This window comes from Pseudomonas sp. GW821-FHT10C09, assembly GCF_059415465.1.
In genome coordinates, this window is the sequence record NZ_JBWKNG010000009.1 from 1 (window position 1) to 229112 (window position 229112).

206 protein-coding genes (1 of these 206 running past the window's edge) are annotated in these 229112 nt (G+C 59.6%); 124 read left to right on the forward strand and 82 right to left on the reverse strand.

Annotated features, from left to right (window positions below):
• Positions 1–126: 126 nt before the first annotated feature.
• From AC07N8_RS10805 to AC07N8_RS10815, 3 genes are all read right to left on the reverse strand, one after another.
• Positions 127–906 (reverse strand): MetQ/NlpA family ABC transporter substrate-binding protein, encoded by a 780-nt coding sequence (locus tag AC07N8_RS10805; RefSeq protein ID WP_493143694.1) that lies wholly within the window; start codon positions 904–906, stop codon positions 127–129.
• 77 nt (positions 907–983) lie between these two features.
• A complete protein-coding gene (locus AC07N8_RS10810) occupies positions 984–1658 on the reverse strand; it encodes a methionine ABC transporter permease (RefSeq protein ID WP_027926140.1) in 675 nt (224 codons plus the stop codon).
• Complete coding sequence (locus AC07N8_RS10815; RefSeq protein ID WP_493143691.1) at positions 1658–2665, reverse strand: methionine ABC transporter ATP-binding protein; 1008 nt, start codon at positions 2663–2665, stop codon at positions 1658–1660. The genes AC07N8_RS10810 and AC07N8_RS10815 overlap by 1 nt, the downstream gene beginning before the upstream one ends.
• Before the next feature lie 212 nt (positions 2666–2877).
• Here AC07N8_RS10815 and katE point away from each other — a divergent pair, with 212 nt between their 5' ends.
• Positions 2878–5067, forward strand: coding sequence for a catalase HPII (gene katE, locus AC07N8_RS10820; protein WP_493143689.1), 2190 nt, complete (start codon positions 2878–2880; stop codon positions 5065–5067).
• Positions 5068–5184: 117 nt separating this feature from the next.
• Here the strand turns inward: katE and AC07N8_RS10825 are convergent, their stop codons facing one another.
• The 4 genes from AC07N8_RS10825 to zur are packed head-to-tail and all read right to left on the reverse strand — an operon-like array spanning position 5185 to position 7978.
• A complete protein-coding gene (locus AC07N8_RS10825) occupies positions 5185–5901 on the reverse strand; it encodes a PA5502 family lipoprotein (RefSeq protein WP_483841497.1) in 717 nt (238 codons plus the stop codon).
• Positions 5902–5938: 37 nt separating this feature from the next.
• On the reverse strand, positions 5939–6727 hold the full coding sequence (gene znuB / locus AC07N8_RS10830; protein ID WP_027926144.1) for a zinc ABC transporter permease subunit ZnuB: 789 nt from the start codon (positions 6725–6727) through the stop codon (positions 5939–5941).
• Positions 6720–7496 (reverse strand): zinc ABC transporter ATP-binding protein ZnuC, encoded by a 777-nt coding sequence (znuC, locus tag AC07N8_RS10835; RefSeq protein WP_027926145.1) that lies wholly within the window; start codon positions 7494–7496, stop codon positions 6720–6722. Before znuC ends, znuB begins: the two co-directional genes overlap by 8 nt.
• Positions 7496–7978: a zinc uptake transcriptional repressor Zur gene (gene zur / locus AC07N8_RS10840; RefSeq protein ID WP_140665426.1), complete on the reverse strand. Its 483-nt coding sequence runs from the start codon at positions 7976–7978 to the stop codon at positions 7496–7498. Before zur ends, znuC begins: the two co-directional genes overlap by 1 nt.
• A gap of 66 nt (positions 7979–8044) precedes the next feature.
• Here zur and AC07N8_RS10845 point away from each other — a divergent pair, with 66 nt between their 5' ends.
• On the forward strand, positions 8045–8965 hold the full coding sequence (locus tag AC07N8_RS10845) for a zinc ABC transporter substrate-binding protein (RefSeq protein WP_493143686.1): 921 nt from the start codon (positions 8045–8047) through the stop codon (positions 8963–8965).
• Positions 8966–9083: 118 nt separating this feature from the next.
• Here the strand turns inward: AC07N8_RS10845 and AC07N8_RS10850 are convergent, their stop codons facing one another.
• Positions 9084–10034, reverse strand: a complete 951-nt coding sequence (locus tag AC07N8_RS10850) for a homoserine kinase (protein ID WP_027926148.1) — start codon at positions 10032–10034, stop codon at positions 9084–9086.
• A gap of 57 nt (positions 10035–10091) precedes the next feature.
• Positions 10092–10382, reverse strand: a complete 291-nt coding sequence (locus tag AC07N8_RS10855) for a DUF2782 domain-containing protein (RefSeq protein ID WP_483841499.1) — start codon at positions 10380–10382, stop codon at positions 10092–10094.
• A gap of 74 nt (positions 10383–10456) precedes the next feature.
• On the opposite strand from AC07N8_RS10855, the gene polA reads away from it, so the two are divergent.
• Positions 10457–13228, forward strand: a complete 2772-nt coding sequence (polA, locus tag AC07N8_RS10860; RefSeq protein ID WP_493143683.1) for a DNA polymerase I — start codon at positions 10457–10459, stop codon at positions 13226–13228.
• 300 nt (positions 13229–13528) lie between these two features.
• Here polA and yihA read toward each other — a convergent pair whose 3' ends face one another.
• On the reverse strand, positions 13529–14170 hold the full coding sequence (gene yihA / locus AC07N8_RS10865) for a ribosome biogenesis GTP-binding protein YihA/YsxC (RefSeq protein WP_027926151.1): 642 nt from the start codon (positions 14168–14170) through the stop codon (positions 13529–13531).
• Between the two features lie 191 nt (positions 14171–14361).
• Between yihA and AC07N8_RS10870 the strand changes: the two genes are divergently transcribed.
• The 7 genes from AC07N8_RS10870 (at position 14362) to AC07N8_RS10900 (ending at position 21630) form a co-directional block, all read left to right on the forward strand.
• Positions 14362–14652 carry a c-type cytochrome gene (locus tag AC07N8_RS10870; protein WP_027926152.1) on the forward strand — a complete coding sequence of 97 codons (291 nt, stop codon included), beginning with the start codon at positions 14362–14364 and terminating at the stop codon, positions 14650–14652.
• Positions 14653–14698: 46 nt separating this feature from the next.
• Positions 14699–15310 carry a c-type cytochrome gene (locus tag AC07N8_RS10875; protein WP_483841501.1) on the forward strand — a complete coding sequence of 204 codons (612 nt, stop codon included), beginning with the start codon at positions 14699–14701 and terminating at the stop codon, positions 15308–15310.
• 200 nt (positions 15311–15510) lie between these two features.
• The gene (locus AC07N8_RS10880; RefSeq protein ID WP_483841502.1) at positions 15511–16152 is read left to right on the forward strand and encodes a thiol:disulfide interchange protein DsbA/DsbL; all 642 of its coding nucleotides are present in this window, start codon (positions 15511–15513) and stop codon (positions 16150–16152) included.
• Between the two features lie 13 nt (positions 16153–16165).
• The gene (locus AC07N8_RS10885) at positions 16166–17044 is read left to right on the forward strand and encodes an endonuclease/exonuclease/phosphatase family protein (protein WP_483841503.1); all 879 of its coding nucleotides are present in this window, start codon (positions 16166–16168) and stop codon (positions 17042–17044) included.
• Complete coding sequence (locus AC07N8_RS10890; RefSeq protein WP_493143678.1) at positions 17041–19059, forward strand: diguanylate cyclase; 2019 nt, start codon at positions 17041–17043, stop codon at positions 19057–19059. The genes AC07N8_RS10885 and AC07N8_RS10890 overlap by 4 nt, the downstream gene beginning before the upstream one ends.
• A 102-nt stretch (positions 19060–19161) precedes the next feature.
• A complete protein-coding gene (locus tag AC07N8_RS10895; protein WP_493143676.1) occupies positions 19162–19941 on the forward strand; it encodes an N-acetylmuramoyl-L-alanine amidase in 780 nt (259 codons plus the stop codon).
• Positions 19942–20016: 75 nt separating this feature from the next.
• Positions 20017–21630: an EAL domain-containing protein gene (locus tag AC07N8_RS10900; RefSeq protein ID WP_483841506.1), complete on the forward strand. Its 1614-nt coding sequence runs from the start codon at positions 20017–20019 to the stop codon at positions 21628–21630.
• A gap of 7 nt (positions 21631–21637) precedes the next feature.
• Here AC07N8_RS10900 and AC07N8_RS10905 read toward each other — a convergent pair whose 3' ends face one another.
• Positions 21638–23428 carry an ATP-binding protein gene (locus tag AC07N8_RS10905; protein ID WP_493143674.1) on the reverse strand — a complete coding sequence of 597 codons (1791 nt, stop codon included), beginning with the start codon at positions 23426–23428 and terminating at the stop codon, positions 21638–21640.
• 10 nt (positions 23429–23438) lie between these two features.
• Positions 23439–24785 (reverse strand): sigma-54-dependent response regulator transcription factor AlgB, encoded by a 1347-nt coding sequence (gene algB, locus AC07N8_RS10910; RefSeq protein ID WP_123433277.1) that lies wholly within the window; start codon positions 24783–24785, stop codon positions 23439–23441.
• A gap of 439 nt (positions 24786–25224) precedes the next feature.
• On the opposite strand from algB, the gene AC07N8_RS10915 reads away from it, so the two are divergent.
• From AC07N8_RS10915 to AC07N8_RS10935, 5 genes are all read left to right on the forward strand, one after another.
• Positions 25225–25512, forward strand: coding sequence for a hypothetical protein (locus AC07N8_RS10915; RefSeq protein ID WP_483841508.1), 288 nt, complete (start codon positions 25225–25227; stop codon positions 25510–25512).
• A gap of 85 nt (positions 25513–25597) precedes the next feature.
• Positions 25598–25762, forward strand: coding sequence for a DUF1328 domain-containing protein (locus AC07N8_RS10920; RefSeq protein WP_003177151.1), 165 nt, complete (start codon positions 25598–25600; stop codon positions 25760–25762).
• Between the two features lie 2 nt (positions 25763–25764).
• Positions 25765–26229 carry an inhibitor of vertebrate lysozyme family protein gene (locus AC07N8_RS10925; protein ID WP_483841509.1) on the forward strand — a complete coding sequence of 155 codons (465 nt, stop codon included), beginning with the start codon at positions 25765–25767 and terminating at the stop codon, positions 26227–26229.
• Positions 26230–26931: 702 nt separating this feature from the next.
• Complete coding sequence (gene gltP / locus AC07N8_RS10930) at positions 26932–28263, forward strand: glutamate/aspartate:proton symporter GltP (protein ID WP_027926163.1); 1332 nt, start codon at positions 26932–26934, stop codon at positions 28261–28263.
• Between the two features lie 205 nt (positions 28264–28468).
• Positions 28469–29698, forward strand: coding sequence for a nucleoside recognition domain-containing protein (locus tag AC07N8_RS10935; RefSeq protein ID WP_493143670.1), 1230 nt, complete (start codon positions 28469–28471; stop codon positions 29696–29698).
• A 120-nt stretch (positions 29699–29818) separates the two neighbouring features.
• Here the strand turns inward: AC07N8_RS10935 and AC07N8_RS10940 are convergent, their stop codons facing one another.
• The 9 genes from AC07N8_RS10940 to AC07N8_RS10980 all read right to left on the reverse strand — a co-directional run bounded on the left by AC07N8_RS10940 (position 29819) and on the right by AC07N8_RS10980 (position 40159).
• Entirely contained in the window at positions 29819–30445 is a 627-nt protein-coding gene (locus tag AC07N8_RS10940; RefSeq protein ID WP_483841511.1) for an ABC-type transport auxiliary lipoprotein family protein, read from the reverse strand.
• A complete protein-coding gene (locus AC07N8_RS10945) occupies positions 30442–31380 on the reverse strand; it encodes an MlaD family protein (RefSeq protein ID WP_483841512.1) in 939 nt (312 codons plus the stop codon). Before AC07N8_RS10945 ends, AC07N8_RS10940 begins: the two co-directional genes overlap by 4 nt.
• A 1-nt stretch (position 31381) precedes the next feature.
• Positions 31382–32185 (reverse strand): ABC transporter ATP-binding protein, encoded by an 804-nt coding sequence (locus tag AC07N8_RS10950; protein WP_489334935.1) that lies wholly within the window; start codon positions 32183–32185, stop codon positions 31382–31384.
• Positions 32182–33330, reverse strand: a complete 1149-nt coding sequence (locus AC07N8_RS10955) for an ABC transporter permease (protein ID WP_493143668.1) — start codon at positions 33328–33330, stop codon at positions 32182–32184. Before AC07N8_RS10955 ends, AC07N8_RS10950 begins: the two co-directional genes overlap by 4 nt.
• Before the next feature lie 54 nt (positions 33331–33384).
• The gene (locus tag AC07N8_RS10960; protein ID WP_493143666.1) at positions 33385–34413 is read right to left on the reverse strand and encodes a DUF5924 family protein; all 1029 of its coding nucleotides are present in this window, start codon (positions 34411–34413) and stop codon (positions 33385–33387) included.
• Positions 34414–34514: 101 nt separating this feature from the next.
• On the reverse strand, positions 34515–35891 hold the full coding sequence (locus AC07N8_RS10965) for a M16 family metallopeptidase (RefSeq protein ID WP_493143664.1): 1377 nt from the start codon (positions 35889–35891) through the stop codon (positions 34515–34517).
• Positions 35892–36024: 133 nt separating this feature from the next.
• Positions 36025–37683: a Na/Pi cotransporter family protein gene (locus AC07N8_RS10970; protein ID WP_483841516.1), complete on the reverse strand. Its 1659-nt coding sequence runs from the start codon at positions 37681–37683 to the stop codon at positions 36025–36027.
• A 316-nt stretch (positions 37684–37999) separates the two neighbouring features.
• Positions 38000–38767, reverse strand: coding sequence for a TerC family protein (locus tag AC07N8_RS10975; RefSeq protein ID WP_483841521.1), 768 nt, complete (start codon positions 38765–38767; stop codon positions 38000–38002).
• Between the two features lie 84 nt (positions 38768–38851).
• Positions 38852–40159 (reverse strand): CitMHS family transporter, encoded by a 1308-nt coding sequence (locus AC07N8_RS10980; protein ID WP_123433261.1) that lies wholly within the window; start codon positions 40157–40159, stop codon positions 38852–38854.
• Between the two features lie 419 nt (positions 40160–40578).
• Between AC07N8_RS10980 and AC07N8_RS10985 the strand changes: the two genes are divergently transcribed.
• Positions 40579–40980: a GFA family protein gene (locus tag AC07N8_RS10985; RefSeq protein WP_493143661.1), complete on the forward strand. Its 402-nt coding sequence runs from the start codon at positions 40579–40581 to the stop codon at positions 40978–40980.
• On the opposite strand, the gene AC07N8_RS10990 is transcribed toward AC07N8_RS10985, so the two are convergent.
• Positions 40981–41307 carry a DOPA 4,5-dioxygenase family protein gene (locus AC07N8_RS10990; protein ID WP_493143658.1) on the reverse strand — a complete coding sequence of 109 codons (327 nt, stop codon included), beginning with the start codon at positions 41305–41307 and terminating at the stop codon, positions 40981–40983.
• 84 nt (positions 41308–41391) lie between these two features.
• On the opposite strand from AC07N8_RS10990, the gene AC07N8_RS10995 reads away from it, so the two are divergent.
• Positions 41392–42063 (forward strand): NAD(P)-dependent oxidoreductase, encoded by a 672-nt coding sequence (locus AC07N8_RS10995; protein ID WP_493143654.1) that lies wholly within the window; start codon positions 41392–41394, stop codon positions 42061–42063.
• On the opposite strand, the gene AC07N8_RS11000 is transcribed toward AC07N8_RS10995, so the two are convergent.
• On the reverse strand, positions 42050–43000 hold the full coding sequence (locus AC07N8_RS11000; protein ID WP_493143652.1) for a choline sulfate utilization transcriptional regulator: 951 nt from the start codon (positions 42998–43000) through the stop codon (positions 42050–42052). The two genes, AC07N8_RS10995 and AC07N8_RS11000, sit on opposite strands and share 14 nt — an antisense overlap.
• Positions 43001–43114: 114 nt before the next feature.
• On the opposite strand from AC07N8_RS11000, the gene betC reads away from it, so the two are divergent.
• From betC to AC07N8_RS11015, 3 genes are all read left to right on the forward strand, one after another.
• Complete coding sequence (gene betC, locus AC07N8_RS11005; RefSeq protein WP_493143650.1) at positions 43115–44629, forward strand: choline-sulfatase; 1515 nt, start codon at positions 43115–43117, stop codon at positions 44627–44629.
• Positions 44630–44645: 16 nt separating this feature from the next.
• A complete protein-coding gene (gene choX, locus AC07N8_RS11010; protein WP_493143648.1) occupies positions 44646–45566 on the forward strand; it encodes a choline ABC transporter substrate-binding protein in 921 nt (306 codons plus the stop codon).
• Between the two features lie 155 nt (positions 45567–45721).
• On the forward strand, positions 45722–47290 hold the full coding sequence (locus AC07N8_RS11015) for a SulP family inorganic anion transporter (protein ID WP_483841528.1): 1569 nt from the start codon (positions 45722–45724) through the stop codon (positions 47288–47290).
• A 112-nt stretch (positions 47291–47402) separates the two neighbouring features.
• Here AC07N8_RS11015 and aroE read toward each other — a convergent pair whose 3' ends face one another.
• Positions 47403–48224, reverse strand: coding sequence for a shikimate dehydrogenase (gene aroE / locus AC07N8_RS11020; protein WP_483841529.1), 822 nt, complete (start codon positions 48222–48224; stop codon positions 47403–47405).
• A gap of 13 nt (positions 48225–48237) precedes the next feature.
• The gene (hemF, locus tag AC07N8_RS11025) at positions 48238–49152 is read right to left on the reverse strand and encodes an oxygen-dependent coproporphyrinogen oxidase (protein WP_483841530.1); all 915 of its coding nucleotides are present in this window, start codon (positions 49150–49152) and stop codon (positions 48238–48240) included.
• 155 nt (positions 49153–49307) lie between these two features.
• Here hemF and AC07N8_RS11030 point away from each other — a divergent pair, with 155 nt between their 5' ends.
• Positions 49308–50285, forward strand: coding sequence for an NADPH:quinone reductase (locus tag AC07N8_RS11030; protein WP_483841531.1), 978 nt, complete (start codon positions 49308–49310; stop codon positions 50283–50285).
• Positions 50286–50366: 81 nt separating this feature from the next.
• Here AC07N8_RS11030 and tsaC read toward each other — a convergent pair whose 3' ends face one another.
• The 3 genes from tsaC to AC07N8_RS11045 all read right to left on the reverse strand — a co-directional run bounded on the left by tsaC (position 50367) and on the right by AC07N8_RS11045 (position 53184).
• Positions 50367–50924 (reverse strand): L-threonylcarbamoyladenylate synthase type 1 TsaC, encoded by a 558-nt coding sequence (gene tsaC / locus AC07N8_RS11035; RefSeq protein ID WP_483841532.1) that lies wholly within the window; start codon positions 50922–50924, stop codon positions 50367–50369.
• 54 nt (positions 50925–50978) lie between these two features.
• Positions 50979–52079 (reverse strand): DNA-processing protein DprA, encoded by a 1101-nt coding sequence (gene dprA, locus AC07N8_RS11040; RefSeq protein WP_483841533.1) that lies wholly within the window; start codon positions 52077–52079, stop codon positions 50979–50981.
• Positions 52080–52158: 79 nt separating this feature from the next.
• Positions 52159–53184, reverse strand: a complete 1026-nt coding sequence (locus tag AC07N8_RS11045; protein ID WP_493143641.1) for a LysM peptidoglycan-binding domain-containing protein — start codon at positions 53182–53184, stop codon at positions 52159–52161.
• A gap of 168 nt (positions 53185–53352) precedes the next feature.
• On the opposite strand from AC07N8_RS11045, the gene def reads away from it, so the two are divergent.
• The 5 genes from def to AC07N8_RS11070 all read left to right on the forward strand — a co-directional run bounded on the left by def (position 53353) and on the right by AC07N8_RS11070 (position 58087).
• A complete protein-coding gene (gene def, locus AC07N8_RS11050; RefSeq protein ID WP_027926190.1) occupies positions 53353–53859 on the forward strand; it encodes a peptide deformylase in 507 nt (168 codons plus the stop codon).
• A gap of 70 nt (positions 53860–53929) precedes the next feature.
• Positions 53930–54889 (forward strand): methionyl-tRNA formyltransferase, encoded by a 960-nt coding sequence (gene fmt, locus AC07N8_RS11055; RefSeq protein ID WP_493143639.1) that lies wholly within the window; start codon positions 53930–53932, stop codon positions 54887–54889.
• Positions 54886–56193 carry a 16S rRNA (cytosine(967)-C(5))-methyltransferase RsmB gene (gene rsmB / locus AC07N8_RS11060; protein ID WP_483841536.1) on the forward strand — a complete coding sequence of 436 codons (1308 nt, stop codon included), beginning with the start codon at positions 54886–54888 and terminating at the stop codon, positions 56191–56193. The genes fmt and rsmB overlap by 4 nt, the downstream gene beginning before the upstream one ends.
• A gap of 25 nt (positions 56194–56218) precedes the next feature.
• Positions 56219–57592, forward strand: coding sequence for a Trk system potassium transporter TrkA (gene trkA, locus AC07N8_RS11065; RefSeq protein ID WP_483841537.1), 1374 nt, complete (start codon positions 56219–56221; stop codon positions 57590–57592).
• A 180-nt stretch (positions 57593–57772) separates the two neighbouring features.
• Entirely contained in the window at positions 57773–58087 is a 315-nt protein-coding gene (locus tag AC07N8_RS11070; RefSeq protein ID WP_027926194.1) for a tetratricopeptide repeat protein, read from the forward strand.
• Here the strand turns inward: AC07N8_RS11070 and AC07N8_RS11075 are convergent, their stop codons facing one another.
• The 3 genes from AC07N8_RS11075 to tag all read right to left on the reverse strand — a co-directional run bounded on the left by AC07N8_RS11075 (position 58088) and on the right by tag (position 59885).
• Complete coding sequence (locus AC07N8_RS11075) at positions 58088–58327, reverse strand: PilZ domain-containing protein (protein WP_483841538.1); 240 nt, start codon at positions 58325–58327, stop codon at positions 58088–58090. It lies immediately after the preceding gene.
• A 72-nt stretch (positions 58328–58399) separates the two neighbouring features.
• Entirely contained in the window at positions 58400–59287 is an 888-nt protein-coding gene (locus AC07N8_RS11080) for a lysophospholipid acyltransferase (RefSeq protein ID WP_493143636.1), read from the reverse strand.
• 40 nt (positions 59288–59327) lie between these two features.
• Complete coding sequence (gene tag, locus AC07N8_RS11085) at positions 59328–59885, reverse strand: DNA-3-methyladenine glycosylase I (RefSeq protein ID WP_123433240.1); 558 nt, start codon at positions 59883–59885, stop codon at positions 59328–59330.
• Between the two features lie 81 nt (positions 59886–59966).
• Between tag and glyQ the strand changes: the two genes are divergently transcribed.
• The 4 genes from glyQ (at position 59967) to AC07N8_RS11105 (ending at position 64376) form a co-directional block, all read left to right on the forward strand.
• The gene (gene glyQ / locus AC07N8_RS11090) at positions 59967–60920 is read left to right on the forward strand and encodes a glycine--tRNA ligase subunit alpha (RefSeq protein ID WP_008155694.1); all 954 of its coding nucleotides are present in this window, start codon (positions 59967–59969) and stop codon (positions 60918–60920) included.
• Positions 60917–62971: a glycine--tRNA ligase subunit beta gene (gene glyS, locus AC07N8_RS11095; RefSeq protein WP_483841539.1), complete on the forward strand. Its 2055-nt coding sequence runs from the start codon at positions 60917–60919 to the stop codon at positions 62969–62971. The genes glyQ and glyS overlap by 4 nt, the downstream gene beginning before the upstream one ends.
• Positions 62972–62975: 4 nt before the next feature.
• The gene (gene gmhB / locus AC07N8_RS11100) at positions 62976–63515 is read left to right on the forward strand and encodes a D-glycero-beta-D-manno-heptose 1,7-bisphosphate 7-phosphatase (protein WP_483841693.1); all 540 of its coding nucleotides are present in this window, start codon (positions 62976–62978) and stop codon (positions 63513–63515) included.
• A gap of 81 nt (positions 63516–63596) precedes the next feature.
• Positions 63597–64376, forward strand: coding sequence for a lysophospholipid acyltransferase family protein (locus tag AC07N8_RS11105; RefSeq protein ID WP_493143633.1), 780 nt, complete (start codon positions 63597–63599; stop codon positions 64374–64376).
• A 298-nt stretch (positions 64377–64674) separates the two neighbouring features.
• Here the strand turns inward: AC07N8_RS11105 and gyrB are convergent, their stop codons facing one another.
• From gyrB to dnaA, 4 genes are read right to left on the reverse strand one after another with little or no spacing between them, the layout of a single operon-like run.
• A complete protein-coding gene (gene gyrB, locus AC07N8_RS11110) occupies positions 64675–67092 on the reverse strand; it encodes a DNA topoisomerase (ATP-hydrolyzing) subunit B (RefSeq protein WP_483841541.1) in 2418 nt (805 codons plus the stop codon).
• A gap of 5 nt (positions 67093–67097) precedes the next feature.
• Positions 67098–68201, reverse strand: coding sequence for a DNA replication/repair protein RecF (gene recF, locus AC07N8_RS11115; protein ID WP_008007898.1), 1104 nt, complete (start codon positions 68199–68201; stop codon positions 67098–67100).
• Positions 68202–68218: 17 nt separating this feature from the next.
• The gene (dnaN, locus tag AC07N8_RS11120; RefSeq protein WP_008155702.1) at positions 68219–69322 is read right to left on the reverse strand and encodes a DNA polymerase III subunit beta; all 1104 of its coding nucleotides are present in this window, start codon (positions 69320–69322) and stop codon (positions 68219–68221) included.
• Positions 69323–69361: 39 nt separating this feature from the next.
• Positions 69362–70885 carry a chromosomal replication initiator protein DnaA gene (gene dnaA / locus AC07N8_RS11125; protein ID WP_123433235.1) on the reverse strand — a complete coding sequence of 508 codons (1524 nt, stop codon included), beginning with the start codon at positions 70883–70885 and terminating at the stop codon, positions 69362–69364.
• 566 nt (positions 70886–71451) lie between these two features.
• Between dnaA and rpmH the strand changes: the two genes are divergently transcribed.
• The 24 genes from rpmH (at position 71452) to AC07N8_RS11245 (ending at position 95536) form a co-directional block, all read left to right on the forward strand.
• Complete coding sequence (gene rpmH / locus AC07N8_RS11130) at positions 71452–71586, forward strand: 50S ribosomal protein L34 (protein ID WP_003213577.1); 135 nt, start codon at positions 71452–71454, stop codon at positions 71584–71586.
• Positions 71587–71602: 16 nt separating this feature from the next.
• On the forward strand, positions 71603–72004 hold the full coding sequence (gene rnpA, locus AC07N8_RS11135; protein WP_027926203.1) for a ribonuclease P protein component: 402 nt from the start codon (positions 71603–71605) through the stop codon (positions 72002–72004).
• Positions 71997–72242 (forward strand): membrane protein insertion efficiency factor YidD, encoded by a 246-nt coding sequence (gene yidD, locus AC07N8_RS11140; protein WP_077430980.1) that lies wholly within the window; start codon positions 71997–71999, stop codon positions 72240–72242. Before rnpA ends, yidD begins: the two co-directional genes overlap by 8 nt.
• A gap of 2 nt (positions 72243–72244) precedes the next feature.
• Positions 72245–73930, forward strand: coding sequence for a membrane protein insertase YidC (gene yidC / locus AC07N8_RS11145; protein ID WP_123433233.1), 1686 nt, complete (start codon positions 72245–72247; stop codon positions 73928–73930).
• Positions 73931–74009: 79 nt separating this feature from the next.
• Positions 74010–75380: a tRNA uridine-5-carboxymethylaminomethyl(34) synthesis GTPase MnmE gene (gene mnmE / locus AC07N8_RS11150; RefSeq protein WP_493143629.1), complete on the forward strand. Its 1371-nt coding sequence runs from the start codon at positions 74010–74012 to the stop codon at positions 75378–75380.
• A 549-nt stretch (positions 75381–75929) separates the two neighbouring features.
• Complete coding sequence (mnmG, locus tag AC07N8_RS11155; protein WP_046030913.1) at positions 75930–77828, forward strand: tRNA uridine-5-carboxymethylaminomethyl(34) synthesis enzyme MnmG; 1899 nt, start codon at positions 75930–75932, stop codon at positions 77826–77828.
• Positions 77825–78469, forward strand: coding sequence for a 16S rRNA (guanine(527)-N(7))-methyltransferase RsmG (gene rsmG / locus AC07N8_RS11160; RefSeq protein WP_493143627.1), 645 nt, complete (start codon positions 77825–77827; stop codon positions 78467–78469). Before mnmG ends, rsmG begins: the two co-directional genes overlap by 4 nt.
• An 18-nt stretch (positions 78470–78487) precedes the next feature.
• Positions 78488–79285 carry a ParA family protein gene (locus AC07N8_RS11165; RefSeq protein ID WP_027926208.1) on the forward strand — a complete coding sequence of 266 codons (798 nt, stop codon included), beginning with the start codon at positions 78488–78490 and terminating at the stop codon, positions 79283–79285.
• A gap of 8 nt (positions 79286–79293) precedes the next feature.
• Positions 79294–80166: a ParB/RepB/Spo0J family partition protein gene (locus AC07N8_RS11170; protein WP_008027541.1), complete on the forward strand. Its 873-nt coding sequence runs from the start codon at positions 79294–79296 to the stop codon at positions 80164–80166.
• A gap of 148 nt (positions 80167–80314) precedes the next feature.
• Complete coding sequence (locus tag AC07N8_RS11175) at positions 80315–80722, forward strand: F0F1 ATP synthase subunit I (RefSeq protein WP_010465473.1); 408 nt, start codon at positions 80315–80317, stop codon at positions 80720–80722.
• 16 nt (positions 80723–80738) lie between these two features.
• Positions 80739–81608 (forward strand): F0F1 ATP synthase subunit A, encoded by an 870-nt coding sequence (gene atpB / locus AC07N8_RS11180; protein ID WP_483841547.1) that lies wholly within the window; start codon positions 80739–80741, stop codon positions 81606–81608.
• Positions 81609–81741: 133 nt separating this feature from the next.
• Positions 81742–81999, forward strand: a complete 258-nt coding sequence (gene atpE / locus AC07N8_RS11185) for a F0F1 ATP synthase subunit C (protein WP_002555987.1) — start codon at positions 81742–81744, stop codon at positions 81997–81999.
• A gap of 56 nt (positions 82000–82055) precedes the next feature.
• A complete protein-coding gene (locus AC07N8_RS11190) occupies positions 82056–82526 on the forward strand; it encodes a F0F1 ATP synthase subunit B (RefSeq protein WP_007948090.1) in 471 nt (156 codons plus the stop codon).
• 12 nt (positions 82527–82538) lie between these two features.
• A complete protein-coding gene (locus tag AC07N8_RS11195; protein WP_008027533.1) occupies positions 82539–83075 on the forward strand; it encodes a F0F1 ATP synthase subunit delta in 537 nt (178 codons plus the stop codon).
• A 21-nt stretch (positions 83076–83096) separates the two neighbouring features.
• Entirely contained in the window at positions 83097–84641 is a 1545-nt protein-coding gene (gene atpA, locus AC07N8_RS11200) for a F0F1 ATP synthase subunit alpha (RefSeq protein WP_046030894.1), read from the forward strand.
• 50 nt (positions 84642–84691) lie between these two features.
• Entirely contained in the window at positions 84692–85552 is an 861-nt protein-coding gene (atpG, locus tag AC07N8_RS11205) for a F0F1 ATP synthase subunit gamma (protein ID WP_483841548.1), read from the forward strand.
• Positions 85553–85579: 27 nt separating this feature from the next.
• Positions 85580–86959, forward strand: coding sequence for a F0F1 ATP synthase subunit beta (gene atpD, locus AC07N8_RS11210; RefSeq protein ID WP_483841549.1), 1380 nt, complete (start codon positions 85580–85582; stop codon positions 86957–86959).
• A gap of 45 nt (positions 86960–87004) precedes the next feature.
• The gene (locus tag AC07N8_RS11215; protein ID WP_483841550.1) at positions 87005–87430 is read left to right on the forward strand and encodes a F0F1 ATP synthase subunit epsilon; all 426 of its coding nucleotides are present in this window, start codon (positions 87005–87007) and stop codon (positions 87428–87430) included.
• A gap of 115 nt (positions 87431–87545) precedes the next feature.
• Entirely contained in the window at positions 87546–88913 is a 1368-nt protein-coding gene (gene glmU, locus AC07N8_RS11220; RefSeq protein WP_493143622.1) for a bifunctional UDP-N-acetylglucosamine diphosphorylase/glucosamine-1-phosphate N-acetyltransferase GlmU, read from the forward strand.
• 179 nt (positions 88914–89092) lie between these two features.
• Positions 89093–89869, forward strand: a complete 777-nt coding sequence (locus tag AC07N8_RS11225) for a DeoR/GlpR family DNA-binding transcription regulator (RefSeq protein ID WP_027926217.1) — start codon at positions 89093–89095, stop codon at positions 89867–89869.
• Between the two features lies 1 nt (position 89870).
• Positions 89871–91703: a glutamine--fructose-6-phosphate transaminase (isomerizing) gene (gene glmS / locus AC07N8_RS11230; RefSeq protein ID WP_483841553.1), complete on the forward strand. Its 1833-nt coding sequence runs from the start codon at positions 89871–89873 to the stop codon at positions 91701–91703.
• Positions 91704–91783: 80 nt separating this feature from the next.
• Positions 91784–92686 carry a LysR family transcriptional regulator gene (locus AC07N8_RS11235; protein ID WP_493143620.1) on the forward strand — a complete coding sequence of 301 codons (903 nt, stop codon included), beginning with the start codon at positions 91784–91786 and terminating at the stop codon, positions 92684–92686.
• Positions 92687–92815: 129 nt separating this feature from the next.
• A complete protein-coding gene (locus AC07N8_RS11240; RefSeq protein WP_493143618.1) occupies positions 92816–93442 on the forward strand; it encodes a glutathione S-transferase family protein in 627 nt (208 codons plus the stop codon).
• A 63-nt stretch (positions 93443–93505) separates the two neighbouring features.
• Complete coding sequence (locus AC07N8_RS11245) at positions 93506–95536, forward strand: 2Fe-2S iron-sulfur cluster-binding protein (RefSeq protein ID WP_493143616.1); 2031 nt, start codon at positions 93506–93508, stop codon at positions 95534–95536.
• Positions 95537–95659: 123 nt separating this feature from the next.
• On the opposite strand, the gene AC07N8_RS11250 is transcribed toward AC07N8_RS11245, so the two are convergent.
• Genes AC07N8_RS11250 through AC07N8_RS11285 form a run of 8 tightly spaced genes read right to left on the reverse strand, consistent with a single transcriptional unit; the run spans position 95660 to position 104649 of the window.
• Positions 95660–96790, reverse strand: coding sequence for a glycosyltransferase family 4 protein (locus tag AC07N8_RS11250; RefSeq protein WP_493143614.1), 1131 nt, complete (start codon positions 96788–96790; stop codon positions 95660–95662).
• Position 96791: 1 nt separating this feature from the next.
• Positions 96792–97922, reverse strand: coding sequence for a glycosyltransferase family 4 protein (locus AC07N8_RS11255; RefSeq protein ID WP_493143612.1), 1131 nt, complete (start codon positions 97920–97922; stop codon positions 96792–96794).
• Positions 97906–99273, reverse strand: coding sequence for a glycosyltransferase family 4 protein (locus AC07N8_RS11260; protein ID WP_483841560.1), 1368 nt, complete (start codon positions 99271–99273; stop codon positions 97906–97908). Before AC07N8_RS11260 ends, AC07N8_RS11255 begins: the two co-directional genes overlap by 17 nt.
• Complete coding sequence (locus AC07N8_RS11265) at positions 99270–100523, reverse strand: ABC transporter ATP-binding protein (protein ID WP_493143610.1); 1254 nt, start codon at positions 100521–100523, stop codon at positions 99270–99272. The genes AC07N8_RS11260 and AC07N8_RS11265 overlap by 4 nt, the downstream gene beginning before the upstream one ends.
• On the reverse strand, positions 100523–101320 hold the full coding sequence (locus tag AC07N8_RS11270) for an ABC transporter permease (RefSeq protein ID WP_483841562.1): 798 nt from the start codon (positions 101318–101320) through the stop codon (positions 100523–100525). Before AC07N8_RS11270 ends, AC07N8_RS11265 begins: the two co-directional genes overlap by 1 nt.
• Positions 101321–102763: a mannose-1-phosphate guanylyltransferase/mannose-6-phosphate isomerase gene (locus AC07N8_RS11275; RefSeq protein WP_493143606.1), complete on the reverse strand. Its 1443-nt coding sequence runs from the start codon at positions 102761–102763 to the stop codon at positions 101321–101323.
• A 3-nt stretch (positions 102764–102766) separates the two neighbouring features.
• A complete protein-coding gene (gene gmd / locus AC07N8_RS11280) occupies positions 102767–103738 on the reverse strand; it encodes a GDP-mannose 4,6-dehydratase (protein ID WP_027926228.1) in 972 nt (323 codons plus the stop codon).
• Positions 103735–104649: a GDP-mannose 4,6-dehydratase gene (locus AC07N8_RS11285; protein ID WP_493143601.1), complete on the reverse strand. Its 915-nt coding sequence runs from the start codon at positions 104647–104649 to the stop codon at positions 103735–103737. The genes gmd and AC07N8_RS11285 overlap by 4 nt, the downstream gene beginning before the upstream one ends.
• Positions 104650–105078: 429 nt before the next feature.
• Here AC07N8_RS11285 and AC07N8_RS11290 point away from each other — a divergent pair, with 429 nt between their 5' ends.
• From AC07N8_RS11290 to AC07N8_RS11320, 7 genes are read left to right on the forward strand one after another with little or no spacing between them, the layout of a single operon-like run.
• Positions 105079–106656, forward strand: a complete 1578-nt coding sequence (locus AC07N8_RS11290; protein ID WP_493143599.1) for a glycosyltransferase — start codon at positions 105079–105081, stop codon at positions 106654–106656.
• On the forward strand, positions 106650–107945 hold the full coding sequence (locus AC07N8_RS11295; RefSeq protein ID WP_493143597.1) for a glycosyltransferase: 1296 nt from the start codon (positions 106650–106652) through the stop codon (positions 107943–107945). Before AC07N8_RS11290 ends, AC07N8_RS11295 begins: the two co-directional genes overlap by 7 nt.
• On the forward strand, positions 107942–108835 hold the full coding sequence (locus AC07N8_RS11300) for a class I SAM-dependent methyltransferase (RefSeq protein WP_493143595.1): 894 nt from the start codon (positions 107942–107944) through the stop codon (positions 108833–108835). The genes AC07N8_RS11295 and AC07N8_RS11300 overlap by 4 nt, the downstream gene beginning before the upstream one ends.
• On the forward strand, positions 108832–109989 hold the full coding sequence (locus AC07N8_RS11305; protein ID WP_493143594.1) for an acyltransferase family protein: 1158 nt from the start codon (positions 108832–108834) through the stop codon (positions 109987–109989). Before AC07N8_RS11300 ends, AC07N8_RS11305 begins: the two co-directional genes overlap by 4 nt.
• Complete coding sequence (locus tag AC07N8_RS11310) at positions 109983–110813, forward strand: class I SAM-dependent methyltransferase (RefSeq protein WP_493143592.1); 831 nt, start codon at positions 109983–109985, stop codon at positions 110811–110813. The genes AC07N8_RS11305 and AC07N8_RS11310 overlap by 7 nt, the downstream gene beginning before the upstream one ends.
• A 53-nt stretch (positions 110814–110866) precedes the next feature.
• Positions 110867–112060, forward strand: a complete 1194-nt coding sequence (locus AC07N8_RS11315) for a DUF3142 domain-containing protein (RefSeq protein ID WP_493143590.1) — start codon at positions 110867–110869, stop codon at positions 112058–112060.
• Complete coding sequence (locus AC07N8_RS11320; protein WP_493143588.1) at positions 112047–114164, forward strand: hypothetical protein; 2118 nt, start codon at positions 112047–112049, stop codon at positions 114162–114164. Before AC07N8_RS11315 ends, AC07N8_RS11320 begins: the two co-directional genes overlap by 14 nt.
• 3 nt (positions 114165–114167) lie before the next feature.
• Here AC07N8_RS11320 and AC07N8_RS11325 read toward each other — a convergent pair whose 3' ends face one another.
• Entirely contained in the window at positions 114168–114797 is a 630-nt protein-coding gene (locus tag AC07N8_RS11325) for a LysE family translocator (RefSeq protein WP_493143586.1), read from the reverse strand.
• 144 nt (positions 114798–114941) lie between these two features.
• Here AC07N8_RS11325 and AC07N8_RS11330 point away from each other — a divergent pair, with 144 nt between their 5' ends.
• Positions 114942–115415 carry an Lrp/AsnC family transcriptional regulator gene (locus AC07N8_RS11330; protein ID WP_027926238.1) on the forward strand — a complete coding sequence of 158 codons (474 nt, stop codon included), beginning with the start codon at positions 114942–114944 and terminating at the stop codon, positions 115413–115415.
• A gap of 105 nt (positions 115416–115520) precedes the next feature.
• On the opposite strand, the gene lpdA is transcribed toward AC07N8_RS11330, so the two are convergent.
• Positions 115521–116921, reverse strand: a complete 1401-nt coding sequence (gene lpdA / locus AC07N8_RS11335) for a dihydrolipoyl dehydrogenase (RefSeq protein WP_483841573.1) — start codon at positions 116919–116921, stop codon at positions 115521–115523.
• A gap of 216 nt (positions 116922–117137) precedes the next feature.
• Here lpdA and hflK (AC07N8_RS11340) point away from each other — a divergent pair, with 216 nt between their 5' ends.
• The 8 genes from hflK (AC07N8_RS11340) to cfaB all read left to right on the forward strand — a co-directional run bounded on the left by hflK (AC07N8_RS11340) (position 117138) and on the right by cfaB (position 126428).
• Positions 117138–119096 (forward strand): protease modulator HflK, encoded by a 1959-nt coding sequence (gene hflK, locus AC07N8_RS11340; RefSeq protein ID WP_493143696.1) that lies wholly within the window; start codon positions 117138–117140, stop codon positions 119094–119096.
• A complete protein-coding gene (gene hflC, locus AC07N8_RS11345) occupies positions 119093–120127 on the forward strand; it encodes a protease modulator HflC (RefSeq protein WP_493143583.1) in 1035 nt (344 codons plus the stop codon). The genes hflK (AC07N8_RS11340) and hflC overlap by 4 nt, the downstream gene beginning before the upstream one ends.
• Positions 120124–121182, forward strand: a complete 1059-nt coding sequence (hflK, locus tag AC07N8_RS11350; protein WP_493143581.1) for a protease modulator HflK — start codon at positions 120124–120126, stop codon at positions 121180–121182. The genes hflC and hflK (AC07N8_RS11350) overlap by 4 nt, the downstream gene beginning before the upstream one ends.
• Positions 121179–123089 (forward strand): cation-translocating P-type ATPase, encoded by a 1911-nt coding sequence (locus AC07N8_RS11355; protein ID WP_483841576.1) that lies wholly within the window; start codon positions 121179–121181, stop codon positions 123087–123089. The genes hflK (AC07N8_RS11350) and AC07N8_RS11355 overlap by 4 nt, the downstream gene beginning before the upstream one ends.
• Before the next feature lie 119 nt (positions 123090–123208).
• The gene (bufA2, locus tag AC07N8_RS11360; RefSeq protein ID WP_483841577.1) at positions 123209–123463 is read left to right on the forward strand and encodes a BufA2 family periplasmic bufferin-type metallophore; all 255 of its coding nucleotides are present in this window, start codon (positions 123209–123211) and stop codon (positions 123461–123463) included.
• Positions 123464–123531: 68 nt separating this feature from the next.
• Positions 123532–124377 (forward strand): MNIO family bufferin maturase, encoded by an 846-nt coding sequence (bufB, locus tag AC07N8_RS11365; RefSeq protein WP_493143579.1) that lies wholly within the window; start codon positions 123532–123534, stop codon positions 124375–124377.
• A complete protein-coding gene (locus AC07N8_RS11370) occupies positions 124368–125156 on the forward strand; it encodes an HvfC/BufC family peptide modification chaperone (RefSeq protein ID WP_493143577.1) in 789 nt (262 codons plus the stop codon). Before bufB ends, AC07N8_RS11370 begins: the two co-directional genes overlap by 10 nt.
• 84 nt (positions 125157–125240) lie before the next feature.
• Positions 125241–126428, forward strand: a complete 1188-nt coding sequence (gene cfaB / locus AC07N8_RS11375; RefSeq protein WP_483841580.1) for a C17 cyclopropane fatty acid synthase CfaB — start codon at positions 125241–125243, stop codon at positions 126426–126428.
• Here the strand turns inward: cfaB and cls are convergent.
• Positions 126425–127864 (reverse strand): cardiolipin synthase, encoded by a 1440-nt coding sequence (cls, locus tag AC07N8_RS11380; protein WP_483841581.1) that lies wholly within the window; start codon positions 127862–127864, stop codon positions 126425–126427. The two genes, cfaB and cls, sit on opposite strands and share 4 nt — an antisense overlap.
• A gap of 131 nt (positions 127865–127995) precedes the next feature.
• Here cls and AC07N8_RS11385 point away from each other — a divergent pair, with 131 nt between their 5' ends.
• Positions 127996–128517, forward strand: coding sequence for a DUF3617 domain-containing protein (locus AC07N8_RS11385; RefSeq protein ID WP_493143574.1), 522 nt, complete (start codon positions 127996–127998; stop codon positions 128515–128517).
• Between the two features lie 24 nt (positions 128518–128541).
• Here AC07N8_RS11385 and AC07N8_RS11390 read toward each other — a convergent pair whose 3' ends face one another.
• From AC07N8_RS11390 to folE2, 7 genes are read right to left on the reverse strand one after another with little or no spacing between them, the layout of a single operon-like run.
• Complete coding sequence (locus AC07N8_RS11390) at positions 128542–129438, reverse strand: His/Gly/Thr/Pro-type tRNA ligase C-terminal domain-containing protein (RefSeq protein ID WP_483841583.1); 897 nt, start codon at positions 129436–129438, stop codon at positions 128542–128544.
• A gap of 32 nt (positions 129439–129470) precedes the next feature.
• A complete protein-coding gene (locus tag AC07N8_RS11395; protein ID WP_493143571.1) occupies positions 129471–130808 on the reverse strand; it encodes a dihydroorotase in 1338 nt (445 codons plus the stop codon).
• A gap of 2 nt (positions 130809–130810) precedes the next feature.
• On the reverse strand, positions 130811–131371 hold the full coding sequence (locus AC07N8_RS11400; protein WP_493143569.1) for a gamma carbonic anhydrase family protein: 561 nt from the start codon (positions 131369–131371) through the stop codon (positions 130811–130813).
• Complete coding sequence (locus AC07N8_RS11405) at positions 131368–132243, reverse strand: metal ABC transporter substrate-binding protein (protein ID WP_493143566.1); 876 nt, start codon at positions 132241–132243, stop codon at positions 131368–131370. Before AC07N8_RS11405 ends, AC07N8_RS11400 begins: the two co-directional genes overlap by 4 nt.
• 11 nt (positions 132244–132254) lie before the next feature.
• Positions 132255–133121, reverse strand: coding sequence for a metal ABC transporter permease (locus AC07N8_RS11410; RefSeq protein ID WP_493143564.1), 867 nt, complete (start codon positions 133119–133121; stop codon positions 132255–132257).
• A complete protein-coding gene (locus tag AC07N8_RS11415) occupies positions 133121–133789 on the reverse strand; it encodes a metal ABC transporter ATP-binding protein (RefSeq protein WP_493143562.1) in 669 nt (222 codons plus the stop codon). The genes AC07N8_RS11410 and AC07N8_RS11415 overlap by 1 nt, the downstream gene beginning before the upstream one ends.
• Entirely contained in the window at positions 133786–134682 is an 897-nt protein-coding gene (gene folE2, locus AC07N8_RS11420) for a GTP cyclohydrolase FolE2 (protein WP_493143560.1), read from the reverse strand. The genes AC07N8_RS11415 and folE2 overlap by 4 nt, the downstream gene beginning before the upstream one ends.
• A gap of 85 nt (positions 134683–134767) precedes the next feature.
• Between folE2 and AC07N8_RS11425 the strand changes: the two genes are divergently transcribed.
• A complete protein-coding gene (locus tag AC07N8_RS11425; protein ID WP_493143558.1) occupies positions 134768–135964 on the forward strand; it encodes an N-acetylmuramoyl-L-alanine amidase in 1197 nt (398 codons plus the stop codon).
• On the opposite strand, the gene AC07N8_RS11430 is transcribed toward AC07N8_RS11425, so the two are convergent.
• On the reverse strand, positions 135961–136338 hold the full coding sequence (locus tag AC07N8_RS11430; protein WP_483841591.1) for a glutamine synthetase: 378 nt from the start codon (positions 136336–136338) through the stop codon (positions 135961–135963). The genes AC07N8_RS11425 and AC07N8_RS11430 overlap by 4 nt on opposite strands.
• 143 nt (positions 136339–136481) lie before the next feature.
• On the opposite strand from AC07N8_RS11430, the gene zigA reads away from it, so the two are divergent.
• On the forward strand, positions 136482–137690 hold the full coding sequence (gene zigA / locus AC07N8_RS11435) for a zinc metallochaperone GTPase ZigA (RefSeq protein ID WP_483841592.1): 1209 nt from the start codon (positions 136482–136484) through the stop codon (positions 137688–137690).
• Entirely contained in the window at positions 137690–138340 is a 651-nt protein-coding gene (locus AC07N8_RS11440; RefSeq protein WP_483841593.1) for a DUF1826 domain-containing protein, read from the forward strand. The genes zigA and AC07N8_RS11440 overlap by 1 nt, the downstream gene beginning before the upstream one ends.
• Positions 138341–138344: 4 nt before the next feature.
• Here the strand turns inward: AC07N8_RS11440 and AC07N8_RS11445 are convergent, their stop codons facing one another.
• Positions 138345–138701: an NADH:ubiquinone oxidoreductase gene (locus AC07N8_RS11445; protein WP_483841594.1), complete on the reverse strand. Its 357-nt coding sequence runs from the start codon at positions 138699–138701 to the stop codon at positions 138345–138347.
• A gap of 27 nt (positions 138702–138728) precedes the next feature.
• Between AC07N8_RS11445 and AC07N8_RS11450 the strand changes: the two genes are divergently transcribed.
• Positions 138729–139694: a CobW family GTP-binding protein gene (locus AC07N8_RS11450; protein WP_493143554.1), complete on the forward strand. Its 966-nt coding sequence runs from the start codon at positions 138729–138731 to the stop codon at positions 139692–139694.
• Here the strand turns inward: AC07N8_RS11450 and AC07N8_RS11455 are convergent.
• Entirely contained in the window at positions 139691–140104 is a 414-nt protein-coding gene (locus AC07N8_RS11455; RefSeq protein WP_123433186.1) for a DUF3301 domain-containing protein, read from the reverse strand. The genes AC07N8_RS11450 and AC07N8_RS11455 overlap by 4 nt on opposite strands.
• A gap of 120 nt (positions 140105–140224) precedes the next feature.
• On the opposite strand from AC07N8_RS11455, the gene pdxY reads away from it, so the two are divergent.
• Complete coding sequence (pdxY, locus tag AC07N8_RS11460) at positions 140225–141097, forward strand: pyridoxal kinase PdxY (RefSeq protein ID WP_027926264.1); 873 nt, start codon at positions 140225–140227, stop codon at positions 141095–141097.
• Between the two features lie 112 nt (positions 141098–141209).
• Here pdxY and AC07N8_RS11465 read toward each other — a convergent pair whose 3' ends face one another.
• Positions 141210–141692, reverse strand: a complete 483-nt coding sequence (locus AC07N8_RS11465; RefSeq protein WP_123433184.1) for an acyl-CoA thioesterase — start codon at positions 141690–141692, stop codon at positions 141210–141212.
• Positions 141693–141893: 201 nt separating this feature from the next.
• Between AC07N8_RS11465 and AC07N8_RS11470 the strand changes: the two genes are divergently transcribed.
• On the forward strand, positions 141894–143657 hold the full coding sequence (locus AC07N8_RS11470; protein WP_483841596.1) for a cation:proton antiporter: 1764 nt from the start codon (positions 141894–141896) through the stop codon (positions 143655–143657).
• A gap of 29 nt (positions 143658–143686) precedes the next feature.
• Here AC07N8_RS11470 and AC07N8_RS11475 read toward each other — a convergent pair whose 3' ends face one another.
• The 4 genes from AC07N8_RS11475 to uvrD all read right to left on the reverse strand — a co-directional run bounded on the left by AC07N8_RS11475 (position 143687) and on the right by uvrD (position 148218).
• The gene (locus AC07N8_RS11475) at positions 143687–144094 is read right to left on the reverse strand and encodes an SMI1/KNR4 family protein (RefSeq protein WP_007943369.1); all 408 of its coding nucleotides are present in this window, start codon (positions 144092–144094) and stop codon (positions 143687–143689) included.
• A gap of 285 nt (positions 144095–144379) precedes the next feature.
• Positions 144380–145255 carry a Tim44 domain-containing protein gene (locus AC07N8_RS11480; protein ID WP_483841597.1) on the reverse strand — a complete coding sequence of 292 codons (876 nt, stop codon included), beginning with the start codon at positions 145253–145255 and terminating at the stop codon, positions 144380–144382.
• Between the two features lie 179 nt (positions 145256–145434).
• Complete coding sequence (locus AC07N8_RS11485) at positions 145435–145875, reverse strand: EamA family transporter (RefSeq protein ID WP_483841598.1); 441 nt, start codon at positions 145873–145875, stop codon at positions 145435–145437.
• 159 nt (positions 145876–146034) lie between these two features.
• A complete protein-coding gene (uvrD, locus tag AC07N8_RS11490) occupies positions 146035–148218 on the reverse strand; it encodes a DNA helicase II (protein WP_483841599.1) in 2184 nt (727 codons plus the stop codon).
• A 258-nt stretch (positions 148219–148476) separates the two neighbouring features.
• Between uvrD and AC07N8_RS11495 the strand changes: the two genes are divergently transcribed.
• From AC07N8_RS11495 to AC07N8_RS11505, 3 genes are all read left to right on the forward strand, one after another.
• Positions 148477–151347 (forward strand): EAL domain-containing protein, encoded by a 2871-nt coding sequence (locus AC07N8_RS11495; protein WP_493143549.1) that lies wholly within the window; start codon positions 148477–148479, stop codon positions 151345–151347.
• A 135-nt stretch (positions 151348–151482) separates the two neighbouring features.
• The gene (gene hexR, locus AC07N8_RS11500; RefSeq protein WP_008027445.1) at positions 151483–152349 is read left to right on the forward strand and encodes a transcriptional regulator HexR; all 867 of its coding nucleotides are present in this window, start codon (positions 151483–151485) and stop codon (positions 152347–152349) included.
• 215 nt (positions 152350–152564) lie between these two features.
• Positions 152565–152774: a PA3496 family putative envelope integrity protein gene (locus tag AC07N8_RS11505; protein ID WP_027926271.1), complete on the forward strand. Its 210-nt coding sequence runs from the start codon at positions 152565–152567 to the stop codon at positions 152772–152774.
• Here the strand turns inward: AC07N8_RS11505 and AC07N8_RS11510 are convergent.
• Entirely contained in the window at positions 152716–153678 is a 963-nt protein-coding gene (locus AC07N8_RS11510) for a LysR family transcriptional regulator (RefSeq protein ID WP_027926272.1), read from the reverse strand. The two genes, AC07N8_RS11505 and AC07N8_RS11510, sit on opposite strands and share 59 nt — an antisense overlap.
• Positions 153679–153870: 192 nt before the next feature.
• Here AC07N8_RS11510 and AC07N8_RS11515 point away from each other — a divergent pair, with 192 nt between their 5' ends.
• Both AC07N8_RS11515 and oadA read left to right on the forward strand, forming a co-directional pair.
• Positions 153871–155286, forward strand: coding sequence for an acetyl-CoA carboxylase biotin carboxylase subunit (locus tag AC07N8_RS11515; RefSeq protein WP_046030798.1), 1416 nt, complete (start codon positions 153871–153873; stop codon positions 155284–155286).
• Between the two features lie 11 nt (positions 155287–155297).
• The gene (gene oadA / locus AC07N8_RS11520) at positions 155298–157106 is read left to right on the forward strand and encodes a sodium-extruding oxaloacetate decarboxylase subunit alpha (protein ID WP_493143545.1); all 1809 of its coding nucleotides are present in this window, start codon (positions 155298–155300) and stop codon (positions 157104–157106) included.
• Between the two features lie 78 nt (positions 157107–157184).
• Here the strand turns inward: oadA and AC07N8_RS11525 are convergent, their stop codons facing one another.
• Both AC07N8_RS11525 and AC07N8_RS11530 read right to left on the reverse strand, forming a co-directional pair.
• Positions 157185–159380, reverse strand: a complete 2196-nt coding sequence (locus tag AC07N8_RS11525; RefSeq protein ID WP_493143543.1) for an autotransporter family protein — start codon at positions 159378–159380, stop codon at positions 157185–157187.
• Positions 159381–159581: 201 nt separating this feature from the next.
• Positions 159582–162545 (reverse strand): autotransporter outer membrane beta-barrel domain-containing protein, encoded by a 2964-nt coding sequence (locus AC07N8_RS11530; protein WP_493143542.1) that lies wholly within the window; start codon positions 162543–162545, stop codon positions 159582–159584.
• Positions 162546–162770: 225 nt separating this feature from the next.
• On the opposite strand from AC07N8_RS11530, the gene AC07N8_RS11535 reads away from it, so the two are divergent.
• The gene (locus AC07N8_RS11535) at positions 162771–163049 is read left to right on the forward strand and encodes a helix-turn-helix domain-containing protein (RefSeq protein ID WP_493143541.1); all 279 of its coding nucleotides are present in this window, start codon (positions 162771–162773) and stop codon (positions 163047–163049) included.
• 69 nt (positions 163050–163118) lie between these two features.
• On the opposite strand, the gene AC07N8_RS11540 is transcribed toward AC07N8_RS11535, so the two are convergent.
• The 3 genes from AC07N8_RS11540 to AC07N8_RS11550 are packed head-to-tail and all read right to left on the reverse strand — an operon-like array spanning position 163119 to position 164888.
• Entirely contained in the window at positions 163119–163790 is a 672-nt protein-coding gene (locus AC07N8_RS11540; RefSeq protein WP_493143539.1) for a GNAT family N-acetyltransferase, read from the reverse strand.
• Positions 163791–163807: 17 nt separating this feature from the next.
• Complete coding sequence (locus tag AC07N8_RS11545) at positions 163808–164254, reverse strand: GNAT family N-acetyltransferase (RefSeq protein ID WP_483841605.1); 447 nt, start codon at positions 164252–164254, stop codon at positions 163808–163810.
• Between the two features lie 10 nt (positions 164255–164264).
• Entirely contained in the window at positions 164265–164888 is a 624-nt protein-coding gene (locus AC07N8_RS11550; RefSeq protein WP_483841606.1) for an FMN-binding negative transcriptional regulator, read from the reverse strand.
• Positions 164889–164978: 90 nt separating this feature from the next.
• Here AC07N8_RS11550 and pdxR point away from each other — a divergent pair, with 90 nt between their 5' ends.
• Complete coding sequence (pdxR, locus tag AC07N8_RS11555; protein WP_483841607.1) at positions 164979–166526, forward strand: MocR-like pyridoxine biosynthesis transcription factor PdxR; 1548 nt, start codon at positions 164979–164981, stop codon at positions 166524–166526.
• Positions 166527–166531: 5 nt separating this feature from the next.
• Here pdxR and AC07N8_RS11560 read toward each other — a convergent pair whose 3' ends face one another.
• The 7 genes from AC07N8_RS11560 to aspA all read right to left on the reverse strand — a co-directional run bounded on the left by AC07N8_RS11560 (position 166532) and on the right by aspA (position 179231).
• Entirely contained in the window at positions 166532–171079 is a 4548-nt protein-coding gene (locus AC07N8_RS11560; RefSeq protein ID WP_493143536.1) for a dermonecrotic toxin domain-containing protein, read from the reverse strand.
• A gap of 150 nt (positions 171080–171229) precedes the next feature.
• Positions 171230–172330, reverse strand: coding sequence for a polyamine ABC transporter substrate-binding protein (locus AC07N8_RS11565; RefSeq protein ID WP_123433168.1), 1101 nt, complete (start codon positions 172328–172330; stop codon positions 171230–171232).
• A gap of 12 nt (positions 172331–172342) precedes the next feature.
• Positions 172343–173374, reverse strand: coding sequence for a histone deacetylase family protein (locus AC07N8_RS11570; protein WP_483841609.1), 1032 nt, complete (start codon positions 173372–173374; stop codon positions 172343–172345).
• A 263-nt stretch (positions 173375–173637) separates the two neighbouring features.
• Positions 173638–174636 carry an AraC family transcriptional regulator gene (locus tag AC07N8_RS11575; RefSeq protein WP_493143533.1) on the reverse strand — a complete coding sequence of 333 codons (999 nt, stop codon included), beginning with the start codon at positions 174634–174636 and terminating at the stop codon, positions 173638–173640.
• A 173-nt stretch (positions 174637–174809) separates the two neighbouring features.
• Positions 174810–175814 carry an asparaginase gene (locus AC07N8_RS11580; RefSeq protein WP_493143532.1) on the reverse strand — a complete coding sequence of 335 codons (1005 nt, stop codon included), beginning with the start codon at positions 175812–175814 and terminating at the stop codon, positions 174810–174812.
• A 77-nt stretch (positions 175815–175891) separates the two neighbouring features.
• Positions 175892–177343 carry an alanine/glycine:cation symporter family protein gene (locus AC07N8_RS11585; RefSeq protein WP_483841612.1) on the reverse strand — a complete coding sequence of 484 codons (1452 nt, stop codon included), beginning with the start codon at positions 177341–177343 and terminating at the stop codon, positions 175892–175894.
• A 463-nt stretch (positions 177344–177806) separates the two neighbouring features.
• A complete protein-coding gene (gene aspA, locus AC07N8_RS11590; RefSeq protein ID WP_027926288.1) occupies positions 177807–179231 on the reverse strand; it encodes an aspartate ammonia-lyase in 1425 nt (474 codons plus the stop codon).
• Between the two features lie 180 nt (positions 179232–179411).
• On the opposite strand from aspA, the gene AC07N8_RS11595 reads away from it, so the two are divergent.
• The 5 genes from AC07N8_RS11595 (at position 179412) to AC07N8_RS11615 (ending at position 183219) form a co-directional block, all read left to right on the forward strand.
• Positions 179412–180320 (forward strand): LysR substrate-binding domain-containing protein, encoded by a 909-nt coding sequence (locus AC07N8_RS11595; protein ID WP_027926289.1) that lies wholly within the window; start codon positions 179412–179414, stop codon positions 180318–180320.
• 330 nt (positions 180321–180650) lie between these two features.
• Positions 180651–181142: a 5-(carboxyamino)imidazole ribonucleotide mutase gene (gene purE / locus AC07N8_RS11600; RefSeq protein ID WP_008030713.1), complete on the forward strand. Its 492-nt coding sequence runs from the start codon at positions 180651–180653 to the stop codon at positions 181140–181142.
• Between the two features lie 11 nt (positions 181143–181153).
• Entirely contained in the window at positions 181154–182236 is a 1083-nt protein-coding gene (locus tag AC07N8_RS11605) for a 5-(carboxyamino)imidazole ribonucleotide synthase (RefSeq protein WP_483841613.1), read from the forward strand.
• A gap of 112 nt (positions 182237–182348) precedes the next feature.
• Positions 182349–182594 (forward strand): GlsB/YeaQ/YmgE family stress response membrane protein, encoded by a 246-nt coding sequence (locus AC07N8_RS11610; protein ID WP_027926291.1) that lies wholly within the window; start codon positions 182349–182351, stop codon positions 182592–182594.
• Between the two features lie 88 nt (positions 182595–182682).
• Complete coding sequence (locus tag AC07N8_RS11615) at positions 182683–183219, forward strand: DUF3299 domain-containing protein (RefSeq protein ID WP_483841614.1); 537 nt, start codon at positions 182683–182685, stop codon at positions 183217–183219.
• A gap of 138 nt (positions 183220–183357) precedes the next feature.
• Here AC07N8_RS11615 and AC07N8_RS11620 read toward each other — a convergent pair whose 3' ends face one another.
• Positions 183358–184257, reverse strand: a complete 900-nt coding sequence (locus AC07N8_RS11620) for a D-hexose-6-phosphate mutarotase (protein ID WP_483841615.1) — start codon at positions 184255–184257, stop codon at positions 183358–183360.
• A 57-nt stretch (positions 184258–184314) separates the two neighbouring features.
• On the reverse strand, positions 184315–184719 hold the full coding sequence (locus AC07N8_RS11625) for an acyl-CoA thioesterase (protein WP_007942704.1): 405 nt from the start codon (positions 184717–184719) through the stop codon (positions 184315–184317).
• 364 nt (positions 184720–185083) lie between these two features.
• On the opposite strand from AC07N8_RS11625, the gene AC07N8_RS11630 reads away from it, so the two are divergent.
• The 8 genes from AC07N8_RS11630 to AC07N8_RS11665 all read left to right on the forward strand — a co-directional run bounded on the left by AC07N8_RS11630 (position 185084) and on the right by AC07N8_RS11665 (position 195787).
• Entirely contained in the window at positions 185084–186382 is a 1299-nt protein-coding gene (locus AC07N8_RS11630) for an MFS transporter (RefSeq protein ID WP_493143527.1), read from the forward strand.
• Positions 186383–186614: 232 nt separating this feature from the next.
• Entirely contained in the window at positions 186615–187616 is a 1002-nt protein-coding gene (locus AC07N8_RS11635) for a phosphate ABC transporter substrate-binding protein PstS (protein ID WP_483841617.1), read from the forward strand.
• A gap of 199 nt (positions 187617–187815) precedes the next feature.
• Positions 187816–190098, forward strand: coding sequence for an ABC transporter permease subunit (locus AC07N8_RS11640; protein WP_483841618.1), 2283 nt, complete (start codon positions 187816–187818; stop codon positions 190096–190098).
• Between the two features lie 15 nt (positions 190099–190113).
• Entirely contained in the window at positions 190114–191784 is a 1671-nt protein-coding gene (gene pstA / locus AC07N8_RS11645) for a phosphate ABC transporter permease PstA (RefSeq protein WP_483841619.1), read from the forward strand.
• A 165-nt stretch (positions 191785–191949) separates the two neighbouring features.
• The gene (gene pstB, locus AC07N8_RS11650; protein ID WP_027926300.1) at positions 191950–192783 is read left to right on the forward strand and encodes a phosphate ABC transporter ATP-binding protein PstB; all 834 of its coding nucleotides are present in this window, start codon (positions 191950–191952) and stop codon (positions 192781–192783) included.
• Between the two features lie 72 nt (positions 192784–192855).
• Positions 192856–193617 carry a phosphate signaling complex protein PhoU gene (gene phoU / locus AC07N8_RS11655; protein WP_008150055.1) on the forward strand — a complete coding sequence of 254 codons (762 nt, stop codon included), beginning with the start codon at positions 192856–192858 and terminating at the stop codon, positions 193615–193617.
• 167 nt (positions 193618–193784) lie between these two features.
• Entirely contained in the window at positions 193785–194684 is a 900-nt protein-coding gene (locus AC07N8_RS11660) for a response regulator (protein WP_483841620.1), read from the forward strand.
• Between the two features lie 206 nt (positions 194685–194890).
• A complete protein-coding gene (locus tag AC07N8_RS11665) occupies positions 194891–195787 on the forward strand; it encodes a peptidoglycan DD-metalloendopeptidase family protein (protein ID WP_483841621.1) in 897 nt (298 codons plus the stop codon).
• A 117-nt stretch (positions 195788–195904) separates the two neighbouring features.
• On the opposite strand, the gene AC07N8_RS11670 is transcribed toward AC07N8_RS11665, so the two are convergent.
• The 3 genes from AC07N8_RS11670 to phoB all read right to left on the reverse strand — a co-directional run bounded on the left by AC07N8_RS11670 (position 195905) and on the right by phoB (position 199427).
• On the reverse strand, positions 195905–197245 hold the full coding sequence (locus AC07N8_RS11670) for a hemolysin family protein (RefSeq protein ID WP_123433151.1): 1341 nt from the start codon (positions 197243–197245) through the stop codon (positions 195905–195907).
• Between the two features lie 124 nt (positions 197246–197369).
• The gene (gene phoR, locus AC07N8_RS11675) at positions 197370–198656 is read right to left on the reverse strand and encodes a phosphate regulon sensor histidine kinase PhoR (protein ID WP_483841696.1); all 1287 of its coding nucleotides are present in this window, start codon (positions 198654–198656) and stop codon (positions 197370–197372) included.
• Between the two features lie 81 nt (positions 198657–198737).
• A complete protein-coding gene (gene phoB / locus AC07N8_RS11680) occupies positions 198738–199427 on the reverse strand; it encodes a phosphate regulon transcriptional regulator PhoB (RefSeq protein ID WP_007896474.1) in 690 nt (229 codons plus the stop codon).
• A gap of 152 nt (positions 199428–199579) precedes the next feature.
• On the opposite strand from phoB, the gene AC07N8_RS11685 reads away from it, so the two are divergent.
• On the forward strand, positions 199580–199972 hold the full coding sequence (locus AC07N8_RS11685) for a COG4315 family predicted lipoprotein (protein WP_483841622.1): 393 nt from the start codon (positions 199580–199582) through the stop codon (positions 199970–199972).
• Between the two features lie 156 nt (positions 199973–200128).
• On the opposite strand, the gene ubiA is transcribed toward AC07N8_RS11685, so the two are convergent.
• Both ubiA and AC07N8_RS11695 read right to left on the reverse strand, forming a co-directional pair.
• Positions 200129–201019, reverse strand: a complete 891-nt coding sequence (ubiA, locus tag AC07N8_RS11690; RefSeq protein ID WP_483841623.1) for a 4-hydroxybenzoate octaprenyltransferase — start codon at positions 201017–201019, stop codon at positions 200129–200131.
• On the reverse strand, positions 201019–201570 hold the full coding sequence (locus tag AC07N8_RS11695; RefSeq protein WP_493143521.1) for a chorismate--pyruvate lyase family protein: 552 nt from the start codon (positions 201568–201570) through the stop codon (positions 201019–201021). Before AC07N8_RS11695 ends, ubiA begins: the two co-directional genes overlap by 1 nt.
• Positions 201571–201771: 201 nt before the next feature.
• Between AC07N8_RS11695 and AC07N8_RS11700 the strand changes: the two genes are divergently transcribed.
• From AC07N8_RS11700 to AC07N8_RS11710, 3 genes are all read left to right on the forward strand, one after another.
• Positions 201772–201939, forward strand: a complete 168-nt coding sequence (locus AC07N8_RS11700) for a rubredoxin (protein ID WP_007954349.1) — start codon at positions 201772–201774, stop codon at positions 201937–201939.
• Between the two features lie 22 nt (positions 201940–201961).
• Entirely contained in the window at positions 201962–203110 is a 1149-nt protein-coding gene (locus AC07N8_RS11705) for an NAD(P)/FAD-dependent oxidoreductase (protein ID WP_483841625.1), read from the forward strand.
• A gap of 192 nt (positions 203111–203302) precedes the next feature.
• Positions 203303–203578: an HU family DNA-binding protein gene (locus AC07N8_RS11710; protein WP_003213368.1), complete on the forward strand. Its 276-nt coding sequence runs from the start codon at positions 203303–203305 to the stop codon at positions 203576–203578.
• An 88-nt stretch (positions 203579–203666) separates the two neighbouring features.
• On the opposite strand, the gene AC07N8_RS11715 is transcribed toward AC07N8_RS11710, so the two are convergent.
• Entirely contained in the window at positions 203667–204062 is a 396-nt protein-coding gene (locus tag AC07N8_RS11715; RefSeq protein WP_483841626.1) for a DUF6124 family protein, read from the reverse strand.
• Between the two features lie 958 nt (positions 204063–205020).
• On the opposite strand from AC07N8_RS11715, the gene tssA reads away from it, so the two are divergent.
• From tssA to AC07N8_RS11830, 23 genes are all read left to right on the forward strand, one after another.
• Positions 205021–206577, forward strand: a complete 1557-nt coding sequence (gene tssA / locus AC07N8_RS11720; RefSeq protein ID WP_493143518.1) for a type VI secretion system protein TssA — start codon at positions 205021–205023, stop codon at positions 206575–206577.
• A 32-nt stretch (positions 206578–206609) separates the two neighbouring features.
• Entirely contained in the window at positions 206610–207113 is a 504-nt protein-coding gene (tssB, locus tag AC07N8_RS11725) for a type VI secretion system contractile sheath small subunit (protein WP_077431016.1), read from the forward strand.
• A gap of 28 nt (positions 207114–207141) precedes the next feature.
• Complete coding sequence (gene tssC / locus AC07N8_RS11730) at positions 207142–208617, forward strand: type VI secretion system contractile sheath large subunit (protein WP_027926312.1); 1476 nt, start codon at positions 207142–207144, stop codon at positions 208615–208617.
• A 14-nt stretch (positions 208618–208631) separates the two neighbouring features.
• Positions 208632–209039 (forward strand): type VI secretion system baseplate subunit TssE, encoded by a 408-nt coding sequence (gene tssE / locus AC07N8_RS11735; protein WP_027926313.1) that lies wholly within the window; start codon positions 208632–208634, stop codon positions 209037–209039.
• Between the two features lie 10 nt (positions 209040–209049).
• On the forward strand, positions 209050–209574 hold the full coding sequence (locus AC07N8_RS11740; RefSeq protein WP_483841632.1) for a PAAR domain-containing protein: 525 nt from the start codon (positions 209050–209052) through the stop codon (positions 209572–209574).
• A 10-nt stretch (positions 209575–209584) separates the two neighbouring features.
• Positions 209585–210556, forward strand: a complete 972-nt coding sequence (locus tag AC07N8_RS11745) for a DUF6402 family protein (protein ID WP_483841633.1) — start codon at positions 209585–209587, stop codon at positions 210554–210556.
• Positions 210557–210567: 11 nt separating this feature from the next.
• Entirely contained in the window at positions 210568–210957 is a 390-nt protein-coding gene (locus AC07N8_RS11750) for a hypothetical protein (RefSeq protein WP_493143515.1), read from the forward strand.
• A gap of 400 nt (positions 210958–211357) precedes the next feature.
• Positions 211358–211579 carry a hypothetical protein gene (locus tag AC07N8_RS11755; protein WP_483841635.1) on the forward strand — a complete coding sequence of 74 codons (222 nt, stop codon included), beginning with the start codon at positions 211358–211360 and terminating at the stop codon, positions 211577–211579.
• Positions 211576–211998: a hypothetical protein gene (locus tag AC07N8_RS11760; protein WP_483841636.1), complete on the forward strand. Its 423-nt coding sequence runs from the start codon at positions 211576–211578 to the stop codon at positions 211996–211998. The genes AC07N8_RS11755 and AC07N8_RS11760 overlap by 4 nt, the downstream gene beginning before the upstream one ends.
• Positions 211991–212419 (forward strand): hypothetical protein, encoded by a 429-nt coding sequence (locus AC07N8_RS11765; RefSeq protein ID WP_483841637.1) that lies wholly within the window; start codon positions 211991–211993, stop codon positions 212417–212419. Before AC07N8_RS11760 ends, AC07N8_RS11765 begins: the two co-directional genes overlap by 8 nt.
• Before the next feature lie 24 nt (positions 212420–212443).
• On the forward strand, positions 212444–214231 hold the full coding sequence (gene tssF, locus AC07N8_RS11770) for a type VI secretion system baseplate subunit TssF (RefSeq protein WP_483841638.1): 1788 nt from the start codon (positions 212444–212446) through the stop codon (positions 214229–214231).
• The gene (gene tssG / locus AC07N8_RS11775) at positions 214195–215202 is read left to right on the forward strand and encodes a type VI secretion system baseplate subunit TssG (RefSeq protein ID WP_483841639.1); all 1008 of its coding nucleotides are present in this window, start codon (positions 214195–214197) and stop codon (positions 215200–215202) included. Before tssF ends, tssG begins: the two co-directional genes overlap by 37 nt.
• A gap of 13 nt (positions 215203–215215) precedes the next feature.
• Positions 215216–217864, forward strand: coding sequence for a type VI secretion system ATPase TssH (tssH, locus tag AC07N8_RS11780; protein WP_493143511.1), 2649 nt, complete (start codon positions 215216–215218; stop codon positions 217862–217864).
• 10 nt (positions 217865–217874) lie between these two features.
• Complete coding sequence (locus AC07N8_RS11785; protein ID WP_027926320.1) at positions 217875–219392, forward strand: sigma-54 interaction domain-containing protein; 1518 nt, start codon at positions 217875–217877, stop codon at positions 219390–219392.
• 270 nt (positions 219393–219662) lie between these two features.
• Complete coding sequence (locus tag AC07N8_RS11790; RefSeq protein WP_007894589.1) at positions 219663–219803, forward strand: hypothetical protein; 141 nt, start codon at positions 219663–219665, stop codon at positions 219801–219803.
• Between the two features lie 17 nt (positions 219804–219820).
• Positions 219821–221017, forward strand: coding sequence for a type VI secretion system-associated FHA domain protein TagH (gene tagH / locus AC07N8_RS11795; RefSeq protein WP_123433136.1), 1197 nt, complete (start codon positions 219821–219823; stop codon positions 221015–221017).
• 5 nt (positions 221018–221022) lie between these two features.
• On the forward strand, positions 221023–221523 hold the full coding sequence (gene tssJ / locus AC07N8_RS11800; protein ID WP_493143508.1) for a type VI secretion system lipoprotein TssJ: 501 nt from the start codon (positions 221023–221025) through the stop codon (positions 221521–221523).
• A gap of 2 nt (positions 221524–221525) precedes the next feature.
• On the forward strand, positions 221526–222857 hold the full coding sequence (gene tssK / locus AC07N8_RS11805; protein WP_483841644.1) for a type VI secretion system baseplate subunit TssK: 1332 nt from the start codon (positions 221526–221528) through the stop codon (positions 222855–222857).
• 5 nt (positions 222858–222862) lie between these two features.
• Positions 222863–223738, forward strand: coding sequence for a type IVB secretion system protein IcmH/DotU (gene icmH / locus AC07N8_RS11810; protein WP_123433133.1), 876 nt, complete (start codon positions 222863–222865; stop codon positions 223736–223738).
• Positions 223739–223751: 13 nt separating this feature from the next.
• Positions 223752–227276: a type VI secretion system membrane subunit TssM gene (gene tssM / locus AC07N8_RS11815; protein ID WP_493143505.1), complete on the forward strand. Its 3525-nt coding sequence runs from the start codon at positions 223752–223754 to the stop codon at positions 227274–227276.
• A complete protein-coding gene (locus AC07N8_RS11820) occupies positions 227276–228004 on the forward strand; it encodes a PP2C family protein-serine/threonine phosphatase (RefSeq protein ID WP_123433131.1) in 729 nt (242 codons plus the stop codon). The genes tssM and AC07N8_RS11820 overlap by 1 nt, the downstream gene beginning before the upstream one ends.
• A complete protein-coding gene (locus AC07N8_RS11825) occupies positions 228001–229002 on the forward strand; it encodes a serine/threonine-protein kinase (RefSeq protein ID WP_493143503.1) in 1002 nt (333 codons plus the stop codon). The genes AC07N8_RS11820 and AC07N8_RS11825 overlap by 4 nt, the downstream gene beginning before the upstream one ends.
• A gap of 28 nt (positions 229003–229030) precedes the next feature.
• Positions 229031–229112, forward strand: partial view of a type VI secretion system Vgr family protein gene (locus tag AC07N8_RS11830; protein ID WP_493143501.1) — the start only. Its footprint extends 1955 nt past the window's final position; only the first 82 of its 2037 coding nucleotides appear in the window; it begins with the start codon at positions 229031–229033; its stop codon lies off the right edge, out of view.

Sequence of the window (229112 nt, forward strand, 5' to 3'; positions counted from 1 at the left end):
GGCGTACGGTTACCGGGATAGCGAATTCTTTTTCATGAAGATCAAGAGCGTCTTTCCCGGTAATCCGTGAAGAACCTAAAAAATGGGGCGCATTCAATGCGCCCCATTTTTTGTTGAAGCTTCAAATCAGAACGCCGGCAATACCGCGCCTTTGTACTTCTCGAGAATGAAGGCTTTGACTTCCGGGCTGTGCAGCGCAGCAACCAGTTTCTTCATAGCGTCGCTGTCCTTGTCGTCCGGACGAGCCACCAGGATGTTCACGTACGGCGAGTCATTGCCTTCGATGACCAGTGCGTCCTTGGACGGATCAAGCTTGGCTTCCAGCGCGTAGTTGGTGTTGATCAGCGCCAGGTCGACCTGGGTCAGCACGCGCGGGATGGTCGCGGCTTCCAGTTCACGGAATTTCAGGTCCTTGGAGTTCTCGGTGATGTCCTTCACGGTCGACAGGATGTTGTTCGAATCCTTCAACTTGATCAGGCCAGCCTTCGCCAGCAGCAACAGCGCACGGCCGCCGTTGGTGGCGTCGTTCGGGATCACCACGTTGGCACCGCCCGGCAACTCGGTCAGAGCCTTGTACTTGCTGGAGTAAGCGCCCAGCGGTTCCAGGTGCACACCGGCAACGGCGACCAGGTTGGTGCCCTTGGCCTTGTTGAATTCATCGAGGTACGGCTGGTGCTGGAAGAAGTTGGCGTCCAGGCGTTTTTCCGCCACCTGCACGTTCGGCTGAATGTAGTCGGTGAAGACTTTGACCTTCAGGTCCACGCCTTCTTTGGCCAGGGCTGGCTTCACGAATTCGAGGATTTCTGCGTGCGGGACCGGAGTCGCCGCGACGGTCAGGGTGTCGGCATGGGCGGAAAAGGCTGCAACGGCAGCAACGGCAGCGAACGCGACGAGTAGTTTCTTCATTCAGCTAACTCCATATAAGGCGCCCGTTTGGCGCCTGCCAGCGAATGGCCGGCTCATGACTTATTTACGAGAACTGTTTATTTTCTGGAAAAATGCACAACCAATTTGTCGCCAACGGTTTGCAGCACCTGAACCAGCACCAGCAGCAACACCACCGTCACCACCATCACATCGGTCTGGAAACGCTGGTAGCCGAAGCGGATCGCCAGGTCACCCAGACCACCAGCGCCGACCACACCGGCCATGGCCGTGTAGGACACCAGTGTAATCGCCGTCACCGTAATCGCCGCGAAAATGCCCGGACGGGCTTCTGGCAGCAAGGCATTGGTGATGATCTGACGCGTCGTCGCACCCATGGCCTGGGTCGCTTCGATAATGCCGCGATCCACTTCACGCAACGCGGTTTCCACCAGTCGCGCAAAGAACGGCGTGGCACCCACCACCAGCGGCGGGATCGCACCGGCGACACCCAGCGACGTACCGGTGATCAGCACGGTGAACGGAATCATCACGATCAACAGAATGATGAAAGGCAGCGAACGCAGGATGTTCACCACCAGCGACAGCATCGCGTAGACGCCTTTGGCTTCCAGCAACTGACGCGGGCTGCACAGGAACAGCAACACGCCCAGCGGCAAGCCGAGCAACACGGTGAACAACAACGAACCACCGAGCATCAGCAGCGTGTCGCCGGTGGCCAGCCAGATTTCGAACCAGTCGATATTGGCAAAGAAAGCAGTCAGGGCTTCCATTAGCGCAGCACCTCCATGTGGACGTCAGCCGCGGTGAAACGGGCAAATGCCGCGTCCATGTCGCCACCGGTGACGGCCAGCGTGAGTTGCCCGTAAGGGACGTCTTTGATGCGGTCGATACGACCGGCCAGGATGCTGTAGTCCACACCGGTTTCCCGGGCGACGGTACCGAGCAACGGCGCGTAGGTCGCTTCGCCCTGGAAGGTCAGACGCACGATGCGACCCGGCACGTGCGCGAAGTCATCGCGCTGCTCGCTTTCGTCGATCTGCTCGTCTTCCTGCACAAAGCGCTTGGTGGTCGGGTGCTTGGGATGCAGGAACACCTCGGCCACCGACCCTTGCTCGACGATCACACCGGCGTCCATCACCGCGACCTGATCGCAAACGCGGCGGATCACGTCCATCTCGTGGGTGATCAGGACGATGGTCAGCTTCAGCTCGCGGTTGATCTCGGCCAGCAATTGCAGGACCGACGCCGTGGTCTGTGGGTCGAGGGCGCTGGTGGCTTCGTCGCACAGCAGGATTTTCGGCTTGGTCGCCAGGGCGCGGGCAATGCCGACGCGCTGTTTCTGGCCACCGGACAACTGCGCCGGGTATTTCTTGGCGTGGTCGGACAAACCCACCCGCGCCAGCAACTCGGCCACGCGCAGGTCGATCTCGCTGCGCGACAGCTCGCCGGCCAGGGTCAGTGGCAACGCGACGTTGTCAGCCACAGTCTTGGACGCCAGCAGGTTGAAGTGCTGGAAGATCATCCCGACTTGCTGACGGAAGCGTCGCAGGCTGTTGGCGTCCAGCGCAGTGACTTCTTCGCCGTCGACGAAGATCTTGCCGCCGCTGGAATTCTCCAGGCGATTGATCAGACGCAGCAGGGTACTTTTTCCCGCGCCGGAATGGCCGATCAGGCCGAAGACCTGACCGTTCTCAATCGTCAGACTGGTCGGATGCAGGGCGGGAATATCCTTACCGGCGACGCGGTAGGTTTTATGGACGTTTTGAAACTCGATCACGTAGCGAACCTTGTGGGGCGCGTTAGAAAAGGATCAGCGGTTAGCCGGGCGCGCATTTTAGCCTGTCCGTATAGAGGTTATTAGCATTTATTCCGCATTCAACCTTCGATTTGGCAATAACGCGATCAAAGGTCATAAAAAAGGAACGGCTAAAAACGCCGTCAGTCACTAATAAGGCAACTCGAAAACGCCCCCGGTGCCGTGCCTGGGGAATGCACAAGAATCCTGGCTACGGCGGGAATCGCAACGAGGAGTTTAGACTGATGAGTAACAAGAAGCCTGCCCCCGGCAAAAGCGCATTGGCCGGTACCGACACCCTGGACCGCGGCAACACCAATACCAAGCTCGACAGCCTGGAAAAATTTCGCTCCGACGCCACCGAACAGGCCCTGCGCACCAACCAGGGCGTGAAGGTGTCGGACAATCAGAACACCCTGAAAGTCGGCGCCCGCGGGCCTTCGCTGCTGGAAGACTTCATCATGCGTGAGAAAATCACGCACTTTGACCATGAGCGCATCCCGGAACGCATCGTCCACGCCCGCGGGACCGGCGCACACGGTTACTTCCAGACATACGAAAACCATTCCGCGCTGACCAAGGCCGGTTTCCTGCAGGATCCGGGTAAAAAGACGCCAGTCTTCACGCGTTTCTCCACGGTACAAGGCCCACGCGGGTCAGGCGATACCGTGCGGGACGTACGAGGTTTCGCCGTGAAGTTCTTCACCGACGAAGGCAACTTCGATCTGGTGGGCAACAACATGCCAGTGTTCTTCATTCAGGACGCAATCAAGTTTCCGGACTTCGTCCACGCGGTGAAACCGGAGCCGCATAACGAAATCCCCACCGGCGGTTCGGCTCACGACACCTTCTGGGACTTCGTCTCACTGGTGCCGGAATCGGCGCACATGGTGATCTGGGCCATGTCCGACCGAGCCATCCCGAAAAGCCTGCGCAGCATGCAGGGTTTCGGTGTGCACACGTTTCGGCTGATCAACGCCGAAGGCAAATCGCGCTTCGTCAAATTCCACTGGCGCCCCACTGCGGGCACGTGTTCGTTGGTGTGGGATGAGGCGCAGAAGCTGGCCGGCAAAGACACCGACTTCCACCGGCGCGATCTCTGGGAAGCCATCGAGATGGGCGACTACCCCGAGTGGGAGCTGGGTGTGCAGGTCATCGAAGAAGAAAACGAGCACGATTTCGATTTCGACATCCTCGACCCCACCAAGCTGATTCCTGAAGAAACCGTGCCCATCACTCCATTGGGCAAAATGGTGCTCAACCGCAACCCGGACAACTTCTTCGCCGAAACCGAGCAGGTCGCGTTTTGCCCGGGCCATATCGTGCCGGGGATCGATTTCTCCAACGATCCGTTGCTGCAAGGCCGGCTGTTTTCCTACACCGATACGCAAATCAGCCGACTCGGCGGGCCGAACTTTCATGAGATCCCGATCAACCGGCCGGTGGCGCCGTTCCATAACGGTCAGCGCGATGCGATGCACCGCACCACCATCGACAAGGGTCGCGCAGCTTACGAACCGAATTCCATCGACGGCGGCTGGCCGAAAGAAACTCCGCCCGCCGCGCAGGATGGCGGTTTCGAGAGTTATCCGGAGCGCATCGACGCCAACAAAATCCGGCAGCGCAGCGAATCGTTCAGCGACCACTTCTCCCAGGCGCGGCTGTTCTTCCACAGCATGAGCAAGCACGAGCAGGAACACATCATCGCGGCGTATAGCTTCGAACTCGGCAAAGTTGAACGCGAGAGCATTCGGGCGCGGGAGGTGAACGAGATCCTGGCCAACATCGATCTGGAATTGGCCAAGCGTGTGGCCGCCAACCTTGGCTTGCCAGCGCCGAAAGCCGGGACGGTGGAGGTGCCAAAAACATCTCTGGACCGCTCACCGGCCCTGAGTCAGGCCAATTTGCTGCCGGGCAATATCAAAACGCGCAAAGTGGCGATTCTTGCGGCCAACGGAGTCGATGGTGCCGCGATTGATGCGATGAAGAAGGCGCTGCAGGCCGAAGGCGCGCACGCCAAATTGCTGGGGCCGACATCCGCACCGGTGAAAACCGCCGATGGCAAAACGTTGCCGGTGGATGCGTCGATGGAAGGTTTGCCTTCGGTGGCGTTCGATGCGGTGTTTGTGCCGGGTGGCGCGGCATCGATCAAGGCGTTGAGCGGTGATGGCGTCGCGTTGCATTACCTGCTGGAGGCGTACAAGCACTTGAAGGCGATTGCGCTGCATGGCGAGGCGAAGCAGTTGCTGGATGTGTTGAAGCTGGAGGCTGATGCGGGGTTGATCGTTGGGGCGGATGTGAAGTTGATCAAGCCGTTTTTTGCGGCGATCGGACAGCATCGGGTTTGGGATCGGGAGGCTAAGGCCAAGGCGATTCCGGCTTAGGATCTGTATGGACAGTTAGGACGCTTTCGCGAGCAGGCTCGCTCCCACATGGGATTTGTGTCAATCACATAACCCTGTGGGAGCGAGCCTGCTCCGGGCGGCGTTCCGACGAAGCTTTTACGGTTTGCGCGGACTCAAGACCATCTGCGCCGGAATGTTGCGCAGGATCTGTTTTTCCAGCTTCAGATCGAAGTCCGGATCGAGTTTCTTCACTCGCTTGGTCAGCAACGTGGCCAGCCAAGGATAGTCATCAGTGCGTGGCGCCTGAATGCTCACGTCGCACTGATAATTCACCACATCGGCGGCGATGGCATCCAGTTGACGACGAAGTTTCGCCATATCGTTGAGATTCAACGCGACCGTAGTGCTTTCAGCCGTGGGATCAATCACCTTCGCCTGGGGTTTGGCTTCAGCGGCTTTCAGATCGGCTTCCGCTTTATCCAGCTCGGCTTTGCGGGCCGTGACGATGGCGTTATTCACCCCACCGGTAAGCGCCGGAGCCTTGGGCATCAGGACCCGGGCGCGGGCCAGCGCAGTGGCGGCGGCGTTCACATCACCTTTTTGCAGGACGATCTGGCTACGGCGTAGATAGGCCTCGGCCAGTTGCCGTTGGTATTGCTCAAGGGATTGATCGTTGGGGGACTGGGCCTGCAAGGCGGCCAGTTGATCTTCGGCGGTGGCCAACTCGTTGCTGGCGAGGCTTTGTTCCAGCTGTGCGATGGCCGTAGCTCGCGCGTCCGTGGCCTCGGTGGCCGCCGGTGGCGTGCTTTGGCAGGCGCCCAGCAGCAAGGAAAATGCGACAAGGAGCAGATAACGTGAGGCGAACGGCTTCATTCCTGCGACTCTCTATTTGCGCAAAAAACGAGCAAGTCTACACCCCTCGACGGGGCAGGACAAAACTCAGCAGAAACAGTGCGGCCGCCGTCACAACAATCGAGGGGCCCGCCGGTGTGTCCTTGAACCACGACAGTGCCAGCCCGCCACAGACCGCGAGCATGCCCAGCAGGCTCGCGCCCAGTGCCATCTGTTCCGGTGACCGGGCGTGACGTTGTGCCGCAGCCGCGGGGATGATCAACAGCGAGGTAATCAGCAAAACGCCGACGATTTTCATCGCCACCGCGATCACCACGGCGATCAGCAGCATCAGCGCCAGGCGCAACGACGCCACCGGCAACCCTTCGACCTTGGCCAACTCTTCATGCACGGTGATGGCCAGCAACGGCCGCCACAACGTCACCAGCAACGCCAGTACCGCCGCGCTGCCGCCGAGGATCCAGGCCAGGTCGGTCGGGCTGATCGCCAGCAAGTCGCCGAACAGATACGCCATCAGGTCGATCCGCACTTCGTGCATGAAGCTTAGTACCACCAGGCCCAGAGAGAGCGTGCTCGGTGCGAGAATTCCCAAAAGGGTGTCAGACGCCAGCGGCTGGCGCTGTTGCAAGGTCACCAGCAGCACCGCCAACAGCAAGCAGCCTACGGTGACGGCGACGGTCGGGCTGACATCCAGCAAGAACCCGAGTGCTACGCCGAGCAAAGCCGCGTGCGACAAGGTGTCGCCGAAATAAGCCATGCGCCGCCAGACCACGAACGAACCCAATGGGCCCGCCACCAGCGCCAAAGCCAAACCTGCAAGCAGGGCGTAGAGCAGAAAATCAGCCATGCTTGCAGCTATCTCCATGAACGTGGGGTTGCGCCGCCGTGACGACCGAGCCATGCAGGTCATGCGCGTGGTCGTGGTGGTGGTGATAAATCGCCAGGCTTTGGGCGTTCTTGCCGAACAGCTCGACGAAGGCCGGATCGCCGCTGACTTGCTCAGGATGGCCGGAACAGCAAACGTGGCGATTGAGGCAAACCACCTGGTCGGTGGTGCTCATCACCAAATGCAAATCGTGGGACACCATCAACACGCCGCAGCCGTGACGGTCGCGCAGCCGTGTGATCAGGCTATAGAGCTCGGCCTGTCCGGCGACGTCGACGCCTTGCACCGGCTCGTCGAGCACCAGCAGTTCCGGCTCGCGCAGTAGCGCCCGGGCCAGTAATACACGCTGCATTTCACCGCCGGAAACACTTTGCACCGGGCTGTCGATCACCTGTTCGGCGCCGACTTCCTTGAGCGCGGACAGCGCCATGGCACGGTCCACGCCCGGCACCAGCCGCAAGAAGCGCAGCACCGAGAGCGGCAGCGTCGGATCGACGTGAAGTTTTTGCGGCATGTAACCCACGCGCAGTTTCGGCTTGCGCCACACCGTGCCGCTGTCCGGCTTCAACAGCCCAAGCACCGCGCGCACCAGCGTGGTCTTGCCGGCGCCGTTAGGGCCGATCAGGGTGACGATCTGCCCCGGCTCGACACTCAGTTCGATGTTATCCAGCACCGATTGCCCGGCAAACGTGACGGCAACCTGCTCGAGGCGGATCAGCGCGTTGCTCATCAAGCCCCCTGGCAGCCCGAGCAGAGACCGACCACTTCAACGGTCTGGCCCTCGACGATAAATCCAACATCCTTGGCGCTGCCAACGATGGCATCGCTGATGGACTTCTGTTCGAGCTCGATGGCGGCATGGCATTCGCGGCAAATCAGGAACTGCCCCTGGTGGGCGTGCCCCGGATGGTTACAGCCGACGAAGGCGTTCAGCGAGGAGATGCGGTGCACGAGGCCGTTTTCCAGGAGGAAATCCAGCGCGCGGTATACGGTTGGCGGCGCGGCGCGACGGCCATCCTGTTCACTGAGCACCGCGAGAATGTCGTAGGCACCCAGCGGCTTGTGGCTTTGCCACACGAGTTCCAGCACCCGCCGGCGCAAAGCGGTCAGGCGCAGCCCCTGACGTGCGCACAGGACATCGGCCTCAGACAGAGCGCTATGCACGCAATGAGAGTGGTCGTGGGGACGGCTGGCAATCGGTGTTTTAGGCATGAGCGGCGACGAATTTTGTGAGAGACGTTATTATATTACCCGTTCTCGCCTCCTCGAGTGGTCATCGTGTCCCGACTTTTTTCTATCTTTGTCGCATTTGTCGCCAGTTTTCTGCTGATCGGATCGGCCCAGGCTGAGGTTAAAGTCCTCACCAGCATCAAGCCCCTGCAGTTGATTGCCGCTGCGGTGCAGGACGGCGTGGCGATTCCGGAAGTGTTGCTGCCGCCGGGGGCTTCGCCGCATAACTATGCCTTGCGCCCTTCCGACGTACGGAAGGTGCAATCGGTCGATCTGCTGTACTGGATCGGGCCGGACATGGAAGGTTTCCTGCCGCGCGTACTGAATGGTCGTACGCTGCCGAGCGTTGCGGTGCAGGATTTGCCGGGGCTGAAACTGCGTCGCTTCGCCGAAGACAGTCACTCCCATGCGGAAGAAGCCGATGAGCATGACCACGATCACCGCCCAGGCAGCCTGGACGCGCATTTGTGGTTGTCACCGGTGAATGCCCGGGTGATCGCCAGCAAAATGGCAGCGGACCTGAGTGCCGCCGATCCCGCCAATGCAGCGCGCTATCAGAGCAACCTCAAGGCGTTCGACGAGCGACTGGATGCGCTGGACCTGCGCTTGAAGGCACGGCTCGCCGGGATCGCGGGCAAGCCGTATTTCGTGTTCCACGAAGCGTTCGACTACTTTGAAGATGCGTATGGCCTGAAACACACGGGCGTATTCAGCGTCGCGGCCGAAGTCCAGCCGGGTGCCCAACACGTTGCGGCGATGCGCGCCCGGTTGCAGGAAGTCGGCAAGACTTGCGTGTTCAGCGAGCCACCATTGCGGCCGCGCCTGGCGGAGACGCTGGTTGCGGGTTTGCCGGTGAAACTGGCGGAACTGGATGCATTGGGCGGGTACACGCCAGCGACTGCTCAAGGGTATGAGCAGGTGCTGGAGAAGCTGGGGAATGATTTGGCGGGGTGTCTGGAGTCGCTTTAAAAGCTTGTTCGGCTTCGCCTCATTCGCGAGCAGGCTCGCTCCCACATGGGATCTTTAGTGGACACAAAATCTGTGCTCACATCGGTCAACTGTGGGAGCGAGCCTGCTCGCGAAGCTTTTAAAGGGCAAACGGCAGCGGTGTGCTGACCTTCTGCCGCTGCGCCAACCGCAGCTGAAACTCCATCGGGTCGTGAATCAACACGTCCTGCCCGGCGAACGATTCCGCCGCGATCAACCGCGATAACCAAAACCGCACACACGCCACGCGCAGCATCGTCGGCCACAGCTCGGCTTCAGCCGCCGTGAACGGACGCAACGCCGCATACGCCCCCAGCAATGCCCGCGCCCGCGGCCCGTCGATCAAGCCGTCGTCGTCCGAACACCAGTCGTTCAAGGCAATCGCCACGTCGTAGAGCATCGGCCCCGAGCAGGCGTTGTAGAAGTCGATCAACCCGGTCAGGTGAGTGCCTTCGAACATCGCGTTATCGCGGAACAGGTCGGCGTGGATATTGGCCCGCGGCAATGCCAGGATTTTTGCCTTCTGTTCGGCGATTTCATCCAGCGCCCGTTTCAGCAGATCGCTTTGTTCGGCGTTCAGGTGGGAGAGAAATTGCGTGCCCTCCTCCAGCATCCAGTCCAGACCACGATCGGTTTTGCGCTTGATCATGTTGGCTTGGGTCGCCAGGTGCAGGTGTGCAAGCAACTCGCCGACCTGCGCGCAATGCTGCGCGTTGGCCTGCTTGATGTGCTTGCCGGCCAGTCGTGGCTGCAGCAGTGCAGGCTTGCCGGCCAGTTCGCGCAGGGCAACGCCGTCGGTGGTGCGTAGCGCGTAAGGCACCGGCAAATCGGCCTCGTGCAGGACGTCGAGCAGTTCAATGAAGAACGGCATTTCATCGACCGGGCCGCGCTCGACCAGGGTCAGGACGAATTCGCCCTGCTCCAGGCTGATGAAGAAATTGGTATTTTCGCTACCGGCAGCAATCCCCTGGAAATCAAGCAGGCGGCCGAGGCCATAAGGGGCGAGAAAAGCTTCCAGCTCGGGCCGAGCCAGGGGGGTGAACACAGACATGTTTAAACTGCCAGTACGGGCGCCGCTCGTGAGCCGGCGCCGATTGAAATTAAGAAACTACTTCCACTCAAAAATTTTCCACGCCGGAATCAGCATATCCGGCTGATCCGAGCGGATGAAGTTTGCGTCCGTCCCGTCTGCGCGCACCAGAAAGTACGGAGGTGCGCCCTTCGGCGTGACCTTGATCGCATACAGGAAACCGTTTTGACGGTACTCCTGGATGACCTTGTCCCCTTCCGTGCGGATCGTAACTTCTGGCTCAGACTTCGAAACATCGTCCGCCGCCATGACGGCCAATGGAACAGTTGCAAACAAGCCAGCCAGCAACAGGCGATTTAGTGTGCGCATGATAACCTTGTCCCTTTGTCGTCAACGGTCCCGCTATTCTAGCGCCGGACCCGCCGAAAAGGTTGATCCTGCTCATGAGCCAAGCCCCCCTCGTCCTGGTGGACGGTTCTTCTTACCTGTACCGCGCCTTTCACGCGCTGCCACCGCTGACCACGTCCAAAGGCCTGCCGACCGGTGCGGTCAAGGGCGTATTGAACATGCTCAAGAGTCTGCGCAAGCAGTACCCGGACAGTCCGTTCGCCGTGGTGTTCGACGCCAAGGGCGGGACATTTCGCGATGACATGTACGCCGAGTACAAGGCCAATCGCCCAAGCATGCCCGACGACATGCGCGTGCAAATCGAGCCGCTGCACCAGAGCGTGATCGCTTTGGGCTTCCCGCTGCTGTGCGTCGAAGGCGTCGAGGCCGATGACGTGATCGGCACCCTGGCCCGCAGCAGCGCGGCGGCGGATCGCCCGGTGATCATCTCCACCGGCGACAAGGACATGGCACAACTGGTCGACGGCCACATTACCTTGGTCAATACCATGACCGGTAGCAGCATGGACGTGGAGGGCGTGAAGGAGAAATTCGGCGTCGCTCCCGAGCAGATCATCGATTATCTGGCCCTCATGGGCGACTCTTCCGACAACATCCCGGGCGTTCCGGGTATTGGCCCGAAGACCGCTTCCGGCCTGTTGGTGGGCGTGAATGGCGGTTTGACCGAGCTGTATGCTCAGCTCGACATCGTCCCGACCCTGCCGATTCGCGGCGCGAAAACCCTGCCGGCCAAACTTGAAGAGCACAAGGAGATGGCGTTCCTCTCCTATCAACTGGCGACCATCAAGATCGACGTTCCACTGGACATCGGCCTCGACGACTTGCAAATGGGCAAGCCGGACCACGACAAGCTCGCTGAGTTGTACACCCTGTTGGAGTTCAAGAGCTGGTTCGAAGACAACCAGCGCGACGCCAAGCGCTCAGGCCAGGAAGTGACCGCTCCGGTGGTTGAAGAAGTTGCCGCAGAGACAGAACTGAAATACACGACGATCCTCACCCAAGTTGATTTCGACCTGTGGCTGAAGAAGCTCAACGACGCCAAGCTGATCGCCTTCGATACCGAAACCACCGGCATCGATGCGCAGCAGGCGCAACTGGTCGGCCTGTCTTTCGCTGTACAAGCCAACGAAGCAGCCTACATCCCGCTGACCCATTCCTACATGGGCGTGCCGGATCAGTTGGACCGTGACACCGTGCTTCGCGCACTGAAACCGATTCTGGAAGACCCGAACAAACTCAAGGTTGGCCAGCACGCCAAGTTCGACATGAACATCCTGGCCAACTGCGCCATCGGCGGTGATCAGAGCTGCGGCATCACCGTGCAGGGCATCGCTTTCGACACCATGCTCGAATCCTACGTGCTCGACTCCACCGCGACCCGTCACGACATGGACAGCCTGGCGCTCAAGTACCTGAATCACACCACCACCAGCTTCCAGGACATCGCCGGCAAAGGCGCCAAGCAGCTGACCTTTGACCAGATCTCTCTGGAGCTGGCCGGGCCTTATGCCGCCGAAGACGCTGACGTGACCCTGCGCCTGCACCAAACGCTGCAGGAAAAGCTCAAGGCCATCCCGAGCCTGAGCAAAGTCCTGAGCGAAATCGAAATGCCGCTGGTGCCTGTGCTGGCGCGGATCGAACGCCAGGGCGCGTTGGTCGACGCCAACCTGCTGGGCATTCAGAGCGTGGAACTGGGCGAGAAGATGGTCGCGCTCGAGCGTGAGGCGTTCGCCATCGCTGGCGAAGAATTCAACCTCGGCTCACCCAAGCAATTGGGCGTGATCCTGTACGAAAAACTCGGTCTGCCGGTGCTCAGCAAAACCGCCAAGGGCCAGGCTTCCACCGCCGAAGCCGTACTGGCGGAACTGGCCGAGCAGGATTTCCCGCTGCCTAAAGTGCTGATGCAGTACCGCTCGATGAGCAAACTGAAAAGCACCTACACCGACCGGCTGCCGGAGCAGATCAACCCGCGCACCGGACGGATTCACACTTCTTATCATCAGGCTGTCGCAGCGACCGGGCGTTTGTCGTCCAGCGATCCAAACCTGCAGAACATTCCGATCCGCACCGCCGAAGGCCGACGGATCCGTCAGGCCTTTGTTGCCCCCACAGGCTACAAACTGCTGGCGGCGGACTACTCGCAGATCGAACTGCGGATCATGGCCCACTTGGCCAAGGACGAAGGTTTGCTGCATGCGTTCCGCAATGATCTGGACGTGCACAAAGCCACCGCCGCTGAAGTTTTTGGCGTGGAACTGGCCGACGTCACCACCGATCAGCGCCGCAGTGCCAAGGCGATCAACTTCGGCTTGATCTACGGCATGAGCGCGTTTGGCCTGGCCAAGCAGATCGGTGTGGATCGCAAACAGTCTCAGGCCTACATCGACCGTTATTTCGCCCGCTACCCGGGCGTGCTGCAATACATGGAGCGCACGCGCGCCCAGGCGGCCGAGCAAGGTTTCGTGGAAACGATCTTCGGTCGTCGCTTGTACCTGCCGGAAATCAACGCGAAAAACCCGGCCCTGCGCAAAGGTGCCGAGCGCACAGCGATCAACGCCCCGATGCAAGGCACCGCGGCGGACATCATCAAGAAAGCCATGGTGGCCGTGGATAACTGGCTGACCTCCTCAGGGCTCGACGCCAAAGTCATCCTGCAGGTGCACGATGAATTGGTGCTCGAGGTGCGTGAGGATCTGGTGGAGAAGGTTCGCGAAGAAATTCGTATCCACATGAGCGATGCGGCGAAGCTGGACGTGCCGCTTCTGGTGGAGGTTGGGGTCGGGAATAACTGGGATGAGGCTCACTGAGCCGTCTGAACAGGCGTTTTCTGCTGCGGCATAGTGCCGCGGCAGAAAAACACGGAGCATCATTATGTCGAAAAATGCTTGGGCTTATTTCCAATGGATTTGGAACTTCTTCGGAACTAATCCCGTCAACCGCCACTCAGAGTTACTGAATGGCTGGTGAAGCCCTTCGATGCTCCTATGTTGTGTTAAGTGTTGGCAGATATCTGGACCCCGCCCTAGCGGTCCGGAACTTGGACCCCGGAACTTCCCCCTCCCCATAGAAGTCCGGGGTTTTTTTTGCCCGCGATTTGCCTCGACGCCTTACTCGGCAGCCTCGGAACCCTTGTCCGCCAGCTCCATCCAGCCCGCCAGTACAGTGTAGGCGTCTTCCAGACCCAGGCGTTTTGGCGCCGAGAACAACTGGATACTGACTGCATCTCCCCAGCCCTTGCGGATATCTGCCTGAACCTTGAGCAGGACGTTTTTCGCTGCGCCGTACGTCAACTTGTCGGCTTTGGTCAGCAAAATATGCATCGGCATGCCGGCGGCGACGGCCCAATCGAGCATCAACAGATCGAAGTCGGTCATTGGATGACGGATGTCCATCATCAAGATCAGACCTTTCAAACTTTCGCGACCGCCCAGGTACGCTTCCAAGTGACGCTGCCAATGCAGCTTCAACGGAATGGGTACTTTTGCGTAACCGTACCCCGGAAGGTCGACCAGACGACGATCATCGTCTAGCTTGAAGAAGTTCAAGAGCTGCGTGCGCCCCGGAGTTTTCGAGGTTCGCGCAAGACTGGCGTGCGTCAGGGTGTTCAGCGCACTGGACTTGCCGGCGTTGGAACGGCCCGCGAAGGCCACTTCAAAGCCTTCATCGTCCGGGCATTGGTCGACTTTGGCAGCGCTGAGCATGAAGGTGGACTGTTGGCACAGGCCGAGGATGGGATTCTTGAGTTGCATGGGATTTCCGATGTGGGCGGCGCCGGGAATGGACGCGGCAAGCGGTGTCGTTTCCGTTTCAGTGACGCCAGTATATAATGCCGCAGATTTTGTGTGCGCTTTGTCCCAGCGTAGGATGAAGTTCACGAGAGCGATTGACCTTGATTGCGCATTAGAACGCAGAACGCTCTCAACCCTGAAAAGGTCGTTTTATGACGAAATGGCTGCTAGCTGCCGGTGTCTTGATACCGCTTTACAGCGCTCAGGCTACACAGGATCCGGAAGCTGTGTACAACCGTGTTTGTGGTGCCTGTCATTCCGGCCAACTACCCATGGCGCCCCAAAAGGGCGATCAGGAAGCTTGGACGCCGAGGTTGGCGAAAGGTATGGAGACGCTGGTGCAACACGTGACCCAGGGTTTCAAGGCGATGCCGCCGCGTGGTTTGTGCATGGACTGCAGTGCCGAGGATTACCAGGCCATCATCCACTGGATGAGCGAGTGATCCCGGTCCATAACTCTTTAACCCTTAGCCGTAGTTGGATTAGCTGATGAACAAATTGATCGTGAGTCTGCTGTTGACCGTGGGGATCTCCGGCATTGCCCATGCTGCAGGTGATGCGACTGCTGGTCAGGCGAAAGCCGCAGTATGTGGCGCCTGTCATGGCCCGGATGGCAACAGCATGGCGCCTAACTTTCCGAAACTGGCGGGTCAGGGTGAACGCTACCTGAACAAGCAATTGCACGACATCAAGTCGGGCAAGCGCACCGTTCTGGAAATGACCGGCCTGCTGACCAACCTTAGCGACCAGGACCTGGCTGATATCGCGGCCTACTTCGCCAAGCAGAACGGCAGTGTTGGCGCCGCCGACCCTAAAATCGTGGCTCGCGGTGAAGCACTGTTCCGTGGCGGCGACCTGGCCAAAGGCTTGCCAGCCTGCACCGGTTGCCACTCGCCAAATGGCGTGGGTAACCCAGCTGCCGGCTTCCCGCACCTGGGCGGCCAGCACGCTCAATACGTTGCCAAGCAGCTGACCGATTTCCGCAAGGAAGAAGGCGGACGCACCAACGATGGCGACACCAAGCCGATGCAGAGCATCGCTAAAAAGCTGAGCGACGAAGATATCGCCGCCGTATCCAGCTACATTCAAGGCCTGCACTAAGACCGGTTGATCGAGCGTTGCGAGCGATGAACATCTCCTGCAACGTTAACGCTCGATTAATCCGTCGCAGCAAGTATAAAAAGGGTGGCTTTGGCCGCCCTTTTTTGTGGCCGCTGCCGTTACACTACAGAACTCAAGCCCGCCAGGACCTGTCTGAGAACAGGTCGCGCGAGGCGACCAAAATTGTCCAGGAGTAAAGCATGCGTAATCTGATCATCAGCGCCGCACTCGTCGCTGCCAGCCTGTTCGGCATGACTGCCCAAGCCGCCGAAGCACCCGCCGCCCCTTATGTCGAACTGACCAATCCGGTTCCTGTCGCCGTGCCTGGCAAGATCGAAGTCGTGGAGTTGTTCTGGTATGGCTGCCCGCATTGCTACGCTTTTGAGCCAGTGATCAATCCATGGGTCGAGAAGCTGCCTTCCGACGTCAACTTCGTCCGCATTCCAGCCATGTTCGGCGGTCCTTGGGACGCACACGGCCAGATGTTCCTGACCCTTGAAGCCATGGATGTCGAGCACAAGGTTCACGCGGCCGTTTTCGAAGCGATCCAGAAAGAACACAAGAAACTGGTCACTCCAGAAGAAATGGCAGAGTTCCTGGCCACTCAGGGCGTCGATAAAGTCAAGTTCCTGGCCACCTTCAACTCCTTCGCCATCAAGGGCAAAATCGTCCAGGCCAAAGAGCTGGCCAAGAAGTATGAGATTTCTGGCGTACCAACCATGATCGTCAACGGTAAGTATCGTTTTGACGTGGGTTCTGCCGGCGGTGCCGAGCAAGCCCTGCAACTGGCCGATAAACTGGTCGACAAAGAGCGAGCGGCTAACAAGGCTGCCGCCAACTAAGCGAAGCACTGCCATGCGCCGCTGGGGAACTGAACGCGTTGTTGGCCTGCATGATCCACGGGTCAACGAACATCACCTGGAATCCACGGGCCTGCCCGCAGACAGTCGTCTGCGCTTGCTCAGTTTTAATATTCAGGTCGGTATCAGTACCGAGCGGTATCGGCACTACCTGACCCGGGGCTGGCAACACCTGTTGCCGCACACCGGGCGTGCCGACAATCTGCAAAAGATTGGCAACCTGCTGGGCGACTTCGACCTGGTCGCCCTGCAAGAAGCCGATGGCGGCAGCCTGCGCTCAGGCTACGTCAATCAAGTCGAACACCTGGCACAGCTCGGTGCCTTCCCCTATTGGTATCAACAACTCAACCGCAACCTCGGACGACTCGGCCAGCACAGCAATGGTGTGCTCAGCCGCTTGCGCCCGTGGGCGATTGAAGATCACCCGCTGCCGGGGCCCAAGGGTCGCGGAGCAATTCTGGTGCGCTTCGGCGAAGGTCCGGACGCGCTGGTGGTGGTCATGATGCATCTGGCGCTGGGCGCTCGCGTGCGCAGCCTGCAACTGGCCTACATCCGCGAATTGATCGGCGGCTATAAACACCAAGTGCTGATGGGCGACATGAACACCCATGCCAGTGACCTGCTGCAAAACTCCCCGTTGCGTGATCTCGGCCTGCTCGCACCGCAACTGGAAGCGACCTTTCCCAGCTGGCGTCCGCAACGCTGCCTGGACCACATTCTGCTGAGCCCGACACTGACCCTCGAAAAGGTCGAAGTGCTGGCACAGCCCATTTCCGATCACCTGCCGGTCGCGGTAGAGATTCGTCTGCCGGGTTCGCTCACGGCTGATGCATTGCCCGCGTTGAGTCCTGCCCTTCGCGGATCCCATGAATGAGCGACGAAACAGAGCGCTGGAAAGAGAAATACCTCAAAAGCATCGAACAACAGGAAAAGCTTGAGCGTCGCTGGGATGCCCGGCTCGACCTGCTGCGCCGTGGGCTGGTGCGCAGCACGCTGGCGGCGGAGGGCACTGACCGCGCCGTCGACCAATGCATGAAAGAGATGCGCGAAGTCGTGCGCACCGACGACATGGACGCCGGCTTGGCGGCCCTGCTGCCGCGACTCGAAAAAGCGGTGCTCGATTCCGAGCAACGCCGGGAAACCCGAGTCAACCAGACCAGCGCTGCACTGACCGCGCTGGTCGCGCAACTGCAATCGCTGCCGCTACCCCGGGAAGTCAGCCGACCGCTCAAGAGCTTTGCCAAAAAGCTCGATGGACGCGTCAGTCAGGCCCGCGAGATGCCGCTTCTGCTCAGCGAACTGAGTGGCTTGCAAGGCAAAGCCTTGAGGCAATTGGAGCACCCCGCCGAACCTGACCGACCCGGTTTTCTGCAGAGATTGTTCGGTAGCCACGAAGCGGATGAGGGAGCGCCGCAGGTCGTCGCTCCTGCCGTTCACGCATCGGCTGCGCAGGCTGTGGAACGGGTTGTCGAGATGGCGCACGCCGATGACGCAGACGACGATGAGGAGGACCTGCCGCCAGTCGCAACTCCAGTGGCGCACAACCCCCACTCCACCGTTGCTATCCCTGAACCTCAAGAGTCTCACGCACCGGCGCCCGCTCCGGAGGTGGTAGCGTTTGTCCCACCCGTACTTCAGCCCGACATCGCGCCCGCGCCAGAATCACCAACACCCTCGAACAATGAACCGCTGGAAGCACTCGCCCTTCCCCACCCTGCGCCAGCCAATCAGGTTCAACCAGCCATCAATCCCGATGAACTGACCCGGACAGTGACGACTATTAATCCGGAGCAAACCGAACACGAGGACATCTTCTACGCCTTGCCAGATTCACCGGAGCCGTCCTATAGCTCCGTTGCCAATCACATCGAAGACACCCTGCTGGGCCTGCTCGAAGACCTGACATTGCCGGAGCGCCACCGCCCGCAAGCCGAAGCGATGCGCGACCGCCTTCAACATGGCTTGAACTGGTACGAACTGATCCCGATCCTCGACGATCTGGCAACGTTGATGCTGGCGATCAACGACAGCGGCCAGCACGAATTCGAAGTCTATCTACAGCAACTCAATGAACGCCTGGAGTCCTTCCAGAGTAATTTGCAGGCGGCCAGCGAAGGCCACGCCGACAGCCGTTCTGCGGCGCGCCAGATGGACACGCAGATCCGCGAACAAGTTGACGGCCTGCACAGCAGCATGCAGGAAGCGGCCGACCTGGACGACCTGAAAGGGGTGCTGGAAAACCATCTTGAAGGTCTGCTCGGCACCATGGATCGCCACCAGAAGCAGCGCGACGAGCGCGAACAGGAAGTGGCGACACGCCTGCACAGCCTGGCCGAACGGGTCGCGCACATGGAGCAGGAAGCACAGGGCTACCGTGAACACCTTGAAGAACAACGCCAGAAAGCCCTGATCGATCCGCTCACCGGCCTGCCCAATCGCGCTGCCTGGAGCGAACGCCTGGACCACGAAATCGGCCAATGGCAACAGCACGGCAATACCCTGTTGCTGGCCATGCTGGATCTCGATCACTTCAAAAGCATTAACGACAACTACGGCCACCTCGCGGGCGACAAGGTGCTGAAAATCATCGCCAATGTGCTACGCAAACGCCTGCGCGGAACGGATTTCATTGCGCGATTTGGCGGCGAGGAATTTGTGCTCCTGATGCCCGGCACGGTCCCGGCAGTCGGTGCAAAACTGTTGGAAACCTTGCGCGCCGCGATCGAAGCCTGCCCTTTCCACTTCAAAGGTGAGCGGGTCACCATCACTATCTCCATGGGCCTGACGGCGCTAAAGCCCGGCGAACATAGCGATATGGCGTTGAAAAGAGCCGATCAAGCGCTCTATCGCGCGAAAAACGCCGGACGTAATCGTGTGGAAGCTGGCTGACGGCCAATTGTTCCATTTTGTTTAAAACCGGGCTTTTGCCGTCGGCACGCAAGGCAGTACGTTACACTGTTGCATTACTGTCTTGCGTGTACGTCTCCTGCCATGAAATATCTCGCTCTCATTGTGTCGCTGCTGCTGTTGGCCGCTTGTTCCAGCGGCCCGCGTATCGACACCAGCCACCCTTCGTCCAACTACGACAGCCGCATCCAGTTCGTGGTGGTGCATTACACCAATGCCTCGCTAGAGCGCTCGCTGCAACTGCTGACCCACGGCGAAGTGAGCAGTCATTACCTGATTGGCGACGACAAGGGTGCCACCATCTATAAATTGATGGATGAGAATTTTCGCGCCTGGCACGCGGGCGAAAGCGAATGGGAAGGCAGGACCTGGCTGAACTCCAGCTCCATCGGCATCGAGATCGTCAACCCGGGCTTCAAAGACACTCCCACCGGGCGCCTCTGGTATCCCTACAGCGAAGACCAGATCAAATCGTTGATCTTCCTGCTCAAGGACATCAGCAAGCGCTACAACATCAATCCCCACGCCATCATCGGCCATAGCGATATCGCGCCGCTGCGCAAACTCGATCCCGGTCCGTTGTTCCCTTGGAAACGCCTGGCCGCCGAAGGCCTGGGGGTCTGGCCCAGCGAGCAAGCCGTGACGCGCCAGCAAGCCCAGTTCGCGATACAGCTGCCGAGCATCAGCTGGTTTCAGGGACAGCTCGCCAGGCTGGGTTATGCCACGCCACAAACAGGTGAACTGGACGTAGCGACGCGTCATGTGTTGGCGGCTTTTCAGATGCATTTCCGCCCTTCCCGCTTCGACGGCACGCCGGATGCTGAATCCGCTGCGATCCTGCAGGTCCTGAATCAGACAAAATAATGGCGCCCGTCCGACGGTTAGAGCTTTTTCCCTAATAGCAGCTATAACTCATTGGTAATTCTTCGGATATCAATAATGGCTGCTGCACGAGAGACCCTCCGTAGCTGGTTCTATCGCCCCTGGTTTCTGGCGATACTGGCTGCTGCCCTCAGCGCAACTCTATTGATGGCCGGCAGCCTGTTTGTGGCGATGCATCAGGTTGAACAGAACGAAAGCGAAGAAATGAATGCTCAAGGCGAGCGCTTCCTTGCCCGCCTTGAACAGCTGTTCGGGCAACTGCGCGAAAGCCTCGATGACCTGGAAGCCCAGCCGCTTCGAGGCTGCGATCCTGAAATGATCGCCACCTTGCAGCAGGTCAGCTTCAACTACCGCTTCGTCTACGAAGCGGCCTACATCGATGCATCACGCGTGTGCTCCAACCGTCCTCGCCAGGAAGGCCTTTCGTTGCTGCGCCCTCCCGACATCCGGGGCCCTACCTACAGCTACTGGCTGAACACCACCACCGAACCCGATGAAAACCGTGCCGCGCTGATGCTCGGCAGAGGCAACTTTCGGGTGGCGACGTCTCGCGGGCATTTGACGGACATGGTCGACCTGACGCCCGGAAGCAGTCTGCTGGTGGTGCTGGACCACGGCACTCGCGCCATTCCCGTATTGGGTGCTGCCCAGGTCTGGCCACCGACGGAATCCTGGGCACCAAAAAGCCGCGACGCGCTGCAAGTCACGCAAACCCGCTTGATATACCGCATGCCGACCAACAACCCTGAATACCAACTGGTTTTGATCACACCACGCACAGGCATACACGTGCCGGCGGTGTGGTGGTGGCTGCTTCCGGCCAGCCTGGCACTTGGGATCATCGTCGGCTTCCTGGTGTTTCTGCTGGTGCGCCAGCGTCAGTCGCTGGATGCCGAATTGCATGGCGCCATACGCCGGGGTGAGTTGCAGGTGTTGTATCAACCGATTTTCGATCTCGACAGCCGCAACTGTGTCGGCGCCGAAGCGTTGCTGCGCTGGCGCAGGCCCGACGGCACGCTGACCAGCCCCGACCTGTTTATTCCGATGGCGGAAAATACCGGCCAGATTCGCCAGATGACCGATTTCGTCCTGCAGCGCCTGCTCGAACAATTGGGGCAACTGCTGCGCGCCAACCCGCAACTGTACATCTCGGTCAACCTGGCAGCGTGTGATGTGATGGTGCCGCGAATCGGCCAGGTGATGGCCCGCCTGCTGACGCTGCACCGTGTCGCGGCCAAGCAGATCGCCTTCGAGGTGACCGAACGGGGATTGATTGATGTGGTGGTGGCCAGGGAAAACCTGCAAGCGTTACGCGATGTCGGGCATCAAGTGCTGATCGATGATTTTGGCACCGGTTATTGCAGCCTCGCCTACCTGCAAACCCTGCCGGTGGACTGCCTGAAGATCGACAAGGCGTTTATCGATGCGCTGGGCCATGACGCCGCCAGCAGTGGCGTAGCACCGCACATCATCCACATGGCTCAAGCGCTGCAACTCAAAGTGATTGCCGAGGGTATCGAGCATGAAGCGCAGGCAACGTTTCTAAGTAGCGAAGGCGTGAAGTTCGGTCAAGGCTGGCTGTTCGCTCATGCCTTGAGCTCTGTGCAGTTCATCGAACTGATTACCCGCGGCCGGCGAATGAAAGGCCGGCGCCTGGATGACGAGGCGTGACAGCGCCTTACACTGCCAGCGCCATGTAGAATTGCGTACCCTGCCCCGGCCGCGAATAGACACCCATCCGCCCACCGTGCAGTTGCACGATTTCCTTGCACAGCGCCAGGCCTAGCCCCGCGCCGCCCTTCTTGCGGCCGACCTGGACAAAGGGCTCGAAGATTCGCCCTTGCTGGCCATAGGCAATCCCTTCGCCGTTATCCTCGACACTGATAATCACCCGCTCGCCATGACGCCGGGCCTGCAACCGGATCAGCCCTTCCCGTGCGGTATGGCGCAAAGCATTGTCGATCAAGTTGTCGAGCACCCGGTCCAGCTGCGGTTGATCGGCCTGCAATCGGGGCAACGGCCCTTGCACCTCTATGCGCAATTCGATGCCCTGCTCGGTCGCCGCCTCGGCAAAGCGGGCATGGGCCTGCGCCAACAGTTCCTCGATGGAGCATGGGGCCAGGGTCAGTTTCTGCAAGCCGTTCTGGTAGCGAGAGAAATTCAGCAGGTCGTTGATCAACTGCATCAAGCGCTGCATTTCTTCATTGACCGTATCCAGCAGGTCGGCTTCGCGCGAATCCTGTGGAAATTTCGCCCGCTCACGGAACAGACCGAACGCCATGTGCATGCCGGTCACCGGCGTGCGCAATTCATGGGAAGCGCGCAAGACAAACTCGCTGCGCACCCGTTCGAACGCCCGCTGTTCGGTCACGTCATGCAACACCATGACCGCGCCGAGGATATGCCCTTGAGTATGGATAACCGGCGTCAGGCTGTAAGTCAGCAACCTCGATTCACCATCGACCTCGATACTCAGGTCTTCCGGCGCACGCTCCAGCGTGCCGCCGCGCAGCACCAGTTGCAGCTGTTCATCCAGCTCGGGACGTTCAAGCGCCGCGCCCAGCCCTTGGCCAAGCCGATCGGTGTCCCAACCTAACTGGCGCTGAGCCACCGGATTGAGGTGCTCGAGATGGCCGTCGCGATCGATCATCAACAAGCCGTCGTCGATACTGTCGAGCACGGCTTGCAGGCGTTGTTGACCGGCGAGCAGTTCATCGATGTTGGTGGCCTGATGCTCACGCAATGCCTCGGCCATGATCCCGAAGCGCTTGGTCAGCAGGTTCAATTCCACGGCGGACGACACCGGCAGGGTCACCTCGAAATTGCCCTGGCCAATATTATCGGCGGCTTGCGCCAAGGCTTCGATCGGTCCGCCAAAGCGCCGGGCAATCGCGTGTGCCGTCACGAACCCGATGATCAGCACCGCCAATCCCACCAGACCAAGCAAGCCCGCCACCAGCAACGCGCGCTCCCGGGATTGGCGTTCGGTGCTATTGATGTCATCCAGCGCCCGCTTGTGCTCTGACAGAAGACCGTTGCGCAAGGTGTTGAATTTTTCCGTGAGGGCTTCGCTGCCACTCAGTACCTTGGTGGGCTCAGTGGCCTGGCCGTAGGCTTGAACAAACTCCAGGTAATCAACCTTGGCCTGTTTGAACCCGTACCGACCGCCATTGCCTGATTGCTCAAGGGCGATGCCTTCATCGAGCAACTCCAGGTAGTGTTGCCTGGACGCCTCGAACCCGGCGGGATCAGGCTTTTCGTTGCCCATGATCATCAACTGATCGCCGAGGGTCTGGCGTAGTTTCAGCCCCAGATCGAGCGTGACGAAGTTGTTGCGAACGAGCGCTTCCTGGGAGCCGGCCATCTGCATCACGCTGACCAGCCCGAGCAAGAGCCCGAGCAGTGCCACGGTGATCAGTGCAGAAATACTCAGGAACAGCCGAGTACGCAGCTTCATCGCCAATTTCATCGGTGGCAGCTCACAAGTTGTATTGCTTGCGTTTGCGGTACAGGGTCGAGGCATCAATGCCCAGGGTCTTGGCCGCTTGATCCAGTGTATCCGCCGTGGCGAGTACTGCACCGATGTGAGCTTTTTCCAGTTCGTCCAGGCTCAACGCGGCGCCAATGCGCGGCGCGTTGTTGATTGGGGTTTCAGCCATGCCCAAATGGCTGATCTCGACCCGTTCCTGTGGACAGATAATGCTCGCCCGCTCCACCACGTTTCGCAGTTCGCGGATGTTGCCGGGCCAGCGATAACCCAGCAGAGCTTCGCGGGCCTCATCGCTGAAGGCCCGGGCCGGGCGCGCGTACTCTTTGACGAAGCGAGCGAGGAAACGGTCGGCCAGGTTCAGGATGTCTTCACGGCGTTCGCGCAGCGGCGGCAGGTGCAACGTGATGACGTTCAGGCGATAGAGCAAGTCTTCGCGGAAGCGGCCGTCGCGCACCATATCTTCGAGGTTCAGGTTAGTCGCCGCGAGAATACGTACATCGGCGCGGCGGGTCACTGGGTCCCCTACCCGCTCGTATTCCTTGTCTTGAATGAACCGCAGCAACTTGGGCTGCAATGTCAGCGGAAAATCGCCGATCTCGTCGAGAAACAGCGTACCGCCATCGGCCTGGTTGACCCGGCCCAATGTACTTTCGCTGGCACCGGTAAACGCGCCACGGCTGTGACCGAACAGTTCGCTTTCCATCAGTTCGGCGGTCAGGGACGGGCAGTTGATCGTGACGCAGGACTTCTTCTGACGCTTGCTCCAGCCATGAATCGCCTGGGACAGCTCACCTTTACCGGTGCCGGACTCACCCAGGATAAGAATGTTGGCATCGGTCCCGGCCACCTGGCGGGCGGTTTCGAGCACCACTTTCATCGCCGGGCTGTGGGAGTCCAGGCCATCCTTGGGTTTGCGCACTTCACCTTCAAGGGCTTCCAGGCGAGCGGACAATTGCCGCACTTCCAGCTGCTTGGCGGTGGCCAGGCGCAATTGATCAGGGCTGCAGGGCTTGACGAGGTAATCGGCGGCGCCCGCCTGAATCGCATCGACCGCAGTGTCTACGGCTGAGTGCGCGGTGACGATCACCACACGCATCCACGGCGCCTGAATACGCATCTGCGCCAACACATCCAGGCCATTGTCCTCGCCCAGGCGCAGATCCAGAAAGCACAGGTCGAATACCTGGCGCTGCAACAAGGCATCGGCCTGAGCGGCGCTGTTCGCGGTAGAGACGCTGTAGCCCTCGTCTTCGAGGCAATAGCGGAAGGTTCGCAGGATAGCTGACTCATCGTCTACCAACAGAATGCGGCCTTGATGCACCGTGGCTGATTCCATGTTCCTGCGCTCCTTTAATGATTGATCTTGGTTAGTCCCGGATAAATCGGGCAAGTTGCATGGTCGATTCTGATCCATTCCAGCACTGGCAGGGTAGCTATCTAAGGCCGGCCTGCCTAATCCGCTGATTTTCATGGTTTTTTATTAAAACACCGGATTTTAGGCGGTTACCCGCCTCCCTTTCTGACACCTGCGCCTGTCGCTCAATTCAAAAATATTCAAAGTGCCTGGAAATCTATCGTGCATTTCGCACGACCCTGGAGGGGTCATCGTGCAGGATGCGTCGCAATCGATTTTCATAAACTTCTTAACCTATTGATTTTGATAAGTTTTATTTGCGCAAAAAAACTGGCATGCAGGCTGCAATGGTCTGGGTAATCAGGGCATTTACCTCTATGCCCACCAACAAGATCACCACCAAAGTGGGAGGAGCTTCAGGATGAATCGCTACCGTGCCGCCCAACTGCGAATCTCGCCACTGCATACCCAGCAAGGCTTGTTTGCTGTTCTGGCATTGCTGATCACGTTGATCGCCGGCCAACAGTTCGTGCGTTGGGAGCAGAGCCAGCAGCCAGAGGCGCCGCACGTATCGATTCAACATGCAGCCCAAACCCACTTCAGCGCCGTCAGCAGCAGTCAGGCCGACCTCACCCCGATGCGGATGATGGACGTCGACCAGGCGCAGCCTCTGGACGAGATGCCTCGTCAGGAGCGCTGGGTGTTCTAGGTAATCGAACTTGGCGCGCGGTCTGCGCCGGGACACAAGCACCACAAGCGACACCTCTAAATAATGAAGCGTAAGGAGAATCACCATGTTGAGCTGGGCAATCACCTTCTTGATCATTGCCATCATCGCTGCAGTACTGGGCTTCGGTGGTATCGCGGGCACCGCCACGGGTATCGCCAAGATTCTCTTTGTCGTGTTCCTGGTGATGTTCATTGCTTCCTTCTTCTTTGGCCGTCGTGGCCGAGGCTGAACATGAGCGTTTTGTACAAGACACTGGCAGCCGCCCTGCTTTTGGGCGGTAGTGCCATGGCAATGGCGGCCAATGACGGCCAAATGCGGGCCAATGGGTTGCTTACCACCGACCCGCAATACCGTGAAACGTGGCAAGGCGTGGTGAAGAAGGAAGAACGCCTGCCGGAATGGGTGATGAACCTGTCTGGCGATGCCGAGCAAATGAATGCTGTTGAGGAAGATGGCCACAAGTATCTGGTCGGGCCGTTGTGTGAAACACAGCCCACCTGCCTGAACGAACGCCTGATCGTGGCTTTCAGTTTCGACAAGGAAGATGCCTACGCCATGCTGGTCGAAGTGCCCGCAGGACTGCCGGCCGACAAGTCGCCCACGCGACATGCCAGCTACCGCTTCCTCGGCAAACCGGACCAAGGCATGCAGGACCTGTTGATGGAACAGCTGAAAAAAGATCCGCATTGGTACTGAATTTGTCATATGAAAGAAGCACTCTGCTTCTCTCTACTGCGCTACCCGATGAAGGTAGCCGCATGACCAAGGGGCCGGGACGTTCTGACTGTTACAGGGTCGGAGTGACCTACGGGTACAGGGAGTACCTGCGCAAGGGCCGGGTCAGGCAAAAGCTGCGACGCAAATTCGCCGGGTCATAGGACTCGACGAATTTGCGGAGAGCTTCATTCGCAAAAGCAGCGTTCCAGAACGCATCGCTGATTTACTCCTATGCCACTTCCGTTAAATCTCCGCAAAAACATTTCGCGGTGTTTCTTCGCGACCGTATATCGAGAAAGCCGTCTGCAAATGACGGCGATTTTTTGCAGCTAAACGTAGGTTTTTTCTGAAGTTTTAACCCTGAATCCCCCGCTTAAAAAATAACCAACCACCTCTGAAATGGCCGGTTCACGGCACTTATAGCTGCCGAAATGGCGTATTCGAACCGGTTGGGACGCCAGTTTCATTTGGAAAAGCTCATGCCGATTCGGCATAGGGTAGGCGTTTACGGCATTAGACGTCGCTTCCTTGCATCGGAATAGTTGCGCCTTTTTTCGCCTGCCAGAGAGCCACTAACAAGCGCTCCGGGGCTCCTTATACGGGGGCAAATGCATACACTTTTCGCCACAAGCGAACCAGTGACTGCGTCTGCCTGAGTCAAACGCAAGTAAGGGTAATGATATGAAGAAGGCAAAGCTTAGCCTCGCCTGGCAGATCCTCATCGGTCTGGTATTGGGGATTGCAATCGGTGCGCTGCTCAACCATTTCAGTGCCGAAAAAGCCTGGTGGATCAGCAACGTCCTGCAACCGGCAGGCGATATCTTTATCCGTCTGATCAAGATGATCGTGATCCCGATCGTGATCTCTTCGCTGGTCGTCGGCATCGCTGGCGTCGGCGACGCCAAGAAACTCGGGCGCATCGGTCTGAAGACCATCATCTATTTCGAGATTGTCACCACCATCGCCATCCTGGTCGGTCTGGTGTTGGCCAACGTGGTCCATCCGGGCACCGGCATCGACATGAGCACCCTCGGTACCGTGGATATTTCCAAGTACCAGGCCACTGCCGCCGAGGTTCAGCATGAACACGCGTTCATCGAAACCATCCTCAACCTGATCCCGTCGAACATCTTCGCGGCCATGGCCCGCGGCGAGATGCTGCCGATCATCTTCTTCTCCGTGTTGTTCGGCCTCGGTCTGTCGAGCCTGCAATCGGACCTGCGCGAGCCGCTGGTGAAGATGTTCCAGGGCGTCTCGGAAAGCATGTTCAAAGTCACTCACATGATCATGAACTACGCGCCTATCGGCGTGTTTGCCCTGATCGCGGTGACCGTGGCCAACTTCGGCTTCGCTTCCCTGCTGCCGCTGGCCAAGCTGGTGGTGCTGGTGTACTTCGCCATCGCCTTCTTCGCCTTCGTGGTGCTGGGCCTGATCGCCCGCCTGTTCGGCTTCTCGGTGATCAAGCTGATGCGCATCTTCAAGGATGAGCTGGTGCTGGCCTACTCCACCGCCAGCTCCGAAACCGTGCTGCCGCGCGTGATCGAGAAGATGGAAGCCTACGGCGCGCCGAAAGCCATTTGCAGCTTCGTGGTGCCGACCGGTTACTCGTTCAACCTCGACGGTTCGACCCTGTACCAGAGCATCGCGGCGATCTTCATTGCCCAGCTGTACGGCATCGACCTGTCGATCAGCCAGCAATTGCTGCTGGTGCTGACCCTGATGGTCACCTCCAAAGGCATCGCCGGTGTACCGGGCGTTTCCTTCGTGGTGCTGCTGGCTACGTTGGGCAGCGTCGGTATTCCGTTGGAAGGCCTGGCGTTCATCGCCGGTGTCGACCGCATCATGGACATGGCCCGTACCGCATTGAACGTGATCGGTAACGCGCTGGCCGTGCTGGTCATCTCGCGCTGGGAAGGCATGTACGACGACGCCAAGGGTCAGCGCTACTGGAACTCCCTGCCGCACTGGCGCAGCAAGGAAAAACTGCCGGCTGGCGAAGTTTCCAAGAACTGACGCCGTAAACCCTGTGGGAGCGAGCCTGCTCGCGAAAGCGGTGTGTCAGACAACGAAGATGTTGAACTGACTGGCCTCTTCGCGAGCAGGCTCGCTCCCACAAGGGAGCGCGTCCTTCGTGCTAAACAAACCCCGGAGAAATCCGGGGTTTGTCGTTTCTGGCTACCCCGCTATCATTCGCCGCATATTCCGGGGGATTTGACTGATGCTTAATGGCCTGTGGCTTGGCTTCTTCATCGTGGCTGCCGTTTCGGCGCTGGCGCAATGGCTGATCGGTGGCAACGCCGGGATCTTCGCGGCGATGGTGGAGAGTATTTTCGCCATGGCCAAGCTGTCGGTCGAAGTCATGGTCCTGCTGTTCGGCACCCTGACCCTGTGGCTGGGCTTTCTGCGCATCGCCGAGAAAGCCGGGATTGTCGAATGGCTGGCCAAAGCCTTGGGTCCACTGTTCCTGCGCCTGATGCCGGAAGTACCGGCGGGCCACCCGGCCATCGGCCTGATCACCCTGAACTTCGCCGCCAACGGCCTGGGCCTGGACAACGCCGCCACACCGATCGGCCTCAAGGCGATGAAGGCCCTGCAAGAACTCAACCCCAGTGCAACGATCGCCAGCAACGCGCAGATCCTGTTCCTGGTGCTTAACGCCTCCTCCCTGACCCTGCTGCCGGTGACGATCTTCATGTACCGCGCCCAGCAAGGCGCGCCGGACCCGACGCTGGTGTTCCTGCCGATCCTGCTCGCCACCAGTTGCTCGACCATCGTCGGTTTCCTGTCGGTTGCGTTCATGCAGCGCCTGCGCATCTGGGACCCCGTGGTGCTGGCGTACCTGATTCCCGGTGCCCTCGCCCTCGGTGGCTTCATGGCGCTGCTGACGACGCTCTCAGCCACCGCTCTGGCCGGTCTTTCATCGATCCTCGGCAACCTGACGCTGTTCGGGCTGATCATGCTGTTTCTGATCATCGGCGCGCTGCGCAAAGTTAAGGTCTACGAAGCATTCGTCGAAGGCGCCAAAGAAGGTTTCGACGTGGCCAAGAACCTGCTGCCGTACCTGGTGGCGATGCTCTGTGCGGTGGGCGTACTGCGGGCGTCCGGCGCGCTGGACTTTGGTCTGGACGGGATTCGGCATCTGGTGGAGTGGGCCGGTTGGGACACGCGCTTCGTCGACGCGTTGCCGACGGCGATGGTCAAACCATTCTCCGGCAGCGCCGCAAGGGCGATGCTGATCGAAACCATGAAAACATCCGGCGTAGACAGTTTCCCGGCGTTGGTGGCGGCCACGGTCCAGGGCAGTACTGAAACCACGTTCTACGTGTTGGCGGTGTACTTTGGTGCGGTGGGCATCCAGCGCGCGCGGCATGCGGTGGGGTGTGCGTTGCTGGCAGAACTGGCCGGCGTACTGGGCGCCATCGGGGTTTGCTACTGGTTCTTCGGTTAACTACAGAACCCCTGTGGGAGCGAGCCTGCTCGCGAAAGTGGTGTGCCAATCAACATAGATGTTGAATGTGCGGCCCCCTTCGCGAGCAGGCTCGCTCCCACATTTGGTTGTGCATTGGCTTTAAGGTCTTGCTGGCAGCTCGACTTTCTGCCCTTGCTCAACCGCCCAATTCACCACCTGCGCCGTCAATTGGTCGCTTGCCTGGCCAAACCCGGCGACCACTGCGGGGACTTTCACATCGCTCAGTGGCTGGCGCACTTCGAAGCGACGGCTGGCGAGGATGTGCTGGTCATAGCTGCGCACCAGCAAGGCATCCAGGCTTACGACCACAGTGGCGGTCGTGCCTTGATACTCCGTCTGAAACGCTTGCAAATGCCCACCCAGCTCCAGATCTGTCTGGAAAATGCTGTCATCGGTGCTCAACAGCGGCACCCGACCATCCTGCTGAAAACCATCCAACAGACGATTGCGCAGCAGCACCGGTGCCGGATCGCTCCAACGCGAGCCCTTGTAGCTGCTGATCACATCGCCTTGGGGAATCACTGCGATGTTCGGGCTCTTCAACACATCACTGGCCTGGAACTTGGTCAGACGCAGCGACCAGCGTTGCGGCGTGCCATGACTGGCCGACGCGTGGCTCTGGGTCGACGGCAATCGATAAACATCGAACGGCTCGGGCTTGGGCAGGATCGAGCACGAACTGATCAGCGTGAAGCCGGCGAGGAGGGCGATACGAGTCAGCTTCATGGCGTGAATTCCTTGTTCTTGTCACTGCCCAACAGGTAACCACTGGGGTTTTCTTCGAGGCGTTGTGAGATGGCGCGCAACGAGGTCAGGGTTTCTCGTAGCTCGCGAACCGCCGGGGCCAGGCCATTGAGGCCCTGCATGCCGCTGTTGAGCGAATCCTGATTGGTGGCGAGCAACTTGTTGATCGTCGCGGTGCTCTGCTGCAGCGACTTCATCGCCTGCTCGGCGCTGCCCAACGCGTCCTTGCCATGATCATTGAGCAGGCCGTTGGCATTGCGCATCAGCGCCGTGGTCTGCTCCAGCATGTTGTTGGCTTGCTTGCCCACGGACGCCAGTTGCTGCATCGCCTGACGGATATCGCCGCGCTGATCGGCAATCGCCCCAGTGGTTTGTTCCAGGTGCTCCAGGGTGTTGCTGATGCGGTCGACGTTTTCTGTGGAGAACAACAGGTTGGCGTTATGCATCAGCGTGTTCACGCCGGCCATCAGGTCGTTGCTGTCATTGAGCAGGCGAGCGATGGGTGAGGGCGAGGCGACGATGGTCGGCAGGTTGCCGTCCTTGCCCTTGAGCGCCGGGCTCTGCGGAGTGCCGCCGCTGAGCTGGATGATCGAGGTCCCAGTGACGCCGGTCAGTGCCAGTTTGGCCTGGGTGTCTTCCTTGACCGGGGTGTCACCGCCCAGACGAATCCGCGCCAGCACCCGGCGCGGGTCTTTCGGGTCCAGGCGCAATGTCACCACGTCGCCGACCTTGATCCCGCTGTACTGCACCGAACTGCCTTTGGACAGGCCGCTGACCGCCTCGTTGAAGACCACTTCGTAATCCTTGAACTCGGTGTCGACGCTGGACTTGGCCAGCCACAAGCCGAAGAGCAGGGCGCCCGCCACCACAATCACGGTGAACAGGCCGATCAATACATGATGGGCTCGGGTTTCCATGTCAGACCTCATTCAACTGTTGAGCGGCCGTCAGCGCCGCGCGGCCGCGAGGGCCATGGAAGTATTCGTGAATCCACGCGTCGTCGGTTTCCGACACCTTGTCGATGGCGTCCGCCACCAGCACTTTCTTCTGCGCCAGCACCGCCACACGGTCGGTGATGGTGTAGAGCGTGTCGAGGTCGTGGGTCACCAGGAAAACACTCAGACCCAGCGCATCGCGCAGGGTCAGGATCAATTGATCAAACGCCGCCGCGCCAATCGGGTCGAGGCCGGCCGTGGGTTCGTCGAGAAACAGGATGTCCGGGTCCAGCGCCAACGCACGGGCCAATGCCGCCCGCTTGATCATGCCGCCGGACAGCGAAGCGGGGTACTTGTCGGCGGCCGACAGCGGCAGCCCGGCCAGCGCCAGTTTGACCGCCGCCAGGTGCTCGGCGTCTTCACGACTGAGGCCGGCGTGCTCGATCAAGGGCAGGGCAACGTTTTCGGTCACGGTCAGCGAAGAGAACAGGGCGCCTTGCTGGAACAGCACGCCGAAACGCCGTTCAACCTTCGAGCGCTCCTGCTCGGACAAGGTCGGCAGGTTTTTACCGAAGACCCGCACGTCACCTTCGTTGGGCCGACGCAGGCCGACAATGCTGCGCAGCAGCACCGATTTACCGCTGCCGGAACCGCCGACCACGGCGAGAATTTCACCTTTGTACAAATCGAGGTCGAGGTTTTCGTGCACGCTTTGACTGCCAAAGCGATTGCACAGCCCACGGACTTCGATCACCGCCTCGGAAGGCGCTCGGGGTAAACGACTCACCAGCCCATCTCCATGAAAAACAGCGCGGCCACGGCGTCGAGCACGATCACTACGAAAATCGACTGGACCACGCTGGACGTGGTGTGTGCACCGACCGACTCCGCGCTGCCGCTGACTTTGAAACCTTCAAGGCAGCCAATCGAGGCGATCAGGAAGGCGAAAATCGGTGCTTTGACGATCCCCACCAGAAAATGCTGAACCCCGATGTCCGATTGCAGCAGCGAGAGGAACATCGCCGGCGAAATATCCAGCGACACCGCACAGACCACGCCGCCGCCAATAATCCCCGAGAGCATCGCCAGAAAGGTCAGCATCGGTAAGGCGACCAGCAGCGCCAGAACACGCGGCACCACCAGCAACTCCATCGGGTCGAGGCCCAGGGTGCGGATGGCGTCGATTTCTTCGTTGGCCTTCATCGAACCGATCTGCGCGGTGAACGCACTGGCGGTGCGCCCGGCCATCAGGATCGCCGTCAACAGCACCGCGAATTCGCGCAGGAAGGAAAAGGCCACCAGGTCCACGGTGAATACCGTGGCGCCAAAACTGGCCAACACCGTCGCCCCGAGAAACGCCACCACCGCGCCCACCAAAAAGGTCAGCAGGGCGACGATGGGAGCGGCGTCGAGGCCGGTTTGTTCGATGTGCGCGACCATTGGCGTGATGCGCCAACGCTTGGGTTGAAACAGGCTGCGGGCGATGGTTTCGATAATCAGCCCGACGAACCCCAACAGTTGCAGGGTGTCCTGCCAAACCGTATCCACGGCGCGGCCAATGCGGGTCAGCAATTGAATGCTGACGCTGATTTCCGGTTCCTTGATCGGCACACAGAAATCAGTCATCGAGCGGTAGATGGTCTGCAACAGGGCGCGATCGGCGGTGGACAGGGTGCAATCGGGGTGTTCGGCGGACCGGCCGAGGCGCTCGGTCCCCAACAGTTCGACCAGCAATGAGGCACCCGCGGTGTCGAGGGCGCCCAGACTGTTGAGATCGATGTGAGTGTTGTCGTCGTATTGACCGCGAAGCTTTTCGCACAAGGTCTTGAGATCGGCGTAATGGGCAAGCGTCCAGTCACCCGTCACCCGCAGCTGAGCAGGGGAGTGAGAGTCGTCCAGTTGGGCATTGCCGGCCATTGTGCTGCTGGTCATAAGCTCCGTGCTTGTTCGGTTAATACGCAGAACTACGTAATAGCACGAACCGCATTACTTTTCTTTGGTCGGTGTGCTGTCCGTGACGATGAAGCGCAGCACGCCGATAACCTGGCCGTCTTCGGTCAACACCCGGACCTGCCATTTGCCCGCCGGGTTGCCCGGGAAATTCTGTTTGTGGGTCCAGGCGCGGTAGCCTTCCTTGCGTCCGCCGTGGATGTCCAGCGGGATGCGGTCGACCTCTTTGCCGTCGAACTGCCACACGTGATAAATCCGCTCATCCAGACCGCGCGGGGCGTTGATCGCGGTGTAGGCATACAGCCCGCCGCCACGAATCTGCTCGGCCGTGACCTCATCCAGGCTTTTGCCGGGGGTGCGGTCCTGCATTTGCGTGCTGATTGCCACGTCAGTCATCCACAACGTCGCCGGCGGCACCCACGAACGCAGGACCCAACCGAGGGCGCCGATGCCCAGGGTGATACTGAGGATCGCCAAGGCGTTGCGCACGGTGCGGATCGGGAAGATCGACGCCAGGCTCGGGAACGACAGCAGCACGGCGATCCCCAGCGCCAGTTTGAAACTCTGGGACGTGGTGAGGTGCATGATGACGGGCAGGGCGGTCAGCAACGCCGCGAACAGCGTCAGGGTATGCAGCGCCAGGAACGCCCAGCGACGGGGCGCCAGCCATTTGTAGTAGAGCGGGTCGATGATGGAAATCAGCGCGGCGATGCTCAACAGCCCGGTGAAAAACAACTGGCCGCTGTTCCAGGTGGTGGTGATGAAAAAGAACGGCAGGACGAAGAACAGGCTTTCCTGGTGGATCATCTGCGTGGCGTAACGCAGCAGTGGCTGGGGAATCTCGCGCTTGAAGATTTTGGTGAACAGCTGGGTGAGACTGTTTTCCAGCATCAGCCAGACCCAGCTGAGCACCATGATGATGGTGATCCAGGTCGCCAGGCCTTGTTGGCGATCCACCAGGATGAAACTGCCGACACCGGAGATGAAACCACCGAGCGCAATGACCCCTGGATAGCGCTTCATCAATTCCAGGATGCGCTGGACGTATTGGGTCAGGATCGGCATTCGGCGGTTCACATTCGTCGTAGGAAATATCCTCGACAGGTTACCCGCCGGGGGCCCACCTCACCACAAAATCCTTGGCTGCCGCAGGGGCTTGTTACTGGTTACTGTCTGCGGTGAATGCGCCAGCCCAATAAGCCGAGAATCAACAACCCCAACACGCCGCCAATCACCCACATCACCTGGTCATCACCCATCAGCGGCTTCTCGATCCGCAGATACCCAGGCTGCAGCAGCAACTCACGCAACGCCTTGTTCGCTTCCTCCAGCGTCACGCCTTGCAGTTCCCTCGCCGGATCGGCGAAGCGCCCGTCTTCATAGTCGCCAAGGGCACTCCAGTAATAATCCGCCAGCGCGCTATTGCCTTGCACGGCCCAGGCCTGACGGGCGATGGCCGCCTGCTTAAGACGGTTGAAGGTGTCGGCGTCGAGACCGTCCCTGAGCAACTGCGCTTTCAACTCCTCAAGGACCTGCCCAGCCTGGGGCACATCATCGCGCTCAAGGTCGGCGTTCAGGCTCATGAAGCCCACACCGCCAAACAACTCGCGTTCCGCCGAAGGCCCGTAGGACAAGCCATGGACCAGACGCATCTGGCGATACAGCGCCCAGTCCAGATAGTCCTTGAGCAGGTCGAACGTCTCGTCGTGCTCGTCCTCCAGCACCGGCTCCGGCACCAGCCAGTGCAACTTGGCACCATCGCCGACAAAGCCACTGCTCAACGTGCGCTCATGAGCGGCACTGGAGCGAATTTCCGGCAGGGGCAAGTGTTCGCTCGGGTCGACCGCCACCAGCTCACCCCAGGCCCGTTCCAGATAGGCCGGCAGCAACCGGTCGAGGTCACCGACCATGATCAGGGTCATGTTGTTGGGTGCGTACCAGAGCTTGCGCACCTTATCCAGTTGTTCGCGGGTCAGGTGATCGACTTCGGCGCGCTGCGGGCATTTGAGGCCCAGCTCCACCGCCAGTTGATTGCTGGCCGTATGGCCAAGGTCCTGGCGATCCAGCCAACGTTGCAGGTGCGTGTAATGACCGCCGTCTTCACGCTCGACCACTTGCTTGGCGGCGTTGATGGCGTTGTCGTCGATGCGGGTCTGGGTCAGCAGCGCCAGCAACAGGTCGAGGACCTTGCGCTGGTTTTTCGCCGGGGCTTCGATGACGAACGTGGTGTCGGCGTTGCTGGTGTAAGCGTTCCACTCGCCACCCAGCGCCTGCATGCGCTCTTCCAGGCCACCTTCGCCGGTGGCGTCGATGCCGCTGAACAACAAGTGTTCGAGCAGATGGGGCAGTTCTTTGTCGGCGCAATTGAAATCATCCAGGCCAACCCCGACCACCAGACGAATCGCCACATGCCCGCGGTCAGCGCCCGGCTTGAGCAGCAATTGCAGGCCATTGGGCAGCGTATAGCCCTCGACCTGAAAACGATCCAGGGCAAACGAAGGAAGTGAACCGAGCAACAAACACGCGAACAACAGACAACGCATAACAGGTTTCCATACGGCTGATTGGAGATCCGTGTCGCTTTCCGGGCAGCCATCGCGAGCTTGCTCCGGGCGGCGTTCCGACGATGCTTTTAAGCCGGAACCCATGTAACTGACTGACCACACAGCCAGACGTTCAAGGCGAATGCGTGATGTCCGCCAAATCGTCGACCGACAACGCTCCCGTATCAGACGTCTCCAGCACCACATACGCGCTGCTGCAAAACAGCGAATTCAAACGTTTCATGTCGGCAATCAGTTCCAGGTGCAGCGAACTGGTCTCGATACTTTGCACAATCTTACGTTGCAACCGGCTGACATGGGCATGGGCCAGACGCCTTTCCTGTGCGCGAAAGCGACGTTTTTCCCGCAACAACTGGCGGGCACTTTCCTTGTCGGCACTCAGGAATACGGACAACCCCAAGCGCAGATTGGAGATTAGCTGACTGTGCAGCCCTGCCAATTCCTCCAGCCCCACCTCGGAAAAAGACCGGCGCTGCGAGGTTTTCTGCTGCTGAACCTTACGCAACATGCGTTCGATCAGGTCGCTGGCGAGTTTGAGGTTGATCGCCAATTCAATGATTTCTGCCCAGCGCCGGCTGTCCTGGTCGCTGAGGTCTTCACGGGGCATTTGCGCCAGATAGAGCTTGATCGCGCTATAGAGCGCTTCGACATCATCGGTCAGGCGGCGCATTTCCTGGGTCACGGCGGTTTGCTTGCCGCGCAGCACATCGAGCATCGCTTCGAGCATGTTGTCGATCAGATCGCCCATGCGCAGGGTTTCCCGCGCCGCATTCGCCAGCGCCAGGCTCGGTGTGACCAGCGCGGTCGGGTCAAGGTGCCGGGGTTTGGCCATTCCGTTGACCTCCGGCCGCTCCGGCAGCAACCAGGCGCACAACCGGGCCATCACCCCCACGCTCGGCAGCAGGATCAGGCAACGCGCGGTGTTGTAGAGCAAGTGGAAGCCAATGACCATTTCCTGCGGGCTGAAGTCCAGGCTATCCATCCAGTGCACCAGCGGATCCAGCACCGGGATGATCAGCAGCAAACCAATCAGCTTGTACAACAGACTACCGAGCGCAACCTGGCGGCCAGCGGCGTTCTGCATGCTGGTGCTGAGGAACGCGAGGACGCCACTGCCGATGTTGGCGCCAATCACCAGGCCGATGGCCACGGGCAGGCTGATCACATTCGCGCCGGCCAACGTCGCGGTCAGCAGGACAGCCGCGAGACTCGAATAGGAGACCATTGCGAACAGCGCGCCGATCAAGGCATCGAGCAGGATGTCGCCGGTCAGTGAGGCGAAGATCACCTTCACCCCTTGCGCATGGGTGATCGGCCCGGCGGCTTCGACGATCAGTTGCAGCGCCAGAATGATCAGGCCCAGCCCGATGCAGACCCGGCCCATCTGCCCGACCCGCGTCTGTTTGCGCGACAGGAAAAAAATCACCCCGACAAAGATCAGCAACGGCGACAGCCATGACAAATCGAACGTCAGCACCCGCGCCATCAGCGCCGTACCGACATCAGCGCCGAGCATGGTCGCCAGCGCCGGGGTCAGCGCCATCAGGCCCTGACCGACAAACGAAGTGACGAGCATGGCGGTGGCGTTACTGCTCTGCACCATCGCCGTCACCACGATGCCGGCAATAAACGCCAGCCAGCGTTTGGACATGTTCTGGCCAATCACATGGCGCAGGTTGGTGCCGTAAACCCGCAGGATGCCGGTTCGGACGATGTGTGTGCCCCAGATCAACAAGGCCACGGCCGATAACAAATTGAGCAGGGTGAGCATAAAGGCCCCCTGTGGTGGTCGCGCCCCAGAGGGGCAAATTGACGGTACCGCGCGTTTTTCTACGTTCTGTACTTTAGCTGTAGTTGGCTAACGGTCTGGGCGCCAGCATTGCACAGCTAAAGAGGTGAATGAAACAAAACTGTCATGAAAACAGTTTTATGGAGCGGTGGAAAAAAGAGCAGGTTTTTGGACTGCACAAAACAAATGTGGGAGCGAGCCTGCTCGCGAAGGGGCCTTCACATTCAACAGTGTTGTTGACTGAAAGACCGCCTTCGCGAGCAAGCTCGCTCCCACAGGTTGTGCAGTGACGCCGGGGTTATTGGCCCGGAACGTCCTTGCGCAGTTTCACCGGATCTTGCTGTTTTTTCTTTTTCGCGATGGCAGTGCGCATCTTGATGTTGATCGCTTCAACCGCCAGCGAGAACGCCATGGCGAAGTAGACGTAGCCTTTTGGCACGTGCACGTCGAAGGATTCGGCAATCAGCACGGTACCGACGATTAGCAGGAACGACAGCGCCAGCATCTTCAGCGACGGGTGCTTGTCGATGAACTCGCTGATGGTGCCGGAAGCCCACATCATCACCAGCACGGCCACGACGATCGCGGCGACCATGACCGGAACATGGGAGACCATGCCGACGGCGGTGATCACCGAATCCAGCGAGAACACGATGTCGATGATCGCGATCTGGATGATGGTGTAGAGGAAGTTGCCGCCCTTGCCGCTCGGCTCTTCGTTGGTTTCGTCTTCACCTTCCAGCGCGTGGTACATCTCTTGCGAGCTCTTCCACAGCAGGAACAGACCACCGAAGAACAGGATCAGGTCTCGCCCGGAAATACCCTGGCCGAACACCACGAACAGGTCGGCCGTGAGGCGCATGACCCAGGTGATCGACAGCAGCAACAGGATCCGCGTGATCATGGCCAGGGCCAGACCGAAAATCCGGGTGCGCGCCTGCATGTGCTTGGGCATGCGGCTGACCAGGATCGAAATCATGATGATGTTATCGATACCCAGGACGATTTCCAGGGCGGTCAGGGTAAAGAAGGCAACCCAGATTTCAGGGTTGGTCAGCCATTCCATGTGTATTCCTTTGAGGATGTGTTAAACCACGAAAGGCCCGGGCTTCAAACGGCGAAGACCGGACCCGTCATGGTGAGTCTTTGGTTATAGAGTGCTGAACAGCGGAAAAATCCCCATCAGCAACGCTGCAACCAGTATGCACATGCACACCAGCACGGCCCATTTCAGGGTAAAGCGCTGATGGTCACCGAATTCAATACCGGCCAGGGCCACCAACAAATAGGTCGATGGTACCAGCGGGCTCAGCAAGTGGACGGGCTGACCGACGATCGAGGCACGTGCCATTTCCACTGCGGTTATACCGTAATGGCTGGCGGCTTCGGCAAGTACTGGTAACACGCCGTAATAAAATGCGTCGTTCGACATGAAAAATGTGAACGGCATGCTTACCAGCGCAGTGATCACGGCCAGGTACGGGCCGAGGAAATCCGGGATAACCCCCAGCAGGCTTTTGGACATCGCGTCGACCATGCCGGTGCCGGACAGGATACCGGTGAAGATGCCGGCAGCGAAGATCAGGCCGACCACCGACAACACGCTACCGGCGTGAGCCGCAACGCGGTCCTTCTGCATTTGCAGGCAAGGATAGTTGACAATCATCGCGATACTGAACGCCACCATGAACAGCACCGGCAGCGGCAACAGGCCGGCGATCAGGGTGCACATCAGGGCCAGGGTCAGCAAACCGTTGAACCAGATCAGCTTCGGACGACGGGCATCAGGGAACTGCGAAACGCTGATTTCACTGTGGTCGATTTCATCGCCGGCCAGGTGCAATTCACCCAGACGCGCACGCTCGCGCTTACCGTAGAAGTAGGCAATCGCCAGGATCGCCACCACACCAGCTAGCATCGCCGGAATCATCGGCACGAAAATGTCGGATGGGTCGACATGCAGTGCGCTGGCCGCACGGGCGGTCGGACCACCCCATGGGGTCATGTTCATCACGCCACCGGCGAGGATGATCAGGCCGGCCATGATCCGCGGGCTCATGCCGATGCGGCTGTAGAGCGGCAGCATGGCGGCCACGCAGATCATATAAGTGGTCGCGCCGTCCCCATCGAGGGAAACGACGAGCGCCAGTACGGCGGTGCCGACCGAAACTTTCAGCGGGTCGCCCTTGACCAGTTTGAGGATCTTGCGCACGGCCGGGTCGAACAGGCCGGAGTCGATCATCAGGGCGAAGTACAGAATGGCGAACATCAGCATCACGCCGGTCGGCGCGAGCTTGGTGATGCCTTCGAGCATCATCGGGCCGATCTTCGGCGCAAAACCGCCGAACAGGGCAAAGATGATCGGGATGATGATCAGGGCGATCAGCGCGGACAGGCGCTTGGTCATGATCAGGAACATGAACGTGATGACCATGGCAAAGCCAAGGAAAGTCAGCATGGGAATACTCCAGGCGTAGCGCGGCTAGGGGAAATGGGCGAACCGGTTGGGTCAGCGCAGAACAGGAAGCACGAGGCGTACGGGCGGAGTGACAGCGAAGCGGCGGGTAGCAAAGGACATCAGGATCACCATTGTTGTTGTTAAATGGGCCGTGCGAGCGATAAAAACACTCATGGGCCAACCGGTCTGTTGCCGGCAGTGGGGGCGATCCTAATCGGGGAAGCTTTCAGCCAGCTTTCGCCGGTGAAAGCATTGAGCGGATGGGCGACCGGTCGTCGGACCGGTTTAAGCGGATGGACCGAGGTGCGACTTTCGCGAGCAGGCTCGCTCCCACAAGGGTTTTGTGTACGACAAAGATCAAATGTGGGAGCGAGCCTGCTCGCGAAGGCGTCAGTACATAGACAACAGGAGGAAACAGCATGGCCAACATCCACACCGGCGGCTGCCACTGCGGACATCTGCGCTATCAATTCAGCGGGCCGCTGCACGACATCGCCCACTGCCATTGTTCGATTTGCCGACGGGTCAGCGGCGGGATCGTCACCACCTGGATCACCGTGCCCACGCCAGCCTTTCAATGGACGAAAGGCACGCCCGCGCAGTACCAGTCTTCGTCAACCGGCGTGCGCAGTTTCTGCTCGAACTGCGGGGCGCAACTGGCGTTCATGAACCCCCTCAGTCCCGAGACCATCGACGTCACCATCGCCACCTTCGACCATCCAGAGCTGGCGCCAGCCGAGCGGCATATATGGACCGACAACCGCTTGCCGTGGCTGCATCTGGACGAACACCTGCCCGGCGAAGCAGAAGAAACGATCTGATCAGAAAATAGACAGGTCCAGTGGCCGGATCGCGCCCATCCAGATCGCGTGCTCGGTATGGTCGAGCAAGTCATCGCCCGTGTCCGGGTGCAGGAACACCACCAGGCCCTTGCGGTTAAGTGCCAGCCACGGCAGCACTTCACCAATGAGCTCCGGCCCGAACGCCAGTTGGCAGCTCCAGTCCGGGTGCGGGCCGACGGGGCGTTCGTGTACGCGGCCCATCTTCAGGTCGAACACCTTTGCCGCTTCTTCACACAACGCTCGCGCCTGCTCGATGGTGCTGGCGTCGAAATACACATGGGCGTGATAGCCCTTGATCTGCTGCATCTGAATCCCTCTGAAACCCGGTCGAACCCTCACCGTTTCCTACAGGTCACACACCATATACGTAGGAAACAAGGAACTTCAGCCATGAAAAATGCCGAAACCCCAGTGATAAAAGTGGTGCTTTATGGTGCCATGAGCAGCCTGGGCAGTGCGCTGATGGCTGAAATGCTGCGGCGCCAACATGAAGTGATCGCCATTCTGGACGACCTCACGGCGCTGGCGCCACGCCCAGGCTTGCGAACAAAAACCGGCGACCTGTTTGAAGCGGAGCGCGTTAAACAAAGTGTGGCGGGGTGTTCAGTGGTCATCTGTTTACTGGACGCGCCAGGGTTACCGTTCAACAGCGAATACATTGAAAAAACCATCATTCCAGGCCCGGTCGAGCAAGTGCTGGCCGTGGATGCGTTGATCGAAGGCATGCAGGCGGCGGGCATTGCGCGGCTGTTTCTGGTAGGTGATTTTGAATTGCTGGACGACCCGGAAATAGAAGATCGATTGCAACGCCATGCCGCCGAAGAAATCCGCGAAGCGCTGCAAAACAGTACGTTGCGCTGGACGCTGGTCAATGCGCCGCGCGGTGTGTCCGGCCTGACGATCGAGCACTTCAGCCATGTCAGCGACAGCCTTGAATCGGGCCTGGCCGAACCGCTGCAACGGTTGAACCGCGTGGCCGTAGGGATCGCCGATGAACTGCATCTGAACCTGCATGTGGGCGAGCACGTGAACTTCATCGCGGCTGACACTAAACAGCAATAAAGGGCAACGGCAGGCCATTCAACGATTGCGCGCTACCGGCCTGTTCCTCCATCAACCAGTCCACAAACTGTTGAATCAATGCCCCACGCCGTTTTCGCTGGGGCAGGACCACGTAATAACCCAGCCTGGAAATAACCGTCTCGGCAATCGGCCGGCACAACAAATCTTGCGCCAGCAAGTTATCCACAAGGTGCCGCCAGCCAATCGCTACGCCTTGTCCGCCAATCGCCGCTTGAATCAATAGGGTGTAATTGTCGAAGCGCAGCTGTCCCGGTGCAGGCGCCGACGTTATCCCCAACTCGCGAAACACACCGCTCCAGTCGAACCAGTTACTGCTGTTTTCACCCCTCAAATGAAGCAGCGGAAACTCCAGCAACGACTGTGCAGGCAAGGGTTGGGAACGATCCTTGAGCAACAGAGGGCTGCACACCGGAAACACTTCTTCGCTGAACAGCCAATGGCTTTCACCCTGCTTGAAGCGTCCGTCCCCGAACAACACCGCCACATCGATATCGGTGCGCAACATGTTGTGATTGCGCTCGCTGGTGACGAGGCTGACGTCCACCCGAGGATTGGCTTGGTGAAAACGGTGCAGACGCGGCATCAACCAATAGGCGGCGAAGGCGAAATCGGTCGCGACTTGTAGCACTTCATGTTGCTGCTGTGCGCTGATCGCGCTCAATCCTGCGTCGATATTCTGCAAACCGAGCTGAATTTGCTCAAAAAGAATCGTCCCGGCCTCTGTCAATTCGATCCCGCGATAAATGCGGTCAAACAACCGCGTCGCGAGTTGCTCCTCCAATCGCTTGATCTGCTGGCTGACTGCCGGCTGCGTCGTGCCAAGCTCCACCGCCGCCGCAGTGAAGCTGCGATGACGGGCGGCCGCTTCAAAGGCACGAAGCAGGTCGAGCGACAGATCACCAAGGGCGTCATACATAAGCTGGGCTAATCCTAGTCATTGCCTGGCATGGGCTTTACCGCAAAGTGCATGGGTAACATGCTCGGTCGCAGCACTCTCGCATAAATATTCACTATGGAATGCCGCGATCACATGAAGCGCAAGAACATTCTTTTCATCATGGCCGATCAAATGGCCGCGCCAATGTTGCCGTTCTACGGTCCTTCGCCGATCAAACTGCCGAATCTGAGCCGCCTCGCCGCCGAAGGCGTGGTGTTCGACGCCGCTTATTGCAACAGCCCGCTGTGCGCGCCGTCGCGTTTTACCCTGGTCAGCGGCCAATTGCCGAGCAAGATCGGCGCCTACGATAACGCGGCCGATTTCCCCGCCGACGTGCCGACCTATGCCCATTACCTGCGTCGCCTCGGTTACCGCACCGCACTGTCGGGCAAGATGCACTTCTGCGGCCCGGACCAACTCCACGGCTACGAAGAACGCCTGACCAGCGACATCTACCCGGCCGACTACGGTTGGGCCGTGAATTGGGATGAGCCGGACGTGCGTCCGACCTGGTACCACAACATGTCGTCGGTGCTGCAAGCCGGGCCGTGCGTGCGCACCAATCAGCTGGATTTCGACGAGGAGGTGGTGTTCAAGGCTCAGCAATACCTGTTCGATCACATCCGCGAGGACGGCGACCAGCCGTTTTGCCTGACCGTTTCGATGACACACCCGCACGATCCGTACACGATCCCCAAGGCTTTCTGGGATATGTACGACGATGCCGACATTCCGTTGCCTGAAACCCCGCCACAGACTGAACTCGATCCGCATTCCCAGCGTTTGCTCAAGGTTTACGACCTGTGGGATAAACCGTTGCCTGTGGATAAGATTCGCGATGCACGCCGTGCCTATTTCGGTGCATGCAGCTATATCGACATCAACGTCGGCAAACTCCTGCAAACACTTGAGGAAACCGGTCTGATCGACGACACGATCATCGTATTCTCCGGTGACCATGGCGACATGCTCGGCGAGCGCGGCCTCTGGTACAAAATGCACTGGTACGAAATGGCCGCCCGCGTGCCCCTGTTGATAAGTGCGCCGGGGCAGTTCGGGGCAGGGCGGGTCAGCGCCGCCGTGTCCACCGCCGACCTGTTGCCGACCTTCGTGGAACTGGCCGGTGGAGCGCTGGAACCGGGTTTGCCGCTGGACGGCCGCTCACTGGTTTCGCACTTGCAAGGGCAGGGCGGTCATGACGAAGTGTTCGGCGAATACATGGCCGAAGGCACCATCAGTCCGTTGATGATGATCCGTCGCGGCGCTTACAAATTCATCTACAGCGAAGACGACCCCTGTCTACTCTTCGACGTACACAACGACCCGCGCGAATTGGAGGAACTCAGCCAATCGCCGCAACATCGTTCGCTTTTCGAAGAATTTCTGGCCGAAGCACGCACCAAATGGAACATCCCGGCGATTCACCAACAAGTGCTCGCCAGCCAGCGGCGCCGACGTTTCGTTGCCGAGGCGTTGACCATCGGCAAGCTGAAGAGCTGGGATCACCAGCCGCTGGTGGACGCCAGTCAGCAGTACATGCGCAACCACATCGACCTCGATGATCTGGAGCGCAAAGCACGTTATCCACAACCCTGCCAAAACCAATAATCTCAAGGGGAAGTCCATGCAAAAGTTATCCACAGTATTGACGGTCGGGCTTTTGGCTCTGGGCAGCGCATCGGCCTTTGCCGATCAAAGCTGCGAGACGGTGAAAATGGCCGACCCTGGCTGGAGCGACATCGCCGCGACCAACGCCATCACCGGGTTTCTGCTGGATGGCATGGGCTACAAGGCCAAGGTCGACACCCTCGCGGTGCCGATCACCTTCGGTGGGTTGAAGGATGGTCAGGTCGACGTGTTTCTGGGTAACTGGATGCCGGCGCAGCAGGGCTTCTACGACAAATTCGTAGCCACCGGCGATGTCACGCAGTTGGCGAAGAACCTCGACGGCACCGAGTTCACCCTCGCCGTTCCCGACTACGTGTGGGACGCGGGTGTACATAACTTTGCCGACCTGAACAAATACGCTGATAAATTCGACAAGAAGATCTACGGCATCGGTTCGGGCGCGCCAGCAAACATCTCGTTGCAGCAAATCATCAAGAAGAACGACTTCGACATGGGCCAATGGAAACTGGTCGAGTCCAGCGAGCAAGCGATGCTGGCCGAAGTGTCTCGCGCCGTGAAGAAACAGAAGTTCGTGACGTTCCTCGGCTGGACCCCGCACCCGATGAATGTGCAGCTGAAAATGCATTACCTGAAGGGCGGCGAGAAGTACTTCGGCGACACCGGCAGCGTGCATACCCTGACCCGCAAGGGCTACGCCGAAGCCTGCCCGAACGTGGGCAAACTGCTGACCAACCTGAGTTTCACCCAGGACATGGAGAACAGCATCATGGCCGAGGTGGTGAACAAGAAGGTCAGCAATGCGGACGCGGCCAAGGCGTGGATCAAGGCCAATCCGGCGGTGCTGGACAAGTGGCTGGAGGGCGTGAAGACAGCGGATGGCAAGGATGCGCTGGCGGCGGTCAAAGCCAAACTCTGACCCCATGTGTGAGCGAGCCTGCTCGCGAAGGGGCCGTCAGATCCGATATTTATGTCGACTGACATTCCGCATTCGCGAGCAGGCTCGCTCCCACAGAGGGAACAATCGGCATCTGTCCTGCTACCCTTGCGCCAAAACCCCACCCGAGAGGACCCATGGCCTTCCCCAGCCGCCATTCACTCTTCCCCTTCCTCAGTTGGTTGCCCCGGCAAACCCGCGCCAGCGTCGGGCGTGACCTGATCGTCGGCCTCAGCGGGGCGATTCTCGCGTTGCCGCAGTCCATTGCCTACGCATTGATCGCCGGTCTCCCACCGGAATACGGCTTGTACGCCGCGATCATCCCGGTGTTGATCGCCTGCCTGTGGGGTTCATCGTGGCATTTGATCTGCGGTCCCACGGCGGCGATTTCCATTGTCCTGTTCGCCAGCGTCAGTCCGCTGGCCGTCCCCGCGTCACAGGACTACATCACACTGATCCTGCTGCTGACGCTGCTGGCCGGTATTTTCCAATGGCTGCTGGGCATGCTGCGGTTCGGTGCCCTGGTGAATTTCGTCTCGCATTCGGTGGTGCTGGGTTTCACCCTGGGCGCGGCGGTGGTGATTGCCATCGGGCAGTTGCCGAACTTGCTGGGATTGGATTTGCCCAGCCAGGCCACGGCGCTGGACAGCTTCCTGATGTTGTTCAAGCACCTCGGTGACTTGGATAAACCGTCGTTGGTGCTCGGCCTGGCGACGGTCGTCGTCGGCGTGGTGCTGAAGATGTTGCTGCCTCGCTGGCCGACATTGTTGATCACGCTGGTCCTCGCCGGGTTGATAGTGTGGCTGTGGCCATCGATGTTCGGCCATGTAAAGTTGGTCAGCGCCTTTGTCGGGCGTTTGCCGCCGTTCAGCCCCGTGCCGCTGGATCTGGACCTGATCCTGCGTCTGCTGCCGAGCGCAGTGGCGGTGGGCATGCTGGGGTTGGTGACCAGCCTGTCGATTGCCCGCTCCTTGTCGGCCCGCTCGCAGCAATTGCTCGACGCCAATCAGGAAGTCCGCGCCCAAGGCCTGTCGAACATCGTCGGGGCGTTTTTTTCCGGTTCGCTGTCAGCAGGATCCTTCACACGTTCGGGCTTGAGTTACGAAGCCGGCGCCTGCTCACCGATGGCCGGGGTGTTCTCGGCCGTGTGGGTCGCGCTGTTCGCGATTTTCGGCGCCGGGCTGATCGCTCACATCCCGATCCCGGCCATGGCCGGCAGCATTCTGCTGATCGCCTGGGGTCTGGTGGATCATCGCGGCATACGTGCGCTGTTGCGCGTCAGCCGCGCGGAATTCGTGGTGATGGCGCTGACCTGTGTCGCCACGTTACTGCTGGAATTGCAGACGGCGATTTATGCCGGGGTGCTCGCTTCGTTGTTCTTCTACCTCAAGCGCACCTCACAACCGCGGGTGCAGCATTCCCGCGAAGGGGATGAAGACATCCTGCGGGTGGGTGGTTCGATCTTTTTCGGCGCCAGCCATTACCTGCAAGTGCGCCTGCAACGCCTGCACGGTGCGCGCGTGGTGATCGAAGCGCAGCAAATCAACTTTATCGATTATTCAGGGGTGGAGATGTTGCATCAGGAAGCGCGGCGACTGCTCAAGCAGGATCGCAGCCTGACACTGCGCCGCGCACGGCCGCAGGTGGTGGAGGAGTTGAGGAAGCTGGAAGGGGCGGAGAAGTGCCCGATCAGGTTCGAGGATTGATCCGCCATTGCGCAGATCCCCTGTGGGAGCGAGCCTGCTCGCGAAGGCGGCGTGTCAGGTAAATCAGTTTCGACTGACACTGCGCTTTCGCGAGCAGGCTCGCCCACATTAATTACAGCGTCAGCTGGCGGCGGAGTTCGGCAAGGACCGGCGCCGTGTCCGGACGCACACCGCGCCACAGGAAGAAGGCTTCCGCCGCTTGCTCAGCGAGCATGCCCAAACCATCCATCGACACTGCCGCGCCCTGTTCCGTGGCCCAGCGACAGAACGAAGTCGGTTCCTTTCCATACATCATGTCGTAGCAAACGGTCTTGCCCGGCTCGATCAAGCTGCCGGCAATCGGCGGCACATCGCCCGACAGGCTCGCCGACGTCGCGTTGATGATCAGGTCCACCGATTCCTTCAACCAATCGAAACCACTGGCCGACACCGGCCCCAGGTCCGCGAACAATTCCGCCAGCAACTCGGCTTTTTCCACCGTGCGATTGGCGATGATCACCGACGCCGGCTGCTCGGCCAGCAAGGGTTCCAACGCCCCACGCACCGCGCCGCCCGCGCCCAGCAGCAGAATGCGTTTGCCCTTGAGGCTGAAACCGGCGTTGACCGTCAGGTCCCGCACCAGCCCGGCGCCATCGGTGTTGTCACCCAGCAGGCTGCCATCGGCGAGTTTGCTCAAGGTGTTCACCGCGCCAGCTCGTTGCGCGCGTTCCGTCAGGCTGTCGGCCAGGCGAAAGGCATCTTCCTTGAACGGCACCGTCACATTGGCGCCGCGACCTTCGCGGAAAAACGCCCGGGCGAAGTCGGAAAAGTCGTCGAGCGGCGCCAGCGAGGTGCTGTAGTCCAGTTGCTGAGCCGTTTGCTCAGCGAACAAACGGTGGATCAGCGGCGACTTGCTGTGACCAATCGGGTTACCGAATACGACGTAACGGTCCATCAGAACTCCTCGTTCAGGCCTCGGCCAACCAATCGCGGTCTTGCAGGAAGTATTCGGTCAGGCGAGCTTCTTCACTGCCCGGTTCGGCTTTCCAGTCATAGCTCCAACGCACTTGCGGCGGCAGCGACATCAGGATCGACTCGGTACGCCCGCCCGATTGCAGGCCGAACAAGGTGCCACGGTCGTAGACCAGGTTGAATTCGACGTAACGGCCACGACGGAATTCCTGGAATTCACGCTGCTTGGCGGTGAACGCATCGTTTTTGCGGCGTTGCACGATTGGCAGGTAAGCGTCGATGTACGCGTCGCCGATGGCGCGCATGAAGGCGAAGCTGGTGTCGAAGTCCCACTCGTTCAAATCATCGAAAAACAGGCCGCCGATGCCGCGCGGCTCGTGGCGATGCTTGATGTGGAAATAGCTGTCGCACCAGGCTTTGTAGCGCGAATAGACATCCGGACCGAACGGCGCACAGGCCTGCTCGGCGACGCGGTGCCAGTGCACGCAGTCTGCTTCATTGCCGTAATAAGGGGTCAGGTCGAAACCGCCGCCGAACCACCAGACCGGTTCTTCACCTTCTTTTTCAGCGATGAAAAAGCGCACGTTGGCGTGGGACGTCGGCACATGCGGGTTGTGCGGGTGAATCACCAGCGACACGCCGAGGGCTTCGAAGCCCCGGCCGGCCAATTCTGGCCGATGAGCGCTGGCGGACGGTGGGAGACCGCTGCCGAAGACGTGGGAAAAGTTGACGCCGCCCTTTTCGATCACCGCGCCGTTTTCGATCACTCGCGTGCGACCGCCACCACCGGCCGGCCGGATCCAGGCGTCTTCGACGAAACGTGTGCCGCCATCCTCGGCTTCGAGGGCCGCGCAAATGCGGTCTTGCAGGTCGAGCAGGTAGGCTTTTACGGCCTCGGTGCGGGTTGTCATGTCATCACCTTGAATCGGGCAAAGCTACGCGGCCATCAATGGCCGGCGGCAAATTGCTGCGTAGGATAACACTGCACCTTGCTCCACCGCAGTTGACGAAGATCAGGGTTAGGAGTCCGATAGGGAGCTTGGCAAATGACCTAAGGAGAGTTCTGATGGCAAAGCGAATCCAGTTCCGCGCCCATGGCGGCCCCGAAGTGCTTGAGTATGTCGATTACCAACCCGCCGAGCCGGGCCCGCAGCAAGTCCGCGTCGCCAACAAGGCCATCGGCCTGAATTTCATCGACACCTATTACCGCAGCGGCCTTTATCCGCCGCCGGCCTTGCCGTCTGGCCTGGGTTCGGAAGGCGCGGGCATCGTCGAAGCGGTGGGCAGCGCAGTGACCCGCTTCAAGGTCGGTGATCGCGTGGCTTACGGCAGCGGCCCTTTGGGTGCCTACAGCGACGTTCACGTCTTGCCCGAGGCCAATCTGGTGCTGCTGCCAGAGGCAATCAGCTTCGAAACGGCGGCCGGGGTGATGCTCAAGGGCCTGACCGTGCAGTACCTGCTGCGTCAGACCTATGAACTCAAGGGTGGCGAAACCGTGCTGTTCCACGCCGCCGCCGGGGGTGTCGGTTCGCTGGCCTGCCAATGGGCCAAGGCGCTGGGTGTGAAGTTGATCGGCACGGTCAGCTCCCCGGAGAAAGCCGCACTGGCCAAGGCCAACGGTGCCTGGGCGACCATCGACTACAGCCATGAAAACGTCGCACAACGCGTACTGGAATTGACCGACGGCAAGAAGGTGCCGGTGGTGTACGACGGCGTCGGCAAAGACACCTGGCTGACGTCGCTCGATAGCGTAGCGGCCCGCGGGTTGGTGGTGAGCTTCGGGAATGCGTCCGGCGCAGTGGATGGGGTGAATCTGGGGATACTGGCGGCGAAGGGTTCGCTGTACGTGACCCGGCCGACGCTCGGGACTTACGCCAACAATGCCGAGAACCTGCAGCGGATGGCGGATGAGCTGTTTGAGATGATCATCAGCGCGAAGCTGCACGTGGACATCAGTCACACGTATCCGCTGGCTGATGCGGCGAAGGCGCAGACCGAGTTGTCGGCACGGCGCACTACTGGTTCGACAGTTTTGCTGCCATAACACCAAACTGTGGCGAGGGAGCTTGCTCCCGCCAGCGATGCGGCGTTCCGACAAGCTCCCTCGCCACAGGTCTGCTGGGTGTCAGCCCTGGCGCACAACGTGGCCGGTCGCGAGATCCCGGATAACGCTCGGGTTCTTGCGCCCTCCCAGGTTCCCTCCCAACACGAAATCCAGCTCTCCGCGGAAATACTGCTCCACGCGAAGCCGCGTGCGCGCCGCCGGCCGTCCCTGCGGATTGGCCGAAGTCGACACCAAGGGCCCGACAATGGCGCATAAATCCCGCACCAGCGGATGGTCGCTGACCCGCAACGCAACGGTTTCATGGACCCCGGTGATCCACTGCGGCAACAGATTCTGATGCGGCACCAGCCAAGTGTTAGGCCCAGGCCAGGTACTGGCCATGCGATCCATCCACAGTTCCGGGAAGTCTTCGAAGAGGAAGTCGAACTGACGAATGTTGTCGGCAACCAGAATCAGGCCCTTCTCCATAGACCGACCCTTGAGCATCAACAGACGATACACCGCTTCTTCGTCCCACGGGTCGCAACCCAGCCCCCAGACCGCTTCGGTTGGATAGGCAATCACCGCCCCTGCGCGAACGGCTTGCGCGGCTTGTTGCACACGCCAACTGTTGACCATGAAAAACTCTCCGGAATAAGGCTCTGCGCAGTTTACCGATCTTCTTTATAAAACCTAGCTCACCCGCGCAAACCAGCGCCCGCTTTCGCAAACGGCGCGGCCATCCATTTCCAGCTCGGTCAACGCCGCCAGCACTTTGGGCAAGGCCCAGCCGCTGGTGACGGACAACGCTTCGCTGGTGTGCGGGGCCGCGTGCAACAGCATGAGCAACGGATGGGTCACCGAAGGCGCCTCGCTGTACAACGGTAACTGTTGCCAGCCGCGCAAGGCTTCGAGGATATGGTCGATGGTCTCCACCAGCATCGCGCCGTCCCGGATCAACTGATGACAGCCTTTGGCGCCAGGATGATGGATCGATCCAGGAATCGCATACACCTCCCGACCTTGCTCCGCCGCCAGCCTCGCGGTGATCAACGAACCACTCGCCACACTCGCTTCAACCACCAGCACACCAAGCGACAAACCGCTGATGATTCGATTGCGCCGGGGGAAGTTGCTGGCGGTGGGGCCGGCGTCCAGCGGGAACTCCGAAAGCACCGCACTGCCCGACGCAATCATGGCGTCGGCCAGTCGTCGATTGCGCTGTGGATAAAACTTTTCAAGTCCCGTGCCAAGTACACCGACCGTTTGCCCGCCCACATCCAGTGCGGCTTGATGCGCGGCCGCATCAATGCCCAGCGCCAGCCCGCTGGTGATGACGAAACCGGCGCCCGCCAAGCTGCGGGAAAATGCGGCAGCGGTGTCCATGCCCGGCCGTGAAGCGCGGCGACTGCCGACCATCGCCAGTTGCGGTTTTTCCAGAATTCCCGGATCGCCCGCTACGAACAACAGCGGCGGCGCATCGCTGATTTCTGCCAGCAGCGCCGGGTAGTCAGGCTGGTCCCACATCAGTAAATGCTGGCCCGGACGCTCTAGCCAGGCCAATGCGTGGCTGGCGCCATCGCGCACTTCATTGGCGCGGCGAGCCTCGGCGCACGCCACCGGCAAGCCCAGCGAACGCCAGGCACTGGCCGGCGCACTGATGGCTTTGGACGCCGAGCCGAAGGCTTCGAGCAGCTTCTTGAAACGCGCCGGGCCGAGTTCCGGTAAACGGTGCAAACGTAAACGAGCTTCCAGTTCCGCAGGGGAAACCGGTGTAACGGCAGGCAGCGACATGGATCATCCTTGATCGTTATGGGCCCCGTTCAAACGGGAATAAGCTGTGGATAACTCTGTTGGTAACTTGTGGAGCTGGCTAAGGATTTCGCACCTTGTCCATCACGGCCAAAGAGCGCGAAGCGTTGAGCACCAGCCCGTAGCTGAGCTTGTCGTAGGTGCGGAAAACCATCAGCAATCCGGCCTGCTCATCGGGAATCTTCAGCGGCTGGCCAGTGATCCGGTCGCGCACGGTTTCGCCGGTTTTCATCACCACCAGCACGTTGCCTTCGACGAGGCCATCACGCTGCCCCTTGTTCAGCGTGACCACATCCAGCGCGCCAATCTGCGTCACGCCGCGCGGCACATCGATGATCAGCCCGTTGACCGGATTTTTCGGCGCGCTGGGCATGAAGGTCGAGTTGATCGAGCGTTCTTCGCCGCTGAACAAGCGGTCGCCGAGGCGCACTTCCTGGGTGGTGCGTTGCAAGGCGAGGGTGGCGACGTCGCCTTCAGTGGCGACAATTTCGCCGCCACCGATGTCGTCAGCATTGATCCCCAAAAACTCTTTGGTCTCGGGATCGGTGTAGACCTTGCCCTGACGGAAGATCCCGTAGACCGGTTGATCGGGATCGAAATGACCGCGGGCGAAGATGCGGTCTCCGGTGCCGCTGAGCACGCGTTCGGCATCGCCGGCGACGATGTAAGGCGCCTCGTTGAAATCCTCGACCTTATCGACGATGCGGTTACTCAGCAAAAAGCTGTTGATCGATCGCAGCGGAATGCTCGGGATGGCTTCGGCCACCGGCGAACTGCGCACCCTGGGTGAAAGCTTGATCGTGCCGCGCGATGCACCGCGATTAAGCGTCAGCCGCGGCTGGTCGTTGACGTAGACCAGCGACAGCGAGTCGCCGGGATAGATGAGATTGGGGTTTTCGATTTGCGGATTGGCCTGCCACAGCTCGGGCCATTGCCACGGCTGGCGCAGGTATTTACCGGAGATGTCCCAGAGTGTGTCCCCCGCAACCACTGTGTATTGCTGTGGAAAACCTTCCTTGAGTTGCACTTGCCCATGCGCCACACCGGCCGAAGCCAGAAGGAGCAAGGCGAGTAGTGATTTCCTCATGCGGTGAATCCCTTTATTATGTGCGTTCGCGTAAAACGCCAGAGCCTTCGTGGCTCGCTCCCCGTGCTTTACTAAGAAAAGGGAGCTACGTTTTACAACGGTAGCCTGCATCTTCGGACCCGCCAGGCCATCGACCCGACTTTCCTCACATGTGCAGCAATCAAGCTTATGGCCATTTTAGACATCCTCGAATTCCCCGACTCGCGCCTGCGCACTATCGCCAAACCTGTGGCCGTAGTGGACGACGAAGTGCGTCAGTTGGTCGATGACATGTTTGAAACAATGTATGAAGCGCCAGGCATCGGCCTCGCCGCGACCCAGGTCAACGTGCACAAACGTATCGTGGTGATGGACCTCTCCGAAGACCGCAGCGAACCACGGGTGTTCATCAACCCCGAGTTCGAGACCCTGACTGACGAGATGGAGCAATACCAGGAAGGCTGCCTCTCGGTGCCGGGCTTCTACGAAAACGTCGATCGCCCACAGAAGGTCAAGATCAAGGCCCTGGACCGCGACGGCCAGCCTTACGAACTGATCGCCGAAGGCCTGCTCGCCGTGTGCATCCAGCATGAATGCGACCACCTGAATGGCAAATTGTTCGTCGACTACCTGTCCAGTCTCAAACGCGACCGAATCAAGAAGAAACTGGAAAAGCTCCATCGCCAGAACGCTTGATGCCCTCCTTTCAAAGGCTTGCTGCGGCAAGCCTTTTTCTTTTGCGACTGCTTTGTAATAGAGAGCTTCCATGACTCAGCCACTGCGCATCGTCTTTGTCGGCACCCCGGAATTCGCCGCCGAACACCTCAAGGCCCTGCTCGACAGCCCTTATGAGATCGTCGCGGTCTACACCCAGCCGGACCGTCCGGCGGGCCGTGGGCAAAAGCTGATGCCGAGCCCGGTCAAGCAGTTGGCGTTGGAAAACAACATCCCGGTGTTGCAACCGCCGACCCTGCGCAACGAAGACGCTCAGGCCGAACTGGCCGCGCTCAAGCCGGACTTGCTGGTAGTGGTCGCCTACGGCCTGATCTTGCCGCAAGTGGTGCTGGATATTCCGCGCCTGGGCTGCATCAACAGCCACGCGTCCCTGCTGCCACGCTGGCGCGGTGCGGCGCCGATCCAGCGCGCCGTCGAAGCGGGCGACAGTGAAAGCGGCGTGACCGTGATGCGCATGGAGCTGGGCCTGGACACCGGGCCGATGCTGCTCAAAGTCACCACGCCGATCACTGCTGACGACACCGGCGGCAGCCTGCATGATCGTCTGGCAGAGATGGGCCCACCGGCGGTGATTCAGGCGATTGCCGGCCTCGCCGCTGGCACGCTGGAGGGCGAAGTGCAGGACGACAGCCTCGCCACTTATGCTCACAAATTGAACAAGGACGAAGCGCGCATCGACTGGACTCGCCCGGCGGTTGAGCTGGAACGTCTGGTTCGCGCCTTCAATCCATGGCCGGTTACCCACAGCACGCTGAACGGCGAAGCGCTGAAAGTGCTGGCCGCGAGCCTCGCCGAAGGTAAGGGCGCGGCAGGGGAAATCCTCAGCGCCAGCAAGGACGGCTTGCTCGTTGCTTGCGGTGAGCAAGCGCTGTGCCTGACCCGCCTGCAATTGCCCGGCGGCAAGGCGCTGAACTTCAGCGATCTGTTCAACAGCCGTAAAGAGAAATTCGCCGTCGGCACCGTGCTTGGTCAAGCGGCGGACGCTCAATGAACCCGCGTCTGGCCGCCGCCAAGGCACTTGCCGCTGTTCTGAACGGAAAAGCCTCGCTCAACAGTTCTCTGCCGACACAAATGGACAAAGTTGAAGACCGCGATCGCGGCTTCACTCAGGACCTGGCGTTCGGCACCGCGCGCTGGCAGCCACGTTTGTCGGCGCTGGCGGCCAAACTGTTGCAAAAGCCGTTCAAGGCTGCGGATGCGGACGTCGAGGCGCTGTTGCTGGTCGGCCTCTATCAACTGCTCTACACCCGCGTACCGGCCCACGCCGCCATTGGTGAAACGGTCGGCTGCGCGGACAAACTGAAAAAGCCTTGGGCCAAGGCCTTGCTCAACGCCGTACTGCGCCGTGCCCAACGGGAAAGCGAAGCGCTGCTGGCCGAGCTGGAACATGACCCGGTGGTGCGTACCGCACACCCGCGCTGGCTGCAAAAATCCCTGAAGGCCTTCTGGCCTGAACAATGGGAAGCCATTTGCGCGGCGAACAACGCGCATCCGCCGATGATCCTGCGGGTCAACCGTCGCCATCACACTCGCGACGCCTACCTTGGTTTGCTGACCGAAGCCGGGATCGCCGCGACGCCGTGCGTCTACAGTCAGGATGGCATCATCCTTGAATCCGCCGCCGACGTGCGCAGCTTGCCGGGCTTCGCCGAAGGCTGGATCAGCGTGCAGGACGAGGCGGCACAATTGGCCGCCGACCTGCTCGACCTGGCACCGGGCCAACGGGTGCTGGACGCCTGCTGCGCGCCGGGCGGCAAGACCTGCCATATCCTCGAAGCCGAGCCACAACTGGCCGGCGTCGTCGCGGTGGACTTGGAAGCCAAACGTCTGGTGCGGGTGCGCGAGAACCTGGCGCGTCTGGGCCTCAGCGCCGAACTGATCGCCGCCGACGGCCGCGACACCCAGACCTGGTGGGACGGCAAACCGTTCCAGCGCATCCTGCTGGACGCGCCGTGCTCGGCCACCGGCGTCATCCGTCGTCACCCGGACATCAAGCTGACCCGCCAACCCGACGACATCGCCGCACTCGCCGTACTGCAAGGCGAATTGCTCGATGCCCTGTGGATAACTCTGGAAGTGGGCGGCATTCTGCTTTATGCCACCTGCTCGACGCTGCCGACCGAAAACACCGAAGTCATCGAAGCCTTCCTCGCCCGCACGCCGGGCGCTCGTGAGCTGGACCTCGCTACGGCGGCCGGGATCAAGCAACCACATGGTCGCCAATTGCTGGCCCAGGAAGGTGGGCACGACGGGTTCTACTACGCCAAGCTGATCAAGATTGCCGCCGCGCGGTGATAAACCGATTTAATGGAGTGACTGGATGAAAATCATCATCCTCGGTGCAGGGCAGGTCGGTGGTTCGCTGGCGGAGCACTTGGCCAGCGAAGCCAACGACATCACCGTGGTCGACACCGACGGCGATCGCCTGCGCGACCTCGGCGATCGGCTAGACATCCGCACCGTGCATGGCCGCGGCTCACTGCCGACGGTGCTGCGCCAGGCCGGCGCGGACGACGCCGACATGCTGGTGGCCGTGACCAACAGCGACGAAACCAACATGGTGGCCTGTCAGGTCGCGCACACGCTGTTCCACACGCCGACCAAAATCGCCCGGGTGCGCGAAGCGGCGTACCTTACGCGCTCCGAATTGTTCGATAACGACGCGATCCCGGTGGATGTGCTGATCAGCCCGGAACAAGTGGTGACCAACTACATCAAGCGCCTGATCCAGCATCCGGGCGCCTTGCAGGTGATCGACTTCGCCGAAGGCAAGGCGCAACTGGTCGCGGTGAAGGCGTATTACGGCGGGCCGCTGGTGGGTCAGCAATTGCGGCAATTGCGCGAACACATGCCGAATGTCGAAACCCGAGTCGCTGCGATTTTCCGCCGTGACCGGCCGATTCTGCCTCAGGGTGACACCGTCATCGAGGCCGACGACGAAGTGTTTTTCATCGCCGCCAAGGACAATATCCGCGCGGTGATGAGCGAAATGCGCCGGCTGGATGAAACCTACAAGCGCATCGTCATTGCCGGCGGCGGGCAGATCGGCGAGCGACTGGCCGAGGCCATCGAAAGTCGTTACCAGGTGAAGATCATCGAGATGAACCCGGCCCGCTGCCGTCATCTCTCGGACACCCTCGACAGCACCGTGGTGTTGCAGGGCAGTGCGTCCGACCGTGATTTGCTGATGGAAGAGAACATCGCCGACGCGGATATCTTCCTGGCCCTGACCAACGATGACGAAGCCAACATCATGTCCTCGCTGCTGGCCAAGCGCCTGGGCGCGAAGAAGGTGATGACGATCATCAACAACCCGGCGTACGTGGATCTGATTCAGGGCGGCGACATCGACATCGCCATCAGCCCTCAACTGGCGACCATCGGCACCTTGCTAGCCCACGTACGGCGTGGCGATATCGTCAGCGTGCACTCACTGCGCCGGGGCGCGGCGGAGGCCATCGAGGCGATTGCCCATGGTGATGCGAAGTCGAGCAAGGTGATTGGCAGGGCCATCGAGAACATCGGTTTGCCGCCAGGAACGACGATTGGCGCGATCATTCGTGATGAGGAAGTGATCATTGCGCATGACGATACAGTGATCGAAACGGGCGACCATGTGATTTTGTTCCTTGTGGATAAAAAGCATATTCGCGATGTGGAGAAGCTGTTTCATGTAGGGCTGAGCTTCTTCTGATCCGGTATTTTTGGCGACTGTGGGGGCCTCTTCGCGAGCAGGCTCGCTCCCACAGTGGGATTTTCGCCGCACACTGTATTCGTGTTCACTGAAGATCAATTGCGGGAGCGAGCCTGCTCGCGAAGGCGGCCTCACTAAAACAGATCAACTCCTGACACACCTCAACAAGGAATCCACCCAATGCTCGAATCCCTGGAAAAAATGCTCGCCAAGGGTGTGGATAACTCATTGCTGCGCTTCGGCTTGGGCAAGGGTTATCTGGATCTCGGGGAAAATGCCAAGGCGGCCGAGCATTTCCAGCGCTGCGTCGAATTCGATCCGAAGTATTCAGCGGCCTGGAAGCTATTGGGCAAGGCCCATCTGGCGCAGGAAGATTTCGCGGCCGCCCGGCAGGCCTGGGAACAAGGTCTGGAAGCCGCCCGCGCCCATGGCGACAAGCAGGCAGAGAAGGAAATGACGGTGTTTCTGAAGAAACTCGAGCGCAACGCTCACTGATCAGAGGTAGCGCAAGCCTATCCCGTCGGCATCAACCTGAATCACTTCCATGCGCACACGCGGCGCACCTGTGGGTAAGTCCTGCACCTGCCCATACACCACCGCGCCTTTGGGCAACGACGACAGGCGCGGATGCTTGACATAGACACCCGTGGTCGACAGGTTGCGCGTCTGGCCCAGGCATTCGCCGAAGCTTTCATGGCTGATCTTGATGCGAAACGATTTGCGGTGTTCGGACATCTGCTGCGCCCTTTAATGAACAGTTGTGGATAACCTTGGCCCCGGAATTATCCACAGATCATGCCAAGCTACTCAATACCAGCGTTCTTCGCCCGGAGGACGCTTCTTGAAGCGCTTCATGCTCCACATGTACTGGCTTGGGTACGCCCGCACATAGCGCTCAACCACTTGGCTCATGGCTGCGCAGGACGTCTCGGTATCGGTGCTGTACATGGCCTCTGGCGCCGCTTCCAGGATCACTTTGTACCCCGAACCGTCCGGCAGCCGCAGGGCATGCAGGAACACGCCGACCGCTTTGCCACCGGCGAGCATGTTCGGCACGAACTTGCTGGTCAGGGCTTGAGTGGCGAAGAAAGGCACGAAGATCCCGGCGGATTCGGCCGGTTCCGGGTCAGCGGGAATGCCCACTGCACCACCTTTGCGCACTTCCTTGATGACGCTGAGGATGCCTTCCTTGGTGGAAGCGGCTACCCGATTGCCCAATTGCACCCGCTGTTTGCGCAGCAAATCATCCACAGCCTTCAACTTCGGTGGCCGATAGAAAATGATCGGTTTGCACTGATTGCAATAAAAGTGGTTCAACACTTCCCAATTGCCCAGGTGACTGGTGATACCGACGACCCCTTTGCCGGAGGCGAGGGCGTCTGTCAAGACGTCGAGTCCTTCGACTTCGCGCACCAGGTCGATGGAGCGCTGGGCCGGCCAGATCCAGGCGCAGGCGCTTTCGGTCAGGGACTTGCCGATGTCTTTCAGGCTCTGGCCGACCAGACGCTCACGCTCGGCCGGGTCCATCTCGGGGAAACACTTGGCGAGGTTGATCCGCACCACATCGCGGGAACGGTTCGGGGTTTTCCACATGACCCAGCCAATCGCCGAGCCCACGGCCTGCACGGCCCGCCACGGGAGCAGGGCAAACAGCCGCAGAGCGCCTACCAGCAAGGCGCCTTTAAACTTATCCACAGGTCACTCCTGATTTTGTGCTGTGCGCGAGGCGGCTATTCTAACCGCCGTTCGCCAAGGTCGCGTAGCGATCGCAATCCTGGGTGTGGTCCATGACCATGCCCGAAGCCTGCATCAGCGCATAGCAAATGGTCGGCCCGACGAACGTGAAGCCGGCCTTTTTCAGGCCTTTGCTCATTTCCACCGCCACTGGCGTGACCGCCGGGACTTCGGTGCGATCCTTGAAATGATTGATCACCGGCGTGCCGCCAACGAAGGACCAGAGAAACGCCACCGGGTCCTCCAGCGCCAGCCAGGCCTGGGCGTTGCGTCGGGCGGCGTTGAGTTTGAGACGGTTGCGGATGATGCCCGGATCGAGCATCAATTCATCGATTTCCGCGTCGCTCATCTGCGCCACGCGCTGTACGTCAAAGCCGAACAGCACCTCGCGATAACGCTCACGTTTACGCAAGACCGTGATCCATGAGAGGCCGGCCTGGAACCCTTCGAGCAAAAGCAACTCGAACAATCCCTGCGCATCGCGTAGCGGCGTGCCCCACTCCTGGTCGTGATAAGCCATGTACAGCGGATCTTCGGAACACCAAAAGCAGCGTGGCATAAGGCTCCAGGGGGCGTGCGCAGCAATGAATCGGGTATACTCCCGCTCTTTAAATCGCAGCCCAAGAAACAGGTGAATTTCGTGAGCCAGCCTACGCCAGCCGTGCGTACCTTCCAAGACTTGATCCTCGCGCTCCAGCAATACTGGGCCGAGCAAGGTTGTGTGGTACTTCAGCCCTACGATATGGAAGTAGGCGCCGGCACTTTCCACACTGCCACATTCCTGCGTGCCATTGGCCCGGAAACCTGGAACGCCGCTTATGTGCAGCCCAGTCGTCGCCCGACTGACGGCCGCTACGGCGAAAACCCGAACCGTCTGCAGCACTACTACCAGTTCCAGGTGGTATTGAAGCCGAACCCGGACAACTTCCAGGAACTGTACCTGGGCTCCCTCAAGCACGTCGGCCTGGACCCATTGGTCCACGACATCCGCTTCGTCGAAGACAACTGGGAATCGCCGACCCTCGGCGCCTGGGGTCTGGGCTGGGAAGTCTGGCTCAATGGCATGGAAGTGACCCAGTTCACTTACTTCCAGCAAGCGGGCGGCATCGAGTGCTACCCGGTGACCGGCGAGATTACCTACGGTCTGGAGCGTCTGGCCATGTACCTGCAAGGCGTGGACTCGGTCTACGACCTGGTCTGGGCTGACGGCCCGATGGGCAAGGTCACCTACGGCGACGTGTTCCACCAGAACGAAGTGGAGCAGTCGACCTACAACTTCGAACACGCCAACGTCGAGAAGCTGTTCGAACTGTTCGACTTCTATGAAAGCGAAGCCAAGCGCCTGATCGAACTCGACCAGCCGCTGCCGTTGCCGAGCTACGAAATGGTGTTGAAGGCTTCCCATACTTTCAACCTGCTGGATGCGCGCCGGGCGATCTCGGTGACTGCGCGTCAGCAATACATTCTGCGTGTACGCACCCTGGCGCGTTCCGTTGCGCAAGCCTACCTGCTGGCTCGCGCCAAGCTGGGCTTCCCGATGGCGACCCCGGACCTGCGTGATGAAGTACTGGCCAAGCTGGAGGCTGCACAATGAGTGCTCTGGATTTTCTGGTTGAACTGGGCACTGAAGAACTGCCACCCAAAGCCCTGAACACCTTGGCCGAGGCGTTCCTCGCCGGTATCGACAAGGGCCTGCAAGCCGCCGGTCTGAACTACGAGACCAAAACCGTCTACGCCGCGCCGCGTCGCCTGGCCGTGCTGATCACGTCGCTGGCCACCCAGCAACCGGATCGCAGCATCAACCTCGATGGCCCGCCACGTCAGGCGGCGTTCGATGCCGAAGGCAACCCGACCCAGGCAGCACTGGGTTTTGCCAAGAAGTGCGGTGTCGAGCTGAGCGAAATCGATCAGAGCGGTCCGAAACTGCGTTACAGCCAAAGCATCGCCGGCAAGCCGACCGCGAGCCTGCTGCCGACCATCGTCGAAGACTCGCTGAATGACCTGCCGATCCCGAAACGCATGCGTTGGGGCGCTCGCAAGGAAGAATTCGTTCGTCCGACCCAATGGCTGGTGATGCTGCTCGGTGACGAAGTCATCGATTGCACCATCCTCGCCCAGAAGGCTGGCCGCGATTCCCGTGGTCACCGCTTCCATCACCCGGAAAACGTGCGCATCACCTCGCCGGCCAATTACCTGGCCGACTTGCGTGCCGCTTACGTCCTGGCCGATGCCAACGAACGTCGCGACATCATCAGCAAGCGCACCGAAGAACTGGCTACCCGTCAGGAAGGCACGGCGATTGTTCCGCCGGCGCTGCTCGACGAAGTAACCGCGCTGGTTGAGTGGCCAGTGCCGCTGGTGTGTTCGTTCGAAGAACGTTTCCTCGACGTGCCGCAAGAAGCGCTGATCACCACCATGCAGGACAACCAGAAGTATTTCTGCCTGCTGGATGCCGACGGCAAGTTGCTGCCACGTTTCATCACCGTGGCCAACATCGAAAGCAAAGACCCGCAGCAGATCATCGCCGGTAACGAGAAAGTGGTTCGCCCACGCCTGACCGACGCCGAGTTCTTCTTCAAGCAAGACAAGAAGCAGAAACTCGAAGACTTCAACCTGCGCCTGCAAAACGTGGTGTTCCAGGAAAAACTCGGCAGCGTGTACGACAAGGCCGAGCGTGTTTCCAAACTCGCTGCGTTCATCGCACAACGCATTGGCGGCAACGCAGCCTGGGCGTCCCGTGCCGGCCTGTTGTCAAAGTGCGACCTGGCGACCGAAATGGTCGGTGAGTTCCCGGAGATGCAAGGTGTCGCCGGTTACTACTACGCCCTCAACGACGGCGAGCCGGAAGAAGTCGCTCTGGCGCTGAACGAGCAGTACATGCCGCGCGGTGCCGGTGCTGAACTGCCGACCACCTTGACCGGTGCAGCCGTGGCCATCGCCGACAAGCTCGACACACTGGTGGGCATTTTCGGTATCGGCATGCTGCCAACCGGTAGCAAAGACCCGTACGCCTTGCGCCGTGCTGCACTCGGTGTGCTGCGTATCCTGATCGACAAGAAGCTCGATCTGGACCTGAACGACGCCGTGGCTTTCGCCGTGAATGCGTTCGGTGCCAAGGTCAAGGCTGCCGGCCTCAACGACGCCGTGCTGGAGTTCATCTTCGACCGTCTGCGTGCCCGTTACGAAGACGAAGGCGTGGATGTCGCGACTTACCTGTCGGTGCGTGCCCTGAAGCCGGGTTCGGCACTGGACTTCGACCAGCGTGTTCAAGCGGTAGAAGCTTTCCGCAAATTGCCGGAAGCTGCGGCCCTGGCTGCGGTGAACAAGCGCGTATCGAACTTGCTGAGCAAGGTCGAAGGCTCCGTTCCGACGGTGGTTGAAGCCAAGTACTTCGACAATGCCAACGAGTTCTCCCTGTACTCGGCGATCCAGCAGGCGGACCAGGCTGTCCAGCCGATGGCCGCCGCGCGTCAGTACAGCGAATCGCTGGCACGCCTGGCCGCCTTGCGCGAGCCGGTGGATGCGTTCTTCGAAGCCGTGATGGTCAACGCAGAAGATGCCAAGGTCCGCGCCAACCGCTATGCCTTGCTGGCGCGTCTGCGTGGCCTGTTCCTCGGCGTCGCTGATATCTCGCTGCTGGGCTAAGGGGCTGCGTTTGAAACTGCTGATTCTCGATCGCGACGGGGTGATCAATTACGACTCCGACGCTTACATCAAGTCGGTGGAGGAGTGGATTCCACTTCCCGGTTCGATCGAAGCCATCGCGCAGTTGAGCAAGGCCGGCTGGACGGTAGCGGTCGCTACCAACCAGTCGGGCATCGCTCGCGGCTATTACGACATCGCCACCCTGGACGCCATGCACGAGCGCTTGCGCTCGCTGGTGGCGGAGCAGGGCGGTGAAGTCGGGCTGATCGTTTATTGCCCGCACGGGCCGGACGACGGCTGCGATTGCCGCAAGCCAAAACCCGGGATGCTGAAAACCATCGCCGAGCATTACAACGTGTCGCTGACCAATCTTTGGTTCGTCGGCGACAGCCTTGGTGACCTGGAAGCCGCCAAAGCCGTCGATTCTCAGCCAGTTTTGGTAAAGACCGGGAAAGGCGAAAAGACTTTGGGCAAGACCTTACCGGTAGGCACCTTGATTTTTGACGATCTGGCGGCGATTGCCGCAGAACTTATCCACAATTAGAGCGTTTCGAGATTCCTGACCAAGGATTGATCGGGATTGCGCTTTATATAGACGGGCAGAGCCCGCACGGTAAACGTCACCATGTCGATACTGCAGGCCATCAGAACGTTCCTCTTTTATCTGTTGCTGGGCACCAGCTCTTTGCTTTGGTGCAGCCTGAGCTTTTTCATCGCGCCTTTTTTGCCGTTCAAGGCGCGTTATCGCTTCATTAATGTGTACTGGTGCCGCTGCGCCTTGTGGCTGAGCAAAGTATTCCTGGGCATTAGCTATGAAGTGAAGGGCGCCGAGAACGTGCCTGACCAGCCCTGCGTGATTCAATCGAACCACCAGAGCACCTGGGAGACGTTCTTTCTCTCTGCTTACTTCGAACCGTTGAGCCAGGTGCTCAAGCGTTCATTGTTGTACGTGCCGTTCTTCGGCTGGGCCATGGCCATGCTGCGACCGATTGCCATCGACCGCGACAACCCGAAGGCCGCGCTCAAGCATGTGGCGAAGAAGGGCGATGAGCTGCTGAAGGATGGTGTCTGGGTGCTGATCTTCCCTGAGGGGACGCGCGTTCCTTTTGGCACCATCGGCAAGTTCTCACGCGGTGGCACCGCATTGGCCGTCAACGCCGAGCTTCCTGTACTGCCGATTGCGCACAATGCGGGCAAGTTCTGGCCTAAAACCGGTTGGGCAAAGAAGCAGGGTGTCATCACCGTAATCATCGGCGAACCGATGTACGCCGTGGGCAGCGGGCCTCGCGCCATCGCCGATCTGAACGACCGGGTACAAGCCTGGAACGAGCAGATGCAACGGGAAATGGGGTCGCTGCCAGCAGCCCCGACGGCACCGACTTCGACAGATCAAGTGGCTGTCTGAGATTCTGTGGATAACCTGTGTACCGTTTTCTCGAAAAACAGCGATAACGTTTTATAAGTTAATGATTTATATACATATTTCTTAAACACATAAAACGCAGGAAATGGTGCATAAGTTTTTTCGGGCGCAAAAAAACCGGCTGATATAGCCGGTTTTTTTATGCCCAAAATTTGCAGTTTTCGACACTTTGTACTACGGGGAATGACGACCGAAATCCGGTCTGATCACATGCGAAATACAGACAATAAAAAAGGCCAACGCTGAGCGTTGGCCTTTTTGGTTTGGAGGGTTCGCTGGATCAGAAGTCCAGGTTGGAAACCGCCAGGGCGTTGCTTTCGATGAAGTCACGGCGAGGTTCGACCGCATCACCCATCAGGGTGTTGAAGATCTGGTCTGCGCCAATGGCGTCTTCGATGGTCACTTTAAGCATCCGGCGCTGTGCGGGGTCCATGGTGGTTTCCCACAGCTGATCCGGGTTCATCTCGCCCAGACCTTTGTATCGCTGGATGGTGTGACGCTTGGTGCTTTCAGCCATCAGCCATTCAAGGGCTTCCTTGAACTCGGTGACCGGCTTCTTGCGCTCGCCACGCTGGATGTACGCACCGTCGTCGAGCAGGGTGCTCAGTTGAGCGCCCAGCGAAACAACCGTGCGGTAGTCGTTGCTGCCGAAGAAGTCGCGGTTGAAGGTGACGTAGTTCGACAGGCCGTGGGAGATCAGTTCGACCTCTGGCAGCCAGACGTTACGTTCACGGTCTTCACGCAGGCTGGCTTTGTAGACCAGGCCAGACTTCTCGACGGTGCGCAGGCGAACTTCGTACTGAGCCAGCCAATCCTGCATCGCTGCATGATCGGACAGTTGATCCATGCTCACCGCTGGCAGGTAGATGAAGTGCTCGGTCAGCTCCTGTGGGTACAGGCGCGACAGACGCTTGAGGGTCTTCATCACCAGACGGAAGTCATTCACCAGGCGCTCAAGCGCTTCACCGGAGATGCCTGGGGCTTCTTCGTTCAGGTGCAGGCTCGCGTCTTCCAGGGCCGACTGCGTCATGTACTCTTCCATGGCGTCGTCGTCTTTGATGTATTGCTCTTGCTTGCCTTTCTTGACCTTGTACAGCGGCGGCTGAGCGATGTAGATGTAGCCACGCTCGATCAGCTCTGGCAACTGACGGAAGAAGAAGGTCAGCAGCAGGGTACGGATGTGCGAACCGTCGACGTCAGCATCGGTCATGATGATGATGTTGTGATAACGCAGCTTGTCGATGTTGTACTCGTCGCGGCCGATGCCACAGCCCAGCGCGGTGATCAAGGTGCCAACTTCCTGCGAAGAGATCATCTTGTCGAAACGCGCCTTCTCGACGTTCAGGATCTTGCCCTTCAGCGGCAGGATGGCCTGGGTGCGGCGGTTGCGTCCCTGCTTGGCGGAGCCGCCAGCAGAGTCACCTTCCACGAGGTACAGTTCGGACAGGGCAGGATCTTTTTCCTGGCAGTCAGCCAGTTTGCCCGGCAAGCCGGCGATATCCAGCGCGCCTTTGCGACGGGTCATCTCACGGGCTTTACGCGCCGCTTCACGAGCACGTGCCGCGTCGATCATCTTGCCGACGACCAGTTTGGCTTCGTTCGGGTTTTCCAGCAGGAAGTCGGAGAAGTACTTGCCCATTTCCTGTTCGACCGCGGTCTTCACTTCGGAAGAAACCAGCTTGTCTTTGGTCTGGGAGCTGAACTTCGGATCCGGCACTTTTACCGAAATGATCGCGGTCAGGCCTTCACGGGCATCGTCACCGGTGGTGGCGACTTTGTGCTTCTTCGCCAGGCCTTCAGCTTCGATGTAGGTGTTCAGGTTACGCGTCAGTGCGGAACGGAAACCCACCAGGTGAGTACCGCCATCGCGCTGAGGAATGTTGTTGGTGAAGCACAACAGGTTCTCGTTGAAGCTGTCGTTCCACTGCAGGGCGATTTCCACGCCGATGCCGTCTTCACGCTGGATGTTGAAGTGGAACACCTGGTTGACCGCAGTCTTGTTGGTATTCAGGTATTCAACGAACGCACGCAGGCCGCCTTCGTACTTGAACAGCTCTTCCTTGCCGCTGCGCTCATCCTTGAGGACGATGCCGACACCGGAGTTGAGGAAGGACAGTTCACGAATCCGCTTGGCCAGGATGTCCCAGCTGAAGTGGATATTCTTGAAGGTATCTTCTGAAGGCTTGAAGTGAATCTGCGTGCCCGTGGTTTCGCTCTCGCCTACGATTTTCATCGGCTCTTGCGGAACACCGTGGACGTAAGTCTGTTCCCAGATCTTGCCGCTGCGGCGAACAGTCAGGATCAGTTCTTTGGACAGTGCGTTCACCACCGACACACCTACACCGTGCAGACCGCCGGATACTTTGTAGGAGTTGTCGTCGAACTTACCGCCGGCGTGCAGCACGGTCATGATGACCTCGGCTGCAGAAACGCCTTCTTCTTTGTGCACGTCTACCGGGATGCCACGGCCGTTGTCGCGAACGGTGATGGACTCATCCGGGTGAATGATGATGCTGATGTCATCGCAGTGGCCGGCGAGAGCTTCGTCGATCGAGTTATCGACCACTTCGAACACCATGTGGTGCAGACCGCTGCCATCGTCAGTGTCACCAATGTACATACCGGGACGTTTGCGTACGGCATCCAGGCCTTTCAGCACTTTAATGCTCGTTGAGTCGTACGTATTTTCTTCGCTCAATGCCTTCACTCCCGATGGTCGTGGGTCTGGGTGATACGGCCCTGTTCCACGTGGAACAAAGCGACTGGCGTTTCCGTCTGCCAGCCTTCCCTCAATAATTCGTGATCTACACAGGTGATAAAGACCTGGCAGCGTAAGTCTTCCAGCAAGCGGCAAAGCGCGCGTCGGTGGTGCTCGTCCAGTTCAGACGGCAGGTCATCCACCAGATAAATACACTGTCCGCGTCGGGCCTGGCTAACCAAGTGCCCTTGGGCAATCCTCAATGCACAGACCACCAACTTCTGCTGACCCCGAGACAAGATGTCCGCGGCGTTATGTGCGCCCAGTCTGAGACGCAAATCAGCGCGTTGTGGTCCGGCCTGGGTGTGACCCATTTGCTGGTCCCGTTGAAGGGACCCAGCGAGTACGGCACTCAGTTCGCGATCTTTATCCCAGCCTCGGTAATAGCTGAGGGTCAAGCCTTCAAGCTCGACCAATTCGCTCAAGGTCTGTTCAAAGACTGGTTTCAAGGCTTTGATGTAGGCGCGGCGGTATTCATCGATTTCAGCGCTGGCCTGGCACAGTTCCCTGTCCCAAACCGCTTGCGAAACGGCGTCAAGTGTACCATGTCGCAGCCAAGAGTTTCTCTGGCGCAGAGCCTTCTGCAAGCGCTGCCAGGTGGACATGAATCGCGGTTCCACATGGAAAACGCCCCAGTCGAGAAACTGTCGACGAATCTTCGGCGCGCCTTCCAGCAAACGAAAACTGTCAGGGTTGATCAGCTGTAGCGGCAGGATCTCCGCCAGTTGCGCCGCGCTGCGGGCGTTCTGACCGTCGATGCGGATCTGAAATTCACCCTGCCGGTCGCGCGAGATGCCTAGCGCGCTGTGGCCACCCTCGGCCAATTCAACCTGGCCAAACACCGTGCACGCCAATTGCTCGTACTGGATGACCGGCAACAGACGGCTGCTACGGAACGAACGGGCAAGCCCCAGCAGATGAATGGCTTCCAGAACACTGGTTTTGCCGCTGCCGTTGGCGCCGTAAAGAATGTTTATTCGGGGGGAGGGGGAGAAGGTCACCGGGTGCAAATTGCGCACCGCGGTGACCGAGACGCGACTTAGCGACATCTAGCTTCTGCTGAACATTACAGACGCATCGGCATGACAACGTAAGCCGAGTCGTCGTTGTCGGATTCCTGCACCAGCGCACTGCTGTTGGAATCGGACAGGATCAGGCGAACTTGCTCGGTGGTCATCACGCCCAGTACGTCGAGCAGGTAGCTGACGTTGAAGCCGATTTCCAGATTGCCGCCATTGTATTCAACGCCCACTTCTTCTTCCGCTTCTTCCTGCTCCGGGTTGTTCGCCTGGATTTTCAGCTGACCGTTAGCCAGTTGCAGTCGAATACCACGGTACTTCTCGTTGGACAGAATCGCGGTACGGCTGAAGGCTTCACGCAACGCCTGACGGTCGCCGAGTACCAATTTGTCGCCGCCTTTGGGCAGAACACGCTCGTAATCCGGGAATTTACCGTCGACCAGTTTCGAGGTGAACGTGAACTCGCCGGTGGTCGCGCGGATATGGTGCTGGCCCAGCACGATGCTGACGATGCCGTCCGGCTCGGTCAGCAGGCGCGCCAGCTCAAGGATGCCCTTGCGCGGAACAATGACCTGATGGCGATCCGGCTGACCGATATCGGCCTTCATCGAGCACATGGCCAGACGGTGACCGTCGGTGGCCACGGCGCGGATGATGCCTTCGGAAACTTCCAGCAGCATGCCGTTCAGGTAATAACGAACGTCCTGCTGAGCCATGGCGAAGCTGGTGCGCTCGATCAGACGACGAAGTTTGCTTTGTTCCAGACTGCAGGTCAGCGAGCCCGGGCCTTCTTCCACTGTCGGGAAATCGTTGGCCGGCAGGGTCGACAGGGTGAAGCGGCTACGACCAGCCTTCACCACCAGCTTCTGCTCGTCGACCTTGATGTCGATCAGCGCATCGTTCGGCAGGCTCTTGCAGATGTCCATCAGCTTGCGCGCAGGCACAGTGATGGAACCTGGGTCTGCCGGCTCTTCAAGTTGCACACGACCGACCAGCTCGACTTCCAGGTCGGTACCGGTCAGCGACAATTGCTGGCCTTCGACAACCAGCAGCACGTTGGAGAGCACCGGCAAGGTCTGTCGGCGCTCAACGACGCCTGCGACCAGTTGCAGGGGTTTCAACAGGGCTTCGCGTTGAATGGTGAAATGCATGGTCTAGTCCCTTGCCTTAATAAGCTGCGCTGGTGTTCATCAAGTGGTCAGTGTACGCAGCAGGTTCTTATAGTCCTCGCGGATGTCCGCGTCGGATTCCTTAAGCTCGTTGATCTTGCGACAGGCGTGCAAAACAGTCGTGTGGTCGCGGCCGCCAAACACATCGCCGATTTCCGGCAGGCTGTGGTTAGTCAACTCTTTGGACAATGCCATTGCAACCTGACGCGGACGTGCAACCGAACGTGAACGACGTTTGGACAGCAGGTCGGAGATCTTGATCTTGTAGTACTCGGCGACGGTTCGCTGAATGTTATCCACAGAGACCAGTTTGTCTTGCAGCGCCAACAAGTCTTTCAGGGATTCGCGAATCAGCTCGATGGTGATGTCACGGCCCATGAAGTGCGAGTGGGCGATCACGCGTTTCAGCGCGCCTTCCAGCTCACGGACGTTGGAGCGAATACGCTGGGCAATGAAGAACGCCGCGTCATGTGGCAGATCGACTTTGGCCTGGTCGGCCTTTTTCATCAAGATCGCCACGCGGGTTTCAAGCTCCGGCGGCTCGACGGCAACCGTCAGGCCCCAGCCGAAGCGGGATTTCAGACGTTCTTCGAGACCTTCGATTTCTTTCGGGTAGCGATCACTGGTGAGAATGACCTGCTGGCCACCTTCAAGCAGGGCGTTGAAGGTGTGGAAAAACTCTTCCTGCGAACGTTCCTTGCGGGCAAAGAATTGAATGTCATCGATGAGCAACGCATCCACCGAACGGTAGAAGCGCTTGAACTCGTTGATGGCATTCAGTTGCAGTGCCTTGACCATGTCGGCCACGAAACGCTCCGAATGCAGGTAAACGACCTTGGCATTCGGGTTCTTCTTTAATAGGTGGTTACCCACAGCATGCATCAAGTGGGTTTTACCCAAGCCGACGCCACCATAAAGGAAGAGCGGGTTGTAACCGTGCTTGGGATTGTCCGCCACCTGCCAGGCCGCGGCCCGGGCCAGTTGGTTCGACTTACCTTCGACGAAGTTTTCGAAGGTGAAGGTGCGGTTCAGGTAACTGGTGTGCTTGAGCGCGCCTTCGACCTGCACCGTGCGTTGCTCGGAGCGAACCGGAGCTTGCTGCGAGCTGGCGCCGGCCATCGGGTCGAAGCTGTCGCGAGACGGCTCTTCATTGATCTCGGCCACTTTTTGCGTCGCACGCTTGGTCGGTGCGCTGGCAGTCGGCGCTGGCGTCGGAGCACTGGCAGGTGCTTGAGCAGCCTGAGCCTGAGACGCTGCGGCAGCCAACGGCGCATTCGGCGCAGCGCGCGGTGCCGAACTGCGTTTGCTGCCTATTAATAAGGACAGTACCGGCGCCATGCCGTTGCCATGCTCATCCAGCAGTTCGAGAACGCGGCCCAGGTACTTTTCGTTGACCCAGTCGAGAACAAAGCGGTTCGGTGCGTAGACACGCAACTCGTCGCCTTCGGCTTCGACCTGTAGTGGACGGATCCAAGTGTTGAATTGTTGGGCAGGCAGCTCTTCGCGCAAAAGCTCCACGCACTGCTGCCAAAGTTCCACTGACACGGATATCCCCTAAGTTGAAAGCCGGTGAGGCAAAAACAAGCGGCCATTGTAGCGACCAGACGCTGACTTATCCACACGTAGGTGGAGCACTGAACAAGAAGAATCAATGTTTTATACGCAAAAAAGACGACCAGCGGTCTGTGCATAAGCTCTGTGGATAACCGGGTCTAAGGTCGTTGCACAAGTAGGGGGGAAACTCGGTGGATAACAAGCCTGTGGATAACAAGCCCTTTCACACACAGGTTATCCGACAGCGCAGCACAGGCTGCCCCCTGTTTTCCACGGTAGTTGTCATTCTCTGTACAGCCCGTAGTACAAGGCATGAAGGTAGTTATCCACAGATGATCGCCTACCTAGCTTTTATAAGCTTTACAGAAAAGCTTTAAATAATTCCTTTCTTATTTCTATTTCTAACGAGGGGTTAATCACGAACAAAACCCCTGGAGATCTATTTATAAGGAAACGCTGGTTGGAAATTGACCTAGAGGCTTGCTTTCTCTAGAATCCCCGGTCTCTTAAAACGGGGGCCATTCCGGCCCGTTGTGGACGAACCAGGTAACACGACAATGAAACGTACTTTCCAACCAAGCACTATCAAACGCGCTCGTACCCACGGTTTCCGTGCTCGCATGGCTACCAAGAACGGTCGTGCCGTTCTGTCGCGTCGTCGCGCCAAAGGTCGTGCGCGTCTGGCAGTTTGATAAGCCGGCACTGGAGGTGAGTCAGGACTTCAGTCGGGAAAAGCGTCTGCTTACTCCCCGGCATTTCAAGGCAGTCTTTGACTCCCCTACCGGCAAGGTTCCGGGGAAAAATCTCCTGCTCCTTGCGCGCAACAACGATCTTGATCACCCCCGTCTCGGGTTGGTTATCGGGAAAAAGAGCGTAAAGCTCTCCGTCGAGCGCAATCGCCTCAAACGTCTGATGCGCGAATCGTTCCGTCTGCACCAGGATTCACTGGTCGGCTGGGACATCGTTATCGTCGCGCGCAAAGGTTTGGGTGACGTAGAAAACCCCGAATTGATTCAGCATTTCGGCAAGCTCTGGAAGCGTCTGGCACGCAGCACGCCAGTACCAGCAGTCAAAACCGAAACTGTAGGGGTAGACAGTCCCGATGCGTAAACTGGCACTCGTTCCGATCCAGTTTTATCGCTATGCCATTAGTCCCCTGATGGCCAACCACTGTCGCTTCTACCCCAGTTGTTCCTGCTACGCGTTAGAGGCCATAGAAAATCATGGTCTTCTGCGCGGTGGCTGGCTGGCCTTTCGTCGTTTAGGTCGCTGTCATCCGTGGAATCCCGGTGGTTATGACCCGGTTCCACCTATCCCTACCTCCCGTTCTTCTTCGATGGCCGAGTAATCATGGATATCAAACGCACGATCCTGATCGTCGCCCTGGCAATCGTGTCCTACGTTATGGTTCTTAAATGGAACCAGGACTATGGCCAGGCTGCCCTGCCGACTCAGAATGTTGCTTCCAGTACTACCGCACCGGGCCTACCGGATTCGGCTACTGGCAATAATGCTTCTGTCAGTGACGACATTCCACGCGCCGCAAGCGATACCAGTGCCACTGCACCTGCTGAAACTCCAGTAGCTGCAAGCAAAGACCTCATCCAGATCAAAACGGATGTGCTCAACCTGGCCATCGATCCACAAGGTGGTGATGTTGCCCAGCTGACGCTGCCGCTGTATCCACGTCGCCAGGACCATCCGGAAATCCCGTTCCAGTTGTTCGATAACGGCAACGAGCGGACTTATCTGGCTCAAAGCGGTTTGATCGGCACCGACGGTCCGGACGCAAGTCCTGCCGGTCGTCCGGTTTACGCCTCGGAGAAGAAGGTTTATCAACTGGCTGACGGTCAGGACCAATTGGTCGTAGACCTGAAGTTCAGCAAGGACGGCGTCAACTACATCAAGCGCTTCACACTGAAACGCGGCCTGTATGACGTAACCGTTTCCTACTTGATCGACAACGAAAGCGCCAAGCCTTGGTCGGGTGCGATGTTCGCCCAGCTGAAGCGTGACGCCAGCTCCGATCCTTCTTCCAGCACTGCCACCGGCACCGCGACTTACTTGGGCGCCGCCCTGTGGACAAGTAACGAGCCGTACAAGAAAGTGTCGATGAAGGACATGGACAAGGCTCAGTTGAAAGAAACCGTCAACGGTGGTTGGGTTGCCTGGTTGCAACACTACTTCGTGACCGCGTGGATTCCGGCGAAGGGCGAAAACAATGTCGTCCAGACCCGTAAAGACAGCAAAGGCAACTACATCATCGGCTATACCGCCCCGGCATTGACTGTCGCGCCAGGTGCTAAAGCTGAAGTCAGCGCTGTTCTGTACGCCGGCCCGAAAAGCCAGGCTGTGCTGAAAGAGTTGTCCCCAGGTCTGGAACTGACCGTCGACTACGGCATCCTGTGGTTCATTGCCCAGCCAATCTTCTGGTTGCTGCAACATATCCACGCCATCGTCGGTAACTGGGGCTGGTCGATCATCTTCCTGACCATGCTGATCAAGGGTTTGTTCTTCCCTCTGTCGGCCGCCAGCTACAAATCCATGGCGCGCATGCGTGCAGTGGCCCCGAAACTGGCCGCGCTGAAAGAGCAACATGGCGATGACCGGCAGAAAATGTCGCAAGCCATGATGGAGCTGTACAAGAAAGAGAAGATCAATCCGCTGGGTGGTTGCTTGCCAATCCTCGTGCAGATGCCGGTTTTCCTTTCGCTGTACTGGGTTCTGCTGGAAAGCGTTGAAATGCGCCAAGCGCCGTTCATGCTGTGGATTACTGACCTGTCGATCAAGGATCCGTTCTTCATTCTGCCGATCATCATGGGTGCAACCATGTTCATCCAGCAGCAGTTGAACCCGACTCCTCCGGATCCGATGCAGGCCAAGGTGATGAAGCTGATGCCAATCATCTTCACCTTCTTCTTCCTGTGGTTCCCGGCTGGTCTGGTGCTGTACTGGGTAGTGAACAACTGCCTGTCCATCACTCAACAGTGGTACATCACTCGTAAAATCGAACGGGCTACCAAAGCAGCCGCTTGATTTACACTGTGGATAACCACTCAAAACGCCCCCTAGTGGGGCGTTTTGCTATCTGTCACTTTTGTCTGGATACCGGTTTATGAGCGTTCCTCGTGAAACCATCGCAGCCGTCGCCACCGCTCAAGGTCGCGGTGGCGTGGGCATCGTCCGCATTTCCGGACCGTTGGCGAGCCTTGCGGCCAAAGCCATCAGCGGTCGGGAATTGAAACCGCGGTTTGCCCATTACGGCCCGTTCCTCAGTGCAAACGAAGAGGTGCTGGACGAAGGCATTGCGCTGTATTTCCCGGGACCGAACTCCTTCACCGGCGAAGACGTGCTGGAACTGCAGGGACATGGCGGGCCGATTGTTCTGGATATGTTGCTCAAACGTTGTCTGGAACTTGGCTGTCGTCTCGCCCGTCCCGGTGAATTTAGCGAGCGCGCCTTCCTCAATGACAAACTCGACCTGGCTCAGGCTGAAGCCATTGCCGACTTGATCGAGGCGAGTTCTGCACAAGCGGCTCGAAATGCGCTGCGTTCCTTGCAGGGCGCATTTTCCCAGCGTGTGCATAACCTCACCGAGCAACTGATCGGCCTGCGCATCTATGTCGAAGCAGCCATCGACTTTCCGGAGGAAGAAATCGACTTCCTTGCCGATGGTCATGTATTGGCCATGCTCGACAAAGTACGCGATGAATTATCCACCGTGCTTCGTGAAGCCGGGCAAGGCGCCTTGCTCCGTGACGGCATGACCGTGGTGATTGCCGGTCGGCCGAACGCCGGTAAATCCAGCCTGTTGAATGCCTTGGCGGGTCGGGAAGCCGCAATCGTGACCGAGATTGCCGGCACAACCCGCGACATTCTTCGCGAACATATTCACATTGATGGCATGCCGCTGCACGTGGTTGATACCGCTGGTCTGCGAGATACCGACGATCACGTGGAAAAAATCGGCGTAGAACGCGCACTCAAAGCCATCGGCGAGGCGGATCGCGTGTTGCTGGTCGTCGATGCAACGGCGCCTGAAGCGCTGGACCCCTTCGCGTTGTGGCCGGAATTCCTCGAAATCCGGCCGGATCCAGCGAAGGTCACGTTGATTCGTAACAAGGCTGATCTGACGGGCGAAGCCATTGCCCTGGAAGTCAGTGAAGATGGTCATGTCACCATCAGCCTGAGTGCCAAGTCCGCAGGCGATGGCCTGGAGTTACTGCGCGACCACCTCAAGGCCTGCATGGGTTACGAACAGACGTCGGAAAGCAGCTTCAGCGCACGCAGGCGTCACCTTGAGGCCCTGCGTCATGCCAGTGCATCCCTTGAGCATGGCCGGGCGCAGTTGACCCTGGCCGGTGCCGGCGAGCTGTTGGCCGAGGATTTGCGGCAGGCGCAGCACTCGCTGGGTGAAATCACCGGTGCATTCAGCTCCGATGACCTGTTGGGACGAATCTTTTCCAGCTTCTGCATCGGTAAATAACCCCTCCGTTGTCCACAGACAGGCCATTCGCGCCTGTCTGTCCCCTTTTTTTAAAAATCTTCCCTCAGTGCCGAGCAGATAATTTCTGGTTGAGCGGTTTTCCTTCGCCCGGAATTAACCCGATGAGCGCTTTTCTGTGGATTAAGCCCTGTGAATAACTGCCACTAAGGGCAGTTGATAACAGGGCCTGAAAACTGAAGATAACCGCCTCTGTGGATAACCACCTCTTTCATCCACAGGCTTAAACCGGTTATCCAAGGGTCTCTTTGCCACATGACCACAGGGTTTTGAATCTCTGTACACATCGAAAATAAAGGCCTGTGGCAATCTATCCACAGAAATGAGCCTCAGTAGAAATAAACATAAAAACAAAGATTTAATAAATTTCTCTCTTTTTAATTTCTATAACCCCGACTTCTCCACAGCTGGTTAAATTTTGTGCAAAGGGTTCTTTAGGAAGGGCGAAGTCCCTATACTTGTCGACCAGGTCCAGAAACCTGAGCTCAAACTATTCCTGATTACCTAACTGAAGCAGGCACGAGGTGCGTGGTGGATTTCCCTTCCCGTTTTGAAGTGATCGTCATCGGCGGCGGTCATGCCGGTACCGAGGCAGCACTGGCCTCAGCACGTATGGGTGCGAAAACCCTGTTGCTGACGCATAACGTGGAAACCCTCGGAGCAATGAGTTGCAACCCCGCCATTGGTGGGATTGGTAAAAGCCATCTGGTTAAAGAAATCGACGCCCTTGGCGGCGCGATGGCCATGGCTACCGACAAAGGTGGTATTCAATTTCGCGTGTTGAACAGCCGCAAAGGCCCGGCGGTGCGTGCAACTCGCGCTCAGGCAGACCGGGTTCTGTACAAGGCCGCTGTCCGCGAAGCATTGGAAAACCAGCCGAACCTGTGGATATTTCAACAAGCCGCTGACGACCTGATCGTCGAGCAGGAACAAGTGCGTGGTGTTGTTACCCAAATGGGTCTGCGTTTCTTCGCTGATTCCGTGGTGTTGACCACTGGCACATTCCTCGGTGGACTTATCCACATCGGTTTGCAGAATTTCTCCGGCGGTCGCGCCGGTGATCCGCCATCAATCGCTCTGGCTCACCGTCTGCGTGAATTGCCACTGCGTGTGGGTCGTTTGAAAACCGGTACTCCGCCGCGTATCGACGGCCGGTCTGTGGATTTCTCGGTTATGACCGAGCAAGCGGGCGATACGCCGATCCCGGTAATGTCGTTCATGGGGTCCAAAGAGCAGCATCCGAAACAGGTCAGCTGCTGGATTACCCACACCAACGCCCGTACCCACGAAATCATTGCAGCGAACCTCGACCGTTCGCCGATGTATTCCGCTGCCGGCGAAATCGAAGGCATCGGCCCGCGTTACTGCCCTTCGATCGAAGACAAGATTCACCGCTTTGCCGATAAGGAAAGCCATCAGGTCTTTATCGAACCGGAAGGCTTGACCACCAACGAGCTGTACCCGAACGGGATATCCACATCCCTGCCGTTCGATGTGCAATTGCAGATCGTGCAATCGATCCGAGGCATGGAAAATGCCCACATCGTGCGGCCGGGCTACGCCATCGAATACGACTATTTCGATCCGCGTGATCTGAAGTACAGCCTGGAAACCAAAGTCATTGGCGGGCTGTTTTTCGCCGGGCAAATCAACGGCACCACCGGTTACGAAGAAGCCGGCGCCCAGGGTTTGCTGGCCGGCGCCAACGCTGCGCTGCGCGCCCAGGGCAAAGACGCCTGGTGTCCGCGTCGCGACGAAGCGTACATCGGCGTATTGGTCGACGACCTGATTACGCTCGGAACCCAAGAGCCGTACCGGATGTTCACGTCCCGTGCCGAGTACCGTCTGATCCTGCGCGAAGACAACGCCGACCTGCGATTGACCGAAAAAGGTCGCGAACTGGGTCTGGTCGATGACGCGCGTTGGGCGGCGTTCTGCAAGAAGCGCGAAAGCATCGACCTGGAAGAACAACGCCTGAAAAGTACCTGGGTTCGCCCGGGCACCGAGCAGGGCGATGCGATTTCCGAGAAGTTCGGTACGCCGCTGACCCACGAATACAATTTGCTCAACCTGCTGAGCCGTCCGGAAATCGACTACGCTGGTCTGATTGCCGTGACTGGTGGGGGCGCAGAAGATCCACAAGTCGCCGAACAGGTCGAAATCAAGACCAAGTACGCCGGTTACATCGACCGTCAGCAGGATGAAATCGCACGCTTGCGGGCCAGCGAAGACACCAAACTGCCTGTGGATATCGATTACACGAATATTTCCGGACTCTCCAAAGAGATCCAGAGCAAGCTCGGCGCGACCCGGCCTGAAACCTTGGGCCAGGCGTCACGTATCCCGGGCGTCACCCCGGCAGCCATTTCGCTGTTGATGATTCATTTGAAAAAACGCGGCGCGGGCCGTCAGTTGGAGCAAAGCGCTTGAGTTCGTTGGTCACCTCGCAACACGCCGAAGAGTTATCCACAGGTGCTCGCCAGCTCGGTGTCATCCTGACAGAAACCCAGCACGCGCAGCTGCTGGGTTATCTGGCCCTGTTGATCAAATGGAACAAGGCCTACAACCTGACCGCCGTGCGCGATCCGGACGAAATGGTCTCTCGCCACCTGCTCGATAGTTTGAGCGTGATGTCTTTCATCGAAAACGGTCGCTGGCTGGACGTTGGCAGCGGTGGCGGCATGCCGGGCATTCCGTTGGCCATCCTGTTTCCCGAGTCCCAAGTGACTTGCCTGGACAGCAACGGCAAGAAAACCCGCTTCCTGACCCAGGTCAAACTCGAACTCAAACTGGATAACCTGCAAGTTATCCACAGCCGCGTTGAAACTTTCCACCCTGCACAGCCATTCAACGGGATTGTTTCCCGGGCGTTCAGCAGCATGGAGAACTTCAGTAACTGGACTCGCCACCTCGGCGATGCCGATACACGCTGGCTGGCAATGAAGGGCGTTCATCCGGCCGATGAGCTGGTAGCATTGCCGGCAGACTTCCACCTCGATAGCGAACACGCCCTGGCCGTACCTGGTTGCCAAGGCCAACGCCATCTGCTGATACTGCGCCGCACGGCATGATTGGGAACACAAGCAAGAATGGCTAAGGTATTCGCGATTGCGAACCAAAAGGGTGGTGTGGGTAAAACCACCACCTGCATCAACCTCGCAGCTTCCCTGGTCGCTACCAAGCGTCGGGTGCTGCTGATCGATCTCGATCCACAGGGCAACGCCACCATGGGTAGCGGTGTGGATAAACACGGTCTGGAAAACTCGGTCTACGACCTGCTGATCGGCGAATGTGACCTGGCCCAGGCCATGCACTACTCCGAGCACGGTGGTTACCAGCTGTTGCCGGCCAACCGCGACCTGACCGCGGCCGAAGTGGTTCTGCTGGAAATGCAGATGAAGGAAAGCCGCCTGCGCAGTGCATTGGCGCCGATCCGTGAAAACTACGATTACATTTTGATCGACTGCCCACCGTCGTTGTCGATGCTCACGCTGAACGCACTGGTGGCCGCCGATGGGGTGATTATCCCCATGCAGTGCGAGTACTTCGCGCTCGAAGGTCTGAGCGACCTTGTGGATAACATCAAGCGCATCGCCGAATTGCTGAACCCGAATCTGAAAGTCGAAGGCCTGTTGCGGACCATGTACGACCCGCGCCTGAGCCTGATGAACGATGTGTCCGCGCAGCTCAAGGAACACTTCGGCGAGCAGCTCTACGACACCGTGATTCCGCGCAACATTCGCCTGGCCGAAGCGCCAAGTTATGGCATGCCGGCGTTGGCGTACGACAAGACATCCCGGGGCGCCATTGCCTACCTGGCCTTGGCAGGCGAAATGGTTCGCCGTCAGCGCAAAAACTCACGCACCGCCGCTGCTCAGGCAACTTAAGGAATCCCATGGCCGTCAAGAAACGAGGTCTCGGACGAGGACTGGATGCACTGCTGAGTGGTCCGACTGTCAGCTCGTTGGAAGAACAAGCGGTGCAAGCTGACCAGCGTGAGCTGCAGCACCTGCCCCTGGACCTGATCCAGCGCGGGAAGTACCAACCCCGCCGGGACATGGATCCTCAGGCGCTGGAAGAGTTGGCGCAGTCGATCAAGGCCCAGGGTGTGATGCAGCCGATCGTGGTTCGTCCGATCGGCAGCGGTCGCTTCGAAATCATTGCCGGTGAGCGCCGTTGGCGTGCCAGCCAGCAGGCTGGCCAGGAAACCATCCCGGCGATGGTTCGCGATGTACCGGATGAAACGGCCATCGCCATGGCGCTGATCGAGAACATCCAGCGCGAAGACCTCAATCCGATCGAAGAAGCCGTTGCGTTGCAGCGTTTGCAGCAGGAATTTCAGCTGACTCAGCAACAGGTTGCGGAAGCGGTGGGCAAATCCCGCGTGACTGTGGCCAACCTGCTACGCTTGATCGCGTTGCCGGAAGTTATCAAAACCATGCTGTCGCACGGTGACCTGGAAATGGGTCATGCGCGTGCTTTGCTCGGTTTGCCGGAGAATCAACAGGTAGAAGGGGCGCGACATGTTGTCGCACGGGGGCTGACGGTGCGCCAAACTGAGGCACTGGTTCGCCAGTGGTTGAGTGGCAAACAGGAGCCTGCCGAACCGGTGAAACCGGACCCTGATATAGCCCGACTTGAACAGCGCCTGGCCGAGCGCCTAGGCTCTGCGGTGCAGATTCGCCACGGTAAGAAGGGGAAAGGGCAGTTGGTCATTGGTTACAACTCCCTCGACGAACTGCAAGGTGTGCTTGCACACATTCGTTGAAACATTTCCTCATGTAGCGTGCAGTCGGAAATCACTACCTGACAGTTGAATAGGGGCTGAACCGCCCCTATACTCTGCGCGCATTTTGTCGGCACAAATTATGCCAAGTTATTGATTTCTGGCAGCCGACCATTGGAGAGTAAACGTGATGGAAAGCCGCACGCCAAACCGCTTGCCGTTCCATCGCCTGGCAGTTTTTCCGGTGTTAATGGCTCAATTTGTCGTTTTGCTGATTGCTGCTTTGGCGCTTTGGCAATGGCATGGAGTCGTTGCCGGGTACTCAGGACTTTGCGGAGGCCTGATAGCCTTGCTTCCCAATGTTTATTTCGCTCACAGGGCATTTCGGTTTTCCGGCGCCCGAGCAGCTCAAGCCATCGTCCGGTCATTTTATGCCGGCGAGGCGGGCAAACTGATTTTGACGGCAGTGCTCTTTGCATTGACGTTTGCAGGTGTGAAGCCATTGGCGCCGCTAGCTGTATTCGGCGTCTTCGTGTTGACCCAACTGGTCAGCTGGTTCGCGCCCCTGCTGATGAGAACAAGACTTTCGAGACCTTAGGGCGTTTGAGGCAACCATGGCAGAAACAACCGCTTCGGGCTATATCCAGCACCACTTGCAGAACCTGACTTTCGGTCAGCTCCCAACTGGCGGGTGGGGTTTTGCCCACACCGCAGCAGAAGCCAAGGAAATGGGCTTCTGGGCTTTCCACGTCGATACCCTCGGCTGGTCGGTCGCGTTGGGTCTGATCTTCGTTCTTCTTTTCCGCATGGCGGCAAAGAAAGCGACTTCCGGTCAGCCTGGTGCTTTGCAGAACTTCGTTGAAGTATTGGTCGAATTCGTCGATGGCAGCGTGAAAGACAGCTTCCATGGCCGTAGCCCGGTGATTGCACCGCTGGCACTGACCATCTTCGTCTGGGTGTTCCTGATGAACGCCGTCGACCTGATCCCGGTCGACTGGATTCCTCAGCTGGCCATCCTGATTACCGGCGACCACCACATTCCGTTCCGTGCAGTGTCGACCACTGACCCGAACGCGACCCTGGGCATGGCTTTGTCGGTGTTCGCACTGATCATTTTCTACAGCATCAAGGTAAAGGGCATCGGCGGCTTTGTCGGCGAACTGACCCTGCACCCGTTCGGCAGCAAGAACATCTTCGTTCAAGCCCTGCTGATCCCGGTGAACTTCCTGCTGGAGTTCGTGACGCTGGTCGCCAAGCCAATCTCGCTGGCACTGCGTCTGTTCGGCAACATGTACGCCGGCGAACTGGTCTTCATTCTGATTGCTGTGATGTTCGGCAGCGGTCTGCTCTGGCTTAGCGGCCTGGGCGTAGTTCTGCAGTGGGCGTGGGCTGTGTTCCACATCCTGATCATCACCCTGCAGGCGTTTATCTTCATGATGCTGACCATCGTTTACCTTTCGATGGCGCACGAAGAGAACCATTAAGACCAGTCTCGACTAGTCTGATGTCCCACTCGGTCAAACGAGTGGGTGCCCGAACAGGGCTTTGAAACGATTTGTTTTACCGCTTTAAAATCTAAAAAACCTAAACCATACGACGTAAAAGTCGGGAGGAAAGATGGAAACTGTAGTTGGTCTAACCGCTATCGCTGTTGCACTGTTGATCGGCCTGGGCGCACTGGGTACCGCAATTGGTTTCGGCCTGTTGGGCGGCAAGTTCCTGGAAGGCGCAGCGCGTCAGCCAGAAATGGTTCCAATGCTGCAAGTTAAAATGTTCATCGTTGCCGGTCTGCTCGACGCCGTAACCATGATCGGTGTTGGTATCGCTCTGTTCTTCACCTTCGCGAACCCATTCGTTGGTCAACTCGCTGGCTAATTACTCGAACCTTCGAGTAGTTGGTGTGATGTGTAACGAACGAGCGAGGTGTTGGCGTGAACATTAATGCAACCCTGATTGGCCAGTCCGTTGCGTTCTTCATTTTTGTACTGTTTTGCATGAAGTTCGTGTGGCCTCCGGTCATCGCGGCTTTGCACGAACGTCAGAAGAAGATTGCGGATGGACTGGACGCTGCCGCCCGAGCAGCTCGCGACCTGGAATTGGCCCAAGATAAAGCGGGTCAACAACTGCGCGAAGCAAAAGCTCAGGCAGCCGAAATCATTGAGCAAGCCAAGAAACGCGGTAACCAGATCGTTGAAGAGGCTGTTGAAAAAGCCCGTATCGACGCTGACCGTGTGAAGGTTCAGGCTCAGGCCGAGATCGAGCAGGAACTGAACAGTGTCAAAGACGCGCTGCGTGCCCAACTGGGTAGCCTGGCAGTCTCTGGCGCCGAGAAGATCCTGGGTTCCACAATCGATCAAAACGCGCACGCGGAGCTGGTAAACAAACTGGCTGCTGAAATTTAAGCGAGGGCGATCATGGCAGAATTGACCACGTTGGCCCGACCTTACGCTAAGGCAGCCTTCGAGCACGCCCAGGCCCACCAGCAACTGGCCTCTTGGTCAGCCATGCTCGGCCTGGCTGCAGCAGTGTCGCAAGACGACACCATGCAGCGCGTGCTCAAGGCCCCGCGACTGACGAGCGCAGACAAGGCCGCCACGTTTATTGACGTGTGCGGCGACAAGTTTGATGCCAAGGCACAGAACTTCATCAACGTCGTTGCCGAAAACGACCGTCTCCCGCTGTTGCCGGAGATATCCGCTCTGTTCGACCTGTACAAGGCCGAACAAGAGAAGTCGGTAGACGTTGAAGTGACCAGTGCTTTTGCATTGAACCAAGAACAGCAAGACAAACTCGCCAAGGTTCTCAGTGCACGACTCAACCGGGAAGTGCGCCTGCAAGTCGAGGAAGACAAATCCCTTATTGGGGGCATTGTCATCCGCGCCGGCGACCTGGTTATCGATGGCTCGGTTCGCGGCAAACTCGCGAGCCTTGCCGAAGCATTGAAATCTTGAGTTTGAAGGGGCAGCAGAGCAATGCAGCAACTCAATCCTTCCGAAATAAGTGAAATTATCAAGGGCCGCATCGACAAGCTCGATGTGACCTCCCAAGCCCGTAACGAAGGCACTGTCGTCAGCGTATCTGACGGTATCGTGCGGATTCACGGTCTGGCCGACGTAATGTACGGCGAGATGATCGAGTTTCCGGGCGGCGTCTTCGGTATGGCCCTCAACCTTGAGCAAGACTCTGTAGGCGCTGTTGTATTGGGCTCCTACCAGTCTCTGGCTGAAGGCATGAGCGCCAAGTGCACTGGCCGCATCCTCGAAGTTCCGGTTGGCAAGGAACTGCTGGGTCGCGTAGTCGACGCACTGGGTAACCCGATTGATGGCAAAGGTCCACTGAACAACACCTTGACCGATGCGGTCGAGAAAGTTGCTCCAGGCGTGATCTGGCGTAAGTCGGTAGACCAGCCTGTACAGACTGGCTACAAGGCTGTCGATGCCATGATCCCTGTCGGCCGTGGCCAGCGTGAGCTGATCATCGGTGACCGTCAGATCGGTAAAACCGCTCTGGCGATCGACGCGATCATCAATCAGAAAGACAGCGGCATTTTCTGCGTCTATGTAGCCATCGGTCAGAAGCAATCGACCATCGCTAACATTGTTCGCAAGCTGGAAGAAAACGGCGCACTGGCTAACACGATCATCGTGGCAGCGAGCGCTTCGGAATCTGCAGCACTGCAATACCTGGCACCTTATGCCGGTTGCACCATGGGTGAATTCTTCCGCGACCGCGGTGAAGACGCGCTGATCGTTTATGACGATCTGTCCAAGCAAGCTGTGGCTTATCGCCAGATTTCCCTGCTGCTGCGCCGTCCACCAGGCCGTGAAGCTTACCCAGGCGACGTGTTCTATCTCCACTCCCGTCTGCTGGAGCGCGCATCCCGCGTTTCGGAAGAGTACGTAGAGAAGTTCACCAACGGCGCAGTGACCGGCAAAACCGGTTCCCTGACCGCACTGCCGATCATCGAAACCCAGGCTGGCGACGTTTCCGCGTTCGTTCCGACCAACGTGATTTCCATCACCGACGGTCAGATCTTCCTGGAATCGGCGATTTTCAACTCCGGGATTCGTCCTGCAGTGAACGCCGGTGTTTCGGTATCCCGTGTGGGTGGTGCCGCTCAGACCAAGATCATCAAGAAGCTCTCCGGTGGTATCCGTACCGCTCTGGCTCAGTACCGTGAACTGGCGGCATTCGCCCAGTTCGCTTCTGACCTGGACGAAGCGACCCGTAAGCAACTTGACCATGGTCAGCGCGTTACCGAGCTGATGAAGCAGAAGCAATACGCACCAATGTCGATTGCTGACATGGCGCTGTCGCTGTATGCCGCTGAGCGTGGGTTCCTGACTGACGTCGCAATCGCCAAAATTGGTAGCTTTGAACAAGCGCTGATTTCCTTCTTCAACCGCGATCACGCCGATTTGATGGCGAAGATCAACGTGAAGGGCGACTTCAACGACGAAATCGATGCGGGCATGAAAGCCGGTATCGAGAAGTTCAAGGCGACCCAAACCTGGTAAGCCGCAGCGGGAGCCGCAAGGCTCCCGCTTGCTAACCTGATAGGTGTTACATGGCAGGCGCAAAAGAGATTCGCAGTAAGATTGCGAGCATCAAAAGCACGCAAAAGATTACCAGCGCCATGGAAAAAGTGGCGGTCAGTAAAATGCGCAGGGCACAAATGCGCATGGCTGCTAGCCGTCCTTACGCGGAGCGCATCCGCCAGGTTATTGGTCATTTGGCCAACGCCAACCCGGAATATCGCCACCCGTTCATGATCGAGCGTGAAGTAAAGCGCGTCGGTTACGTTGTGGTGAGCTCTGACCGTGGTTTGTGTGGTGGTTTGAACACCAACCTGTTCAAGGCCCTGGTCAAGGACATGGCGGTAAACCGCGAAAACGGCGTCGAGATTGATCTGTGTGTAGTGGGTAGCAAGGGTGCGGCTTTCTTCCGCAACTTCGGCGGCAACGTCGTAGCAGCTATCAGCCACCTGGGTGAAGAGCCGTCGATCAATGATCTGATTGGCAGCGTCAAGGTGATGCTGGATGCCTACCTGGACGGCCGAATTGACCGCCTGTCCGTGGTGTCCAACAAGTTCATCAACACCATGACGCAACAGCCTACCGTGGAGCAGTTGATTCCACTGGTGGCAACCCCGGATCAAGAACTCAAGCACCACTGGGACTATCTCTACGAACCGGACGCCAAAGAGCTGCTTGACGGCTTGATGGTTCGTTACGTGGAGTCGCAGGTCTACCAGTCGGTGGTCGAGAACAACGCGGCTGAACAAGCTGCGCGGATGATCGCGATGAAGAACGCTACCGACAACGCCGGTGATTTGATCAGCGATTTGCAGCTGATCTACAACAAGGCGCGTCAGGCTGCGATCACCCAAGAGATCTCGGAAATCGTCGGCGGCGCTGCCGCGGTTTAACGGTTCAAATATTCAGAGGATCCAGCTATGAGTAGCGGACGTATCGTTCAAATCATCGGCGCCGTTATCGACGTGGAATTCCCACGCGACAGCGTACCGAGCATCTACAACGCGCTGAAAGTAGTGAGCGCGGCCGAAACTACCCTGGAAGTTCAGCAGCAGCTGGGCGACGGCGTGGTTCGTACCATTGCGATGGGTTCCACCGAGGGCTTGAAGCGCGGTCTGGAAGTCAATGACTCTGGCGCAGCCATTTCCGTACCAGTCGGTAAAGCGACCCTGGGCCGGATCATGGACGTTCTGGGCAACCCGATCGACGAAGCTGGCCCGATCGACACCGAAGAGCGCTGGGGCATTCACCGTCCTGCGCCAACCTTCGCTGAACAAGCGGGCGGCAACGACCTGCTGGAAACCGGCATCAAGGCTATTGACCTGGTTTGCCCGTTCACCAAGGGTGGTAAAGTCGGTCTGTTCGGTGGTGCCGGTGTAGGCAAAACCGTAAACATGATGGAACTGATCCGTAACATCGCCATCGAGCACAGCGGTTATTCCGTGTTCGCCGGTGTGGGTGAGCGTACTCGTGAGGGTAACGACTTCTACCACGAGATGAAGGATTCCAACGTTCTGGACAAAGTGGCACTGGTTTACGGTCAGATGAACGAGCCGCCGGGTAACCGTCTGCGCGTAGCACTGACCGGCCTGACCATGGCCGAGAAGTTCCGTGACGAAGGTAACGACGTTCTGCTGTTCGTCGACAACATCTATCGTTACACCCTGGCCGGTACTGAAGTATCCGCACTGCTGGGCCGTATGCCTTCCGCAGTAGGTTACCAGCCGACCCTGGCCGAAGAGATGGGTACTCTGCAAGAGCGTATCACTTCGACCAAAAACGGTTCGATCACCTCGATCCAAGCGGTATACGTACCTGCGGATGACTTGACTGACCCGTCGCCAGCGACCACCTTCGCCCACTTGGACGCCACCGTCGTTCTGTCCCGTGACATCGCTTCCCTGGGTATCTACCCGGCAATCGATCCACTCGACTCGACTTCGCGCCAGCTGGACCCGAACGTAATCGGCCAGGACCACTACGACACTGCTCGCGGTGTACAGTATGTTCTGCAGCGTTACAAAGAACTGAAGGACATCATTGCGATCCTGGGTATGGACGAGCTGTCGGAAGAAGACAAGCAGTTGGTAAACCGTGCTCGTAAGATCCAGCGTTTCTTGTCGCAGCCGTTCTTCGTGGCTGAAGTCTTCACCGGTTCTTCGGGCAAATACGTTTCCCTGAAAGACACCATTGCTGGCTTCAAAGGCATCCTCAACGGTGACTACGACCACCTGCCAGAACAAGCGTTCTACATGGTCGGCGGCATCGAAGAAGCGATCGAGAAAGCCAAGAAACTGTAATCCCGGCGCCCGGTAACGGGCGCTAATTTAGGTTGAGGCAATCAGATGGCTATGACAGTCCATTGCGATATCGTCAGCGCGGAAGGAGAAATCTTTTCCGGCCTGGTCGAGATGGTGATTGCGCACGGTGCACTGGGTGATCTTGGTATCGCCCTGGGTCACGCGCCGCTGATCACTAATCTCAAGCCGGGTCCGATCCGCCTGATCAAGCAGGGCGGGGAAGAGGAGGTGTATTACATCTCCGGTGGTTTCCTCGAGGTTCAGCCGAACATGGTCAAGGTTCTTGCCGACACCGTGCAACGTGCTGCCGACCTGGATGAAGCCTCCGCTCAGGAAGCCGTCAAGGCTGCCGAGAAAGCCCTGCATGAGCGGGGCGCGGAATTCGACTACGGTTCTGCTTCCGCACGTCTGGCCGAGGCTGCAGCACAGCTGCGCACCGTCCAGCAGATCCGCAAGAAGTTTGGCCGCTAATAGGCCATCATTGTTGCGCGATTGATTAAAAAGGGTAGCCTCGGCTACCCTTTTTTCTTTTCCGACGTTCATAACCTGGTCGCAACCGCTGACCACCCAGGATTGGTAGCCAGTCATGTCACTAGAAATCGTTATCCTCGCTGCCGGCCAAGGCACCCGCATGCGTTCGGCATTGCCGAAAGTTCTGCACCCGATTGCCGGCAACTCTATGCTTGGCCATGTTATCCACAGCGCCCGCCAACTTGATCCACAGCGCATCCATGTGGTGATCGGCCATGGCGCCGAAGCCGTCCGTGAGCGCCTGGCGGCGGACGACCTGAATTTCGTCCTTCAGGACAAACAATTGGGTACCGGTCATGCGGTGGCTCAGGCAGTGCCGTTCATTGAGTCCGATACCGTACTTATTCTCTACGGTGACGTGCCGCTGATTGAAGTCGAAACCCTGCAACGCCTGCTCAAGAAAGTTGCACCGCAGCAACTGGGCCTGTTGACCGTCGAGCTGGACGACCCGACCGGCTATGGCCGCATCGTCCGCGATGCCGCTGGCAAGGTCACGGCAATCGTTGAGCAAAAAGATGCCAACGAAGCCGAGCGTGCGATCACTGAAGGCAACACCGGGATTCTCGCCCTGCCTTTCGCCCAACTGGGTGGCTGGATGAGCCGTCTCTCCAACAACAATGCCCAAGGCGAGTACTACCTGACCGACGTGATTGCCATGGCGGTCAGCGATGGTTTGGTGGTCGCCACCGAGCAGCCGCACGACGCCATGGAAGTGCAGGGCGCCAACGACCGCAAGCAACTTTGCGAACTCGAGCGTCACTATCAATTGCGCGCCGGTCGCCGTTTGATGGCCCAAGGCGTGACCCTGCGCGACCCGGCCCGTTTCGATGTGCGCGGCGAAGTCACCGTCGGCCGCGATGTGCTGATCGACATCAACGTGATCCTCGAAGGCAAAGTCGTCATCGAAGATGACGTGGTGATCGGTCCGAACTGCGTGATCAAGGACAGCACCTTGCGCAAAGGCGTGGTGATCAAGGCCAACAGTCATATCGAAGGTGCGATTCTGGGCGAAGGCAGCGATGCCGGCCCGTTCGCACGCCTGCGTCCGGGCACCGTGCTTGAAGCGCGCGCGCATGTGGGTAACTTTGTTGAACTGAAGAACGCTCACCTGGGCGAAGGCGCGAAGGCCGGTCATCTGTCTTACCTTGGGGACGCCGAGGTCGGTGCGCGCACCAACATTGGCGCGGGCACCATTACCTGCAACTACGACGGCGCCAACAAGTGGAAAACCGTTCTGGGTGAAGATGTCTTCATCGGTTCCAACAACTCGTTGGTAGCACCTGTGGATATCTCTTCCGGTGCTACGACGGCGGCTGGTTCGACCATCACGCAGAATGTGGATAACGCACAGTTGGCGGTAGGCAGGGCGCGGCAGAAAAATATCGACGGCTGGAAGCGGCCGGAGAAGGTCAAGAAGAGCTGAGTTATCCACAGCCCTTTAAAACCAAAAAATCGCAGTCTGTGGCAGGCCCCAAAGCCCTCACCGCAGGCTGCGATTTTTTTTGGTTATACACAGGCCTTTTTATCGCAACATGCTTGACGAAGTTTCGCCGATGGGTTTTGATTGCTTCCGTTATCTTTCGAATCGAAACTTACTAGCCCATGTCGAAGCGCAATACACCCCAACGCCGACACAATATCCTCACCTTGCTCAACGAGCAGGGCGAAGTCAGTGTGGATGAGCTGGCAAAGCGCTTCGAAACGTCGGAAGTTACGATTCGCAAGGATCTGGCGGCGCTTGAGAGTAATGGCCTGCTGCTGCGTCGTTACGGCGGAGCGATCACCATGCCTCAGGAACTGGTGGCTGACATCGGCCAACCCGTCTCCAAATACAAACAAGCCATTGCCCGTGCCGCCGTCACGCGGATTCGCGAGCATGCGCGGATCATCATCGACAGCGGCAGTACCACGGCCGCCATGATCCCGGAACTCGGTCAGCAACCGGGACTGGTGGTGATGACCAACTCGTTGCACGTGGCCAATGCCTTGAGCGAGCTTGAGCACGAACCGGTGCTGTTGATGACCGGTGGCACCTGGGACCCGCATTCCGAGTCCTTTCAGGGGCAGGTCGCCGAGCAGGTACTACGCTCTTACGACTTTGATCAATTGTTTATCGGTGCCGATGGCATCGATCTGGTCCGCGGTACCACCACCTTCAACGAATTGCTGGGGCTGAGCCGGGTCATGGCCGAAGTCGCCCGTGAAGTCGTCGTGATGGTGGAGGCCGACAAGATCGGCCGCAAAATCCCCAACCTGGAACTGCCATGGAGCAGCGTCCATACCCTTATTACCGATGATCGCTTGCCGCTGGAGGCACGCGATCAGATTCAGGCCCGCGGCATCAATTTGATTTGCGCGGCTGTCAGTCAGGAGAAATAGCATGTGTGGAATTGTCGGCGCAGTCGCAGAACGTAATATCACTGCCATCTTGCTCGAAGGCCTCAAGCGCCTGGAATACCGTGGCTATGACAGCGCCGGTGTGGCGGTCTTCACCAACGATGAAAAACTCGAGCGCATGCGTCGCCCGGGCAAGGTCAGCGAGCTGGAAAACGCGCTTGAAGCCGAGCCTCTGGTCGGTCGCCTTGGCATCGCCCACACCCGCTGGGCCACGCACGGCGCCCCGTGCGAGCGCAACGCCCACCCGCATTTCTCCGGCGACTTGGCCGTGGTGCACAACGGCATCATCGAAAACCACGAAGCCCTGCGTGAGCAGCTGAAAGCCTTGGGTTATGTGTTCACCTCGGACACCGACACCGAAGTCATCGCTCACCTGCTGAATCACAAACTCAAGGATTTGCCCGACCTGACCGCGGCCCTCAAAGCCACAGTCAAAGAGTTGCACGGTGCTTACGGCCTGGCGGTCATCAGCGCCAAGCAGCCGGATCGCCTGGTCGCCGCCCGCAGTGGCAGCCCGTTGGTAATTGGTCTGGGCCTGGGGGAAAATTTCCTCGCTTCCGACCAATTGGCCCTGCGTCAGGTCACCGACCGTTTCATGTACCTGGAAGAAGGCGATATCGCCGAGATTCGTCGCGACAGCGTGCACATCTGGGACGTTGACGGCAAAGCCGTCGAACGCGAAACCGTGCAGTACCGCGACGGTGCCGAAGCGGCAGACAAGGGCGAGTTCCGCCACTTCATGCTCAAGGAAATCCACGAGCAACCGTCTGTTGTCCAGCGCACCCTCGAAGGTCGTCTGAGCCCGAACGGCGTACTGGTACAGGCATTCGGTCCACAGGCTGCCGAGCTGTTCGCCAAAGTGCGCAACGTACAGATCGTTGCCTGCGGCACTAGCTATCACGCCGGTATGGTTGCCCGTTACTGGCTCGAAGAACTGGCTGGCATCCCGTGCCAGGTCGAAGTTGCCAGCGAATTTCGCTACCGCAAGGTTGTGGTGCAACCCGACACGCTGTTCGTGACCATTTCCCAATCTGGCGAAACCGCCGACACCCTGGCTGCCCTGCGCAACGCCAAGGAACTGGGGTTCCTCGCAAGCCTGGCAATCTGCAACGTTGGCATCAGTTCGCTGGTGCGTGAATCCGACCTGACCCTGCTGACCCAGGCCGGTCGCGAAATCGGCGTGGCCTCGACCAAAGCTTTCACCACTCAACTGGTAGGCCTGTTGTTGCTGACCCTGTCCCTGGGTCAGGTTCGCGGCACTTTGGCCAAGGGCGTCGAAGCCACTCTGGTTGAAGAACTGCGTCGCCTGCCTACTCGCCTGGGCGAAGCCCTGGCCATGGACAGCACCGTGGAGAAAATCGCCGAACTGTTCGCCGAGAAAAACCACACCTTGTTCCTGGGCCGTGGCGCGCAATTCCCGGTAGCGATGGAAGGCGCCCTGAAACTCAAGGAAATCTCCTACATCCACGCTGAAGCTTATCCGGCTGGCGAACTGAAACACGGCCCGTTGGCGCTGGTGGATAACGACATGCCGGTGGTCACCGTGGCGCCGAACAACGAGCTGCTGGAGAAGTTGAAATCCAACCTCCAGGAAGTCCGCGCCCGTGGCGGCCAGTTGATCGTCTTCGCAGACGAGAAAGCCGGCATGACCAATGGCGAAGGCACGCACGTTGTGCACATGCCGCACATCCACGACATCCTGTCGCCGATCCTCTACACCATCCCGCTGCAGTTGCTGTCGTACTACGTTGCTGTGCTGAAAGGTACGGACGTTGACCAGCCGCGTAATCTGGCGAAGTCGGTGACGGTGGAATAAGTTATCCACAGGTGATCGCAACCCTGAAAAATCGCAGCCTACGGTTGCGATTTTTTTTATCTGAATAAAGGACATGCCCCATGGACCGATTCCAGGAAATGCAGGTCTTCGCCGCCGTCGCTCAAGAACAAGGTTTCTCCGCAGCGGCGCGGCGTTTGGGGATGTCGGCAGCCAGTGTCACCCGGGCCGTTGCGGCACTGGAGCAGCGCATTGGCACGCAGTTGATTACCCGCACCACCCGCAGCGTGCATTTGAGCGAGGCGGGGCAGCGTTATCTGGAGGATTGTCGGAGGATTCTCGTGGAGGTGCAGGAAGCAGAGGATTCTGCGGCCGGCAGTCACGCCCAGCCCCGTGGGCAACTGACGATTACGGCGCCGGTGTTGTTCGGTGAGTTGTTCGTCACGCCGGTCATGGTCGGTTATCTCGCCCAGTTTCCTGAAGTCAGCATCAATGCCCTATTGGTCGACCGAGTCGTGAGCATGGTTGAAGAGGGCATTGATGTGGCGGTACGAATCGGTGAGCTGCCTGATAGCAATCAACATGCGATTCGCGTGGGCGAGGTGAGGCGAGTGATCTGTGCGTCCCCGGCGTTTTTGATGGCGCGTGGCAGGCCACTGCACCCGAATGAGCTCAGCGGTGCCCCGATTATCGCAACGTCGTCCATCGGGCAGCTCAGAGCCTGGCCATTTCTTGAAGCGGGCGAGCCGCTGAGCGTTCGCCCGGAGCCGCGTCTTGTGGTCACCGCCAATCAGGCTGCGATCACGGCGGCGTCCATGGGCTTGGGATTCACCCGGGTCCTGTCTTACCAAGTGGCGAGCAAGGTAGCCGCCGGAGAACTGGAAGTCGTGCTGGCTGACTTCGAACAGCCGCCACTGCCCATTCATGTGGTCTACCAAGGGGGTCGCAAGGCGCCGGTGCGAGTCCGCAGTTTTGTCGACTTCGCGGTGAAGACATTAAGGGAGCATCCAGCCCTGAGCCGTTAGAGGGTTATTGCGCTGGATGAAACAATGGATTGCGTTTGCTGGTTATTCTGTTGTTTTGGTTGAGGGTGGAAGATAGAGGCCATCGGTGCTGATCTTCTTGATCAGCGCCTCCACCCAGCGGAGTCGACCATGCAAGCGATCAAACTCTACAACTTCCCACGCTCTGGCCATGCTCACCGTGTGGAGCTGATGCTGTCCCTGCTGCAATTGCCGACGGAACTAGTCTTTGTCGATCTGGCCAAGGGGGAGCACAAGCAGCCGGAATACCTGGCGATCAACCCGATGGGTCAGGTGCCTGCCATTGATGACCAAGGCGTCGTGCTGGCCGATTCCAATGCAATCCTGGTGTATCTGGCGCAGAAGTATGGCAACGGTCGCTGGCTACCGACTGATCCTGTCGGCTCCGCCAAGGTTCAGCGCTGGTTATCGATTGCTGCCGGGCCGATTGCCTTTGGTGTGGCCAGAGCCAGGTTGATCACCGTGTTCGGCGCGCCCTACAACGCTGAAGAGGTGATCGCCAATTCCCACGCCTTGCTGAAAATCATCGATCAGGAACTGTCTGCCACGCCGTATCTGGTCGGGACCGAGCCGACCATCGCCGACGTCTCGGCCTACAGTTACATCGCCCATGCGCCGGAAGGCAACGTCTCGCTCGACGAGTACGCCAACATCCGCGCCTGGCTGGCGCGCATTGAAGCGTTGCCAGGGTTTGTCGGCATGCCACGCACGGTGGCCGGCCTGCAAAAAACTGCCTGATGCACACGGCCCGACCCGCTCGGGCCGTTCACGATGCGCCATGGGCGCAGGGGAGAAGCCGTTATGGAACATTCACCTTGGCACGCCGGCGAGAAACAGTTGCAGGCTCATGTGGGTGTTGCCGAGCGAATGGAGGCGTTCGGGCGTAAGGTGATTCGCAGTCAAATGCCGGATCAACACCGCGCGTTCTATCAGCAACTGCCGTTCATGCTGTACGGCGCCGTTGATGCCGATGGCAACCCCTGGGCCAGCATTCTTGAAGGGGAACCGGGCTTCGCTCATTCCCCCGACCCATCGCTGTTGCAGTTCGACCACCTGCCGGGGGCCGATGACCCCGCGCAACTGCAAGACGGTGCTGCCATCGGCCTGCTCGGTATCGAGTTGCACACCCGGCGTCGCAACCGCCTCAATGGTCGCGTCGGCGCCGTTACGGCCAGCGGATTCGGGGTGACGGTGGAGCAATCGTTCGGCAACTGCCCGCAATATATTCAATTGCGCCAGTTTCGCTCGGTGCCCTTGGCTGACCCTTCGAGCCGCGTTGCACAGCACCTGACTGAACTGGATGACGCGGCCAGAGCCATGGTCATTGAGGCGGATACGTTCTTTGTCGCCAGCTACGTGGACGTCGATGGCCAGCGGTCGGTGGATGTTTCTCACCGGGGAGGCCAGGTCGGTTTCGTACAAGTGGAAGGTAATCGCCTGACGATCCCTGACTTCGCCGGCAACCTGCATTTCAATACGCTGGGCAATCTGCTGATCAATCCCCGCGCCGGTTTGTTGTTCATCGATTTCAATTCGGGTGACCTGCTGCACCTCAGCGGGCGTACTGAAATCATCCTCGACGGTCCGCAAATCGAAGCCTTTCAAGGTGCCGAGCGACTGTGGACCTTCGAGGTCGAGCACGTGGTGCGCCGTCCTGCAGCGCTGGCCTTGCGCTGGCGCTTTGACGGCGTGTCGCCCACCAGTTTGCTGACTGGCACCTGGGCGCAGGCCAATGCACGCCTGCAAGCCAAGGCGTTGGGCGATCATTGGCGGTCGCTGCGGGTGGCGCGCATCGAACAGGAAAGCCACAACATCCGTTCGATCTACCTGGAGCCTGCCGATGGCGCCGGTTTGCCGGTGTTCCAGGCCGGGCAGCATTTGCCTTTACGGTTCAACATTAACGGTGACGTGCATATCCGCACGTACAGCCTGTCGAGTGCGCCGTCCGATGACTTTTTCCGGATCAGCGTGAAGCGTGACGGGTTGGTGTCATCGCACCTGCATGAGCGGATTCGTGTCGGTGATGTACTGGAGGCCCGTGCGCCGCAAGGGCATTTCACCGTGGCACCGCATGAGCGGCGACCGCTGGTGTTGCTGGCGGCTGGCGTGGGCATTACGCCGCTGCTGTCGATGGTGCGCGAGGTGGTTTATCAAGGCCTGCGCACGCGGAGCATTCGCCCGACCTGGTTCATCCAGAGCTCGCGAACCCTGGCCGATCAACCGTTTCGCCCTGAGCTGAACCGCTTGCTCGACGGGCTCGGTGACGCGGTGCGCGTCCTGCGTTTGCTCAGTCAGCCGGAGCCCGAAGCGCGCGAAGGTGAAGATTTCGACCTGACCGGGCGAATCGACGCCGACCTGCTCAAGCATATGCTTGAGGTGGAAGACTACGATCAGCTGGATTTTGTCCTCTGCGGCCCTGGAGCGTTTACCCAGGCGATGTATGACAGCCTGCGGGACATGGACATCCGCGATTCAAGGATTCACGCCGAGACCTTTGGCCCGTCGACGTTGCGCCGGATACCCGATCCGGATGCAGTGGTCATCGAGCAACCACCGGCCGCCACGACGTCGGTACCGGTGGTGTTCGAGCGCTCGGCCAAAGAGGCGCGCTGGAAACCCGATAGCGGCAGTTTGCTGGAGTTGGCTGAAAGCCGTGGCTTGCGCCCGGAATTCAGCTGCCGTGGCGGTTCCTGCGGCACCTGCAAGACGCGCCTGATCAGCGGCGAAGTGACTTATCCACAGGTGCCGGCAGAAGTGCCCGGCGCTGGAGAAGTGCTGATTTGTTGTGCGGTGCCGGCGCAGGGTTCGCAGCCGCTGGTGCTGGATCTGTAGCACTGGGCTTGTGGATAACTTCCCTGTGGGAGCGAGCCTGCTCGCGAAGGCTTTCTGACATTCAACTATTATGTCGACTGGTACACCGCTTTCGCGAGCAGGCTCACTCCCACAAAGAAGGAGTCAGGCGTAGGACAGGGACTTTTCTTCCAGCAGCTCTTCGTATAACTCGGTCCACTTACGGCCCATCTCATCCGCTGTGAATAACTGCCGATACCGAGCCTCAGCCTTCATCCCCATTTCTGCCGCACGAACCGGGTTTTCCCACAGCGTGCGCATCGCTTCACGGAACGCCTTTGGATTACTGGGAGGGACCACCAGCCCGGTTTCATTGTGAATGTTGATGTAGCTGGTGCCGGTGCCGATTTCACTGGAGATCATCGGTTTGCCATACATAGCCCCTTCCAGCAGCGAAATGCCGAACGCTTCGGAGCGCAGGTGCGATGGGAACACCACGGCATAGCTCAATTGCAGCAAGGCCACTTTATCCTCATCACCCAAACGTCCCAAAAAGTGCAGGTTCTGCAAACCCAGCTTTTTGGCCTGAGCATGCAGTTCAGCTTCCAGGGGGCCGGCGCCGACGATCACCACCGGATAATTCAGCCCCTGCATCGCTTCGAGAAGAATGTGCAGTCCTTTGTAATAGCGCATAACGCCGACGAACAAGAAGAACTTGTCACCCAACTGCCGACGCCAGCGTTCAGTGCGCTCTACTTCTGGCTGTGGATAACCTGCCTTGTCCAACCCATAGGTGATCACTCGGGTTTTTTCGCGGTAGTCCTGAAGAATTTCACTGGTGTGAAAGTAGTTGGGTGACGCCGCCACGATTCGATCGGCGCTGTCCAGAAACCGGCGCATCAAGGGTCGATACAGTTTGAGCAAATGGCGCTGGCGAATGATGTCCGAGTGGTAACTCACCACGCAGGGCTTTTTGGTTACGCTGCAAAAATGCACCAGGTCCATGAATGGCCATGGGAAGTGGTAGTTGACCACGTCGGCCTCTGCCGCCAGTTCACGAAATTGCTTGAACACACTGTAGGAGAAGCCGGTGGACGCCAGTTGAAAGTCCATTCTGGCCTGATGGACCTGATGTTCACGGATCTGGATTACACCGGGTGCCGGGTTGTTACTCAAGGTCAGGACTGTGCTGTCGACACCATGTCGCGCTCCGCTCTCGCACAACTGAAAAATGACCTGTTCGATACCGCCCATGGAGTCAGGCAAGTAGGTTTTGTAAAAGTGCAGTACGCGCATATCAGTCTCCAATAACCTGACGGTAGGCTCGGGCCGTGACCTTCGCGCAACGCTTCCAGGAAAAAAGCTTCGCTTGTAACAAGCCGGCTTCGCGGCATGCCCGCCAGTGAACAGGGTCGTCGATCAACCGGTTCATGGCCTCTTGCAAATGGTCTGGATTATCCGGCTCGATGTAGTTGCCTGCGGTTCCAGCGACTTCTGGCATGGCCGAATGCCGCGTCAGAATGACCGGCGTTCCGCTCGCCATGGCTTCAAGAACAGGCAGCCCGAACCCTTCGTACAGCGAAGGAAAGATCAATGCCCGAGCACCGGCCAACAGTTGCGCCAGATCTTCATCAGGCAAATACCCGAGCAGACATACGTCGCCGGTAGCCAGGGCCGTGCATAATTCTTCGCTGAATTGCTCGCGTTGCCAGCCGGCCATGCCGACGATCAACAGCGGAAAACGCTGGCGCACAACTTCCGGCAATAAAGCGTGGGCGCGCAGGGCCAGGGTCAGGTTCTTGCGCGGCTCCAGGGTGCCGACGCAGAGGAAGTATTCCCGCGCCTCCACGCCATGGGCCTTGAGCACGGCGTCGATGGCTTCGGGAGCCCGCGGGTGGAAACGCGCCGCTACGCCCAGTGGTGCGGCAACAAATCGCTCAGCCGGCAGCCCGAAATGCGCCTGGGCTTCGTCGGCAATGAACTGCGAGTCGGTGAGAATCAGGCTCGCCTGGCGTACGCCGTCGGCCAGCCGTCGCTCGATTTCTCGTAAGCGTGCGGGCGGCTGCGTATCGGGGTAGTGCAGGTGAGTCAGGTCATGCAGGGTGATAACCGTCGGGCCGTCGAACGACAGCGGCCACAAACTCGGCTCGTGGTAGAGGTCGATGGTTTGCGCACGACCTTGATCGAACCGCTTCTGCTCCAACCAGCGCCGGGCCTGATAGGCCCCCGGAATTTGCCGCAGCAGCGGTGTCAGTCGCGAATAACCGGGCATGGCCGCCTCAGGCAGCACCGAGCTCCAGCCCCAGCCATGGAACAACGCCAGTTCAACATCTGGTTCATCGGCTAGTGCGTTCGCCAGTTCGGCGACGTAGTGGCCGATGCCGGTACGCGGGGCCTGGAGGATTCGCGCATTAAGGGCAATTCGCATGTTGCCTCTCTGGAATGACCGGTGCTTCTACAAGATTGCGCAGGGTTCGTTCGGCCAATTGCGCACTCGCTTCACGCCAGCCTATCCAGCGCCAGTCGGCGACGTCGCGGGTAGCCGGGAATCGACCGCTGCGCTCGAAACCTATGACCAGGTCGGCCAGGCTGCGCGGATCGGCCAGATCGAAGTACGCCATGAACTCGCCGCCGATTTCGCGGAAGACCGGAATATCGCTGCCCATCGCCGGTAGCCCGCGCTGCATGGCTTCCACCAGCGGCAGGCCGAAACCTTCGACATACGACGGAAACACCAGTGAGCTGGCGTGGCTGTAGGCATGTTCGAGGCTGGTGTCGCTCAGGTCGTTGAACATGAACAGGCGCCGGTTCAGCTGCGGGTGACTGCGTACCCGGGCGAGCAGGGCGTCGCACTTCCAGCCGATGCGACCGGCAATGCACAACCGGGCCTTGGAGCCCGCCGCCCAGGCGAGTTCGAAGGCGTCCAGCAGGTAATCGTGGTTCTTGCGCGGCTCGATGGTACTGACCATGAGGAATACCGGCTCCGGTGTTTCAAAAAGCCGTGCAAGGCGCGGCTCCACGGCGGCGGTGGCTTCGCTCAGGTCGAGCTCGGAACCGAGGTGGAAATAATCGAACCACAACTCACTGGCCTTGGCCGGACCGAGGCGGCGCTGCAATTCCTCACGCACCTGATCGCGCACCGTGGCAGAGATTGCCACATAGCCATCGGCCGTTCGGGTGATCCAGTCGAACCACTCGTTGAAGACCTGCACCAGCCGCGTGTCGTAGAACTGCGGATGTGTCAGGGGAATCAGGTCGTAGATTACCGAAACGATGCCCACGCCATCGCGTTTGAGCTGTTCGGCAAACGGGAAAAAATCGGTGTGCCAGGACGAATCCAGCAACACCAGTTGATCCCCTGGCTGGTGCTGTAGCGGCGTGCAGCGTTTGGGCAGTTGATACTGGTTGATGCCTTCGATTATCCGCAGTGGAATACTGAAACAGGTGATCGCCGTAACCCGGTAGGCCACGTGCAGCAAACGCTTGATCATTCGCGAGTGACTGCGGTTGTGCAGGCGTTGATGCAGTTGCCAGAAACGATGGGCCAGCCGTTCCAGCCGTCCACCGAAGGTCATCAAGTGATCAAAAAACGGGATGTTCAGCGCACCGAGCATCAGCACTCGGTAGAGTTTGCCTTTGAGCAACACCACCGGGATGCATTCAACCCCTTCGACCGATTCCGGCAGTTGATTGACCACGTTGCGCACCACTCGCTGAATACCCGAGTTGACCTTGGGGTGCTGGAAGACGTGGGTGCATTCGACCAGAAGGCGCGTCATGGTGTGTTTTCCGGTATCGGCGTTTCGATGGAGCGGGTGATGGTGGTTTTGGCCCCCAGCCACGAGCAGCCAACGAAATCTTCCTGGCGGTTATTGATCACGTGGAACACCAGGCCGTAGTCCCGCCATTCAAAGTTGCGATCGAGGTGCGAATCCAGCCGGGACAGGCTCAGCGCCACCGAATAGTTACCCTTGCCCAGTGCCATGACGAAGGCAAAACGGTAGGTCACACGCTCCCCAGCCTTCAGATCGTTCAGCGCCTGATCCTGGCGATGGGTATTGATGCCATACATGGCCTGGCCCAGGCGATCCTTGATCATGAAGCCCAGCACCAGCCGCTCGATGTCCTGGCGGACTTCGACTTCCACCTCCAGCACCACCGGTTGACCGACTTCCGCCGCATCGATGGACCGTTCGTGTTCGTCCAGCAAGCGCACCCGCAAAATCCCGGCTTCACCGGTGCCGGAAATGGTGCTGACCTGGCCGCCAGAGAGCATTTCCTGACGTACCGTCTGGCCTTCGCGTTCGGCGAGCAGGGCGTTGTAGTAATCCATGACGGCTTCGGGCGTGCTGTGCATGGCCATCCGCCCCTTTTCCAGGAGGATCGCCGAGTCGCAGATCGACTGAATCGCCGAGCGGTCATGGGACACGATCAGCAGGGTGGTGCCGGCTTTGCGAAAGCTGCGGATGCGGTCGAAACTTTTGTGCTGGAAGTAGGCGTCGCCCACTGACAGCGCTTCGTCGACGATCAGGATGTCCGGGCGCCGCGCCGTGGCCACGCTGAACGCCAAGCGCATCTGCATACCGCTGGAATAGGTGCGCACGGGATGGTCGATGGCGTCGCCGATTTCCGCGAAGCGTTCGATCTCGGGCATTAGTGCTTCGATTTCCTCGACTTGCATGCCCAACAGTTGCCCCGCCATGACGGCGTTCTGCCGGCCGGTGAAGTCCGCATGAAAACCCATGCCCAGTTCCAGCAGGGCGGCGACGCGGCCTTCGAGCTGGATGCTGCCGCAGGTGGGTTGGGTGGTGCCGGTGATCATTTTCAGCAGGGTACTTTTGCCCGCGCCGTTGACCCCGACGATACCCACGGACTCGCCGGGAGCAATCTCGAAAGCCACGTCTTGCAGCACCCAGTGCTGGCGATGACGGATCGGCGAAAACGGGATCAGCCATTCAGCCAGTCGGCTCCAGCGATTGGGGTATTGCTTGTAGGCCTTGCCCAGGCCGGTGACGCGTATGTGCCCCATCAGAGTTCATCCACCATTTCACCGACGCGCTGACGAAACAGGCGCAGGCCGATGACGAAGAACAACACGCTGGCCACCATGATCGGCAGCAGCGAACTCCAGACCGGCCATTGGCCGTAAAGGAACACGTTTTGGTAGCTGGTGATCAGGTTGGTCAGGGGGTTGAGTTGCAGCAGGCGCTGCACCCAGTCGGGCAGGATGCTCATCGGGTACACGATCGGCGTCAGCCAGAACCAGAATTGCAGGCAGATGGCGAAAAATTGCCCGACATCGCGAAAAAACACATTCAAGACGCCAAGAATCATCCCCAACCCGGCACAAAACACAACCTGCAAGGCCAACAGCGGAATCAGCGCCAGCAGCGCCATGCCGGGCAGTCGACCGGTGATCAGCAGAAAACCGAGGAACAAGCCGATGATGATCGCGAAGTTGATGCCGGCGTTGAACAGCACGATGACCGGCAGGCAGATCCGCGGGAAGCTGATTTTCTTCAGCAGGTTGGCGTTGTCGAGGAACATGTTCTGACTGCGCACGGTGATTTCCGCGAACAATCCCCACGTCAGCAGGCCGGCGCAGAGGTAAACGCTGTAGGCCAGGCCGTCATCTACCCCCGGCAAACGGGCGCGCATGATGTGGGAAAAGATCACGGTGTAGACGATGATCATCGACAGCGGGTTCAGCACGGTCCACAGGGCACCGAACAACGAATTGCGGTAACGCGCCTGGAACTCTCGCTTGACGCTACCGAGGATGAATCCCCGATAGCCCCACAGCGAGCGGTACAAAGAAAGCAGCATTCAAACCGTCCTGCCGTATTGGTCTTCGAAGCGGACGATATCGTCTTCTCCCAGGTATTCGCCGCTTTGCACTTCGATGATCACCAGGTCAATCACGCCCGGGTTTTCCAGACGATGCCGGTGGCCGGCGGCAATGAACGTGGATTCGTTCTTCGCGACCAGATGAGTACCGGTGCCGTTGTTGGTGACCTTGGCCATGCCTTCGACCACCACCCAATGTTCATTGCGATGGTGGTGCATCTGCAGCGACAACTTACCACCGGGCTTGACCACGATGCGTTTGATTTTGAAGCGCGGGCCTTCCTCGAGCACGGTGTAGGTGCCCCAAGGCCGGCTGACCGTGCGGTGCAGGCGATAGGCTTCGTGCTTTTTGTCCTTGAGCTGCTTGGCCACCCGACGCACGTCCTGCGCGCGATCGGCGTGGGCGACCAACACGGCGTCGGCGGTGTCGATGATGATCAGGTTATCCACACCCACGGCCGCTACCAGCCGGTCTTCGCTCTGGACAAAGTTGTTGTGGCTGTCGATGAACACGGCATCGCCGCTGGCGCGGTTGTTTTGCGCATCGGCAGGCACCAGTGCGGCCACTGCGCCCCAGGAGCCGATATCACTCCAGTCGAATTGGGCGGGCACCACGACCACTTTGTCGGAGTGTTCCATCAGGGCGTAGTCGATGGAGATGTCGGTGATCTCGGCGAACAGCGCCGGGGACAATTCCTGTTGCAGGCAGCCGACGGTTTCCACCGGGCTACTGGCCGCCATGCAGGCTTTCGTCTGCTCGAGCAACTTCGGGGCGTGGATCTGCAACTCGGCCAGCACGGTGGCGATCGAGAAGCAGAACATTCCGGAGTTCCACAGGAAATTGCCGCTTTCCAGGTAATGCGTCGCGGTTTGCAAATCAGGTTTTTCAACGAAACGCTGCACCCTGGCTGCGCCTTTTCCGTCCAGCGCAGCGCCGGTTTCGATGTAGCCGAAACCGGTGTCCGGCGCGGTCGGCACCACGCCGAAGGTCACCAGGAAACCATCCTTGGCCAGCGCTACGGCGTGTTCCACGGCGGTTTTCAAGGCGTCTTCGTTGAGGATCAAATGGTCGGCGGGCATCACCACCATAATCGCTTCGTCGCCGTGCAGGGCTTGCAGCGACAATGCTGCCGCCGCGATGGCCGGGGCCGTGTTGCGGCCCGTCGGCTCCAGCATGAAGTGCCCGCGATGACGGCTGAGCTGCGCCTCTTGATAGTGATCCTTGCTCTGGAAGTAGTAGTCGCGGTTGGTCACCGTGACGATATCGCCCCGGCCATCGAGCAGGCCGGCGGCCCGCCGATAGGTCTTGCCCAGCAGCGACTGGCCATCGGGCAAGGTCATGAATGGCTTGGGATGGCCCTCGCGGGACACCGGCCACAAGCGAGTACCGGCACCGCCGGAGAGAATCACGGGAATCAGCATGGCCTACTCCTTGGCGACGCGTTTCATGTCCGCATCCATCATCATGCGGATCAAGGTATCCAGGTCGGTCTTCGGCTTCCAGCCCAGTACACGCTGGGCTTTGGCCGGGTTGCCCAACAGCACTTCCACTTCGGCCGGGCGGAAAAACGCCGGGTCGATTTTCACGAAGTCGCGGTAGTTCAGGTCGACGTGTTCGAAGGCAATCCGGCACATTTCGCGCACGGTGGTGGTGATGCCGGTGGCGACCACAAAGTCATCGGGCTTGTCCTGTTGCAGCATCAGCCACATGGCTTCGACGTAGTCGCCGGCAAACCCCCAGTCGCGCTTGGCGTCGATGTTGCCCAGGCGAAGTTCCTGCTGTTTGCCCTGCTTGATGCGAGCAGCGGCGTCGGTAACTTTGCGGGTCACGAACTCGATACCGCGCAGAGGCGATTCGTGGTTGAACAGGATGCCGCTGCTGGCGTGCAGGTTGAAGCTTTCGCGGTAGTTCACGGTGATCCAGTGACCATACAGCTTGGCCACGCCGTACGGACTGCGCGGGTAAAACGGGGTGTTCTCGTCCTGTTGCTCGGCCTGGATCAGGCCAAACATTTCGCTGGTGGACGCTTGATAAAAACGCGTGTGCGGACTGAATTGGCGAATGGCTTCGAGCAAGTGAGTCACGCCCAGGCCGTCGACGATGCCGGTGGTGACCGGTTGGTCCCAGGAGGCGGCGACGAAACTTTGCGCGGCCAGGTTATAGACCTCGTCCGGGGCCGACTTGATGACCGCACGCTGCACCGAGCAGGCATCGGCCATGTCACCGTCCAGGTAAACGATGTCGCCTTCGACACCCATTTCACGCAAGCGCCAGCGCGAATCGCTGCTGCGCCGGGCCACCAGGCCGTGGACCTTGTACCCCTTGTCGAGTAGCAGTTTGGCCAGATAAGCACCGTCCTGGCCGGTGATCCCTGTGATCAATGCACTTTTAGTCATTCTTGTCGTACTCGCTTCTCCCAGTCGGACAGGATCGCCCGCAGGGATTGTTGTGTTGTGATTTCAGGCGTCCATCCTGTGGTCTGGGCAAGCTTGGCATGGCTGCCACAAACGCGACGCTGATCCGCGCGACGAAGGCGCGCCGGGTCTTGAATCAATTGCATGTCGACCTGGGCGAGGTCCCCCAGTTGTTCGATCAAACTGCGAATGCTCTGCTCGTGCCCCGAGCAGATGTTGTAGACCTGTCCCGGCACGCCCTTTTCCAGCAGCGCCAGGTAGGCCGAAATCACGTCGTCAACGTCGAGGAAATCGCGCGTGACGTCGATGTCACCGACTTCCAGTTGCGGCGCTTGCAAGCCTTGTTTGATTCGGTTGATTTGCCGAGCTGCGCTGGCGATGACAAAGCTTTCATTCTGGCCGGTGCCGATGTGGTTGAACGGACGGGCGACCATGACCGGCCAGCCTTCGCTCAGGCCCCATTGCAGGCTAAGGAATTCCGCCGACAGCTTGCTCACGGCATAAGGATTGCGCGGGCAGGGCGGCTGATGTTCGGTGATGGGCAGATCGGTTTCAGTGACCTGGCCGTAGACGTCGCCAGAGCTGATGTACAGAAACGTACCAGTGAAGCCGCGGACCTTCAGGGCTTGCAGCAGGTTCAGGGTGCCGAGCAGGTTGATGTTGAGCGTGCGCGCCGGATCGCGGAAGGCTTCGGGCACGAACGTCTGGCCGGCCAGGTGAATGACCGCGTCGGGCATCTCGGGCCACAGGCCTTCGAGGCTGCCGGGCTCAGCAAGATCGTAACGGGAAGTGGCAGGCAGTAGCGTCCATTCCGAGGCATCAGCGTTCAGGCGAGATTGGATGTGTTGTCCGACGAATCCACTCAGACCCGTCACGAACAGACGCTTTTTCAAACAGCAGCCCCTTGGTCGTAAACTTTTTCCTTTTCCCCACAGGCTTCCGGGAAATTATCTGTCAGACCGTAGGTGTAATCTCGGCAAACAGTAGGAAAAGTCATTGTTGTAGTTGTTTGGTAGCCAATCTGTGCCAATTGCTCGGCAATTTCAACAGGTCCAACCGTGACTGGTCAGTTCTCGTCAGCGTAGCCCGATTTATTCTCGCCGGGCGGTTCACGAATCCTCGACGGATGTGTTTAGAATGCCCCTCGTCACGATTATCCAGTGTTCGTGCGGGTTGTTCCCGAACCCCGTGAGACTGACCATTAAAACAAGAACGTAGACGAGCAAAAAGACGATGGACGACGACCGGCAAACACCGGCTCTCCGTTCGCTTTGCCGTCATAGAGTGGGGCTGCCGGGATGGCGGTTTCATCGTGGGATGCCATGAATTTCATTCTTTACTCGGACGTCAACGACAGCTCCATCAGCCAGAGCCTCGGTCGTCCCGAATACAGTTACTACTTCGTGCTCAAGGCGTATCGCCCGGTGCTCGAAAGCCTTGGGCGCGTGCATGTGGTGTCCTCCACCGCCGAGGTCGATCCCCTCTACAAACAACTGCTGGCCGCTGGCGAGGACAGTATCTTCCTGTCTTTTACGCCGCCGCAGAAAACCCCGAACGACCTTGAGTGCCCGACGATCTGCGTGGTGGCCTGGGAGTTTGACTCGATTCCCGATGAGCAGTGGGACAACGATCCGCGTCAGGACTGGACGCAAATGCTCGCGCATCAGGGCCGGGTGATCACGCTTTCCAGCCATACCGCCCGGGCGATTCGTCGTTCCATGGGTGAAGACTTCCCGGTGCTGGTGTTGCCGACGCCGTTGTGGGAAAACTTTGCGGCCATCCGCAATCAGCACACCAGTGTCCCGGTGAACGCCGGTTCGGTGCTGGACATCAAGGGCTGCATTTTCGATACGCACACCCTCGGCCTCAACGCCGATGCACTGATTCCCGCGGTGCTCACCGCCGAGGAACTGGCCGCGCGCGAGGCCGAACTGGAGTCATTGAAGCCGCCGCCACTGACATTGAAACGCCGCTTCGTGATCGCTCGCCACTACCTGCACATGTGGCGCCGGGACATGGGCAAAACGCTGCCGGTTCCGCTGCATCGCACGCACTTTCTGAGCCAGTGGTACTGGGAAGGCATTCGCGATTTGCTCTCCGATGCGGTGCATGCTCGAGTGGCCGAATACCTGCCAGCCATCGCCGGCCCGCAGACAATTGCGGTGCCGGAACCTGAGCCGCGCAATTGGCCAGACACCACCTCTTTGGTCGAAACCCGGGTCGACGGTGTGGTCTACGTCACCGTGTTCAACCCGCGTGACGGGCGCAAGAACTGGCATCAATTGATCACTGCGTTTTGCTGGGCCTTTCGCGAAACGTCCGACGCCACGCTGGTGCTGAAGATTACCCAAAGCGACCTGTCGTCCTACTACGACGAGCTGATGACCTTGCTCGCGCAGCTCTCGCCATTCGCCTGTCGGGTGGTGGTGATGCACGGTTACCTGGATGATCCGCAATATGCCCGTCTTTACGAGGCGGCCAGTTTTTACGTCAATGCATCGCGCTGCGAAGGGCTGTGCCTGCCGCTGATGGAGTTCATGGCCAGCGGTAAACCGGTGATCGCTCCGGACCACACGGCCATGGAAGACTACATCGATGAGCGCGTGGCCTTTGTGGTCAAGTCCAGCGAAGAGCTGACCATCTGGCCGCAAGACACCCGAATCATCTACCGCACCCTGCGCTATCGACCGGACTGGGGTTCACTGAAAACCGCCTACGAAAACAGCTACCGGATGGCCAAGGCGCAACCGCAGGATTATCAGCGCATGTCCCTCGCCGCCGTCGAGCGCATGCACGACTACTGCGCTTTCGCCCCGGTGCAGAAGCGCCTGGCGGACTTTTTCGGGCTGGCGCCACAGGTTCTGCCGACAGCGACCGCAACGGATAATGCCGCATGCTGATCATCATTCATTCGGAAACCAACCAGCACACCATCGCCCAGAACCTGGGTCGTTCGGAATACAGCTACTACTTCGTGCTCAAGGAATACCGCCCCGTGCTGGAGCGGCTGGGGCGAGTGGTGGAAGTCCGTTATCCGCAGGCCGAAGTCGATGCCTTGTACCGGGAGTGCCTGTCCCGAGGCGAAGACTGCGTGTTCCTGTCGTTCTCGCCCCCTCATCGCACGCCGGTCAATCTTGCTTGCCCGACGCTGCCGGTGTTCGCATGGGAATTCAGCACCATCCCCAACGAACCCTTTGCCGGTGATCCGCTCAACGACTGGCGCACGGTGTTGCGGGCAGCGGGTGCGGCGATTACTCATTCCAGCTACACCGTGACGGCGGTGCGCGAGGCGATGGGCGCCGACTACCCGATAGTCGCGGTGCCTGCCCCGGTGTGGGACCGGTTTTCCGAGCGTGGCGCGCAATTGCAGCGTCAGCCCCTGGCCAGCCAGGTGCGATTGAAGATCAAAGGATTGCTGGCCGACAGCCGCGAACTCGACTTGCGTGCCTTCGGCCCGGCGTCATCGCGCGAAGGCGTGGGCATCGACTTCGAGGCCCCGCCGAGTGAACACGAGTTGGTCCTCGACGGGGTGATCTACACCTCGGTGTTCAACCCCGGCGACGGGCGCAAGAACTGGGAAGACATGCTCAGCGCCTTTTGCGTGACGTTCCGTGAAGTGGACGATGCGACACTGGTGCTCAAACTGACTCACCACGATGCCGAAGCCGCGCTGACTGACATCCTTCATCACTTGTACAAAAACCAGTCCTACCGCTGCCGCATCGTGCTGATTTATGGCTACCTCGCCGATGCGGATTACGAGCGTCTGGTGCAGGCAACCAGTTACGTAGTCAACACGTCCTACGGCGAAGGCCAGTGCCTGCCGCTGATGGAATTCATGTCCTGCGGCAAACCGGCCGTGGCGCCCCGGACCACAGCGATGATCGACTACCTGGACGCCGACAATGCGTTCCTCATCGACTCCACGGACGAACTGACCGCCTGGCCGCATGATCCGCGTCGGGCGTTCCGGACGTTGCGCTACGTCACCAACTGGGCGTCGTTGTGCCGCGCTTACCGGACAAGCTACGAGGTGGCCAAGAGCGACCCCGAACGTTATGCACAGATGTCCACTCACGCCGTCGCCAGCCTCAGGACATTCTGCAGCCAGGTCACTGCCGAGCAGCGCCTGAAGGCCTATTTTGCCCAGCTGTTCGAAACCCGTGCCGTGGAAACCCCCGAGGCATGATCCGCGCATTGGTCAGACGTTTCTTTCCTGAAGCGAAACCCGCGCCCGCGTCGTTGCCGGTTGAGCCCACTCGTGTGTCGCCAAGGGAAGTGGGCTTGCACGACGCGATGCATGACGGTTGGTTTTCGGGCGGCAGCGGCGAACTGCTCAAGGGATTTGCCATTACCGCCGACGACACCTTGCTGGACGTCGGCTGTGGTGAAGGGGTCGCGACCTTGTTTGCGGTGCGCCAGGGTGCGTCGGTGATCTTCACCGACAGCGAACACGACAAGGTCCGTGACCTCGCCCGGCAAGTGGACGCGCAATCGGATAAAGCCAATCTCGGCCTGGTCAGCAACAGCCTGCCATTGCCGCTGGCAGACGCTTGCGCGAGCAAAGTGGTGTGCATGGAAGTGCTGGAGCATATCGATCAACCCGAGCCGTTCATGGCCGAGTTGGTGCGCATGGGGCGGCCCGGTGCGCTGTATCTGCTCAGCGTTCCAGCGCCTGTGGGTGAGCATTTGCAAAAGGGCATCGCCCCGGCGACCTACTTCCAGTCGCCCAATCACGTACAGATTTTTACCCCGGAACGCTTTGCCGCACTGGTGGAGGACGCGGGCCTGGTGATCGAGCACCGTCAGGCCACCGGGTTTTTCTGGGTGATGGGCATGATTTTCTTTTGGGCCAGTGAGCGGGCCGCGGGACGGGATCTGGGTGGCGCGGTGCGTGACCGCATTCAGGCACCGTACCCGCCGCTGATGGAGAGCTGGGCGAAAACCTGGCAGGACTTGCTGGCGCAACCCGACGGCTTGGCGATCAAGCAGATGCTCGATCAGTTCATGCCCAAGAGCCAGGTAATCATCGCGCGCAAACCGGTGGATGCCGATGCAGCGTCCAGGAGGACGGCATGAGTAATGACAAGCGGATCATGGACATCGAGTTATTGCGCGGCATTGCGGTACTCGGCGTGCTGTTTCATCACCTGCAAGACAGCCTCTTTGCCGCCTCGGTGCCGTTGCTGCAAACCATCACTGCGTTCGGTCAGCCGTGGTGGGGCGTCGACATGTTTTTCGCGATTTCGGGATTTGTCATCGCACGCAGTTTGATCCCGGCGTTGCAAGGCTGCAGCACCCGTCAGGAGTACTGGCAGCAGACGCGTAATTTCTGGCTGCGCCGAGCCTTTCGATTGTTGCCGTCAGCCTGGTTGTGGCTGGCGCTGATGTTGCTGGCGTGCCTCTTTCTCAACCGCTCCGGCGCGTTCGGTACGCTGCACGCCAACGTGCAGGCGACGCTGGCCGGTGTGGCGCAATACGCCAACTTCCGCTTCGCCGACAGCTTCTATCACTACGAATACGGCACCAGTTTTGTGTACTGGAGCCTGTCGCTGGAGGAGCAGTTCTACCTGCTGTTTCCGCTGCTGATCCTGGTCTGCCGCAAGCATCTTGTCTGGGCGTTGCTGGCGCTGGTCGCGGTCCAATTGTTCACGTTGCGTACGCCGATTCTGATGGTGGTGCGCACCGATGCGCTGGCCCTCGGCGTGCTGTTGGCGATGTGGAGTGCACAACCTTCGTACCTGCGCTGGGAACCGACGTTTCTGCGTCGCCCATGGGCCGGCATCTTGGCGCTGATTGTGCTGTCGCTGGCGCTCAGTTTCATGGCGACTGATCGCTTTACCTTCACCCAGTACCGCATCGGCGTGATTGCCGTGTTGTGCGCGGTGTTGGTCTGGGTGGCGTCCTACAACCGTGATTACCTGTTGCCTCGCGGCCTGCTGAAGAATCTGATGACCTGGGTCGGTAGCCGTTCCTACGGGATTTACCTGATCCACATTCCAGCCTACTTGCTGGTGCGCGAATTCACCTTTCGTTTACAGGCTGCGGGGCTGCCCAGTCCGGCGGGCCATCCGATCCTGACGTTGTTGATGGCTGGCAGCCTGATCGTGCTGCTGAGCGAACTCAACTACCGCTTCATCGAAATGCCCATGCGCAACCGCGGCGCCTCGCTGGTCAAACGCCTGAGCACGTCCCGAACAGCTGTCCCATCCTCTGGAGCTACCTCATGCTGAGCCTTTTGAAGAAACTCACGGCGGGCACGCCCGCTCCCGCGACGCCTGCGGCAGACAAGGTCGAGAAAGTCGACCCGTACATGCTCGGCCTGCACGATGCGATGCTCAGTGGCTGGTTCAATCAACAAACCGGCGAGCTGTTCACCGGGTTCCCGGTGAGTGCTGAAGACACGCTGCTGGACGTGGGCTGTGGTGACGGTGGCAACGTGCATTTCTGCGGCATGCGCGGGGCGAAGATCATCATCGCCGACATCGACGCCGCCAAGGTCGAAGCCACCCGTCAGCGCTTGGGCGACACCCCGGCGCGTGACGTCGAATGCCACGTCACCGACTGCAACCCGCTGCCGATTGCCGACGCCACCGCTACCCGCGTGGTGTCCACCGAAGTTATCGAGCATGTGGACGATCCGGCACAGTTCCTCGCCGAACTGGTGCGGGTCGGCAAACCGGGCGCGCTGTATTTGCTCAGCGTTCCGCACCCGAGCTCCGAAGACCTGCAAAAGGACATCGCCGCACCGGAGTATTTCCAGAAGCCCAACCACATTCGCATCATCAGCGAAGAGCAGTTCAAGGCGATGGTCAGCGACGCCGGCCTGGAAGTGCTCAGCCACAGCCAATATGGGTTTTACTGGTCGATGTGGATGCTGCTGTTCTGGGAAGCCAAGGTCGATTTCAGCAATGCCGACCACCCGCTGCTCAACCACTGGGCCGACACCTGGCAAGCGGTTCTGGCGTCCCCTCGCGGCGCACAGATCAAACAGGCGCTGGACGCGGTCGTGGCGAAAAGCCAGGTGATCATCGCCCGCAAACCAATGGCTGATTGATCAATGCCCGGCAACTTCCCTGTAGCCCTGTGTTTGTAGGGATCTGGGATTTCATGGTGTCTTTCGTTCGTCTCTCGATCCTGCTGGTTGCAGTGCTCCTCAACGGCTGCGAGCAACAAGACGCGCCGCCGCTCGATCAGCAACTCTACGTCTGGCAACGGCAATGGACGCCCGCCCATGACGCGGCCCTGCGCGACAGTCGTGCGGACTTTTCGACGTTGCGGGTGTTGGCCTTGCAGGCGTTTCCGCAAGCCGGCTGGCGTCGTGCGCGGATCGATGCGGCGCTGCTCAAACGCGATGGTCGGCCACTGATTGCGGTGATTCGCCTGGATGGACAGCTCCAGTCGCTGGACCAGGATGAGGTCACGACGCAAATCCAACAGCTGCTCAGCGACTGGCAAGCCCAAGGGCTGACGCTGTCCGGTGTGGAAATTGACCACGATGCGGGCAATGCCCGGTTACCGGCTTATCGAGATTTTCTGATGCACCTGCGTGCGGTTTTACCGCCGACGTTACCGCTGAGCATCACCGCGCTGCCGGCGTGGCTGGACAGCCCCGAACTGCCAGCGCTGTTATCGACCGTCGACAGCAGCGTGTTGCAGGTGCACGCGGTAAGCGATCCACGACGTGGTTTGTTCGACCCGGATCAGGCACGAAAGTGGGCCAAGGGCTGGGGGCGGGTCACCATGAAGCCTTTCTATCTGGCACTCCCGGCCTACGGCGTGGCCTTGTTGCCCGGCACCACTGGCGCACCGGTTGTGGAAAGCGAAGTGCCGGTGGCGCGCGGCGGCAAACGCCGGGAACTGCTGGCGGATCCACTGCAACTGCGCACACTTGCCATGGACTTGCGCGCCGATCCGCCGGCTCATCTGGCCGGCCTGATCTGGTTTCGCCTGCCGCTGGCGGGCGACCGCCGGGCCTGGAGCCTGACCACCCTGGGTGCGGTGGCACGCGCTGACACACTCGACAGCCGCTTGAGCGTGAAACTTAGTGCGCAGGACGGCCTTTATGACATCAGCGTCAGCAACCAGGGCAACCTCGACAGCCCATGGCCCAAACGCGTGACCCTGGCCGTGCAGGGCTGTGACGGCGCCGATGCGCTGGCCGGTTATGCGTTGCAACAAAGCCCCGATCTGCTTACCTTCACCCGCCTTAACGACGGCCGAATAGCCGCCGGTGGGCAGCGTGCAATCGGTTGGGCACGCTGCACAAAAATTGATCAAGGAGGTTCTAATGTTCACCCGTAACTGGCCCCGCCATCTGCTCTGCCTGAGCCTCAGCTTGCCCTTGGGCTCGGCGCTGGCCTGCGGGCCGGACTTTCCGATGCGCCTGCTGGATAACCGCGGCCAGTCCTTGGCGGAGCTGCCGGAAGGCAACTTCCAGTTCGAGGTCAATCGACTCGGGCATGCGATCGCGGGGCTCAAGCATGTCGCGCAGTCGCCCTACAGCATGGAGGCCACGGATTACGCAGAACAGCGTGATACCGCTGAACAGACCGGGCTGACGGCCGAACAGCAAGCGCTGGTGAAACAGCTGCGCAGCCTGACGGATGCGCATCAGGTCGAAGAACAAGGCGCGAGCCTGCCGGCCGAGCTCACGCTGTATCTGGCGGGCGCTGCAGCGTTCAGTGCGGGCGATCATCGTTTGGCTGCCGAATACTTCGAAAAAGTGCTGGCGTTGCCGGCCGATCAACGCGCCTTGCGCAGCACCTGGGCCGCGTATTCGCTAGGCCGTGCGCTGTTTGCCATGAGCAGCGAGGCGGACGCATCACCCGATCTGCTGGCGCAGTCGCGCAAGGCGTTCGAGCAGACCCGTCAGCTGAGCATCGATGGCTTCAGTGATCCGCTGGAACTGGGTGTCGCCAGCCTCGGCGAAGAAGCGCGCGTGGCCCGTACCGCTGGCGATTGGGACAGCGCCATCGAACTCTACGCCACGCAAAACCTCCACGGCTCGGCGGTGGGTTACACCTCGTTGAAGCTGCTGATGGCCGATCTGCTGGCGATGCCTGACGATCAATTGACCGCGTTGCTCAAGGGTAAACCGGTGCAACAACTGGTCACTGCGTCTTTGATCAGCCGCTTGGGCTGGTCATTTGGTGATCAACCACCCAACGAATTGAAACTGATCAAACTGCTGCAAAGCAGCACCCGCGGCAGCCTGGATAACGCGGATCGACTGGCCGCAATGAATTATCAACAAGGCGACTACGCCAGCGCCAAGGCCTTTCTTGACCACGCCGGTGACGGCGGCCTGGCGTGGTGGTTGCGGGCGAAACTGGCGCTACGCGATGGCGATAAAAACGCGGCGGCAGCGGCGTATGCCAAGGCGGCTCAGGCATTCCCGCAGAATGAATCGTGGGGTGAGCGTCGTACGCCGGACTACGACTACGAAACGCTTCAGCCCAAGTGCCGGGTCGAGGGTGAAAGTGCGATTCTGGCGCTGCAACGCGGGGATTACCTGCAAGCGTTCGATCAGCTGTATCGCAGCCAAAGCATCTATTGGTTCGATGCCGCGACGGTGGCCGAACGGGTGCTGACTGTCGATGAGCTCAAGCATTACGTCGACACGCAGGTCCCCGCGCCACCGCCGTTGAGCCAGCAGGATCGTGACAACTACGTGCCGTTGCCGGTGGCCGCACAGTTGCGCAATCTGCTTGGCCGTCGGTTGTTGCGCGAAGAGCGTTATGACGAAGCGCTGGTGTACTTCGACAATCCTGATCTTCAGAAAAAAGCCCGGTTGTATGCGCAACAGCGTCAGCTGGCCGATGCGGCATGGTGGCCGACCAAGCGTGCCGCCGCCCTGTTCAATGCCGCCTGGACGGCCCGCGAGTGGGGGATGGACATTCTCGGCTACGAAATGGCCCCGGACTACGCCACGTTCGGTGGCAATTACAGCCTTGAAACCGCGGAGCTGAAAGTCGGGCCGTTAGTGGCTGAAGGTGAAGTCCAGCGCCAGCAAGCCAGCGCCGCCAAACCTGACGAGCGTTATCACTATCGTTTCGTGGCCACGGCGTTGGCCAGTCGCGCCGCCGATAACTTGCCGCACACCAGCCAGGCCTTTGCGGCGGTGCTGTGCGCGGCGGCGGGCTGGAACAGCAGCCTTGAAGAACAAAGTGCTCTGTATCAACGCTACGTCAATGAAGGGCCTTACGTGGATTGGGCGGTGAATTTCGGCTACCAGTGCCCATATCCTGACTTCCAGAATGCCAGCAAACGTTACGTCACCCAGGCGACTGACGCGACGCGATCGGTACTGCGTCCTTACAAGCGGCCATTGCAGTACGGAACGGTTATCGCTGTGACGGCGGTGGCGTTGTTGTTGATCAACCGTCGCCGCCGTCGGACGCGGTAAGGCTTACGCCTGTTGCACAAAGGTCAGCCGCACGGCGAAGCCGATCAACAGGCTGCCAAACAGCCATTGCTGGAGTCGCTGGGCCGAAGGACTGCGTTGCAGCCAACGACCCAGTGCCGCTCCGACCAGCGCATAGGCGCTGTCGAAGAGGAAGCCGACGCTGACCAGCACCATGCCGAGGATCGCGAATTGCGTGAGGACTGATCCGGCGTGTGGGTCGATGAACTGCGGCAGCAGCACCGAACAGAACAGCAATGCCTTGGGGTTGAGCAGGTTGGTGAACAGCCCGCGCTTGATCGACGCCGACCAGCGCGGTTTCGCGGTTGAAGCGTCAGTGCCGTTCAGGTTCGGCAGCATCGTAGTGCGCAGACATTGAATGCCAATCCACAGCAGATACGCGGCGCCGGCCAGCCGCACCACATCGAACGTCCAGGGCGCCGCTTTGAACAACGCCGCCAATCCCAATGCAGCCAATGCCACGTGGCAGCCACGAGCAATCCCCAAGCCCACAGCCGTCGCCAACGCCGCGCCTTTTCCCTGACGGGCGCCGGTTTGCAGCAGCAGGATCATGTCCGGCCCGGGCAACAAATACACCACCGCCAATGCCATGAAAAACAGCCAGAGTCCTGCCATGCTGCGCCCCTTTCGTGGTCGATTCGGTAGGGTCAGTCTAGGACGCAAGGGCAGGGCAGGTGGTTGCGTAGTCAGCTTCTAAAGCTTGGAAAATTGGCATAACCTGCTGCTTTCACACGATCGAACCATCAGGATCTGCCAAACATGAAATTGGACGCCTACGACCGCAAGATCCTCGCGGCCCTGCAACGGGACGGTCGGCTGAGTAATGTGCAATTGGCTGACGAAATCGGTTTATCCGCTTCACCCTGTTTGCGTCGAGTGCGGATGCTGGAAGAAGCCGGGGTGATTCGCGGCTATCAGGCCAATCTGGATCGCGACGAAGTGGGACTTGGGCTGACAGTGTTTGTCGGGGTCAAGGTCGAGCGTCACAACGACGAGCAAGCCGAGGCGTTCCGCGTGGCGGTGACGGCGTTGCCGGAAGTGATTTCGGCGTTTCTGGTGTCTGGGGAATCGGATTTTCTACTGCAGGTGGTGGTGCCGGATTTGCGTGGGTATGACCGCTTTCTCACCGAGAGGCTGCTGAAGTTGCCGGGTGTGAGCGATATCCGCAGTAACTTTGCGATTCACACGGTGAAGACGCCGGGGGCGTTGCCGTTGGGGCATCTTCCGCTCTAGACCGAGTCGCCCCCTTCGCGAGCAGGCTCACTCCCACAGTTGATTTGTGGCCTTCACAAAACGAGTGTGGGAGCGAGCCTGCTCGCGAAAGCGGTCTGGCGGCCACTACATCTGCGTCGCCATCCCCGCCACATTCATCGCCGCCTGACGCAACGCCTCAGACCGTGTCGGGTGCGGATGGCACGTCAACGCAATGTCCTCGGCCGAGGCGCTGAATTCCATCGCCACGCAATACTCGCCAATCATTTCACTGACACTCGGGCCTACGAGATGCACGCCGAGAATTTCGTCCGTGCGTTCATCGGCCAGCACTTTGGCGAAGCCTTCGGTTTCGTGGTTGATCTTGGCCCGGCTGTTGGCGGTGAACGGGAATTTACCGACCTTGTACGCGCGACCTTCGGCCTTGAGCTGCTCCTCGGTCTTGCCGACGCTGGCCAGCTCCGGCTTGGTGTAGACCACGCTGGGAATCAGGTTGTAATTCACTTCCCCAGCCTTGCCGACGATCTGTTCCACGCAGGCCATGGCTTCATCTTCAGCCTTATGGGCGAGCATCGGCCCGGACGTGACGTCGCCGATCACCCACACGCCTGGCGCTTCGGTGCGGTGGCCCTTGTTGGCGAGCATGCCGCGCTTGTCCGTGGCGAGGCCGACGTTTTCCAGCCCCAGGCCCTGGGTGTAAGGCCGGCGCCCGATCGACACCAGCACGTAATCGGCCTCCAGCAACTCGGCGGTGCCGCCTGCCGCCGGTTCGATGCTGAGCTGTACACCGCTCGCCGTTGAAGTGGCACGGGTGACTTTTGAACTCAATTTGAAGGTGATGCCTTGTTTACTCAGCGAACGTTGAAGGGTTTTGCCAGCCTCAACGTCCACCCCCGGACAGATGCGGTCGAGAAATTCGACTACTGTGACTTGAGCACCCAGGCGCCGCCACACGGAGCCCAGTTCCAGGCCAATGACGCCGGCACCGATCACCACCAAATGCTTTGGCACTTCGGCCAGCGACAGCGCTCCGGTGGAATCGAGGATGCGTTGGTTATCGATGTCGACGCCCGGCAGGGGAGTGGGCTCGGAGCCGGTGGCGATGATGATGTCCTTGGCGCTCAGCTCGGTCTTGCCACCGACACTGTCGGTGACCGTGACTTTGCCCGGCCCGTCGATGTGGCCCCAACCCTTGATCCAGTCGACTTTATTTTTGCGAAACAGAAACTCGATGCCCTTGGTCAGCCCGGTAACGCTTTCATCTTTTTGTTTCATCATCTGGGCGAGGTTGAGGGTGGGTTTGACCTCGATGCCCAGGTTGGCGAATTCCGCGCCCATGGCCGCGTCGTAGAGTTCGGATGCGTGCAACAGCGCCTTGGACGGCATGCAGCCGACGTTCAGGCAGGTGCCGCCGAGGGTTGCGCGACCTTCGACGCAAGCCGCTTTCAAACCCAGCTGGCCGGCACGGATCGCGGCGTTATAACCACCGGGGCCACCGCCCAGAATCACGACGTCGTAGCTGCTCATGGATGTACTCCTGAAGTGAAGGGATCGGGCTGGTTAAAAATAGTAGTTGGTAAAAATTACGAACGTAATATGTGCGTTTATCGCAGTTTCGGTCAAGGCTTCAGCCAAGCGACAGGTTCAGCGCCTTTAGATAGAGGGATTTAGTACAAAAATTTCACCGCTTTCGTTATATCGTAACGAAACGCGATGTCCGCATTGAACAAGCACTGGGGTGGTATGCAAGTCGATCTCGAAGTCGATAGCGCGCAGGTAGCAGGGTTGCCGCGCTTTCAGCAGGCGCTCTTTCAGGGGCGGCGATTGCGCCAGTTCGCCATTGGCCTGAGTGCTTTGGCAGCGGCCGGGCTGGTGCTGGCGTTGTTTGTCGGGTTGTTTGCGCCTCAGTCGCTGTGGGGCGCGTTACTGGTCAGTCAGAGCGCCGCTTTACTGGTGCTGGTCGCCGGTCTGCAATCCGCCTGGTGGGTGACCCGGTGGCGCACACAAGCGATGAACCCGCCGCTGGACGTGGTCGTCGTCGACGAAACCGTGGCGCCGGAAGGTTGGTATGAGCGGCTGCTGGAGCGACTCAGTCAGGGCTCGATGAAAATGCTCGGCCAGATCGGCGCGCCAACCCTCTGGCTCGGCGGTTGGGCGCTGTTGACGTTGTTCAGCATCAGTCAGTTCTGGAACCTTGCGTTACCGCCCGCCGCGCTTGGGTTATCGGCCAGTGTCGGTGCGGCGCTGGCGTTGCTGCTGGCATTCGGTCTGCTGGTGGTCGAGCGGCAACTGGCCCAGGAAAACGTCGCTCAATGGCCGGAAGCCGGGGCACTGGCGCAACTGACGCGGGTGGCGATCATTTGCCTGGTGATCGGCGCATTGTGTCTGTTGTTCGCCAGTGAAACCTCGGTCTGGCCGGTGCGATTGGCGGTGCTGATCGGGCTGCTGCCGGGCCTGGTCGCAGTCGAGTTGCTGCTGCGGGCGCTGTTGTCGCTGTTCAGTCCACAGCGTGAACAACTTGAACCTACGTTGCTGGCGCGCAGTTTTGTCGCCGACATGCTGCGCTGGCCGCCACAACCGCTGCTCGCGTTGCAGCACGAACTGCACAACCGTTTTGGCATCGACTTGCGGCAGATCTGGGCCTTCACTTACATGCGTCGCGCATTTCTGCCGGTGCTGGCGGTGGTTGTTCTGGTCGGCTGGTCACTCACTGGCATTCACGAAATACCCCTGCAAGGGCGGGGCATCTACGAACGATTCGGCAAACCGGTGGAGGTATTTGGTCCTGGTTTGCACGCTGGATTGCCGTGGCCGTTGGGCCGTGTGCTGAATGTTGAAAACGGCGTGGTTCACGAGTTGGCCACCAGCGTTGGCGAAGCGTCGGCACCGGTCGTACCCGAACCTGCCGAAGGCCCGGCCCCGGCGATTGCCAATCGGCTATGGGACGCCAGCCACGTGAACGATAAATCCCAGGTCATTGCCAGCAGTCGCGCCGACAAACAGAGCTTCCAGATCGTCAACATGGACGTGCGTTTCGTCTATCGCATCGGCCTGACCGATCAAGCGGCGCTGGCGGCCACCTACAACAGCGCGGACGTGCCGACGCTGATTCGCAGCACCGCCAGCCGGATTCTGGTGCATGACTTTGCCTCTCGAACCCTTGACGGTTTGCTCGGCGAGGACAGGGTAGGGCTGGCTGACGAGATCGGCCGGGCGGTTCAGGCCGACTTGCACAAACTCAACAGCGGCGTGGAAATTCTCGCCACGGTGGTCGAAGCGATTCACCCACCGGCCGGCGCCGCCAATGCCTATCACGGTGTGCAGGCTGCGCAGATTGGCGCGCAAGCATTGATCTCGCGGGAACGCGGTGCGGCTGCGGAGGCGACCAACCAGGCGCAACTGCAGGCGAGCATTGCCCGCGATCAAGCAACCGCCAGCGCCCATGAAATCAACGCCACGGCCCAGGCGGCAGACCTGAAATTCAACGCCGAACAGAAAGCCTATGCCACCGCCGGCCAAGCCTTTGTGCTGGAGCAATACCTCAGCCAACTGAGCCAGGGCCTGGCGAACGCCAAGCTGCTGATTCTTGATCATCGTCTGGGTGGCAGCAGCAATGCGCCGACCATCGACCTTCGTACTTTCACGCTGCCGGCTGATCCTGCGTCGCCGCGTACGAGCGCCCAGCCAGGAGCTACCCATTGAGCCAGTCGCACACACACGATCACGATGACCACGCCGGCCACGATCACGGCCATGGCGGACACGGTCATCACCATCATCACCACGGCGATCCACAAGAAGCCGGTCCGTTTCCCTGGCGGCGCATGAGCTGGGCGGCGTTGCTCGTGGCCTTCGCCATCGCTGCCGCAAGCCTGGTGCAAGTGCGATCGGGGGAGGCCACCGTGATCACCCGCTTCGGCAATCCGTCGCGGGTGTTGCTGGAGCCGGGTCTTGGCTGGCGTTGGCCGGCACCGTTTGAAGCGGCCATTCCTGTCGACTTGCGGCTGCGCACCACTTCCAGTGGTTTGCAGGATGTGGGTACCCGCGACGGTTTGCGTATCATCGTTCAGGCCTACGTGGCGTGGCAGGTGCAGGGCGATCCGGACAACGTGCAGCGCTTCATGCGCGCGGTGCAGAACCAGCCGGATGAAGCGGCACGGCAGATCCGCACGTTTGTCGGCTCTGCACTGGAAACCACGGCCAGCAGTTTTGACTTGGCCAACCTGGTCAACACCGACGCCAATCAAGTGCACATTGCCGACTTTGAGGCACAACTGCGGCAGCAGATCGATCAGCAATTACTCACTACTTATGGCGTGCGCGTGTTGCAAGTTGGCATCGAGCGTTTGACCCTGCCGTCGGTCACCTTGACCGCCACGGTTGATCGCATGCGCGCCGAGCGTGAAACAATTGCGACCGAACGCACTGCAATCGGCAAACGCGAAGCAGCGCAAATCCGATCCGCCGCCGAGCGAGATGCGCGAATCGTCCAGGCCGATGCGACAGTGAAAGCGGCTGACATCGAAGCTCAATCGCGGGTTGAAGCCGCGCAGATTTACGGCCGTGCTTATGCCGGCTCTCCGCAGCTGTACAACTTGCTGCGCTCCCTCGACACCTTGGGCACCATCGTTTCGCCGGGCACTAAACTGATATTGCGCACCGATGCCGCGCCATTTCGGGGGTTGGTTGATGGACCACCGACCCTCGAAAACAAGTCCGGGTCGCAGCCATGAATTTAGTTCCACGTGGAACACATGAGTTAAGCAGCCCCTGGATTCAGGCCGGACGCCTGGCTTTTTTGGCGCTGTATGCCGTAACGGTTCTGGCTGCATTAGCCTGGGCGTTCTCCAATGTGCGGCAGATTGATCCGCAGAATCGCGCAGTGGTCCTGCATTTCGGAGCGCTGGATCGCATCCAGAATGCCGGTTTGTTACTGGCATGGCCGAGGCCGTTTGAGCAGGTGGTTCTATTGCCAGCGGCCGATCGGGTCATTGAGCGTCGGGTGGAAAACCTGTTGCGCAGCGATGTCGCCTTGCAAGCGGACCGCGTCGCCACGTTCGCCACACCGCTCAGTGATGCACTCGCCGGTTCTGGCTATTTGCTGACGGGCGACGCCGGCGTGGTGCAACTCGATGTGCGGGTGTTCTACAAAGTCACCGAGCCGTATGCGTTCGTGCTGCAAGGTGAGCATGTGCTGCCGGCGCTGGATCGACTGGTCACCCGCAGTGCCGTGGCCCTGACTGCCGCGCGAGATCTGGACACCATTCTGGTGGCGCGTCCGGAACTGATCGGCGCCGACAATCAGGCGGCCGAACGCCGTGAACGTCTGCGTGGCGATTTGGTGCAGGGCATCAATCAACGGCTGGCCGAGCTGAAAGCAACAGGGCAGGGGTTGGGTATCGAAGTCGCGCGAGTCGACGTGCAATCAAGTTTGCCCGGCCCTGCGGTGAATGCTTTCAACGCGGTACTGACCGCGAGTCAGCAGGCCGACAAAGCCGTGGCGAACGCGCGTACCGAAGCCGAGAAAGCAAACCAAGCCGCCAATGAACAAGCTGATCGAGCGTTGCAAGTGGCCCATGCCCAAGCCAGCGAACGACTGGCAAAAGCGTTTGCCGACACCGCCACCGTCCTGAGCCTGGCAAAGGCGCAACAGCAGGGCACCGACCCGCAAATGCTGCTGCGCATTTACCGCGAACGGATGCCAAAGATCCTCGGCCAGGCCGGTTCGGTGACCACGGTTGATCCGAAGGACGATTCCCGCCTGATCATTCAGGGAGCTGCACAATGACCGCGCAATCCGCCGCTGCACCGAGCATGTTGTCCTCGGCCGAACAACGCAGCGCCGCTCGCCAACTGACGCTGGCCATGCTTGCACTGGGACTGCTCGGGCTCGGCCTGATCTGGCGCTGGTTGTCACCGGAGCAGACCGGCGTCAGCCAATTACTGCTCGGGTTTGCATCGCTGTTGGTGGCCGTGCCGGTGATGCGTTCGGCGTGGTACAGCCTGCGTTATCCCAGCTTGCACGGGATCACCGATCAGTTGATCGCGCTCGCCATGCTCGGCGCCTGGGCCACGGGTGATTTGCTGACCGCCGCGTTGTTGCCGATCATCATGATCTTCGGCCACGTGCTGGAAGAGCGCAGCGTGATCGGTTCTCAGGAAGCGATTCATGCCCTCGGCAAACTGACCCGCAGTCATGCGCGCAAGGTGCAGGCGGATGGCTCGATCCTCGAAGTCGACAACAGCACGCTCAAGGCTGGCGACCTGGTCGAGGTGCGCGCCGGTGATCGTGTGCCGGCGGACGGTCGGGTGTTGTCTGGTCAGGCGAGCCTCGATACCGCTTCGATTACCGGTGAGTCGGTGCCGATTGAAGCTGGCGTAGGCATGCCGGTGTTCGGTGGGGCGATCAACCTCGATGGTTTGCTTCGCATTGAAGTGACCCGCACCGGCAACGAATCGACTCTGGGTAAAGTCATCGCGCTGATGCAAAGCGCCGAGCGCTCCAAGCCACCGATTACTCGTTTGTTGGAGCGTTACGCTGGCAGCTACATGGTGCTGGTTTTGCTGCTGGCGGCGGTGACCTGGTTTGTCACCAATGACGCCCAGGCAATGCTCGCGGTGCTGGTCGCTGCGTGTCCCTGTGCGTTGGTGTTGTCGGCACCGGCGACGGCCATTGCCGGGGTCGCGGTGGCAGCGCGGCACGGCATTCTGATCCGCAGTTCGGCGTTCCTTGAAGAACTGGCGGACCTGACGTCGCTGGTGGTTGATAAGACGGGCACGCTGACGTTTGGCACTCTGCGCCTGCAGTCGATCGACAGTCCGCTGGAAGACCGCAGTCACGTCCTGAAACTGGCCGCCAGCCTCGGGTCAGCCAGCAGTCATCCGGTCAGTCGTGCGCTCGCCGGGTTGGTCACGCAGGAGCATTTTCTGTTGCTGTCGGATATCCACGAGCGTCAGGGCTTGGGCGTGGTGGCAATGACCGAACAGGGCGAGGCCGCCCTCGGTCGTCCGGAGTTGTTCGCGCAGTTGGGCATTGCTACGTCGGCGGTTCCTGAGCACGACGGCCCGATTGCCGGGCTGGCGCTTAACGGTGAATTCCTCGCCTGGCTGTTGCTGGCCGACAGTGTCAAACCCGAGGCGCGATTTGCCTTGAGTGAGTTGCGTGAGTTGGGCCTGGGTCGGCAGTTGCTGCTCACCGGGGATCGGCAGAGCGTCGCGCACACGCTCGCTCGCGACGTCGGCATCAGCGATGTCGAAGCGCAGGCACTGCCGGAGGACAAACTCAATCGCGTGCTCAAGGAAATCGGTAGCGGCTTTCGGCCGATGGTGGTCGGGGACGGGATCAACGACTCCCTGGCGCTCAAGGCCGGTGTCGTCGGTGTGGCGATGGGCGCGGGCGGGGCAGACATTGCACTGGCCTCGGCTGACATCGTGTTGATCGGCAGCGACCTGCGTCGGCTCGGCACCTGTGTGCGCTTGAGCCGTCAATGCCGCCAGACCTTGCAGGTCAATGTGATCATCGGTCTGGGCTGGACCCTGGCGATTGTGGCCTTCGCCGCTTTTGGCTGGCTCGGTGCGGCAGGGGCGATGATTGCAGCGTTGCTGCATAACTTGAGCACATTACTGGTGCTGGGCAACGCCGGGCGTTTGCTGCGGTTTCAGGAGCCTTTGCTCAAGCTCAAGGAAGACAGTTGAGGGGATCGAAAACTTTTTTGCAGGCCTCTGTAACGCCGTTGGGGCAGCGCTCTCTAGTGCTGTGTCGGGACTGAACAACGTTCCAGCCGACAACCCTGACGATCACCGAGGATACAAAAATGAACTTCAAATCCGCTACCGCTGGTGCCGCTCTCGCTTTCGCCGCTGCCACCCTGTTTGCCGGTGTTGCGACTCAGGCTCAAGCTGCCGACGCGGCTCAGGTTCACTGCTACGGCGTGACGTCGTGCAAAGGCATGAACGATTGCAAAACCGCAGAAAATGCCTGTAAGGGGCAGGGCGTTTGCAAAGGTCACGGCTTCAAGGCGATGACTCAAGCTCAATGCATGAAGGAAGGTGGCAAGGTCGGCGAATAACCGGCTACCGCTTTGCGCCGCAGTGGTTTCCCCATGGCCACTGCGGCTTTTTTGCGAGGAGTCCGCAAATGTCTGCATCCCCTACTTGTCTGGGCTACGGCCTGGGTTTGCGCAGTGCTTACTACCAACAGATTCTTGATCAGTCGCCGGCCGTGGACTGGTTCGAAGTCGTCTCCGAAAACTTCATGGTGCAGGGCGGCAAAGCCCTCTACTACCTTGATGCCATTGCCGAGCGTTATCCGCTGGTGATGCATGGTGTGTCGTTGTCCATCGGCGGGCCGCATGCCCTCGATCCCGACTACTTGCAACAACTCAAACACCTGGCTGATCGCGTCAAACCGGCGTGGATCTCTGATCACTTGTGCTGGAGCCGAGGCAACGCCCATCAGCTGCATGATTTGTTGCCGTTACCGTACACCGAGGAAAGTCTCTATTACGTGGCAGGCCGAGTGCGCCAGGTGCAAGACGTATTGCAGCAGCCACTGGTACTGGAGAACGTCTCCAGCTATGTGCGCAGTGCAGGCGATGATTTCAGCGAGTGGGAATTTCTTCATGCCCTGAGTCAGTTGAGCGATTGCGAGCTGTTGCTGGACGTCAACAATGTCTATGTCAGCTCGCGCAATCATGGCTTCGACCCGTGGACCTTCATTCAAGGTTTACCGGCAAACAAGATTCGCCAACTTCACTTGGCGGGCCATAGCGATTACGGCGATTACGTCATCGACACCCATGACCATCCCGTCAGCGATCCGGTCTGGGCACTTTACCAACGAACCTTCGATTACCTCGGCCCGGTCGCCACGCTGCTGGAGCGCGATGACCATTTCCCGCCGTTTGAAGAACTGCTAACAGAACTGCAAAAAGCCCGGGAGCTCGGCGAGAGTTCGCTGGCCCGGAGACGAAAATGCGCCTGAACGAATGGCAACAGTCCTTTGAACGTTACCTGTCGGAAGAGTCTTCGGCGGCGGATGTGGCGCTTGGCTCAAGCCTTATCGGTGGACCGACGCTGGACGTCCGCACGGGGCTGGCGATTTATCACAATGCTTATCAAGCCCGGCTGCAGGAAGTGCTGCGCGGCGACTATCCCGCAGTCCTCAACTGGCTGGGTGACGACGAGTTCGAACAGCTCGCCGCAACGTATATCCGCCAGAATCCCTCGACTCATTACAGCCTTCGCTGGCTCGGCAAAGGCTTCGAAACGTTTATTCGCCAGCACCTGGTGCCTGAGCAAAGTGCGCCTCTGGCCGAACTCGCCGCCCTTGAGTGGGCTTTTACGCTGGCATTCGATGCGCCACCGGGAACGCCGTTGACGGTGCAGGACATGGCGGAACTGGCACCGCAAGACTGGCCGACGCTGCAAGTGCGTCCCAGCCCTTCGCTGCAATGGTTTGAATGTTCTTTCAACAGTGTGGCGCTTTGGCGATCGGCCAAGGATGAAACGCCGTTCCCTGGCAGTACGAGACTCGACGCTTCCAGCGTTGTGGTGATCTGTCGAAATGATCTTGTTTGCCAATATCGAAGCCTGGAGCTCGAAGAGGCCAACGCGCTAAAAGGACTGTTTGAGCAGGGCTGGAATTTTGCTGAACTGTGCTCTGAATTGACAGTCATCTATGGAGAGGGCGCACCACTTCAAGCTGTGACCTGGTTCAAGCAGTGGATTCACGAGGGTTGGTTACAGCGTAACGCATCATAGAAAACGGCTATTAATTCGATAGCCAGCTAATTTTACAGGATGGTCTACCCTCACATCAGACGTCTGAAACCAGGGGAACACTCCATGCTCGCGCATCTTCCACCGGCCTTACAGAATCTGCAGCTACCGTTACGCCTGCGACTCTGGGACGGCCATGAATTCAATCTGGGGCCAACGCCCAGCGTCACGATTGTGGTCAAGGACCCACAAATGGTTACCCAGTTCACCCATCCAAGCCTGGACGCGCTCGGAGCGGCGTTTGTCGAGGGCAAGCTTGAGCTTGAAGGCTCCATCAGCGACGTTATCCGCGTCTGCGATGAGTGGAGTCAGGCGATGCTGGACGAAAACGACGACAATCAGCCGGTGCGTACCGTCCACGACAAAGAAACCGACGCCAAAGCCATCTCCTATCACTACGACCTTTCCAACGCGTTTTACCAGCTGTGGCTCGACAGTGACATGGCGTATTCCTGCGCGTATTTCGAGACCGGCAGTGAAACCCTGGAGCAGGCACAACAAGCCAAATTCCGTCATTTGTGCCGCAAGTTGCGGTTACAGCCGGGTGAATATTTGCTGGACGTCGGTTGCGGTTGGGGCGGACTGGCGCGGTACGCGGCGCGGGAATTCGGCGCGAAAGTGTTCGGCATTACGCTCAGTAAAGAGCAACTCGCCCTGGCCCGTGAACGCGTGAAAGAGGAAGGCCTGGAGGATCTGGTCGAGCTGCAACTGCTCGACTACCGCGACCTGCCTCAAGACGGGCGCTTCGACAAAGTGGTCAGCGTCGGCATGTTCGAACACGTCGGCCACGCCAACCTGGCTGAGTACTGCAAAACCCTGTTCGGCGCGGTGAAAGAGGGCGGCCTGGTGATGAACCACGGGATCACCGCCAAACACACCGACGGCCGTCCGGTGGGACGCGGTGCCGGCGACTTCATTGAGAAATACGTGTTCCCCAACGGCGAGCTGCCGCACTTGTCGATGATATCGGCAGAGATCAGTGAAGTGGGGCTGGAGATCGTCGACGTCGAGAGCTTGCGCCTGCACTACGCGCGCACTCTGGACCATTGGAGCGAACGTCTGGAAGACAATCTGGAGGCGGCGTCCAGGCAAGTGCCAGAACAAGCCTTGCGGATCTGGCGGCTGTACCTGGCGGGATGCGCTTATGCGTTTGCCCGGGGCTGGATCAACCTGCACCAGATCCTCGCGGTCAAAGCCCACCCCGATGGCAGCCATGAATTGCCATGGACCCGCGACGACATCTACAACCCTTAGAGAATCGGTGAAATAAGCCGGGCGACCCGCATGCCGACTTGTTGCAGGCGGTGGGTCTCCCGGCCTTCGTCTTTGGCGATTTCATGGGCCTGATCGAAGTCATCGTTAAGCATCTGTTCCACCTCGGCAGCAAACGCGCTGTCGACCGTCAACAACATCACTTCGAAGTTAAGCCGGAACGAGCGGTTGTCCAGGTTGGCACTGCCGATGGCGCTGATTTCACTGTCGATCAACACCACTTTCTGATGCAGGAAACCGGGCTCGTAGCGGAACACCCGCACGCCGGCACGTACGGCCTCGAAGGCATAAAGGCTGGAGGCGGCGTAGACGATGCGGTGGTCCGGACGCGAGGGCAGCAACAGTCGCACATCGACACCACGAAGCACTGCCAGCCTGAGTGCGGCGAACACCGCTTCGTCGGGGATGAAGTAGGGGCTGGTGATCCACACCCGTTCAGTCGCGGCATGGATGGCCTCGACGAAGAATAATGAGCAGGTTTCGTAGGAATCCGCCGGACCGCTTGCCAGCAATTGGCACAGTACGCCGTCGTCTGGATACACATCCGGCAGGATCAGCGGTGGCAGCGAGCGTGCAGCCCAGAACCAGTCTTCGGCAAAAGACTCCTGCATACAGGCGACTACCGGGCCGCGCACTCGAACATGGGTATCGCGCCAAGGTGCCAGTGGTGGTTTCTCGCCCATGTACTCGTCGCCCACGTTGTGCCCGCCGACGAAGCCCAGCACACCATCGACCACTACAATCTTGCGGTGGTTGCGGAAGTTGACCTGGAAGCGATTGAGCCAGCCACTGCGAGTGGCGAACGCTTTGACCTCGACGCCAGCATCGCGCAACGGTTGCACGTAGCTGTGGGGCAGGGAGTGGCTGCCAATTCGGTCGTACAGCAGGTAAATCGCGACGCCTTCGGCCGCTTTCTTCAGCAGCAGGTTTTGCAGGCGTTGGCCGAGACGATCATCGTGGATGATGAAAAATTGAATCAGCACGGCTTCTTTCGCCTGGCTGATGGCGTCGAAAATCGAATCAAACGTGGCTTGGCCATTGATCAACAAATGCACTTCGTTGTTCGCCAGGCACGGCATGCGGCCCAGCTTCGGCATCGCCCGCAGCGACGCATAGGCATTGGAAGCACGAGCGGTCAGCGCCTCCTCGACCCAGGGGCGCCAGTTGAGCTCGGAGATGGCCTTGCGCATCTCTTCGTTGGCCTGGCGCCGCGCCTTGATGTAGCCATCAAAGGTACTGCGGCCGAAAACCAGATAGGGGATGAGCGTGAGGTAAGGCATGAACACCAGCGAAAGCGCCCAGGCGATCGATCCCTGGGCGGTGCGGACGGTGAGCACCGCGTGAATGGCAGCGATCAGGCCCAGCGTGTGAAGCAGTGCAATGGTGTAGCCGAAAATGTGCGGTCCAAAGTAATCCATGGGGCAGCCTTGCTCCTGAAGATTCAGTGCTTAACAGACCATGTTCCGTGCAGAATGTCGCTATTTAATTGGCCCATGAACCGAAGCCGATGCCCGGCGTCTAACGGCCACAACTGATCAGGAGTTACTCGATGAACGTTCGTCTGCTGGGTTTGGCCATGGCTATTGGTTTGTCACTTCCTTTGGCAGCGAAGGCGCAAATGCTGCAACCCGGGTTGTGGGAATTGACCACCAGCAACATGCAGGTCGATAACCAGAACCTGCCGGACTTGCAGCTGATCCTCGGGCAGTTGCAGAGCCAGATGACCCCGGAACAGCGCGCGCAACTGGAGAAACAGGGCATCACCATGGGCGGCAAAGGGATTCGGGCGTGCCTGACGCCGGAGCAGGTGAAAACCGACAATATTCCTCTGACCGACCCGCAATCGGGCTGCAAACAGGAAATCACCGACCGTACTGGCAACCAGTGGAAATTCCGTTTCAGCTGTCCGAAAGCGCAAGGCGCCGGTGTGGCTACTTTCCTCAGCGACCGTGAGTTCACCACCAAGGTCAACGGCACCTTCAATGCCACCGGCATCCAGCAAAAGGGTAGCCTGGAAAGTCGCGCCGTGTGGCTGGGGCAGGATTGCGGGACGGTCAAACCTCGCGCTTAAGACCTTCGCCGTTACACCCGTTCCCTACACGCTCGTGTGGGAGCGGGCGTGATTGAGCCACTGACACGCCGCCTCAACATCCATCCTGCCGAAATCCTCACCGGCACCGCTGCGCAAACTGACGAACTCACCTTCCTGTTCCTTCTCGCCCACGACCATCAGGTACGGCACTTTTTGACCGTGCTCGCGAATCTTGTGGCGGACCTTTTCATGCCGCAGATCCACATGGACGTGCACACCGCTTCGGCGCAATGCCTCGGTCACCGACTGGACATAACCCGCCTGACGCTCCGCCATGCTGACAATCATGACCAGGGGCGGCGCTCGCCAGCTGTCCAGTTCCTGTTGGCAAGACCAACACGTGCCGTAGATCCGTTGCTCAGATTTACCGTTGATGTGGTCGAGGGAGAATGCCTGCAACACCTTCGTGGCGGGAACATGTGGGCCTGTCGTCAACTGTTCGAAGTCTCCCAGGCGGTACAGCGACAAATGCTCTGCTGGCTTCATTGTCTGTCGGCGGATCGAATGGTTGGTCGCGGCCAGCAATTGCATCCGGGCTTCGATGAGGGGCAGGTCGGACCGGGTCAGCGACTGCTTGACGGTAAATCCATAAAAGAACCCGTCACCCAGAGACGATCCAGACTGCAACTGCACATGGGGATAAAGTTGCTTGACCGCCATTGCCAGTATCAACGCGCAGGAGCGTCGAAGAATCTCCAGGCCGTCGGGCTCTTGAGGCGTGACGATGCTGACCCGCGCATCGCCCCGGATCACGTGTTCGCAGTCCACCAACACGCCGTCCACCCGACCGGCCACCGCCGCTTTGGCCAGTCCGGTGCTGATACTCGCGGCGAGTTCATACACGGACAAAGGCTGGCTGTATTCACGCAATGAACCATCGGGCAGGCGGATCTGAATCATGGTGATGCTCTCGAGTGCTTCTGTATTGCGCGCTAGCGCATAAACCGTAGAGGTAATCCCTGACAGTTGTCATTAAGACGTTTGTCGTGCCAGGCAATTTGCCCGGACACCAGCGTGGTATTGACGCTATGACGAAAACGCTGCCGGGCGAAGGGCGTCCAGCCGCATTGAGACAGGATGGGTTGCTGGGAAACGGCAACGCCATCAGGTTCGGATTTGATCAGAACGAGGTCGGCCCAATAGCCTTCGCGCAGATAACCGCGGTCGGGGATGGCGAACAAATCGGCTACGCGGTGACTGGTCTTGGCCACGAGGGTGGTTATCGGCAGGACTTCGTCAGCCATTAATTCCAGCAACGCGGGCAGGGCGTGTTGCACCAGCGGCAGGCCGGAAGGTGCCTGACGATAAGGCTGTTGTTTCTCCGCCCAGGTGTGCGGCGCGTGGTCGCTGCCGATCACATCGAGTCGATTGCTCAGCAATGCGTGGCGCAATGCATCGCGGTCGGCTTGAGACTTGATGGCCGGGTTGCACTTGATCAGATTACCGAGGCTCGAGTAGTCCCGATCATCGAACAGCAAGTGGTGCAGGCACACTTCGGCGGTAATGCGTTTCTGCGCCAGCGGCTTGTCTTCAAACAGCGCCAGTTCGCGGGCGGTGGTCAGGTGCAGCACATGCAACCGGGTGCCATGCCGCTTGGCCAGGTCCACGGCCATCGAGGAGGAGCGAAAGCACGCCTCGGCGTTGCGGATGATTGGGTGGGCGGCCGCAGGAATATGTTCGCCGAACAGGTCTCGAAGGTTTGCGTCGTTGGCATTGATGCTGGGCGTGTGCTCGCAATGGGCCAACAAAATCGTCGGCACTTGCGCGAATAGCCGCTCCAGAATCCGAGGGTCATCGACCAGCATGTTGCCGGTGGAGGCGCCCATGAACACTTTGACGCCGGCGACTTCGCAAGGATTGAGCGCAGCGATGGTGTCGAGGTTGTCATTGCTGACGCCGAAATGGAACCCGTAATTGGCCACTGAACTGATCGCTGCGCGGCGCTTCTTGTCCGCCAGGTCTGCGAGGGTCAGGGTCGCCGGACGGGTGTTGGGCATGTCCATGAAGCTGGTGATTCCACCGGCCACTGCTGCCCTCGATTCCGTGTAGAAACTGCCCTTGTGCGGTGCGCCGGGATCGCGAAAGTGCACTTGGTCGTCGATCATTCCGGGTAGCAGCCATTGGCCGTCGGCATCGATTTCCACGTCGGCATTTTCATTCTGGATGCTGCTGGCGATCTTCACGATCCGACCATTGCTGACCAGCAGATCTCCCTCGAACTCACGGCCTTCGTTCACCAGCCGGGCATTGCGAATCAGCACACTGCTCATGGTCAGAACTCGTTTTGCAGCGCTTTGTAACCGCGCACCAGGTCGACGTTGGTGCGCGCCACGTCCTCGGAAAACTCCGAGGCGCTGACGCTGACCGGTGGAAACTGCGCCAGGTCGGTGTTCGGTCCGATGCGGGTGGTGGAGGGGACGTAAAAGTCATCGGGCAAGTCGCGACCGTCGACCACCGAGTTATGCCGCACCACGCAACCATCACCCACCGCGCAATTGAACAGCACGCTGTTGAAGCCGATGAACACCCGGTCACCGACGGAGCAAGGGCCATGCACAATGGAGCGGTGGGCGATTGAACTGAACTCGCCGATGGTGACGGCTGCGCCAGACTTGGAATGAATCACCACGCCGTCCTGGATGTTCGAGTTGGCGCCGATGGTGATTGGCTCCATCTCACCACTGGCGTCTACTTCGTCGGCACGAATCACCGCGTAAGGGCCGACGAAGACATTCTCGCCAATCAGCACTTTGCCGCAGATGATGGCCGTCTTATCCACATAGGCGGACTGCGCAATTTGCGGTAAATCTCCTGAAGGGTTCTTGCGGATCATGGCTTGCTCAACGCTTGGTAGAGAGTGTTGAGGTTGTATTCGAACAGCCCGGCAAAGGTGCTGGCCGGCCCGGTGGCGGCGAGTGCATCGGAGTACAGCGTGCCACCGATCTGCGCGCCGCTTTCATCGGCAATCTGTTTCAGCAGTCGGGCGTCCTTGATGTTTTCCATGAACACCGCTTTGACCTTGGCCTGGCGTATCTGGGTGATCAGCGCAGCCACTTCGGCAGCCGAAGGTTCACGTTCCGTGGACAGTCCTTGCGGTGCCATGAAGTCGATCCCGTAGGCCTGACCGAGATAGCCGAAGGCGTCATGGGAGGTGACTATTTTGCGATTGCCCGGTGGCAGCGAACCGAGCTTGGCCTTGGCTTCGGCAAGCAGGGCGTAGATCTTTTTCAGGTAGGCCTGGCTGTTGCGTTGGTAGTCCGCCGTGTTCGCCGGGTCGGCTGCGATGAGCGCCTTGGTGATGTTGGCGATGTACAACTCAGTGTTCGCCAGGTTGTGCCAGGCGTGAGGGTCGGGAATGGTCTCGCCGTCTTCATCCAGAGAGCGCGGGATGACGCCGTGACTCGCACTGATCACCGGTGCTTTGGTTTCGGTGCTGGTCACCAGACGGTCCAGCCATGGCTCAAAACCCAATCCATTCTTGATGATCAGCTTGGCCCTGAGCAGCGCCTTGGCGTCGTCCGGCGTAGGCTCGTAGGTGTGGGCGTCGGCGTCCGGACCGACCATGTTGGTGATCTGGATATGCTCGCCGCCGACCTGATGGGTCATGTCGGCGAGGATGCTGAAGCTGGTGACCACCTGAAGTTTTTCCGCCGCAGACAGCGACATCGACAGCATCAAACTGAACAGCACAAGTAGAGCGCGCATCGGGCAACACCTCATTGGGATGTGAGCAAAGGCGGGCGGCGCAACAAACCGTGCACCGGACCGAACACCACGGACAGCAGATAAAGACCGCCGGCAACCAGCACAATCGCCGGACCGCTGGGTAGCGAGTAGTAGAACGACAGCAGTAATCCGAGCCACACCGAGAGGCAGCCGAGCATGGCGGCGATGACAATCAACACCGGCAAGCGGCGGCTCCAGAAACGCGACGCGGCGGCGGGCAACATCATCAGACCGACCACCATCAGCGCGCCGATGGCCTGGAAACCGATCACCAGATTCAGCACCACGAGCGTCAGGAACACACCATGGGCCAACGGTCCGAGGCGGCTGACGGTTTGCAGGAAGAGCGGGTCGAGGGTGTCCAGCAACAGCGGTTTATAGATCAGGCCCATGGCGATCAGGCTGAAGCCCGAGACCCACAACATGCCGGTCAACGTCGGGCCATCGACCGCCAGAGCGGAGCCAAACAACAGGTGCAAAAGGTCCAGGCGTTTGCCGGCGATGCCCAGGATCAGCACTCCGCTGGCGAGGGAAATCGGATAGATCGCTGCCAGGCTGGCGTCCTCTCGCAAGCCGGTACGGCGGGTGATCCATGCGGCCAGTCCGGCCATGCTCAGACCGGCCGCCAGGCCACCAAAGGTCAATGCCGGCAAACTCAAACCCGCGAACCAGAAGCCAAGTGCGGCGCCGGGCAAGATGCCGTGAGCGACCGCATCGCCGATCAGGCTCATGCGCCGCAAGATCAAAAACACCCCCAGCGGTGCCGTGCTACACGCCAGGACGAGTCCGCCGAGCAGTGCCCGACGCATGAACACAAACTCGTGGAAGGGCTGCCAGAGTTGAGCAGCGGCGAGCATCAGGCCACCTGCGATTGTGGTTGTTGGCGGATCAGTTCGGTACTTGGTCCAAGTAGGCAACCGCTGCTTTTGATCAGCAGCGTGTGTGGAATGTGTTGGCGAACGGCGGCCAGGTCATGGCACACCACAACCAGGGTTCGACCCTCGGCCTGCCATTGGTGGATGTGTTTCCAGAGCAGCGATTGACCGAGCTCGTCGAGCGCCGCGTGCGGTTCGTCGAGCAACAACAATGGCGTTTGCGCAAGGCTCAATCGGGCGAGCAGGGCGCGTTGGAGTTCTCCTCCGGACAAGGCCATCAACGGGCGGTGCTCCAGACCGCTGAGGCACCAATCTTCCAGCACGTTTTTCAGGCGTTGGCTGCGCTGTTCTGGCGATTGCTTGTTGCCCCAAAATCCGGCGGCCACCAGCTCTTGGAGACTGATGGGAAATTGCCGGTCCAGGTGTTGTTGCTGGGGGAGGAAGGACAGCGAGCCTTTGCGTGGAACATCGAGGATGACTTTGCCTGTGAGGGGTTTTTGTAATCCAGCGATGACTTTCAGCAAGCTGCTTTTCCCCGACCCGTTTGCACCGATCACGGCGGTCAGGCTTCCCTTGGGCAGTTCGAAATCCACGGGAGGGGTGAGTGGCTGGCCGGGGGCGCCCCAGCGCAATGCCTGGCAACGGATCATGCAGCCTCCCAATTCCAGCGGCTTTCGGCAACGGCATCATGGGCATGCAGGCTTTCGGCGTGGACGACCCGGATGTGAAAGGCGTGTATGCCGGGTGAGCGTTTCAGGGCGAGGTTCAAACGTCGCGCGGCGTCTTCGCAGAACATCAGGTTCTGACCATTGGCCAAGGCGAAAGCTTGTTCATCGGCGCGCTTTACCGCGGTTTGAACGGCGGTGCCGAGCGCGGCTTCGGCGTCGTTGATGAGGGCGATCAGTGGCAGGTAATCCAGATAATCGTCCAGGCGCACGCACAATTGTGCGGTGCTGCGTTGACTGTGGGGCGTCGCAACGATGCCTTTTGTGGAACCGAGCCACGCCAACACATCGGCGTGTTGCAGTGACCGGTTGGCGAAGTCATCGACGAATTGCTGCTGAATCAACTGCCGTGACAGTGCCGCTGAACACGGGCAAGTCGAGGAATAAGCAACGTCGATTTTTAGTTCCACGTGGAACATCGCGTTTTTCAATCGCGCTTCGATGCTCACCGGATAGCGTTTCCAACCGGCCAGCGGGCTGATTAGCGCTGGCCTTTTGAGCAGCAAATCAGCGTGAATTTTCAAGTAGGCGTTGCGGGACAGTCCTTGATGACTGTCGAGAAAACTTTGCAGGATTCGTCGCAACAAGGTCGGTGTCAGGTTTTCCTGCTCGAGCATTTCCAGCGCCAGATACAACCGCGACATATGAATCCCGCGTGCCTCTCCATCATCAAGGCTCACGCCCGCATCAGCTGTTGCGCTCAGACGCTGGCCATCGAACAGAACAGGAAGAGCAATGCCGCACATGCCCACCCAGTCGAGCGGCAGGGCTTGGCGAGAGGCTTGCGCGGCGATATCCGGCAGAGTCAGCGCATTCATGAGCAGGTCCATCGTGGGAATCGATTCGGCATGTTATGTTATTACATTAAATTCGACCACGTCTTTTTCTCGAGCGGTTCTCTTCATGCACAGACGTCACTTGCTCAACCTGATTCTGGCCAGCGCAGCCTTCGCGTTGCCCTTTGGTGTCTCGGCCACGCAAATTCGCAACGCACGGTTGTGGCGTTCGGATGACAAGCTGCGACTGGTGTTTGATATGAGCGGGCCGGTGCACTACAAAACCTTTTCACTCAGTGCGCCCGAGCGGTTGATCATTGATCTGAATGGCGCCAACCTGAGTGGCGATTTCAGTCAGCTATCCCTCGCCGATACGGTGATCCGCTCGATCCGCTCCGGGCATTTTGGTCTGGGGGATACGCGAATCGTCCTCGACCTCAACGGCCCGGTGCAGCTCAACAGCTTCTTGCTCCCGCCGCAGGATGGCCAAGGCCATCGGCTGGTGCTCGATCTGAAGTCCGCTGCGTCATTGCCCGTTACGATGCCCTCTGAGGCGATTCAGGAGCCGGCGCACCTCAAGCGCGACATCATCGTGGTGGTCGACCCTGGTCACGGCGGGAAAGACCCTGGTGCGGTCGGCGCCAAAGGGGAGCGAGAGAAAGACGTGGTGTTATCCATTGCTCAGCTGCTGGCCAAGCGTCTGAAGCGCGAGAAGGGCTTTGACGTGAAGCTGGTGCGTAACGACGACTTCTTTGTTCCGCTGCGCAAACGGGTAGAGATAGCGCGCAAGCACAACGCCGACATGTTCATCTCGGTGCACGCGGACGCCGCGCCGCGTCTTACGGCTTCCGGTGCCTCGGTGTATTGCCTGTCTGAAGGTGGCGCGACCTCAGCCACGGCACGCTTCATGGCGCAGCGTGAGAACGGCGCGGACCTGCTGGGCGCCACTCGTTTGCTCAATCTCAAGGACAAGGACCCGATGCTCGCCGGGGTGATTCTCGACATGTCGATGAACGCCACCCTGGCCGCCAGTTTGCAGTTGGGCAGCACGGTTCTCGGCAGCTTGGCGGGGATCACCACGCTGCATCAAAAGCGTGTGGAACAAGCTGGATTTGCGGTGTTGAAGTCGCCGGACGTGCCGTCGATCCTGGTGGAAACCGGCTTCATTTCCAATGCTCGCGACAGCCAGCGACTGGTCACTGCACGTCATCAACAGGCCGTGGCGGACGGTTTATTCGAAGGGTTGCAGCGCTATTTCCAGAAAAATCCGCCTGCCAACAGCTACATCGCCTGGCAACAAGCGCAGAAAAAAGCGCAGGTCTAGCAGCCGCTGATCCGGCTGCAGGTGAATTTGGCGCTGCTGCCACCCGAACTGGAGAAGCGATTGATGGTGGTCCAGCCCACCCGACGGTTGTAGCCAACCCAGGCTTCGCCGTCGGAAGCGATGCCGGTGAAAAAGGTCAGTTGCCCGTAGCGGCTGTTGGTCTGTGCCCAGTAGCGCTTGCCCGCCATTTCGAAGCCGCGCAGATAGATCGTGCTGCCGACGGTGTTGACGCTATAGGCATTGCCGTCGACATCCACACAGGCCAGCAGATTGGCGCTACGGGTGCATTGGGCCAGGCTCGGAACCTGCGCCCAGGCCTGTGTAGCCACCAGCAGCGAAACACTCATAAGCGCCAGTTTCAGGGCAATACGCATGGGGTTTGTCGGGGATTGGACGGCCTTTAGCATCGGTCGCTTTGTCGTCATGGGCAAGAGGAGAGTGGCTTGATTGCATTGTTATACTATAACATTGAATCAAGCCCGACACTGCGACCGGGCATCCTTGTGAGGAATACCTGATGCCTAATCGTCTCCCCGTGACCGTGCTCTCGGGCTTTCTCGGTGCCGGAAAAAGTACGCTGCTCAACTACGTCCTGCGCAATCGCGACAACCTGCGAGTCGCCGTCATCGTCAACGATATGAGCGAGATCAATATCGATGGCAGCGAAGTCCAGCGTGACGTCAGCCTGAACCGCGCCGAAGAGAAACTCATCGAAATGAGCAACGGCTGCATTTGCTGCACCTTGCGCGAAGACCTGCTCGAAGAAGTCAGCAAACTCGCCAGGGACGGGCGTTTCGACTACCTGTTGATCGAATCCACCGGCATCTCCGAACCGCTGCCCGTGGCGGAAACCTTTACCTTCCGCGATGAAGAAGGGCAAAGCCTGGCCGACATCGCGCGGCTCGACACCATGGTCACGGTGGTGGATGGCATGAACTTCCTGCTCGACTATCAGGCCGCCGAAAGCCTCGCTTCCCGTGGCGAAACGCTGGGTGAGGAGGACGAGCGCTCGATCACTGATCTGTTGATCGAGCAGATCGAATTCGCCGACGTCATCCTGATCAGCAAGATCGACCTGATCAGCCGCCGCGAACGCGAGGAACTGATCGCGATTCTTCAACGCCTCAACGCACAGGCAGACATCATCCCCATGGTCATGGGCGAAGTGCCCCTGGAAAAAATCCTCAATACCGGTCGCTTCGATTTCGAAAAAGCTGCTCAGGCGCCGGGCTGGTTGCAGGAATTGCGTGGCGAGCACGTGCCGGAAACCGAGGAATACGGCATCGCTTCGACCGCTTACCGGGCCCGCCGACCCTTTCATCCACAGCGCTTTTTCAGCTTCATCGACCGCCCTTGGGTGAATGGAAAACTGCTGCGCTCCAAAGGTTTTTTCTGGCTGGCCAGCAAGCCCATGGACGCCGGCAGCTGGTCCCAGGCAGGTGGCTTGATGCGTCATGGTTTCGCCGGGCGCTGGTGGCGGTTTGTGCCGAAAACCCAGTGGCCGCAGGACGACGAAAGCACGGCCGGGATCATGCAGAACTGGACTGCCGCCACCGGCGATTGCCGTCAGGAACTGGTGTTCATCGGGCAGAACATCGACTTTGCTGAGCTCACCGCCGAGCTCGACGATTGCCTGCTGACGGAGGCTGAAATGGCCTTGGGTGTCGAGGGTTGGCGATTGCTGCCAGACCCGTTTGGACCGTGGCACGAAGAGGCAGCCGCCTGATGTTGGCGCCGAGTCTGAAGCGGCGTTCGGTGGTTCATCCTGTCCAGGGCGAAACGCCGCAAACGCTCGCCAGAATTCTCGATGACGAGGTAAACCTCGCCATTTGGCAGCGTCAGCTTCCCGTGCATATTGTCGACTTCGGTCAGTTGCTGCTGTCGCTGAACGCGCCGTTGGCCGAGTCGCTGGTCTTGGAGCTCGCGAGCGATGACGCCGAACCCAATCTGCAAGGACTGGCCTCAGGTTTCAGCGATCTGCAAGGGTATGAGGGCTTCATTGCCGACGTGTCGTGGTTGGTCAGCGCGTTTGCCTGTTTGTTCGGCGCCAAGCGTATCGGTCTGCGTTTGCGGGTGCTGGACAAGGCCATGTGCCCGCGTTTCCACGTCGATCATGTGCCGGTGCGGTTGATCACTACGTATTCCGGCATCGGCAGTCAGTGGCTGCGAGAGGGCGTTATGGACCGTCGCCAGTTGGGAAAACCCGAGGCCGAGCCTGTACAGGATTCGTTGATCGAGCAGATCGCCAGTGGGGACGTGGCGCTGTTGAAGGGCGAAAAGTGGCATGGCAACGAAGGTTTTGGGCTGATTCACCGCTCGCCGCAACTGGCATCGGGCGAGCGTCGTTTGATCCTGACCCTCGATTGGCTCGGCTGACGCCTCAAGGCGTGAGCCAGTTGCCCTGGCTTTGCGCTTCGCAAAACGGCTTCAGATAGGCCGCATCGGTGGCCACGCCGTAATAGTGAATGTCCTGCCGGTAAGGCATATTGGCGACTTGAGCATTGCTGCACACCCCGAATGCGCCGGTTGGGCATTGGTCAACGTACTGCACGTCGACGGTCTGCCCGGCCAGATTGGGCTGGCAGAAGCCGTCGGCGAAGAGCTTTTCCGGGATGTTGCGGTTTTGCTGGCAGACTTTCACGTCCAATCTTGCGGATGTGGTATGTACCACGCAGGCTTGGGCAAACACTTCGCCGGAACACAGCGCCAGCAATAACGACAATCCCATCAATCGCATCTTTTACTTCCTCAGAAAACACCGACCATGTTGCAGAACATTCCCACGCACGTCATTGCCGGTCCATTAGGGGCTGGCAAAACCAGCCTGATCAAGCACCTGTTGGCGCAGCGGCCGGTCGGCGAGCGTTGGGCGGTGCTGATCAACGAATTCGGGCAGATTGGCCTCGACGCTGCGTTGCTGACCTCGGATGCCGATGGTATCGCACTGGGTGAAGTGGCCGGCGGCTGTTTGTGTTGCGTCAATGGCGCGCCGTTTCAGATCGGGCTCGGACGGTTGCTGCGCAAGGCGAAACCGGATCGGCTGTTCATCGAACCCTCCGGTCTCGGGCATCCGGCCCGGCTGCTTGAACAGCTGAGTGAGGCGCCGTGGGTCGGTGTACTGGCGGTACAACCCTGTGTACTGGTGCTGGATGCCCAAGCGCTCGCGGCTGGCAAACCGCTGCCGGCGGCTCAACAGGAGACATTGAACAGCGCCGGCTTGTTGGTGTTGAACAAGGCAGAAAATCTCGACGTTGATGATCGTCAGCGAATCGCCGCGCAGTTACTGCCTCGTCCCCTTTACTGGACGCAGCAAGCTCAGTTGCCACTAAGCCACTTGCCGGGGCTCCAGTCTCGTGCTGAAACGGGTGTGGATAACTTCGTCGTGCCCAAGGGGCTGGCGCAGCTGCCGGCCGTCTGGACCGATCCCTCGCTGCCGATTTGCTTGAGTCAGGAACAGGAGGGGGGCTGGAGCATCGGCTGGCGTTGGCATCCGAGCCAGAGGTTCGACGTGGCGCGCATGGGCCTATGGCTTGAAAGCCTGCCCTGGCGGCGGGCGAAGTTGGTTATCCACAGCGTTGACGGTTGGGTCTCGGCCAATGCGCTGGATAACTCGCAACTGGACTGGAAGCCCAGCGAATGGCGCCAGGATTCGCGGATAGAACTGATTTTCAGCGAGCCGCAGGAGGCTGATTTACTCCAAGCCGCTTTGGCGGGCTGCCGATCGGGTTAAGGGCGCCACTTGGTGTGTTCTTGCCGCCACTGGCTCAACTCGATCACCTCGGCGCGGGGCTTCACTACATCGACGACCGCCGGCGTGTCGTCGAAAGGCATCGGGTAGGGCGCCAGTTCGATTTGCGCGCTGTGGGCGCCGAATTGGGTGATGGTGCCGTTGTGACGGGTTTCGCCGGTCACGGTGAACTCAAAGTTGTACACGCGAGCCAGGCGGCGCCGGCCGTTGGCGTCTTTGATGAACGCGATCTTTTTCAAGGCCACGTTGCCGTCCAGCAACTCGATGCCAAGCTTGGCACAATGCTGCTTGACCCGCTCCAGCGCGCGCTCGCGCAAGCCATGGTTGTGCCACAACCACGCGCCACCGGTAGCGAGCAGCATCAGCACGAAGATATTTCCGAGGGTCAGCATCAACAGGTTGCTCCAACTAGATAGTGTCAGCTTAACTGCGTCGCCGGTCTGTCGTACAGGCTGCGTTTCGTCGCATACTGCGCGGCTCGAATTTCAATCGTTTTACGGAAAACTCACCGCATGAAACGTACGCCCCATCTGCTCGCCATTCAGTCCCATGTTGTGTTTGGCCACGCTGGCAACAGCGCTGCGGTTTTCCCGATGCAGCGGGTCGGGGTGAATGTCTGGCCGCTCAACACCGTGCAGTTCTCCAACCACACCCAGTACGGCCAGTGGACCGGTGAAGTGCTCGCGCCGCACCAGATCCCTGAGCTGGTCGAAGGCATTGCCGCGATTGGCGAGCTGGGCAACTGCGATGCGGTGCTGTCGGGTTACCTGGGCAGTGCTGCTCAGGGCCGGGCGATCCTGACCGGCGTGGCGCGCATCAAGTCGATGAATCCCAAGGCACTGTATTTGTGCGACCCGGTGATGGGCCATCCTGAGAAAGGTTGTAGCGTTCCGGCCGAAGTCAGCGACTTCCTGCTGGAAGAAGCGGCGTCGGTGGCTGACTTCATGTGCCCGAACCAGTTGGAACTGGACAGCTTCTCGGGACGCAAACCGCAGTCACTTTTCGATTGCCTGGCCATGGCGCGAGCGCTGTTGGCGCGTGGGCCGAAGGCGGTATTGGTCAAGCATCTGGACTATCCCGGTAAGCCGGCGGATGGCTTCGAGATGTTGCTGGTGACTGCCGAGGGCAGCTGGCACCTGCGTCGTCCGCTGCTGGCGTTTCCGCGTCAGCCGGTGGGCGTGGGCGACCTGACGTCCGGGCTGTTCCTGGCGCGGGTGTTGTTGGGTGACAGTCTGGTCGCTGCGTTCGAATTTACGGCGGCAGCGGTGCATGAAGTTCTGCTGGAGACTCAGGCCTGTGCCAGCTATGAGCTGGAATTGGTGCGGGCGCAGGACCGGATTGCGCATCCGCGAGTGCGGTTTGAGGCGACGGCGATCAGCCTCTGAATTTGCGTCGACGCCATTCGCGAGCAGGCTCGCTCCCACATGGATTCCCTGTAGGAGCGAGCTTGCTCCGGGCGGCGTTCCGACGATGACTATCTAAAGTCGACCACAGGTCTCAGGCATCACCCTTGATTTCCTGATAGCGCTTTTCCAGCTCCTGACGAATCTGCCGACGCTGCTGGGCCTGCATGAAGCGGCGTTTGTCTTCGCTGTTCTGCGGTTGCAGTGGCGGGACAACAGCCGGTTTGCGGTCGTCATCCACCGCGACCATGGTGAAAAAGCAGCTGTTGGTGTGGCGCACCGAGCGCTCGCGGATGTTCTCGGTCACCACCTTGATGCCCACCTCCATGGAGGTGTTGCCGGTGTAATTGACCGAAGCCAGGAAGGTCACCAGTTCGCCGACATGAATCGGCTCGCGGAAAATCACCTGGTCCACCGACAGCGTCACCACGTAGCGACCGGCATAACGGCTGGCGCATGCATACGCGACTTCGTCGAGGTACTTGAGCAAGGTACCGCCGTGGACATTGCCAGAGAAGTTGGCCATGTCGGGGGTCATCAATACCGTCATCGACAGTTGTGCGTTTCCGGGTTCCATAGCGTTCTCACGGTTCAAGGCAGAATTTCAGGGGCGCACCTCTGCGGGTGCCTTGTCAGCTTTTCAAAACCAACAGTTATCGGGACGCCGGGCAGGTGGCTGCCGTCACGCCCGTTTCGATCTGTTTCCATATATTGCACCGCCTTTGCGGCGCAAGTCCCGGTGTTAACCTCCAAAAGTCCCCCTTAAGGAGCCCACGCCATGCATGCCATCAGTTTCATTCAGGATTTGGCAGTGATCATGTTGATCGCGGGCGTGGTGACCGTGCTGTTCCATCGCTTCAAGCAGCCGGTGGTGCTGGGCTACATCGTCGCCGGATTCATCATCGGCCCGCACACGCCGCCGTTCGGGCTGATCCACGACGAAGAAACCATCAAGACCCTCGCGGAGCTCGGGGTGATTTTCCTGATGTTCTGCCTCGGCCTCGAATTCAGCCTGCGCAAGTTGTTCAAGGTCGGTGCGACGGCGTTCATCGCGGCGTTCCTCGAAATCGTGCTGATGATCTGGATCGGCTACGAGATCGGTCGCTGGTTTGACTGGAACACCATGGATTCGCTGTTCCTCGGCGCGATCCTGGCGATTTCCTCGACCACCATCATCGTCAAGGCACTCAACGACCTGAAGATGAAGAACGAGCGTTTCGCGCAGTTGATCTTCGGAGTGCTGATCGTCGAAGACATCCTGGGCATCGGCATCATTGCGTTGCTGTCGAGCATCGCCGTCAGCGGCACGGTCAGCTCCGGCGAAGTGTTTTCCACGGTCGGCAAGCTTTCGCTGTTCATGATTGTCGCGCTGGTCATCGGGATTTTGCTGGTGCCACGACTATTGGCGTACGTAGCTAAATTCGAAAGTAACGAGATGCTGCTGATCACCGTGCTGGGGCTGTGTTTCGGTTTCTGCCTGCTGGTGGTGAAACTGGAATACAGCATGGTGCTCGGTGCATTCCTGATTGGCGCGATCATGGCCGAGTCTCGGCAACTGTTGAAAATAGAGCGTCTGATCGAGCCGGTTCGCGACTTGTTCAGCGCCATTTTCTTTGTCGCCATCGGCCTGATGCTGGATCCGATGATCCTCCTGCAATACGCCTGGCCAATCGCGGTGATCACCGTGGCGGTGGTGCTTGGCAAGATGCTGTCCTGCGGCCTCGGGGCGTTTATCGCCGGCAACGACGGACGCACCTCACTACGCGTGGGGATGGGCCTTTCGCAGATCGGCGAATTTTCTTTCATCATCGCTGCGTTGGGCATGACGTTGCAGGTGACCAGCAACTTCCTCTACCCGGTCGCCGTGGCGGTTTCGGTGATCACTACGCTGCTGACTCCGTACCTGATCCGAGCGGCCGATCCGCTGTCGATCAAGCTCGCCGCGGTGATGCCGCAACGGCTGGGCCGGGTGTTGGGGATGTACGGCGAATGGCTGCGCAGTATTCAGCCGCAGGGCGAGGGCGCGCTGCTGGCGTCGATGATTCGGCGGATTTTGTTGCAGGTGGGGGTCAATCTGGCGCTGGTGATTGCGATTTTCTTCTCGGGGGCGTTCTTCGCCGAACGCATGTCCGCGTATCTGCAAGGCTGGATCAGCGACCCGAGCTGGCAGAAAGCATTGATCTGGGGTGGGGCGCTGCTGTTGTCGTTGCCGTTCCTGATCGCCGCCTATCGCAAGCTCAAGGCGCTGTCGCTGCTGTTGGCCGAGATGGGCGTGAAGCCGGAAATGGCCGGGCGTCACACACAGCGAGTACGTCGGGTGATCGCCGAAGTGATTCCGATCCTCTCGCTGCTGGTGATTTTCCTGCTACTGGCAGCCTTGTCCGCCAGTATTCTGCCGACCAACAAGTTGCTGGTACTGATCATCGTGGTCGCCGCCGCCGTGGCAGCATTACTCTGGCGCTGGTTCATCCGCGTGCACACGCGGATGCAGGTGGCGTTGCTCGAAACCCTGGACAACCACAATGATGCACCCGGTCACTGACATCGCACCTGCTACAAAGCCGAGACGTCTCAGCTTTCCAGCCAGACGTCCCGCGCCCAGTGCCACACTGATTCCCAGGTTTCTTCGGCGATCAGTTCTTCTTCGGCCTGCCACAGCACCACGGTGCCGTCTTCTTCGACGAGGTAGTAGTCATCACCGTCCTGGCAGATCGGGATCATGCTGCGGTCAACGCCAGCGTCCCAGGCGTTGGCGGCAACGTCTGGCAGGTAGGTGTGGGATTGCGGGTCGGTGACAGTCACCGGCTCCAGGCTGCCGTAGACCACGTCGCTGACGGTCAGCAAAAACTCTCTGAAGACGAACGGAATATCGATGAACAGTTGTTCTTCGATTTCCACGATCTGGTCTTCGTCGGGCAGCTCCAAGGGGACCGGTACCGGTTCGTTGGCTTCACGCAGTTGTTCGATGATTTCTTCCACGTCCGGGATCCTCTTGCTTGATGGCGCGGTTTAGTTGGGGCGGTTTATACAGTAGCTCGCTATAGATGCAACCGCGAAATAGAAAACCCCAGCCAAGGCTGGGGTTTTCATTACAGCACGCTAGGTTCTGTCTGGAACGTGCCTGCGCGTCGATCATACTGCGTTAAAAACAGGTTCGAAATGCTCATTGACTAACGTCAAGTCGGGTGCGACCCCAGCCGTTTCTCACCTGTTTTTGCCTTGTCTGATCTTAGCTCGGCACCTTCCAAACAGAACCGGGTCGTATCAGCCGTTCTGGCGGATACCGGCCACCAGCCAAGGCTGGTTTTCGCCCTGCGGACGTTCCATGTTCCAGCTTTCGCTGAACACTTCGCCCTGATCGAAACGTGAAGTCTTCGATACGCCGCTGAAGGTCAGGGTGGCGATGGTCTTGTCGGCACGATCATCCACGCCGTCCAGTTGAACATTGAGGTTATCAATGTAGGTGGACTGGAAGCCGTCGCCCAGGTCAGCACGTTCGCGCTTGAGGAACTCGAGCATTTGCGGGGTCACGAACTCGGCGATCTTGTCCATTTCGTTGGCGTCCCAATGCTGCTGCAGGGACTGGAAGTGGTTGCGGGCCGCTTCAATGAAGTTCTTTTCATTGAACCAGGCTGGCGCATTGATAACCGGACGAGCGGCAACCGGAGCAGCCGAACCACCGAAGATCGAACCGCCAGCAGGCTGCTGGTCGAACACTTCACGCTGCATCGGTGCGTGGCCAGCTGGAGCCATGTGCTCCTGTTGCTTGCGACGACGAGCGGCGATGAAGCGGAAGATCAGGAAGGCGATGACCGCCATGATCAGGATGTCGAAGATCTGCATGCCCTGGAAGCCACCGCCCATGAACATGGAGGCCAGCAGGCCACCGGCAGCGATGCCGGCCAGAGGGCCGAGCCAGCGCGAAGCACCGCCAGCCTTGGCGGCAGCGCCTGCGGCACCGGCAGCACCAGCGGTCGCCGCAGCGCCGCCCATGCCTGGAGAAGAAGGCGCCATTTGGCTGGTCTGGTGGGTCGGCGCAGCGCCGACGCTTTTGCCGCCACCAAAGCGCTTGGCGTTGGCGTCGAGGCTCATCGTCAGGCCGATGCACAACGCCATGGCGATGCTAAGAAAACGTTTCATAAAGGGTAATCCCATTTGTGGATGGCACGCGCGCCATGTTGCACAGCTGAAGTGTTACTGGCTAGCGGCAGAGTGTTTCGGGCTTTTGCCTGACAGGTTGCGTTCAGCTTCAGTCAGCGCAATAAGGCCTTTTGACTTTCGTCCGTAGGACGAGTGGATAGCTTATGTAGGAAGGATGCCTAGCGTCGCAGCGCCAGCATGACCACACCGGCCGTAATCAGGCCGATTCCGCCCCATTGGCGCAGGTCGAGTTTTTCGCCCAGCAGAATCACGCCGAGCACCGCCACCAGCACCACGCTGAGCTTGTCCACAGGAGCAACCAGCGAGGCCGGCCCCAGTTTCAGCGCGCGGAAGTAGCAGATCCACGAGGCGCCGGTGGCCAGTCCCGACAGCAGCAAGAACAGGTAGCTCTTCGCCGAGATCGATCCTAATGATTGATATTGGCCCGTGGCGTACAAAATCAAGGCCAGGCTGACCAGTACCACTACGGTGCGTAGCAGGGTGGCGAAGTCGGAATTGACGTTTTCGATGCCGATTTTGGCGAAGATCGCGGTCAGGGCGGCAAACGCCGCCGACATCAGGGCCCAGAATGTCCAGGAAGAAAAGAAGCCTGAGCCCATTATTTCGCGCCTTAAAAGATCAACCTGCCGGGGTGGGGTTGAGCACAAACCCTGTGGGAGCGAGCCTGCTCGCGAAGGATGCACCACGGTTTATCAGATATACCGCGGCGCTTTCATTCGCGAGCAGGCTCGCTCCCACAGAAAAGCTATTAGATAGCCCTAAACAGCTTCCAGCTTCGCGTAACCCAGCATCAGCCACTTGCTGCCTTCGCTGAAGTTCACCTGCACCCGCGCCTGCGCGCCGGAACCCTCGAAGTTGAGGATCACGCCGTCACCAAAGATCGAGTGCCGTACAGTCTGACCCAGGCTGAAGCCGGTTTCCGGGATCTCGCTGCCGCTGAACAGGTTGCTGCCACTCATCGATTGATTGCCACCGAACGGACGGCTGACACTGTTCGACAAGCGCACTTCCTGGATCAGGCCTTTCGGCACTTCCCGTACGAAACGCGAGACCTTGTTGTAGGTTTCGCTGCCATACAGGCGTCGGGTTTCAGCATAGGTCATCACCAGATTCTGCATGGCCCGGGTGATGCCGACGTAGGCCAGGCGGCGTTCTTCCTCAAGACGGCCGGGCTCTTCCAGGCTCATCTTGTGCGGGAACAGACCTTCCTCCATGCCCACCAGGAACACGTAAGGGAATTCCAGACCCTTGGCGCTGTGCAAGGTCATCAGCTGAATGCTGTCTTCGTGCTCCTCGGCCTGAGTATCGCCGGCTTCCAGCGATGCATGGCCAAGGAACGCCGCCAGCGGCGTCAGGTCTTCGTCTTCTTCGGCGTTTTCGAAGTTGCGCGCGGCGCTGACCAGTTCCTCAAGGTTTTCTACCCGAGCCTGGCCTTTCTCGCCTTTTTCCGCCTGGTGATAGGCAATCAGCCCGGATTGCTCGATGACCGTCTGGGTCATCAGGTGCAGGGGCATTTCCATGCACTTGGCAGCGAGGTTCTCGATCAACTCGATAAAGGCACCGAGCGCGCCGGCAGCACGACCGGTCAGGCCTTTATTGGCGACCAGCAGGCGCATGGCTTCCCACATCGACACATCGCTGTGACGGGCATGGTCGCGAATGGCTTCGACGGTCTTTTCGCCGATGCCTCGGGCCGGAACGTTGATCACCCGCTCCAGTGCCGCATCGTTGCCTCGGCCTTCCAGCAAGCGCAGATAAGCCATGGCGTTCTTGATTTCTGCCCGCTCGAAGAAGCGCTGACCGCCATAGATGCGGTACGGAATGCGCTCGCGCAGCAAGGCTTCTTCCAAAACGCGCGATTGGGCGTTGGAGCGGTACAAAATCGCGATATCGCTGCGAGCCAAGCCGGTTTTCAGCGCGCTTTCGATGGTTTCCACCACGTAACGTGCTTCGTCGTGTTCGTTGAACGCAGCGTACAGGTTGATCGCTTCGCCTTCGCCGCCATCGGTCCACAGCTCTTTGCCCATGCGCCCGGTGTTGTTGGCGATCAGGGCGTTTGCCGCTTTGAGGATACCGGCGGTGGAGCGGTAGTTCTGCTCCAGACGAATGGTCTCGGCATCCGGGAAATCATCGGAGTACTGATAGATGTTCTCGATTTTCGCGCCGCGCCAGCCGTAGATCGACTGATCGTCGTCGCCCACCACCATCAGGCTGTCGCCGCCCTTGGCCAGCAGACGCAACCAGGCGTACTGCACGGCGTTGGTGTCCTGGAACTCGTCCACCAGAATGTGGCGGAAACGTTTCTGATAATGAGCCAGCAAACCCGGGTGGTCGCGCCACAAATCGAGGGCACGCAGCAGCAATTCGGAGAAGTCGATCACGCCGGCGCGCAGGCAGGCAGCCTCGTAAGCCTCATAAATACTGCGCATGGTCGCCAGGAACATGTCGCCACTGGCTTGAATATGTTGTGGACGCAGACCTTCGTCTTTCTGCCCGTTGATGAACCACTGGGCCTGACGGGCCGGCCAGCGTTGTTCGTCCAGGCCCAGCTCGCGGATCACCCGCTTGACCAAGCGTTGCTGGTCGTCGCTGTCGAGAATCTGGAAGGTCTGGCTCAGCCCGGCTTCCTGCCAGTGCGCCCGCAGCAAGCGGTGCGCCAGGCCGTGGAAGGTGCCGACCCACATGCCGGCGGGGTTGAGCCCCATCAGCTGCTCGATGCGCTGACGCATCTCGGCCGCGGCCTTGTTGGTGAAGGTCACCGACAGGATGGAGTGCGGCGAGGCGTTTTCGACCTGGATCAACCAGGCGATACGGTGCACCAGCACTCGGGTTTTACCGGAACCAGCACCGGCCAGGACCAACTGACGACCCACGCGGGCAGCTACGGCCTGGCGTTGGGCATCGTTGAGGGAGTTCAGCAGAAGGGAGAGATCATCGCGCATCGGGGCATTCTAGGGTGCGCCGCCACACCGGGCAAACCGAGCTTTGCATTAGCCGATGAAAGATCCACGGAGGACGACCGGTCAGTCACTGGCTGCAGGCGTTGGCGGGCCGCGCTCCAAGGGTTTTGACGGGGTCTCGGGCTGCGTAAATATTGTCGAATTTATGATCTGGGGCAGTTTGGCAAGTGCATTGGCTTGTGTATGCTCCGTCGACGTTTCGGGCTCATGCTCATCATTATAAGAACAAGAACATTGCCTATGACCCTCAGCACCGACCTGTCGGGCCCCACGGTGGAGCCGCGGGTTATCCGCAAGCAGTACGCCATGGAAATGGCGGTCGAACGCACGCGCCTGCTTTATCAGGGGTCATTGCTGCCCACGTTATTCATGTTGATCAATGGTCTGGTCTGCGCCGGTTTGCTCTGGAGCCCGCAGCGCTACTTCCTGGTCAGCGTCTGGCTGGTGTGGCTGTTGTCGCTGGTGGCGTTGCGGGTAATTCAAGTCGCGGCCTTCGATTCGGCGATTCCCAACCGCCAGGCGCATCCGATCTGGCGTCGCATGTTTTTGCTCGGCTCTGGCCTCACCGGCCTGACCCTGGCCGGTGCCAGTATTGCCTTGGTGCCTGCCGACAACTTCATGCAGCAGGCATGGGTGTTCGGCCTGATGGGTGCCGCCGCTCTTTCTGCCAGCGTGGCGTACGCGGTCAGCCTGCCGGCGTTCCTGTCCTTTACCTTGCCCTGCCTGTTGCCGGCCATCGCCTATTTATTCTGGGGCGGCGACGCACAGGATCATGGCTGGGGCTGGTTCGGCTTGATTTTGTTGGGCGCGCTCAGCGTGATTGCCTGGCAGGTCAATCGACTGATCGACAGCGGAATGCTGCGTCGTTTCCAGAATCAGGCGTTGATCGAGCATTTGCAGCAAGCACAAACCCGCAGCGATCAGCTCAATCACGAACTGGCCAAGGAAATTGATCAACGCCGTGCTGCCGAAGAAAGGCTGCGTGAAGCCCAGGTCGAGCTGGAAAACCGTGTCGCCCAGCGCAGCCTGGAGCTCGACGTCGCCAACCAGGCCCTGAGCAAGAGTGAAGCTCGGCTGGCGTTGGCATTGAAGGCCAGCGAATTGGGGCTGTGGGACTGGAACCTGCAAACCGACGAAGTCCATCACACGCAGATCCAGGAGTTGTTCGGCCTCGCGCCGGAGTATGTGACGGCCATGCTCCGCCACCTTCGCCCGCGGTTGCACCCCGAAGACCTGCCGGCGCTGAAGCGCGCGTTGATCGAGCATTTGAAAGGCCGCAGCGAGGATTACCAGATCGAATACCGCGTGCGGCATGGCGACGGCCACTGGGTCTGGATCGAGGACCGAGGCCGGGCCGTCGAGCGCAGCAAAACGGGTCGGGTGATCCGCATGGTCGGCACCCGTCGCGACATCAGCGCCACCAAGGTTCAGGAAGAACAGCGCCAACTGGCCGCCACTGTGTTCGAAGCCGCCAGCGAAGGTATCGTGATTTTCGACCCTGATTACGCGCTGATCGCCGTCAATCAGGCCTTCAGTCGAGTCACCGGTTATGACATCGATGACATGCTGGGGCGCAATGTCGTCGAGCTACCGTGCAGTCGCGATGCTCGCCGCCATTACGGCGCTATTCATCAGGCGCTGGAGCAGCACGGGACGTGGCAAGGCGAATTGGTCGAGACCCGTAAAAACGGCGAGCTCTACCCGCAATGGCTGCAACTGAACGCCGTTCGCGATACTCGAGGAAATGTCAGTCATATTGTCGGCTTCTTCGCCGATCTATCGGCTCGCCGCGAATCCGAAGAGCGCATGCGCTACTTGACCCACTATGACGAACTGACGGGCCTGGCGAATCGCTCGTTGTTCCGGGAACGGTTGCGCGAGGCCCATCAGCGGGTGCGCCAGGGTGGACGCAGCCTGGCGTTGCTGCACATCAATCTGGACCGCTTCAAACTGCTCAATGACAGCCTGGGCCATGACGTCGCCGACCAACTGCTGCAGAAAATGTCCCGGCGCCTGGTCAACGCGCTGCCAGAGGCCGACACGATTGCCAGGCTTTCGGGCGACGAGTTTGCAGTACTGTTTGATACCTACGGCAACCTGTCGAGCCTGGCGCGGGTGGCGACGCGGTTGTCGACCAAGCTGCGATTGCCAGTCTCCGTCGATGGCCATGAGCTGGTGGTCAGTGCGTCCATGGGCATCAGCATGTTGCCGGACAACGCGCGGGAAATTTCCGCGTTGGTCAGTCAGTCGAACATGGCCATGCAGCATGCCAAACACTTGGGCGGCGACAACTTCCAGTTTTATACCGAAAGCCTGCAAGCCAGCACCCTCGAGCGTTTGCAGCTGGAAAACCAGCTGCGCAAAGCCATCGAAGAAAAGCAGTTGAAAGTCTTTTACCAACCCAAACTCTGCCTCGCCACGGGCCGCTTGAATGCCGCCGAAGCGCTGGTGCGCTGGGATCACCCGACCATGGGCCGGGTGCCGCCGGCGGATTTTATCGGTCTGGCCGAGGAAACCGGGCTGATCGGCCCGATTGGCGAGTTCGTCTTGCGCCAGGCCTGTTGGCAAGCCTGCGAATGGCAGCGGCAGGGGCTGGAACCGATCCGCGTGTCGGTCAACCTGTCAGTGCATCAATTGCGTCAGGGCAAGCTGGTCAGCCTGGTGCGCCAAGTGCTGGAAGAAACCGGCCTGGCACCGCACTACCTGGAGCTGGAGCTCACCGAAAGTCAGTTGCTGGACAGCGTCGAGCACATCATCGCGACCTTCCAGCAACTGCGGGATCTGGGGGTTAAGCTGGCTATCGACGATTTTGGTACCGGGTATTCGTCCCTGAGCTACCTCAAGCGCATTCCGGTGGACTACGTGAAGATCGATCAGGCGTTTATCCGCGGGCTGGGGGAGGGCACTGTGGATGCGGCCATTACTCGGGCGATCATTGCGATGGCGCATGGTTTGTCGCTGAAAGTAGTGGCCGAAGGTGTGGAGCGGCAAGAGCAGCTGGAGTTTTTGAAAGCCGAGCGCTGCGATGAAGTGCAAGGCTATTTGATCAGTCGCCCCGTTGAGGCTGATGAACTGGCCAAGCTGTTACATAAGGACGCGAACCCCTCGTAAGTGCTACATGGAGCGCATGTGGCGTGGAATGGGGACATGGAGTTACGCATTGAGCAGGCAAAAAGCCAATTCTTGTAGTATAACTACAAGCTTGCTACATCTCCGGCAACTGCCAATAACAAAGAGTCCAGCCCTTTGAATCTGCTGCAACACATCGCCCAGTCACGCCATCTCTTACGCAAGTCGGAGCTCAAGGTCGCCGACCACGTGCTGCTTGATCCTGCGGCGGTGATGCACAGCTCCATGGCCGACCTGGCCCACAGCGTCGGAATCAGCGAGCCGACCATCGTGCGCTTTTGCCGCGCCATCGGTTGTTCCGGTTTTCAGGATCTGAAACTGAAGCTGGCGCAGAGCCTGGCGGCCGGTGCGAGCTTCGGCCAGTTTGCGATCCATGAAGACGATTCCGTTGCCGACTACAGCCTGAAAATCTTCGATACCACCCTGCACACCTTGATGGAAGTTCGCGAGAAGCTCGATCCGGTGGAATTGCAGCGGGCGGTCTCGCTCATGTCCCAGGCTCAGCGCGTCGAGTTCTATGGCTTTGGCGCATCGGGCGCCGTGGCGGCCGACGCCCAGCACAAATTCTTCCGTTTGCTGCTGACCGCGGCGGCGTACTCCGACCCGCACATGCAAGCGATGTCGGCCGTGACGTTGAAGCCAACCGACGTGGCGATCTGTATTTCCCAGTCCGGGCGCTCCAAGGATCTGCTGATCACGGCCAACCTGGTGCGTGAAAGTGGCGCTTCGCTGATCACCTTGTGCCCGAGCCAGACGCCATTGGCTGAGCTGTCGACCGTCAACCTGGCGATCGATGTGCACGAAGACACCGAAATCTACACGCCGCTGACCTCGCGTATTGCTCACCTGGTGGTGATCGATGTGTTGGCGATGGGCGTGGCCATGGCGCGCGGACCGAGCCTCGTCAATCACCTCAAGAGCGTCAAACGCAGCCTTCGCAGCTTGCGGCTGTCGCCCAAGTCGGTGAAAGCGCTGGATGATTGATTCTGCTTGAATTGTGGCGAGGGAGCTTGCTCCCGCTGGGTCGCGAAGCGGCCCCAAAATGTTGCGACTGCTGCGCAGCCGAGCGGGAGCAAGCTCCCTCGCCACAGGTGCGGCGCCAGCTCACTAATATTCACTAGTCTGTAACCTTCGAGCCGCCAAACCGTCATCCCCCGCGCCTATCTTGAAACTCCCGTAATCGCCTTGGGAGACTCGAAATGGCCCAGCCCTACGAAGAACGCAACAGCGCCGCCAAGACTCGCCGTCAGCAAGAAGATCAACGCCGCATGGAATTCCGTCGCGCCATCGAAGATCGCTGCGAACGCCGCCAACTGCTGGCCGAGATCGGTGATTTCCCGGAGCTGGAACTCAATTACTGGCAGGCGGCACCGACAACTTCCCGTCGAAACGCTCAACCAGCGCGCTGATCTGCACCCGCTCACTGCGGATAAACGCAAGGAACGCGTGCGCCACCGGTGACAGCCGTTTGGCCTTGGCTTGCACCAGACACCAGCTGCGGTAGAGCGGCAACTCTTCGACCGGCAATTCAATCAAGCCGCCGGTCGCCAACTCAAGGTTCAGGGCGTGCCGCGTCAACAGCGCTACGCCCAGACCCGCCAGCACACATTCACGCTGAGCTTCGGCTGACGAGACCTCTTGGGTCTGGTTGAAGTGCACGCGCTTTTCCTTGAAATACTCTTCGCAGGCCAGTCGCGTCCCGGAACCGGATTCGCGCATCAGCAGGGTGTAGGGCTCGAGGTCTTGCAGGCGCAGCGGCCCCATGTGGCACAGCGGATGATCCGGTGGCGCCACCGCCACAATCGGGTTGTTGAGGAAAGGCAGGAACTCCAGCCCCATGTCCTGCGGCACCATCGACATGATCACCAGGTCATCGCGGTTATCAGACAGGCGACGAATCACTTGGCCCCGATTGACGACCGTCAGTTGCAGATTGACCTCGGGATGCTGGCGCTTGAATGCGGCAAACAGGTGCGGGACGAAATACTTGGCGCTGGACTCCACGGCCAGTTTCAGCTGCCCTTGCAGTGAGCCCTGCATGTCCGAAAGCTGCATGTCGAGATTTTCCAGACGCCCGAAAATATCCCGGCTGGCACGTTGGAGTGCTTCGGCGGCCTCAGTCATATAGAGTTTTTTGCCAACGTAATCGAACAAGGGCTGACCAATCAGCTCTTCAAGTTGCCTGATCTGTAGGCTGACGGCCGGTTGTGTGAGCGACATTTCGTCGGCTGCCCGACTGTAGGACCGCAGATCACAGACTTCATTGAAAATCTGCAATTGACGCAATGTCATACGCATCAATGACTTACGCATTATCTAGTCGCTCTCGGCACAGGCTGATGCCACGACTATAAGTCTTTACTTATGCCTAACCCAATAATTATTCATTTTTGTTAATCCCTTGCGGGGGCTAGTGTGGGCCTGCGACTGAATTGAAACATTTGGTCACGCGTCGACCTGGTCTAGCAGGTCGTGGTTACCACCGGCTCAAGGGAACCTCCAAAAGTGATAAAAAAGATCCTGATCGCCAACCGTGGTGAGATTGCCGTACGAATCGTGCGTGCCTGCGCCGAGATGGGCATTCGCTCGGTCGCGATCTATTCCGACGCCGACCGTCATGCCTTGCATGTGAAGCGCGCGGACGAGGCCCACAGCATTGGTGCCGAGCCACTGGCCGGTTATCTGAATGCCAGAAAACTGGTGAACCTGGCCGTGGAAACCGGTTGTGATGCGTTGCATCCCGGCTACGGCTTCCTCTCGGAAAATGCTGAACTGGCCGATATCTGCGCCGAGCGCGGCATCAAGTTCATTGGTCCATCGGCTGAAGTCATCCGCCGCATGGGCGACAAGACTGAAGCCCGCCGCAGCATGATCAAGGCCGGCGTGCCGGTCACGCCGGGCACCGAAGGCAACGTTGCGGACATCGCCGAAGCCTTGGTTGAAGGCGACCGTATTGGTTACCCGGTGATGCTCAAGGCAACCTCCGGTGGTGGTGGTCGTGGTATCCGTCGCTGCGACAGCCGCGAAGAACTCGAACAAGCTTTCCCTCGCGTGATCTCGGAAGCCACCAAGGCGTTCGGTTCGGCGGAAGTGTTCCTGGAAAAATGCATCGTCAATCCAAAGCACATCGAAGCGCAGATTCTCGGCGACAGCTTTGGCAACGTGGTGCACCTGTTCGAGCGTGATTGCTCGATCCAGCGTCGCAACCAGAAACTGATCGAGATCGCCCCGAGCCCGCAACTGACCCCGGAACAGCGCGCCTATATCGGCGACCTGTCGGTGCGTGCAGCCAAGGCCGTGGGATACGAGAACGCCGGTACCGTGGAGTTCCTGCTCGCCGAGGGCGAGGTGTACTTCATGGAGATGAACACCCGGGTGCAGGTGGAACACACCATCACCGAAGAAATCACCGGCATCGACATTGTGCGTGAGCAGATCCGCATCGCGTCCGGCCTGCCGCTCTCGGTGAAACAGGAAGACATCCAGCACCGCGGTTTCGCGCTGCAGTTCCGGATCAACGCCGAAGACCCGAAAAACAACTTCCTGCCGAGCTTCGGCAAGATCACCCGTTATTACGCACCCGGCGGTCCCGGCGTGCGCACCGACACGGCGATCTACACCGGTTACACCATTCCACCGTTCTACGATTCGATGTGCCTGAAACTGGTGGTGTGGGCGCTGACTTGGGAAGAGGCGATGGACCGTGGCTTGCGAGCCCTGGACGACATGCGTCTGCAAGGGGTCAAGACCACCGCCGCGTACTACCAGGAAATCCTGCGTAACCCGGAATTCCGCAGCGGCCAGTTCAACACCAGCTTCGTTGAAAGCCACCCTGAACTGACCAACTACTCGATCAAGCGCAAACCCGAAGAGCTGGCCCTGGCCATCGCCGCCGCCATCGCCGCCCACGCAGGCCTGTGAGGAATATAACAATGACCAAGAAGATTCACGTAACCGACACCATCCTGCGCGACGCCCACCAATCGCTGCTCGCCACCCGCATGCGCACCGAAGACATGCTGCCGATCTGCGACAAGCTCGACAAAGTTGGCTACTGGTCGCTGGAATGCTGGGGCGGCGCGACGTTCGACGCCTGTGTACGTTTCCTGAAAGAAGACCCGTGGGAGCGTCTGCGCCAACTGCGCGCGGCGCTGCCTAACACTCGCCTGCAAATGCTCCTGCGTGGCCAGAACCTGCTGGGCTACCGCCATTACAGCGACGATGTGGTCAGAGCCTTCGTCGCCAAGGCCGCGGTCAACGGCATCGACGTGTTCCGCATCTTCGACGCCATGAACGACGTGCGTAACCTGCGCGTGGCTATCGAAGCGGTGAAGGCAGCGGGCAAACATGCCCAAGGCACCATCGCTTATACCACCAGCCCGGTGCACACCATCGACGCGTTCGTGGCACAAGCCAAACAGATGGAAGCCATGGGTTGCGACTCGGTGGCGATCAAGGACATGGCCGGTCTGCTGACTCCATACGCTACCGGCGAACTGGTACGGGCGTTGAAAGCAGAACAGTCGCTGCCAGTGTTCATTCACTCGCACGACACCGCTGGTCTGGCGACCATGTGTCAGCTCAAGGCAATCGAAAACGGCGCCGACCACATCGACACCGCGATCTCCAGCTTCGCCTCGGGCACCAGCCACCCGGGTACCGAGTCGATGGTTGCTGCCCTTAAAGGTACCGAGTTCGACACCGGCCTGAACCTGGAACTGCTGCAAGAGATCGGCCTGTACTTCTACGCCGTGCGCAAGAAGTACCACCAGTTCGAAAGCGAATTCACCGCCGTCGACACCCGTGTACAAGTCAATCAGGTACCGGGCGGGATGATTTCCAACCTGGCCAACCAGTTGAAAGAGCAGGGTGCACTGAACCGCATGAGCGAAGTGCTGGCTGAAATCCCGCGCGTTCGTGAAGACCTAGGCTTCCCGCCGCTGGTAACGCCGACCTCGCAAATCGTTGGCACCCAGGCGTTCTTCAACGTGTTGGCTGGCGAGCGCTACAAGACCATCACCAACGAAGTGAAGCTCTACCTGCAAGGCGGCTACGGCAAGGCGCCGGGTACCGTGAATGAACAACTGCGTCGCCAGGCCATCGGCAGCGAAGAAGTGATCGACGTGCGTCCAGCCGATCTGCTCAAACCGGAAATGACCAAACTGCGTGCTGAAATCGGCGCCGTGGCCAAGTCCGAAGAAGACGTGCTGACCTACGCCATGTTCCCGGACATCGGCCGCAAGTTCCTCGAAGAACGCGCTGCCGGCACCCTGACACCTGAAGTACTCCTGCCGATTCCTGAAGCCGGCGGCGTCGCCTCGGCCGGTGGCGAAGGCGTACCGACCGAGTTCGTCATCGACGTCCACGGCGAAACCTACCGCGTCGACATCACCGGTGTCGGCGTCAAGGCCGAAGGCAAGCGCCACTTCTACCTGTCCATCGACGGCATGCCGGAAGAAGTGGTGTTCGAACCGCTCAACGAATTCGTCAGCGGCGGCAGCAGCAAGCGCAAGCAAGCCACCGCGCCGGGCCACGTCAGCACCACCATGCCGGGCAACATCGTCGATGTGCTGGTCAAGGAAGGCGACACCGTGAAAGCAGGGCAAGCCGTGCTGATCACCGAAGCGATGAAGATGGAAACCGAAGTCCAATCGGCCATCGCCGGCAAAGTCACCGCCATCCACGTGGCCAAGGGCGACCGGGTGAATCCGGGCGAAATCCTGATCGAGATCGAAGGCTGATTTAACAGCCTCGATACAACGCTTTAAACCTCGGGGGGGCATGTGCTCCCCTTTTTTTTCGCCGCGTATTTGTGACGGTCAGAAATTCATCCGCCATTGGCCGGTGACACCATGGCTTCGGCTTTCCGTGCCGACCTCCCCGTTAAGACTGACGCCCAAGGTATGTTTGGCCGACAATCCCAGGTCCAGCCCTGCATCGACGCTATAGATGTCACGGTCCAGCAGCGCACCGGAAACGGTGTAGTTTCTACCGCCCGTTGCCAGTTGTTGGCGAGTGTCGCTGGTGACATCGCCGTAGGTGTGTTTCCAACCGGCACTCAATCGCGGCGTCAGTTGCATGCCGTTGTTCAGGGAATTGCGTTTCGCCAGGCGCAGGCCGACCGTGCTGCTCAGGTTGTTCTGGGTCTGGCCGTGAACTTTCAAGGCCGCTGCGCCACCTTTTTCCGTGTAGGTGTCACGCTGATAGCGTTCGTAGCCAAGGCTGGCGAACGGCTCGATGCTGACATTGGCACGCCCCAGGTTGTAACCCGCTTCAGCGAAGGCCTGTTGGGTGTTGGCATCGTAACGGCCTTCGGGGCGGTCGCTGAAACCATTGAAGGCCACTCGGCGCTTGGTATTGCCGTCGTGATTGCCATAGGTCGCACCCAATCGCAGCGACATGGGGCCGTTCTGGCGCAGGGCATAAGCGCCCAGATACCAGCTGTCGAGACCGCCATCGAGGTCGCTACTGTCGAGGCGTGTTTCGGCTTTACCGCCCATCACGCCGATACGCCATTCATCATCGATGCCCCAATCCGCGCCGAGGACCAAGCCTTGAGTGGAGTGTTTCAGTGGCTCAAAGTCACGGTCCAGTGTGCCGCCATGACCTAACGCTTGGAGCCAGACCCTGCCATTGTCTTCACTGCCCGCCGCCAGGCGTGGTGCGTTCTTGCGGTTGCTGCCTTTGTTGTAGGTGCTGGCGCTGTCCAACTGGCGCATGGCCGAGAGCACGGTAGTGCCCACGGGGTTGGCGCTGGCGAGCGTTGCCTTGGCGAGGTTGGCGGTACTGTCGCCGGCCAGTTGTTCGATGGCATGAGCGGCGGTTGTTTTGTCGCTGCCGAGCAGCGCCACGACTGCGGCGTTTGCAGGGCTGGATGGTGTTGAGGTCTCGGGGGTGGCAACTGGTGTGGTGGCCACAACAGAAGTACCGATGTTCTCAGCGGGATTCAGGGCCGCAGCAATGGGAGCGGTATTGTCCGGTGGCGCCTGAGCGGGCTCAGCACCCCTCGGCTCCTCAATGCTTGCGCCAAACTCTCGTCCGTTATCGGATTTTGCAACGTCGGCGAAAGGTACGTCGTTACGTGCGTAAGTCAGGCCGACAGTCTTTTTGCCGTAATCAGGCGTCGCTGTCATGAAGGCCAACTCGTTGACGATTTTGCCAAACTCGCCTTTCACCTCTTTGGCTTCGATGATCGTGTATTGACTGCTTTGCGGATAATCACCCGGCGCTGAAACAATTTTCAGTGTGGCTTCACCGAGGCTGGCGGTGCCGCTGACCTTGATGGTTTCTCCATGGCCATCGGGGGAGACCTCGTAGGCAAGTACAGCGGCGCTGGAAAGGTCCAGGTTTCCTTTGACCGTTGGGGCGCCTTGCAATTTATTGACATTGAGCTGACCCAAGACATCCAGCCCACCGACAGTGCCTTTGCCTGCAAACGTGCCGATGCTCTCTACGGTGACAGCTCCCTTGATTACGCCATTGTTGAGGAGTATCCCGGCGGTACTTGCCCCACCATTGATTGTCCCGTTGTTAGTCAGGCTACCGTCATTCAGCACGGCCACGCCCTCTTTGAAGTCTCCTTCACTGGTCAGCGTCCACGCTCCCTGCGAAACGTACAGGCCATTGATGTTACGGGTGTTCCCCAAGTGGCCGCCGTCAGTACCGATCAGATGTATGACGTTGGTTCCTTTACCGCCATCGATCCGACCTTCAAAGCTGGCGCCATTGTTGATGATGATGAGGTCATTTCTGCCGTCCGACTTCACGGAAACGTCCTTCAACGCGGGCTGTGGTGAGTTGAACTCCCGGGTGAAGGTGTCTGGCGAGCGGATAAAGGCTTGAAGCCTGTCATACGGATCCACCGAGGCAGAATCAGGTTGCTGGATAACCTCCGCGAGGCTCGTTGACTCAGTGAGTTCCGGCGGCTCTTGAGCGTTTGAAAATCCGGTGCAACCCAACGCAAGCGCAATGGCCAGCGCCAGATGATGTGGTCGATAGTTGTGTTGAACAGACATTGAATTTGGCCTCAATTGAAAGGAGACCAAACTCTATGGAGAGCGCTTCGATACCGATGTCAGCCCGTTCCGGCGGGTTTGCAGGCGGTGTCAGAAGCTCGATGCAGAAAATCCACCGCTGATTAAGCACAGCGGTTTTTAACGCTTCGGACCGATGACCTTTTCTTACACTAAATCGAGACGCTGCCTGCAATCACCCTCTCAGAAACTCATCTGCCACTGCCCGATCAACCCGTGGTTACGGCTGTTGTTGCCGATCTCGCCGCTGTAGCCAATGCCCACCGAATGCCGAGCCGAAATGCCCAGATCCAGACCAGCCTCCAGCACCAGGCTGTCTCGATCCAGTGAGCTGCCATCCACACTGAACGCCGTGCCACCCGCCACAAACGCTTGACGCGTCGAGCTGCTGACATCGCCATAGGTGTGCTTCCAGCCGGCGGTCATGCGTGGGGTCAGGCTCATGCCATTGTCCAACGCATTCAAGTGCGCCAGACGCAGGCCAAAGGTACTGCTGAAGTTGTCCTGGGTTTGCTCCTCGACTTGAAGGGCGGCGGAACCGCCTTTTTCCAGGTAGCTGTCACGGTGATAACGCTGGTAGCCAAGATTGGCGAAGGGTTCTGCGCTGAGCCGGCCGCTGCCCATTGCGTAGCCGAGTTCGGCGAAGGCCTGTTGGCTGTCGGCATCGTAATCGCCTTTCGGACGGTCGCTGAAGCCGTTGAAGGCGACAGTGCGTTTGCTTTCACCTTGGTGACCGCTATACGCCGCGCCGAGGCGCAAGGCGAATGGGCCGCTTTGACGTGACGCATAGACACCGGCGTGCCAGCTTTCGACATTGCCATCAACACCCGTGGCATCCAGATCTGTCTTCGAGTAACCGCCAAGCACACCCAGACGCCATTGCGGATTGAGCGCCCAATCGGCACCGATCACGCTGCCTTTGGTGCGTTGCTCCAGACCGCTGCTGCCGTGTTCGCCATCGAGCTTGCCGTAGCCACCGATGGCTTGCAGCCAGAGTCGACCCTGAGCGTTGGGGTCATTGAGGTTGCGGGCTTCGAGTGGGACACCGTTGGCGGCGAGCACCGGCGTGTCACGTTGATCGAGGCCGACCAGCAACCCCGAACCGCCACCCATTTGTTGCATCGCCGACAGCATGCTGCTGCCGATCTGGCTGCTGGCACCGAGCGTTGCGCTGGTCAGGTTGGCGTTGCTGGCGCCGGACAGTTGCTCGATCGCGTTGCCAGCCGTGGCGTTGGTGGTGTTGAGCAAGGCATTGTAGAGCGCGTTGTTTTTGCCCATCGACGCCAGACTGTTGGCGGCGCTGCTGCCGTTGCTGGTTACCGCGAGTTCGTTGAAGGCGACATCGTTGCGGGTGTAGGTCAGGTCGACTTGGGTCGGCGTGTAAGCGAGCGTCGGTGTGAGGAATGCGTAGTCGCTGGTGACCTTGCCGAAGTTGCCGTTGATGCTTGCGGCTTGCAGCACGGTGTATCGGCTCTGCCACGGATACGTGCCGCTGCCGGGGTTCACTGCCAGGGTGGCGCCGTTCAGATTGGCCACGCCACCGACCTTGATCGGCGCGCTGCTGCCATCGGCGTTGACGCCGTAGGCCAGGGTTGAGCCGCTGCCCATGGTCAGGTCATGGGTGATGCTCGCGATGCCGAGCTGAGTATTGGTGCGCAAGGTCCCGTTTACCCGCAAATTACTCACCGAACCGCCGCCGGCATACACGCCACCTGCGTCGACGGTCACGGTCCCGGCGATCCCACCCTGGTTGATCAGCGTGGCGCCGTCGCGTATCGCGCCGCCGTCGCTGAAATCACCGTTGCCGGTCAGGGTCCAGGCACCTTGCTTGACCTCCAGCCATTCGAAATTGCGACTGGTGCCGAAACTGCCTCCCCGCGCGTCGTCCATCAGCACGCGGTCGTAACCGCTGCCGCCATCGACCACGCCGACAAAGCGGCTGCCATTGCGCAAGGAGAGGCTGTCGCTACCGCTGCCCAGGTCCAGCGCAAGGCCGTTGCTGCCGCTGATTGTGCCGCCGTTGATCACGTTGTCATCGAACTCACCGACAAATTTCACGCCGAACCCATTGAGGCCCTGAATCGTGCCGAAGTTTTCCAGCGTGGTCGCCGCCACGCCCGAACCACCGCTGCCGTCGTCCACCAGAATTGCGCTGTTGGCGCCGCTGATCAGCGCGCCGTTGGCGTTCAATACGTAACCGCCGCCCAAGGCGATGCCTTCACTGCCGTTGGCGAAACCACCCTTGTCCACACCGCCCGCGCCGACACCTTGAATGGTGCCGTAGTTTTCGATGTGCGCGAGTTTGTCGATGTCCACGCCATCGCCGTCACCGTTGGGTTGCAGGCCCGAATAAGCACCGGTGATGGTGCCGTGGTTGATCACTGTGCCGTCGCCGTCGGAGCCATAACCCGAGCCGTTGCGACCGGTGACTGTCCCGTAGTTGACGAGCGTGGCGCCGAGGTCGGTGGTGATGCCGTGACGGCCACCGGAAATGTTGCCGTAGTTGGTCACCGTCACGCCGGTTGCAGTGTCGATGTCGATACCGTCGAATTTCTCGTCAGCATTGTGCGAGTCGCCGGTAGAAATCTCGCCGTAGTTGGTGATCGTCGCGTTGGCGCCGGTCTTCATGCCGTCGCTGGCGTCCCCGCGAATCAATCCGCCCGCGCGGTTGATGATCGTCGTTTTGACGCCTGCGCTACGCAACGCATCCAGATCCAGCCCTTGCCCGGTGGTGGAGCGGATGATGCCGCTGTTGTCGATCAGCAGGCTGCCGCTGGCGAAGTTGCTGTCGATGCGCAACGCATCGTTGAAGCCAAGGATTTGCCCGCCGGCGCGGTTGTAAATGCTGTAGTTGCGCGCTTGCGTCAGGTCGCCGCTGCTGTCGATCGCCCGGCCGCCAGTGGAAATAATCTTGCCCGCGTTATCGATCACCACGCCGACGCCGCTGGTGCTGTCCTTCAGACTCACCGTCTTGCCCGCGTTGGTGATGCTGCCCGGTGCCGAAATCTTCAACGTGTCGCTGCCGCCCAGGGTTTGCGCCGCCGTGGTGGGCGTATCGATCTGCACGTTTTTGAAGGGGGCGGCGAGGGTGCCGGTGCTGATCAGCAATGCGATGCTGAACGCGAGACGCTGGGGCGAGAAGGGCATGAGTGGACAGCCTTTTTGTTATAAGCGGGCTGTGTTGTATAGCGGATGGTTTTTACAGAATGATGTCGCAGTGAGAGCCATGTGCAATTTGATGCGGATCCTGCGACGTGCAATGCAGTTGAAATGCATTTTAATGCGTAAATTGATTGCGCAGGCAGCCAGCAACTGCACTATATTGCATGTATCGCATCACATTTGGATGTTGTTACGCACCAGGGGGCTGAAATGACCATTTCCATTGATGCGCGGGCTTTGTTGATCGAAAGCATTCAAGAGGCGCTGGCTCAAGGCACTCTTGAGGTTGGCGAAGCGGTTCGTCGATTACGCGTAGAGGTCACCGGCCTGCACCAGACCCAATTCGCAAAGATGTGCAAAATTTCGGTGCGCACGCTGGTGCATATCGAACATGGCGAAGGCAATCAGACGCTGAAATCACTGAATGCCGTGTTCAGGCCGTTTGGCCTGAGGATGGGGGTAGTGCGGATTCGGCGCGACATTAGTTGAAGCTACAGCGCAAAATTTGTGGCGAGAGAGGTTGCTCCCTCGCCACAGGGGAAGAAAAACTGTAGTCGCTTATCCGCGGCACGCCACCAACGTTTTCACCTGCCCCGATCCCGTCTGATTCTCATCGCTCAACCAGCGCTCAAACCCTGCGCCAATCGCCGGCCATTCCGAGTCCAGAATCGAATACCACGCGGTATCGCGGTTCTGTCCCTTCACCACCATGTGCTGGCGGAAAACCCCTTCAAAACTGAAGCCCAAGCGCTCGGCCGCGTATTTGGAGCGAGCGTTGCCGTTGTTGCACTTCCACTCCAGGCGTCGATAGCCCAGGGCAAACGACTCCTTGGCCAGCAGATAAACCGCCTCGGTACTTTTCGGTGAGCGCTGCATTGGCGCGCCGAACGTGACGTGACCGATTTCGATTCGGCCCTGAGCCGGCACGATCGACATCAGGCTGAGAATGCCCTGTACCTCACCGCTGGCACGGTCGATCACGCTGAAGAAATACGGGTCGCTGTTGGCCGCATGGTTGTTCAGCCAATCGTTGAACACGCTACGTTCCGGGAAAGGTCCATAAGGCAAATAGTCCCAGAGTTTTGGATCGGCACCGGGGCCTTGCAAGGCCTTGAACAGACCTTCGGCATGACGCGCCGGGTCGAGTTTTTCCAGGCGAATGAAACGCCCTTCGAGGGTTTGAACGGTGGGCGCCGGGACGCCTTTCCAATCCGCGAGTGATGTCGACATGCTGTTCTCCTTGAACCTTAAAGGGCTTTGCGAAACTGGATGAAACCGGGACGTTCGGCGATGCGCTCGTAGAGCTGGATCGCGGTGGCGTTGGTTTCATGGGTCAGCCAGTGGACTTTGCAGCACCCGTCCGTTTTGGCGGTGGCGTAGACAAATTCGATCAGTTTGCGGCCAACGCCGGTACCACGGGTTTCCGGCGTTACCAACAGGTCTTGAAGGTAGCAGGAATTTTCGATGCTCCAGTTCGAGCGATGGTAGATGAAGTTCACCATGCCGACCGCTTTGCCCTCGAGCCACGCCAACGCCGAATGCGTCGTTTCTGTCGGGTCGAGCATGCGTTGCCAGGTGCTGTCAGTGACCGCCTCGGGCAACTCGGTGTTGTAGAAACGCAGGTAGGCTTGCCACAGCGGCAGCCACGCGGCGTGATCGTCGGCGCTGACCTGGCGGATTTCAATCTGACTCATGTCTATTTCCTTAACGCATCAAGTGGGCGAGGGCCTGATCGTGCACATCGGGGCTGGCGGCGAGCCCTTCGCGCACACCGGCGATGTCTTCGGCGCTGCGGTTCTGACTGAGTTTGCGTTTGCCTTCCAGGCGCTGGATCGGCAGGGCAAACCCGACAATCGCCTTGAGCATGCCGTCGATGTAATCAGCAGGAGCGTCGGCGACCTTCCACGGCTGGGCGCGGCCGGCTTCGTGACGATCAGTCAACGCGCTGACCAGGTTGAGCAGGCGCTCGGCATCGGTGAATACATCGGCGGTGCCGTAGGCGTGTACCGCGACATAGTTCCAGGTCGGCACGACTTTGCCGTGCTCGGCTTTGCTCGGATAAAAACCGGGACTGACGTAGGCATCGGCACCGGCAAAGATCACCAGCGCTTGCGCGCCGTTCTGCAATTCCTTCCACTGCGGATTGGCCCGGGCGAAGTGGCCGTAGAGGGTGCCATTCGGACCTTCGTCAGGTTTGAACAACAGCGGCAGATGACTGGCTTGCAGACCTTGCTCGCCGTGGGTAACCACCATGGCGAGGCGGGTGCCGAGGATCTGCTGGCGCAGTTCATCGAAATCTTTGATGGCAAAGCTGCTGGGGTTGTACATGGAAATATCCCTTGGCGAATGCCTCCATCCTAGGCAGGCTATTGGTCTGTTGTAAGAGCCATTAATGACCAATTTCATAGGTCCATTGTCATGACCGATGTGCTGCTTTCCTTGTCGTTCAATCCTGCCGGTATCGAACTTGATCGCCGTCAGGGCCTGAGTCTTCAGCTCTACCAAGCCTTGCGCCTGCGAGTACTGGATGGACGACTGGCCAGCGGTACGCGATTACCGGCCAGCCGGGACTTGGCGGCGGCGCTGGCGATCTCTCGCAACAGCGTGGTGCGAGCCTACGATCAGCTCTATGCCGAAGGCTTTATCGAAGGGCGTGTGGGTGACGGGACTTACGTCGCTCAGCTGCCCCAAACCGCGATACCCACCAAAAAATTATCCACAAAAGTATCCACAGGGTTGTCAACAGGGTTATCCACAGCCTTATCCACAAATTGGCTGGATTTACCTGTGATTTCATCCAGTAAAGTTATCCACAGCGGCGCATTGGGTCGCGTTGAAAAGAACCATTTGGCCTTGCCGCCGAGTGGCCCACCGCGTGCCTTTAGGGTCGGCGTGCCGGCATTTGATCTGTTTCCTTTCGAGGTCTGGGCCAAGCTGAATGCGGCTTTCTGGCGCAAGCCGGATTTGCAGCAGTTGTGTTATGGCGATCCGGCGGGCGATGAGCGCCTGCGTGGAATGATTGCCGCCTATTTGCGCAGTTCACGCGGCATGCAGTGTTCGGCTGAGCAAATAGTGATCACCAGTGGCGCGCAGCAAGGGATTAGCCTTTGTGCACAGCTGCTGGTGGAACCGGGTGATGGGGTGGCGATTGAGAATCCGGGGTATCGGGCGGCGGGTCATGCGTTCGCCGTGGCGGGTGCGCGACTGCACGGTGTGGCGGTGGACAGCGAGGGCATCGACTGCCGCGAATTGGCTGTGCTCGAGGATTGTCGCCTGGCGTATGTCACGCCGTCGCATCAATACCCGACCGGGGTGGTGATGAGCCTGGCGCGGCGTCTGGAATTACTGGCCTGGGCTGAGCGCACCCAAGGCTGGATTGTCGAGGATGACTACGATGGCGAATACCGTTACAGCGGTGCACCGCTGGCGCCGTTGGCGGCACTCGATCGACAAGGACGGGTTTTGTACGTCGGGACCTTTGGCAAAGTCGCCTTCCCGGCTCTGCGCCTGGGTTACCTGGTGTTGCCGCCGGCGTTGGTGCAGGCGTTCTCTCAACGGCGGGCGGTGGACGTCCGGCACTCCGAAGTGAGTACTCAAGCGGTGATGGCCGAGTTCATGGCCGCCGGACATTTTCAGCGGCATATTCGCCGCATGCGTCGCGCCGCCCTGAGTCGGCGAAATACATTGCTGGCCGGTTGGCCGAAGGACATCCCCGGTATCGGCAACCTGCCGAGTGTTGCGGCAGGACTGCATTTGACGGTCGCGGTCGACTCTCAAGCCCGTGAGCGCGAACTGGTGGAAAAAGCCGCTAGCGTCGATGTCGAGATCAACGCATTAAGCAGTTATTGGTTGCCGGACACACAGACACCGGTGGACCAGCGGGCCGGGCTGGTCCTGGGTTTTGCGGCGGTACCCGAGGCGGCGATCAGTGCTGCACTCGGGCGTCTGGAAAAAGTCTGGCGCTGATCTACCTACAAGAAGAACAGTGCATCGGCCAGACGATGGTTGATTTCCGCACGATAAATGGCAATGGACTGAAGTGCGTTCAAGCGGGTGTGCTTTTCATAGGCCCCGCCTGACCCGCGTTGTTCGACGGTCTTCAAGTGCGCTGCAGTGAAGGCTGTTCTCGGGCTGTCGGATGCCGGGTAGTGAAAGTGCGCATACCAAAGGACTTTGCGGGTTTCGTGATCGCGAATCTCATACTCATCCAGATAGTCTTTGCGCGGTCCCTTCAAGCGTCGATGCTCCGGCAGTGGTTTGCCGATCCTGTGGATGGTTACCTCGCCCTTGCTGTGCAGCCATTCAACACGCCCAGCAGTGGGCAGCTGTCGCTTGGTCATGCTGATACGGATATCGGTGCCTTTTTTGTAAAGCGCAGTCGCTTCATCGTCTAGTGTTTTTTTGACGGTGACAGCCGACCCCGGGCCGCTTTCGGTGGCATTGTTATCGGTCAGGCCTTCCTCGATAGCGCCCGACGCTGTTTCCATTCGGCGGGCGTGCTGATGAAACATCTCCTCGATTTCCAGCGGAATACGGCGATCACCTTTTGAGTGGGCCTCGGTACGTCGCACGAAAGATTCCAGCTGTTCCAGTAGTGCTTCACCGTTTTGCACGCTGACCGCCAGCGTTGGAGGAATGATGACGGGTACGGCCGTTTTGACAGGCACATGCTCGACCCAGACGTCGGGTGTTTTCTCATGGAACGTAGCGATCACCTTCCCGGTGAGTGGGAAGGTCACGTCGACCAGATCGGTATCGGTGGAGCGCAGGCGCGTTCGCGGCTTGCCGACGACGGTGCCTTTGAAGCGTGTTTTGATCAGGCGATGCGGGGCCATTACCGGTCGCGACGGTCCCGGAACCGGTTCGAGGGTCTTGCGTTCATGCAGCAACCCCGACAGGTGTTTCACGGCGCGCTCATTGAACGCTTCGATACGTTGACGCATCAAGTCCAGTGACGGTTGCAGCAACTGTCCAGGGTACTCATCGGGCAAGTCGAGAATACGTTGGTCGATGGTTGTGAACTGCTCCACCAGATCGCTGAATCCTTCAATCCGTTCGGGTAGCGCCAGGGGATTGTCCTTGGCGAGGTCCAGTGACGACTGGATGGTGAGGCCCGCGTCTTCGACAAGGGTTACCAGCGCCTTATGGGCAGGCTCGGTGGCGACCGTGCCGGTGTCATTAAGGCAGAGCTCCTGAGCGAGGCTGATCTGAAACAGCTTCAGGTCGTGCAGGTCAAACTTTGGCAGTCCTTTCGTGTATTCCCTGGCGGTTTCGGCACCTTCTCTGCCCAGTCGGTTCAACTCCTCGATCCGGGCCTGGGCAAACTCGATTTTGTCGATAAAGCCCTGGGTTATATCGCTGGTCTGTTGATGAACCTGCCGTCGTGTCTGGGTGGATTCGTTCGGCTCTCCGTCAAACAGAGCCAGCGAGCGACGCATGCAAGTGCCAAATACAGCGTTTTGCCGGTTGAACCACATCTCCGTCAGCAACAGCTGTTGATCCAGACAACTGACCAGGACGGCGCGGTAATTGATGATGGACTCAAGCACGTTGAATGCCTTGAGCTGATCAATGTAGACGTCGTAAACGGCCAGCTGTTTATCCAGCGTTTCGATCAGTCTGCGACCATTGGGATCATCAACGCCTGATGCGGACGAGGCAGCTGCTTTCTCGGCGGATTCGAGTGCGGTCTTCAGCGCCATTTTGTTCGTATCGAAGGTCTCCAGTTGCTTACGCAGCGTCTCTTTACGCTGTGCATTTTCCCGCACCAATTCTTTTCGGCTACGGCCACCGCCGCGCAACCTCAGGCGTGTGTCGACGACCCATTGTCCGTTTGCGGAATGGGTCAGCAGGGGGCCAGTCTCTGGTGGGGACTGACGGCTATCGACGATTTGCACGAACTCGTTGTCGTTGATCATGACTTCGAACCAGCGCTGGCCAACCTGGGCGTACCATTTATTGTTGAGCGGGCTCAAAAAACGGTGGGGACCGACTTCGGTCGAGGGGCTCGCCAGACCTGCAGGTTTTGCGATGGCCAGCCCGTCCAGCAGAGTCCCCAGGCTTGTTCGCGCGAGGGCACCGTGGGCATACAAATGGGTCTTGTGATTCGCTGGCAGCCGTTGACCGGTGATATCGGGAAGCTGGGTCACGGCGATTGTCGGCCTCGGCGTGGGCTGTTGCTCCAGCGTCAAAACCGTCTTTTCAACCACGCGGCTGGCGGTGTGGCGCGTCGCTGCGTAATGGGCCAGGACCATGCCGAGTGACAGGAACAGGTCGGTCAATGCCGTCCATGCATCGTCACTGTCGCCTTTCTCGCTGGCTTGATTCGCATCTTCCAGGTCGCTCATGATTTGCCAGACCCAGGCCGCGCTGGCTGCCGTTTTACCCAGGAATGGCAGTGCAATGTTGAACAGCGCCCATGCCCCATGCTTGAGGGTCTGCCAACGACTTTGGGCATTGGAGACCGACTGCCGGTCCGCCAGGGTGATCATTGCGTTGGCATTGGCGGTGAACAGTGTCGCCAGTGCAGGTTCCTCCAGAGGTGTGGCCGCTAGCCTGACGGTGCCCATCATGCCGAGGGCCGACGTTGGATCGACCAGCCATTGCGACAGTGTCCAGACCGACGGCAGTTGGCCGGGAAATACGTACTGTGAGTAGTTGAAGCGCACATCGTCCGGCAACCAGGCCAACACCGATTGGCGAAGCGTCTGGTTATGTTTTATCGCATACAGCAGGTTGGTTTCGCCGGGATATTGCAACAGCGGCGGATCAAGCAGCGGACGAAAAAGCAGGCACGGACCCCTGTCGGCGAGACGTGGCCCGATGACAAACATGTTTGCAACCTCGTCGGCCTTGTTGCTTATGCGGCCCCCGGGAATGAACGCGAGCGGACGAATGATGATTTCCTGGCCGTCCACAAAACGCTCGGCAGGCTTTTCCTGCATCGCCGCAACCACGTACCGGTACCCCTGATCATCGATACCGGCCTCGCCACGAATTTTGTGCTGCAGCGTCTGAAGTGGCAGCTGGATGCGCAGGTGGCTGGCGAACAGGTGTTGCCGACGTTGTGTTTCCTTCGTGTCACCGAGCAGTTTCTGCTTGATCAGCGCGGGATAGGCTTCACCGATGTTGACCTCGGTGACCAGTTTTTCCAGGTAGGCCGGTGTCATCCAGGTCTCAACGGCGTTGCCGTCGGTGCGGTGAACGGTCTTGTTACCCAACGGCACGGCTATCAGATTCTGCAGGGCCAGGTCGATCAGCGACAGTGTGACGGTTTCGGTTTTACCCGGTACGGCAATGGCGCCCAGGATCACCGGGCTGGTGATACTGAGTTCAAGCGTTTCGAGCCTGGCGTCCGTCGCCTCCGGGTGATCTTTCAGCACTTGGTCTTTCAGTGCTTGCAGCGTAAACGCCGGGAGCGGTGGAATGTCATCCAGAAAGGATTTTCCCGCCTGTTGCTCCCGAAGCTGCGCCAGGTCCATCAAGTGTCGGCTGTAGCAGGTCAGGTCCGCCGGTTGAGCATTGAGCAGCCAGTCGGGCAGCAAGTGTTCGATCTGGCTGAAGCGCCCTTCGTCAGAGTCCTTTCGGTTTTTGATGGCGTCGATGGCTCGGCGGGCAAGACCACCTTTCGTAACGGTGTCTTGAAGCTGGCCGATCGCTGCGACTTCGAGCGCAATTAGCGCAGTGGCTTGATGGTCGAAAAAATTGCCGGTGGGCTCATATAAACGCCACCGCAAAGTATGCGGCGCCGATGTGGTTGCAACGCGTGCAGGCAGTGTTTCACCGAATGATTCCAGCGAGTCGTACCGTTTGAAGCCCTCCGTGATCGAGTGGCTGATCACCAGCGTGCGTTTGCCCAGCGTGCCCACCAGTACGGCCACGTCCAGCACCCACAGATGCTTGTCCGGTTCATCGATGTCGATCAGGCAGGCCCTTGATGTGTAGGGATCGTTACGGTGTCGGGTGGTTTTATCCGGGTGGTTGAACAAGGCCAGTGCCATGGCCTTTTGATCCTCATCCCAGCCTGAAGCCTGCTCGATGTTCCAGAGGTTGTGCAGTGAGTCCGAGAGTTGATGCCAGCGCGGTGTTTCGCCCTCTGTCTGCTGGTTCCAGTAATCCAGTTGCTGCTCTTGATAGGACACGAACAGCAGCGGGATCAGTTGATTGATCAACCGACCTATGTCGTCGATCTTGACGGGCAACTGGATCGCAGGCTTCACCCCCGGTTGCAAGGTCAGGAAGTGTTCCCCGTCAATGTAGGTCGCGGTCTGTGCCGACAGCGTGAGCCGCACCAACACATCGGTCAACGATTCGAACCGGCGTGGGCCGGGCATGACCTCGCTCTCGGTGACGGTCCAGGTCGGCGTCACGACCATGGCCTTGACCGGATCGATACCCAGGTTCGGGTAGGCGCTGTCGAGTGCCGTGCGCAGCGCGTTCGACGCCACCTCCCATAGCGAGGGGCCAGTGACCAGTTGGGTCAATACATCTTCGGAGCGGGTGGACGAGGTGTCGGGCATGGCCATTTCCTTTGTGCCGATAAGAACGCTGGCCACGGGGCCGCGCTGGATCAGGGCAAGGTAGTGGGCTGTCGAAGGCCGAAGGTGGTAGATAGTTATCGCAGGCAAAAAAAGACCCGCTCATTGGCGGGTCTCCTCTTCCAACACGGTTCAGGTGCCTGACTTGATCTTGGTCCAGGCCCGGGTGCGCGCACGTTCGGCATCGCGCGGCAGTGGTTGCAGGGTGTACAGCGTGCTCATCGCCGTTTCGGTCGGGTACAGGTTCGGGTTGTTGCGGATCGCCGGGTCGACCAATTCGGTGGCGTCCTTGTTCGGGTTCGGGTAGCCGACAAAGTCGCTGACCGGCGCGATGACTTGAGGTTGCAGCAAGTAGTTGATGAAGGTGTAGGCGTCTTCCGGGTTCTTCGCACCTTTGGGAATCGCGAGCATGTCGAACCAGATCGGCGCGCCTTCTTTTGGCAGGCGCATGTCGACGATCACGCCGTTCTTGGCTTCCTTGGCGCGGTTGGCCGCCTGGGAGAAGCTGCCGGAATAACCGACCGCGACGCAGATGTCACCGTTGGCGATATCGGCCATGTACTTCGAGGAGTGGAAGTAGGTGATGTACGGGCGGATCTTCATCAGCAGCGCTTCAGCCTTGTCGTAGTCCGCCGGCTTCTTGCTGTTCGGGTCGAGGCCAAGGTGTTGCAGGGCCAGCGGCAGGATCTCCGACGGCGAGTCGAGCAGGGCGACGCCGCACTGCTTGAGCTTGCTGATGTTCTCTTCCTTGAAGATCAGGTCCCAGCTGTCCACCGGCGCATCGGCACCCAGTACCGCTTTGACCTTGTCCGGGTTGAAGCCGATCAGGATGGTGCCGTACATGTAGGGCACGGCGAATTTGTTGCCCGGGTCGTTGGCCTCGATCAGCTTCATCAGCTTCGGATCGAGGTGATTCCAGTTCGGCAGCTTGCTGCGGTCCAGCGGCTGGAACACACCGGCTTCGATTTGCTTGGCGAGGAACACGTTGGACGGCACCACCACGTCATAACCGGAGTTTCCGGTCAGCAACTTGGCCTCCAGCGCTTCGTTGGTGTCGAAAATGTCGTAGACCAGTTTGGTCTGGGTGTTCTGGGCCTTGAAGTCTTCCAGCGCCTTGGGCGTGATGTAGTCGAACCAGTTGTAGACGCGCAACGTTCGCTCTTCAGCATGAACTGCACCACTGAGCACCGTGGCGCACAGGGTGGGGATGATAAAACGCTTGAGTCTGTTCATTGTTCTAATTCCTCATTGGGCGCTTTCAAAACCTTCGAGAACGTTCACGGCATTGATGCCGATTTCTTCTACCGCGTAACCGCCTTCCATCACGAACAGCGTCGGCTTGCCGAGACGCGCGATGCGCTCGCCCATGGCCAGGTAATCGGGGCTGTCGAGCTTGAATTGGGAGATGGGATCGTCCTTGAACGTATCGACGCCCAGGGAGACGACGACAATGTCGGCGCCGTAGTTTTCGATCTCTTTGCAGGCCTGATCCAGCGCTGCACTCCATGTGTCCCAACCGCTGCCGGCGGGCAGAGGGTAGTTGAAGTTGAAGCCTTCACCCGCGCCTTCGCCGAGCTCGTCTTCATAGCCGAGGAAGAACGGGAACTCGGCTTCCGGGTGGCCGTGGATCGAGGTGAACAGCACGTCGCTGCGTTCGTAGAAAATCGATTGGGTGCCGTTGCCGTGGTGGTAGTCGACGTCGAGGATCGCGACCTTTTTGTGGCCCTGATCGAGGAATGCCTGGGCGGCGATGGCGGCATTGTTGAGGTAGCAATAACCGCCCATCAAATCGCTGGCGGCGTGGTGTCCCGGTGGACGGCACAGGGCGAAGGCACTGCGCGCACCGCGCTGGATTTGTGCTTGGGCGGTCAGCGCCACTTGCGCCGCGCTGTACGCTGCTTGCCAGGTACCGGCGGTGATCGGTGCGCCGCCGTCGAAGCTGTAATAGCCGAGTTGGCCGTGCAGGCTGGCGGGCTTGATGGCGCGCAAGGTTCGGGCCGGCCAGGTGTAGGGCAGCAAGTCGCCGTCGGTATTGAATTCGGTCCAGCGTGCCCAGGCACCTTTGAAGAAGTCGAGGTAGTCACGGCTGTGGATGCGCGCGATCGGGTCGAGGCCGAAATCCTGCGGTGCTTCGACCGGGCCGAGGTTCTGGTTTTTTACGCGTTGCAACACATGGTCGGCACGCGACGGCATCTCGAAGCAGGGCTTGAGTTGCCCGTCTATCAATTCGCAACGGCCATGGTGCAGGTGGTGATCGTCCGAGTAGATCGTCAGCATTTTCTTGTTCTCCGCAGGCTGATTCGGTTGAACACAGTCTCGCGGCAGGCGGCGTTTGGGAGAACGGCAGGAAAGGCCAAAAGGGGATTGATATGGCCAAAAGATTTGACCGAAATTCGCCCCTTGATGGTGCGGCTGTGCCCATTGTTGGATATCTAATGCAGACAGTGTGGGAGCGAGCCTGCTCGCGAAAGCGGCGTGTCAGACGATTCCAGTGTTGGCTGTGCCGCCGTCTTCGCGAGCAGGCTCGCTCCCACAGGGGGTTACCGGTGGGGCCTGAACTGACTCGGCGCCACACCACTCCAGCGCACAAATGCATGACGAAAACTCGCGGTCTCGCTGAAGCCCAGCGCCTCGGCGATCCGGTAGATCGGCGTTTGGTCTTCACAGAGCATTTGCTTGGCCTGCTCGAAACGCAGCTCATCGAGCAATTCCTGATAGCTGCACCCCGAATCCTTGAGGTGTCGACGCAAGGTCCGCGCCGAACAATTCATCTGCTCGGCCAACCCCTCAAGCCCCGGCGCTGCATTCAACTGCGCGCTGAGCAACTGCCGAATACGCCCCAGCCACGCCTGGCGCCCGGTGAACTCGGTGTTCTGTTTGCGGCAGCGTTCGGCCATGGCTTGATGGGTAATGACATCGGCGAGCGGCAAGGGCTGGTCGAGCCAGTTGCGATCGAACGCAAACGCGTTGTCCCGCGCTTCGAAATTCAGCCCGCAAGCGAAGTGCTCGGCGTACGTGGCCTGATAGTCCGGCGCGGTGTGTTCGAAGCGTGCGGCCAGCAGCGGTAGCGGGTGACCGAGCAGGTCGTCGCAGATCACTTTCAACGACACCAGGCAGAATTCGGCATTGAACACCGCCATTGCCGGGCTCTCCCGGTAATCCGCCGCGACGAACCAGACACGCTCGCCGTCGTCTTCCAGGCTCAGCTCGAAAAGTGTTCCCAACAGCGCCGGATAGCGCATCGCCAAGCGCAAAGCGTCACCGAAGGTGGCACTGGTGAGCAACGCGTACCCGAGCATGCCGTAGCACGAAACGTGCATTCGCCGGCCCAGTTCCAGGCCGATGTCACGCTTGAGCGCGACCGCGTTGGCGCAGACCTGCATCTCCTGATTGGTGGTGATGCGCGTGTCCGCCCGGTTCAGGTCCGCCGCGCTGATGCCGCTTCCGGCGAGCAAGTCCTCGCTGGACAGGCCTTGGTCCTTGAAGGTGTTGAGCACCAGGGAGACGGCGTTGAGGGTGGTGAGGTGGGAGTGGAGCATGGGTGGCTTCCAGCCGTGGAATGGCTGGAACGCAGCAAGTTATATGCCTGATGGAGATCCCTGTGGGAGCGAGCCTGCTCGCGAAGGCGGCGGCACATCCAACAATGATGTGACTGATATATCGCATTCGCGAGCAGGCTCGCTCCCACAGGGTTTTGTGTCGTGCCTTAAGATCAGACGAGTTCGCCGCAGAGGTCGAGTTCTACCAGGCGACGCACTTCTGCGTTATCCAGTCCTGCACCCAACAGCGCATGCAACTTGCCGAACGCCGCCTCACGGGTCATGCCGCCACCCGACAGCACGCCAACGCCACGCAAACGGCTGCCGGCCTCGTACACGTCCAGTTCAACACCCCCTTCATGGCACTGCGTCACGGCGACCACCACAACACCTTTGTCCCGCGCCCGTTTCAGGCTGGCGAGAAACTCGGGGTTATCACTCGGCCCGGTGCCACTGCCGTAGCACTCCAGCACCAGACCCTGAATGCCGCTGGCGAGCAGGCCATCCAGAATCTCGGCGCCGATACCAGGGAACAGCGGCAGTACGGCGACTTTCGCCAATTGCTTGGGCTGGTTGTAGGTCAGCGATGCGGGCAAGGAAGAAGCCTTCACACCGCCACCCTGGCGCTCAAGCCGCTTGAACGGATGACGACCGAAACTGCGCACTTTCGCGCAACGGGTCGGGTCCAGCAGTTCGCCGTGGAAGTACAGATGAACCCCCGGTGCCAGGCCATGGCCGAGGGCGACCAGCGCACCGCTGAGGTTTTCCCAGGCATCGCTGTCGGTCACGCCGGCCGGCAGCATCGAGCCGGTGAAACACACGCGGGCATGCAGGCCGAGCAATTGAAAACTCATGGCCGCCGCGCTGTAGGCGAGGGTGTCGGTGCCGTGCAGGATCAGCACGCTGTCGCAGCCCTGCACATCAACTGCGTCGACCACGGCTTCGCGCAGTTGCTGCCAGTACGTGGGTGTCATGTTGGCGCTGTCGATCAGCGGCGACATCTCGCGAAAGCGCCACTGCGGCACCACCAGTTCAGGCTGGCTGTGCAGGTATTCACGCATCCGCGCTTCGAAACCGGAGGCCGGGGCCAGGCCGTGGGCGCTGGCTTGCATGCCGATGGTGCCACCGGTGTAGAGCACCATGACGTGCTGGGCGGCAGGGTAGGTCGAGGAATTCATGGAGGTTCTCCGAGAACAATGAGTTCCTGTGGGAGCAAGCAAGCTTGCTCCCACATGGGATACCGCACTTTAACCGATCAGCGTTGCGCTGCGGGTACGCCTTGTGGCTCGGCTTCTGCCTTGGCGACCGCCGCTGGCGGGTTGGCCGGCCAGGCTTGCAGGTCCAGGTCCAGATCCGGGAACTTGCTCGAATCGAACACCGGGGTCTTGATTCCGGCAGCACGCTGGTCATCGTAGTCACGCAGGATGCGCATGCCGACCTTGAACAGCAGGAACAGCGCGATCAGGTTCACGAACGCGAGCATGGTCATGGTGATGTCGGCGAAGGCGAACACGGTGCTCAGATTTTCGATGGCGCCCCAGAAGATCAACACCAACACCAGTGCGCGGTAGCCGATCAGCGCCTTGCGGTTTTCACCGATCAGGAAGCGCAGGTTGCTCTCGCCCAGGTAGTAGTTGTAGAGAATCGAGGTGAACACGAACAACGACAGGGCCACGGAAATGAACATCCGGCCCCAGTCACCAACTACCGCCGCCAGCGAGTTCTGGGTCAGGGCAATACCGTCGCCTTCGAAGCCCGGGGTGTAGAAGCCCGAGAGCAGGATCAGCAGCGCGGTGCAGGTGCAGATCACGAAGGTGTCGAGGAACACGCTGAATGCTTGAACCACGCCTTGTGCCACCGGGTGTTCGACCGACGCGACTGCTGCCACGTTGGGCGCACTGCCCAGGCCCGCTTCGTTGGCAAACACGCCACGCTTCACGCCCATCACAATCGCGCTGCCGATCAGGCCGCCGAACGCCTGGTCGAGACCGAACGCGCTTTTAACGATGGTCATCAACATCGCCGGGACGTGATCGAATTGCAGCACGATCACGTAGATGGTCACGCCGATGTACACCAGGGTTTTCACCGGCACCAACAGGTCGGCGACCTTGGCGATGCGCTTGATCCCGCCGATGAACACCAGGCCCAGCAATACTGCCAGCGCGATGCCGGTGTAGGTGGTGTCGAGGCCGAAGGCGTTGTTCAGCGAGTGAGTCACGGCGTGGGATTGCAGGCCGTTGAAGGCAAACCCGAAGGTCACCAGCAACAGGAACGCCATGATCATGCCCAGCCAGCGTTTCTGCAGGCCGTGCTGAATGTAGTAGGACGGGCCGCCACGGTAGGTGCCGTCGGAATCGCAGCGCTTGTAGAGCTGGCCGAGGGAACATTCGAAGAAGCTGCTGGACATGCCGACCAGCGCGGTCACCCACATCCAGAACACCGCACCTGGCCCGCCGAGGGTCACGGCAATACCGACACCGGCGATGTTGCCTGCACCGACGCGGCCGGCGAGGCTGAGCATCAGGGCCTGGAACGAACTGAGTTGACCGGCGCTGCTTTTGAGGCTGTCGCCGAAGACCGAGAACATGTGGAAGAAGTGGCGCAATTGAACGAAACGCGAGCGGATCGTGAAGTAGCTACCGAGCCCGACAATGAGCACGATCAGTACTTTCCCTGAGAGGAAGTCGTTAATGACTTCGAGCATGGATTATTCCTCGCTGTTTTTTGTTTAGGCAAATGTTGGGCAGGCAGCAACATCGCGTTACACCGCTGTGCGCGTGGCACGACAGGTGAGGCGCGTGTTCGTCCCGGTCCCATTTCGCAGGTTTGTTATTAGTTCGGGTTTCGCATGGGTTTGGGCCTCGTTACCGACGACCGCTCATGCGAAGAGGGGCGGCACTATACCTAGGAGAGTGCCGTCCGTCTGCACAGTTGTGGTGCAAGCGATAACGCGAAGCCTTTGAAACACCTGACATTTTTGCGCCAGGTTATGTGGGAACTGCTTTTCTGTGGGAGCGAACTCGCTCCCACATTTCTCAGTCTCCAGACATTCATTTGCTGCCAAAAAGTTAAAAAAAAGGGCTTGGGGATAAATCCCCAAGCCCTCAAAAGGTGAGAGGTGTCTAGTCCCTCGACCTGGTGAGCGGTGCTACAACTAACGCGTCGGTTCAGGCTTTAAGCGGAACCAGACGCGGAGCAATCATGTTTTCCGGGCGCAGGATGTCGGCGAGCATGGCGTCGTCGAGCAAGCCTTCTTCGCGCACCAGTTCCAGCACGCCGCGGCCGCTTTCGAGGGCGATACGGGCGATGCGGGTGGCGTTTTCATAGCCGATGTACGGGTTCAGTGCGGTGACCAGGCCGATCGAGTGCTCGACCAGTTCGCGGCAGCGCTCTTCGTTGGCGGTGATGCCGGTGATGCAGTGCTCGCGCAACATGTCCATGGCGCGTTGCAGCAGACGGATCGAGTCGAAGATCTTGAACGCGATCAGCGGCTCCATCACGTTCAGTTGCAGCTGGCCGCCTTCGGCCGCGATGGTCAGGGCCAGGTCGTTACCGATGATCTGGAATGCCACCTGGTTAACGGCTTCCGGAATAACCGGGTTGACCTTGCCTGGCATGATCGAGCTGCCTGGCTGACGCGCTGGCAGGTTGATTTCGTTGATGCCGGTGCGTGGGCCGCTGGACAGCAGGCGCAAGTCGTTGCAGATTTTCGACAGTTTGACCGCGGTACGCTTGAGCATGCCGGAGAACAGTACGAAGGCGCCCATGTCGGACGTGGCTTCGATCAGGTCGGCGGCCGGCACCAGCGGTTGACCGCTGATCAGTGCCAGGCGCTGAACGGCCAGGTGCTGGTAACGCGGGTCGGCATTGATGCCGGTACCGATCGCAGTACCGCCCAGGTTCACTTCGGTCAGCAGTTCAGGAGCCAGTGTTTTCAGACGCGCCAGGTCTTCGCCCAGGGTCGTGGCGAATGCACGGAATTCCTGGCCCAGGGTCATCGGCACGGCGTCTTGCAGCTGGGTACGACCCATCTTCAGGACGTGGCTGAATTCTTCACCTTTGGCGGCGAACGACTGGATCAGGCTGTCGAGGCTGGCCAGCAGTGCGTCGTGACCCAGCAGCAGACCCAGGCGGATCGCGGTCGGGTAGGCGTCGTTGGTGGACTGCGCCATGTTCACGTCGTTGTTCGGGTGCAGGTATTGGTATTCGCCTTTCTGGTGACCCATGGCCTCCAGAGCAATGTTGGCGATGACTTCGTTGGCATTCATGTTGGTTGAAGTGCCAGCGCCGCCTTGAATCATGTCCACCACGAACTCTTCGTGGAAATCGCCGCGGATCAAACGTGCACAGGCTTCGCTGATGGCAGCGTGCTTGGCTTCGCTCAGGTGACCCAGTTCCCGGTTGGCGTCAGCGGCGGCCTGTTTGACCATCGCCAGACCGACAACCAGCTTCGGGTAATGCGAAATCGGAACGCCCGAGAGGCGGAAGTTATTCACCGCTCGCAGGGTCTGGATGCCGTAATACGCTTGAGCAGGTACTTCGAGTACGCCAAGCAGGTCTTTTTCTGTGCGGAAAGATGCAGCGGAGGACATGATAGAAATCATCTCGATATGGACCCGGTCTGTGCCGGAACACTGCAAATGCTAGGCTTGTGGAGAATTTTCGGCCAATGCTGTTAAACACTGGCCTATGCACATTCGGCATAATGCCCATGTGACGCCGCGTGTGCGGCGAGCGTGTGACCTAAATTGGTGCGTGTCCGGGAGGGCGTGATGAATCTGGAAAGTAAATGGCTTGAGGACTTCAGCGCCCTGGCCGCCACCCGCAGCTTCTCCCAGGCTGCGGAACGCCGCTTCGTGACCCAACCGGCCTTCAGCCGGCGAATTCGCAGCCTTGAAGCCGCACTGGGGCTGCAGCTGGTCAATCGCTCGCGCACGCCCATCGAGCTGACGGCGGCGGGGCAATTGTTTCTGGTGACGGCGCGAACCGTGGTCGAGCAGTTGGGCGAAGTACTGCGCCATCTTCATCACCTCGAAGGCGGGCAGGGCGAAGTGATGCAAGTCGCCGCCGCTCACTCTTTGGCGCTGGGTTTCTTTCCGCGTTGGATCGCGCAACTGCGTAACGAAGGTTTGAACATCGCGACGCGTCTGGTCGCGACCAACGTTGGTGACGCGGTGCATGCGTTGCGTGAAGGCGGTTGCGATTTGATGCTGGCGTTCTACGACCCGGATGCGGCGTTGCAGATGGACCCGGAAATCTTCCCTTCGCTGCACCTCGGCCATACCGAGATGCTGCCGGTTTGCGCGGCGGATGCGGACGGCAAACCGTTGTTCGATCTGGAAGGCGAGGGCAGCGTGCCGTTGCTCGCCTACAGCGCCGGCGCGTTTCTCGGTCGCTCGGTCAACATGCTGTTGCGCCAGCGGGCGCTGCGTTTCACCACTATTTATGAAACCGCCATGGCCGACAGCCTGAAAAGCATGGCGCTGGAAGGCTTGGGCATTGCCTGGGTGCCGCAACTCAGCGTGCGCGCCGAACTGGCTCGCGGCGAACTGGTGGTCTGCGGCGGCCCGCAATGGCATGTGCCGCTGGAGATTCGGCTGTACCGCTGCGCGCTGGTGCGCAAGGCCAACGTGCGGCTGCTGTGGCGCAAACTTGAAGGCGGCGCCGCGCAAGGCACTTGAACACACCGACCATCCCTGTGGGAGCGAGCCTGCTCGCGAAAGCGCACTCATGTTCAACATCTAAGTTGACTGTCACACCGCCTTCGCGAGCAGGCTCGCTCCCACAAGGGATTTGTGGTGTAGTTGGCTGACTCGCAAGTCAATAAAACCGGCCCTTTGCGCCGTATGACAGATGGTCGTTTCGGGGGCTGTTTATCTGTGTCATTACGGTATACTGCGCGGCCTTCGGCCGGTTCGCCCGGCCATAATTCGTACAATCAAGCCACGCATCCTGCGTGGCTTGTTGTTTTTTGACGCGCCTGCGGGCGCCCAGAGAGAAGAGGCACGACGATGAGTGCACTGGTTGGCGTGATCATGGGCTCCAAGTCCGATTGGTCCACCCTTAGCCACACCGCCGATATGCTGGAAAAGCTCGGCATCCCTTACGAGGTGAAAGTGGTCTCTGCCCACCGCACCCCGGACCTGCTGTTCCAGTACGCCGAAGAGGCTGAGGCCCGTGGCATTGAGGTGATTATCGCCGGTGCCGGTGGCGCGGCCCACTTGCCAGGCATGTGTGCGGCCAAGACCCACCTGCCGGTGCTGGGCGTACCGGTGCAGTCGGCGATGCTGTCCGGCGTCGATTCGCTGCTGTCCATCGTGCAGATGCCGGCCGGCATCCCGGTTGCGACCCTGGCCATCGGCAAGGCTGGCGCGATCAACGCCGCGCTGCTGTCGGCGAGCATCCTGGGCGCCAAGCACCCGCAGTTCCACGAAGTGCTGAAAACTTTCCGCGCTGAGCAGACAGACAGCGTCCTGGACAATCCAGACCCACGCATCGCCTGAGGTTGTTGACGATGAAGATCGGTGTAATCGGTGGCGGCCAGTTGGGTCGCATGTTGGCGCTGGCGGGCACCCCGCTGGGTATGAACTTCGCTTTCCTGGACCCTGCGCCGGATGCTTGCGCAGCCGCGTTGGGCGAACACCTGCGGGCCGATTACGGCGATCAGGATCACCTGCGTCAGCTCGCCGATGAAGTCGATCTGGTGACCTTCGAATTCGAAAGCGTGCCGGCCGAAACCGTGGCGTTCCTCTCGCAATTCGTGCCGGTCTACCCGAGCGCCGAAGCCCTGCGCATTGCCCGTGATCGCTGGTTTGAGAAGAGCATGTTCAAGGACCTGGGGATTCCGACCCCGGCGTTCGCCGACATTCAGTCGCAAGCCGATCTGGACGCCGCCGTGGCGTCCATCGGTCTGCCGGCCGTGCTGAAAACCCGCACCCTGGGTTACGACGGCAAGGGTCAGAAAGTCCTGCGCAAACCGGAAGACGTGGTCGGCACCTTCGCCGAGTTGGGCAGCGTCGCTTGCCTGCTGGAAGGCTTCGTGCCGTTCACTGGCGAAGTGTCGCTGATCGCCGTGCGTGCTCGCGATGGCGAAACCCGCTTCTATCCACTGGTTCACAACACCCACGACAGCGGCATCCTCAAGCTGTCCGTGGCCAGCACCGATCATCCGCTGCAAGCCCTGGCGGAAGACTATTCCAGCCGCGTGCTCAAGCAGCTGGATTACGTCGGCGTGATGGCGTTCGAATTCTTTGAAGTCGACGGTGGCCTCAAGGCCAACGAAATCGCCCCGCGCGTACACAACTCCGGGCACTGGACCACTGAAGGCGCCGAGTGCAGCCAGTTCGAAAACCACCTGCGGGCCGTTGCCGGTCTGCCGCTGGGCTCGACGGCGAAAATCGGTGAGAGCGCAATGCTCAACTTCATCGGCGTTGTACCGCCGGTTGAGAAAGTGATCGCGATTGCCGATTGCCATCTGCACCACTACGGCAAGGCGTTCAAGGCCGGTCGCAAGGTCGGTCACGCCAACCTGCGCTGTGCGGACCGCGAGACGCTGGCGGCACAGATCCTCAAGGTCGAAGCGCTCATCGCCGAATAAATAGTTTCATGTGGCCGCGGCGGAACCATTCAGGCACCGCCGTTCTCTCATGGCAGGATGCCAAAGTCTGACTAGGCTTTGGGCATATCCAAATCATTCAGAGGGAAATGCCATGGGAATTATCGGAACCATCTTTATCGGCTTGATCGTCGGCCTGCTGGCTCGGTTCCTGAAACCGGGCGATGACAGCATGGGTTGGATCATGACCATCCTGCTCGGTATCGGCGGTTCGCTGGCGGCCACTTACGGCGGCCAGGCTCTGGGCATCTACCATGCGGGCGAAGGCGCTGGTTTCATCGGTGCGCTGGTTGGCGCGGTGGTGTTGCTGGTGATCTACGGTTTGATCAAAAAGAACTGATCCAAAGCGACAAAGCCCCCTCTGCGCCGCACGCAGAGAGGGCTAGAATGCTCGGCGACTTATCGCCCTTCCTTTACCGAGCACCTCAATGCGCCGTCTTCTGTTGACTCTCCTTTTCCTGGGCAGTGGTTTGGCCCATGCCGGCGAACTGCCGGAAACCGACTGGCTGGAACTGATGCCCAAGTCGGACCAGAAAGCCCTCGAAGCCATGCCCGAAATCGACCACAACACTCCCGAAGGCGATGGCACCTTTACTGCGAAAGGTGGCATGAAGCAGAGCAAAGGCTTGCCGGCGGTGATGTATTCGACCAAGACCGTGCCGTCGATGAACGACAAGAACATCCGCATCGGGGGTTACCCGGTGCCACTGGAGTCCGACGCCAAGGGTCGCAGCACGCTGTTCTTCCTCGTGCCGTACCCGGGCGCCTGCATCCACGTGCCGCCACCGCCGCCAAACCAGTTGGTGCTGGTGCGTTATCCGAAGGGGTTGAAGCTGGATGATATCTACACGCCGCTGTGGGTGACCGGCACGTTGAAGATCGAGAAGGTCAATAATGACCTGGCTGATGCGGCGTATGCGCTGGATGCGGCGAAGGTTCGGGTAGTGAAGGAATCGGATCTGTAACGCGCCAGTAAGCCTGACAAAGATCCAATATGTGGGAGCGAGCCTGCTCGCGAAGAGGGAGTGTCAGTCGGGATCAATGTCGACTGACACACCGCATTCGCGAGCAGGCTCGCTCCCACAGTTGTTTTGGGGTGTTGCTTAGAGAGGTTTGCTGGCGATGCTTACGCCGAGGGTATGACTGGCACCCGGCGCCAGTGTCACCACATCATCCATCACATTCGCCGTCTCGATGCACAACATCCGCTGCCAGCCATCGTCGGCCATGTCGCTGAACGCCGCTGCGCGCTCGATCCATGGATTCCAGATCACTGCGTTGCGCGAATTTTGGCTGGTCAGCTCGATGCGTCGTTCCCAGGCCGGGTCGACGATGCTTAGTAGTGGCGGGGCGTCGAGGTAGATGCGATCGGTCTCGCCGGTAAAATGCAAATCACCAGACTGAGTGACGGTTTTCCAGTCATCCAGCGTCTCGATGTAGCTCAAGCCATCCAGCCCTTCAACGTGCACGTTGCGTACATCGCTGACCGCGAAATAGCTGTGCAGCGCCTGGCTGAGGGTGACGGTATCCGTGCCCTGGTTATGGCTGGTCAGGCTGATGTGCAGTTGCTCATCCAGACGAATGCTCAGCTTCAAATCCACCTGATGAGGCCACTGCGCAAAGCCACCTTCAGGGTAGGGCAGGACAAACTCCACCTTGAGGCTTTCGCCTTCGGCCTCGATGCCGCCCAGCTCCCAGTCCATCGCCCGGACAAAACCGTGGGCGCTCGGCGCTTCATGGCTGACGCGCATCGCCTGGACGCTCTGCGGGTTGCGTGCAAAGTTGCCGAACCACGGCCAGCACACCGGCACGCCGGCGCGGATGCTCTTGCCGGTCTTGAACACCGCCTCATCGTTGAGCCAGATCAGCGGCGGTTGGCCGGCCAATTGATAACTGAGGATGTGCGCGCCTTGCTGGGCGACCAGCAATTCGGCCTGGCCGTGGCGGATGCGCCAGCAGTTCAGTTCATCCAGTTTCACGGCTTCAACGTTGGGCGTGTTCATGGGACAACTCTCGATCGGGAACAATGACTGCAATGGACCGCAAAACCGCCGCAGCGTTTAACGTGCGCGAGGCGGAACCGAGCGAGTACGGCCGCTGCCGTCGATGGCGACGAACACAAACACCGCTTCTGTCACTTTACGCCACTCGCTGGACAGCGGGTCGTCGCTCCAGACCTCGACCATCATCTTGATCGAGCTGCGGCCGATTTCCAGGGCCTGGGTATAAAAGGAGAGCTGGGCGCCCACCGCCACTGGAACCAGGAACGCCATGCGATCAATCGCAACGGTGGCAACGCGTCCGCCAGCAACCTTGCTGGCCATGGCGGTGCCGGCCAAATCCATCTGCGCCACCAGCCAGCCGCCGAAAATATCGCCGAAGCCGTTGGTTTCGCGAGGAAGCGCGGTGATTTGCAGGGCCAGGTCGCCTTGCGGGATTGGATCTTCTTGTTCGAGCTCTATCATGCCGGGGGTGCCTCTGACCCGTGACTCTTCGTTGGTACTTCAGGTGAATAGCCGCTTTCAAGAAAAACGATTCAGCCCCGAACATACTACGTTCGTCACGTTTTTCGTAAGGCGCCTAAAGGGAAACTCTGCGAAATCGACTGGTAGAGCCAGCAGCGTCTTCGCACAGCAACCCTTTCAAACTGTTGCAAGATCCCGAGTATATCGGTCGGTAGACTCCGAGACGACCGCCGGGTTCTCATTTTGACCGTCAAAAACGCGCCTCTATGTGCTTTTTCGAACAATTTGCTATGGTGCCGGACCTGCCCAAGCCTCCGCCAGCGTTGTTGAGGTTGCAGATTCGACTATAAGAGAAGCCCTTGCCATGACCACAGCGCCCTCGAGCATCGCGCAGCCGACTCAACCCGCACGCCCGTTGACCCGCAACGACTACAAGACTTTATCGCTGTCTGCCCTGGGCGGCGCGCTGGAGTTTTACGACTTCATCATCTTTGTGTTCTTCGCCACGGTGGTGGGCAAACTGTTCTTCCCCGCGGACATGCCCGAGTGGCTGCGGCTGATGCAGACCTTCGGCATTTTCGCTGCCGGCTACCTGGCGCGGCCATTGGGCGGCATCGTCATGGCGCACTTCGGCGACCTGCTGGGACGCAAGAAGATGTTCACCCTGAGCATTTTCATGATGGCGGTGCCGACCCTGATCATGGGTTTGCTGCCGACTTATGCGCAGATTGGCATGTGGGCACCAATCCTCCTGCTGCTGATGCGGGTGATTCAAGGCGCGGCGATTGGCGGTGAAGTGCCGGGCGCATGGGTCTTCGTTTCCGAACACGTGCCGCAACGGCATATCGGCTACGCCTGCGGCACCCTGACCAGCGGTCTGACGGCGGGCATTCTGCTGGGTTCGTTGGTCGCTACGGCAATCAACAGTATTTATACCTCGGGAGAAGTGGCCGATTACGCCTGGCGGATCCCGTTCCTGCTGGGTGGCGTGTTCGGCCTGTTCTCCGTGTACCTGCGCCGCTGGCTGCACGAAACCCCGGTGTTCGCCGAACTGCAACTGCGCAAGGCCCTGGCCGAAGAAGTGCCGCTGCGTGCCGTACTGCGTGACCATCGCGGCGCGATCCTGATTTCCATGCTGCTGACCTGGCTGCTGTCCGCCGGCATCATCGTGGTCATCCTGATGACCCCGACCGTGCTGCAGACCGTTTACCACTTCTCACCGACCACGGCGTTGCAGGCCAACAGCGTGGCGATTGTGTTCCTGAGCCTTGGGTGTGTGGCTAGCGGTGCGCTGGCGGATCGTTTTGGTGCCGGGCGGGTGTTCGTGTTTGGCAGCGCAGCGTTGCTGATCAGCTCGTGGACGTTCTATCACAGCCTGTTCAATCACCCGGACTGGCTGTTCCCGATGTATGCCTTGACCGGTTTGCTGGTGGGCACCATCGGCGCGGTGCCGTACGTGATGGTGAAGGCCTTCCCGGCGGTGGTGCGGTTTAGCGGGTTGTCGTTCTCGTACAACCTGGCCTACGCGATTTTCGGTGGCTTGACGCCGATGGTGGTGACGTTGCTGCTGAAGGAGAGCCCGATGGGGCCTGCTTACTATGTGGCGATCATTTGCGGGGTCGGGATTGTGGTGGGTGGGTATCTTTGGAAGAAGGGTCGTTAAGTCGACTTTTTTATCGACTGGACTGGCCTCATCGCGAGCAGGCTCGCTTCCACAGTGGAATGCATTTCCTTGTGGGAGCGAGCTTGCTCGCGATGGGGGCGACTCGAAATATCCTGCAAAAAAGCAGAATGCTGGCCTTTCATCCAATTGTCATATTTCAGCCATAGAGTGTTCACACGGCCTGCTGATACTTGGCCCCGACTTAACACACCCTATCTGCTAGGAGTAAGGCATGAAACTGAAGCGTTTGATGGCGGCAATGACTTTTGTCGCTGCTGGCGTTGCGACTGCCAACGCGTTCGCCGCTGTTGACCCGTCGATCCCGAGCTACACCAAGACCACTGGTGTGTCGGGCAACCTGTCCAGCGTCGGCTCCGATACCCTGGCCAACCTCATGACCCTCTGGGCTGAGAACTACAAAAAAGAATACCCGAACGTAAACATCCAGATTCAGGCCGCTGGCTCCGCCACTGCGCCACCTGCGCTGACTGAAGGCACCTCTAACCTGGGCCCGATGAGCCGCAAAATGAAGGACACCGAACTGGCTGCCTTCGAGCAGAAGTACGGCTACAAGCCAACCGCTATCCCGGTTGCCGTGGACGCCCTGGCTGTCTTCGTTCACAAAGACAACCCGATCCAGCACCTGACCATGGAACAAGTCGACGCGATCTTCTCGTCCACTCGTCTGTGCGGCGCTAAAACCGACGTCAAAACCTGGGGTGACCTGGGTGTGACCGGTGACCTGGCCAACAAGCCGGTTCAACTGTTCGGTCGTAACTCGGTATCCGGCACCTACGGCTACTTCAAAGAAGAAGCCCTGTGCAAAGGCGACTACAAGCCAAACGTCAACGAACAACCGGGTTCGGCTTCGGTCGTACAGTCGATCAGCTCCTCGCTGAACGGCATCGGTTACTCGGGCATCGGCTACAAAACCGCTTCCGTGAAGACTGTGGCTCTGGCCAAGAAAGGCACCACTGAGTTCATCGAAGACAGCGAAGAAAACGCACTGAACGGCAAATACCCGCTGTCGCGTTTCCTCTACGTTTACGTCAACAAAGCCCCGAACAAGCCTCTGGCCCCGCTGGAAGCCGAGTTCGTGAAACTGGTTCTGTCCAAACAGGGCCAGGAAGTTGTCGTGAAAGACGGCTACATCCCACTGCCAGCCAAAGTCGCAGCCAAAGCACTGGCTGACCTGGGTCTGGCGGAAGGCGGCGCTGAAGTCGCAAAAAAGTAACAAACTGATTCGAGGTTAACCTCGGATCCTGTGGGAGCGTGGCTTGCCCGCGATGGCCGTAACCCGGTGTCCCGGCAAGCCAAGGCTCTTGCTCCCACACCCCCAAATTTCCGGTCCTCTGCCAGTTCCCGCTGGCGGCGGACTTGTTGCGTCACTGCATTGTCATCTTTCTGTCATACAGGATCGCTAGGGTGTGCGCATGAATGATCTGGCCAATTCCACCATGACTACGAATCCCCCCAAGCGAATTGATTTCAATACGCCTGAGCTGCAACGCAAGCGCCGCATTCGCGCGCTCAAAGATCGCCTGACCCGTTGGTACGTCCTTATTGGCGGCCTCGCTGTCCTCGGCGCGATCACACTGATTTTCTTCTTCCTTGCTTACGTCGTCTTGCCCCTGTTCCAGGGTGCCGACCTGACCGCCAAAGACTCCATCACGCCCGCCTGGATGCAAGATGCCGGCAAGCCGTTGATGATCTCCCTCGAAGAACAGAACCAGGTCGCCATGCGGGTTTCCGACAAGGGCCAGGCGCTGTTCTTTGATATCGACAGTGGCGCTGAACTCAAGCGCGTCGATCTGCCGCTTCCGGCCGGTGTCAGCGTGACCTCCATTGGTGAAGACCAGCCGGGCCATCCATTGGTGGCTGTGGGTCTGTCCAACGGCCAGGCACTGGTGTTCCGTCACACCTATAAAGTCAGCTACCCGGACGGCAAGAAAACCATCACGCCAGCCGTTGAATACCCGTACGGCGAGACGCCGATTGCACTGAACGAAGCCGGTGGCGCGCTGGAACACGTCAGCCTCAACGCCAACGATTCGACGCTGATGCTGGTGGGCGCGACCGGTTCGCAACTCAATGTTTTGTCGCTGACCAGCGAAGAAAACATGATGACCGGTGAAGTCACCAACGAGCAGAAGCGTATCGACCTGCCGCAGATGAACGAGCCGGTGAAGAACATCTTCGTCGACCCGCGTCAGCAGTGGCTGTACGTCATTAACGGTCGTGCTCAGGCCGATGTGTTCAGCCTGCGCGACAAGAGCCTCAACGGTCGCTACAAACTGCTTGAAGACGGCGAAGCGCAAATCACTGCCAGTACCCAACTGGTAGGCGGTATCTCGCTGATCCTCGGCGACTCCAAAGGTGGCCTGGCCCAGTGGTTCATGGCGCGCGACCCCGATGGCGAGCTGCGTCTGAAGCAGATCCGTACTTTCCAGATGGGCACCACGCCGATCGTTGAAATCAGTGCTGAAGAACGTCGCAAAGGCTTCGTTGCCCTCGACGCTTCCGGCAAGCTCGGCGTGTTCCACAGTACCGCTCACCGCACCTTGCTGGTGGATCAGGTCGTGGAAGGCCAGGGCCTGTTCGGTCTGTCGCCACGCGCCAACCGCATCATCGTCGAAGCGGGCGGCAAGATTCAGCCGCTGCTGCTGGACAACCCGCACCCGGAAGTGTCGTGGAGCGCGTTGTGGAGCAAGGTCTGGTACGAGAACTACGACGAACCTAAATACGTCTGGCAATCGACCGCTGCCAACACTGACTTCGAACCGAAGATGAGCTTGTCTCCGCTGACCTTCGGTACCTTGAAAGCTGCGTTCTACGCCATGCTGCTGGCGGCACCGCTGGCCGTTGCTGCGGCAATCTACACCGCTTACTTCATGGCCCCGAGCCTGCGCCGCAAGGTCAAGCCGGTGATCGAGCTGATGGAAGCGATGCCGACGGTGATCCTCGGTTTCTTCGCCGGCCTGTTCCTCGCACCCTATGTAGAAGGGCATTTGCCGGGCATCTTCAGCCTGCTGATGCTCCTGCCGATCGGCATCCTGGTGGCCGGTTTCACCTTCAGTCGCCTGCCTGAATCGATCCGCCTGAAAGTGCCGGACGGCTGGGAAAGCGCGATCCTGATCCCGGTGATCCTGTTTGTGGGCTGGCTCTCGCTGTACATGAGCCCGTACATGGAAACCTGGTTCTTCGGCGGCGACATGCGCATGTGGATCTCCCACGACCTGGGCATTACCTACGACCAGCGCAACGCACTGGTAGTCGGCCTGGCCATGGGCTTCGCGGTCATCCCGAACATCTACTCCATCGCCGAAGACGCCGTGTTCAGTGTGCCGCGTGGCTTGACCCTCGGTTCCCTGGCCCTCGGCGCTACGCCGTGGCAGACCATGACCCGCGTGGTGATTCTCACCGCCAGCCCGGGCATCTTCTCGGCACTGATGATCGGCATGGGCCGTGCGGTCGGTGAAACCATGATCGTGTTGATGGCCACCGGTAACACCCCGGTCATGGAAATGAACCTGTTCGAAGGCCTGCGCACCCTGGCGGCCAACGTTGCGGTGGAAATGCCCGAATCGGAAGTCGGCGGCAGCCACTACCGCGTGCTGTTCCTCTCGGCGCTGGTGCTGCTGCTGTTCACCTTCGTCATGAACACCCTCGCAGAACTGATTCGTCAGCGTCTGCGCAAGAAATACTCGTCGCTTTAAGAAAGGTAGAAGTCTGTGAAACAGAACTCCCTGAATGGATGGTTCAAGAGCGGCGCCCCGGGCGTCTGGATCAGCGGTGGCGCGGTGTCCATCGCGGTCATCATGACCATTGGCCTGCTGGCCGTGATTGCCGTGCGCGGCCTGGGTCACTTCTGGCCGGCGGATTTGATTCACGCCAGCTACGACGTGCCGGGCCAGGCCAATCACCTGGTCATCGGCGAAGTGGTACAGAAGGAAGAAGTGCCACGTGAGCGCCTGAAAAGCGCTGGCCTGCCGGTGCCCGATCAGGGCCCGGAGTTCATGACCCGCGAGCTGATCAAGGTCGGCAACCGTGACTTGAACGGCAACGACTTCACCTGGATTGTCGGCGAGTGGCTGACCAACCAGAAAACCCCGCCTGAGCTGATGACCATCGAGCGTCGTGAGTGGGGCAACTTCTACGGTTACCTGGTCAACGTCAAACAGGACGGCAAAGTCATCGCTGAAGGCGAAGCGGCCTGGCCGGAACTGCAGGCGCGCGTTGATCGCGTGAACAAGCTCGCGGCACAGCTCAAGACCCTGGAAAAAGTCGACATCGGTGCGATCAACTCGGGTCTGGAACGCATTCGCCTGCACGGTCGCAAGCTGGAACTGGCCGGCAAGCTCGACGCCGCCGCGCAAGCGGACATGGATGCCGAGCGCGCCGAACTGAATGCTCGTTATCAAGACATCGAAGCCCGTCTGAATGACCTGCACGCCCAGTTCAACCGCGACAGCCTCACGGCCCGCGATGCGAACGGCAAGGAAATCGAAATCAGCATCGGCAAAGTGGTTCACGCTTACCAGCCGAACGCCATGGGCACGATGACCAAGGTCGGTTTCTACTTCAGCAAGGTCTGGGAATTCCTGTCCGATGACCCGCGTGAAGCGAACACCGAAGGCGGGATCTTCCCGGCGATTTTCGGCACCGTGATGATGACGTTGATCATGGCGATGATCGTGACGCCATTCGGCGTGCTGGCAGCGGTTTACCTGCGTGAGTACGCCAAGCAAAACGTGCTGACCCGCATCATCCGCATTGCGGTGAACAACCTGGCGGGCGTTCCGGCCATTGTTTACGGCGTGTTCGGCCTGGGCTTCTTCGTCTATGTACTGGGCGGCTCGGTTGACCGTTTGTTCTTCCCTGAAGCCTTGCCGGCACCGACCTTCGGTACACCGGGCCTGCTCTGGGCCTCGCTGACCCTGGCATTGCTGGCCGTTCCGGTGGTGATCGTGGCCACTGAAGAAGGCCTGGCGCGGATTCCTCGCACCGTGCGTGAAGGCTCGTTGGCCCTCGGCGCGACCAAGGCAGAAACCTTGTGGAAGATCGTGCTGCCCATGGCCAGCCCGGCGATGATGACCGGCATGATCCTCGCCGTGGCGCGCGCCGCCGGTGAAGTGGCGCCGCTGATGTTGGTCGGTGTGGTGAAACTGGCACCGTCGCTGCCACTGGATGGTAACTACCCGTACCTTCACCTTGACCAGAAAATCATGCACCTGGGCTTCCATATTTATGACGTCGGCTTCCAGAGCCCGAACGTAGAAGCCGCGCGGCCGCTGGTGTACGCCACGGCACTGCTGCTGGTGCTGGTGATCGCCACGCTCAACCTGTCGGCGGTCTACATCCGGAACCACCTGCGCGAGAAATACAAAGCGCTGGACAGCTGATAACCCTGTAGGAGCCGGCTTGCTGGCGATGGCATCACCGCGGTGAACCTGATGACCGAGTTGCCTGCATCGCCAGCAAGCCGGCTCCTACAAGAAAAGAATTGTGTAACCCGCAGGCTCGGCCTGTGGCAACCGAACCGAATTTGTTAGCACAGGGAGCCTCCCATGCAGCACGAAACACATACCCACGGCATCAACATGTCGGCGCTGGGTCGCGACAAACAGAGCCTGAGTCTCGAACAGGAAACCGTGGCCATTGAAGTGCCGGGCCTGAGCCTGTTCTACGGCGAGAAACAAGCGCTGTACGACGTCAGCATGAACATCCCGAAACAGCGCGTGACCGCTTTCATCGGTCCGTCTGGCTGCGGTAAATCCACGCTGCTGCGCACCTTCAACCGCATGAACGACCTGGTGGATGGCTGCCGTGTCGAAGGTGCGATCAACCTCTACGGCAACAACATCTACCGCAAGGGCGAAGACGTCGCCGAACTGCGTCGTCGCGTGGGCATGGTGTTCCAGAAGCCGAACCCGTTCCCGAAGACCATCTACGAAAACGTTGTGTATGGCCTGCGCATCCAGGGCATCAACAAAAAACGCATCCTCGACGAAGCCGTTGAATGGGCCTTGAAAGGCGCGGCGCTGTGGGACGAGGTCAAGGACCGTCTGCACGAGTCGGCACTGGGCCTGTCCGGTGGTCAGCAACAACGTCTGGTCATCGCGCGCACCATCGCCGTGGAACCGGAAGTGCTGCTGCTCGACGAACCCTGCTCGGCACTCGACCCGATCTCCACGCTGAAAGTCGAAGAGCTGATCTACGAACTGAAATCGAAATTCACCATCGTCATCGTGACCCACAACATGCAACAGGCCGCGCGGGTTTCCGACTACACGGCGTTCATGTACATGGGCAAACTGGTGGAATTCGGCGACACCGACACCCTGTTCACCAATCCGGCGAAGAAGCAGACCGAAGACTACATCACCGGTCGTTACGGCTAGGAAGCCTGTGGTTGCTCACTGAACTGACGCTGCGGCCCACCGCACCTTACCGGACGCTCCAAGGACGCCAACATGATTAGTAAAGAAGGCCTTACCCACCACATTTCCGCGCAGTTCAACGCCGAACTGGAGGAAGTACGCAGCCACCTCCTGGCCATGGGCGGGTTGGTGGAAAAGCAGGTCAACGACGCGGTGACCGCGCTGATCGAAGCCGACTCCGGTCTGGCCCAGCAGGTTCGCGAGATCGACGACCAGATCAACCAGATGGAACGCAACATCGACGAAGAATGCCTGCGCATTCTGGCCCGTCGTCAGCCGGCGGCTTCTGACTTGCGCCTGATCATCAGCATCTCCAAGTCGGTCATCGACCTGGAACGCATCGGTGACGAAGCGACCAAGATTGCCCGCCGCGCCATTCAGCTGTGCGAAGAAGGCGAAGCGCCGCGCGGTTATGTCGAGGTTCGCCACATCGGCGACCAGGTGCGCAACATGGTGCGTGACGCACTGGACGCGTTTGCCCGCTTCGACGCCGACCTGGCGTTGTCGGTGGCGCAGTACGACAAGATCATCGACCGCGAATACAAGACCGCCCTGCGTGAGCTGGCGACCTACATGATGGAAGACCCACGCTCTATCTCGCGGGTCTTGAGCATTATCTGGGTGCTGCGTTCGCTGGAAAGGATCGGCGACCACGCGCGCAATATCTCGGAACTGGTGATCTACCTGGTGCGCGGCACCGACGTGCGTCACCTGGGCCTCAAGCGCATGAAAGAAGAAGTTGAGGGAACAAGCGGTGAAACCGCTAATGTTCCGGGCAAAGCTGACGATAAGTAAGACTGCCCAAGAAAAACGCCCGGTCCTTTGGCCGGGCGTTTTTGTGTGTGGTTTTCAACGTTACTAGCAGCACCCGCGAACGAAAAGTCCCGGCGTGACTGAAGGTTTTTGGCAATGTGCCATCAGCAAAACGGTATGCTTGCCGGGATTTTTTCGAGGGGTGATGGATGAGCAAGATCAGCGTGTTGGTGGTGGACGATGCAGCGTTCATTCGTGACCTGGTAAAGAAAGCCCTGCGCAACTACTTCCCGGGCATTCGCACGGAAGATGCCATCAACGGCAAAAAGGCTCAGGCCATGCTGGCGAAGGAGACCTTCGACCTGGTCCTGTGCGATTGGGAAATGCCCGAGATGTCTGGCCTGGAACTGCTGACCTGGTGTCGCGAGCAGGACCACCTCAAGACCATGCCTTTCGTGATGGTGACCAGCCGTGGCGACAAGGAGAACGTGGTCCAGGCGATTCAGGCCGGCGTTTCCGGCTATGTCAGCAAGCCTTTCACCAACGAACAGCTGCTGACCAAGGTCAAGCAGGCGCTGAACAAGGTCGGCAAACTGGACGCCCTGATGAGCGGCGCGCCGGCGAAAATGAACTCGGCCTTCGGCAACGATACCCTCAGCGCCTTGACCGGCGGCAAACCAACCGTGGTCGCGCCGACGCCGGCTGCCGCACCGTCTCGCGGTTTGCTCAACAGCCCACCCGTCAGGACTGCGGCCGCCGCAGCGCCTGCCAGCGGTCGTGGTCAAGGCCAGTTGCGCTTGCCGAGCGGCATCCAGCAATGCGTGATCAAGGCCTTGAGCATCAAGGAAGCGCTGCTGGTGGTTAAGCGCACCGACACGCTGCCACAAATCCTCGACAGCGCTGTGCTCGACCTGGAGCAGGGCGAGAACGCTGAAGTCGCCCGCCTCAACGGTTACCTGCACGCTGTCGTCGCCCACGAGCCGAAACCTGACAGCGACTGGTTGCAACTGACCTTCCGCTTTGTCGATCAGGACGCGCAGAAGCTCGACTACATCTCCCGCCTGATTGCGCGTGGTACTGCGCAGAAGCACTTCATTCCTGGCGCGTAATCCTCGTCGCCTGACAGTCCGCCTTCGCGAGCAGGCTCGCTCCCACCTTGGAATGCATTTCAACTGTGGGAGCGAGCCTGCTCGCGAAGGGCCAATGAATACACCACACATCCGCTGAACCGCCCCTTTTGAAACATCTGCCGACTCCTTGGGTCCATTGCAGCTGCTAGGCTCACCTCAAGGCCTTACTCGACAGAATCCTGCCCATGCTTGCGCGCCTGCTGTTTTTCTGTGGTCTGTTCATGGCCGCCACTTCGGCGATGGCCGTGACGGTCTACAAGTCCACCGACGCCAATGGCGTGGTCTCCTACAGTGACCGCCCCAGCAAAGGCTCAGAGGTGTTCGTTTTTCGAGATCGGATGGATGAGCACCTTGAGCGTCAGGTGTACCTGGTTTTCCTGAAGAAGGGCGGCGAACACAGCGTGTACGTGCGTAATAACCTGTACGCGCCGGTGGAGATCGGCTTGAGTTTCGCCGGGTTGAAAAACGTCAGTGGTGCACCCGGCAAACCGATCCGCAAGGTTGTGCCGGCACGCAGTAGCGTCCGTGTGGCGGTGCTCACTGCGACTCAGGCCGCAAGGCCGCTCGTGTACACCCCGAAGTTCAAATACGCCTTGGGCAACCCTTCAGGGTCCGCCATGGCCTACCGATACCCGTTCCCCTGGCGAGGTGGTCCGTTCCATGTGAGCCAGGGTGCCGAAGGCGCCTACAGCCACTTCGGGCCGAAGAGTCGCTACGCCATAGACATTGCCATGCCTGAAGGCACGCCGATCATCGCGGCGCGTGGCGGGGTGGTGGTGAAAACCGAGAGCGGGCAAACGGGGCGTGGCACCAACCCGTCGGGCAATTTCGTGCGGGTGCTGCACGATGACGGGACCATGGGCGTGTATCTGCACCTCAAGCGAGGTTCGGTCTGTGTTCGAGAAGGGCAGCGGGTGTCGGTGGGCAGTGCACTGGCGCTGTCGGGCAATACCGGCAACAGCACCGGGCCGCATCTGCACTTTGTGGTGCAGCGCAATACGGGACTGGGGCTGGTGTCGATTCCGTACCAGTTCAAACAACCGATGGGGGTGTTGCCCAACTTTGTGTTGGGCAAGCAGTGATGTGTTGCCTGTACTGGTGCTTTCGCGAGCAGGCTCGCTCCCACAGTTGAAATGCATTTCAAATGTGGGAGCGAGCCTGCTCGCGAAGGAGGCGACGCGGTTTAGATCAGGGACGACTTAATCCAGCATCAACACCTTGGCCAGAATGATCTTCGGCCCTTTCATCTTCTTGATGATGATCCGCAAGCCTTCGACTTCCAGCACTTCTTCCTCTTCCGGCACCCGCTTCAGGCTTTCGTAGACCAGCCCGGCGAGGGTTTCGGCTTCGACGTGATCCAGGTCGATGCCCAACAGGCGTTCAACCTTGAACAGCGGCGTATCACCGCGTACCAGCAGCTTGCCCGGCTGATACGCGAGGATCCCGCGCTCGGCCTTGCGGTGTTCGTCCTGAATGTCGCCGACCAATACTTCCAGCACGTCTTCCATGGTCAGGTAGCCGATGATGTTGCCATCGGCCTCTTCAACCACGGCAAAGTGCGAGCCGCCCTTGCGGAACTGTTCCAGCAGCTGCGACAGCGGCAGGTGCCGCGACACGCGTTCCAGCGGACGGGTCAGTTCAGCCAGGTTGAACGACTCGGGGATGTGATCCAGTGCCGCCAGTTCCAGCAGCAGGTCCTTGATGTGCAGCAGGCCGACGAACTCCTGACGGTCGCTGTCGTACACCGGGTAACGGCTGAACTTGTGGCGACGGAACATCGCCAGGATTTCCTTGAGCGGCGCGTTGAACTCCAGCGTCACCAGGTCTTCTCGGGAGTTGGCCCAGTCGACCACTTCCAGCTCACCCATTTCCACGGCCGAGGCCAACACACGCATGCCTTGGTCGCTCGGGTCCTGGCCACGGCTGGAGTGCAGGATCAGTTTCAGTTCTTCACGGCTGTAATGGTGCTCGTGATGCGGGCCGGGTTCACCCTGGCCGGCGATGCGCAGGATGGTGTTGGCGCTGGCGTTCAGCAGGTAGATCGCCGGGTACATGGCCCAGTAGAACAGGTAAAGCGGCACGGCGGTCCACAGCGACAGCAGTTCCGGTTTGCGGATCGCCCAGGATTTCGGGGCCAGCTCGCCGACCACGATGTGCAGGTACGAAATGACGAAGAACGCGGCGAAGAACGATACGCCTTTGATCACTTCGGCCGACTGCACGCCGACCGCTTCAAGCATCGGCTCGAGGATGTGCGCGAACGCCGGTTCACCGACCCAGCCAAGGCCCAGGGAGGCGAGGGTAATACCCAACTGGCACGCCGAGAGGTACGCATCGAGCTGACTGTGAACGGTGCGCAGGATATGCCCGCGCCAGCCGTTTTTATCGGCGATGGCCTCGACTCGGGTCGAGCGCAGTTTGACCATGGCAAATTCGGCCGCAACGAAAAATCCGTTGAGCAAAACCAGGATCAGAGCAAAGAGAATCATGCCGAAGTCGGCAAATATTGTTGCGAGGGTCAAGCCAGGGGAAGGGTCCATGATGGAGTTTTGCGGGTTCCGTATATTCGAAAAAGGGGAGTAATGCGGTGCCTGAAGGGCAGGCACAAGTCAGCCAATGTAGCGGCTGACTCGGTGATTGCCTAGTGGCGCGTGCTGACCGGTATCAGTCAGCGGTCCTCAGGACTTGCGATCTGGCCACCTGGGCCGGGGCAAAGTGGCAGGTAAAGGTGCTGCCGTGGCCCGGCACGCTGCTGATTTCCATCCGCGCGCGGTGGCGCAGCAACACGTGTTTGACGATGGCCAGGCCCAGGCCGGTGCCGCCGGTATTGGAATTGCGGCTGGAGTCGACGCGGTAGAAGCGTTCGGTCAGGCGCGGCAGGTGTTTGCTGTCGATGCCGATCCCGGAATCCTGCACGCTCAGGTGCGCGCCTTGCTCATCGGCCCACCAGCGAATGCGAATGTTGCCTTCGGCCGGGGTGTATTTCACCGCGTTGAACACCAGGTTGGAAAACGCACTGCGCAGTTCCGCTTCGCTGCCCTTGAGCATGATCGTCGGGTCGGCTTCCAGGGTGATGCGCTGGTTTTTCTGCCCGGACAGCTGCTGGGCGTCGCTCTTGATCGACTGCAACAAGGCGTCAATCACCACCGGCTGGTTGTCCGACGGGTAATCGGTGGCTTCCAGCTTGGCCAGCAACAGCAAGTCATTGAGCAACGTCTGCATGCGCCCGCCCTGTTGCTGCATCTGCTGCAAGGCGCGGGTCCAGCGCGGGTTCACTTCATCGACGTTGTCGAGCAGGGTTTCCAGATAACCGCAGATCACCGTCAGCGGTGTGCGCAGCTCATGGGAAACGTTGGCGATGAAGTCTTTGCGCATCTGTTCCAGCTGATGAATGCGCGTGACGTCGCGCACCAGCATCAAGTGTTCGTTGTTGCCGTAGCGGGTGATGTACAGCTGAATGCGCACGCGATCATTGGTCGGCGAGGGGATCTCCAGCGGTTCGGCGTAGCTGTCCTGCTCGAAATATTCCTTGAAACGCGGGTGGCGCACCAGGTTGGTCACCGGCTGACCGCTGTCTTGCGGGGTCTTGAGACCGAGCAGGGTTTCGGCGGCGATGTTCCACCATTCCAGGTTGCCGTCGCTGTCGAGCATGACCACCGCGTCCTTCAGTGCGGCAGTGGACTCCTGGATTCGGTCGATCACCGCTTGCAGGCGCCCGCGAACCCTTTGGTCGCGGCGTTGCAGGTGATAGATGCTGTCGAACACCTCGCCCCACAGGCCATAGCCATCGGGGGGTGCTTCATCGGCTGAGTGCAGGCGTAGCCATTCGTGCAGGCGCAGCAGTTGCTTGAGGGTCCATGCCAGATAAATGCCCAGGCCTGCGGCGAGGCTCCAGCCGTAGTAGCCGGTAATCAGGCCGATCACCAGGCAACCGGTGACCAGTAACAGCATGTGGCGAATCAGGGTGCCATGCCAGTTTTGGTTCACGGAAACGTGCGTCCTTGTCAGCTTGTCGGGCGGGTAAGGGCAGGGTCAGGCTTTGGTGGAAAACCGGTAACCCGTGCCACGCACGGTTTGTACCAGATTTTCGTAGGCATCGCCGAGGGCCTTGCGCAGGCGACGGATGTGCACATCGACGGTGCGTTCTTCGACATACACATTGCCGCCCCAGACCTGATCCAGCAACTGACCACGGGTGTAGGCACGTTCCTGGTGGGTCATGAAAAATTGCAGCAGGCGGTATTCGGTCGGGCCCATTTCGGCGGGTTTGCCGTCGATGGTCACGCGGTGGCTGATCGGGTCCAGCAGCAGGCCGCCGACTTCAATCGGTGCCTCGCCATCGGTTGGACCGGCACGGCGCAGCACGGCTTTCAGGCGTGCGACCAGTTCGCGAGGGGAAAACGGTTTGGTGATGTAGTCGTCGGCGCCGACTTCCAGGCCCTGGATCTTGTTGTCCTCTTCACCCTTGGCGGTGAGCATGATGATCGGGATGTCCCCGGTCAGCTCATCGCGCTTGAGACGGCGGGCCAACTCGATACCGGAGGTGCCGGGCAGCATCCAGTCGAGCAGGATCAGGTCCGGCTTGCGGTCGACGATGATGGCATGGGCCTGCTGGGAGTTCTCGGCCTCCAGGCAGTCATAGCCGGCCATTTCCAACGCAACGGCGATCATTTCGCGAATGGGCGCTTCGTCGTCGACGATCAGAATGCTCCTGCCAACCATGCCTTAATCCTCTTGTCATTTAACTGTCTTGCGCCGCATTAGATAACGGAATTATTGCAGTCGTGTGACAGTATTTTAGCTGCCCGGCGATTGTCATGATCCTGAACTAAGCTCTAAGTCCGAATCCTGACAACCACAAAAGGAAGGTTTCCATGAAGCAAATCTCGCAATCCTTCAAGGCCCTGCTGCTGGTCGCGGCGTTTTCGTTGCCGGCCATGGCCTTCGCGGCTGAGCCTGCGATGATGAAAGACGGTGTGATGGTCGACCATAAGGGCATGACCTTGTACACGTTCGACAAGGACACCGGCGGCAAATCAGTGTGCACAGGCCAATGTGCGGAAAACTGGCCGCCGTTGAAAGCAGAGGCGGGCGCCAAGGCTGAAGGCAAGTGGAGCATCATCAAGCGTGACGATGGAACGATGCAGTGGGCTTACGATGGCAAACCGCTGTACTACTTCGTCAAGGACAAGGCCCCGGGCCAGAAGGAAGGCGACAAGATGAAGGACGTCTGGCACGTCATCACCAACAACGGGCCGAAGATGTAAGCGAGTACAGAAACCACAAGCCTGCTCACATTGATGAGGGCAGGCTTTTGTGGCGAGGGAGCTTGCTCCCGCTCGAGTGCGAAGCACTCGCAGATAGTGGGTCCGCTTTGCGGCCCAGCGGGAGCAAGCTCCCTCGCCACAGGGTTATGTGTTTCTTCAGCGGGTCGCGTAATCCAGCACAATCCCGACAAAAATCGCCAACCCGGCCCAGTGGTTGTGCAAGAACGCCTTGAAGCAACGCATCCGGTCCTTGCCTCGGGTGTACCAGAATTCCCATGCAAAACAGCCCGCCGCCGCCAGAAGCCCCAAGTGGAACCAGCCACCGAGCTCGAATTTCGACCCAGCCAGCAACAGGCAACCCAGCGCCAGCCCCTGCAACGTCAGGATGATCACCCGGTCCGCTTCGCCAAACAGAATCGCCGTGGATTTCACCCCGATCTTCAGGTCATCGTCACGGTCAGTCATCGCGTAATACGTGTCATAACCCACGGTCCACAGCAGGTTGGCGATCCACAGCAACCACGCCACCGCCGGCAATTCACCGGTTTCGGCGGTGAACGCCATCGGCATCCCCCAGGAAAACGCCGCGCCCAGCACCACTTGCGGGTAATAGGTGTAGCGCTTCATGAACGGGTAACTGAGCGCCAGCGCCAAGCCGCCAAACGACAGCCAGACCGTTGCCGCGTTGGTGCACAGCACCAGCAGAAAACTCACGCCCATCAACAGCGCGAAGAACACCAGGGCTTCTTTGGAACTGATCTTGCCGCTGACCAAGGGGCGCTGTTCCGTGCGCTTAACATGGCCATCGACCTTGCGGTCCGCCCAGTCATTGATCACGCAGCCACCGGCGCGGGTCAGAATCACGCCCAAGACAAAAATCACCACGTTAGCCAGTGACGGTGAGCCTTTCCCGGCAATCCACAGCGCCCACAGCGTCGGCCACAGCAACAGATAGATGCCGATCGGTTTGTCCATGCGCGTCAGTTGAATGAAGTCCCAGGCCCGAGGGTTCAAGCGGTTCAAGGACTTGAGCAGGCTCTGGTACATCAGCAGTTCTCCGGATGGGCGCGGGTGGCGTTCCACAAGGTCGGCAGGAAGATTTCGGCCACCAGCACGCTCAGGGCGCCACGGTCGAAACGCGAGCGCCGGCCCCACAGCTCCGGTGTCCGGCACTCCATCGGCAACCATGTTTGAGGGTAGTGACACACCTCGATTGCGCGACGCTGGAACGCGTGATCACAGAACAGCAACTCCCCCAGGGAACGGCTGCCCAACTCGTCCATGTGCAACCCGTCGCCCTGCAACGCGCTGCGAGCCGCGACGCTGCGGGCAAACACCCACGCCTCGCCGTGACCGCGCAAATACACCTCGCGCACCCAGCCTTCGCTGCCCTCGGCCAGATCCAGTGCGACACATTCGTCGGCGCGCAGCGGTTGCCAGCCTTCAAACAGTGGCGTGACGCTGAAGCGATCATTCGACAAACGGATCAACCGTCGTGTCAGCGAGCCTTCATCGAACAGCCAGTCGAGGGTAGACGCGTCGGGGAGGGGCGAGAGTTGGCTTTTGGGAAGCCACAGCGGGGCGTTTGAGTGCGGCACAGTGAGTCATTATTGGCAGCAAATGAGGCGGCGAGCTTACCATGTCAGCCGGCGATTTTGATTGATCCGGGCCGCCGTTGCGCCGAACACGCTTGCATCTGTCGGGCCCGATCAGTACAAAACGCCCTGAGCCGGACGGCAACGCTGCAACCATCGACCGTTCGTGCCGGCAATACGCCTGAATCCTGAGGAAGTAACTGAATGAAAAAGTGGCAATGTGTGGTCTGCGGCCTGATTTATAACGAAGCCGACGGCTGGCCGGACGACGGCATTGCGCCGGGCACACTGTGGCAAGACGTGCCGGAAGACTGGCTCTGCCCGGACTGCGGCGTAGGCAAGATGGATTTCGAAATGATTGAAATCAACTAACAAGACACCAGAGGAGTAAGGAATGAACGCACCTGTCGTCATCGTCGGTACCGGGCTGGCTGGCTATAACCTGGCCCGGGAGTTTCGCAAACTCGATAGCGAAACCCCGTTGCTGTTGATTACTGCCGATGACGGACGTTCCTACTCCAAGCCGATGCTCTCCACCGGTTTCGGCAAAAACAAAGACGCCGATGGCCTGAGCATGGCCGAACCCGGCGCGATGGCTGAACAGCTGAAAGCCGAAGTGCGCACCCACACACGCATCAGCGGCATCGATCCGGGCCACAAACGCCTGTGGATCGGTGAAGAAGCGGTGATTTACCGTGACCTGATTCTGGCCTGGGGCGCGGAAACCGTGCGTGTACCCATCGAAGGTGACGCGGCGGATTGCGTATTCCCGATCAACGATCTGGAAGATTACGCGCGCTTTCGTGCGGCGGCGGCCGGCAAGCGGCGGGTGCTGTTGCTCGGCGCCGGCCTGATTGGCTGCGAGTTCGCCAATGACCTGAGCCTGGGCGGCTACGAGGTGCAACTGGTTGCGCCGTGCGAGCAGGTCATGCCGACCTTGCTGCACCCGGCTGCTGCGGCTGCCGTCCAGGCCGGTCTGGAAAGCCTCGGCGCGCGATTCCATCTCGGTCCGGTGCTCAATCGCTTGCAGCGCGTGGCGGATGGCCTGGAAGCGCATCTGTCCGATGGCCAGGTGATTCCGTGCGACGTCGTGGTGTCGGCCATTGGCCTGCGTCCGCGTATCGATCTGGCAGCGGCGGCCGGCGTGCAAGTCAACCGTGGCGTGGTGGTCGACCGTCACCTGAAGACCTCCCATGCCAACATCTACGCGCTGGGCGACTGCGCCGAGGTCGATGGCCTGAATTTGCTGTACGTCATGCCCCTGATGAGCTGTGCGAGAGCGCTGGCCCAGACCCTGGCCGGAAACCCTACCCCCGTGAACTACGGTCCGATGCCGATCACCGTGAAAACCCCGGTGTGTCCGTTGGTGGTATCGCCACCACCACGGGGCAGCGAGGGCGTCTGGACGGTCGAAGGGCAGGGCGGCGACATCAAGGTGTTATGCCGCGATGCCAGCGGAAAACTGCTCGGTTATGCCCTGACAGGCACGGCCGTGATGGAAAAACTGGCCCTCAACAAAGAGCTTCCGGCACTGCTGGCGTAAATACCGGTCGTTCTGTCGGAATCACCCCTGTTTTGCCCCTACAAAGCTCGCGCCGAGACTGGCGCGGCTCCTCCGTGCGTGCCATTCTCACTCCCGTCTGCCGCAGAGTAGAGCACCTGCGGCGCTTTGGGCGCTGCTCCACAGAGAGCAGCACGGACATAACAACAAAAAACCGTCAAAGGGGCTTCACTAATGCGTAAACCAGAACTCGCCGCAGCAATTGCTGAAAAAGCAGATCTCACCAAAGAGCAGGCCAACCGCGTTCTCAACGCCGTTCTCGAAGAAATCACCGGCGCTCTGCATCGCAAGGACAGCGTCACGCTGGTGGGCTTCGGCACCTTCCTGCAACGCCACCGCGGTGCCCGCACCGGCAAAAACCCGCAAACCGGTGAGCCCGTCAAAATCAAGGCCAGCAACACTGTTGCGTTCAAGCCTGGCAAATCGTTGAAAGACAGCGTTAATCCGTAACACGCACCGACTGCCCGCGTAGCGGGTGAGCGGGATAAAAAATGGGCACGCCAACGAGGTTGGGTGCCCATTTTTTTATGGCTGCAGATCAGCTGGCCCGGCTGTGTTTCCTGGCGAGAATCGCCGCCATTTCCGGCTCGTCGAGGTCATCCAGCGCCCGATCTATCAGCAGATGCACGCCATCGGCCATGCGGCTGAGCGCCAGGGCTACGGAGCGTTGTGGGCCTTCCACATTGTCGGCGAGGTCGGCGGCGATGGCGCTGATGGACCGAGAGTCTTCTGAAGCGTTGGCGAGCAGTGCATCCGTGTTGATGTCGGGGCAAACGCTGAAGAGCTGGCCGTTGCGTTTGGATTGTTTCGGTTTGGTTGGTGGGAAATGGTGGTCGAGGGCGCGCTCGGCGGCGTCGTTGAGTTTGTTTGAATCGGGGCTTTCGTAGGGTGAGACCGGATCGGTGTCCGGTGGGTTGGGTGTGACCTTGAACATGATCTTCAATTCCATGAGTGATGCTGACACCACTTCGCCGACTAAACGAAGGGGTGGCGGCTGTACGCAGGTTAGTCGGACCGGGGAATTGAAGAAGCCGGCGCACCCGAAGGTGCCCTGCGCACAGCCACCATCAAATGCAGGTAAGAGATACCTATCTGACGGAAGCTTGTGCAACTTCAATTACCAGCGGGCGACTAAACCCGTCCACTGAGGATCAGTGACAGGAACCAAGTTACCGACCGGCCGAAAGGCGCACAAGCCGGCGGATTCTGGCGTAGCCGTAGGCAACGGCGCAAGGTGTTGTAGCTTGCAGGACGTAAACTTGAGGCGCTTTAAACGGGCGTTGTCGGGCGGAGTTTAAACTGCAGCGAAACAGCGCCCGAACATCTGCCGCAGGCGTAGCCTGAAACTTCCGTATTTCAGAATATTGCGCAACCGTTGCGAGCAAAGTTCATGCAGGTGCGTGGGGTATTGCCGAAGTTGAGTATTGACTCAAATTAAATTGCCATCACTTGACGGCACTTTTCTACACATCCATTGTCGCGCTGCGTTTTTCTTAAATGTCGGAAACACTTCGGACCTTTCCTACATCCATCCTTGCTAATTGTTGGCATGCTGCACGCCTTCCGTGGCAGCCTACAGCCATTAATCTCTACCATGGTCAGTGAGCCGCTCTACCTCAATGGTTTCAGAGGTATCACATGAAGGCTTGAATATTAAAACGACATCAGGGGATCCCCCTACACATATAGGGATTTCTCCTACGGTCAATAAACAACTGTTCGTCTTGTTGTTTAATCAGATGCTTGCTAGTGGCCATCATTGTGATTACGATGCGCGCACTTGAAAGAGCACGAACTCAATTGGATGAGACTCATCGCAGCTCTTTGATACTGTCCCTCGCCGCTGGAATATCCTTTTGGCGTATGACCGTAATCCTAAATAAAGGCCATGGATGTCCTACTCAAGCAAACTTTCCGCGCATTATCTCGAACTCGCAAAAGTCTCTGTTTCCAAAGAGAATTTCGCGGGCGAGGACGTTCGCTTTTCAAGCGAATATGAAGCCCTGGAAAGCGAGCTGGCAAAAGCCTCGTCCATGCACGAAAGCGGTCAGATCGATTGGCTGAAAATCCGTGAAACCAGCGAAAACCTGCTGCGTACCCAATCCAAGGATTTGCGCGTTGGCGCCTGGCTGACCTGGGCTCTGTACCAGCGTGAGTCGTTTCAAGGACTGCTGGCCGGCCTCGGTTTGCTGCACCATTTATCAGAAAATCACTGGGCCGAAGTCCACCCGAACAAGGCCCGCACACGCTCCGCCGCGATCAGTTGGCTGGTGCCGCGTCTTGAGCAGGTGCTGACCGAAAACATCGCGATCAAAGAGCAGTTGCCGATGTTCCGGCGGCTGGTCGAACACCTTGAAGGCCTCGATGCCGCTTGCACCGAGCACTTGGGCGATGACGCGCCGCTGCTGCTGCCGATCTCCCGCCGCCTGAAAAACATGGTCCAGCGCGCTGCTGACAACCAGCCGGAACCCGGTGTGGTTGGCTCCGCCGTCGCCCAGGTCAAACAAGCCGCCACGCAGTTGTTCACCCCCGGCGCACCGATCGATAACGAAAAAGAAGCCCACAAAGCCCTGCGTGCCCAGCAAGAGAGCGCGCGGCCGTTGTGTGCCTGGTGGCTCAAGCAGAAGGCCACCGACCTGCGTGCCTTGCGCCTCAATCGCACGTTGCTGTGGCTGCCCATCGATGCCGTCCCCGAGCGCAACGCCGAGCAAATCACCGTGCTGCGCGGCTTGCCGGCGGACAAGCTCAAGGCCTATCAGGACCGTTTCGACCAGGCGAAATACGCCGACCTGCTGGTGGAACTGGAGGCGAGCCTGGCGAAGGCGCCGTTCTGGTTCGATGGCCAGCGAATGGCGTGGGAATGCCTTCAGGCCTTGAATGCCGAGATGGCCATGCGCGAAGTGGAAATCCACTTCGCGCTTTTGATTCAGCGCCTGCCCGGCATCATCGAATTGCGTTACCACGATGGCGCGCCATTCGCCGATCCGGCCACGCGCGCCTGGATCAGCGCCAACGTCATGCCGCACCTGCAAACCGCCAGCGCGCCACGCAAGGTCGAAGTCGCTGACACGCAGCCGGCGTGGGAGCTGGCCCTCGAAGAAGTCCTGCCGATTTTGCGCAAGGACGGCCTCAAGGCCGCCGTGCAAATCCTCAAGCAGGGCCTGCAAAGCGCTCAGGGCGGACGCGTTCGATTCTTCTGGCAGTTCGCCCTCGCGCGGCTGTGCTTCATGGCGAAGAAATACGAACTGGCCAAGACCCAACTCGAAACACTGGACCAAACATTACAGGACTCAGGCCTGAACGCCTGGGAGCCCAATCTTGCGCTGGAAGTGCTGCATTTACTGCATAGCTGCTGCGAGTTGTTGCCGCAAAACCATGCCGTACGTGAACGCAAGGAAGAGATTTATCGCAGGCTGTGCCACCTCGATCTCGAAGTGGTACTCGAATAGGCCCCCGGGCCACAACCGCAAGGAGAAAAGCCATGGCCAAAGAAGGCTCGGTAGCCCCCAAGGAACGCATCAACGTCACTTTCAAACCTGCCACCGGTGGTGCACAGGAAGAGATCGAACTGCCGTTGAAACTACTGGCAATCGGTGACTACACCCACCGCAAGGACGAACGCAAAGTCGAAGATCGCAAGCCGATCAGCATCGACAAGATGACCTTCGACGAGGTGCTGGCCAAGCAAGAGCTGAGCCTGACACTGAGCGTACCGAACCGTCTTCAGGAAGAAAGCGACACTGAAGAACTGGCCGTGAAACTGCGCGTCAACTCGATGAAGGACTTCAACCCGGCCAGCCTGGTCGAGCAAGTGCCTGAGCTGAAAAAACTGATGGAACTGCGCGACGCGCTGGTGGCCCTCAAAGGCCCGCTGGGTAACGCGCCTGCGTTCCGCAAAGCCATCGAAGGCGTGCTCGCCGACGACGAATCCCGCGGTCGCGTACTGGGTGAGCTGGGCCTGAACGCCGCAGCCCAGGAAGCCTGAGCCCCCATCAGCCAAGGAAGCCAAGACAATGAGCACTAGCGCAGCACAGCAAAAGAGCAACGAGAACGGCGAATACAGCATTCTCGACAGCATCATCGCCGAAACCCGCCTGACCCCGGACGACGAAGCCTACGACATCGCCAAGCGCGGTGTGTCGGCCTTCATCGAAGAGCTGCTCAAGCCGCAGAACAACGGTGAGCCGGTCAAGAAAGCCATGGTTGACCGCATGATCGCCGAGATCGATGCCAAGCTCAGCCGTCAGATGGACGAAATCCTGCACCACCCGGACTTCCAGTCCCTGGAATCGTCGTGGCGTGGCCTGCAGTTGCTGGTCGACCGCACCAACTTCCGCGAAAACATCAAGATCGAAATCCTCAACGTCTCCAAGGACGACCTGCTGGACGACTTCGAAGATTCGCCGGAAGTGATGCAGTCGGGCCTGTACAAGCACATCTACACCGCTGAATACGGCCAGTTCGGTGGTCAGCCTGTGGGCGCGATCATCGCCAACTACTTCATGTCCCCAAGCTCGCCGGACGTGAAACTGATGCAGTACGTGTCCAGCGTTGCCTGCATGTCCCACGCGCCGTTCATTGCCGCGGCCGGCCCGAAATTCTTCGGCCTGGAAAGCTTCACCGGCCTGCCGGACCTGAAGGATCTGAAAGATCACTTCGAAGGCCCGCAATTCGCCAAATGGCAGAGCTTCCGCCAGTCGGAAGACTCCCGTTACGTTGGCCTGACCGTGCCGCGTTTCCTGCTGCGTAACCCGTACGACCCGGAAGACAACCCGGTCAAATCGTTCGTGTACAAAGAAACCGTCGCCAACAGCCACGAGCACTACCTGTGGGGCAACACGGCCTACGCGTTCGGCACCAAGCTGACCGACAGCTTCGCCAAGTTCCGCTGGTGCCCGAACATCATCGGCCCGCAAAGCGGTGGCGCGGTGGAAGACCTGCCGTTGCACCACTTCGAAAGCATGGGCGAAATCGAAACCAAGATTCCTACGGAAGTATTGGTTAGCGACCGTCGTGAATACGAACTGGCCGAGGAAGGCTTCATCTCCCTGACCATGCGCAAAGGCTCCGACAACGCGGCGTTCTTCTCCGCAAGCTCGGTGCAGAAACCGAAGTTCTTCGGCATCAGCGCAGAAGGCAAGGCTGCAGAGCTGAACTACAAACTCGGCACCCAACTGCCGTACATGATGATCGTCAACCGCCTGGCTCACTACTTGAAAGTGCTGCAGCGCGAGCAACTCGGTTCGTGGAAAGAACGTACCGACCTCGAGCTGGAACTCAACAAGTGGATCCGCCAGTACGTGGCCGACCAGGAAAACCCGAGCGCCGAAGTCCGTGGCCGTCGTCCACTGCGCGCTGCCCAGATCATCGTCAGCGATGTCGAAGGCGAGCCTGGCTGGTACCGCGTCAGCCTGAACGTGCGCCCGCACTTCAAGTACATGGGTGCCGATTTCACCCTGTCGTTGGTTGGCAAGCTGGACAAAGAGTAAGCGGAGCCTAACTCATGACTGGATACGGCAGCCTTTTCGAACGCCTGGGTGGCGACGCGGACAAACGCGTCGGCTGGAGCCGCGAGGTTTCCGCCATGGCGTCCGTGGCTGCCCATCTGGCCAAGATGCTCAGCACCCGTGCGGGCAGCGTGCAAACGCTGTCCGATTACGGGCTACCCGATCTCAATGACATGCGTCTGAGCCTGCACGACTCCCTGAGTCAGGCCCGTCTGGCCATCGAAAATTTCATCGAGGCCTACGAGCCACGCCTGAGCAATGTGCATGTCATCTCCCTGCCGCGTGACCACGATCAGCTTCGCCTGTCCTTCAGCATCGAAGGCCTGCTGGAAGTTGATGGTTTCAAGCGTCAGGTCAGTTTCGCCGCGCGCCTGGATGGCAGCGGTCAAGTGAAGGTCAACTAAGGAGATTCGTATGTCCGGCAAACCTGCAGCACGTGTATCCGACCCCACCGCTTGCCCGCTCCCCGGCCACGGCACCAACCCGATCGTCGCCGGTTCCGGCGACGTGTTCTTCGACGGCCTCGCGGCCGCCCGCCAAGGCGATGCCTCGGCGTGTGGTGGTGCGATGTCGGGCGGGTTGGCGACGACGGTTTTGATTAACGGAAAACCGGCCGCCACGGTGGATTCCGTCGGGACTCATGGCAACAAGGTTACGGCCGGGTCCGGGACGGTGATTATCGGGAATTCGCATTCGCCGGTTCCGTTTGTTCCTCCGTTGCCGGTGGAAATTCAGTGGCCGTTTACCGAACACTTCGTTGTGACTGATCCCGAGACAGGCGCGCCGATAGCGGATCGCGGATACACAATCCGCACGGACTCAGGAAAAGAAATAACAGGTGTCACGGATAGTGAAGGAAAAACTTCGGTAATTGGCTCCTCAATTGCTGAAGGGGTTACGTTGCTTTTAGAACCTCAAAACTCTATTGCCATTTGCTGAGGTTTATTCCATGCCCGCGCCGATCAAAGCTCCTCTGACTCCAGCTCAGAATAAAGAAGGTCAAAGCGTTCAAGCTAAGGTTTTTCAGCTTTCTTCAATTCCTAAAGTTATGGATAAGTTGGGTTGGACGGTGGCCGCTCGTGTCATGCGGAAGTGGTTCGCTGGTGAGCCCTATGAGTTGCCAAAATCTGTTAAGCAAGGTGACATAGCAGCGAGTACCTTGAGTGCGGATAAGCTTATAACTGATATACCGTTTGAGTGGTTGTTTACTGGGTCGAAGCGTGTAAAGCCAAAAGTTGATGAGTATATTGCTGAGCTATCATCAACATCAGAATTTAACGGAAGTGCCGGTAGAGTAAAAGGTTCGCTCGACGAGCTTTCTAAAGGGCTGATCGTATTGATGACGCGACTCCAGCGACTTGGCTTGCTGGATGCAAAGTCAAAGAAGCTAAAAAGCTCATACTTGGATTACAGTGATAAAACAGCTATTGAGTTGGAGGATATATCCCAATTTAATTTGATTAGGTTCGGGGCTAAAGATTGGGAAAAGGCTACGGATGCGTTGGATGACGTATACGGCGCTTTAGGGACTTTCGTCGTAAAAGTCGCGGCAACTAAATTTCGCACTATTCAAAACGATCATGGCTTTCCGGCAATAGAAATAGAGCAGGTTGGCCTTTACGTTCGGGATACTTACGACTTTCTCAATGCCGGGGACGATCAATTATTGGGCTATTGGGCGCCTGAAGGGGTAACCCGGCCCGGTCCGATTGACTATTTTGCCGAGCCTGCATTGATTGAAAAAGCCGGAGTCGAATATCACAAAGTGACGAATGGGCACTTTAATAAATATCGGCAAGTGAACGGGAAGGGTGGTGATATGATGATTTATACGACGGTCAAGTTGTATGACGTGTCTTTTATAATTCATCTTGGTCCTATCGATTTTGAAGAGTACCTATCTCGCTCTGGGTCTAAGTGATTATGAAAAAAATGTCGTATTTGTTGGTGCTGATATTGCTTGTAGGCGCGCCTGTTTCCGTTTGGCTATACATTAAGCATGGGGCTGCCGTTACGGCGGAAGTTTATTCCACGACTTGGAATGAAGCTAAAACTTGTTATATTAATTCGTATATACCGAAGTATTCTAATTTTGGCGTCGCTGGGAAATTTGTAAAGCTTTTCACTAGTGAAGCGTTTTTTCGAGTGTATAACGTTGACGGTGAGTTGCTGAAGTCGTCTGAGTGGCTGCTTTGGCAGAATGAATTCACGACAGATGAGCGCTCGCAATGGGTTAATGGTCATGCGATTTATCCAACTTCAACCGGGTACGAAGGGTGGAGTATTACAGCGTGCGCGCCGTTAGATGACGGAAAAGAATAAGCAAACTGTCGGATTGGAGGGGAAGTGTATTGAGCATATTTATCAGCAACACCCCACACAAGGTTCTGGAGATCTGATGTCCAGGCTCACTAGGGAGGGGGAGTTGTGCCGGTGCACGGATAAAAAGCGCCTGTCCATTACTTTGCTTATCGCTTTCCTGAGCTCCATTGGGCTGCTGGCGATGCTGCCGGTATTACAGGGTTTGACGGCGAACAACTTTATCTACACACCAGCACGGCGATGACGCCTGAAAAAGCGAGAGACCGGTAATCATGGACGAGCAAAAAGAACAGCAAAAAGAGGTCGGGCCTCATCTCCATTTCTGCGCCCTGCAATCCGTCAAACGTGAACGTGATGGTTATCAGCGCAGCTGGACCCTCGAGGATGGAGCCTTTTGCCCATGATCGACGTATCGGACGAGATGCGCATGTATCTGATGTACATCGCCGACAGCAATCTGTTCGGCGGCATCGCGATCTTGAGTTTTCTGCTGATTGTCACGGTGATCAGCAAGCGACTGCGTCAGTCATGGCTGCATCGCTCGCTGACGTTCATGGTCCTGATTTCATTGGTGGCCATCGAAATCGTGGGCAGCTGTTACTCCTCGGTGCGTCCCGCATGAACATGCTGGCCCGCATCGTCTGCTGCCTGTTGATCCACAGTGTTTTCTGTGTGGGTTACGCGTTCCTGAATAACTTCGCGGCCGACTGGTACATCTCGACCTACGGCGGCTTGACCTCCCGTGGCGTGAACATTCGTCTTACCAGCAAATTCCTCTACGAGTTTTTCCTTGTCTTCAACGCGGTGCTGGCGCTGATTCCTGTGCTACGTGTGAAGTTGATCCTGTGGGCGATCTGGGTAGGACTAATTCTCCTGTGGATGCTGCCGCATCATCCGCTACGGGCGCTGCTCTATGGCATCGGCCAAGGAATATTCACCTTGACGGCGATCCTTCTCAGCACCGGGCTGGATGGCTGGTACAAGCGCAAAGTAGTTGGCGCAAACGCCTCGAAGCTCGCGTCGGGGGCCGACCATGCTTAGCCGAGCGCAACTGAGTTTCTTCATGGTTGCCTTGTGGTGGCCATTGCTGGCGGTGCTGGCGATTTTTTCCTATGGCCTGTGGATTGGCGAGTACTCCACGTTCGATTCATCCGAGACCCATTGGGTGTGCCTGTTGTGGTGGGGCATCCCCGGTCTGTTGATGTTTTCGCTGTGGACTTCTCGATCCGCCAAGAACCGTAGCGAGCAACAAGCGCTGCGGATGGTCTGGTTGGCGCCGTTGAAGTTCATTCCGTTCTACGCCGTGCCATGGATGCTTTATGGCTTGTTCAGTCTGGTCGCCGGGCAGCTAAGTGACTCTTACATGGCCTACGGCTGGATCCTGATCGTGCCGTACCTCCTGATCGCCGGCTACGTCTGTGCGGGTCTGACGGTAGCGCTCTACAGGACGTTTTATTCATGAGATCCACCACCAGGAAGGTACCCAGTGTCCTTTAACCACTACTACCAAAGCGAACTCACCGCACTGCGCCAGTTAGGCCGCCGTTTCGCCGAACGTAGTCCAGCGTTGGCGCCTTTCCTCGGCCAGGCCGGGCGGGATCCGGACGTGGAGCGGTTGCTGGAAGGTTTTGCATTCCTGACCGGTCGCCTGCGGCAGAAGCTCGACGACGAACTCCCTGAGCTCAGCCATTCGCTGATGCAACTGCTGTGGCCCAACTACATGCGGCCGCTGCCGGCGTTCAGCATTTTGCAGTTCGACCCGCTCAAGCGTTCCGGCCCGGCGCTGAAGGTCGATCGTGATACACCGATTGAAAGCGTTCCGATTGAAGACGTGCGTTGCCGTTTCCGCACGTGCTACCCGACCGAAGTCCAGGCGCTGGATCTGGCCGCGCTGACGTACTCGGTGAAGGGCGACGGATCGTTGCTGAGCCTGCGCCTGGAGATGAGCGCCGACGGTCATCTCGGTGAGCTGGAATTGAGTCGCCTGCGGCTGCACTTCGCCGGCGAGCGTTACATCAGCCAGATGCTGTACTTGAGCCTGTTGCGCAATCTGGAAGGTATCGAGTTGATTCCGCTGGATGGCGCCGGCAAGCCAATCAATGGCGTCAACGGCACACCGATGGCGTTCAAGATGCCCGGCGACCGGGTGCAACCGGTGGGTTTTGCCGAAGAAGAAGCGTTGATTCCGTACCCGCTGAACACCTTCCGTGGCTACCGCTACCTGCAAGAGTATTTCGCCTTCCAGGACAAGTTCCTGTTCGTCGACGTCAATGGTCTGGACCTGCTCAAGGCGCTGCCGGAAGACACGCTGAAGCAGATGCGCGGCCTGGAGTTGCGCTTCGATATTCGCAAGAGCGGCATCATGCGCATGCGTCCGACCCTGGACAACGTGAAGCTGTATTGCACGCCCATCGTCAACCTGTTCAAGCACGATGCGTTGCCGATTCGCCTCGACGGCAAGCAGGACGAATACCTGCTGTTGCCCGCCGAGTACGACCTGGAAAACTGCGGTGTGTTTTCCGTGGAAAGCGTCACCGGCTGGAAGCCCGGCGGCCTCGGCTATCAGGAATACGTGCCGTTCGAATCCTTCGAGCACGACCCGAGTTTCGACGTGCCCACCAGCCGTCCGCACTACAGCATTCGTCAGCGTTCATCGCTGCTGCACGACGGCCTCGACACTTACTTGAGCTTCGGCATCCGCCACACCGAAGCCCATGAAACCCTGTCGATCGAGCTGATGTGCACCAACCAGAACCTGCCGAAGAAACTCAAGCTTGGCGACATCAGCCAGGCCTGTGAAGAGACGCCGGAGTTCCTCAGTTTCCGCAACATCACCCCGGCGACCCCGAGTTATGCGCCGCCGCTGAATCGCGACTTCCTGTGGAAGCTGATCAGCAACATGTCGCTTAACTACCTGTCGTTGGCCGACGTCAATGCGTTGAAGGTGATTCTCGAAACCTACGACCTGCCGCGCTACTACGACCAGCACGCGGAGAAGGTCAGCAAACGCCTGCTCGGCGGCCTCAAATCGATCAAACACCAACACGTCGACCGCCTGCATCGCGGCTTGCCGGTGCGCGGATTGCGCACCGAGCTGACCATCGACCCGGAAGGCTACATCGGCGAAGGCGACCTGTTCGTGTTCGCTTCGGTTCTTAACGAGTTTTTCGCGCTTTACGCCAGTCTCAATTCGTACCACGAGCTGCGGGTAAAAAGCACACAGGGAGAGGTGTACCAATGGACACCACGTATGGGCCTTCAGCCGCTGCTTTAAGCGGTCTGACCCGAGGAATACGCGAGTACTCGCTGTTTCAGGCCGTGCTGCTGGTGGTTGACCGGCTGCGCGAGGCCCACCCGCACCTGAGTCAGGACGATCTGTACGACCAGCTGGAATTCCAGGCCAACCCGAGCCTGGGTTTCCCTGGCAGCGATGTCGATCGCGTGGAGTTTTTCCACGAGCACGGGCAGATGCGCGCGCGCCTGCGTTTCAACCTGATTGGCCTGGTCGGTTCCGGTTCGCCGCTGCCGGCGTTCTACGGCGAACAGGCCTTGGGCGACAGCGAAGACGGCAACCCGACCCGCAACTTCCTCGACCTGTTCCACCATCGCCTGCAACGGCTGATGCTGCCGATCTGGCGCAAATACCGCTACCGCGCAAGCTTCGAGAGCGGTGCGCTCGACCCGTTTTCTTCGCAATTGTTTGCGTTGATTGGCCTGGGTGGCGAAGAGATCCGCAAGGCCGGCGAACTGAATTGGAAACGCCTGCTGCCGTACCTCGGCTTGCTCAGTTTGCGGGCGCACTCGGCGGCGTTGATCGAAGCGGTGCTGCGCTACTACTTCAAGCACGCCGAGCTGACCATCGAGCAGTGCATCGAGCGCCGCGTGGAAATCCTCGACGAGCAGCGCAATCGTTTGGGCCGCGCCAACAGCCTGCTCGGCGAAGACCTGGTGCTGGGCGAACACGTGCGCGACCGCAGCGGCAAATTCCGCATTCACATCCGCGAACTCGACTGGCAACGCTTTCACGAATTCCTGCCCATCGGTTTCGGCTACCAGCCGTTGTGCGCACTGGTGCGTTTCACCCTGCGTGACCCGCTCGATTACGACATTCGCCTGGTGTTGCGCCAGGAAGAAATCCGCGAACTGCGCATCGGTGAGCAGAACGCCTGTCGCCTGGGATGGACCAGTTGGCTCGGCCGCGAAAAAGCGGACGGCGTGGTGACCCTGGGCAGCAAAATTCATTAAGGACAGATGACCAATGATCAACGTAGACCTGCAACAACTTATCCAGGCGCTGGACGCCGAAACCCGTCGTGACCTGGAAAGTTCTGCCGAACGCTGCGTCGCCCGTGGCGGCAGCAAGATCCTCGTCGAAGACTTGCTGCTGGGCCTGCTGGAGCGTCCGCAAGGCCTGCTCGCACGCGCGCTGCAAGATGCCGAAGTGGATGCCGGTGAACTGAGCGCCGCCCTGCAATCGCGGGTCGAACACAGCGCGTCGCGCAACCCGGTGTTTGCCCCGGAGCTGGTGCAATGGCTGCAGGATGCGATGCTGGTGGCCAACCTCGAACTGGGCCAGACCCAGGTCGAACAGGCTGCGCTGATCCTCGCCCTGCTGCGCAACCCGATGCGTTACGCCGGCAGCCGCTACCAGGCGTTGCTGGCCAAGTTGAACATTGATCGCCTGAAAGAATTTGCCCTGTCGCAGAAAGAACAACCGGCCACCGGCAAACCCGCCGTGCCGGGCGAATCGCTGCTGCAACGCTTCACGCACAACCTGACCCAACAGGCCCGCGACGGCAAACTCGACCCGGTGCTGTGCCGCGATGGCGCGATCCGGCAGATGGTCGACATCCTTGCCCGTCGCCGCAAGAACAACCCGATTGTGGTCGGTGAAGCCGGTGTGGGTAAAACCGCGATCGTCGAAGGTCTGGCCTCGCGCATCGCCGCCGGGGAAGTGCCGCAAGTCCTGAAAGGCGTCGAATTGCTGTCGCTGGACATGGGCCTGTTGCAGGCCGGCGCCAGCGTCAAAGGTGAATTCGAACGTCGCCTCAAGGGCGTGATCGACGAAGTCAAAGCCTCGCCGAAACCGATCATCCTGTTCATCGACGAAGCCCACACGCTGATCGGCGCAGGCGGCAATGCCGGCGGTTCCGACGCGGCCAACCTGCTGAAACCGGCGCTGGCCCGTGGGGAACTGCGCACCATCGCGGCGACCACTTGGGCGGAGTACAAAAAATACTTCGAGAAAGACCCGGCGCTGGCCCGTCGTTTCCAACCGGTGCAACTGCACGAACCGACCGTCAGCGAAGCGGTGACCATCCTTCGTGGTCTGGCTCAGGTGTATGAGAAGAGTCACGGCATTTACCTGCGCGATGACGCCGTCGTCTCCGCTGCCGAACTGTCTGCCCGTTACCTCGCCGGTCGCCAACTGCCGGACAAAGCCGTCGACGTACTCGACACCGCGTGCGCCCGCGTGCGCATCAGCCTCGCTGCCGCTCCGGAAAGCCTTGAACGCCTGCGTGGCGAACTGGCTGAAGGCGGTCGCCAACGTCAGGCCCTGCGCCGCGATGCCGAAGCCGGTTTGCTGATCGATCACGAAGCGCTGGACGCACTGGAAGCGCGGCTGGAAGAAGCTGAAGACGAGAGGGCTGCGCTGGAAACCCTGTGGACCGAACAGAAGGCATTGGCCGAACGCCTGCTGGACCTGCGCCAGCAACTGGCCAAGGCGCGTGAAGCCGCTGCCGTCGAACCGACCATCAGCGTTGAAGAAGACGCCGAAGGTACCGTGATCGAAACCCTGCCGGTCGACGAAGCGCAAAGCGTCGCATCGCTGGAAGCCGCGTTGAACGACACTCACAAAGCCCTGACCGAGGCGCAGGTCAAAGAACGTCTGGTGAGCTTCGAAGTGTGCCCGCGTCTGGTCGCCGAAGTGATCAGCGCCTGGACCGGCGTGCCCTTGGCGCAACTGGCCCGCGAGCACAACGCCAAGGTCGCGAGCTTCGCCACCGACCTGCGCACGCGCATCCGTGGTCAGGAGCAAGCCGTTCACGCACTGGACCGCTCGATGCGCGCCACTGCTGCCGGCCTGAACAAACCGGACGCGCCAGTGGGCGTTTTCCTGCTGGTCGGCCCGAGCGGCGTCGGCAAAACCGAAACCGCGCTGGCCCTGGCTGATTTGCTCTACGGCGGTGATCGTTTCATCACCACCATCAACATGTCCGAGTTCCAGGAGAAGCACACCGTCTCGCGCCTGATCGGTGCGCCACCGGGTTACGTCGGTTATGGCGAGGGCGGCATGCTCACCGAAGCCGTGCGCCAGAAGCCGTACTCCGTCGTGCTGCTCGATGAAGTGGAAAAAGCTGACCCGGACGTGCTCAACCTGTTCTACCAAATCTTCGACAAAGGCGTGGCCAACGACGGCGAAGGGCGCGAGATCGATTTCCGCAACACGTTGATCCTGATGACCTCGAACCTGGGCAGCGACCGCATCAGCGAGCTCTGTGAAAACGGCGCACGACCGACCGCCGAAGTACTCGAAGAAACCATCCGCCCGGTCCTCAGCAAACACTTCAAACCGGCGCTGTTGGCGCGCATGCGTGTGGTGCCTTACTACCCGGTCGGCGGCCCGGTGTTGCGCGAGCTGATCGAAATCAAACTCGGCCGTTTGGGCGAGCGCCTGAACCGTCGTCAGCTGGATTTCACTTACTGCCAGAACCTCGTCGATCACTTGGCCGAGCGCTGCACCCAAAGCGACAGCGGCGCGCGCCTGATCGACCACTTGCTCGACCTGCACGTGCTGCCGCTGGTGGCCGACCGTTTGCTCGACGCGATGGCCACCGGTGAAAGCCTCAAGCGTGTGCATGCCACGCTCGACGGTGACGCCAGCGTGACCTGCGAGTTCGCCTGAGGTGGGTGTGATGTTCACTCAAGTGCCGCAACCGCTGGTCTATGCCGAAGCCTTGCTGGCGCAATTCGCCAGCCTGTCGCGCGCGGCGGACGGTGCTGCGCTGCTGGGTGACTTCGTGCGCGGTCTGGCCGAGCTCAGCGGTTGCGAACTGACGCAGCTGTACTTGCTGGACGCGACCCACACTTGCCTGGGGATGAATGCCGAATGCCTGAACGGCATCCTGCAACCCCGGGAAGCGGCGAGCCTGCCGGCGGATTACAACGGTGAACAACTGCTGCAATTCGCCTTGTGCCAGAACCGCGTGGTGAGCCTCAGCGAACTCAGCGGCAGCCTGCACGAAACCAGTTTCCTGCCGCCCCAGGCCACGCCTTGGCAGTCGTTGCTATGCGTGCCGTTGGTCAATCAGCAGAAGTCGGTTGAAGGCTTGCTGCTGTGCGCCAGTCGCCGGCACATCGACCTGCAAGGTTTTGCCGATTCCCTCGGTCAGCTCGGCTCGTTCGTGCTCGGCCAACTGCACCTGCTGCAACGTTTGCGTCAGCCGAGCGGTGTTTCGCGGCCAGCGCCGGTCAGTGTGCCGAGTGCCAGCGGTTATGGCTTGATCGGCAAGAGCTCGGCCATGCGCCAGACCTATTCGCTGATCAGCAAAGTCCTGCACAGCCCGTACACCGTGCTGTTGCGCGGCGAAACCGGTACCGGCAAGGAAGTGGTCGCGCGGGCCATTCACGATTGCGGACCGCGCCGCTCCCAGGCGTTCATCGTGCAGAACTGCGCGGCGTTCCCCGAGAACCTGCTGGAAAGCGAACTCTTCGGCTACCGCAAAGGCGCCTTCACCGGCGCTGACCGCGACCGCGCCGGGCTGTTCGACGCGGCCAACGGCGGCACCTTGCTGCTCGATGAAATCGGCGACATGCCGCTGTCGCTGCAAGCCAAATTGCTGCGCGTGTTGCAGGAAGGCGAGATCCGTCCACTGGGTTCCAACGACACCCACAAAATCGACGTGCGCATCATTGCCGCGACGCACCGGGATTTGTCGGTGCTGGTCAGCGAAGGCAAGTTCCGCGAGGACTTGTACTACCGCCTCGCGCAATTCCCGATCGAGTTGCCGGCCCTGCGTCAGCGCGAAGGCGACATCCTCGACCTGGCCCGGCACTTTGCTGAAAAGGCCTGCTCGTTCTTGCAACGCGATGCGGTGCGTTGGTCCGACGCGGCGCTGGATCACCTGTCCGGGTATGCCTTCCCCGGCAACGTGCGCGAACTTAAAGGCCTGGTCGAACGTGCTGTTCTGTTGTGCGAGGGCGGCGAATTGCTGGCCGAGCATTTCTCCCTGCGCATGGAAGCCATGCCGGAAGACAACAGCCTGAACCTGCGCGAACGCCTGGAGCAGGTCGAGCGCAGCCTGCTGCTCGATTGCCTGCGCAAAAACGACGGCAACCAGACCCTGGCCGCCCGCGAACTCGGCCTGCCACGGCGCACGCTGCTGTACCGCCTCGGGCGCCTGAATATCAACTTGGGTGACTTCGATGGTTAACCCAATGCTGAGCCACGCACGACTTGTGGCGAGGGAGCTTGCTCCCGCTCGATTGCGCAGCAGTCGCAATCCGGTAGCCGCGGTTTGCCTGAATAAACTCGGTAGCTGGTTTTGGGGCTGCTTCGCAGCCCAACGGGAGCAAGCTCCCTCGCCACAGGGGGTTGCGTCCAGATGCCGGGTTAGAGCACTCGGCTTCACCCCAATCAATTTCGATAGCGCCGCCCAATCGGGCCGGCGCTTTGTGCTTTGTCTATCCCTGGAGACCCTCTGATGCCTGTTCGTCACTGGCAAGCCGTCCTGCTGACCCTCGTCGTTCTATGCGGCCTCGGCGGCTGTAGCGGCAATTACAAATACAACGACAACACCTATCGCCCATTGGGTGATCCGCAGGCGGTCAATCGCGGCAAGTGACCGCAAGGAGTATCACCATGGAACTGGTTTTCGAAATGCTCAACACCAAGCAATTCGTGCCCACGGACTTGTGCCAAAAGACCTTTAAACAGGCCGGTGGCGTCATCGGCCGGGGCGAGGATTGCGACTGGATCATTCCGGATCGCAAGCGCCACCTGTCCAACCACCACGCGTTGATCAGCTACCGCGAAGGCACGTTTTTCCTGACCGATACCAGCAGCAACGGTATCCAGAACAGCGAAAGCGGCGCACGCCTGCGCAAGGGCGAAGCCATGCGCATCGAGCACGGCAGCGTCTATGTGCTGGGTGATTTCGAGATCCGCGCGCGGCTGGTGCGTGACCCGGCGACCTTCGACGTCGAAGTCGGCCGTCCGCAAGCGGCAGGCAGCATCATTCCGGATGACGCGTTCCTCGATCTCGACCCGCTCAATGCACTGGATCAGCAAGAACGCGTGTATTCGGAAATCGAGCAATTGATCTCCCCGAGCACCACGATCGAAGACAGCCGTCAGCGCGCCGACTATGCGCGTATCGACATGGAAAGCCTGATGGTCCCGGAGCTGATCAACGCCCCGGTCGAACCTGCTCCGGCCCCAGCGCCGAAAGCGGTCGAACGTCAGAGCGAAGGCTTCTGGGAGCATTTCGGCGCCGCGCTGGGCGTGGACCTCAAAGGCCTCGACCACGACGCCCGCGAAGCCCTGGCGCTGAACGCGGCACGCTTGCTCAAGCAAAGCGTCGGCGGTTTGCAGCAGAGCCTGCGCACCCGCAGCGAACTGAAAAACGAACTGCGGCTGGCCCAGACCACCGTGCAAGGCTCGCAAAAGAACCCGCTGAAATTCGCCGTCGATGCCGGGGAAGCGCTGGGCATTTTGTTGCAGCCGAACAAGCCGGGCCAGTTGCCGGCCGAGCAAGCGATCTCCCGCGCGTTCCGCGATTTGCAGGCGCATCAAGTCGCGCTGCTCACCGCCAGCCGCGCCGCTGTTCGCGGCACGCTGGAGCACTTCTCGCCGCAGCAATTGACCCTGCGTTTCGAGCGCGACAACAAGCCGTTGCTCGCCACTTCCGGCAGTCGCTGGAGAGCCTACGGTCGTTATCACCAGGCCCTGCGTCAGGACGATGACTGGAGCGAACGCCTGCTGGCCCGTGACTTCGCTCAGGCCTACGAAGAGCAGATCCGCCTGATTTCCACCCTACACACCGACCACCAAGGATGATGCGCATGTCTCGCTGCTCGACCGCTTTTTTCAAGACGCTGACGGCGCTCATGGCCCTGGTGCTGTTGGCCGGCTGCTCGTCGCTGTCGCCGTATTCGACAGTCACCAAGCTCAACCTGAAACTGACCGCCAGCGATCAGTTGAACCCGGACCTCAACGGGCGTCCGTCGCCGATTGTCGTGCGCCTGTTCGAGCTCAAGCACCCGGTGACCTTTGAAAACGCCGACTTCTTCAGCCTGTATGAACGCGCCAAGGAATCCCTGGCCCCAGACCTGGTGGCCAGCGAAGAACTCGAACTGCGCCCCGGCGAAACCGTTGAGTTGAAACTCAGCGTGGAGGAGGGCAGCCGCTACGTTGGCGTGCTCGCCGCCTACCGCGACCTGCCGGAAACCAAATGGCGCTACACCGTGCAAATCACCCCGGTGGAAGTCACCGACGCTGACCTGACGCTCGATCAGGCCGGTATCCGCAACAGCCTCGAAACGCTCGCCAAGGCGGATGACTGATCATGAATACCCATAAAGTCATTTGGCAGGAAGGCATGCTGCTGCGTCCGCAGCACTTCCAGCACAACGATCGCTACTACGATCACCAGATGAAGACCCGCACCCAGTTGTTGGGTGGTTATACCTGGGGCTTCCTCAATCTGGACATCGATTTGCAGTTCCTCAACATGGGCAAACTGGTGGTCAGCCAGGCCTCGGGGATTCTGCCGGACGGCAGCCTGTTCGAACTCGGTGGCAACACCGAACCGCTGGCGCTGGACGTACCGCCGAACACCGGCAACACGCCGATCTACCTGGCGCTGCCGCTGGTCACCGGTAACCACATCGAGGCGCGCCGTCCGGAGCAATCCGACGTGCTGGCGCGCTACACCGCGTACGAAGCCGAAGTCGCCGATTCCAACGCCGGTGATGATTCCGCGAGCCAGGTGCGCTGCGGTCGCCCGGACTTCAAATTGCTGCTCGGCGAACAGCAAAGCGATCAGGCCTACGTGAAGCTGAAGATCTGCGACGTGCTCGACACCACGCCCGACGGCGTGATCAGCCTCGACCCGGATTTCGTGCCGACCTACATCCAGGCGCATTCCTCCAGCTACCTGCTGTCTTGCCTCAAAGAAGTGATCAGCATGCTCGGTCACCGCGGCGACACCATCGCCGACCGAATCCGCTCCAACGGCAAGGTCGGTGGCGCGGAAGTCGGTGACTTCATGATGCTGCAACTGATCAACCGCACCGAAATGCTGCTGCGTCACTATCTGGGACTTGAGCAGGTTCACCCGGAAGAGTTGTACCGCACGCTGCTGACCATGCTCGGTGAACTGGCGACCTTCTCCAGCGACAGCAAACGCCCGCGCCTGGACAGCCGTTACCAGCACAGCGATCAGGGCGCGAGCTTTCGCAAGCTGATGGAAGCGATCCGTCAGGTGCTGTCGATGGTGCTGGAACAACACGCCATCGAACTGATCCTGCAGGAGCGTCAGTACGGGATCATCGTCTCGCCGTTGCACGACCACAAACTGCTGGGCTCGGCGTCGTTCGTGCTGGCGGCCAGTGCCAACTGCGACTCCGAAGAACTGCGCCACCGCTTGCCAGCGCACCTCAAGGTCGGCCCGGTCGAGCGCATCCGCCAACTGGTCAACCTGCACCTGCCGGGCATCAAGGTCAAACCGTTGCCGGTGGCCCCGCGGCAGATCGCGTTCCACTCCAACAAAACCTATTTCATCCTCGAACTCAGTTCGGGAGACCTGGCAGACCTGGAGCGCTCCGGCGGCTTCGCGTTCCACGTTTCCGGTGAATTTGCCGAGCTCGAACTGAAATTCTGGGCCATCAGGAACTGACTGAAATGATTAAGGACATGGAACACCATCAGGACGATAAAACCGTCTTGCTCGACCGCCAGGGCCACGGCCCGGCGCAAAGTCCGCTGACCGATTTCGCTGCACCGCCGCGTTTCGAACAGCTCGAAGAACGCATGATCTACGCCGCGCGCCTGCGCCCGGCGGAAGCGTTCAACATCAGCCTCAATTCGCTGGTGGCCGCCGCCTCCGAGCTGCTCTCGGAAGTGGTGCGACTCAAGCACAGCGACACCCGCGAAGACATGTATGCGCTCAACGAGCGACTGACCGCCGGGCTCAAGCTGTTTGAAGTGCGCGCACTGCACAACGGTGCCGAAAGCAGTCAGGTGATGGCCGCGCGTTACGTGCTGTGCACCGTGGTCGACGAAGCCGTCGTGACCACGCCGTGGGGCAACGAAAGCGAGTGGTCGCAGATGAGCCTGCTCAGCAGCTTCCACAACGAAACCTTCGGTGGCGAGAAATTCTTCCAGCTGCTGGATCGCCTGTCGAAAAACCCGGTCAAGCACCTGCCGATGCTGGAACTGATGTACCTGTGCCTGTCCCTCGGTTTCGAAGGCAAGTACCGCGTGCAAGCACGCGGCATGCTCGAACTCGAAGGCATCCGCGACGCCTTGTACCGGCAGATCCGCCAACTGCGTGGCGACGTGCCACGTGAGCTGTCGCCGCACTGGGAAGGCCTGAACGATCAGCGCCGCAGCCTGGTGCGCATCGTGCCGGCGTGGATGGTGGTGCTCTTCACCGTCGTCTGCCTGGTGGTGATGTATTCCGGTTTCGCCTGGGTGCTCGGCGAGCAGCGCGACACCGTTCTGCAACCTTTCCAGCCGCTAGATCCGGCCGCGGTCCAGCCGCAGTCGCAGCCGTAAACAGGGACGTGTCATGAAAAAGTTTTTCAAGAAAGTCGGCGCATTCTTGCGCAAGACCTGGGTCTGGACCTTGCTGGTGGTGCTGTTTGTCGCGCTGCTGGTGTGGTTCGTCGGGCCGCTGCTGGCGGTGGATGACTACAAGTTCTGGGAAGGTTCGACCTCCCGCTTGCTGACCATCAGCGTGCTGTTCCTGATCTGGGGCCTGACCATGGTCTTCGTCAGCTGGCGCGCCGGTGTGCGTAAAAAAGCCGTCGAAGACACCGAAGACGGCCAGGATCGCATCCGCCGCGAAGAGCTGATCGACGAAGAACAGAAAGAGTTGAAGGTGCGTTTCAAGGACGCCCTGAAAACCCTCAAGACGTCGAGCCTGTATCGCGGCCGCAGCGAACGCTGGCGCAGTGATTTGCCGTGGTATTTGCTGATCGGCCCACAGGGCAGCGGCAAGACCAGCCTGCTGGATTTCTCGGGCCTTGAGTTTCCGATCAACAAGATCGACCGCAAACTGACCCGCGACACCCAAGGCACCCGTCATTGCGACTGGTACTTTGCCGACCACGGTGTACTGATCGACACCGCCGGACGTTACCTGACCCAGGCGGATGGCGAAGTCGACGGCAGCGCCTGGAGCACCTTGCTCGACCTGCTGCGCAAGCGTCGCCGCAACCGTCCATTGAACGGTGTGCTGGTGACCATTCCGGTGGAAACCCTGCTGTGCCCTGACGAGAAAGACCTCGAGACCCTGGCCCGCCAGGTGCGTGCGCGCTTGCAGGACGTGCATCAAAAACTCCACGTCGACGTGCCGGTTTACCTGGTACTGAGCAAGGCCGACAAGCTGCTCGGTTTCGACGAGTTCTTCGATCAACTGACCCGCGAAGAAAGCGATCAGGTGCTCGGCACGAGCTTCCGCAAAGAGCAGAGCGGCACCGATGTGACCGTGCTGCGCACCGAGTTCGAAGAGCTGCTGCGTCGCCTCAACAGCCAAGTGATCATGCGCATGCACCAGGAGCGTGACACCCAGCGCCGTGGCCGCATCCTCGACTTCCCGCATCAGCTGGGGCAGATCGGCGAGCGCCTGTGCCTGTTCGTCGACATGGCGTTCACCGGCAACCGCTACCAGCGTGTCAGCCAGTTGCGCGGTTTCTACCTGACCAGCGCACCGCACCTGACCCAGGAAATGGACCAGACCACCGCCGGCATCGGCGCCAATCTGGGCATCAACGCGGGCGTGCTGCCGACGTTGCGCAGCGGCCGTTCACGGTTCATTCACCACTTGCTCAGCCGGGTGATTTTCCCCGAGGCCGATCTGGCCGGTCTGGACAAGCGCGAACGCAGCCGCATCCATTGGGGCCAACGTGCGCTGTATGTGGGCGCGCTGGCGGCATTGGCGTTGTTCGGCATGTTGTGGGCGGGCGGTTTCTCCGCCAACTACGAGCGTCTGGAAAACCTGCGTAACCTCGCGACTAACTGGACGCAGCAGCGCTCAGCCCTGACCGCGCGTGATGATTCCATGGCGGTGCTCAAGCCGCTCGACACGGCCTACGCGGCGACTCAGGTCTTCCCGAAAAAAGGTGACGTGAGTTACCACGAACGTGGCGGTCTGTATCAGGGCGAAGACGTCAATCCAGTGGTCAGGAACGCCTACGAGCATGAGCTTGAAGCGCAACTGCTGCCGAAGGTCGCGACGCTGCTGGAAGGGCAGATCCGCGCCAACATGCACGACCGCGAACGCCTGCTCAACAGCCTGCGCGCGTACCTGATGCTGAACATGAAAGACCGTCGCGACGGCCCGTGGCTCAAGGATTGGGTCGCCACCGAATGGTCCCAGCGTTATGCCGGCAACACCGCCGTGCAGAACGGCTTGAACACGCACTTCGAGCGTTTGCTGCAGCAGCCGTTTATCTATCCGCTGAACGACCAATTGGTGGCTCAGGCCCGTCAGGTCCTGCGCAGCGAATCGCTGGCCAACGTGGTTTACCGGATGCTGCGCGAGCAGGCCCGCAACCTGCCGGAATACCGTCTCAGCCAACATTTGGGCCCACAGGGTTCGCTGTTTGTCGGCACCGATTACGTGATCCCGGGCTTCTACACCCAGCAGGGTTATCAGCAGTATTTTTCGGTTCAGGGCAGTGCACTGGTCACCGATATCCTGCGTGACAACTGGGTGCTGGGCGAAGGCTCGGGCATCAGCGGCATGGACTTGCGTCGCCTGATGGTCGAACTGGAGCAACTGTACTTCCGCGACTACGCCAACTTCTGGAGTGAAGCGGTCGGCCAGGTAGCGTTGCCACCGATCAGCGACTTCAGTGAAGGCGCCGAGCAACTGGCGGGCCTGACCTCGGCCAACTCGCCGGTGCTGCAACTGCTGGTGGAAGTGCGCGAGAACACGCGCTTCCCGGCGGCCGCCGACAACGCTGAAGACGCTGCCGATGCAGCCGGAAAACTGGCAGAGAAGGGCGGCAAGCTCGGCAAACTCGCGGCAGCTGCGGCGGATAAAGCTGCGGATATGACCAAGAACCTGCCAGACACCGCGAAGAAATCCCTGCAACGTCGCTTCGAACCGCTGCACCGTTTGCTGGATGACAACAACGGCCCAGCCGCTGATTTGACCCCGGCCCTGACGGCGCTCAACGACCTGCAAATGCAGCTGGCGAGCCTGGCGCGCGCCAGTTCTCCAGAGCAGGCCGCGTTCGAAATGGCCAAGACCCGCATGAGCGGCCAGCGTGATGCGCTGAGCGCCCTGCGCAATGCCTCCAACCGCGTGCCGCGTCCGGTCAGCGTGTGGTTCAACGTGCTGGCCGAAGACACCTGGCGCCTGGTGCTCAACGATTCCTACCAGTACCTGAACCAGCGTTATCAGAGCGAGCTGTACAGCTTCTATGGCAAGGCGATCAACAAGCGTTATCCGTTCAGCGCCCACAGCACCAGCGACGTGGCGATCAGCGACTTCCGCGAGTTCTTCAAGGCCCAGGGCATCAACGACCGCTTCTTCGACACCTACATGCGTCCGTTCGTGAGCGGTGATCCGGGCAACTTCCGTCTGCGTGTCATCGACGGTCACAGCCTGCCGATCTCCAAGGTCTACCTCGACCAGATGGCCGCGGCACAAGTGATTCGCCAGAGCTTCTTCTCGATCAACCCGGCCGAGCCGCAAGTGCAGTTCAAACTGGAGCCGTACACCCTCGACCCGGCCGTCAGCCGTTCCGAGTTCAAGTTCGGCGACAAGACCATCGAGTACCGCCATGGCCCGATTGTGCCGGTGTCGTTCAAATGGCCGACCGACGCTGAAGACGGTCGCACCAGCCTGGTCCTCGACAAAATGGCCGGCCGCCCGATCGGTATCGAAAAGAACACTGGCCCATGGTCGCTGTTCCGTCTGTTCGACCTGATGCAGACCGAGTACCTGAGTGGTCGCGACGTGCTGGTATTGAAGGCTGACGTCGGTGGCCTGCGCGCCAATTACCTGCTCAGCAGCCAACGCACGCCGAACCCGTTCGACATGGGCGTGCTGCGCACCTTCCGTATGCCGGTGCAGCTCTGATGCTGGTTGCCAGTCCCTGGCGCAGCGCTGCGCGTACCGACGCCGGCAAGGTTCGGGCGCGCAACGAAGACGCCTTTCTCGACTGTCCACAGCAGGGGCTGTGGGTGGTCGCGGACGGCATGGGCGGTCATCAGGGTGGCGACATCGCCAGCCAGTTGATCGTCGCCAGCCTGGCGGAATTGCCGGTGCAGGATGATTTCGACGAACGCCTCAAAGGCATTCGCCAGTGCCTGCACTGGTTGAACCGCCGCTTGGGCCAGGAGTTGACCGTCACCGCCGGGCGCCACGACAGCATCATGGGCAGCACCGTGGTGGCGCTGCTGGTGGACGGCAATCGCGCGGCCTGTATCTGGGCCGGCGACAGCCGTTGCTACCTGTGGCGCGGCCAGCGTTTGTATCAACTGTCCAAGGACCATTCGCTGCAACAGCAACTCATCGACGAGCAAAACATGAGCATCGAAGACGCCAAGGCTCATCCTGCCGCCCATGCCCTGACCCGTGCGGTCGGGGCGGCCGAGCAGTTGACCCTGGACGTGCTCGAACTCGAGGTCTATCCCGGCGATGCGTTTCTGTTGTGCAGCGATGGTTTGTACAACGGGCTCAGCAGCGATGCCTTGGGCAACGCCCTGAGCCTGACCGCGCCGCACGTTGCGCTGGAGCGTCTGTTCGATGGCGCCCTGCGTGGCTCGGCGCGGGACAACCTGACTGCCGTGGTGATCCGCCAATGACCCAACTCATGCCGCCGCTCGACGACCTGCTGGTGAGCGACGAAGAAGTCAGCGACCTGACTTATTTCGCGTTCGCCAAGCCGCATAAAGCTGAGCCCGCGCTGGCGCCGACCAAGGCCAGCATTGGCGAAATGCCGGACGTACTCGCGGGCCGTTACCGCATCGAGCGCCTGCTCGGTGCCGGCGGCATGGGCGCGGTTTACCGCGCACGGGATTTGCTGAGCGAACAGTTCGGCGATCCCGACCCTTACATTGCGCTGAAAATCCTCAGCGAAGAATTTGCCGAATCGCCGGATGCCAGCGCCTTGCTCTACAGCGAGTTCGCCCTGACCCGGCGCCTGCGCCACGACAACGTGCTGCGTTTACACAGCTTTGACGTGGACACCGACTGCCAGCGCGCCTTCATCACCATGGAACTCATGCGTGGGCTGACCCTGGACAAATTACTCTGCGAGCGGCCCCTGGGCCTGCCGTGGAAAGAACTGCGAGACATCGCGCTGCCGCTGCTCGACGCGCTGGCCTACGCCCACTCGCGCGGCGTGCTGCACGGCGACATGAAACCGAGCAACGTGATGCTCAGCGAAGAAGGCGTGCGCCTGTTCGACTTCGGCCTCGGCCAGGCTGTGGAAGGCATCCTCCCCGGCCTGCCGCACCTGAGCCGCGACCGCTTCAACGCCTGGACCCCCGGCTACGCCGCCCCGGAACTGCTCGAAGGCCAGCCGCTGACCGCCAGTGCCGACGTGTATGGCGTGGCCTGCGTGCTCTACGAACTGGCCGGCGGCAAACACCCGTTCCGCCGCTTGCCCTCGACCGAGGCCCGCGACGGCCAGCTCGAACGCGAGCTGCACCCGCCGCGCAACCTGCCCAAACACTGCTGGCCAGCCCTGCGAACGGCGCTGGCTTTCGATGCCGCCAAGCGCACCATCACCGCCGCCCAATTGCGTGACGCCCTGGGCGCCACTTTGTCTTTGCTGCAACGCCTGCGATTTGGGGCGTAACGGATGACCACCGAACAGGGAGCAAGCAATGTTCAACCCGTCTAACGAAACGCATTTCAGCCTGACCGTTGAAGACTATGCAGGCGACCTGCAAGTGCTGTCGTTCACCG

What these genes read in the sequence shown, in the direction of transcription:
- AC07N8_RS10805 (WP_493143694.1), bottom strand. Translation starts at nt 906, where the DNA reads ATGAAGAAACTACTCGTCGCGTTCGCTGCCGTTGCTGCCGTTGCAGCC.
- AC07N8_RS10810 (WP_027926140.1), bottom strand. Translation starts at nt 1,658, where the DNA reads ATGGAAGCCCTGACTGCTTTCTTTGCCAATATCGACTGGTTCGAAATC.
- katE (WP_493143689.1), top strand. Translation starts at nt 2,878, where the DNA reads ATGCACAAGAATCCTGGCTACGGCGGGAATCGCAACGAGGAGTTTAGA.
- AC07N8_RS10825 (WP_483841497.1), bottom strand. Translation starts at nt 5,901, where the DNA reads ATGAAGCCGTTCGCCTCACGTTATCTGCTCCTTGTCGCATTTTCCTTG.
- znuB (WP_027926144.1), bottom strand. Translation starts at nt 6,727, where the DNA reads ATGGCTGATTTTCTGCTCTACGCCCTGCTTGCAGGTTTGGCTTTGGCG.
- znuC (WP_027926145.1), bottom strand. Translation starts at nt 7,496, where the DNA reads ATGAGCAACGCGCTGATCCGCCTCGAGCAGGTTGCCGTCACGTTTGCC.
- zur (WP_140665426.1), bottom strand. Translation starts at nt 7,978, where the DNA reads ATGCCTAAAACACCGATTGCCAGCCGTCCCCACGACCACTCTCATTGC.
- AC07N8_RS10850 (WP_027926148.1), bottom strand. Translation starts at nt 10,034, where the DNA reads ATGTCTGTGTTCACCCCCCTGGCTCGGCCCGAGCTGGAAGCTTTTCTC.
- AC07N8_RS10855 (WP_483841499.1), bottom strand. Translation starts at nt 10,382, where the DNA reads ATGCGCACACTAAATCGCCTGTTGCTGGCTGGCTTGTTTGCAACTGTT.
- polA (WP_493143683.1), top strand. Translation starts at nt 10,457, where the DNA reads ATGAGCCAAGCCCCCCTCGTCCTGGTGGACGGTTCTTCTTACCTGTAC.
- yihA (WP_027926151.1), bottom strand. Translation starts at nt 14,170, where the DNA reads ATGCAACTCAAGAATCCCATCCTCGGCCTGTGCCAACAGTCCACCTTC.
- AC07N8_RS10870 (WP_027926152.1), top strand. Translation starts at nt 14,362, where the DNA reads ATGACGAAATGGCTGCTAGCTGCCGGTGTCTTGATACCGCTTTACAGC.
- AC07N8_RS10875 (WP_483841501.1), top strand. Translation starts at nt 14,699, where the DNA reads ATGAACAAATTGATCGTGAGTCTGCTGTTGACCGTGGGGATCTCCGGC.
- AC07N8_RS10880 (WP_483841502.1), top strand. Translation starts at nt 15,511, where the DNA reads ATGCGTAATCTGATCATCAGCGCCGCACTCGTCGCTGCCAGCCTGTTC.
- AC07N8_RS10885 (WP_483841503.1), top strand. Translation starts at nt 16,166, where the DNA reads ATGCGCCGCTGGGGAACTGAACGCGTTGTTGGCCTGCATGATCCACGG.
- AC07N8_RS10890 (WP_493143678.1), top strand. Translation starts at nt 17,041, where the DNA reads ATGAGCGACGAAACAGAGCGCTGGAAAGAGAAATACCTCAAAAGCATC.
- AC07N8_RS10895 (WP_493143676.1), top strand. Translation starts at nt 19,162, where the DNA reads ATGAAATATCTCGCTCTCATTGTGTCGCTGCTGCTGTTGGCCGCTTGT.
- AC07N8_RS10900 (WP_483841506.1), top strand. Translation starts at nt 20,017, where the DNA reads ATGGCTGCTGCACGAGAGACCCTCCGTAGCTGGTTCTATCGCCCCTGG.
- AC07N8_RS10905 (WP_493143674.1), bottom strand. Translation starts at nt 23,428, where the DNA reads ATGAAATTGGCGATGAAGCTGCGTACTCGGCTGTTCCTGAGTATTTCT.
- algB (WP_123433277.1), bottom strand. Translation starts at nt 24,785, where the DNA reads ATGGAATCAGCCACGGTGCATCAAGGCCGCATTCTGTTGGTAGACGAT.
- AC07N8_RS10915 (WP_483841508.1), top strand. Translation starts at nt 25,225, where the DNA reads ATGAATCGCTACCGTGCCGCCCAACTGCGAATCTCGCCACTGCATACC.
- AC07N8_RS10920 (WP_003177151.1), top strand. Translation starts at nt 25,598, where the DNA reads ATGTTGAGCTGGGCAATCACCTTCTTGATCATTGCCATCATCGCTGCA.
- AC07N8_RS10925 (WP_483841509.1), top strand. Translation starts at nt 25,765, where the DNA reads ATGAGCGTTTTGTACAAGACACTGGCAGCCGCCCTGCTTTTGGGCGGT.
- gltP (WP_027926163.1), top strand. Translation starts at nt 26,932, where the DNA reads ATGAAGAAGGCAAAGCTTAGCCTCGCCTGGCAGATCCTCATCGGTCTG.
- AC07N8_RS10935 (WP_493143670.1), top strand. Translation starts at nt 28,469, where the DNA reads ATGCTTAATGGCCTGTGGCTTGGCTTCTTCATCGTGGCTGCCGTTTCG.
- AC07N8_RS10940 (WP_483841511.1), bottom strand. Translation starts at nt 30,445, where the DNA reads ATGAAGCTGACTCGTATCGCCCTCCTCGCCGGCTTCACGCTGATCAGT.
- AC07N8_RS10945 (WP_483841512.1), bottom strand. Translation starts at nt 31,380, where the DNA reads ATGGAAACCCGAGCCCATCATGTATTGATCGGCCTGTTCACCGTGATT.
- AC07N8_RS10955 (WP_493143668.1), bottom strand. Translation starts at nt 33,330, where the DNA reads ATGACCAGCAGCACAATGGCCGGCAATGCCCAACTGGACGACTCTCAC.
- AC07N8_RS10960 (WP_493143666.1), bottom strand. Translation starts at nt 34,413, where the DNA reads ATGCCGATCCTGACCCAATACGTCCAGCGCATCCTGGAATTGATGAAG.
- AC07N8_RS10965 (WP_493143664.1), bottom strand. Translation starts at nt 35,891, where the DNA reads ATGCGTTGTCTGTTGTTCGCGTGTTTGTTGCTCGGTTCACTTCCTTCG.
- AC07N8_RS10970 (WP_483841516.1), bottom strand. Translation starts at nt 37,683, where the DNA reads ATGCTCACCCTGCTCAATTTGTTATCGGCCGTGGCCTTGTTGATCTGG.
- AC07N8_RS10975 (WP_483841521.1), bottom strand. Translation starts at nt 38,767, where the DNA reads ATGGAATGGCTGACCAACCCTGAAATCTGGGTTGCCTTCTTTACCCTG.
- AC07N8_RS10980 (WP_123433261.1), bottom strand. Translation starts at nt 40,159, where the DNA reads ATGCTGACTTTCCTTGGCTTTGCCATGGTCATCACGTTCATGTTCCTG.
- AC07N8_RS10985 (WP_493143661.1), top strand. Translation starts at nt 40,579, where the DNA reads ATGGCCAACATCCACACCGGCGGCTGCCACTGCGGACATCTGCGCTAT.
- AC07N8_RS10990 (WP_493143658.1), bottom strand. Translation starts at nt 41,307, where the DNA reads ATGCAGCAGATCAAGGGCTATCACGCCCATGTGTATTTCGACGCCAGC.
- AC07N8_RS10995 (WP_493143654.1), top strand. Translation starts at nt 41,392, where the DNA reads ATGAAAAATGCCGAAACCCCAGTGATAAAAGTGGTGCTTTATGGTGCC.
- AC07N8_RS11000 (WP_493143652.1), bottom strand. Translation starts at nt 43,000, where the DNA reads ATGTATGACGCCCTTGGTGATCTGTCGCTCGACCTGCTTCGTGCCTTT.
- betC (WP_493143650.1), top strand. Translation starts at nt 43,115, where the DNA reads ATGAAGCGCAAGAACATTCTTTTCATCATGGCCGATCAAATGGCCGCG.
- choX (WP_493143648.1), top strand. Translation starts at nt 44,646, where the DNA reads ATGCAAAAGTTATCCACAGTATTGACGGTCGGGCTTTTGGCTCTGGGC.
- AC07N8_RS11015 (WP_483841528.1), top strand. Translation starts at nt 45,722, where the DNA reads ATGGCCTTCCCCAGCCGCCATTCACTCTTCCCCTTCCTCAGTTGGTTG.
- aroE (WP_483841529.1), bottom strand. Translation starts at nt 48,224, where the DNA reads ATGGACCGTTACGTCGTATTCGGTAACCCGATTGGTCACAGCAAGTCG.
- hemF (WP_483841530.1), bottom strand. Translation starts at nt 49,152, where the DNA reads ATGACAACCCGCACCGAGGCCGTAAAAGCCTACCTGCTCGACCTGCAA.
- AC07N8_RS11030 (WP_483841531.1), top strand. Translation starts at nt 49,308, where the DNA reads ATGGCAAAGCGAATCCAGTTCCGCGCCCATGGCGGCCCCGAAGTGCTT.
- tsaC (WP_483841532.1), bottom strand. Translation starts at nt 50,924, where the DNA reads ATGGTCAACAGTTGGCGTGTGCAACAAGCCGCGCAAGCCGTTCGCGCA.
- dprA (WP_483841533.1), bottom strand. Translation starts at nt 52,079, where the DNA reads ATGTCGCTGCCTGCCGTTACACCGGTTTCCCCTGCGGAACTGGAAGCT.
- AC07N8_RS11045 (WP_493143641.1), bottom strand. Translation starts at nt 53,184, where the DNA reads ATGAGGAAATCACTACTCGCCTTGCTCCTTCTGGCTTCGGCCGGTGTG.
- def (WP_027926190.1), top strand. Translation starts at nt 53,353, where the DNA reads ATGGCCATTTTAGACATCCTCGAATTCCCCGACTCGCGCCTGCGCACT.
- fmt (WP_493143639.1), top strand. Translation starts at nt 53,930, where the DNA reads ATGACTCAGCCACTGCGCATCGTCTTTGTCGGCACCCCGGAATTCGCC.
- rsmB (WP_483841536.1), top strand. Translation starts at nt 54,886, where the DNA reads ATGAACCCGCGTCTGGCCGCCGCCAAGGCACTTGCCGCTGTTCTGAAC.
- trkA (WP_483841537.1), top strand. Translation starts at nt 56,219, where the DNA reads ATGAAAATCATCATCCTCGGTGCAGGGCAGGTCGGTGGTTCGCTGGCG.
- AC07N8_RS11070 (WP_027926194.1), top strand. Translation starts at nt 57,773, where the DNA reads ATGCTCGAATCCCTGGAAAAAATGCTCGCCAAGGGTGTGGATAACTCA.
- AC07N8_RS11075 (WP_483841538.1), bottom strand. Translation starts at nt 58,327, where the DNA reads ATGTCCGAACACCGCAAATCGTTTCGCATCAAGATCAGCCATGAAAGC.
- tag (WP_123433240.1), bottom strand. Translation starts at nt 59,885, where the DNA reads ATGCCACGCTGCTTTTGGTGTTCCGAAGATCCGCTGTACATGGCTTAT.
- glyS (WP_483841539.1), top strand. Translation starts at nt 60,917, where the DNA reads ATGAGTGCTCTGGATTTTCTGGTTGAACTGGGCACTGAAGAACTGCCA.
- AC07N8_RS11105 (WP_493143633.1), top strand. Translation starts at nt 63,597, where the DNA reads ATGTCGATACTGCAGGCCATCAGAACGTTCCTCTTTTATCTGTTGCTG.
- recF (WP_008007898.1), bottom strand. Translation starts at nt 68,201, where the DNA reads ATGTCGCTAAGTCGCGTCTCGGTCACCGCGGTGCGCAATTTGCACCCG.
- dnaN (WP_008155702.1), bottom strand. Translation starts at nt 69,322, where the DNA reads ATGCATTTCACCATTCAACGCGAAGCCCTGTTGAAACCCCTGCAACTG.
- rpmH (WP_003213577.1), top strand. Translation starts at nt 71,452, where the DNA reads ATGAAACGTACTTTCCAACCAAGCACTATCAAACGCGCTCGTACCCAC.
- yidD (WP_077430980.1), top strand. Translation starts at nt 71,997, where the DNA reads ATGCGTAAACTGGCACTCGTTCCGATCCAGTTTTATCGCTATGCCATT.
- yidC (WP_123433233.1), top strand. Translation starts at nt 72,245, where the DNA reads ATGGATATCAAACGCACGATCCTGATCGTCGCCCTGGCAATCGTGTCC.
- mnmE (WP_493143629.1), top strand. Translation starts at nt 74,010, where the DNA reads ATGAGCGTTCCTCGTGAAACCATCGCAGCCGTCGCCACCGCTCAAGGT.
- AC07N8_RS11165 (WP_027926208.1), top strand. Translation starts at nt 78,488, where the DNA reads ATGGCTAAGGTATTCGCGATTGCGAACCAAAAGGGTGGTGTGGGTAAA.
- AC07N8_RS11170 (WP_008027541.1), top strand. Translation starts at nt 79,294, where the DNA reads ATGGCCGTCAAGAAACGAGGTCTCGGACGAGGACTGGATGCACTGCTG.
- AC07N8_RS11175 (WP_010465473.1), top strand. Translation starts at nt 80,315, where the DNA reads ATGGAAAGCCGCACGCCAAACCGCTTGCCGTTCCATCGCCTGGCAGTT.
- atpB (WP_483841547.1), top strand. Translation starts at nt 80,739, where the DNA reads ATGGCAGAAACAACCGCTTCGGGCTATATCCAGCACCACTTGCAGAAC.
- atpE (WP_002555987.1), top strand. Translation starts at nt 81,742, where the DNA reads ATGGAAACTGTAGTTGGTCTAACCGCTATCGCTGTTGCACTGTTGATC.
- AC07N8_RS11195 (WP_008027533.1), top strand. Translation starts at nt 82,539, where the DNA reads ATGGCAGAATTGACCACGTTGGCCCGACCTTACGCTAAGGCAGCCTTC.
- atpA (WP_046030894.1), top strand. Translation starts at nt 83,097, where the DNA reads ATGCAGCAACTCAATCCTTCCGAAATAAGTGAAATTATCAAGGGCCGC.
- atpG (WP_483841548.1), top strand. Translation starts at nt 84,692, where the DNA reads ATGGCAGGCGCAAAAGAGATTCGCAGTAAGATTGCGAGCATCAAAAGC.
- atpD (WP_483841549.1), top strand. Translation starts at nt 85,580, where the DNA reads ATGAGTAGCGGACGTATCGTTCAAATCATCGGCGCCGTTATCGACGTG.
- AC07N8_RS11215 (WP_483841550.1), top strand. Translation starts at nt 87,005, where the DNA reads ATGGCTATGACAGTCCATTGCGATATCGTCAGCGCGGAAGGAGAAATC.
- glmU (WP_493143622.1), top strand. Translation starts at nt 87,546, where the DNA reads ATGTCACTAGAAATCGTTATCCTCGCTGCCGGCCAAGGCACCCGCATG.
- AC07N8_RS11225 (WP_027926217.1), top strand. Translation starts at nt 89,093, where the DNA reads ATGTCGAAGCGCAATACACCCCAACGCCGACACAATATCCTCACCTTG.
- glmS (WP_483841553.1), top strand. Translation starts at nt 89,871, where the DNA reads ATGTGTGGAATTGTCGGCGCAGTCGCAGAACGTAATATCACTGCCATC.
- AC07N8_RS11235 (WP_493143620.1), top strand. Translation starts at nt 91,784, where the DNA reads ATGGACCGATTCCAGGAAATGCAGGTCTTCGCCGCCGTCGCTCAAGAA.
- AC07N8_RS11240 (WP_493143618.1), top strand. Translation starts at nt 92,816, where the DNA reads ATGCAAGCGATCAAACTCTACAACTTCCCACGCTCTGGCCATGCTCAC.
- AC07N8_RS11245 (WP_493143616.1), top strand. Translation starts at nt 93,506, where the DNA reads ATGGAACATTCACCTTGGCACGCCGGCGAGAAACAGTTGCAGGCTCAT.
- AC07N8_RS11250 (WP_493143614.1), bottom strand. Translation starts at nt 96,790, where the DNA reads ATGCGCGTACTGCACTTTTACAAAACCTACTTGCCTGACTCCATGGGC.
- AC07N8_RS11255 (WP_493143612.1), bottom strand. Translation starts at nt 97,922, where the DNA reads ATGCGAATTGCCCTTAATGCGCGAATCCTCCAGGCCCCGCGTACCGGC.
- AC07N8_RS11260 (WP_483841560.1), bottom strand. Translation starts at nt 99,273, where the DNA reads ATGACGCGCCTTCTGGTCGAATGCACCCACGTCTTCCAGCACCCCAAG.
- AC07N8_RS11265 (WP_493143610.1), bottom strand. Translation starts at nt 100,523, where the DNA reads ATGGGGCACATACGCGTCACCGGCCTGGGCAAGGCCTACAAGCAATAC.
- AC07N8_RS11270 (WP_483841562.1), bottom strand. Translation starts at nt 101,320, where the DNA reads ATGCTGCTTTCTTTGTACCGCTCGCTGTGGGGCTATCGGGGATTCATC.
- AC07N8_RS11275 (WP_493143606.1), bottom strand. Translation starts at nt 102,763, where the DNA reads ATGCTGATTCCCGTGATTCTCTCCGGCGGTGCCGGTACTCGCTTGTGG.
- gmd (WP_027926228.1), bottom strand. Translation starts at nt 103,738, where the DNA reads ATGACTAAAAGTGCATTGATCACAGGGATCACCGGCCAGGACGGTGCT.
- AC07N8_RS11290 (WP_493143599.1), top strand. Translation starts at nt 105,079, where the DNA reads ATGAATTTCATTCTTTACTCGGACGTCAACGACAGCTCCATCAGCCAG.
- AC07N8_RS11295 (WP_493143597.1), top strand. Translation starts at nt 106,650, where the DNA reads ATGCTGATCATCATTCATTCGGAAACCAACCAGCACACCATCGCCCAG.
- AC07N8_RS11300 (WP_493143595.1), top strand. Translation starts at nt 107,942, where the DNA reads ATGATCCGCGCATTGGTCAGACGTTTCTTTCCTGAAGCGAAACCCGCG.
- AC07N8_RS11305 (WP_493143594.1), top strand. Translation starts at nt 108,832, where the DNA reads ATGAGTAATGACAAGCGGATCATGGACATCGAGTTATTGCGCGGCATT.
- AC07N8_RS11310 (WP_493143592.1), top strand. Translation starts at nt 109,983, where the DNA reads ATGCTGAGCCTTTTGAAGAAACTCACGGCGGGCACGCCCGCTCCCGCG.
- AC07N8_RS11315 (WP_493143590.1), top strand. Translation starts at nt 110,867, where the DNA reads ATGGTGTCTTTCGTTCGTCTCTCGATCCTGCTGGTTGCAGTGCTCCTC.
- AC07N8_RS11320 (WP_493143588.1), top strand. Translation starts at nt 112,047, where the DNA reads ATGTTCACCCGTAACTGGCCCCGCCATCTGCTCTGCCTGAGCCTCAGC.
- AC07N8_RS11325 (WP_493143586.1), bottom strand. Translation starts at nt 114,797, where the DNA reads ATGGCAGGACTCTGGCTGTTTTTCATGGCATTGGCGGTGGTGTATTTG.
- AC07N8_RS11330 (WP_027926238.1), top strand. Translation starts at nt 114,942, where the DNA reads ATGAAATTGGACGCCTACGACCGCAAGATCCTCGCGGCCCTGCAACGG.
- lpdA (WP_483841573.1), bottom strand. Translation starts at nt 116,921, where the DNA reads ATGAGCAGCTACGACGTCGTGATTCTGGGCGGTGGCCCCGGTGGTTAT.
- hflK (WP_493143696.1), top strand. Translation starts at nt 117,138, where the DNA reads ATGCAAGTCGATCTCGAAGTCGATAGCGCGCAGGTAGCAGGGTTGCCG.
- hflK (WP_493143581.1), top strand. Translation starts at nt 120,124, where the DNA reads ATGAATTTAGTTCCACGTGGAACACATGAGTTAAGCAGCCCCTGGATT.
- AC07N8_RS11355 (WP_483841576.1), top strand. Translation starts at nt 121,179, where the DNA reads ATGACCGCGCAATCCGCCGCTGCACCGAGCATGTTGTCCTCGGCCGAA.
- bufA2 (WP_483841577.1), top strand. Translation starts at nt 123,209, where the DNA reads ATGAACTTCAAATCCGCTACCGCTGGTGCCGCTCTCGCTTTCGCCGCT.
- bufB (WP_493143579.1), top strand. Translation starts at nt 123,532, where the DNA reads ATGTCTGCATCCCCTACTTGTCTGGGCTACGGCCTGGGTTTGCGCAGT.
- AC07N8_RS11370 (WP_493143577.1), top strand. Translation starts at nt 124,368, where the DNA reads ATGCGCCTGAACGAATGGCAACAGTCCTTTGAACGTTACCTGTCGGAA.
- cfaB (WP_483841580.1), top strand. Translation starts at nt 125,241, where the DNA reads ATGCTCGCGCATCTTCCACCGGCCTTACAGAATCTGCAGCTACCGTTA.
- cls (WP_483841581.1), bottom strand. Translation starts at nt 127,864, where the DNA reads ATGGATTACTTTGGACCGCACATTTTCGGCTACACCATTGCACTGCTT.
- AC07N8_RS11385 (WP_493143574.1), top strand. Translation starts at nt 127,996, where the DNA reads ATGAACGTTCGTCTGCTGGGTTTGGCCATGGCTATTGGTTTGTCACTT.
- AC07N8_RS11390 (WP_483841583.1), bottom strand. Translation starts at nt 129,438, where the DNA reads ATGATTCAGATCCGCCTGCCCGATGGTTCATTGCGTGAATACAGCCAG.
- AC07N8_RS11395 (WP_493143571.1), bottom strand. Translation starts at nt 130,808, where the DNA reads ATGAGCAGTGTGCTGATTCGCAATGCCCGGCTGGTGAACGAAGGCCGT.
- AC07N8_RS11400 (WP_493143569.1), bottom strand. Translation starts at nt 131,371, where the DNA reads ATGATCCGCAAGAACCCTTCAGGAGATTTACCGCAAATTGCGCAGTCC.
- AC07N8_RS11405 (WP_493143566.1), bottom strand. Translation starts at nt 132,243, where the DNA reads ATGCGCGCTCTACTTGTGCTGTTCAGTTTGATGCTGTCGATGTCGCTG.
- AC07N8_RS11410 (WP_493143564.1), bottom strand. Translation starts at nt 133,121, where the DNA reads ATGCTCGCCGCTGCTCAACTCTGGCAGCCCTTCCACGAGTTTGTGTTC.
- AC07N8_RS11415 (WP_493143562.1), bottom strand. Translation starts at nt 133,789, where the DNA reads ATGATCCGTTGCCAGGCATTGCGCTGGGGCGCCCCCGGCCAGCCACTC.
- folE2 (WP_493143560.1), bottom strand. Translation starts at nt 134,682, where the DNA reads ATGAATGCGCTGACTCTGCCGGATATCGCCGCGCAAGCCTCTCGCCAA.
- AC07N8_RS11425 (WP_493143558.1), top strand. Translation starts at nt 134,768, where the DNA reads ATGCACAGACGTCACTTGCTCAACCTGATTCTGGCCAGCGCAGCCTTC.
- AC07N8_RS11430 (WP_483841591.1), bottom strand. Translation starts at nt 136,338, where the DNA reads ATGCGTATTGCCCTGAAACTGGCGCTTATGAGTGTTTCGCTGCTGGTG.
- zigA (WP_483841592.1), top strand. Translation starts at nt 136,482, where the DNA reads ATGCCTAATCGTCTCCCCGTGACCGTGCTCTCGGGCTTTCTCGGTGCC.
- AC07N8_RS11440 (WP_483841593.1), top strand. Translation starts at nt 137,690, where the DNA reads ATGTTGGCGCCGAGTCTGAAGCGGCGTTCGGTGGTTCATCCTGTCCAG.
- AC07N8_RS11445 (WP_483841594.1), bottom strand. Translation starts at nt 138,701, where the DNA reads ATGCGATTGATGGGATTGTCGTTATTGCTGGCGCTGTGTTCCGGCGAA.
- AC07N8_RS11450 (WP_493143554.1), top strand. Translation starts at nt 138,729, where the DNA reads ATGTTGCAGAACATTCCCACGCACGTCATTGCCGGTCCATTAGGGGCT.
- AC07N8_RS11455 (WP_123433186.1), bottom strand. Translation starts at nt 140,104, where the DNA reads ATGCTGACCCTCGGAAATATCTTCGTGCTGATGCTGCTCGCTACCGGT.
- pdxY (WP_027926264.1), top strand. Translation starts at nt 140,225, where the DNA reads ATGAAACGTACGCCCCATCTGCTCGCCATTCAGTCCCATGTTGTGTTT.
- AC07N8_RS11465 (WP_123433184.1), bottom strand. Translation starts at nt 141,692, where the DNA reads ATGGAACCCGGAAACGCACAACTGTCGATGACGGTATTGATGACCCCC.
- AC07N8_RS11470 (WP_483841596.1), top strand. Translation starts at nt 141,894, where the DNA reads ATGCATGCCATCAGTTTCATTCAGGATTTGGCAGTGATCATGTTGATC.
- AC07N8_RS11480 (WP_483841597.1), bottom strand. Translation starts at nt 145,255, where the DNA reads ATGAAACGTTTTCTTAGCATCGCCATGGCGTTGTGCATCGGCCTGACG.
- AC07N8_RS11485 (WP_483841598.1), bottom strand. Translation starts at nt 145,875, where the DNA reads ATGGGCTCAGGCTTCTTTTCTTCCTGGACATTCTGGGCCCTGATGTCG.
- uvrD (WP_483841599.1), bottom strand. Translation starts at nt 148,218, where the DNA reads ATGCGCGATGATCTCTCCCTTCTGCTGAACTCCCTCAACGATGCCCAA.
- AC07N8_RS11495 (WP_493143549.1), top strand. Translation starts at nt 148,477, where the DNA reads ATGACCCTCAGCACCGACCTGTCGGGCCCCACGGTGGAGCCGCGGGTT.
- AC07N8_RS11505 (WP_027926271.1), top strand. Translation starts at nt 152,565, where the DNA reads ATGGCCCAGCCCTACGAAGAACGCAACAGCGCCGCCAAGACTCGCCGT.
- AC07N8_RS11510 (WP_027926272.1), bottom strand. Translation starts at nt 153,678, where the DNA reads ATGCGTAAGTCATTGATGCGTATGACATTGCGTCAATTGCAGATTTTC.
- oadA (WP_493143545.1), top strand. Translation starts at nt 155,298, where the DNA reads ATGACCAAGAAGATTCACGTAACCGACACCATCCTGCGCGACGCCCAC.
- AC07N8_RS11525 (WP_493143543.1), bottom strand. Translation starts at nt 159,380, where the DNA reads ATGTCTGTTCAACACAACTATCGACCACATCATCTGGCGCTGGCCATT.
- AC07N8_RS11530 (WP_493143542.1), bottom strand. Translation starts at nt 162,545, where the DNA reads ATGCCCTTCTCGCCCCAGCGTCTCGCGTTCAGCATCGCATTGCTGATC.
- AC07N8_RS11535 (WP_493143541.1), top strand. Translation starts at nt 162,771, where the DNA reads ATGACCATTTCCATTGATGCGCGGGCTTTGTTGATCGAAAGCATTCAA.
- AC07N8_RS11540 (WP_493143539.1), bottom strand. Translation starts at nt 163,790, where the DNA reads ATGTCGACATCACTCGCGGATTGGAAAGGCGTCCCGGCGCCCACCGTT.
- AC07N8_RS11545 (WP_483841605.1), bottom strand. Translation starts at nt 164,254, where the DNA reads ATGAGTCAGATTGAAATCCGCCAGGTCAGCGCCGACGATCACGCCGCG.
- AC07N8_RS11550 (WP_483841606.1), bottom strand. Translation starts at nt 164,888, where the DNA reads ATGTACAACCCCAGCAGCTTTGCCATCAAAGATTTCGATGAACTGCGC.
- pdxR (WP_483841607.1), top strand. Translation starts at nt 164,979, where the DNA reads ATGACCGATGTGCTGCTTTCCTTGTCGTTCAATCCTGCCGGTATCGAA.
- AC07N8_RS11560 (WP_493143536.1), bottom strand. Translation starts at nt 171,079, where the DNA reads ATGCCCGACACCTCGTCCACCCGCTCCGAAGATGTATTGACCCAACTG.
- AC07N8_RS11565 (WP_123433168.1), bottom strand. Translation starts at nt 172,330, where the DNA reads ATGAACAGACTCAAGCGTTTTATCATCCCCACCCTGTGCGCCACGGTG.
- AC07N8_RS11570 (WP_483841609.1), bottom strand. Translation starts at nt 173,374, where the DNA reads ATGCTGACGATCTACTCGGACGATCACCACCTGCACCATGGCCGTTGC.
- AC07N8_RS11575 (WP_493143533.1), bottom strand. Translation starts at nt 174,636, where the DNA reads ATGCTCCACTCCCACCTCACCACCCTCAACGCCGTCTCCCTGGTGCTC.
- AC07N8_RS11580 (WP_493143532.1), bottom strand. Translation starts at nt 175,814, where the DNA reads ATGAATTCCTCGACCTACCCTGCCGCCCAGCACGTCATGGTGCTCTAC.
- AC07N8_RS11585 (WP_483841612.1), bottom strand. Translation starts at nt 177,343, where the DNA reads ATGCTCGAAGTCATTAACGACTTCCTCTCAGGGAAAGTACTGATCGTG.
- aspA (WP_027926288.1), bottom strand. Translation starts at nt 179,231, where the DNA reads ATGTCCTCCGCTGCATCTTTCCGCACAGAAAAAGACCTGCTTGGCGTA.
- AC07N8_RS11595 (WP_027926289.1), top strand. Translation starts at nt 179,412, where the DNA reads ATGAATCTGGAAAGTAAATGGCTTGAGGACTTCAGCGCCCTGGCCGCC.
- purE (WP_008030713.1), top strand. Translation starts at nt 180,651, where the DNA reads ATGAGTGCACTGGTTGGCGTGATCATGGGCTCCAAGTCCGATTGGTCC.
- AC07N8_RS11605 (WP_483841613.1), top strand. Translation starts at nt 181,154, where the DNA reads ATGAAGATCGGTGTAATCGGTGGCGGCCAGTTGGGTCGCATGTTGGCG.
- AC07N8_RS11610 (WP_027926291.1), top strand. Translation starts at nt 182,349, where the DNA reads ATGGGAATTATCGGAACCATCTTTATCGGCTTGATCGTCGGCCTGCTG.
- AC07N8_RS11615 (WP_483841614.1), top strand. Translation starts at nt 182,683, where the DNA reads ATGCGCCGTCTTCTGTTGACTCTCCTTTTCCTGGGCAGTGGTTTGGCC.
- AC07N8_RS11620 (WP_483841615.1), bottom strand. Translation starts at nt 184,257, where the DNA reads ATGAACACGCCCAACGTTGAAGCCGTGAAACTGGATGAACTGAACTGC.
- AC07N8_RS11625 (WP_007942704.1), bottom strand. Translation starts at nt 184,719, where the DNA reads ATGATAGAGCTCGAACAAGAAGATCCAATCCCGCAAGGCGACCTGGCC.
- AC07N8_RS11630 (WP_493143527.1), top strand. Translation starts at nt 185,084, where the DNA reads ATGACCACAGCGCCCTCGAGCATCGCGCAGCCGACTCAACCCGCACGC.
- AC07N8_RS11635 (WP_483841617.1), top strand. Translation starts at nt 186,615, where the DNA reads ATGAAACTGAAGCGTTTGATGGCGGCAATGACTTTTGTCGCTGCTGGC.
- AC07N8_RS11640 (WP_483841618.1), top strand. Translation starts at nt 187,816, where the DNA reads ATGAATGATCTGGCCAATTCCACCATGACTACGAATCCCCCCAAGCGA.
- pstB (WP_027926300.1), top strand. Translation starts at nt 191,950, where the DNA reads ATGCAGCACGAAACACATACCCACGGCATCAACATGTCGGCGCTGGGT.
- phoU (WP_008150055.1), top strand. Translation starts at nt 192,856, where the DNA reads ATGATTAGTAAAGAAGGCCTTACCCACCACATTTCCGCGCAGTTCAAC.
- AC07N8_RS11660 (WP_483841620.1), top strand. Translation starts at nt 193,785, where the DNA reads ATGAGCAAGATCAGCGTGTTGGTGGTGGACGATGCAGCGTTCATTCGT.
- AC07N8_RS11665 (WP_483841621.1), top strand. Translation starts at nt 194,891, where the DNA reads ATGCTTGCGCGCCTGCTGTTTTTCTGTGGTCTGTTCATGGCCGCCACT.
- AC07N8_RS11670 (WP_123433151.1), bottom strand. Translation starts at nt 197,245, where the DNA reads ATGGACCCTTCCCCTGGCTTGACCCTCGCAACAATATTTGCCGACTTC.
- phoR (WP_483841696.1), bottom strand. Translation starts at nt 198,656, where the DNA reads ATGCTGTTACTGGTCACCGGTTGCCTGGTGATCGGCCTGATTACCGGC.
- phoB (WP_007896474.1), bottom strand. Translation starts at nt 199,427, where the DNA reads ATGGTTGGCAGGAGCATTCTGATCGTCGACGACGAAGCGCCCATTCGC.
- AC07N8_RS11685 (WP_483841622.1), top strand. Translation starts at nt 199,580, where the DNA reads ATGAAGCAAATCTCGCAATCCTTCAAGGCCCTGCTGCTGGTCGCGGCG.
- ubiA (WP_483841623.1), bottom strand. Translation starts at nt 201,019, where the DNA reads ATGTACCAGAGCCTGCTCAAGTCCTTGAACCGCTTGAACCCTCGGGCC.
- AC07N8_RS11700 (WP_007954349.1), top strand. Translation starts at nt 201,772, where the DNA reads ATGAAAAAGTGGCAATGTGTGGTCTGCGGCCTGATTTATAACGAAGCC.
- AC07N8_RS11705 (WP_483841625.1), top strand. Translation starts at nt 201,962, where the DNA reads ATGAACGCACCTGTCGTCATCGTCGGTACCGGGCTGGCTGGCTATAAC.
- AC07N8_RS11710 (WP_003213368.1), top strand. Translation starts at nt 203,303, where the DNA reads ATGCGTAAACCAGAACTCGCCGCAGCAATTGCTGAAAAAGCAGATCTC.
- AC07N8_RS11715 (WP_483841626.1), bottom strand. Translation starts at nt 204,062, where the DNA reads ATGTTCAAGGTCACACCCAACCCACCGGACACCGATCCGGTCTCACCC.
- tssA (WP_493143518.1), top strand. Translation starts at nt 205,021, where the DNA reads ATGTCCTACTCAAGCAAACTTTCCGCGCATTATCTCGAACTCGCAAAA.
- tssB (WP_077431016.1), top strand. Translation starts at nt 206,610, where the DNA reads ATGGCCAAAGAAGGCTCGGTAGCCCCCAAGGAACGCATCAACGTCACT.
- tssC (WP_027926312.1), top strand. Translation starts at nt 207,142, where the DNA reads ATGAGCACTAGCGCAGCACAGCAAAAGAGCAACGAGAACGGCGAATAC.
- tssE (WP_027926313.1), top strand. Translation starts at nt 208,632, where the DNA reads ATGACTGGATACGGCAGCCTTTTCGAACGCCTGGGTGGCGACGCGGAC.
- AC07N8_RS11740 (WP_483841632.1), top strand. Translation starts at nt 209,050, where the DNA reads ATGTCCGGCAAACCTGCAGCACGTGTATCCGACCCCACCGCTTGCCCG.
- AC07N8_RS11745 (WP_483841633.1), top strand. Translation starts at nt 209,585, where the DNA reads ATGCCCGCGCCGATCAAAGCTCCTCTGACTCCAGCTCAGAATAAAGAA.
- AC07N8_RS11750 (WP_493143515.1), top strand. Translation starts at nt 210,568, where the DNA reads ATGTCGTATTTGTTGGTGCTGATATTGCTTGTAGGCGCGCCTGTTTCC.
- AC07N8_RS11755 (WP_483841635.1), top strand. Translation starts at nt 211,358, where the DNA reads ATGATCGACGTATCGGACGAGATGCGCATGTATCTGATGTACATCGCC.
- AC07N8_RS11760 (WP_483841636.1), top strand. Translation starts at nt 211,576, where the DNA reads ATGAACATGCTGGCCCGCATCGTCTGCTGCCTGTTGATCCACAGTGTT.
- AC07N8_RS11765 (WP_483841637.1), top strand. Translation starts at nt 211,991, where the DNA reads ATGCTTAGCCGAGCGCAACTGAGTTTCTTCATGGTTGCCTTGTGGTGG.
- tssG (WP_483841639.1), top strand. Translation starts at nt 214,195, where the DNA reads ATGGACACCACGTATGGGCCTTCAGCCGCTGCTTTAAGCGGTCTGACC.
- tssH (WP_493143511.1), top strand. Translation starts at nt 215,216, where the DNA reads ATGATCAACGTAGACCTGCAACAACTTATCCAGGCGCTGGACGCCGAA.
- AC07N8_RS11785 (WP_027926320.1), top strand. Translation starts at nt 217,875, where the DNA reads ATGTTCACTCAAGTGCCGCAACCGCTGGTCTATGCCGAAGCCTTGCTG.
- AC07N8_RS11790 (WP_007894589.1), top strand. Translation starts at nt 219,663, where the DNA reads ATGCCTGTTCGTCACTGGCAAGCCGTCCTGCTGACCCTCGTCGTTCTA.
- tagH (WP_123433136.1), top strand. Translation starts at nt 219,821, where the DNA reads ATGGAACTGGTTTTCGAAATGCTCAACACCAAGCAATTCGTGCCCACG.
- tssJ (WP_493143508.1), top strand. Translation starts at nt 221,023, where the DNA reads ATGTCTCGCTGCTCGACCGCTTTTTTCAAGACGCTGACGGCGCTCATG.
- tssK (WP_483841644.1), top strand. Translation starts at nt 221,526, where the DNA reads ATGAATACCCATAAAGTCATTTGGCAGGAAGGCATGCTGCTGCGTCCG.
- icmH (WP_123433133.1), top strand. Translation starts at nt 222,863, where the DNA reads ATGATTAAGGACATGGAACACCATCAGGACGATAAAACCGTCTTGCTC.
- tssM (WP_493143505.1), top strand. Translation starts at nt 223,752, where the DNA reads ATGAAAAAGTTTTTCAAGAAAGTCGGCGCATTCTTGCGCAAGACCTGG.
- AC07N8_RS11820 (WP_123433131.1), top strand. Translation starts at nt 227,276, where the DNA reads ATGCTGGTTGCCAGTCCCTGGCGCAGCGCTGCGCGTACCGACGCCGGC.
- AC07N8_RS11825 (WP_493143503.1), top strand. Translation starts at nt 228,001, where the DNA reads ATGACCCAACTCATGCCGCCGCTCGACGACCTGCTGGTGAGCGACGAA.